The sequence below is a fragment of the Pseudomonas sp. URIL14HWK12:I5 genome, assembly GCF_900176445.1.
Classification (GTDB): domain Bacteria; phylum Pseudomonadota; class Gammaproteobacteria; order Pseudomonadales; family Pseudomonadaceae; genus Aquipseudomonas; species Aquipseudomonas monteilii.
This window is the reverse complement of the sequence record NZ_FWXQ01000008.1, coordinates 1-230,686: the sequence shown is the minus strand read 5'-3', so window position 1 is coordinate 230,686 and position 230,686 is coordinate 1. Positions and strand designations below refer to the sequence as shown.

The 230,686-nt window shown below is 61.8% G+C and carries 200 protein-coding genes, 3 tRNA genes and 2 pseudogenes (1 of these 205 cut by a window edge); 88 read left to right on the top strand and 117 right to left on the bottom strand.

Going from position 1 to position 230,686, the window contains the following annotated elements; genetic code table 11:
- The 4 genes from B9A31_RS19540 to B9A31_RS19530 form a co-directional block, all read left to right on the top strand.
- On the top strand, positions 1-1,970 hold the 3' portion of the coding sequence (locus B9A31_RS19540; RefSeq protein ID WP_084297278.1) for a TonB-dependent siderophore receptor. 466 nt of this gene lie to the left of the window's left edge; the window shows 1,970 of its 2,436 coding nt (coding positions 467-2,436); its start codon lies beyond the left edge, outside the window; it ends in the stop codon at positions 1,968-1,970.
- 55 nt (positions 1,971-2,025) lie between these two features.
- Complete coding sequence (locus tag B9A31_RS19535; protein WP_025754048.1) at positions 2,026-3,138, top strand: PepSY-associated TM helix domain-containing protein; 1,113 nt, start codon at positions 2,026-2,028, stop codon at positions 3,136-3,138.
- The gene (locus tag B9A31_RS27325; RefSeq protein ID WP_174244660.1) at positions 3,135-3,311 is read left to right on the top strand and encodes a hypothetical protein; all 177 of its coding nucleotides are present in this window, start codon (positions 3,135-3,137) and stop codon (positions 3,309-3,311) included. Before B9A31_RS19535 ends, B9A31_RS27325 begins: the two co-directional genes overlap by 4 nt.
- Before the next feature lie 71 nt (positions 3,312-3,382).
- Entirely contained in the window at positions 3,383-6,412 is a 3,030-nt protein-coding gene (locus tag B9A31_RS19530) for a dermonecrotic toxin domain-containing protein (RefSeq protein ID WP_084297277.1), read from the top strand.
- Here B9A31_RS19530 and B9A31_RS19525 read toward each other — a convergent pair.
- From B9A31_RS19525 to glnE, 8 genes are all read right to left on the bottom strand, one after another.
- The gene (locus B9A31_RS19525; protein ID WP_019096917.1) at positions 6,373-7,815 is read right to left on the bottom strand and encodes a lipopolysaccharide kinase InaA family protein; all 1,443 of its coding nucleotides are present in this window, start codon (positions 7,813-7,815) and stop codon (positions 6,373-6,375) included. The genes B9A31_RS19530 and B9A31_RS19525 overlap by 40 nt on opposite strands.
- Positions 7,815-8,567, bottom strand: a complete 753-nt coding sequence (locus B9A31_RS19520) for a lipopolysaccharide kinase InaA family protein (protein ID WP_025754051.1) — start codon at positions 8,565-8,567, stop codon at positions 7,815-7,817. Before B9A31_RS19520 ends, B9A31_RS19525 begins: the two co-directional genes overlap by 1 nt.
- Positions 8,564-9,298, bottom strand: coding sequence for a lipopolysaccharide kinase InaA family protein (locus B9A31_RS19515; RefSeq protein WP_016714545.1), 735 nt, complete (start codon positions 9,296-9,298; stop codon positions 8,564-8,566). Before B9A31_RS19515 ends, B9A31_RS19520 begins: the two co-directional genes overlap by 4 nt.
- On the bottom strand, positions 9,298-10,104 hold the full coding sequence (gene rfaP, locus B9A31_RS19510) for a lipopolysaccharide core heptose(I) kinase RfaP (RefSeq protein ID WP_016714544.1): 807 nt from the start codon (positions 10,102-10,104) through the stop codon (positions 9,298-9,300). Before rfaP ends, B9A31_RS19515 begins: the two co-directional genes overlap by 1 nt.
- Positions 10,101-11,225 carry a glycosyltransferase family 4 protein gene (locus tag B9A31_RS19505; protein WP_025754052.1) on the bottom strand — a complete coding sequence of 375 codons (1,125 nt, stop codon included), beginning with the start codon at positions 11,223-11,225 and terminating at the stop codon, positions 10,101-10,103. Before B9A31_RS19505 ends, rfaP begins: the two co-directional genes overlap by 4 nt.
- The gene (gene waaC, locus B9A31_RS19500) at positions 11,225-12,283 is read right to left on the bottom strand and encodes a lipopolysaccharide heptosyltransferase I (protein WP_016714542.1); all 1,059 of its coding nucleotides are present in this window, start codon (positions 12,281-12,283) and stop codon (positions 11,225-11,227) included. The genes B9A31_RS19505 and waaC overlap by 1 nt, the downstream gene beginning before the upstream one ends.
- On the bottom strand, positions 12,284-13,333 hold the full coding sequence (waaF, locus tag B9A31_RS19495) for a lipopolysaccharide heptosyltransferase II (RefSeq protein WP_016714541.1): 1,050 nt from the start codon (positions 13,331-13,333) through the stop codon (positions 12,284-12,286).
- A 141-nt stretch (positions 13,334-13,474) separates the two neighbouring features.
- Positions 13,475-16,408, bottom strand: coding sequence for a bifunctional [glutamate--ammonia ligase]-adenylyl-L-tyrosine phosphorylase/[glutamate--ammonia-ligase] adenylyltransferase (glnE, locus tag B9A31_RS19490; protein ID WP_025754053.1), 2,934 nt, complete (start codon positions 16,406-16,408; stop codon positions 13,475-13,477).
- Between the two features lie 384 nt (positions 16,409-16,792).
- Between glnE and aceE the strand changes: the two genes are divergently transcribed.
- The 5 genes from aceE (at position 16,793) to B9A31_RS19465 (ending at position 25,501) form a co-directional block, all read left to right on the top strand.
- Positions 16,793-19,438, top strand: coding sequence for a pyruvate dehydrogenase (acetyl-transferring), homodimeric type (gene aceE / locus B9A31_RS19485; protein WP_019096920.1), 2,646 nt, complete (start codon positions 16,793-16,795; stop codon positions 19,436-19,438).
- Between the two features lie 13 nt (positions 19,439-19,451).
- Entirely contained in the window at positions 19,452-21,092 is a 1,641-nt protein-coding gene (gene aceF, locus B9A31_RS19480) for a dihydrolipoyllysine-residue acetyltransferase (RefSeq protein ID WP_027610127.1), read from the top strand.
- 316 nt (positions 21,093-21,408) lie between these two features.
- Positions 21,409-24,099, top strand: coding sequence for a putative bifunctional diguanylate cyclase/phosphodiesterase (locus B9A31_RS19475; protein ID WP_025754055.1), 2,691 nt, complete (start codon positions 21,409-21,411; stop codon positions 24,097-24,099).
- A gap of 106 nt (positions 24,100-24,205) precedes the next feature.
- Complete coding sequence (msrA, locus tag B9A31_RS19470) at positions 24,206-24,874, top strand: peptide-methionine (S)-S-oxide reductase MsrA (RefSeq protein WP_016714536.1); 669 nt, start codon at positions 24,206-24,208, stop codon at positions 24,872-24,874.
- A gap of 3 nt (positions 24,875-24,877) precedes the next feature.
- Complete coding sequence (locus B9A31_RS19465; RefSeq protein ID WP_027610129.1) at positions 24,878-25,501, top strand: glutathione S-transferase; 624 nt, start codon at positions 24,878-24,880, stop codon at positions 25,499-25,501.
- A 167-nt stretch (positions 25,502-25,668) separates the two neighbouring features.
- Here the strand turns inward: B9A31_RS19465 and creD are convergent, their stop codons facing one another.
- The 4 genes from creD to B9A31_RS19445 all read right to left on the bottom strand — a co-directional run bounded on the left by creD (position 25,669) and on the right by B9A31_RS19445 (position 29,964).
- Complete coding sequence (gene creD, locus B9A31_RS19460) at positions 25,669-26,997, bottom strand: cell envelope integrity protein CreD (protein WP_025754057.1); 1,329 nt, start codon at positions 26,995-26,997, stop codon at positions 25,669-25,671.
- Positions 26,998-27,195: 198 nt separating this feature from the next.
- Positions 27,196-28,629, bottom strand: a complete 1,434-nt coding sequence (gene creC, locus B9A31_RS19455) for a two-component system sensor histidine kinase CreC (RefSeq protein ID WP_019096439.1) — start codon at positions 28,627-28,629, stop codon at positions 27,196-27,198.
- On the bottom strand, positions 28,629-29,309 hold the full coding sequence (gene creB, locus B9A31_RS19450; protein WP_084297276.1) for a two-component system response regulator CreB: 681 nt from the start codon (positions 29,307-29,309) through the stop codon (positions 28,629-28,631). Before creB ends, creC begins: the two co-directional genes overlap by 1 nt.
- Before the next feature lie 154 nt (positions 29,310-29,463).
- Positions 29,464-29,964, bottom strand: a complete 501-nt coding sequence (locus tag B9A31_RS19445) for a retropepsin-like aspartic peptidase RloA2 (protein ID WP_019096441.1) — start codon at positions 29,962-29,964, stop codon at positions 29,464-29,466.
- Positions 29,965-30,146: 182 nt separating this feature from the next.
- Between B9A31_RS19445 and B9A31_RS19440 the strand changes: the two genes are divergently transcribed.
- Positions 30,147-31,034, top strand: coding sequence for an acyltransferase (locus tag B9A31_RS19440; RefSeq protein ID WP_019096442.1), 888 nt, complete (start codon positions 30,147-30,149; stop codon positions 31,032-31,034).
- Positions 31,035-31,098: 64 nt separating this feature from the next.
- Here B9A31_RS19440 and B9A31_RS19435 read toward each other — a convergent pair whose 3' ends face one another.
- Positions 31,099-31,674 (bottom strand): DUF2780 domain-containing protein, encoded by a 576-nt coding sequence (locus B9A31_RS19435; protein ID WP_027610131.1) that lies wholly within the window; start codon positions 31,672-31,674, stop codon positions 31,099-31,101.
- Between the two features lie 198 nt (positions 31,675-31,872).
- Between B9A31_RS19435 and B9A31_RS27800 the strand changes: the two genes are divergently transcribed.
- A complete protein-coding gene (locus B9A31_RS27800) occupies positions 31,873-32,772 on the top strand; it encodes an RHS repeat-associated core domain-containing protein (RefSeq protein ID WP_084297275.1) in 900 nt (299 codons plus the stop codon).
- 62 nt (positions 32,773-32,834) lie between these two features.
- Here B9A31_RS27800 and fdhA read toward each other — a convergent pair whose 3' ends face one another.
- The 7 genes from fdhA to B9A31_RS19395 form a co-directional block, all read right to left on the bottom strand.
- The gene (fdhA, locus tag B9A31_RS19425; protein ID WP_084297274.1) at positions 32,835-34,034 is read right to left on the bottom strand and encodes a formaldehyde dehydrogenase, glutathione-independent; all 1,200 of its coding nucleotides are present in this window, start codon (positions 34,032-34,034) and stop codon (positions 32,835-32,837) included.
- Positions 34,035-34,279: 245 nt separating this feature from the next.
- Positions 34,280-35,137, bottom strand: a complete 858-nt coding sequence (purU, locus tag B9A31_RS19420; protein WP_019096474.1) for a formyltetrahydrofolate deformylase — start codon at positions 35,135-35,137, stop codon at positions 34,280-34,282.
- 12 nt (positions 35,138-35,149) lie between these two features.
- Positions 35,150-35,782 (bottom strand): sarcosine oxidase subunit gamma, encoded by a 633-nt coding sequence (locus B9A31_RS19415; protein ID WP_016484539.1) that lies wholly within the window; start codon positions 35,780-35,782, stop codon positions 35,150-35,152.
- Between the two features lie 77 nt (positions 35,783-35,859).
- Entirely contained in the window at positions 35,860-38,874 is a 3,015-nt protein-coding gene (locus tag B9A31_RS19410; protein WP_084297273.1) for a sarcosine oxidase subunit alpha, read from the bottom strand.
- On the bottom strand, positions 38,871-39,206 hold the full coding sequence (locus tag B9A31_RS19405) for a sarcosine oxidase subunit delta (RefSeq protein ID WP_012270119.1): 336 nt from the start codon (positions 39,204-39,206) through the stop codon (positions 38,871-38,873). Before B9A31_RS19405 ends, B9A31_RS19410 begins: the two co-directional genes overlap by 4 nt.
- Before the next feature lie 14 nt (positions 39,207-39,220).
- A complete protein-coding gene (locus B9A31_RS19400) occupies positions 39,221-40,471 on the bottom strand; it encodes a sarcosine oxidase subunit beta family protein (RefSeq protein ID WP_003255680.1) in 1,251 nt (416 codons plus the stop codon).
- A gap of 15 nt (positions 40,472-40,486) precedes the next feature.
- Positions 40,487-41,740 (bottom strand): serine hydroxymethyltransferase, encoded by a 1,254-nt coding sequence (locus B9A31_RS19395; RefSeq protein WP_003255681.1) that lies wholly within the window; start codon positions 41,738-41,740, stop codon positions 40,487-40,489.
- Positions 41,741-42,070: 330 nt separating this feature from the next.
- Between B9A31_RS19395 and B9A31_RS19390 the strand changes: the two genes are divergently transcribed.
- The gene (locus B9A31_RS19390; RefSeq protein ID WP_016714524.1) at positions 42,071-43,111 is read left to right on the top strand and encodes a threonine aldolase family protein; all 1,041 of its coding nucleotides are present in this window, start codon (positions 42,071-42,073) and stop codon (positions 43,109-43,111) included.
- Between the two features lie 107 nt (positions 43,112-43,218).
- On the opposite strand, the gene B9A31_RS27795 is transcribed toward B9A31_RS19390, so the two are convergent.
- The 4 genes and pseudogenes from B9A31_RS27795 to B9A31_RS19375 form a co-directional block, all read right to left on the bottom strand.
- Positions 43,219-43,947 carry a methyl-accepting chemotaxis protein gene (locus B9A31_RS27795; RefSeq protein WP_371257978.1) on the bottom strand — a complete coding sequence of 243 codons (729 nt, stop codon included), beginning with the start codon at positions 43,945-43,947 and terminating at the stop codon, positions 43,219-43,221.
- Between the two features lie 135 nt (positions 43,948-44,082).
- Positions 44,083-45,111, bottom strand: a pseudogene (gene mcpH, locus B9A31_RS27790) (methyl-accepting chemotaxis protein McpH); the annotation flags it as partial.
- Between the two features lie 184 nt (positions 45,112-45,295).
- Entirely contained in the window at positions 45,296-45,598 is a 303-nt protein-coding gene (locus B9A31_RS19380; protein ID WP_016714522.1) for a cell division protein ZapA, read from the bottom strand.
- The gene (locus B9A31_RS19375; protein ID WP_016714521.1) at positions 45,595-45,822 is read right to left on the bottom strand and encodes a hypothetical protein; all 228 of its coding nucleotides are present in this window, start codon (positions 45,820-45,822) and stop codon (positions 45,595-45,597) included. Before B9A31_RS19375 ends, B9A31_RS19380 begins: the two co-directional genes overlap by 4 nt.
- A gap of 277 nt (positions 45,823-46,099) precedes the next feature.
- Between B9A31_RS19375 and B9A31_RS19370 the strand changes: the two genes are divergently transcribed.
- The gene (locus B9A31_RS19370) at positions 46,100-47,725 is read left to right on the top strand and encodes a methyl-accepting chemotaxis protein (RefSeq protein WP_084297272.1); all 1,626 of its coding nucleotides are present in this window, start codon (positions 46,100-46,102) and stop codon (positions 47,723-47,725) included.
- Here the strand turns inward: B9A31_RS19370 and B9A31_RS27785 are convergent.
- Positions 47,634-48,350, bottom strand: a complete 717-nt coding sequence (locus B9A31_RS27785; protein ID WP_371851095.1) for an RHS repeat-associated core domain-containing protein — start codon at positions 48,348-48,350, stop codon at positions 47,634-47,636. The genes B9A31_RS19370 and B9A31_RS27785 overlap by 92 nt on opposite strands.
- A 121-nt stretch (positions 48,351-48,471) precedes the next feature.
- The gene (gbcB, locus tag B9A31_RS19360) at positions 48,472-49,572 is read right to left on the bottom strand and encodes a glycine-betaine demethylase subunit GbcB (RefSeq protein WP_019096469.1); all 1,101 of its coding nucleotides are present in this window, start codon (positions 49,570-49,572) and stop codon (positions 48,472-48,474) included.
- A 295-nt stretch (positions 49,573-49,867) separates the two neighbouring features.
- Here gbcB and gbcA point away from each other — a divergent pair, with 295 nt between their 5' ends.
- A complete protein-coding gene (gbcA, locus tag B9A31_RS19350) occupies positions 49,868-51,160 on the top strand; it encodes a glycine-betaine demethylase subunit GbcA (RefSeq protein WP_019096468.1) in 1,293 nt (430 codons plus the stop codon).
- A gap of 20 nt (positions 51,161-51,180) precedes the next feature.
- On the opposite strand, the gene B9A31_RS19345 is transcribed toward gbcA, so the two are convergent.
- Positions 51,181-52,053, bottom strand: coding sequence for an RHS repeat-associated core domain-containing protein (locus tag B9A31_RS19345; RefSeq protein ID WP_080587335.1), 873 nt, complete (start codon positions 52,051-52,053; stop codon positions 51,181-51,183).
- Positions 52,054-52,664: 611 nt separating this feature from the next.
- Between B9A31_RS19345 and B9A31_RS19340 the strand changes: the two genes are divergently transcribed.
- Positions 52,665-52,874, top strand: coding sequence for a cold shock domain-containing protein (locus tag B9A31_RS19340; RefSeq protein ID WP_019096467.1), 210 nt, complete (start codon positions 52,665-52,667; stop codon positions 52,872-52,874).
- A gap of 111 nt (positions 52,875-52,985) precedes the next feature.
- Here the strand turns inward: B9A31_RS19340 and B9A31_RS19335 are convergent, their stop codons facing one another.
- The 6 genes from B9A31_RS19335 to B9A31_RS19310 form a co-directional block, all read right to left on the bottom strand.
- On the bottom strand, positions 52,986-53,756 hold the full coding sequence (locus tag B9A31_RS19335) for an electron transfer flavoprotein subunit beta (protein ID WP_019096849.1): 771 nt from the start codon (positions 53,754-53,756) through the stop codon (positions 52,986-52,988).
- A gap of 10 nt (positions 53,757-53,766) precedes the next feature.
- On the bottom strand, positions 53,767-54,999 hold the full coding sequence (locus B9A31_RS19330) for an electron transfer flavoprotein subunit alpha (protein ID WP_019096850.1): 1,233 nt from the start codon (positions 54,997-54,999) through the stop codon (positions 53,767-53,769).
- Entirely contained in the window at positions 54,999-56,951 is a 1,953-nt protein-coding gene (dgcB, locus tag B9A31_RS19325; protein ID WP_019096851.1) for a dimethylglycine demethylation protein DgcB, read from the bottom strand. The genes B9A31_RS19330 and dgcB overlap by 1 nt, the downstream gene beginning before the upstream one ends.
- A 180-nt stretch (positions 56,952-57,131) precedes the next feature.
- Positions 57,132-59,192: a dimethylglycine demethylation protein DgcA gene (dgcA, locus tag B9A31_RS19320; RefSeq protein WP_019096852.1), complete on the bottom strand. Its 2,061-nt coding sequence runs from the start codon at positions 59,190-59,192 to the stop codon at positions 57,132-57,134.
- Positions 59,193-59,207: 15 nt separating this feature from the next.
- Positions 59,208-59,738: a DUF5943 domain-containing protein gene (locus tag B9A31_RS19315; protein WP_003255698.1), complete on the bottom strand. Its 531-nt coding sequence runs from the start codon at positions 59,736-59,738 to the stop codon at positions 59,208-59,210.
- Between the two features lie 75 nt (positions 59,739-59,813).
- A complete protein-coding gene (locus B9A31_RS19310) occupies positions 59,814-60,791 on the bottom strand; it encodes a dipeptidase (protein WP_003257506.1) in 978 nt (325 codons plus the stop codon).
- A 285-nt stretch (positions 60,792-61,076) separates the two neighbouring features.
- Here B9A31_RS19310 and B9A31_RS19305 point away from each other — a divergent pair, with 285 nt between their 5' ends.
- Complete coding sequence (locus tag B9A31_RS19305) at positions 61,077-61,478, top strand: lysozyme inhibitor LprI family protein (protein WP_019096853.1); 402 nt, start codon at positions 61,077-61,079, stop codon at positions 61,476-61,478.
- A 55-nt stretch (positions 61,479-61,533) separates the two neighbouring features.
- On the opposite strand, the gene B9A31_RS19300 is transcribed toward B9A31_RS19305, so the two are convergent.
- A complete protein-coding gene (locus tag B9A31_RS19300) occupies positions 61,534-62,478 on the bottom strand; it encodes a GlxA family transcriptional regulator (RefSeq protein ID WP_027615934.1) in 945 nt (314 codons plus the stop codon).
- Positions 62,479-62,625: 147 nt separating this feature from the next.
- Here B9A31_RS19300 and choX point away from each other — a divergent pair, with 147 nt between their 5' ends.
- The 4 genes from choX (at position 62,626) to B9A31_RS19280 (ending at position 66,041) form a co-directional block, all read left to right on the top strand.
- Positions 62,626-63,570, top strand: coding sequence for a choline ABC transporter substrate-binding protein (gene choX, locus B9A31_RS19295; protein WP_019096855.1), 945 nt, complete (start codon positions 62,626-62,628; stop codon positions 63,568-63,570).
- A gap of 121 nt (positions 63,571-63,691) precedes the next feature.
- The gene (locus B9A31_RS19290) at positions 63,692-64,576 is read left to right on the top strand and encodes a 3-dehydrocarnitine:acetyl-CoA trimethylamine transferase CdhC (protein WP_019096856.1); all 885 of its coding nucleotides are present in this window, start codon (positions 63,692-63,694) and stop codon (positions 64,574-64,576) included.
- 18 nt (positions 64,577-64,594) lie between these two features.
- A complete protein-coding gene (locus B9A31_RS19285) occupies positions 64,595-65,560 on the top strand; it encodes an L-carnitine dehydrogenase (RefSeq protein ID WP_084297271.1) in 966 nt (321 codons plus the stop codon).
- Between the two features lie 10 nt (positions 65,561-65,570).
- Positions 65,571-66,041 (top strand): thioesterase family protein, encoded by a 471-nt coding sequence (locus B9A31_RS19280; protein WP_019096858.1) that lies wholly within the window; start codon positions 65,571-65,573, stop codon positions 66,039-66,041.
- A gap of 71 nt (positions 66,042-66,112) precedes the next feature.
- Here B9A31_RS19280 and B9A31_RS19275 read toward each other — a convergent pair whose 3' ends face one another.
- Positions 66,113-67,681, bottom strand: a complete 1,569-nt coding sequence (locus B9A31_RS19275) for a zinc-dependent metalloprotease family protein (RefSeq protein ID WP_143512071.1) — start codon at positions 67,679-67,681, stop codon at positions 66,113-66,115.
- Positions 67,682-68,037: 356 nt separating this feature from the next.
- On the opposite strand from B9A31_RS19275, the gene B9A31_RS19270 reads away from it, so the two are divergent.
- Entirely contained in the window at positions 68,038-68,295 is a 258-nt protein-coding gene (locus B9A31_RS19270; protein WP_012270100.1) for a hypothetical protein, read from the top strand.
- Positions 68,296-68,415: 120 nt separating this feature from the next.
- Here B9A31_RS19270 and B9A31_RS19265 read toward each other — a convergent pair whose 3' ends face one another.
- Together B9A31_RS19265 and B9A31_RS19260 are read right to left on the bottom strand one after the other, a co-directional pair.
- Positions 68,416-69,522: a choline metabolism transcriptional regulator GbdR gene (locus B9A31_RS19265; protein ID WP_019096860.1), complete on the bottom strand. Its 1,107-nt coding sequence runs from the start codon at positions 69,520-69,522 to the stop codon at positions 68,416-68,418.
- 493 nt (positions 69,523-70,015) lie between these two features.
- Positions 70,016-71,392: an L-serine ammonia-lyase gene (locus B9A31_RS19260; RefSeq protein ID WP_016714505.1), complete on the bottom strand. Its 1,377-nt coding sequence runs from the start codon at positions 71,390-71,392 to the stop codon at positions 70,016-70,018.
- 453 nt (positions 71,393-71,845) lie between these two features.
- Here B9A31_RS19260 and B9A31_RS19255 point away from each other — a divergent pair, with 453 nt between their 5' ends.
- The 3 genes from B9A31_RS19255 to choV all read left to right on the top strand — a co-directional run bounded on the left by B9A31_RS19255 (position 71,846) and on the right by choV (position 74,898).
- Positions 71,846-72,793 (top strand): choline ABC transporter substrate-binding protein, encoded by a 948-nt coding sequence (locus tag B9A31_RS19255; RefSeq protein ID WP_016714504.1) that lies wholly within the window; start codon positions 71,846-71,848, stop codon positions 72,791-72,793.
- An 81-nt stretch (positions 72,794-72,874) separates the two neighbouring features.
- Positions 72,875-73,723 (top strand): choline ABC transporter permease subunit, encoded by an 849-nt coding sequence (gene choW, locus B9A31_RS19250; RefSeq protein WP_174244689.1) that lies wholly within the window; start codon positions 72,875-72,877, stop codon positions 73,721-73,723.
- Positions 73,720-74,898 (top strand): choline ABC transporter ATP-binding protein, encoded by a 1,179-nt coding sequence (gene choV / locus B9A31_RS19245; protein WP_019096862.1) that lies wholly within the window; start codon positions 73,720-73,722, stop codon positions 74,896-74,898. The genes choW and choV overlap by 4 nt, the downstream gene beginning before the upstream one ends.
- Positions 74,899-74,934: 36 nt before the next feature.
- Here choV and hisF read toward each other — a convergent pair whose 3' ends face one another.
- The 6 genes from hisF to B9A31_RS19215 all read right to left on the bottom strand — a co-directional run bounded on the left by hisF (position 74,935) and on the right by B9A31_RS19215 (position 79,806).
- A complete protein-coding gene (gene hisF, locus B9A31_RS19240; protein ID WP_003255729.1) occupies positions 74,935-75,705 on the bottom strand; it encodes an imidazole glycerol phosphate synthase subunit HisF in 771 nt (256 codons plus the stop codon).
- Between the two features lie 10 nt (positions 75,706-75,715).
- Positions 75,716-76,453 carry a 1-(5-phosphoribosyl)-5-[(5-phosphoribosylamino)methylideneamino]imidazole-4-carboxamide isomerase gene (hisA, locus tag B9A31_RS19235; protein ID WP_016714501.1) on the bottom strand — a complete coding sequence of 246 codons (738 nt, stop codon included), beginning with the start codon at positions 76,451-76,453 and terminating at the stop codon, positions 75,716-75,718.
- A 27-nt stretch (positions 76,454-76,480) separates the two neighbouring features.
- On the bottom strand, positions 76,481-76,741 hold the full coding sequence (locus tag B9A31_RS19230; RefSeq protein WP_016714500.1) for a DUF2164 domain-containing protein: 261 nt from the start codon (positions 76,739-76,741) through the stop codon (positions 76,481-76,483).
- Positions 76,742-77,380, bottom strand: a complete 639-nt coding sequence (gene hisH / locus B9A31_RS19225; protein WP_016714499.1) for an imidazole glycerol phosphate synthase subunit HisH — start codon at positions 77,378-77,380, stop codon at positions 76,742-76,744.
- Entirely contained in the window at positions 77,381-77,974 is a 594-nt protein-coding gene (hisB, locus tag B9A31_RS19220) for an imidazoleglycerol-phosphate dehydratase HisB (protein ID WP_009682881.1), read from the bottom strand. It abuts the gene before it with no gap.
- A gap of 170 nt (positions 77,975-78,144) precedes the next feature.
- Complete coding sequence (locus B9A31_RS19215) at positions 78,145-79,806, bottom strand: OFA family MFS transporter (protein WP_027610140.1); 1,662 nt, start codon at positions 79,804-79,806, stop codon at positions 78,145-78,147.
- Positions 79,807-80,057: 251 nt separating this feature from the next.
- On the opposite strand from B9A31_RS19215, the gene B9A31_RS19210 reads away from it, so the two are divergent.
- From B9A31_RS19210 to B9A31_RS19185, 6 genes are all read left to right on the top strand, one after another.
- Entirely contained in the window at positions 80,058-82,316 is a 2,259-nt protein-coding gene (locus B9A31_RS19210) for an AsmA family protein (protein ID WP_019096865.1), read from the top strand.
- Positions 82,313-83,380 (top strand): A/G-specific adenine glycosylase, encoded by a 1,068-nt coding sequence (mutY, locus tag B9A31_RS19205; RefSeq protein ID WP_019096866.1) that lies wholly within the window; start codon positions 82,313-82,315, stop codon positions 83,378-83,380. The genes B9A31_RS19210 and mutY overlap by 4 nt, the downstream gene beginning before the upstream one ends.
- Positions 83,377-83,649 (top strand): oxidative damage protection protein, encoded by a 273-nt coding sequence (locus B9A31_RS19200; protein WP_003255742.1) that lies wholly within the window; start codon positions 83,377-83,379, stop codon positions 83,647-83,649. The genes mutY and B9A31_RS19200 overlap by 4 nt, the downstream gene beginning before the upstream one ends.
- A gap of 90 nt (positions 83,650-83,739) precedes the next feature.
- Positions 83,740-83,815 (top strand) — tRNA-Phe (locus B9A31_RS19195).
- 170 nt (positions 83,816-83,985) lie between these two features.
- Positions 83,986-84,966 carry a polyphosphate kinase 2 gene (gene ppk2 / locus B9A31_RS19190; protein ID WP_084297269.1) on the top strand — a complete coding sequence of 327 codons (981 nt, stop codon included), beginning with the start codon at positions 83,986-83,988 and terminating at the stop codon, positions 84,964-84,966.
- Between the two features lie 58 nt (positions 84,967-85,024).
- On the top strand, positions 85,025-85,468 hold the full coding sequence (locus tag B9A31_RS19185) for a hypothetical protein (RefSeq protein WP_019096868.1): 444 nt from the start codon (positions 85,025-85,027) through the stop codon (positions 85,466-85,468).
- Between the two features lie 97 nt (positions 85,469-85,565).
- Here B9A31_RS19185 and gabP read toward each other — a convergent pair whose 3' ends face one another.
- A complete protein-coding gene (gabP, locus tag B9A31_RS19180) occupies positions 85,566-86,951 on the bottom strand; it encodes a GABA permease (protein ID WP_019096869.1) in 1,386 nt (461 codons plus the stop codon).
- A gap of 630 nt (positions 86,952-87,581) precedes the next feature.
- On the opposite strand from gabP, the gene B9A31_RS19170 reads away from it, so the two are divergent.
- The 5 genes from B9A31_RS19170 (at position 87,582) to B9A31_RS19150 (ending at position 91,825) form a co-directional block, all read left to right on the top strand.
- Entirely contained in the window at positions 87,582-88,355 is a 774-nt protein-coding gene (locus B9A31_RS19170; RefSeq protein ID WP_003255746.1) for an ABC transporter ATP-binding protein, read from the top strand.
- An 11-nt stretch (positions 88,356-88,366) separates the two neighbouring features.
- A complete protein-coding gene (locus B9A31_RS19165) occupies positions 88,367-89,119 on the top strand; it encodes an ABC transporter substrate-binding protein (protein WP_011953233.1) in 753 nt (250 codons plus the stop codon).
- A 54-nt stretch (positions 89,120-89,173) separates the two neighbouring features.
- A complete protein-coding gene (locus B9A31_RS19160; protein ID WP_016714491.1) occupies positions 89,174-89,866 on the top strand; it encodes an ABC transporter permease in 693 nt (230 codons plus the stop codon).
- Positions 89,866-90,555: an ABC transporter permease gene (locus B9A31_RS19155; protein ID WP_016497592.1), complete on the top strand. Its 690-nt coding sequence runs from the start codon at positions 89,866-89,868 to the stop codon at positions 90,553-90,555. The genes B9A31_RS19160 and B9A31_RS19155 overlap by 1 nt, the downstream gene beginning before the upstream one ends.
- 64 nt (positions 90,556-90,619) lie before the next feature.
- Entirely contained in the window at positions 90,620-91,825 is a 1,206-nt protein-coding gene (locus B9A31_RS19150; RefSeq protein ID WP_084297293.1) for a methyltransferase, read from the top strand.
- 292 nt (positions 91,826-92,117) lie between these two features.
- Here B9A31_RS19150 and B9A31_RS19145 read toward each other — a convergent pair whose 3' ends face one another.
- Positions 92,118-92,408 carry a DUF3077 domain-containing protein gene (locus B9A31_RS19145; protein WP_016714489.1) on the bottom strand — a complete coding sequence of 97 codons (291 nt, stop codon included), beginning with the start codon at positions 92,406-92,408 and terminating at the stop codon, positions 92,118-92,120.
- A gap of 524 nt (positions 92,409-92,932) precedes the next feature.
- Here B9A31_RS19145 and B9A31_RS19140 point away from each other — a divergent pair.
- The 3 genes from B9A31_RS19140 (at position 92,933) to B9A31_RS19130 (ending at position 93,945) form a co-directional block, all read left to right on the top strand.
- Positions 92,933-93,181, top strand: a complete 249-nt coding sequence (locus B9A31_RS19140) for a hypothetical protein (protein ID WP_027610143.1) — start codon at positions 92,933-92,935, stop codon at positions 93,179-93,181.
- A 98-nt stretch (positions 93,182-93,279) separates the two neighbouring features.
- Positions 93,280-93,355 (top strand) — tRNA-Thr (locus tag B9A31_RS19135).
- 266 nt (positions 93,356-93,621) lie between these two features.
- Positions 93,622-93,945, top strand: coding sequence for a helix-turn-helix domain-containing protein (locus B9A31_RS19130; protein WP_019096873.1), 324 nt, complete (start codon positions 93,622-93,624; stop codon positions 93,943-93,945).
- Here the strand turns inward: B9A31_RS19130 and B9A31_RS19125 are convergent.
- Complete coding sequence (locus B9A31_RS19125) at positions 93,942-94,292, bottom strand: type II toxin-antitoxin system RelE/ParE family toxin (protein WP_019096874.1); 351 nt, start codon at positions 94,290-94,292, stop codon at positions 93,942-93,944. The two genes, B9A31_RS19130 and B9A31_RS19125, sit on opposite strands and share 4 nt — an antisense overlap.
- 125 nt (positions 94,293-94,417) lie before the next feature.
- On the opposite strand from B9A31_RS19125, the pseudogene B9A31_RS19120 reads away from it, so the two are divergent.
- Together B9A31_RS19120 and B9A31_RS19110 are read left to right on the top strand one after the other, a co-directional pair.
- Positions 94,418-94,765, top strand: a pseudogene (locus B9A31_RS19120) (tyrosine-type recombinase/integrase); the annotation flags it as partial.
- Between the two features lie 929 nt (positions 94,766-95,694).
- Complete coding sequence (locus tag B9A31_RS19110) at positions 95,695-96,675, top strand: integrase domain-containing protein (protein ID WP_084297292.1); 981 nt, start codon at positions 95,695-95,697, stop codon at positions 96,673-96,675.
- 316 nt (positions 96,676-96,991) lie between these two features.
- Here B9A31_RS19110 and B9A31_RS19100 read toward each other — a convergent pair whose 3' ends face one another.
- The 5 genes from B9A31_RS19100 to B9A31_RS19080 all read right to left on the bottom strand — a co-directional run bounded on the left by B9A31_RS19100 (position 96,992) and on the right by B9A31_RS19080 (position 106,086).
- Entirely contained in the window at positions 96,992-99,319 is a 2,328-nt protein-coding gene (locus tag B9A31_RS19100) for an AAA family ATPase (RefSeq protein ID WP_084297267.1), read from the bottom strand.
- Complete coding sequence (locus B9A31_RS19095; RefSeq protein WP_084297266.1) at positions 99,297-100,040, bottom strand: ABC-three component system middle component 1; 744 nt, start codon at positions 100,038-100,040, stop codon at positions 99,297-99,299. The genes B9A31_RS19100 and B9A31_RS19095 overlap by 23 nt, the downstream gene beginning before the upstream one ends.
- On the bottom strand, positions 100,033-101,277 hold the full coding sequence (locus B9A31_RS27080; RefSeq protein WP_143512069.1) for an ABC-three component system protein: 1,245 nt from the start codon (positions 101,275-101,277) through the stop codon (positions 100,033-100,035). Before B9A31_RS27080 ends, B9A31_RS19095 begins: the two co-directional genes overlap by 8 nt.
- A gap of 519 nt (positions 101,278-101,796) precedes the next feature.
- Complete coding sequence (locus B9A31_RS19085) at positions 101,797-103,407, bottom strand: GGDEF domain-containing protein (RefSeq protein ID WP_084297264.1); 1,611 nt, start codon at positions 103,405-103,407, stop codon at positions 101,797-101,799.
- A gap of 381 nt (positions 103,408-103,788) precedes the next feature.
- Positions 103,789-106,086: a TonB-dependent siderophore receptor gene (locus tag B9A31_RS19080; RefSeq protein ID WP_027615948.1), complete on the bottom strand. Its 2,298-nt coding sequence runs from the start codon at positions 106,084-106,086 to the stop codon at positions 103,789-103,791.
- A 140-nt stretch (positions 106,087-106,226) separates the two neighbouring features.
- Between B9A31_RS19080 and B9A31_RS19075 the strand changes: the two genes are divergently transcribed.
- From B9A31_RS19075 to B9A31_RS19065, 3 genes are all read left to right on the top strand, one after another.
- Positions 106,227-106,949 carry a response regulator gene (locus tag B9A31_RS19075; protein ID WP_084297263.1) on the top strand — a complete coding sequence of 241 codons (723 nt, stop codon included), beginning with the start codon at positions 106,227-106,229 and terminating at the stop codon, positions 106,947-106,949.
- A gap of 1 nt (position 106,950) precedes the next feature.
- Positions 106,951-108,318 carry an ATP-binding protein gene (locus tag B9A31_RS19070; RefSeq protein WP_027610168.1) on the top strand — a complete coding sequence of 456 codons (1,368 nt, stop codon included), beginning with the start codon at positions 106,951-106,953 and terminating at the stop codon, positions 108,316-108,318.
- A gap of 137 nt (positions 108,319-108,455) precedes the next feature.
- Positions 108,456-110,123, top strand: a complete 1,668-nt coding sequence (locus B9A31_RS19065; RefSeq protein WP_084297262.1) for an FMN-binding glutamate synthase family protein — start codon at positions 108,456-108,458, stop codon at positions 110,121-110,123.
- A gap of 29 nt (positions 110,124-110,152) precedes the next feature.
- Here B9A31_RS19065 and B9A31_RS19060 read toward each other — a convergent pair whose 3' ends face one another.
- Positions 110,153-111,472, bottom strand: coding sequence for an OprD family porin (locus B9A31_RS19060; protein WP_016714482.1), 1,320 nt, complete (start codon positions 111,470-111,472; stop codon positions 110,153-110,155).
- A 476-nt stretch (positions 111,473-111,948) separates the two neighbouring features.
- Between B9A31_RS19060 and B9A31_RS19055 the strand changes: the two genes are divergently transcribed.
- Positions 111,949-114,024 carry a TonB-dependent receptor gene (locus B9A31_RS19055; protein WP_084297261.1) on the top strand — a complete coding sequence of 692 codons (2,076 nt, stop codon included), beginning with the start codon at positions 111,949-111,951 and terminating at the stop codon, positions 114,022-114,024.
- A gap of 68 nt (positions 114,025-114,092) precedes the next feature.
- On the opposite strand, the gene B9A31_RS19050 is transcribed toward B9A31_RS19055, so the two are convergent.
- Both B9A31_RS19050 and aguA read right to left on the bottom strand, forming a co-directional pair.
- On the bottom strand, positions 114,093-114,290 hold the full coding sequence (locus tag B9A31_RS19050; protein WP_019096882.1) for a hypothetical protein: 198 nt from the start codon (positions 114,288-114,290) through the stop codon (positions 114,093-114,095).
- Positions 114,291-114,495: 205 nt separating this feature from the next.
- Positions 114,496-115,602 carry an agmatine deiminase gene (gene aguA, locus B9A31_RS19045; RefSeq protein ID WP_019096883.1) on the bottom strand — a complete coding sequence of 369 codons (1,107 nt, stop codon included), beginning with the start codon at positions 115,600-115,602 and terminating at the stop codon, positions 114,496-114,498.
- Positions 115,603-115,880: 278 nt separating this feature from the next.
- Here aguA and rfbC point away from each other — a divergent pair, with 278 nt between their 5' ends.
- From rfbC to B9A31_RS19025, 4 genes are read left to right on the top strand one after another with little or no spacing between them, the layout of a single operon-like run.
- Positions 115,881-116,426: a dTDP-4-dehydrorhamnose 3,5-epimerase gene (rfbC, locus tag B9A31_RS19040; protein WP_019096884.1), complete on the top strand. Its 546-nt coding sequence runs from the start codon at positions 115,881-115,883 to the stop codon at positions 116,424-116,426.
- A 42-nt stretch (positions 116,427-116,468) separates the two neighbouring features.
- Complete coding sequence (locus B9A31_RS19035; protein ID WP_084297260.1) at positions 116,469-118,283, top strand: sensor histidine kinase; 1,815 nt, start codon at positions 116,469-116,471, stop codon at positions 118,281-118,283.
- Complete coding sequence (locus B9A31_RS19030) at positions 118,280-119,686, top strand: sigma-54-dependent transcriptional regulator (RefSeq protein WP_016714476.1); 1,407 nt, start codon at positions 118,280-118,282, stop codon at positions 119,684-119,686. Before B9A31_RS19035 ends, B9A31_RS19030 begins: the two co-directional genes overlap by 4 nt.
- Positions 119,686-120,141 carry a thioesterase domain-containing protein gene (locus B9A31_RS19025; protein ID WP_019096886.1) on the top strand — a complete coding sequence of 152 codons (456 nt, stop codon included), beginning with the start codon at positions 119,686-119,688 and terminating at the stop codon, positions 120,139-120,141. The genes B9A31_RS19030 and B9A31_RS19025 overlap by 1 nt, the downstream gene beginning before the upstream one ends.
- Positions 120,142-120,253: 112 nt before the next feature.
- Here B9A31_RS19025 and cysQ read toward each other — a convergent pair whose 3' ends face one another.
- Together cysQ and nudE are read right to left on the bottom strand one after the other, a co-directional pair.
- Positions 120,254-121,072 carry a 3'(2'),5'-bisphosphate nucleotidase CysQ gene (gene cysQ / locus B9A31_RS19020; protein WP_019096887.1) on the bottom strand — a complete coding sequence of 273 codons (819 nt, stop codon included), beginning with the start codon at positions 121,070-121,072 and terminating at the stop codon, positions 120,254-120,256.
- The gene (gene nudE, locus B9A31_RS19015; RefSeq protein ID WP_016714473.1) at positions 121,069-121,635 is read right to left on the bottom strand and encodes an ADP compounds hydrolase NudE; all 567 of its coding nucleotides are present in this window, start codon (positions 121,633-121,635) and stop codon (positions 121,069-121,071) included. The genes cysQ and nudE overlap by 4 nt, the downstream gene beginning before the upstream one ends.
- Before the next feature lie 64 nt (positions 121,636-121,699).
- Between nudE and yrfG the strand changes: the two genes are divergently transcribed.
- A complete protein-coding gene (yrfG, locus tag B9A31_RS19010) occupies positions 121,700-122,362 on the top strand; it encodes a GMP/IMP nucleotidase (protein ID WP_084297259.1) in 663 nt (220 codons plus the stop codon).
- A gap of 50 nt (positions 122,363-122,412) precedes the next feature.
- Here the strand turns inward: yrfG and lysM are convergent, their stop codons facing one another.
- Positions 122,413-122,853: a peptidoglycan-binding protein LysM gene (lysM, locus tag B9A31_RS19005; protein WP_019096889.1), complete on the bottom strand. Its 441-nt coding sequence runs from the start codon at positions 122,851-122,853 to the stop codon at positions 122,413-122,415.
- 177 nt (positions 122,854-123,030) lie between these two features.
- Between lysM and fdhD the strand changes: the two genes are divergently transcribed.
- From fdhD to B9A31_RS18990, 3 genes are all read left to right on the top strand, one after another.
- The gene (gene fdhD, locus B9A31_RS19000; RefSeq protein WP_084297258.1) at positions 123,031-123,861 is read left to right on the top strand and encodes a formate dehydrogenase accessory sulfurtransferase FdhD; all 831 of its coding nucleotides are present in this window, start codon (positions 123,031-123,033) and stop codon (positions 123,859-123,861) included.
- Positions 123,862-123,866: 5 nt separating this feature from the next.
- A complete protein-coding gene (locus tag B9A31_RS18995) occupies positions 123,867-126,212 on the top strand; it encodes an FdhF/YdeP family oxidoreductase (RefSeq protein ID WP_084297257.1) in 2,346 nt (781 codons plus the stop codon).
- A gap of 196 nt (positions 126,213-126,408) precedes the next feature.
- Positions 126,409-126,891 (top strand): glycine zipper domain-containing protein, encoded by a 483-nt coding sequence (locus B9A31_RS18990; protein WP_019096891.1) that lies wholly within the window; start codon positions 126,409-126,411, stop codon positions 126,889-126,891.
- A 57-nt stretch (positions 126,892-126,948) separates the two neighbouring features.
- Here the strand turns inward: B9A31_RS18990 and B9A31_RS18985 are convergent, their stop codons facing one another.
- The 3 genes from B9A31_RS18985 to hslO form a co-directional block, all read right to left on the bottom strand.
- The gene (locus tag B9A31_RS18985; protein WP_019096892.1) at positions 126,949-127,389 is read right to left on the bottom strand and encodes an acyl-CoA thioesterase; all 441 of its coding nucleotides are present in this window, start codon (positions 127,387-127,389) and stop codon (positions 126,949-126,951) included.
- 147 nt (positions 127,390-127,536) lie between these two features.
- Entirely contained in the window at positions 127,537-129,078 is a 1,542-nt protein-coding gene (locus B9A31_RS18980; RefSeq protein ID WP_019096893.1) for a phosphoenolpyruvate carboxykinase, read from the bottom strand.
- A gap of 179 nt (positions 129,079-129,257) precedes the next feature.
- Positions 129,258-130,157: an Hsp33 family molecular chaperone HslO gene (gene hslO, locus B9A31_RS18975; RefSeq protein WP_019096894.1), complete on the bottom strand. Its 900-nt coding sequence runs from the start codon at positions 130,155-130,157 to the stop codon at positions 129,258-129,260.
- A 120-nt stretch (positions 130,158-130,277) separates the two neighbouring features.
- Here hslO and B9A31_RS18970 point away from each other — a divergent pair, with 120 nt between their 5' ends.
- On the top strand, positions 130,278-131,072 hold the full coding sequence (locus tag B9A31_RS18970; RefSeq protein WP_084297256.1) for a phosphatase PAP2 family protein: 795 nt from the start codon (positions 130,278-130,280) through the stop codon (positions 131,070-131,072).
- A 27-nt stretch (positions 131,073-131,099) separates the two neighbouring features.
- On the opposite strand, the gene B9A31_RS18965 is transcribed toward B9A31_RS18970, so the two are convergent.
- Positions 131,100-131,501, bottom strand: a complete 402-nt coding sequence (locus B9A31_RS18965; protein ID WP_016714465.1) for an RNA-binding S4 domain-containing protein — start codon at positions 131,499-131,501, stop codon at positions 131,100-131,102.
- Positions 131,502-131,610: 109 nt separating this feature from the next.
- Between B9A31_RS18965 and B9A31_RS18960 the strand changes: the two genes are divergently transcribed.
- Both B9A31_RS18960 and rimK read left to right on the top strand, forming a co-directional pair.
- Positions 131,611-132,093, top strand: a complete 483-nt coding sequence (locus tag B9A31_RS18960; RefSeq protein WP_025754077.1) for a retropepsin-like aspartic endopeptidase RimB — start codon at positions 131,611-131,613, stop codon at positions 132,091-132,093.
- Positions 132,090-132,995: a 30S ribosomal protein S6--L-glutamate ligase gene (gene rimK, locus B9A31_RS18955; protein WP_012316721.1), complete on the top strand. Its 906-nt coding sequence runs from the start codon at positions 132,090-132,092 to the stop codon at positions 132,993-132,995. The genes B9A31_RS18960 and rimK overlap by 4 nt, the downstream gene beginning before the upstream one ends.
- Before the next feature lie 30 nt (positions 132,996-133,025).
- On the opposite strand, the gene B9A31_RS18950 is transcribed toward rimK, so the two are convergent.
- Together B9A31_RS18950 and ompR are read right to left on the bottom strand one after the other, a co-directional pair.
- Complete coding sequence (locus B9A31_RS18950; protein WP_016714463.1) at positions 133,026-134,339, bottom strand: ATP-binding protein; 1,314 nt, start codon at positions 134,337-134,339, stop codon at positions 133,026-133,028.
- 13 nt (positions 134,340-134,352) lie between these two features.
- Positions 134,353-135,093 (bottom strand): osmolarity response regulator transcription factor OmpR, encoded by a 741-nt coding sequence (ompR, locus tag B9A31_RS18945; RefSeq protein ID WP_016484407.1) that lies wholly within the window; start codon positions 135,091-135,093, stop codon positions 134,353-134,355.
- Between the two features lie 217 nt (positions 135,094-135,310).
- On the opposite strand from ompR, the gene B9A31_RS18940 reads away from it, so the two are divergent.
- The 4 genes from B9A31_RS18940 to B9A31_RS18925 all read left to right on the top strand — a co-directional run bounded on the left by B9A31_RS18940 (position 135,311) and on the right by B9A31_RS18925 (position 140,381).
- Positions 135,311-137,635, top strand: a complete 2,325-nt coding sequence (locus B9A31_RS18940) for a Tex family protein (protein WP_084297255.1) — start codon at positions 135,311-135,313, stop codon at positions 137,633-137,635.
- Positions 137,635-138,018, top strand: coding sequence for a PaaI family thioesterase (locus B9A31_RS18935; RefSeq protein ID WP_019096897.1), 384 nt, complete (start codon positions 137,635-137,637; stop codon positions 138,016-138,018). Before B9A31_RS18940 ends, B9A31_RS18935 begins: the two co-directional genes overlap by 1 nt.
- Before the next feature lie 153 nt (positions 138,019-138,171).
- Entirely contained in the window at positions 138,172-139,749 is a 1,578-nt protein-coding gene (gene gshA / locus B9A31_RS18930) for a glutamate--cysteine ligase (protein ID WP_026020326.1), read from the top strand.
- A complete protein-coding gene (locus B9A31_RS18925; protein ID WP_025754078.1) occupies positions 139,749-140,381 on the top strand; it encodes a TetR/AcrR family transcriptional regulator in 633 nt (210 codons plus the stop codon). The genes gshA and B9A31_RS18925 overlap by 1 nt, the downstream gene beginning before the upstream one ends.
- 79 nt (positions 140,382-140,460) lie before the next feature.
- Here B9A31_RS18925 and B9A31_RS18920 read toward each other — a convergent pair whose 3' ends face one another.
- The 8 genes from B9A31_RS18920 to B9A31_RS18885 all read right to left on the bottom strand — a co-directional run bounded on the left by B9A31_RS18920 (position 140,461) and on the right by B9A31_RS18885 (position 147,518).
- Positions 140,461-140,676 (bottom strand): TOBE domain-containing protein, encoded by a 216-nt coding sequence (locus tag B9A31_RS18920; protein WP_003255829.1) that lies wholly within the window; start codon positions 140,674-140,676, stop codon positions 140,461-140,463.
- A gap of 40 nt (positions 140,677-140,716) precedes the next feature.
- The gene (ssuB, locus tag B9A31_RS18915) at positions 140,717-141,529 is read right to left on the bottom strand and encodes an aliphatic sulfonates ABC transporter ATP-binding protein (protein WP_019096900.1); all 813 of its coding nucleotides are present in this window, start codon (positions 141,527-141,529) and stop codon (positions 140,717-140,719) included.
- A complete protein-coding gene (ssuC, locus tag B9A31_RS18910) occupies positions 141,526-142,323 on the bottom strand; it encodes an aliphatic sulfonate ABC transporter permease SsuC (protein WP_016714458.1) in 798 nt (265 codons plus the stop codon). The genes ssuB and ssuC overlap by 4 nt, the downstream gene beginning before the upstream one ends.
- 10 nt (positions 142,324-142,333) lie before the next feature.
- Positions 142,334-143,482 carry an FMNH2-dependent alkanesulfonate monooxygenase gene (gene ssuD / locus B9A31_RS18905; protein ID WP_019096901.1) on the bottom strand — a complete coding sequence of 383 codons (1,149 nt, stop codon included), beginning with the start codon at positions 143,480-143,482 and terminating at the stop codon, positions 142,334-142,336.
- Positions 143,483-143,541: 59 nt separating this feature from the next.
- Entirely contained in the window at positions 143,542-144,507 is a 966-nt protein-coding gene (locus B9A31_RS18900) for a sulfonate ABC transporter substrate-binding protein (RefSeq protein WP_019096902.1), read from the bottom strand.
- Positions 144,508-144,591: 84 nt separating this feature from the next.
- The gene (ssuE, locus tag B9A31_RS18895) at positions 144,592-145,185 is read right to left on the bottom strand and encodes an NADPH-dependent FMN reductase (RefSeq protein WP_019096903.1); all 594 of its coding nucleotides are present in this window, start codon (positions 145,183-145,185) and stop codon (positions 144,592-144,594) included.
- Positions 145,186-145,382: 197 nt separating this feature from the next.
- The gene (locus tag B9A31_RS18890; protein ID WP_019096904.1) at positions 145,383-146,021 is read right to left on the bottom strand and encodes a peroxiredoxin; all 639 of its coding nucleotides are present in this window, start codon (positions 146,019-146,021) and stop codon (positions 145,383-145,385) included.
- 165 nt (positions 146,022-146,186) lie between these two features.
- The gene (locus B9A31_RS18885) at positions 146,187-147,518 is read right to left on the bottom strand and encodes an OprD family porin (protein WP_016714453.1); all 1,332 of its coding nucleotides are present in this window, start codon (positions 147,516-147,518) and stop codon (positions 146,187-146,189) included.
- Between the two features lie 498 nt (positions 147,519-148,016).
- On the opposite strand from B9A31_RS18885, the gene tauA reads away from it, so the two are divergent.
- Genes tauA through tauD form a run of 4 tightly spaced genes read left to right on the top strand, consistent with a single transcriptional unit; the run spans position 148,017 to position 151,508 of the window.
- Positions 148,017-148,988, top strand: coding sequence for a taurine ABC transporter substrate-binding protein (gene tauA / locus B9A31_RS18880; protein ID WP_016714452.1), 972 nt, complete (start codon positions 148,017-148,019; stop codon positions 148,986-148,988).
- A 13-nt stretch (positions 148,989-149,001) separates the two neighbouring features.
- Entirely contained in the window at positions 149,002-149,790 is a 789-nt protein-coding gene (tauB, locus tag B9A31_RS18875; protein WP_019096905.1) for a taurine ABC transporter ATP-binding subunit, read from the top strand.
- Entirely contained in the window at positions 149,787-150,626 is an 840-nt protein-coding gene (gene tauC, locus B9A31_RS18870) for a taurine ABC transporter permease TauC (RefSeq protein ID WP_016714450.1), read from the top strand. The genes tauB and tauC overlap by 4 nt, the downstream gene beginning before the upstream one ends.
- Before the next feature lie 48 nt (positions 150,627-150,674).
- Positions 150,675-151,508, top strand: coding sequence for a taurine dioxygenase (gene tauD / locus B9A31_RS18865; RefSeq protein WP_025754082.1), 834 nt, complete (start codon positions 150,675-150,677; stop codon positions 151,506-151,508).
- Positions 151,509-151,579: 71 nt separating this feature from the next.
- On the opposite strand, the gene betT is transcribed toward tauD, so the two are convergent.
- Positions 151,580-153,541, bottom strand: a complete 1,962-nt coding sequence (betT, locus tag B9A31_RS18860) for a choline transporter BetT (RefSeq protein ID WP_174244687.1) — start codon at positions 153,539-153,541, stop codon at positions 151,580-151,582.
- A gap of 271 nt (positions 153,542-153,812) precedes the next feature.
- Positions 153,813-154,745 (bottom strand): serine O-acetyltransferase EpsC, encoded by a 933-nt coding sequence (gene epsC, locus B9A31_RS18855; protein WP_016714447.1) that lies wholly within the window; start codon positions 154,743-154,745, stop codon positions 153,813-153,815.
- Between the two features lie 308 nt (positions 154,746-155,053).
- Here epsC and tcyJ point away from each other — a divergent pair, with 308 nt between their 5' ends.
- From tcyJ to B9A31_RS18810, 9 genes are all read left to right on the top strand, one after another.
- Positions 155,054-155,848: a cystine ABC transporter substrate-binding protein gene (tcyJ, locus tag B9A31_RS18850; protein ID WP_019096907.1), complete on the top strand. Its 795-nt coding sequence runs from the start codon at positions 155,054-155,056 to the stop codon at positions 155,846-155,848.
- On the top strand, positions 155,845-156,513 hold the full coding sequence (gene tcyL, locus B9A31_RS18845) for a cystine ABC transporter permease (protein ID WP_016714445.1): 669 nt from the start codon (positions 155,845-155,847) through the stop codon (positions 156,511-156,513). Before tcyJ ends, tcyL begins: the two co-directional genes overlap by 4 nt.
- Positions 156,514-156,515: 2 nt before the next feature.
- Positions 156,516-157,274, top strand: a complete 759-nt coding sequence (gene tcyN, locus B9A31_RS18840; protein WP_019096908.1) for an L-cystine ABC transporter ATP-binding protein TcyN — start codon at positions 156,516-156,518, stop codon at positions 157,272-157,274.
- 264 nt (positions 157,275-157,538) lie between these two features.
- The gene (locus tag B9A31_RS18835) at positions 157,539-158,780 is read left to right on the top strand and encodes an SfnB family sulfur acquisition oxidoreductase (protein WP_019096909.1); all 1,242 of its coding nucleotides are present in this window, start codon (positions 157,539-157,541) and stop codon (positions 158,778-158,780) included.
- A gap of 79 nt (positions 158,781-158,859) precedes the next feature.
- Positions 158,860-160,041, top strand: a complete 1,182-nt coding sequence (locus tag B9A31_RS18830) for an SfnB family sulfur acquisition oxidoreductase (protein WP_025754086.1) — start codon at positions 158,860-158,862, stop codon at positions 160,039-160,041.
- Complete coding sequence (locus tag B9A31_RS18825) at positions 160,041-161,432, top strand: LLM class flavin-dependent oxidoreductase (protein ID WP_084297254.1); 1,392 nt, start codon at positions 160,041-160,043, stop codon at positions 161,430-161,432. The genes B9A31_RS18830 and B9A31_RS18825 overlap by 1 nt, the downstream gene beginning before the upstream one ends.
- Positions 161,425-162,225, top strand: a complete 801-nt coding sequence (locus B9A31_RS18820; protein WP_019096485.1) for a MetQ/NlpA family ABC transporter substrate-binding protein — start codon at positions 161,425-161,427, stop codon at positions 162,223-162,225. Before B9A31_RS18825 ends, B9A31_RS18820 begins: the two co-directional genes overlap by 8 nt.
- A 1-nt stretch (position 162,226) precedes the next feature.
- Complete coding sequence (locus B9A31_RS18815; protein WP_084297253.1) at positions 162,227-163,336, top strand: methionine ABC transporter ATP-binding protein; 1,110 nt, start codon at positions 162,227-162,229, stop codon at positions 163,334-163,336.
- Complete coding sequence (locus tag B9A31_RS18810; protein WP_008096606.1) at positions 163,326-163,970, top strand: methionine ABC transporter permease; 645 nt, start codon at positions 163,326-163,328, stop codon at positions 163,968-163,970. The genes B9A31_RS18815 and B9A31_RS18810 overlap by 11 nt, the downstream gene beginning before the upstream one ends.
- A gap of 31 nt (positions 163,971-164,001) precedes the next feature.
- On the opposite strand, the gene dibA is transcribed toward B9A31_RS18810, so the two are convergent.
- Positions 164,002-165,897, bottom strand: coding sequence for a phosphodiesterase DibA (gene dibA / locus B9A31_RS18805; RefSeq protein WP_084297252.1), 1,896 nt, complete (start codon positions 165,895-165,897; stop codon positions 164,002-164,004).
- A 146-nt stretch (positions 165,898-166,043) separates the two neighbouring features.
- On the opposite strand from dibA, the gene desA reads away from it, so the two are divergent.
- Together desA and B9A31_RS18795 are read left to right on the top strand one after the other, a co-directional pair.
- Positions 166,044-167,228 carry a delta-9 fatty acid desaturase DesA gene (gene desA / locus B9A31_RS18800; protein WP_019096488.1) on the top strand — a complete coding sequence of 395 codons (1,185 nt, stop codon included), beginning with the start codon at positions 166,044-166,046 and terminating at the stop codon, positions 167,226-167,228.
- A gap of 98 nt (positions 167,229-167,326) precedes the next feature.
- Positions 167,327-168,355, top strand: a complete 1,029-nt coding sequence (locus tag B9A31_RS18795) for a GGDEF domain-containing protein (RefSeq protein WP_016714437.1) — start codon at positions 167,327-167,329, stop codon at positions 168,353-168,355.
- A gap of 30 nt (positions 168,356-168,385) precedes the next feature.
- Here B9A31_RS18795 and B9A31_RS18790 read toward each other — a convergent pair whose 3' ends face one another.
- From B9A31_RS18790 to B9A31_RS18770, 5 genes are all read right to left on the bottom strand, one after another.
- Complete coding sequence (locus B9A31_RS18790) at positions 168,386-169,645, bottom strand: response regulator (RefSeq protein ID WP_019096489.1); 1,260 nt, start codon at positions 169,643-169,645, stop codon at positions 168,386-168,388.
- A 138-nt stretch (positions 169,646-169,783) separates the two neighbouring features.
- On the bottom strand, positions 169,784-171,061 hold the full coding sequence (gene gabT, locus B9A31_RS18785) for a 4-aminobutyrate--2-oxoglutarate transaminase (protein ID WP_019096490.1): 1,278 nt from the start codon (positions 171,059-171,061) through the stop codon (positions 169,784-169,786).
- Between the two features lie 182 nt (positions 171,062-171,243).
- A complete protein-coding gene (gene gabD, locus B9A31_RS18780) occupies positions 171,244-172,686 on the bottom strand; it encodes an NADP-dependent succinate-semialdehyde dehydrogenase (RefSeq protein WP_015268576.1) in 1,443 nt (480 codons plus the stop codon).
- 236 nt (positions 172,687-172,922) lie between these two features.
- Entirely contained in the window at positions 172,923-174,599 is a 1,677-nt protein-coding gene (locus B9A31_RS18775) for an aryl-sulfate sulfotransferase (RefSeq protein WP_019096491.1), read from the bottom strand.
- Positions 174,600-174,616: 17 nt separating this feature from the next.
- Complete coding sequence (locus B9A31_RS18770) at positions 174,617-176,953, bottom strand: TonB-dependent receptor (protein WP_027615959.1); 2,337 nt, start codon at positions 176,951-176,953, stop codon at positions 174,617-174,619.
- 192 nt (positions 176,954-177,145) lie between these two features.
- Here B9A31_RS18770 and B9A31_RS18765 point away from each other — a divergent pair, with 192 nt between their 5' ends.
- Positions 177,146-178,060: a LysR family transcriptional regulator gene (locus B9A31_RS18765; protein WP_019096493.1), complete on the top strand. Its 915-nt coding sequence runs from the start codon at positions 177,146-177,148 to the stop codon at positions 178,058-178,060.
- 114 nt (positions 178,061-178,174) lie between these two features.
- On the opposite strand, the gene B9A31_RS18760 is transcribed toward B9A31_RS18765, so the two are convergent.
- Both B9A31_RS18760 and B9A31_RS18755 read right to left on the bottom strand, forming a co-directional pair.
- Positions 178,175-179,080, bottom strand: coding sequence for a TauD/TfdA dioxygenase family protein (locus B9A31_RS18760; RefSeq protein ID WP_019096494.1), 906 nt, complete (start codon positions 179,078-179,080; stop codon positions 178,175-178,177).
- 40 nt (positions 179,081-179,120) lie between these two features.
- The gene (locus tag B9A31_RS18755) at positions 179,121-180,158 is read right to left on the bottom strand and encodes an ABC transporter substrate-binding protein (RefSeq protein ID WP_027615960.1); all 1,038 of its coding nucleotides are present in this window, start codon (positions 180,156-180,158) and stop codon (positions 179,121-179,123) included.
- A gap of 297 nt (positions 180,159-180,455) precedes the next feature.
- On the opposite strand from B9A31_RS18755, the gene B9A31_RS18750 reads away from it, so the two are divergent.
- Positions 180,456-182,045 carry an ABC transporter permease gene (locus tag B9A31_RS18750; RefSeq protein ID WP_025754986.1) on the top strand — a complete coding sequence of 530 codons (1,590 nt, stop codon included), beginning with the start codon at positions 180,456-180,458 and terminating at the stop codon, positions 182,043-182,045.
- Entirely contained in the window at positions 182,042-182,905 is an 864-nt protein-coding gene (locus B9A31_RS18745) for an ABC transporter ATP-binding protein (RefSeq protein ID WP_050587803.1), read from the top strand. Before B9A31_RS18750 ends, B9A31_RS18745 begins: the two co-directional genes overlap by 4 nt.
- 157 nt (positions 182,906-183,062) lie before the next feature.
- Here B9A31_RS18745 and B9A31_RS18740 read toward each other — a convergent pair whose 3' ends face one another.
- From B9A31_RS18740 to B9A31_RS18705, 8 genes are all read right to left on the bottom strand, one after another.
- Positions 183,063-183,344, bottom strand: a complete 282-nt coding sequence (locus B9A31_RS18740; RefSeq protein ID WP_025754988.1) for a DUF971 domain-containing protein — start codon at positions 183,342-183,344, stop codon at positions 183,063-183,065.
- Positions 183,344-184,309 carry a HEAT repeat domain-containing protein gene (locus B9A31_RS18735; protein WP_025754989.1) on the bottom strand — a complete coding sequence of 322 codons (966 nt, stop codon included), beginning with the start codon at positions 184,307-184,309 and terminating at the stop codon, positions 183,344-183,346. The genes B9A31_RS18740 and B9A31_RS18735 overlap by 1 nt, the downstream gene beginning before the upstream one ends.
- Positions 184,306-185,157, bottom strand: a complete 852-nt coding sequence (locus B9A31_RS18730; protein WP_019099873.1) for an ABC transporter ATP-binding protein — start codon at positions 185,155-185,157, stop codon at positions 184,306-184,308. The genes B9A31_RS18735 and B9A31_RS18730 overlap by 4 nt, the downstream gene beginning before the upstream one ends.
- Complete coding sequence (locus B9A31_RS18725; protein ID WP_019099872.1) at positions 185,157-185,939, bottom strand: ABC transporter permease; 783 nt, start codon at positions 185,937-185,939, stop codon at positions 185,157-185,159. The genes B9A31_RS18730 and B9A31_RS18725 overlap by 1 nt, the downstream gene beginning before the upstream one ends.
- Positions 185,940-185,954: 15 nt before the next feature.
- Positions 185,955-187,361: an ABC transporter substrate-binding protein gene (locus B9A31_RS18720; RefSeq protein WP_019099871.1), complete on the bottom strand. Its 1,407-nt coding sequence runs from the start codon at positions 187,359-187,361 to the stop codon at positions 185,955-185,957.
- A 119-nt stretch (positions 187,362-187,480) separates the two neighbouring features.
- Entirely contained in the window at positions 187,481-187,726 is a 246-nt protein-coding gene (locus B9A31_RS18715; RefSeq protein WP_008096634.1) for a 4Fe-4S dicluster domain-containing protein, read from the bottom strand.
- A gap of 159 nt (positions 187,727-187,885) precedes the next feature.
- Positions 187,886-189,610 carry a fumarate reductase/succinate dehydrogenase flavoprotein subunit gene (locus B9A31_RS18710; RefSeq protein WP_019099870.1) on the bottom strand — a complete coding sequence of 575 codons (1,725 nt, stop codon included), beginning with the start codon at positions 189,608-189,610 and terminating at the stop codon, positions 187,886-187,888.
- Complete coding sequence (locus tag B9A31_RS18705; protein ID WP_019099869.1) at positions 189,607-190,356, bottom strand: GntR family transcriptional regulator; 750 nt, start codon at positions 190,354-190,356, stop codon at positions 189,607-189,609. The genes B9A31_RS18710 and B9A31_RS18705 overlap by 4 nt, the downstream gene beginning before the upstream one ends.
- Before the next feature lie 214 nt (positions 190,357-190,570).
- Between B9A31_RS18705 and B9A31_RS18700 the strand changes: the two genes are divergently transcribed.
- From B9A31_RS18700 to B9A31_RS18690, 3 genes are all read left to right on the top strand, one after another.
- Positions 190,571-190,647, top strand: a tRNA-Arg gene (locus B9A31_RS18700).
- A 160-nt stretch (positions 190,648-190,807) separates the two neighbouring features.
- The gene (locus tag B9A31_RS18695) at positions 190,808-192,538 is read left to right on the top strand and encodes a dipeptidase (RefSeq protein ID WP_025754992.1); all 1,731 of its coding nucleotides are present in this window, start codon (positions 190,808-190,810) and stop codon (positions 192,536-192,538) included.
- A 232-nt stretch (positions 192,539-192,770) separates the two neighbouring features.
- Positions 192,771-193,208 carry a CBS domain-containing protein gene (locus B9A31_RS18690; RefSeq protein ID WP_019099867.1) on the top strand — a complete coding sequence of 146 codons (438 nt, stop codon included), beginning with the start codon at positions 192,771-192,773 and terminating at the stop codon, positions 193,206-193,208.
- A gap of 6 nt (positions 193,209-193,214) precedes the next feature.
- Here the strand turns inward: B9A31_RS18690 and B9A31_RS18685 are convergent, their stop codons facing one another.
- The 3 genes from B9A31_RS18685 to B9A31_RS18675 form a co-directional block, all read right to left on the bottom strand.
- Positions 193,215-193,853 carry an NADH:ubiquinone oxidoreductase subunit N gene (locus B9A31_RS18685; RefSeq protein ID WP_084297251.1) on the bottom strand — a complete coding sequence of 213 codons (639 nt, stop codon included), beginning with the start codon at positions 193,851-193,853 and terminating at the stop codon, positions 193,215-193,217.
- 69 nt (positions 193,854-193,922) lie between these two features.
- Positions 193,923-194,165: a DUF2789 domain-containing protein gene (locus B9A31_RS18680; protein WP_025754993.1), complete on the bottom strand. Its 243-nt coding sequence runs from the start codon at positions 194,163-194,165 to the stop codon at positions 193,923-193,925.
- 60 nt (positions 194,166-194,225) lie between these two features.
- Positions 194,226-194,684: an aminoacyl-tRNA deacylase gene (locus B9A31_RS18675; protein ID WP_019099864.1), complete on the bottom strand. Its 459-nt coding sequence runs from the start codon at positions 194,682-194,684 to the stop codon at positions 194,226-194,228.
- Between the two features lie 98 nt (positions 194,685-194,782).
- Between B9A31_RS18675 and B9A31_RS18670 the strand changes: the two genes are divergently transcribed.
- A complete protein-coding gene (locus B9A31_RS18670; protein WP_019099863.1) occupies positions 194,783-196,129 on the top strand; it encodes an NfeD family protein in 1,347 nt (448 codons plus the stop codon).
- A 2-nt stretch (positions 196,130-196,131) separates the two neighbouring features.
- Positions 196,132-196,884 (top strand): slipin family protein, encoded by a 753-nt coding sequence (locus B9A31_RS18665; RefSeq protein WP_016714417.1) that lies wholly within the window; start codon positions 196,132-196,134, stop codon positions 196,882-196,884.
- A 30-nt stretch (positions 196,885-196,914) separates the two neighbouring features.
- Here B9A31_RS18665 and B9A31_RS18660 read toward each other — a convergent pair whose 3' ends face one another.
- From B9A31_RS18660 to B9A31_RS18650, 3 genes are all read right to left on the bottom strand, one after another.
- Positions 196,915-197,547: a LysE family transporter gene (locus B9A31_RS18660; protein ID WP_016714416.1), complete on the bottom strand. Its 633-nt coding sequence runs from the start codon at positions 197,545-197,547 to the stop codon at positions 196,915-196,917.
- Between the two features lie 139 nt (positions 197,548-197,686).
- Positions 197,687-198,274, bottom strand: a complete 588-nt coding sequence (locus B9A31_RS18655) for a mechanosensitive ion channel family protein (RefSeq protein WP_019099861.1) — start codon at positions 198,272-198,274, stop codon at positions 197,687-197,689.
- The gene (locus B9A31_RS18650) at positions 198,274-200,184 is read right to left on the bottom strand and encodes an ATP-binding cassette domain-containing protein (protein WP_025754994.1); all 1,911 of its coding nucleotides are present in this window, start codon (positions 200,182-200,184) and stop codon (positions 198,274-198,276) included. The genes B9A31_RS18655 and B9A31_RS18650 overlap by 1 nt, the downstream gene beginning before the upstream one ends.
- Before the next feature lie 50 nt (positions 200,185-200,234).
- On the opposite strand from B9A31_RS18650, the gene B9A31_RS18645 reads away from it, so the two are divergent.
- Positions 200,235-200,717 carry a TIGR02444 family protein gene (locus B9A31_RS18645; protein ID WP_025754995.1) on the top strand — a complete coding sequence of 161 codons (483 nt, stop codon included), beginning with the start codon at positions 200,235-200,237 and terminating at the stop codon, positions 200,715-200,717.
- On the opposite strand, the gene B9A31_RS18640 is transcribed toward B9A31_RS18645, so the two are convergent.
- Entirely contained in the window at positions 200,693-201,730 is a 1,038-nt protein-coding gene (locus B9A31_RS18640; protein ID WP_084297250.1) for an AlgP family protein, read from the bottom strand. The two genes, B9A31_RS18645 and B9A31_RS18640, sit on opposite strands and share 25 nt — an antisense overlap.
- Positions 201,731-201,909: 179 nt before the next feature.
- On the opposite strand from B9A31_RS18640, the gene B9A31_RS18635 reads away from it, so the two are divergent.
- Positions 201,910-202,548, top strand: coding sequence for an FKBP-type peptidyl-prolyl cis-trans isomerase (locus tag B9A31_RS18635; protein WP_084297249.1), 639 nt, complete (start codon positions 201,910-201,912; stop codon positions 202,546-202,548).
- A gap of 9 nt (positions 202,549-202,557) precedes the next feature.
- On the opposite strand, the gene B9A31_RS18630 is transcribed toward B9A31_RS18635, so the two are convergent.
- The 7 genes from B9A31_RS18630 to B9A31_RS18600 form a co-directional block, all read right to left on the bottom strand.
- Positions 202,558-203,028 carry an Rsd/AlgQ family anti-sigma factor gene (locus B9A31_RS18630; RefSeq protein ID WP_019099671.1) on the bottom strand — a complete coding sequence of 157 codons (471 nt, stop codon included), beginning with the start codon at positions 203,026-203,028 and terminating at the stop codon, positions 202,558-202,560.
- Between the two features lie 231 nt (positions 203,029-203,259).
- Positions 203,260-203,766 carry a disulfide bond formation protein B gene (locus tag B9A31_RS18625; protein ID WP_025754957.1) on the bottom strand — a complete coding sequence of 169 codons (507 nt, stop codon included), beginning with the start codon at positions 203,764-203,766 and terminating at the stop codon, positions 203,260-203,262.
- Between the two features lie 222 nt (positions 203,767-203,988).
- The gene (locus B9A31_RS18620) at positions 203,989-205,227 is read right to left on the bottom strand and encodes a heme biosynthesis protein HemY (protein ID WP_019098139.1); all 1,239 of its coding nucleotides are present in this window, start codon (positions 205,225-205,227) and stop codon (positions 203,989-203,991) included.
- Entirely contained in the window at positions 205,224-206,324 is a 1,101-nt protein-coding gene (locus tag B9A31_RS18615; RefSeq protein WP_027610187.1) for a uroporphyrinogen-III C-methyltransferase, read from the bottom strand. The genes B9A31_RS18620 and B9A31_RS18615 overlap by 4 nt, the downstream gene beginning before the upstream one ends.
- 45 nt (positions 206,325-206,369) lie before the next feature.
- On the bottom strand, positions 206,370-207,137 hold the full coding sequence (locus B9A31_RS18610; RefSeq protein WP_025754959.1) for a uroporphyrinogen-III synthase: 768 nt from the start codon (positions 207,135-207,137) through the stop codon (positions 206,370-206,372).
- Positions 207,134-208,075, bottom strand: a complete 942-nt coding sequence (gene hemC, locus B9A31_RS18605) for a hydroxymethylbilane synthase (RefSeq protein ID WP_084297248.1) — start codon at positions 208,073-208,075, stop codon at positions 207,134-207,136. Before hemC ends, B9A31_RS18610 begins: the two co-directional genes overlap by 4 nt.
- Before the next feature lie 197 nt (positions 208,076-208,272).
- Positions 208,273-209,016: a LytR/AlgR family response regulator transcription factor gene (locus tag B9A31_RS18600; protein WP_015268539.1), complete on the bottom strand. Its 744-nt coding sequence runs from the start codon at positions 209,014-209,016 to the stop codon at positions 208,273-208,275.
- 296 nt (positions 209,017-209,312) lie between these two features.
- Between B9A31_RS18600 and argH the strand changes: the two genes are divergently transcribed.
- Positions 209,313-210,707 (top strand): argininosuccinate lyase, encoded by a 1,395-nt coding sequence (gene argH, locus B9A31_RS18595; RefSeq protein ID WP_016714404.1) that lies wholly within the window; start codon positions 209,313-209,315, stop codon positions 210,705-210,707.
- Positions 210,708-210,741: 34 nt separating this feature from the next.
- Here the strand turns inward: argH and B9A31_RS18590 are convergent, their stop codons facing one another.
- On the bottom strand, positions 210,742-211,404 hold the full coding sequence (locus tag B9A31_RS18590) for a glutathione S-transferase (RefSeq protein WP_019097422.1): 663 nt from the start codon (positions 211,402-211,404) through the stop codon (positions 210,742-210,744).
- 147 nt (positions 211,405-211,551) lie between these two features.
- On the opposite strand from B9A31_RS18590, the gene B9A31_RS18585 reads away from it, so the two are divergent.
- Together B9A31_RS18585 and B9A31_RS18580 are read left to right on the top strand one after the other, a co-directional pair.
- Complete coding sequence (locus tag B9A31_RS18585; protein ID WP_019097421.1) at positions 211,552-211,854, top strand: hypothetical protein; 303 nt, start codon at positions 211,552-211,554, stop codon at positions 211,852-211,854.
- A gap of 69 nt (positions 211,855-211,923) precedes the next feature.
- A complete protein-coding gene (locus B9A31_RS18580) occupies positions 211,924-212,169 on the top strand; it encodes a TIGR02647 family protein (RefSeq protein ID WP_016714401.1) in 246 nt (81 codons plus the stop codon).
- 27 nt (positions 212,170-212,196) lie between these two features.
- Here the strand turns inward: B9A31_RS18580 and B9A31_RS18575 are convergent, their stop codons facing one another.
- The 7 genes from B9A31_RS18575 to B9A31_RS18545 all read right to left on the bottom strand — a co-directional run bounded on the left by B9A31_RS18575 (position 212,197) and on the right by B9A31_RS18545 (position 220,202).
- On the bottom strand, positions 212,197-214,128 hold the full coding sequence (locus B9A31_RS18575) for a cytochrome c/FTR1 family iron permease (protein WP_019097420.1): 1,932 nt from the start codon (positions 214,126-214,128) through the stop codon (positions 212,197-212,199).
- 120 nt (positions 214,129-214,248) lie between these two features.
- On the bottom strand, positions 214,249-215,667 hold the full coding sequence (locus tag B9A31_RS18570) for an efflux transporter outer membrane subunit (RefSeq protein WP_025754963.1): 1,419 nt from the start codon (positions 215,665-215,667) through the stop codon (positions 214,249-214,251).
- Positions 215,664-216,539, bottom strand: a complete 876-nt coding sequence (locus tag B9A31_RS18565) for an efflux RND transporter periplasmic adaptor subunit (RefSeq protein ID WP_019097418.1) — start codon at positions 216,537-216,539, stop codon at positions 215,664-215,666. The genes B9A31_RS18570 and B9A31_RS18565 overlap by 4 nt, the downstream gene beginning before the upstream one ends.
- Entirely contained in the window at positions 216,536-216,748 is a 213-nt protein-coding gene (locus tag B9A31_RS18560) for a DUF1656 domain-containing protein (protein WP_003255905.1), read from the bottom strand. Before B9A31_RS18560 ends, B9A31_RS18565 begins: the two co-directional genes overlap by 4 nt.
- On the bottom strand, positions 216,745-218,832 hold the full coding sequence (locus B9A31_RS18555; protein ID WP_084297247.1) for an FUSC family protein: 2,088 nt from the start codon (positions 218,830-218,832) through the stop codon (positions 216,745-216,747). Before B9A31_RS18555 ends, B9A31_RS18560 begins: the two co-directional genes overlap by 4 nt.
- A complete protein-coding gene (locus tag B9A31_RS18550; RefSeq protein ID WP_019097416.1) occupies positions 218,829-219,281 on the bottom strand; it encodes a MarR family winged helix-turn-helix transcriptional regulator in 453 nt (150 codons plus the stop codon). Before B9A31_RS18550 ends, B9A31_RS18555 begins: the two co-directional genes overlap by 4 nt.
- Positions 219,282-219,407: 126 nt before the next feature.
- Entirely contained in the window at positions 219,408-220,202 is a 795-nt protein-coding gene (locus B9A31_RS18545; RefSeq protein WP_025754965.1) for a tetratricopeptide repeat protein, read from the bottom strand.
- Between the two features lie 207 nt (positions 220,203-220,409).
- On the opposite strand from B9A31_RS18545, the gene B9A31_RS18540 reads away from it, so the two are divergent.
- Entirely contained in the window at positions 220,410-220,970 is a 561-nt protein-coding gene (locus B9A31_RS18540) for a WCX domain-containing protein (RefSeq protein WP_019097414.1), read from the top strand.
- A 56-nt stretch (positions 220,971-221,026) separates the two neighbouring features.
- On the opposite strand, the gene B9A31_RS18535 is transcribed toward B9A31_RS18540, so the two are convergent.
- The 6 genes from B9A31_RS18535 to B9A31_RS18510 all read right to left on the bottom strand — a co-directional run.
- Positions 221,027-221,890, bottom strand: a complete 864-nt coding sequence (locus B9A31_RS18535) for an ABC transporter permease (RefSeq protein WP_019097413.1) — start codon at positions 221,888-221,890, stop codon at positions 221,027-221,029.
- Positions 221,891-221,904: 14 nt separating this feature from the next.
- Positions 221,905-222,768: an ABC transporter ATP-binding protein gene (locus B9A31_RS18530; RefSeq protein ID WP_016714392.1), complete on the bottom strand. Its 864-nt coding sequence runs from the start codon at positions 222,766-222,768 to the stop codon at positions 221,905-221,907.
- Between the two features lie 6 nt (positions 222,769-222,774).
- Positions 222,775-223,794, bottom strand: a complete 1,020-nt coding sequence (locus tag B9A31_RS18525) for an ABC transporter substrate-binding protein (protein WP_084297246.1) — start codon at positions 223,792-223,794, stop codon at positions 222,775-222,777.
- Positions 223,795-223,811: 17 nt separating this feature from the next.
- Positions 223,812-224,711 (bottom strand): TauD/TfdA dioxygenase family protein, encoded by a 900-nt coding sequence (locus tag B9A31_RS18520; protein ID WP_019097410.1) that lies wholly within the window; start codon positions 224,709-224,711, stop codon positions 223,812-223,814.
- Positions 224,712-224,907: 196 nt separating this feature from the next.
- The gene (locus B9A31_RS18515) at positions 224,908-225,249 is read right to left on the bottom strand and encodes a hypothetical protein (RefSeq protein ID WP_016714389.1); all 342 of its coding nucleotides are present in this window, start codon (positions 225,247-225,249) and stop codon (positions 224,908-224,910) included.
- 145 nt (positions 225,250-225,394) lie between these two features.
- A partial coding sequence (locus B9A31_RS18510) for an immunoglobulin-like domain-containing protein (RefSeq protein ID WP_143512067.1) occupies positions 225,395-230,686 on the bottom strand: 5,292 nt, incomplete at its 5' end.

Genomic DNA, 230,686 nt, shown 5'->3' with positions numbered 1-230,686 from the left:
AACTACCCCGCTCGATAACCGTGATCACCCGGCAGCAGATGGAAGATCGGCCAGTACTCAGCTTGAATGATGCCCTGCGCTATACGGCAGGCGTGCAGAGCAGCGGCTACGGCTCCGACTCGCGCAGCGACTGGTTGCTGGTACGTGGTTTTGTGCCCACCCAGTTCCTCGATGGCCTGCCATTACCCAAGGGGAACTATGCCACCCCCAAAATCGAACCCTGGAACCTGGAGCGCATCGCCGTGCTGCGCGGCCCGGCTTCATCAGTGTACGGCCAGACCCCGCCAGGCGGGTTGCTGGACATGACCAGCCGTCGGCCGCAACTGGAAAGCAGCCATGAAATCGAAGCCCAGGTTGGCAGCAACAATCACAAGCAGATCAATTTTGACAGCACCGGCAAGCTCGACGATGCAGGCCAGTTCCTGTACCGGGTGAGCGGTACCGTGCGTGACAGCGGCTCGCCGATCGACCATATACCGGACAAGCGCTATAACATCGCGCCCAGCCTGACCTGGAACATCAACGACGACACCAAGCTGACCTTCATCTCCCAGTACACCCGCGATGATACGGGTATTACTGGCCAGTTCTTGCCTCTGCAAGGCACCAAGCTGGACAGCCCGGCGGGCAAGATTTCTCACCACAAGAACCTGGGTGATCCGGATTGGGAGTCCTACGACCGCACCTACTACCACCTCGGCTATGCGTTCGAAACCCGCCTGAATGACACCTGGCAGTTCCGCCAGAACCTGCGCTATGCGCGCAACGAACTGGACTTCAAGGGCATTACCGCCGGTGGCTCAATCGGGCCAGCCGGACCGGACGAGGCCGTCAGCGCCGATGGCACCGTGCAACGTACTGCCGGTATCGTCGAAGAAGATATCTCCCAGTTCGCAGTGGATAACAACTTCCAGGCCGACTTCCAGACTGGCCAACTCTCCCATACCCTGCTGCTGGGCCTCGACCATCAGCGCTCGGACAGCAACGCTCGCTGGCGTTGGGGCTCGGCCGGCGTGCCATCAAGCAATATCCATAACCCGATATACGGCCAGGATTTCTCGAACGTTCAGTACTTCGACATGTACGACTACGATCAGAAAACCCAGCAGACCGGCCTGTACGCCCAAGACCAGATGGCCTTGAACAACTGGCGCCTGACCCTGGGTGGTCGTGAGGACTGGGTGCATACCGGCACCACCTTCCACAATCAGAGCGACGCCACCAATACCCAGCGCGACAAGAAGTTCAGTGGTAACGCAGCGCTCAGTTATGTGTTCGATAACGGGCTGACGCCATACATCTCCTATGCCGAGTCGTTCCAGGCCGCTACCGGGTCAACCGTCAATAGCACCGATGCATTCAAGCCGACCGAAGGCAAGCAGTACGAGCTGGGTATCAAATACCAACCGCCAGGCAGCAAAAGCCTGTTCACCGCAGCTGTATTCGACCTGACGCAGCAGAACATGTCGGTGACCGAGGGTGGCGTCACCCGCCAGGTTGGCGAAGTGCGCGTGAAAGGCCTTGAGCTTGAGGCTACTTCGGATGTGAGCGAAAACCTCAAGCTGGTGGGCTCCTACACCTACAACGACAGCGAAATCACCAAAGGCACCCGTGAAGAGAAAGGCAAGCGCATGGCGCAGGTTCCGCGTAACCAGGCCACTGCCTGGGCCGACTACACCTGGCACAGCGGGGCGCTGGACGGCTTTGGCGTAGGCGTTGGCGTGCGCTATGTGGGCGACACCTACGGCAACACCACGAACACCGACTGGGGCCATGTGGGCTCGTACACTGTGTACGACGCCTCCGTACATTACGACCTGGGCCGCCTGAACAGCACACTCAAAGGTGTCACCGTGGCCGTAGATGCGAAAAACCTGTTCAACAAGGACTACCTGTCGACGTGCGACGGGTACTACTGCTACTACGGCGACGAACGCAACGTGGTCGCCAGCGTCAACTACAAGTTCTGAGTGAATGGGGGCCGCTTTGCGGCCCCCGTTCCAACAGACAACAAACGGTACCGTGATGAAAAGCCCGACCATCCGCCGCTGGTCCGTGATCCACACCTGGAGCAGCCTGGTCTGCACCCTGTTCCTGCTGTTGCTGGCGCTCACCGGTCTGCCGCTGATTTTCCACCACGAACTCGAACATCTGCTTGGCGACGCCCCGCAATTGCGTGAAATGCCCGCAGGTACCCCACACCTCGACCTGCAACAGCTTGTACTGAAAGCGGAGCAGCACCGCCCCGGCGAGGTCATGCAGTACTTCGGCTACGACAAAGACGAACCCAATGGCGTGGTCGCCATCACCGCCGCCACTGCTGGCACCGACCCCAACTTGTCGCACACCTTCATGCTCGACGCCCGCACCGGCGAAGCCGTGGCCATGCCGGCCGCCAATGGCGGTTTCATGATGGTGATGCTGCGCCTGCATGTGGACATGTTCGCCGGCCTGCCCGGCAAGCTGCTGCTGGCCTTCATGGGCGTACTGTTCATCCTCGCAATCGTCTCCGGCACCGTGCTCTATGCGCCGTTCATGCGCCGCCTGGACTTCGGCACGGTACGCCACGAAAAATCCCGTCGCCTGCGCTGGCTCGACCTGCATAACCTGATCGGCGTGGTAACCCTGGCCTGGGCACTCACGGTAGGCGTGACCGGCGTAATCAGCGCCATGTCCGACCTGGTCATCGCCGCCTGGCGCAACGACAGCCTGGCCGCCATGGTGGCGCCTTACCGCGACGCCCCGCCGCTCACCGAGCGCGCGCCCGCCACACGCCTGCTGGAGATTGCCGAACAGGCTGCCCCCGGCATGCGCCCGGACTTCATCGCCTTCCCCGGCACACGCTTTTCCAGTGAACACCACTATGCCGTGTTCATGAACGGTGCCACGCACCTAAGCTCGCACCTGTTCACACCCGTGTTGATCGATGCCCGTACCCTGGAAGTTACAGCGGTCGGCGAACGCCCCTGGTACATGGACGCCATGGGCCTGTCGCAACCCTTGCATTTTGGCGATTACGGCGGGCGCCCGATGCAACTCCTCTGGGCGGTGCTCGATGTGCTGACCATCATCGTGCTCGGCAGCGGCCTGTACCTGTGGTGGGGCAAGCAACGCAAACCCAAGGAGGCACGCGCATGAGCCACTCGTCGCAACCCGCCTTGCGCATTTTTGCCTGGCCGGCGCTGATCGCCTTGCTGGGAGCCCTGGGGCTGTTCGCCGCCTTGCTGGGTGATGGCTGGTGGGATGGGCTATCCTGGCTCGGGCTCGGCCTACCGGCATGGTTCTCGATACGCGGCCTGTGGCGCCGCTGAGGTAGCCGGCTAACACCGCCATCCTGGCGCCCTGGCGCAGCATGGTCCGCCTTCGCAACAGGAGCCGGACCATGACCACCCAGCCGCATTTTCACACGCTGGATAACCAGCTTGATGCACTGCTACCCCCCATTCATGGCGTCGAGCACAGCCTTGATCTGACGCTTGCCCAACTGTTCCCGGGCCTCTCCATCAGTGCGCGCACGCTGTTTTTCGGTACGCATCACCTATTGCAACTGGTGGGATTCCATCTGTTCGACGGTGGCACTTTTCGTCTGCCTGCGGGTAGCCGCATCAGGCATGTCGACTACCCGGCACTTAGCCTACCTCCCGATTTCAGCAGCCGTATCGGCAGCTTCTGCCAAACCATTCGTCAGCAACTGCACGCGCGCCAGGCAGCGTACTGGCTGGAGCGCAACAGCAAAGGGCTGACGCGTGCTGTCAGCCTGGCAGTGTTGTTCCGCGACCAGCTGGATGCGGAAATTCGCTTGCGCACTACAGATCAGACCCTGTCTGCAGCGCATGCCCAACTGCTCAGGACATGCCTGGAACTGCCACAACCTTGGCAGCGGCGGCACTTGCCCGTCACCGCACGCCCTCAGGTCTACCGCCTGTTGCTAACCAGCACTAACCCCAACTGGCGCAGCCATGTGCCGGGTTTTCTGGTGATTACCGAGCAGGGGGCTGAAGGACGTACGCTTGAGCACCCTGAACCGGTTGGCCGAGCACTATTGTGCAGTATCGCTCACGGCATCGAAGCCTTCGACAACCTGAACGATCTCCACAAGGAGGTATGCGAGCGCCTGGAAGATCCGCAGCAGAGCGAGCACCTGCTCAAGCTCATGATTACCCCTGCTGACCAGCAAAGCGCGCGTTGCGCGGCGCGTTTACGTTATGACTGGTATACCGAGGACGTGGCCGGCTACCTGGCCTCTACCTTGCGTGACGCCCAATCAAGGCACTTGAGCCATGCCTGGCAACTTGCATGGAAGCAAGGCAAGCAGCGTGATATCGAGCAGCTGGACAACGCGCTTGCCCCAGCACTCGACATACGCAGAGCCGTCGGTAGCCGTGGCCCACTGGCCAACCGCTACGGCCTGCTGCTGGAGAAGCACATGCCCAATTGGCTGCGCACCGCATCGCAGCAAGGTGTCGCTCACATCATGCAGGCCATGCAAGAACAGGTGATGGCCATCGAAGCGGCCAGTGCGCCTGGCATTCTGACTTTGGAACAGTTCAGCCAGCAGCATTCGCTGCTGCAGTGGGTAAACGTGCGCCTGCGCGAGTACCTGCAACGTGACCCGGGCCTGGACTGCGATCCGCGTGATATCACCATCAGCGTCACCCTTGCCCGCCAGGTAGGGCCGATCGTGAACCCTCTCCCGCTGGGCAGCACAGTGGGCTACATTCCGGTGGTCAGCCGACAACAGGTGGGCGGTACCGTCGAACTGGTGAATCACACCTACCGCCTCGACGAACTGGCGCTGCTGAACATCAGCTGGTTCGATGTGGACTACTGGCTGACTGCCCGGGTCTATCTTCACGGTGATCAACCCTTGCCCGCGCTCACGCCATTGCGGGTAAAACAGATCGTACGGCGCCTGAATGCCGGCAGCGGTTACAAGGCTTACCTGCACACGCAATTGCTCGACTCGCCAGAGGGCCGATGGCGCCAGGCGGCATACACACAGGTCTACCGCGCCCGCCTGAATGCCGAAGCGGTAAAAGCGCGCTATGTAGGCCATTTTCTCGCCGACACTTTCGCGCAGGGGTATGGCTGGGCCAGTACGCTCATCCGCAACCCCGACAGCCATGCACGCCCACATTACAACGAGCAACAGGTGATCGTTCAGCAACTGCTCGTACACGGCGATACATTGATGGGGGTTTTGCTGCTCGTCTCGCCAGAGAACTCGAATCGAATCGTCGTTCATTGCCCTGACGTCCCGGACAGGCGCTATTGGCGTGAGTACCGCGACATCAAAGCGTTGATCCGGGCTATTCGCGGTGACCTGAGGTTGCAGGACTACCTGGTCCAGCGCCTGCCGCAGGCCAGCAGCAAAAAGCTCAAGGCGCGGTTGCTCAAGGGGCGGGTAGGTGGTGCATCCATTACACGGCAAACCATCACTGGCGATCTGTATCAGGCACTCTACCGGGCCGAGGTCAGAAATCTGATCGCGCACACCGACTCCGTCACCCGCAGCAATCAGGAGCTGCTAGGGGAGTTCTCGGTCAATGTGCTGCGGCTGGTGCTGGACATTGTCACCTTCGTACTGCCGCAACGGACTTTGGTCGCCTTGGCATTTGGCCGTATGGCGATTTCCATATGGGATGGCTTTGAAGCGTTCGACCACGACGACCATGCGGGCGCCTTGCACCATGCCGTGGCTGCTCTCGGCCATGCCACCGCCGGGCTGAACGATATGGCAGGTTCCAGCTTGATGCGCCGTGCTTTGCGGGGGCTGCCCAAACCGCCGCCGATACCGCTACCTAAACACTACGAAACCGCGCCGGACCTTGCCAGGTTGCGCTACCGGATCGACTCGGTACATGGTGAGGCCGTCTATGAACAACTGTCGGCCAGCCCCGGGCTGACCCAGTACTTCGTGCGGGATAACCTGGGCCGCTACTTCAATGTCAGTTTTGACGGCACCCGTTGGCGAGCCACCGATCCCGACCAGCCTTATGCGTACCTGAAACTGCCGATCAAGCGCAGTCAGGATGGCAACTGGGTAGTGGACTCTCCCGTACGCTGGCATGACGGTTTGCCAGACATCACGCAACTGCTTGAACAGTGCCGGCTAGCAACACCGCTCAAGGGCACCGTAGCGATTGAAGACGAACACCTGTTCAACCACGACAGCACACAGTACCTGCAACTGCATAACCATCAGTTGCCAGTACGCCGCCACCTGCTGCCTGGCCACTATCACCTGGTGTTGCCCGCTGGCTTGTCTGGTGTCGTGCCTGCCTGGGCGGTGCTGCGCCACCAGGAGGGTGAATGGCGCATCCGGGTTCGCCAGACCGGCCGCGGCAGCGACTGGCTGGCGTTACCCTCGGGCTATTCGGCCAGCTTGGGCAGCAGCCGGTCCAGCCGCTGATGCAAAGCGCTGCCACTCGGCCAGTTGCGTAACAGCCGCGCCCGGTCCCGGGCGTAGGCCGGGGCGAAGCTGAGCTGGGTGGCGTGCTGGCACATGGCATCCAGGTCGATCAATGACCACTGGCCGTTGTCCCAGAACAGGTTATGGCCCTTGAAGTCGCCATGGCTGATGCGTTCGCGAATCAGCTGCTGCATCACGTGCACCAGGGCATCCACCTGTTCCTCGGGGGCCTCGCCGCTCTCCACATAGGGCGCGAAGCAGGCCGTCAGGTCCGGGCCATCGACATACTCGGTGACCAGGTAGGCGCGGCTGCGCAGGCCCATCACCCGCTGTTCCAGCACCGCCAGCGGCTTGGGTGTGGCGATGTCGAGAAATTCCAGGCGGTGGCCTTCGATCCACGAATGCCAGGCACGGCTCGGGCGCCAGAAGCGCTTGAACCAGTGCGCCGTGTTCTTGATGTTGTAGCGCTTGAGCACCAGCTGGCGGCCATTGACCTCGATCCGCGCCACGCTGGCAGCACCTCCGGTCTTGTACAGGTGGCCCTGGTCGATCAACGCATCAGCCTGCGCCAGCACAGGTTGCATGGCATCGACCTCGCTGCGGCGAATCGCCTGCAAGCCCGACAGGGTGCGCTCGACGCTGAACAGGCTGCACTCGCGGCCGGCCTTTTCCAGGTAATCCTTCTGGCGCCAGTTGCGCACCTTGTCCACCTGCTTCTGCAAGGCCTCCATCGGCAGTGCATGTTCGGCATTGGCCAGCAGGTAATGCACCAGCAGTTCTTCGATGAACGGCTCCAGGCGCTTGGGTAGCTGGGCGAAGAACACGCCGAGGTTTTCCAGCACGCGTGGGCGCGACAGCTGCTGGCCAGGCGTTTCGGCCTTGATGCCAGCGCCATCGATCAGGTACAGCTTACCGCCGTGGCGCAGCAAGTTGTCCAGGTGCAGGTCTTCCTGCCACAGGCCCTTAGCGTGCATCTGCGCGACAGCCGTTAGCGCTTCGCCCAGCACCAGGTGTTGCTCGTCAGATAGCACCGGCAGGTTTTCCACCGCAGCCCAGGCATCGGCGAGGCTTTCGGCGCCGTCGAGGAATTCGAACAGCAGCCAGCCACCCTCGCCTTCCTTGAGGCCGTCAGCCAGCAGCTTCGGCGTGGTCAGCCCCTGTTCGGCCAGCAGCTTCACGCCTTGTAGCTCACGCTGGAAATGCCGGGCGGCGCTACCGCCTACCAGCAACTTGGCCAGCACCGGGGTACCGCGCCAGACGCCAGCGCCCACATATCGCTGGCCCGGCAGCACGCGCAACAGGCTGAGCAGTTGCAGGTCGGCGCTGCCGGCTGCGTCGGCCAGGGTGATACTCAGGGGTAACGACGGGCTTCGCCCGGCGTCCTTCAGTTCAGACAAACGCATCAGCGGGCCTCTTTTTCACGACGGCGTTGCGTCAGGCGTTGCAGCCAGGTGTCGACCAGTGTGCTGTCAGCCGGCTGCGCCAGGTAGGTCGCCAGCAGCGTGCGCACATCGGCCTCGCTCCAGGCCCGGGCGCGGCGCAGCAGCGGCTCCAGGTCCTTGAGGCGGTCGCGCATGCCGAACAGCAAAGGCCGGGTCTTTTCCAGGTCGATCAGTTGCGCGTCCCAGCCATCGCGGCGTTGGCGCAGGAAGATGTGCTTGGGGTAGAAGCAGCCATGCACCTGGCCGGCGCTGTGCAGGGTGCGCGCCAGCTGGCCACACGCCTGCAGGATGCCGGTGCGTTCGCCATCGCCTAGCTGCGGCCATTGGGCCAGCAGGCTGTCGAGGTCGGCCCATTCGTCCAGGGCACGGGTCATCAGGATGGCCCGGTGTTTGCCGCCTTGCTTGCGCTCACCATAGAACACCGCCTGCAAGGCCGGAATGTGCAGCTTCTGGTAGCGGCTGATGTTGCGAAATTCTCGCGCGAAGGTCGGCTCGCCGAACGGTCGGTGCAGGGTGCGGGTCAGGTAGTCGCTCTGGCGCTTGAGGTAGTAGCCCTTGCCTTCGAGTTCCAGGCGGAACACGCTGCTCCAGCCGCCACGGCCCGTGTTGGGTTCGTCCACGGCATCCAGTTGCAGCGCCCACAGCGCCTCGAAGTCGTCCAGGCCATGGCGTTTGAGCAGCGCGAGGTCCGCGCTGGCCAGGTAATCGGTCATTCCCTTCCCTCGAAAAAGCCCAGCACCTGGCGAATGCGCTTCTTGTCACGCACATTCAGCCGGTCACGGCCACGGTATTGCAGGTAGAAGCGCAGGCGCTGGGTGGCCGACAGGTGGTATTTGGCTACTTTGTCCAGGCAGGCCAGGTCCTTGATCATCCGGTGCCGCCACATGAAGCCGCGCCAGAAGTCGCCGGTAGGGCAGTCGATGAAGAATAGCGTGCCTTGGTCATCGACCAGCAGGTTGCGCCACTTCAGGTCGTTATGGGCAAAGCGGTGCTCGTGCATCACCCGGGTATGGCGCGCCAGCTGGCGGCTGAGGTGATCGACCCAGGCCCGGTCGGCCAAGCGTGCATCGTTGCGTTCAGCCAGCGCCGACAGGTCTTCGGTGCGCGGCAGCTCGCGGGTGATCATCGCCCCACGGCCAAAAGCCAGGCCATTGCGCTCAAGCCCCCACGCCACCACTTCGGCAGTGGGAATACCCCACTTGGCGAACTGCTTGAGGTTCTGCCATTCGGCCTTGATGCGTGGTCGGCCCAAGTAGCGGCGCATGTGCTTGCCGGCCCCAGTGTAGCGTTTGACGTAGTAGTTGACCCCGTCACGCTCGATGCGCACCACCTCGCTGAGCGGGTCGCGGGTCAGGCGCTCGCCCTGGAGGGCAAATACCGCATCGAGGCTGCCGAAGTCCGCCGCCAGGTGTTCATAGCCTGGCGCCAGTGTCCAACCCGCCATCAGAGTGCATCCCCATAGCGTTGCTTGCGGTCATAGAGTTTCTGCGCCTTGCGGTCCAGCCAGGCGAGCAAACGGGCTTCGTCCTTCAGGATTTGCCGCAGTGGGCGCTGGAAGTAACCCCGCAAAAAGCGCAGTTTGTCGCGCTGGGTCAGGCCGATGTCCAGCGCCGAGAAGTACAGCGCGGCCAGGTCCTTGTCACGCCAGCGGCGGCTGATTTTCGCTCGGGTCTGGGCACGGTGCAGGTCGATAACCGACAGTTTGAAGTCATCCGCCGTCACCGGGCGGTCGGTGTGCAGCAGGAAGTGGCAGATGTAGCAGTCGCGGTGGTTGACCCCGGCGCGGTGCATGCCACCGGTCATCTTCGCCACTTCGGCGATCAGCGCGCGCTTCAGGCGTGGCGCGGGCGGCTGCTTGACCCAGTCGATGCTGAAATCTTCCAGGCTGATAGTCGGCGCCAGTTCCTCGGTGATGATGAACGAGTGCTGCGTAGCCGGGTTGCTGCCGCGCTCGCCATAGGCGACGGCGGTCATGGTCGGCACGCCCACCTCGTGCAGGCGCTGGATGGCCTGCCATTCCTGGCCGGCACCGAGCACCGGCAGCTTGGCGGTGAACAGGTTCTTGAAGATCTCGCCCCAGCCGATGCCGCGGTGGATCTTGACGAAAAACCCTTCGCCCTCCACCTCGGTACGCAGCGTGCGGCGCCCTTCCAGTTCGCGATAGACCTCGCCTTGCAGCGCCTCGACGGCGTCGAAGGCATCTCGCCCGGCCCACAGGCGTTTGAAGGGCTCGGCCACTATCAGCTTCATGCGGTTTTCTGCCCCAGGATCACGTCGGCAGCATGCTGCGGCATGCTGTACAGATCAGCGGTTTCAGCGAACGCCAGGCCGTTGCGCGACCAACTGGCGCGGGCCTGCGAGTCTTCGAGCATGCGTTGCAGGTAGCCATTGAGCTGGTCCTGTTCGAACGGCTCGTCCAGCACCAGGCCGCAGTCGGCCTCGGCAATGTAGTGGGCGTAACCGCACACCTTGGACACCAGCACCGGCAGGCCGGCCACCAGCGCTTCGAGCAGCACCGTACCGGTGTTCTCATTGTAGGCCGGGTGAATCAGCAAATCGGCACCCAGCAGGAAGCGCGGGATGTCGCTGCGGCCCTTGAGGAACTGCACCTGGTCGCCCAGGCCCAGGGTGGCGCTTTGCAGCTGGAACACCTTGGGGTCGTCCTGGCCGATCACCATCAGTCTGGTGCGTTTGCGCAGGGCCAAAGGCAGCGCGGCCAGCGCTTTGAGGCTGCGGTCCACACCCTTGGTCTTGAAGCCCGAGCCAATCTGCACCAGCAGCAGGTCGTCATCGCCCAGGTTGAATTCCTTGCGGAACTCGGCGCGAATTTCAGCGGCATTGGCCGGCGCACGGCGGTCTTGGGAAATGCCCGGCGGCAGCAGATGGAAGCGTTCCACCGGGGTGCCGTAGTGCTTGATGAACAGCGGCTGCTGCACTTCGGAAATCATCAGCACATCGGTGTGCGCGTCCTTGGCGAATACCGCACGCTCGTACTCGGCAAAGTGCCGGTAACGGCCCCAGCGGCGGTACAGGCCGCCACGCAGGGTCTGCGCCTTGTCTTCGAAGCAACCGTCGGCGGCGTAGTACACGTCCAACCCCGGCATCTTGTTGAAGCCGATCAGGCGGTCGACCGGGCGCTTGGCCAGGTCGGCGGCCATCCAGGCGCTGAGCTTCTCGTTACGGCGGTGGTTGAAAATCGCCTTCACCGGCGCCACCAGCACTTCAAAGCCCGGCGGAATGTCACCTTCCCAGATCAGCGTGTATACACGGATCTGGTGGCCCCGCTTCTGGCATTCCAGGGCAATGCGCATGAAGTCGCGCTGCAGCCCGCCGAAGGGGAAATATTTGTAAAGCACGAAAGCCAGTTGCATCAACGGACATCCTCAGCCAGCAGCAACGCGCTCAAGCGGCCCGCCACATGCTCGGGATTCAGGCGAGTGAAGCACAGCGGCCACTCGCGTTTCAGATCGAATCGGCGCAGGTCATCGGCGCTCGGTTTGTAGGTGCACTTCTTCTGCAGGCAGGGAGCGCAAGGCCAGTCACTGGCCTGGTGAATCTGGGTCCGTCCGTAGGCACCAGTCAGGCCCGGGTTGGTCGGGCCGAACAGCGAAATGGTGGGTACATCGAGTGCTGCGGCCAGGTGGCCAAGGCCAGTATCGACCGCCACGCAGGCTTTAGCCGCTGCCAGCACGCGGGCAACGCCGGCAAGGTTCAATTTGGGGAGTACCTGGCAGTTGTTCAAGCCCTGGGCGATGCGCTCGGCGCGCGCCTTCTCGGCCGGGTTACCCCAAGGCAGACGTACTTCCAGCTTGCGCCGGCCCATGCGCTCGGCCAGTTCGCGCCAATAAGCTTCAGGCCAATGCTTGGTTGCCCAGGTGGTGCCATGCAGGAACACTACATAGGGCGCAGCCGGCGGCAGCTGCAGGCGGTCCAGGTCCAGGCCGTAGTTGCCGATGCCTTCCGGCAAGTCGTAGGCCAAGGCCATGGCGAACAACTGGCGTACCCGCTCCACCGCATGCTGGCCGGTGGCAACCGACAGACGCCGGTCATAGAAGCGGCTGGCCCAGCCTTCGCGGGCCGAGTAGCGGTCCAGGCCGGCGACGGGGGCCTTCACGTAGCGGGTCAGCCAGGCCGACTTCACCAGGCCCTGGGCGTCGATCACCAGGTCGTATTGGCGTTCGCGCACACGCTGCTTGAACGCCTTCCACTCGCCACTCTTGAGGGTTTGCCAGAGGTTCTTGCGCCAGCGGCGGATGGCCACCGGGATAACCTGGTCGACCGCCGGGTGCCAGCTGGGGATTTCGGCAAAGCCTTCTTCCACCACCCAGTCGAAACGGATGCCCGGGATGGCATGGGCGGCATCGGTAAGCGCCGGCAAGGTGTGGATCACATCACCCAGCGACGAGGTCTTGATGATCAGTACCCGCACTTAGTCGACCTCGGCCACGGTATCGATCAGGTCCGGCCCGCTCAGGCTGTGCAGGGCGGCAATGACTTTGCCCGGCTCCAGCAGACGCAGGCAGTTGTAGTGACCGAAGCGGCAGGTACGGTCGAAACACGGGCTGCACTCGATGCCGGTGCGCACCACTTCCACCTGGTCGGCCAGCGGCGGGGTGAATCCGGGCGACGTCGAGCCGTATACGGCCACCAGTGGGCGGTTCAGCGCGGCGGCCACGTGCATCAGGCCGGAGTCGTTGGACACCACGGCATGGGCGCAAGACATCAGGTCGATGGCCTCGGCCAGCGAGGTTTCGCCGGCCAGGTTGGAAGACTCTTCACGGAAACCCGGGATCAACCGGTCACGGATCTGCTCACCGACCGGGTGGTCTTTCTTCGAGCCGAACAGCCACACCTGCCAGCCCTGACGGATCATCGCGTCGGCCACGGCAGCGTAATGCTCGGACGGCCAGCGCTTGGCCTCACCAAACTCGGCACCAGGGCACAGCGCCAGTACCGGGCGGTCCAGCTCCAGGCCGAACTTGGCCAGTGCGGCGTCGCGGCTTTGCGCTTCGATCTGCAGGCTGGGGCGCGGGTACGGCTGCGGCAGCTCGGCACCAGGCGCGTAGGCCAAAGCCATGAAGCGCTCGATCATCAGCGGGTAGCGGGCCTTGTCCAGCTTGCGCACATCGTTCAGCAGGCCAAAGCGCATTTCGCCCCGCCAGCCGGTGCGTTTGGGGATACCGGCGAAGAACGGAACCAGTGCCGACTTCAGCGAGTTGGGCAGCAGGATGGCCTGGTCGTACTGGCCGGCCAGGGACTTGCCGATGCGCCGGCGCGTGGCCAGCTCCAGCGCGCCGTGACCGAGCGGGAAGCTCAAGGCCTGGCGCACCTCGGGCATGCGCTCCAGGATCGGCCGGCTCCACTCGGGGGCCAACACGTCGATCACGCAGTCGGGGTGCTGCTGTTTCAGGCACTGGAACAGGGTCTGCGCCATCACCATGTCGCCGACCCAGCTGGGGCCAATGATCAGTATTCTCATGCTTAGTCCAGAAACGCTCGGGGAGGCTACAGACTGCGGTACAGCCTGGCCTCCCCTCTTTATATTCAGGCTATGTGGCGGACAGTGTACCACTCAGGCAAGTCCATGGCTGATCACAGCCCCTGTGGGGACGGTGGGCCGTCAGGTCAAACCCAGTTCCCCCCAGATCCGCCGCACTTGACGGCGTTCATCGGCAAACTGCGCCGCGTCGATCACCCCGGCCTGCTTCTGCAGGGCCTGGCGGTGCGAGGCTGAGCGGAACGCCTTGTACACTTCACGCAACAGCACCGCGTCACTGGCCGGCATCAAACTCGCCTGCTCCAGTTCTTCCAGAATGCGGATGTTATCGGTCCATCGGAGTATGGCCGGGTGGTCATGGGACCAGGCCAAAGCCGCGTATTGCACCATAAATTCGATATCGACGATACCGCCGGCATCCTGCTTGATATCGAAGGGCACACCGGCCTCGAACGCGTTAGCCGCAGTACCCGCAGCCGTGGCCTTGGTCCCCAGGTTGTCACGCATCTTGGCGCGCATTTCACTCACTTCGGTGCGCAGTTTTTCCAAGTCGCGGGCCTGGCCCAGCACCTTGGCACGCACGCCTTCGAACGCCGCGCCAACCTGCTTGCAGCCCACCAGCACGCGGGCCCGCACCAAGGCCTGATGCTCCCAGGTCCAGGCTTCGTTCTGCTGGTAGCGCTCGAAGGCGCCCAGCGAACTCACCAGCAGGCCGGAGGCGCCGGACGGACGCAGGCGCATGTCCACGTCATACAGCTGGCCCGAGTTGGTCTGGGTGGTCAGCAGGTGGATGATGCGCTGGCCCAGCCGGGTGAAGAACTGCGCACTGTCGATGGGCTTGGCACCGTCGGTTTCCTCTTGCGGGTCGCCGTCGTGGATGAACACCAGGTCCAGATCAGAGCCGTGCCCCAGCTCCAGGCCGCCGACCTTGCCATAACCAATGATGATGAATCCCGGATCGCAGAGACTGCCGTCGCTGCGCTTGGGCTGGCCATGGCGGGCCACGGTCTGGCGCCAGGCCAGGGCCAGTACCTGGTCGAGGATGGCTTCGGCCAGCCAGGTCAGGTAGTCGCTGACTTTCATCAACGGCAGGTTGCCACTGATTTCCGACGCGGCCACACGCAGGCTGTGGGCCAGCTTGAAGTGGCGCAGTGCCTCCATCTGCTGCTCCAGGTCATCCTCGGGGATGCGCGTCAGGCGTTCGCGCAACTCGCTGGCCAGCTCGGGAGCCAGGGGCGGGCTGAACAGGCGGCCTTCGTTAAGCAGTTCGTCGAGCAGCAACGGGTACAGCGCAATCTGCTCGGCAATCCACGGGCTGGCGGCGCACAAGGTCAGCAGACGGCGCAGGGCACCCGGGTTTTCGGTCAGCAGCACCAGGTAAGCCGAACGCCGCGCCACGGCTTCGACCAGTGGCAGCACACGCTCCAGCACCAAGTCGGGATTATCGTGCTCGACCGCCTGGGCCAGCAGGCGCGGAATAAAGGCATCCAGCCGCTCACGGCCAATGCGCTGCATCGACCGCAACTGCGGGCTTGAGCGCAGCCCCGCCAAACGCCGCAAGGCTTCGACAGGCTCTTTGAAGCCAGCCTCTTCCAGCTGCCGGCCAGCGGCTTCTTCATCCTGCGCCTGTTCCCACAGCGGCGACCATTCGCCACCCACCACCAGTTCGCCTTCACCGTCTTCATCATCCGGGTCGGCGATCACTTGGCGGAAGTGCCAGTCGATACGGCCACGCCAATAGGTCAACTGGTCGTGGAAGCTCTGCCAGTCGGCAAAACCGAGCATGTAGGCCACCCGCGCCTGGTCGGTCTCGCCCTCTGGCAACATTTGCGTCTGGCGGTCGGCGATGGCCTGGATGGCATGCTCGGTATAACGCAAGAACTCATAACCTTCGCGCAGCTCGGCGACCACCGCCGGCGGCAGGTAACCCTGGCCTTCGAGGGTGGCCAGCACCTTGAGCAACGGCCGTTGCTGCAAGCTCAGGTCGCGCCCGCCGTGGATCAGCTGGAAAGCCTGGGCGATGAACTCAACCTCGCGGATACCACCGGCACCCAGCTTGATGTTGTCGGCCATGCCCTTGCGCCGCACTTCCTGCTGAATCAACTGCTTCATGGTGCGCAGCGCTTCGATCGCGGAAAAGTCCAGGTAACGGCGGTACACGAACGGGCGCAGCATCTCCTGCAGTTGTGCGCCGGCAGCCTGGTCACCCGCCACCACCCGCGCCTTGATCATCGCGTAGCGCTCCCAGTCGCGACCCTGGTCCTGGTAGTACTGCTCCAGGGCATTGAAGCTGAGCACCAGTGCGCCGGCCGAACCATAGGGGCGCAGGCGCATGTCGACGCGGAACACGAAACCATCGACGGTAACCGGGTCCAACGCCTTGATCAGCCGTTGGCCCAGGCGGGTGAAGAACTCCTGGTTTTCCAGCGAACGCTTCACCCCTTCGGTTTCGCCGCCTTCGGGGAAGCCGAAGATCAGGTCGATGTCCGACGACAGGTTCAGCTCCACCGCCCCCAGCTTGCCCATGCCCAGCACCACCATGTGCTGCGGCTGGCCGCTGCGGTTGCCGATGGGCGTGCCGAACTGCTGGCAATGGCGCGGGTACAGCCATTGGTAGGCTTCGTCGATGGCGGCATCGGCCAGGTCCGACAGGTCGCGGCAGGTTTCACTCAGTTCCGCCTGACGGGTGATGTCGCGCCAAATGATGCGCAACTGCTGGCGGTTGCGCTCGCGGCGCAGGTTGCGCGCCAGCTCATCGTCGCTTTGCGCCGCCTGGGCGACCGCCGCGATGTGCCCGCGCAGCTCACCCGGCGCATAACGACGCTCCAGTTCGCCACTGGTCAGCAGGCCGAACAGCATGGCCGGCTCGCGCTGGGCCAGGCCCAGGACAAAATCGCTGGCTGCGGCCACCTGGTCGAATTGCTGCCGGTGCAGCGGGCTCCAGGCATTCAGGTCGAGCTCAGGGTGAGCCGCTAGCGCATCGCTGAGGAATTGCTGGTTGCGAGCGACCAGTGGCTGAAGGATGGCGGGCAGATCGGACGGCAAAGGCAGGCGCATGGTCTATCCTTGATCGGCGTGAAATAGAGGGGAAAAAGCGGCCAAGGGGAAGCCGGACCACGGTTGGACTGTCGTACAAAAGTTGGAAATAGCTGAAAAAAACGAAAACTTGGCAACAAACATCAAGAACCACCCGTTCGCGACACAATGCCAACCAACATGAACGTTTTTCCTCACAAGCCAAGGTGCGACCAAACGTCGCACAAATGTAGTTTTACTACTACTCGCGTCGTGTAAAAGCATGAAATGCGAAAGCAAATGTAGTAAAACTACAACGCGCCGGAAGACACCCCCGGTAATCCAAGAATTCACGACGTCTGCCCATAAGGCCAGTCGCAACTTCAGGCAATCGATTCTGGTTGCCTTTCCGCCCTGGAGCAAGCCATGCAAGACCTCGATCCAATCGAAACCCAGGAATGGCTGGATGCCCTGGAGTCGGTCCTCGACAAAGAAGGCGAAGACCGCGCTCATTACCTGATGACCCGTATGGGCGAGCTGGCCACCCGTAGTGGCTCCCAGCTGCCGTATGCGATCACCACGCCATACCGCAACACCATCCCTGTCACCCACGAAGCACGCATGCCTGGCGACCTGTTCATGGAACGCCGCATTCGCTCGATGGTGCGTTGGAACGCCTTGGCCATGGTCATGCGCACCAACCTGAAAGACTCGGACCTGGGCGGACACATCTCCAGCTTCGCCTCCAGTGCCACCCTGTACGACATCGGCTTCAACTACTTCTTCCAGGCCCCGACCGAAGAACACGGCGGCGACCTGATCTTCTTCCAGGGCCACGCCTCCCCAGGCATCTACGCCCGCGCCTTCATGGAAGGCCGCATCACCGAAGACCAGATGAACAACTTCCGTCAGGAAGTGGACGGCAACGGCCTGTCTTCGTACCCGCACCCATGGCTGATGCCTGACTTCTGGCAGTTCCCGACCGTATCGATGGGTCTGGGCCCGATCCAGGCCATCTACCAGGCACGCTTCATGAAGTACCTGGAAGCGCGCGGCTACATCCCGGCCGGCAAGCAGAAAGTCTGGTGCTTCATGGGCGACGGCGAGTGCGACGAGCCGGAATCCCTGGGCGCAATCGCCCTGGCCGGCCGCGAGAAGCTGGACAACCTGATTTTCGTCATCAACTGCAACCTGCAGCGCCTCGACGGCCCGGTTCGCGGCAACGGCAAGATCATCCAGGAACTCGAAGGCGTGTTCCGTGGCGGTGGCTGGAACGTCAACAAGGTTGTCTGGGGCCGTTTCTGGGACCCATTGTTCGCCAAGGACACCAACGGTGCCCTGCAGCGCCGCATGGACGAAGTCATCGACGGCGAGTACCAGAACTACAAAGCCAAAGACGGCGCGTACGTTCGTGAGAACTTCTTCAACACCCCAGAGCTCAAGGCCATGGTCGAAGACCTGTCCGACGACGAGATCTGGAAGCTCAACCGTGGCGGCCACGACCCGTACAAGGTCTACGCGGCGTACCACCAGGCGGTCAACCACAAAGACCAGCCGACCGTCATCCTGGCCAAGACCATCAAGGGTTACGGTACCGGTGCCGGCGAAGCCAAGAACACCGCGCACAACACAAAGAAGGTCGACGTCGACAGCCTGCGTCACTTCCGTGACCGCTTCGACATCCCGGTCAAGGATGCCGACCTGGAGAACCTGCCGTTCTTCAAGCCGGAAGAAGGTTCTGCCGAAGCCAAGTACCTGGCCGAGCGCCGTGCTGCCCTGGGCGGTTTCGTGCCACAGCGCCGCGCCAAGAGCTTCAGCGTACCGACCCCGCCACTGGAAACGCTGAAAGCGATCCTGGACGGCTCGGGCGACCGCGAAATCTCCACCACCATGGCCTTCGTGCGCATTCTGGCGCAGCTGGTCAAGGACAAGGAAATCGGTCAGCGCATCGTCCCGATCATCCCGGACGAAGCCCGTACCTTCGGTATGGAAGGCATGTTCCGCCAGCTGGGCATCTACTCGTCGGTCGGCCAGCTCTACGAGCCAGTCGATAAAGACCAGGTGATGTTCTACCGCGAGGACAAGAAGGGCCAGATCCTCGAAGAAGGCATCAACGAAGCCGGCGCCATGTCGTCGTTCATCGCTGCCGGTACCTCGTACAGCTGCCACAACCAGCCGATGCTGCCGTTCTACATCTTCTACTCCATGTTCGGCTTCCAGCGCATTGGCGACCTGGCCTGGGCCGCTGGCGACAGCCGCACCCGTGGCTTCCTGATCGGCGGTACCGCCGGCCGTACCACCCTGAACGGTGAAGGCCTGCAGCACGAAGACGGTCACAGCCACATGATGGCGGGCACCATCCCGAACTGCCGCACCTACGATCCAACCTACGGCTACGAGCTGGCGGTGATCATCCAGGACGGCATGAAGAAGATGACCGAAGAGCAACAGGACATCTTCTACTACATCACCGTGATGAACGAATCCTACCAGCAGCCAGCCATGCCGGCCGGTGTCGAGGAAGGCATCATCAAGGGCATGTACCTGCTGGAAGAAGACACCCGCGAAGCCGCGCACCACGTACAGCTGATGGGCTCCGGCACCATCCTGCGCGAAGTCCGCGAAGCGGCGAAAATCCTGCGTGAAGAGTTCAACGTCGGTGCCGACGTATGGAGCGTCACCAGCTTCAACGAACTGCGCCGCGACGGCCTGGCCGTAGAACGCGCCAACCGCCTGAAGCCTGGCCAGAAGCCACAGCAGACCTATGTCGAGCAGTGCCTGAACGGCCGCAAAGGCCCGGTCATCGCCTCTACCGACTACATGAAACTGTTCGCCGAGCAGATTCGCCAGTGGGTTCCGAGCAAAGAGTTCAAGGTCCTGGGTACCGACGGTTACGGTCGCAGCGACAGCCGCAAGAAGCTGCGTCACTTCTTCGAAGTCGACCGCCACTTCGTGGTGCTGGCTGCCCTGGAAGCCCTGGCTGACCGTGGCGAGATCGAACCCAAGGTTGTTGCAGACGCTATCGTCAAGTTCGGTATCGACCCGGACAAGCGCAACCCACTGGACTGCTGAGGAGTATTTTTAAGTGAGCGAACTCATTCGCGTACCTGACATCGGCAGCGGTGAAGGTGAAATCATCGAGCTGTTCGTCAAGGTCGGTGACCGTATCGAGGCTGACCAGAGCCTGCTGACCCTGGAGTCCGACAAGGCCTCCATGGAAATCCCGGCCCCCAAGGCCGGTGTCATCAAAGAACTGAAAGTAAAGCTGGGCGACCGCCTGAAAGAAGGCGACGAGCTGCTGGTTCTGGAAGCTGAGGGCGCCGCTGCTGCGGCCCCTGAGGCTCCGGCCGCTGCTGCTCCGGCCCCGGCTGCTGCCCCGGCGCCTGCTGCCGAAGCCGCCCCTGCGCCAGCCGCAGCCCCGGCTGCCGCCAGCGTGCAGGACATCCACGTGCCGGACATCGGCTCGTCGGGCAAGGCCAAGATCATCGAAGTGCTGGTCAAGGTCGGCGACACTGTCGAAGCCGACCAGTCGCTGATTACCCTGGAGTCCGACAAGGCCTCCATGGAAATCCCGTCGCCAGCTGCTGGCGTGGTCGAAGAAGTGCTGTGCAAGCTGGAAGACGAAGTCGGCACTGGCGACCTGATCTTCAAGCTGAAGGTCGCTGGCGCAGCCCCGGCTGCCGCTCCGGCCCCTGCTGCTGCCCCGGCGCCAGCCAAGGCTGAGGCTGCTCCGGCAGCCGCACCCGCCGCTGCCGCCCCGGCTGCTGCCCCAGCACCGGCTGCTACCGCACCGGCCGCTGGCAGTAACGCCAAGGTTCACGCAGGCCCCGCCGTTCGTCAGCTGGCCCGTGAATTCGGTGTCGACCTGGGCGCTGTTGCCGCCACCGGTCCGCACGGCCGCATTCTGAAAGAAGACGTGCAGGTTTACGTCAAAGCGATGATGCAGAAGGCCAAGGAAGCTCCGGCCGCTGCCGGTGCAACCGGCGGCGCCGGCATCCCGCCGATCCCTGCCGTGGACTTCAGCAAGTTCGGTGAAGTGGAAGAAGTGGCCCTGACCCGCCTGATGCAGGTCGGTGCTGCCAACCTGCACCGCAGCTGGCTGAACGTGCCGCACGTGACCCAGTTCGACTCTGCCGACATCACCGAGCTGGAAGCCTTCCGCGTTGCGCAGAAGGCCGTGGCCGAGAAGGCCGGCGTGAAGCTGACCGTGCTGCCACTGCTGCTCAAGGCCTGTGCTTTCCTGCTCAAGGAACTGCCAGACTTCAACAGCTCGCTGGCGCCAAGCGGCAAGGCCATCATCCGCAAGAAGTACGTGCACATCGGCTTCGCCGTGGACACTCCAGACGGCCTGCTGGTCCCTGTGATCAAGAACGTCGACCAGAAGAGCCTGCTGCAACTGGCTGCCGAAGCGGCTGCGCTGGCCGAAAAAGCCCGCACCAAGAAGCTGTCGGCCGACGAGATGCAAGGCGCCTGCTTCACCATCTCCAGCCTCGGCCACATTGGCGGCACCGGCTTCACGCCGATCGTCAACGCGCCGGAAGTGGCTATCCTGGGCGTCTCCAAGGCGACCATGCAGCCAGTGTGGGATGGCAAGGCCTTCCAGCCGAAGCTGATGCTGCCACTGTCGCTGTCCTACGATCACCGTGTGATCAACGGCGCAGCCGCCGCGCGCTTCACCAAGCGCCTGGGCGACGTGCTGGGCGATATCCGCACCATGCTGCTGTAAGGCAGCCCGCTGCCCCTCCTTGCGAGGGGCAGTACCCTTTTCGAGCTGCCACGCTCGTACCTCAACCCCGTCGATTGGCGGGGCTTTTTTTTGTCCGCCGATAGGGTTGTGGCGCCGGGGAGATCGAGCGCCGCGCGGGCGGCGCTCGGTTTCCCAGGCGCCAAAATTCTCAAGGCGAACTAACATTTCCGGCCCAACAGCCGATAACCCGTACACAGCATCACGCATGGCCGCTTGCCAGCCCTCGGGACATGATGCAACCTTGCCGAATCTGCCGCCGCCGCAAGGCCGCGTTCCCTCTTCAAGCGAGTCTTCGATGAAAAGCCAACCCGATGCCGCCAGCCGTGTGGCGGCCGAGGTCGTCACGCCGTTACCCGTGCCCTCGCGGCTCGGCATGCTGCGTTTCGAACGGCTCAACGAAGCCACCTGGGCCATGCTCTACCTGGACCCGGCCTGCGAGCGCCAGTTCGGCCTGCACGCCGGCGACCTGTGTGCCTTGGTAGATGCACCCTACGCCAGCCTGATGGAACCGGAAGCACGCTACCGGCTGCACGATGAGGTCCAACTGCAACTGGCCCAGCGCGGCTACTACCGCGTGCGCTACACCCTGCACACGCCCAGCGCCTCGCTGCGCCTGCTGGAGGTGGGTGAAGCCTACAAGCAGCATAACCGCCAGCTGTTGCGCGGCTACCTGAGCGTGCTCGATGACCTGCAGGACGATACCGGCGAAGCCGACGCCAACGACCTGGAATCACGCAACAACCGCCTGCAGCTGGCCCTGCAACTGAACCAGCGCGCCCAGCAAGAGCAGCTGGAACACCTGGAGCGCGTGCGCGGCCAGCAGGACCTGATCCTGCGCTTGGCCCGCCAGCGCTACAGTGCCGGTAACTCGCTGCTGGAAGCTGCCCAGCTGATTACCCGCAGCGCCTGCGAAATCTACAAGGTCGACAGCGCCAGCATCTGGCACCTGGACGACCAGCGTCTGGAACCGATCACCGCCTGGTACCGCGTCGCACAAGAGCATCGCCAGCCCGAAGCCATCGATGCCAGCCACTTCCCCGACTACCTTGACGCGCTGCACGCCAGCCGCGCCATCGACGCCCACAACGCCGGCCACGACCCACGCACCCGCGCCCTGGCGCAAAGCTTGCGCCCGGAAAACAAGGCCATGCTCGACGCCAGTATCCGTGTCGATGGCCAGGTAGTCGGCGTGCTGTGCCTGGAGCAGACCGGCCAGCCACGGGCCTGGCAGTCGGACGAGATTGCCTTTGCAGGTGAGCTGGCCGACCAGTTCGCCCAAGTCATCACCAACCACAACCGGCGCACTGCGGCCAGCGCATTGCACCTGTTCCAGCGTGCCGTCGAGCAAAGCGCCAGCGCCTTTTTGCTGGTGAACCGCGATGGCCGGGTGGAGTACGTCAACCCGAGTTTCACTGCAATCACCCAATACAGCACCGATGAAGTGCAAGGCCGTCACCTGGGTGAGCTGCCGGCATTGGAGAACCTCAGCGAATTGCTGTTCGACTCGCCGTCGAGCCTGGCCATGGGCAACAGCTGGCAGGGCGAGTTCAAGAGCCGGCGCAAGAACCTGGAGCCCTACTGGGGCCAGTTGTCGATTTCCAAGGTGTACGGCGATAACCGTGAGCTGACCCACTACATCGGCATCTACGAAGACGTCACCCAGACCAAGCTGGCCCAGCAGCGCATCGAGCGACTGGCCTACACCGACAACCTGACCAACCTGGGCAACCGCCCGGCGTTCATCCGCAGCCTGGACGAGTGCTTTGCCCGCGATGGCGAAAGCGCGATGTGCCTGCTGCTGGTGGACATCGACAACTTCAAGCGCATCAACGACAGCCTTGGCCACCAGACCGGTGACAAGCTGCTGATCAGCCTGGCCCGCCGCCTGCGCAACAGCTTGCACACCGGCGGTATCCTGGCGCGCTTTGCCAGTAACGAGTTCGCGGTATTGCTTGACGACACCAGCCTGGAAGATGGCCAAGGCGTTGCCCAGCAATTGCTGCGCACCCTCGACAAGCCGATGTTCGTCGACAACCAGTTGATCAACGTCACGGCCTCGGTGGGCCTGGCCTACGCGCCGCTGCACGGCGCTGACCCGGCCAGCCTGATGAAAAACGCCGGCCTGGCGTTGCACAAGGCCAAGGCCAACGGCAAGCATCAGGTGCAGGTGTTTACCGAAGTGCTCAATGCCGAAGCCAGCTACAAACTGTTCGTCGAGAACAACCTGCGCCGTGCCCTTACCCAGAACGAGCTGGAAGTGTTCTACCAGCCCAAGATCTGCCTGCGCAGCGGCCGCCTGTTGGGGCTGGAAGCGCTGTTGCGCTGGAACCACCCCGAGCGCGGCATGATCCGCCCGGACCAGTTCATCAGCGTGGCAGAAGAAACCGGCCTGATCATTCCCATTGGCAAATGGGTGATCCGCCAGTCATGCAGCATGAGCCAGCAACTGCGCGAGGCCGGCTTGGGTAACCTGCACGTAGCGATCAACCTGTCGCCCAAGCAGTTTTCCGACCCCGACCTGGTAGCCTCTATCAGCACCATCCTCAAGGAAGAAGCCCTGCCCCCGCACCTGCTGGAGCTGGAGCTGACCGAAGGCCTACTGCTGGAAGCCACCGAAGACACCCACCGCCAGCTGGACGAGCTGAAGGCCCTGGGGCTGACCCTGGCCATGGACGATTTCGGCACCGGTTACTCCTCGCTCAGCTACCTGAAGAAGTTTCCGATCGACATTCTCAAGATCGACCGCAGCTTCATCAATGAGATCCCCGACAACCAGGACGACATGGAAATTACCTCGGCGGTGGTGGCCATGGCGCACAACCTCAAGCTGAAGGTAGTGGCTGAAGGGATCGAGACGCCGGAGCAGCTGGCGTTTCTGCGCCGCCACCGTTGCGACGTGGGCCAGGGTTACCTGTTCGACCGGCCGATTCCGGGACGGGAGCTGGCTGAGCGGCTGAAGCGCTACCCGCGTGGCCCGGTGGCCTGACAGCGGCGTAAACCTCGGGCACTATAGAAGCCATTCGGGCCTCTTCGCGGGCATGCCCGCGAATGCTTCAACACCTATCCAACTGAAAAAACACAGAGGAACGGCCATGGTCCTGCGTTCGGAAATCCTGGTGAACAAAAACGTCATGCCAACTGCGGAACAGGCGCTGCCTGGCCGCGAAACGCCAATGACCCTGCCCGAGTTCCACTACGTGTTCGAAGGCACCCCGCTGCTCGGCCCGTTCTTCGAAGGCGCCATCGACTTCGCCATCTTCGGCCTGGGTTGCTTCTGGGGCGCCGAGCGCCGCTTCTGGCAGCGCGAGGGCGTGGTCAGCACTGTGGTCGGCTACGCCGGCGGTTTCACCCCAAACCCTACCTACGAAGAAGTCTGCTCGGGCCTTACCGGCCACACCGAGGTGGTGCTGGTGGTGTTCGACAAGGACAAAGTCAGCTACCGCGAACTGCTGGCGATGTTCTGGGAGCTGCACAACCCCACCCAGGGTATGCGCCAGGGCAATGACGTCGGCACCCAGTACCGCTCGGCCATCTACTGCACCAGCCCGGAACAGCTGGAACAGGCCAAGGCCAGCCGTGACGCCTTCCAGGTCGAACTGAACAAGGCAGGCTTTGGTGAAATCACCACCGAGATCGACCAGGCGCCGACCGTGTACTTCGCCGAGGCCTATCACCAGCAGTACCTGGCCAAGAATCCGGACGGCTACTGCGGCATCGGCGGCACCGGTGTATGCCTGCCGCCCAGCTTGCAGGGCAACTGAACCATGGCCACGATGACCCTGTTCCATTCGCCGCTGTCGCCCTTCGTGCGCAAGGTCATGGTGGTGCTGCACGAGACCGGCCAGCTTGACCGCGTCACCCTGCAGCCGGTGAACATCAGCCCGGTGAGCGGCGACCCACAGCTCAACCAGGACAACCCGATCGGCAAGATCCCGGCCCTGCGCCTGGAAGACGGCACGGTGCTGCATGACAGCCGGGTGATCTGCGAGTACCTCGACCTGCAACACGTCGGCCTGCCGCTGTTGCCGCGAGAGGGCTCGGCGCGCTGGCGGCGCATGACGCTGGTGTCGCAGGCCGATGCGATCATGGATGCGGCGGTGTCGTCGCGTTATGAAAGCTTCCTGCGGCCCGAGGACAAGCGCTGGGACGGTTGGTTGCAGGCGCAGGGCGACAAGATCCGCCGTAGCCTGGCCAACCTGGAGCAGGAGCATTTGCCCGAGCTGATGTCCGGGTTCGATCTGGCGGCAATTGGCGTGGCCTGTGCGCTGGGGTATCTGGATTTGCGTCAGCCGGAGTTTGGCTGGCGTGAGCGCCAGCCTGGGTTGGCGGCGTGGTATGCCGAGGTGGCCAAGCGACCGTCGATGGTGGCTACCTCTCCAGTGGCCTGACAGGGCCTCTTCGCGGGCACGCCCGCTCCCACAGGGTATGGCGCCAATTTCAAGATGTGCGCCGTACCTGTGGGAGCGGGCACGCCCGCGAATGCCTCACCTAGGTACAACAGGAAACAGCTGACCGATCCGCTGGGCCAGCCACCGCCCAATCTCTCTGTCCTCCCTCATGCCGCCCTCCCCACCCGCGCCCAGTCCAGCCGCCGGGTCAGCACCATGAACACCCCCAGCAAGCCAAAGCACAGCAGCGAGCCCATCAGCAGCGCATAATCCTCGGCGCTCAGCAGCCCGTAGAGCAGCGCATACAAGGCTGCCAACCCTGCCGCGAACCCAACCCCTCGCCCCAGGCTGCGCAACACATGGCTCAGGTAGAAGCCGATCAGCAGCACGCACGCCGAAGCCGACAACCCATACGCCAGGCCAAACCCGATGTGTTCTGACAACGACAGCAACAATAGGTAGAAGAACGCCAGCGCCACGCCCACCAGGATGTACTGCACCGGGTGTACGCTCAGGTTTTTCAGCACTTCGAACAGGAAGAAGCCGGCAAAGGTCAGCGCAATGAACAACAGCGCGTATTTAATCGCCCGTTCGCTTTTCAGGTACTGGTCCACCGGGTCGACAAAGCTCACGCCGAAGCTGCGTTCACTGAAGTCGGCGCACTGCCCGGCAATGGCGCATTGGCGCAGGGCGTCTTCAAGGTTGGTGGCAAAGAACGAAGTCTGCCAATGGGCGCTGAAGCCCTGGGCATCGATGTCGCGGCGGTTGGGCAGGTAGCTGCCGACGAAGCTTGGGTGCGGCCAGTTGGCGCGCATGTCCACGCTGCTGGTGCGGCCCACCGGCACGATGTGCAACTGGCCAGTGCCTTGCAGCGCCAGATCGAAGCCGTAGCTGAATTCCCGCGCCTGCAGGCCGTCCAGCGCTGGGAGGCTGGCATGCACGCCGCCGCGCATCCAGTCGAGCCGGGTACCGGCCTCGAACGGCACCTTTTGCTCATCCATGCTCAGTTCCAGGCCGTTCTCGATGCCGCGGATATCGCTGATGCCCACCACCAGGAACGGCTTGTCGAAGCGGTAGTCGTCGAAGTCCTTGTCGATGCCCCAGCGCTCCGGGAGCTTGAAACGGCCGCTGATGCGGCCTTTGGCGTGGAACAGGCGGGCCTGGTAGATACCTCGGGCACGCAGTTCGGTGTCCACATCCAGGTTGGCGTCGAAGGTTTCCGGCAGGAAGTACAGGTGGCCGGCAACAGTGCTGGTTTCCTGAGTACGCTCGCCATCCTTTTCGATCCAGCGGCGCTGGTACTTGCGATACGGCACCACCAGCAGCGGGCCGCTGAGCTGCTGGTCGAAACTGGCACTTTGCGCGATGTCGCGCAGTACGTCGTCGCGCAGGGCCTGGCGCTCATCGATCAGGCCGTTGATCAGCAGCAACGGGATGAGCAACAGCACTATGAGCACGGCGATCATGCCGAGTTTGTAACCGAGGGTCTTGGTCATGGGGCCTCCTGTGGCAGTGGGCGCAGTGTCTGCGTCTTGCGTGGAGGCTTCAGGGAGGTTGTGTGGAGATCGTGTGTACTTTCAAGGGCCTCATCGCCGGCAAGCCAGCTCCCACAGGCCTCCACAGCTTTCAAGCCTGGCGCTGTACCTGTGGGAGCTGGCTTGCCGGCGATGGGCTGCAAAGCAGCCCCGGCTATCTCAGCTGATACGCCGCACCGGCAGCCACAACCTCACCCGCACGCCACCATCGACGTTATCCACCGCCAACGCCCCACCATGCAGCTGCATCACTTCAGCCACAAAGTTCAGCCCCAGCCCGGTGCTCTTGCGCCCACTTCCTGGCCGCGGCAGCGAGTAGAACCGCTCGCTGACCCGCCCGATGGCATACGCCGGTATCGCCTGCCCCTGGTTGAACAGGCTCAACGCCACCCGCTCGCCATCGCGTTCCAGGTCGAACAACAGCGCGCCTCCCTCCGGGGTGAAGTCCAACGCGTTGTCGAGCAGGTTGGCCAGCGCCTGGCGCATCAGGAACGGATCACACAGCAAGCGCAAGCCGGCAGGCACCCGCTGACGCACATGCAGACTGGCCCCGTCGATGCGCGCCGCATGGGCCAACAACAACTCGTCCACCAGCGCCGCCAGTGCCACCTGCTGCTCGTCTTCCAGCGCCTGCATCTGCTCGACCCGGGCCAGGTTGAGCAGACGCTCGACCATCTGCTGCAAGCGTTCGCTCTCACGCTCGATATTGCCGGCAAACCGCGCGCGCTGGTCGGTCGGCATATCGTCCTGCAACAGCTCGGACGCCCCGCGAATGGCCGCCAGCGGGCTTTTCAGCTCGTGGGTCAGGGTATGCACGTAACGCTCGACATAGGCCTTGCCCTCCAGCTGCGTGCGCATGCGTTCCACAGCCTGAGCCAAATGCGCCAGCTCGCCGCCCTTGTAATGGGGTAACGCAGCACGCTCGCCTTCGCTCACAGCCTGCGCATAACGAGCCAGCCGACGCAACGAGCGCGACAACCACCACGACAACGCTGCACCGATCAGCAGGCCAAGCCCGATCAGCCCGAGGCCCAGGGTAAGCAAACGCTGTTCGGAGCGGTCGATGTACGGTTGCAGCGAGCTGTTGGGCTTGGCCACGGTGACCACGCCGATGATCTTGCTCTCATCCATGATCGGTGCAGCCACGTGCATCACCGAGGTGCTTTCATCGTTGGGATCGCTGCGGGTGGAGCGGGCACCGTACTCGCCACGCAGGGTCTTCAGCACGTCATTCCACTGCGAATAGTCCTTGCCCAGGGCCTCGCCGGTGGAATCCAGTAGCACGATACCCTTGGCATCGGTGACATAGATGCGGTGGCTGACCTGGGTTTTGGCCAGGCCCCAGATTTGCGCGCCGGGGCTACGCGTGCCATAGGCCTTGAGCACTTCGGGCAGATGGCTTTGGTTCAGGGTACCGGCCTTGACATCATCACGCAGGATCTCGGCCAGCAGGTTGGCGGTGTCTACCAGTGTTTCTTCAGACGACTGGCGCACCACCGGGCGAATCTGTTCGCGCACGGTATTAAGCAAAAAGTAGCCCGCCAACCCGACGAACAGGAAGTACACCAGGAAAATCCGGATGCCCAGGCGCATCAGGCATGGTCCGGGCTGTAGCTGTAGCCGAGGCCGCGGTGGGTCTGGATCGGCTCGGCGTCGCCCGCTACCTGGCGCAGCTTCGCGCGCAGGCTCTTGATATGGCTGTCGATGGTTCGCTCGTAGCCCACATCGGAGGCCACGCCCAAGGCGTCGAGCAACTGTTCGCGGCTGAACACCCGCTGCGGTTGTTCCAGCAGGGATTGCAGCAGACGGAACTCATGGCGGGTCAGGGTGAGTGGCTGGCCACGGTACGTGATCTGCATGCGCAGGGTGTCGAGCTGGAACAGCACGGTATCGGTGGCAGACTCTGCCCGGGGCGCCATGCGCTTGAGGATCGCGCGCACCCGTGCGGCCACTTCGCGCGGGCTGAAGGGTTTGACCACGTAGTCGTCGGCACCGATTTCCAGGCCTACCACCCGGTCGATTTCACCGTCGCGGGCACTGAGGAACATCACCGGCACCTCGGTGAAACGGCGCAACTGGCGGCAGGTTTCGAAGCCACTGATGTCGGGCAGGCCGATGTCGAGGATGATCAGGTCGGCCGGGCGCTGGCGTTGCTGGTCGAGGGCGGCGCTGCCCAGGGTCACCCATTCAGTACTGTGGCCATCGGCCTGAAGGGCGTAGACCAGGGTGTCGGCGATGGCGGCTTCGTCTTCGACGATGAGGATATGGGGCATGGCGTCCGGCCTTGTTGAGGGCAGACTGCACTTTTAGCTTACTGGCCTCTTCGCGGGCAAGCCCGCTCCCACAGGTACTGTGCTGCCCTTCAGAGCAGCGCTAGTCCTGTGGGAGCGGGCGTGCCCGCGAAAGGGCTAGAACAGGCGGATCGAATCAGCAGTCAGGCTTGCCAGCAGTAAACTTCTTGGCGGGGTTCACGGCAGCCTTGAACTCGCGGAGCGCCTTGGAACCCACCAGCAGCGGGTAATTGAAGCTGCTGCGGTCCACCAGGTTCACCTCCACGGTGCGCTTCACGTCACCCAGGCACAGTTCCAGGTCCACCACCGGGCGCTTGGAGATTTCCGGCGCATCGCCTTCTTCCTCTTCATCGGCGCGGCCCTTGATCTTGCTGATGCGCGATACCTTGTGCTCGTACACCTTGCCATCCGAGTCCTTGGTGGCCAGGCGGAAGCGTACCCATTCCTCGCCATCACGGGTGAACAGTTCGATGTCCTTGGCCGATAACGACGCGGTGAAGGCACCGGTGTCCATCTTGGCTTTCAGGGTTTCGCCCAGCTCGGGCAGGGTGATGTTCTCGTAACGGCCATAGATCGTAGGCTCGGCGGCCATTACCGGCAGTGCCAACAACGACAACAGGGCAAGCAGAGGTTTCACAGGCAGGCTTCCTTGAGAGGGTTCAGTGCTTAGACTGCACGGGCAGGATAGGTTCGCTGTCACAAGGTTAACCAACATGTTGTGAAACATTTGTCCCTGCCGTCGGGCATTGGACATTTGGCGTAGGCTACGGCGCTGCTTATCATTGCCAACCGTTTATCTCCCACAACAAGAGTCTCTTTATGCGTCGCCTGCTGACCGGCATTCTCACTACCACCCTGTTGCTGCTCAATACCGTGGTGTTGATCTGCCCGCTGCTGGTCTTCGCCCTGCTCAAACTGGTGTTGCCGGGCCGTGGCCGCGACTATGCCTCGTGGGCGGTGATGTGGGTAGCCGAAACCTGGTCGGAAATCGACAAGGCCATCTTCGCCTTGTGCATTCCTACCCAATGGGACATTCGCGGCGTCGAGAACCTGCGCAAAGACACCTCGTACCTGGCCGTGAGCAACCACCAGACCTGGGTCGACATCCCCGCGCTGATCGAAAGCCTCAACCGCCGTACACCGTTCTTCAAGTTCTTCCTGAAGAAAGAGCTGATCTGGGTACCGCTGCTGGGCCTGGCATGGTGGGGGCTGGATTACCCGTTCATGAAGCGCTACAGCAAGGCCTTTCTGGAGAAGCACCCCGAGCTCAAGGGCAAGGACCTGGAAATCACCAAGGCCGCCTGCGAGCTGTTCAAACGCCAGCCGGTGACCGTGGTGAACTACCTGGAAGGCACCCGGTTTACCGAGGCCAAGCGCCTGGAACAGCAGTCGCCGTATCGCTACCTGCTCAAACCCAAGGCGGGTGGCGTGGCGTTTGTGTTGGCGGCGTTGGGTGAGCAGCTGGATGCCTTGCTGGATGTGACCATCGTGTACCCCGGCAACAAGGCACCGGGGTTCTGGGATTTGCTCAATGGCAGCATTAGCCGGGTGATTATCGATATTCAGGTGCGTGAGCTCGACCCGGCGTTGTGGGCGGGGGATTACGAGAATGATCCTGAGTTTCGCCAGACTGTGCAGGCCTGGGTGAATCAGCTTTGGGAGGAGAAGGACCAGCGGATTGAGCAACTGCGCCAGGAAATGATCTGAGATTCTTATCGTCTGGGCTGCTCAGCTTCCACAAGAAGACAGTTGCTCCCGCAGGGCCCGGTCTTTAGACAGAAGGCTGAACCAACGGTGCCGGCGTCGTCCACAGGCTACCCAGGTTCTGCAACAACGACCCGGCAATCCCCTGCTGCCCCAGGTACTGCAGAATCAACGGCGCGAACTGCCCGATCATCCCGGTATCCATCCCCAGCGCCTTGAACGCAGTGTCCAGGTCGCTGCGGTTTTCCACATTGCTGCCCAGCGCATTGTTCAAGGCCGACTGGCTCCCGCTGTTCTTGCCCAGCAACTCACCCAGGCCACTCAAGCCACCCAGTGCATTGGCCCCCGCAAGCAGGTCCAGCCCCGGCACCGCCTTGGTCAATTGCCCATAGTCATCGCTGCTCAGGTTATTGCGCGCCAGCCCCAACATCGCCCCTGCCCCGCCAATGGCCTGTTCGGGGGTGATATTCAATTGGCTGCCCAAGGTGTTGAGCAAATTGGCCTGCGCCTCGGGCGCCTGCACCTGACCTTGCTGTTGCTGGTTCTGCATGGCAGACACGGCGTTGGCCGCGTCGCTGAGGTTGAAGGCAAACACCGGGCTTGCGGCCAGGGTCATCAGGGTTGCCAGGGTGAATGCTTTCATCGGAAGGGACCTCATGGGCCGGGATGGCCGGGGAAACGAGGCATTGGACTTAGGGTTTCACGGTTGGTTCCGGGCTGGTTGTCGAGGCTATCAAAGTGGCCCAGGTCAGCGGTGCCAACCTGTCATTTCTATCAGTAGCGCCATGCGCTGGATATCGAAATACTGCTAACAATAATTCACATCAAGCAGGCCAAGGTGATGAAGAAAACCCCTGATTCTGAGCGCGCCCTTCATTTTTCTGCGTACACACCTTACGGGTACGTAGTTAATTCACCTCCAAAGCAAAGGCTGTTGGCATTTAACGGTCAGTTCCGAGATGCTCTGACAGGCCTCTATGCTCTTGGCAACGGTCATCGTTGCTTCAACCCCGTCCTGCAACGATTTCAATCGGCTGATGTAATGAGCCCGTTTGACAAAGGCGGTATCAATGCATATGCCTACTGTGGTGGCGACCCAATCAATCGTCTGGACCCATCAGGTCAAAGTTGGATGAGTTTATTTAAAGGCATCGGCAACTTATTCGGGCGAACCAGAAGTCGAGATCGAATCCCTGTACCTCACAGAGCACCCACCATCCAAGAACGGTACCCGTCTCAACCAGAATATTCCGGCATCAACTCGCGAAGCTCTGACGGTAGTTCCTCCTCTAACTATGCCAGCCTTAACTCGCACAGCTCTAGCGGTAGTTTTTCCTCTAACTATGCCGACCTTAACTCGTATGAATCAGTATCCGCACAAGGTGCGCCTACTCTACCGCGAAGAGCACCACCCTCTAGCCATGGTTCCAGTAGCCGCTTCTCGGTCAACAATCCTGATCGGATACCAACCGGCCGTAACGCTGATGATATCGGAATTTGGGCTGACCATACACTAACAGTGCCTGGCGAAGAGCCGTTTCAAGGCCTCTCTGAAATAACCAGGGAGATATCGATTGCCGCAAGTCTTTCAGCTCAAAAAAATGGAAGAATCAAGAGCAATATAATGAGGAGAATAATGAGAGATCATCACCCAGGCAGGCTATACATGTATGCTCAGGACGGCCAAATACTAAGTCTACAACAGAATATTCAACGGCGTATTCGCCGACGAAATGAGTGAATCAGCGAGTATAGGGTGTAAAAAGCCCCTCAAATTGAGGGGCTCTTATTAAGCGAAATTTGTTACGCCGCACCCCACATCTTGTGCGGGTCGATCACAAACTTCTTCGGCACACCCGCATCAAACTCGCCATACCCTTCCGGCGCCTGATCCAGGTTGATCACCTGCACACCCACCACTTCAGCAATGTTGATACGATCCCACATGATCGCCTGCATCAGCTGGCGGTTGTACTTCATGGTCGGGGTCTGGCCGGTGTGGAAGCTGTGCGACTTCGCCCAGCCCAAGCCAAAGCGAATGCTCAGCGCGCCGATCTTGGCAGCGGCATCCACCGCGCCCGGGTCTTCGGTCACGTACAGGCCCGGAATACCAATGCTGCCGGCAACGCGGGTAACCTGCATCAGCGAGTTCAGCACGGTGGCCGGGGCTTCGTGCTTGGCGCCCTCGTGGCCATGGCCGCGGGCTTCGAAACCGACGGCGTCGACGGCGCAGTCCACTTCCGGCTCACCGAGGATGTCGACGATCTGCTCGTGCAGCGGGGTGTCCTTGGACAGGTCGACCACTTCAAAGCCCTGGGACTTGGCGTGCGCCAGGCGGGCCGGGTTGAGGTCGCCGACGATGACGCAGGCGGCGCCCAGCAGGCGGGCCGAGGCAGCGGCAGCCAGACCGACCGGGCCAGCGCCCGCGACGTAAACGGTGCTGCCTGGGCCTACGCCGGCAGTGACGGCGCCGTGGTAACCGGTTGGCAGGATGTCGGACAGGCAGGTCAGGTCACGGATCTTTTCCATGGCCTTTTCGCGCTCGGGCAGTTTCAGCAGGTTGAAGTCGGCGTATGGCACCAGCACGTATTCCGCCTGGCCACCGGTCCAGTCGCCCATGTCGACGTAGCCGTAGGCACCGCCGGCGCGGGCCGGGTTGACGGTGAGGCACACGCCGGTGTGCATCTCTTTGCAGGAGCGGCAGCGGCCGCAGGCGACGTTGAACGGTACCGACACCAGGTCGCCGATCTGCATGCGCTCGACGTCGCTGCCCTTCTCGACGATTTCACCGGTGATTTCGTGGCCCAGGACCAGGCCGACCTGGGCAGTGGTGCGGCCGCGGACCATGTGCTGGTCGGAGCCGCAGATGTTGGTGGAGACCACCTTGAGGATGACGCCGTGTTCGATCTTCTTGCCGCGCGGGTCCTGCATTTTCGGGTAGTCGATCTTCTGCACTTCGACCTTGCCGGCGCCGAGATATACCACTCCACGATTGCCAGACATGCTCTTACCTCGCTTGATTTGTATTTATGCAGCGGTGGTTGAACGCGCCGCCATCCATGGGCGGCATGTGTTTCTGGAATGAGGGGAATTGTGGGCCTGATGGGCCGGGATGCACTGACTGGGAGCGACAGAGAGATGCCTTTTAGCGGCAGGGGTGTCGCTGGAGGGTATGGAGGATGAAACAGGGGTGTTGACCTGTTCTGGCCTCTTCGCGGGCAAGCCCGCGAAGAGGCCAGTGAAGGCTGTTACAAAACGACCGTCCGGTTGGCGTTGAGGAACACCCGACGCTCGATGTGATAACCCACAGCCCGCGCCAGGGTCAGGCACTCGATGTCGCGCCCTTTGGCAATCAGGTCTTCCGGGTAATGGCTGTGGTCCACCACTTCCACGCCCTGAGCAATGATCGGCCCTTCGTCCAGGTCGTTGTTGATGTAATGCGCAGTCGCGCCGACCATCTTCACGCCCTTGTTGTACGCCTGGTGATAAGGCTTGGCGCCTTTGAACCCTGGCAACAACGAGTGGTGAATGTTGATGGCCCAGCCATCCAGGCGCCTGCACAACTCAGGCGATAGCACCTGCATGTAGCGAGCGAGGATAACCAGCTCGGCGCCAGTCTCCTCGATCACCTGCAGCACCTTGCGCTCCTGCCCAGGCTTATCCTTAGGATCGAGCGCGAAGTGGTAGTAAGGAATCTTGTGCCACTGGGCCAGCGGTTCGAGGTCGGGATGGTTGGACACCACCGCAACCACGTCCATACCCAACTGGCCGATGCGCTGGCGGTACAGCAGATCGTTCAGGCAGTGGTCGGCCTTGGACACCATGATCACCACCTTGGGGCGGTGATTCGGTGCGGTCAGCTCAAACGTCATGCCGAACGCTTCGCTGCGCTCGGCAAGGCCGGCCCGGAAGCCCGCCTCGTCGAAATCATCCGGCTGGCGGAACTCCACACGAATGAAGAAGCGCCCCGACTGCCGGTCATCGAAAGAGTGGTGCTCCGTCACGTAGCAGCGCTGCTCGAAGAGGTAACGCGTCACCACGTCGACGGTGCCGAGCATGCTCGGGCAGTCGGCGGTGAGAATCCAGGTATCCGGTGCCCGACTCATGTTCTGCGCTCCTTAGGCTTCGATGCTCAGGCCGTACTCGGCCGAAGCGTCCTGCAGCCACAGCCACCAGTAGTCAGCGAAACTGCGGCGAATCACCAGTTCCCAGGTGTCTTCCGCAGTGCGGCGGATCACCAGTTGCGACTTGGCGAACACGGTACCCACTGCCTTGCCCACCGGGAAGTTGTTCGGGTGAACATCATAGCTGGTGGACTTCATCAGCACTTCACGCACATTCGGGCCGCGCAGTTCCAGCAGGCTTTGCCCGCCGCTCACGTTGACCACCTGGATGTGCTGGCCTTCAAGGGCTGCACGCAGCTTTTGCTCGACAGCCAGTTCCTGGCCACCGGGTACGATCAGCAACCATTCATCCGGGCCGACCCATTGCAGCGACATGTCGTTGTTGGCGACCACGGTCAGGGCCACCGGCAGCTCCAGGCCCAGGGCCTTGTGCACGCCTGCGGCGAATTCCGGGTTGTGGCCATCGCCGCGAAGGGTGAGGTGGCCAAGGAACTTGCGTTCACGCAGGGTCACGCCTGCGTTCTTGCGGCCTTTGCCAACCAGGCTGGCCAGGTCGGCGTGGTGCAGTGGCGACTGGGCCTTGGCCTCGGCGCCGGGGTTTTGCTGGAAGACGTTGATAGCGCTCATTTCTTACCTGCCTTGAATTCTTGTTCGTCAGGGCAGCGCAGCACCGGGTTTTGGGCTGCGCCGCTATCCGGGGGCCTTTAGACGTTCTGCCGCTCACCCTTCGGATCGAAGAACACCGAAGACACGATCTCCGCCTCGATCACGCTGCCATCCGCCTGCGGCGAGTACACGCGCTCGCCCATGCGCTTGAGGCCGCCTTTGACCACGCCCATGGCGAACGAGTAGCCCAGGGAGTTGGACGCGTAGCTGGAGGTCACGTGGCCAACCATGTCCATCGGGATCGGCTGTTTCGGGTCGAATACCAGCTGGGCGCCTTCCGGCAGCCATTTGGTCGGGTCGACCGGCTTCAGGCCTACCAGTTGCTTGCGGTTCTCGCGCACGCAGTCTTCACGGTTCATGCCACGCAGGCCGATCCACGAGAACGGCTTGTTGCGGCCCACGCACCAACTCATGTTCAGGTCGTCCGGGGTCATCGAGCCGTCGGTGTCCTGACCCACGATGATGAAGCCCTTCTCGGCACGCAGTACGTGCATGGTCTCGGTGCCGTACGGGGTCAGGTTGTACTTCTTGCCGGCCTCGATGATCTGTTCCAGCACGCCCATGGCGTAGTTGGCCTGCACGTTCACTTCGTACGACAGCTCACCGGTGAACGAGATACGGAACACACGGGCTGGCACGCCGCCCACGTTGCCTTCCTTCCAGGTCATGAACGGGAAGGCTTCCTTGTCCATGTCGATGTCGGTCAGCTCGCTCAGCAGCTTGCGGCTGTTGGGGCCGGACAGGGTCATGGTGGCCCAGTGGTCGGTGACCGAAGTGAAGTACACCTTCAGCTCTGGCCATTCGGTCTGGTGGTACAGCTCCATCCACTGCAGCACGCGGGCGGCGCCGCCGGTGGTGGTGGTCATGATGAAGTGGTTATCGCCAACGCAGGCGGTTACGCCGTCGTCGAAGACCATGCCGTCTTCCTTGCACATCAGGCCGTAGCGGGCCTTGCCCACGTCGAGCTTGGTCCAGGCGTTGGTGTAGATGCGGTTGAGGAACTCGCGCGCATCCGGGCCCTGGATATCGATCTTGCCCAGGGTGGAGGCGTCCAGCAGGCCCACGCTGTCGCGCACGGCCTTGCATTCACGGGCCACGGCGGCATGGATGTCTTCACCGGCTTTCGGGAAGTACCACGGGCGCTTCCACTGGCCGACGTCTTCGAACTCGGCGCCGTTCTTCACGTGCCAGGCATGCAGGGCGGTGAAGCGCACCGGCTCGAACAGGTGACCACAGTGACGGCCCGCTACGGCGCCGAAGGTAACCGGCGTGTAGTTGGGGCGGAACATGGTGGTGCCCATTTCCGGGATGGTGATGCCGATCGAACGGGCGGCGATGGCCAGGCCGTTGATGTTGCCCAGTTTGCCCTGGTCGGTACCGAAGCCCAACGCGGTGTAGCGTTTGACGTGCTCGACCGACTCGAAGCCTTCACGGGTGGCCAGTTCGATACCGGCAGCGGTCACGTCGTTCTGCTGGTCGACGAACTGCTTCGGCCCCTTGGTGCCCTTGTCGTGCGGCACCAGGAACAGCGCCACGGTGGCCTCTTCCTTGCGTGCAACGGTTTTCGGCAGGGTGCCGACGGTTGCCTTGAAGCCTGCTTCGGTGGCTGCGCGCACGCCGCCTTCGAAGCCATCGGCAATCACGTCGCCAAGGGCGTAGACACCATTGATACCACCCACGCATTCGCGTTTTTGCGGCGCATCGCCCGGCACGAAGCCGAGGATGTCGTCACGCCATACCGGGCGACCGCCCAGGTGCGAGGCCAGGTGTACGATCGGGCTGTAGCCGCCCGAGGACGCGATCAGGTCGCACTCGAGGGTTTCGCCTGGGCTGGTGACTTTGTGCGCCTGCACATCGATGGCGGCCACACGGGCGCCGGTGACGTGCTTGCTGCCTTTGGCCTCGACCACGGCGCTGGAGGTAAGGATACGAATGCCCTTGGCACGCGCTTCTTCAACCAGCGAGCCACGTGGGTTGTGGCGGGCGTCGGCGATGGCGACCACTTGCAGGCCAGCGTCGTGCCAGTCCAGCGCGGCGCGGTAGGCGTGATCGTTGTTGGTCGACAGCACCAGCTTGCGGCCTGGGGCCACGCCGTAGCGGCGAACGTAGGTAGAAACGGCACCGGCCAGCATGTTACCCGGCACGTCGTTGTTGCCGTACACCAGCGGGCGCTCGTGGGCGCCGGCAGCCAGTACCACGCGTTTGGCGCGTACACGGTGCACACGGTGGCGAACCTGGCCGATCGGGGCGCGGTCGCCGAGGTGGTCGGTGAGGCGCTCGTGGATGGTCAGGAAGTTATGGTCGTGGTAGCCGTTGACCGTGGCGCGTGGCAGCAGGGTCACTTCCGGCAGGCCTTCCAGCTCTTTGACCACGGCGTTGACCCAGTCGGTGGCAGGCTTGCCGTCGAGGGTTTCGCGGGTGTCGAGCAGGCTGCCGCCCAACTCTTCCTGCTCGTCAGCCAGGATCACGCGGGCACCGCTGCGCGCAGCGGCCAGGGCAGCGGCCAGGCCAGCAGGGCCGGCACCGACGATCAGCACGTCGCAGTGCTGGTTCATGTAGTCGTAGCTGTCCGGGTCGTTCTGCAGCGGCGCACGGCCCAGGCCTGCGGCTTTGCGGATGTACTTCTCGTACGTCATCCAGAACGATTTCGGGTACATGAAGGTTTTGTAGTAGAAGCCCGGCGGCATCATGCTGCCGCCCACCTTGCCAAGGATGCCCATGACGTCGTTGTTGACGTTCGGCCAGCCGTTGGTGCTGGTGGCGACAAGGCCTGCGTACAGCGCCTGCTGGGTGGCACGCACGTTCGGGATCTGGGTGGCTTCGCTGGAGCCGATCTGCAGGATGGCGTTCGGCTCTTCGGTACCTGCAGCGATGATGCCGCGTGGACGCGAGTACTTGAAGCTGCGGCCAACGATGTCGACGCCGTTGGCCAGCAACGCGGCGGCCAGGCTGTCACCGGCATAACCCTGGTAGGTCTTGCCGTTGAAACTGAAATTCAGGACCTTGCTGCGGTCGATACGGCCGCCGCTGGCGAGGCGATAGGTCTGGCTCATACTTTTTCCCCTTGGCCTTTGACGGTCGACGGTGCGTTTGCAGCTTTACCGTTGGCGGTCACTTGCGGCTTCTCGCCAATCTTGTAGGTTTCCAGAATCTCGTAGGTCACGGTGTCGCGGGTGACATTGAAGTACTGGCGGCAGCCGGCAACGTGGTCCCACAGTTCATGGTGAATCCCGCGTGGGTTGTCACGGTAGAACATGTAGGTACCCCACTCCTCGTCGGAGCAGGCGTTAGGGTCCAGCGGGCGGGCGATGTGCGCCTGGCCAGAGGCGTGGAACTCTTCTTCGGAGCGCAGCTCGCCGCAGTGGGGACAGAAAATATGCAACATGACGGTGTCTCCGGTTAGTGGGCGACGGCGGCGGCGCCGTGTTCGTCGATCAGTGCGCCGTTGTAGAAACGGTCCATGGAGAACGGCGCGGCCAGTGGGTGCATTTCGCCCTTGGCCAGGCTCGCGGCGAAGACGTTGCCCGAACCCGGGGTCGCCTTGAAGCCGCCAGTACCCCAACCGCAGTTGAAGAACATGTTCTTGACCGGGGTCTTGGTGATGATCGGGCAGGCGTCTGGCGAGGTATCGACGATGCCACCCCACTGGCGGTTCATGCGAACGCGCGACAGGTTGGGGAACATTTCGACGATGGCCTGCAGGGTGTGCTCGATCACCGGGTACGAACCGCGCTGGCCGTAGCCGACCCAGCCATCGATACCGGCACCGATCACCAGGTCGCCCTTGTCGGACTGGCTGATGTAGCCGTGTACGGCGTTGGACATGATCACGCTGTCGATGATCGGCTTGATCGGCTCGGACACCAGCGCTTGCAGCGGGTGCGATTCCAGCGGCAGGCGGAAGCCGGCCAGCTTGGCCATGTGCCCGGAGTTACCGGCGGTGACCACACCAACGCGCTTGGCGCCAATGAAGCCTTTGTTGGTTTCCACACCGATGACCGCGCCGTTTTCCTTGCGGAAGCCGATCACTTCGGTTTGCTGGATCAGGTCAACGCCCAGGGCGTCGGCAGCACGGGCGAAGCCCCAGGCCACGGCGTCGTGACGGGCCACGCCACCACGGCGCTGCACGGTGGCACCCAGGATCGGGTAGCGGGTGTTCTTGGAGCAGTCCAGGTACGGGATTTCTGCGGCAACCTGGGCGGTGTTCAGCAGCTCGCCATCCACGCCGTTCAGGCGGTTGGCGCTGACGCGGCGCTCGGAGTCACGCATGTCCTGCAAGGTGTGGCACAGGTTGTACACGCCGCGCTGGGAGAACATGACGTTGTAGTTCAGGTCCTGAGACAGGCCTTCCCACAGCTTCATGGCGTGCTCGTACAGGTGCGCCGACTCGTCCCACAGGTAGTTGGAACGCACGATGGTGGTGTTACGGGCGGTGTTGCCGCCGCCCAGGTAGCCCTTCTCGATAACGGCGACGTTGGTGATGCCGTGCTCTTTGGCCAGGTAATAAGCCGTGGCCAGGCCATGGCCGCCACCGCCGACGATAACCACGTCGTACACCTTTTTAGGGGTGGGCGTGCGCCACATGCGCTGCCAGTTTTCGTGGTGGCTGAGGGAGTGTTTGAAAAGGCCGAAGCCCGAGTAGCGTTGCATGGTCGTTTACTCCACTCAGCGGTAAACAGGGAAGTCGGCGCACAGGGCAGCGACGTTCTTCGCCACATCGGCTTCGACGTCGGCGTCACCGAGGTTGTCGAGGATGTCGCAGATCCAGCCGGCCAGGGCCACGCACTGGGCAACCTTGAAGCCACGGGTGGTGACGGCCGGGGTACCGATGCGCAGGCCCGAGGTGACGAACGGCGACTGCGGGTCGTTCGGCACGGCGTTCTTGTTGACGGTAATGTGCGCGCGGCCGAGGGCGGCGTCAGCATCTTTACCCGTCAGGCCCTGGCGAATCAGGCTGACCAGGAACAGGTGGTTGTCGGTGCCACCGGATACCACGTCGTAGCCACGGTCGATGAACACCTGGGCCATGGCCTGGGCGTTTTCGATCACTTGTTGCTGGTAGGCCTTGAAGCCTGGCTCCAGTGCTTCCTTGAAGCACACGGCCTTGGCGGCGATCACGTGCATCAGCGGGCCGCCCTGGGCGCCTGGGAATACAGCGGCGTTCAGCTTTTTCTCGATCTCTTCGTTCGACTTGGCCAGGATCAGGCCGCCACGTGGGCCGCGCAGGGTCTTGTGGGTGGTAGTAGTCACCACGTCTGCGAACGGAATCGGGTTCGGGTACAGGCCAGCAGCAACCAGACCGGCAACGTGGGCCATGTCGACGAACAGCAGCGCACCGACCTTGTCGGCGATGGCGCGGAAGCGTGGGAAGTCGAGGGTTTTGGAGTAGGCCGAGAAGCCGGCAACGATCATTTTCGGCTTGTGCTCGACGGCCAGGCGCTCGACTTCGTCGTAGTCGATCAGGCCGGTGTTGGTGTCGATGCCGTACTGAACAGCGTTGTACAGCTTGCCCGAGGACGACACTTTAGCGCCGTGGGTCAGGTGGCCGCCGTGGGCCAGGCTCATGCCGAGGATGGTGTCACCGGCCTGCAGCAGGGCCAGGTAGACAGCGCCGTTGGCCGACGAACCGGAGTGCGGCTGGACGTTGGCGTAGTCGGCGCCGAACAGCTGCTTGGCGCGCTCGATGGCCAGGGCTTCTACCTTGTCCACGTGCTCGCAGCCACCGTAGTAGCGCTTGCCCGGGTAGCCTTCGGCGTACTTGTTGGTGAGGCCGCTGCCTTGGGCCTGCATGACGCGCTTGCTGGTGTAGTTCTCCGAGGCGATCAGCTCGATGTGATCTTCCTGGCGCTGTTCTTCGGCATTCATCGCCGCCAGCAGTGCGTCGTCGTAACCCTGGATCTGGTCTTGCTTGCTGAACATCGTGTATCTCCCGGCAGCGATCGTTTTTTGTCGTGGGGCACTGTGGCCCTTTGTGGCGATGTTATGACTGGTCGGGGCGGGTCAGATGCCTGCGCACGCCTTGCAATGGCGCGTTTACGACATTGGCTTTTGTGTTAGTCGTGCCGGCCTCTTCGCGGGACAAGCCCGCTCCCACAATGGCCCTGTGTACACGGGCCATTGTGGGAGCGGGCTTGTCCCGCGAAGAGGCCGGTCCAGACAACCCTGAAATCAGCTTATGTCGGGGTTGTATAGGCAACCGCTGAATCGATGGTTTAGAGTGCTGTTCTGCGTCGTTCACAGGACCGTGTCATGACAGATAAGAGCCAACAATTCGCCAGCGACAACTATTCCGGCATCTGCCCAGAAGCCTGGGCAGCAATGGAAAAGGCCAACCACGGCCACGACCGCGCTTACGGCGACGACCAGTGGACCGAGCGCGCCTCGGAATACTTCCGCAACCTGTTCGAAACCGACTGCGAGGTGTTCTTCGCCTTCAACGGCACCGCCGCCAACTCCCTGGCCCTGGCCTCGCTGTGCCAGAGCTACCACAGCGTCATCTGCTCCGAGACCGCGCACGTCGAAACCGACGAATGCGGTGCCCCGGAGTTCTTCTCCAACGGTTCCAAGCTGCTGACGGCGGCCAGCGTCAACGGCAAGCTGACGCCGGAATCCATCCGTGAAGTGGCGCTCAAGCGCCAAGACATCCACTACCCAAAACCACGTGTGGTCACCATCACACAGGCCACCGAAGTAGGCACCGTTTATCGCCCAGATGAGCTCAAAGCGATCAGCGCGACCTGTAAGGAATTGGGGCTGAACCTGCACATGGATGGCGCGCGCTTTACCAATGCCTGCGCGTTTCTCGGCTGCAGCCCGGCCGAGCTGACCTGGAAGGCCGGTGTAGATGTGCTGTGCTTTGGCGGCACCAAGAACGGCATGGCCGTGGGTGAGGCGATCCTGTTCTTCAACCGCCAGCTGGCCGAAGACTTCGACTACCGCTGCAAGCAGGCCGGGCAACTGGCGTCGAAGATGCGCTTCCTGTCGGCACCGTGGGTGGGCCTATTGGAAGATGGCGCCTGGTTGCGCCATGGCAACCACGCCAACCACTGCGCGCAGTTGCTGGCCTCGCTGGTAAGTGACCTGCCGGGTGTGGAGCTGATGTTCCCGGTGGAGGCCAACGGGGTGTTTCTGCAGATGCCGGAGCACGCGATTGAAGCGCTGCGCGGCAAGGGGTGGCGGTTCTATACCTTTATTGGCAGCGGCGGTGCACGGTTCATGTGCTCGTGGGATACCGAGGAAGAGCGGGTGCGGGAGCTGGCGGCGGATATCCGTAGCATCATCACTGACTGACAGGCCGCATCGCGGGGCAAGCCCGCACCCACAAGTACAGCGCCGTCGCTGAGATTGGCACTGTACTCGTGGGTGCGGGCTTGCCCCGCGAAAAAGCCAACACCGATCTAGAGCCTGAACCCACCCATCTGTCGCGCCAGGTCATCGGCCAAGCCACGCAGCGCCTGGCACTCCTCGCGACACCCTTGCACCTCCGCCGCCGTCTCCCGCGCCAGGTCGGAAATCCCCTGCACTGTCCGGTTGATCTCTTCAGTCACCGCCGACTGCTCTTCCGTCGCCGTAGCCACTTGATGGTTCATGTCGCTAATGTGCTCCACCTGGTCGGTAATTGCACCCAGCGACGCCCCGGTGCGCTGGCTCGATGCCACACCACTGCCAGTCGCCTGCTGCCCCGCCTGCATCGAGCTCACCGCCGAACCCGCGCCCTGCTTCAGGCGCTGGATCATCTGCTGCACTTCGTCGGTGGACAGCTGTGTACGTCTGGCCAATGTACGCACCTCATCGGCCACCACGGCAAACCCGCGCCCCATCTCCCCTGCCCGTGCGGCCTCGATGGCAGCGTTCAACGCCAGCAAATTGGTTTGTTCAGAGATGCTACGGATTACTGCGAGCACTTCATCGATCGAGGCGACTTCATCAGCCAACTGGCTGACGGCATCAGCGGCCTTGCCGATGTCGCCCGACATCCCCTCGATACCACGAATCGAGCGTTGCACCACCTCACGCGCCTGCAAGGCCTCGTCCCGTGCCGACTGCGAGGCCTGCGCCGCCTCACCGGCATTGCGGGCTATGTCCTGCACGGTCAGACCCATCTCGTGTACAGCGGTGGCGACCATCTCGGTCATTTCCTGCTGCCGTCCGGAACGCTCGGCGGTGTTGTCCACCACCTGAGTCACCTGCTCAACCGCCCGATGCAGCCGTTCGGAAGTCTGCAACACCTCGCCGATCAGGCTGCGCTGGCTGTCGAGGAAGCGGTTGAAGCCACGGGCCAGGTCACCCAGTTCGTCCTGGCGTGCATCATCCAGGCGGTGGCTGAGATCACCCGCACCGCTGCCGATCTGCACCAATGCCGCAGTGACGCGACGGATTGGTCGCACCAGACCACGCGCCAGCAGCACCACCAGCAGTAGCGACACCAACGCTACGGCACCACCGATGAGACTGGTCAGCCAGACAGCCTGGTGCATTTGCGCGTAGATTTCCGACTCTGGCACTTCGGCCACCAGGGTCCAGTTGAGGTCGCGCAGGGGCAAGCCAAGCGCCAGGTAGCGTTCGCCGTCGCGGCTGAAACGGCTGCTGCGCAGGCCTTCGCTTCCCGTCATGACGCCCTTGGCTGCGTCCGTGCCAAGCTGCTCGGCAAGCTGGCGCTTGCCACTGAAGGCAGCGTCCGGATGCACCTGGATCAAGCCATCGTTACGCACCAGAAATACTTTGCCGTGTTCGCCGAAGCTGAAGTCGTGAATCAGCTTCGAGAGTTCGGTCATGCGCAGGCCCATGCCGGCCACGCCCACCAATTGGCCTTGCTTTTCTACGCGGTAGTCGATGAACAGCGCCAGCTCGCCGGTCGCACCGTCGATGTCGATGTTGATGAACCGCTCGGCGCCGCTGTCGATGTAACCGTAGAACCATTTGTCCTTGGGGTTGCTGCGGTCAAGGGTGCGGTCCAGGCCATTCTCGTTGTAGTAATGGCCGGTTTCGGTCGAGGCAAACAGCGTGGTGAAGGCTTTGTTGCGCTGCTTGGCAGCGGCCAGGTATTCGATGAATTGCGGGGCCTGGGCGGGGTCTTCGCCAGCAGCCAGCCAGTCGCGCAGCAGGGTGTTGCCGGCAATGTCTGCTGCAGCTACCAGCGGCTGGCCGAGCATGCGCTCGATGTCGTTGCGGATGGCTTCGATGCTGGCCGGCAGCGCAGTGTCGACCAGGTAGCGATCGGTGAGGCGGTTGAGCGCCACGGTGAAAATGATGACCACCACCAGGATGCTGGCCAGCAGGGCGGCGCCCATGCTGGTGATCAATTGCCACTGGATGCTTTTACGCCAGATACGCATGCCCCTACTCCCCGCACATTATTGTTTTGCGAGAAGTGTATACACTTGCGTATCCAGTTAATCCAGTGATCTAGAACAACAACACGAATCCTGTGGGAGCGGGCGCGCCCGCTCCCACAGGGATCTCGGTATCAGGCCGTTATTGCTCGGCAATGGTCCGCACGATGGCGTCCACCGTGGCGTCGATCTGCGCCTGGGTACGTGCCAGGGTTTGCTGGTGTTCTTTCTGCAGTTCAACCTGCTTTGAGCACAGGTTAAGGGCAGCCAGCACCAGCAACTTGTCGCCGATCAGGGTCGGGTACTGACGCTTGGTCTCGTTCAGGGCGGTGTTGAGCATCCGCACCGCCTGGGCCAGGGTTTCTTCCTGGCCTTCGGGCGCCTTGATCGAATAGTCGATGCCAAGAATCGACACGACATTGACCGGCTGCTCGTGCAATCTCATGCGCCGACGCCAGCGCTGGCGCGATCAACCAGGGCCTGCAGGCGGGCAGCGGTGCTGCCGTTTTTCTCTTCCTGCTCCATCAGCGACAGTTGCAGGGTTTCGTTCTCTTCCTTGGCCTGCGCCAATTGCGTGCCGAGGGTAGCGTTCTGCTCGGTGAGTTGAGCGTTTTTCTGCATCAGGTCGCTGACCAGTTGCTCGATTTGATTCAGGGAAGCTTCCAGCATGGGTCTATCTCAGGTTGTTGCGAGGGGCGCACACGATAAAGAAAAGTGCCGCCCATCGCCATTAAATATCAGATTCATAAGGTGTCGAACCCGCAGATTGACAGGGTAACGGCCCCCTTGTTCCGACCTGCGTCAACCGCCGGTCAGGAAAAGGTTAGCCACCTCACAATTTTCACCGGTCGCACTCAAGACTGGCCAGTCACGACCGATAGCCCGGCAAGTCATGTTTTGTCGCACTTTACGCACCTTATTTCCCCTTGCCTGGACCCTCCTCTCCATGTCTCTACGCAACATGAATATCGCCCCGCGCGCGCTGCTGGGCTTCGCGCTGATCGGCCTGCTGATGCTTGGCCTTGGTGTCTTCTCGCTGATACAGATGGGCAACATCCGCCAAGCCGGCGTGGCTATCGAGCAGGTCAGCGTGCCCAGCATCAAGATCCTCGACGAACTCACCGCGCTGAACCTGCGTATGCGCACCCTCTCCTACCGCCTGCTGCTCAACCGCGAGCCGGACACCCAGCGCGAAACCCTCAACCTGCTGGACCAACGCAACAGCCAGATCGACCGCGCACGCCAGGCCTACCTGCCCATGATCGGCGCCGCCGACGAACAGGCCGCGTTCGACCAGTATGGCCAGTTGCTCAACCAGTACCGCCAGCTGGAGTCGCGCATGCGCACCCTGAGCCAGGCCGACCGCCTGGACGAGCTGCGCGCCCTGCTGAACCGTGATCTGCTGGCCAACTCAGAGCAGATCAACAAGGTCATGGACACCCTCGTGCGCATCAACACCGACCAGACCCGCGCCACCAACGAAAAAGCCGCCAGCCAGTACGCTGCGGCTTTCGCCCTGGTGATCGGCCTGCTGGTTGCCGCCACCGTGCTGACTTTCGCCTGCGCCTTCCTGCTGACCCGCAGCATCGTCAAACCGATCGAAGAGGCGCTCAAGTGCGCCGAGCAAGTCGCCGACGGTGACCTGACCCACGTCATCCGCGCCGAAGGCACCGACGAAGCCGCCCGTTTGCTGCGCGCCATGGCCCGCATGCAGGACAAGCTGCGCGATACCCTGCAGCTGATCGCTGGCTCTGCGACCCAGCTGGCTTCGGCGGCCGAAGAGTTGAACGCCGTCACAGACGAAAGCGCCCGTGGCCTGCAACAGCAGAACAACGAGATAGAACAGGCCGCCACTGCCGTAACCGAAATGACCAGCGCTGTGGAAGAAGTGGCGCGCAACGCCGTGAGTACCTCGGAAGCGTCCAGTGAAGCCAGCCGCTCGACCGGCGACGGTCGTGACTTGGTAATGGAGACCGTGGGCGCCATCGAGCGCATGAGCGGTGATGTGCAGGCCACTGCCAAATTGATCACTCACCTGGCCGAACAGTCGCGCGACATCGGCAAGGTACTCGACGTGATCCGCGGCCTGGCCGACCAGACCAACCTGCTGGCGCTCAATGCTGCCATCGAGGCGGCGCGTGCCGGCGAAGCGGGCCGTGGTTTTGCCGTGGTGGCCGATGAAGTGCGTGCGCTGGCACACCGTACCCAGCAGTCGACCAGCGAGATCGAGCGGATGATCGGCAGCATTCAGGGCGGCACGGAAGAGGCTGTGGAGTCGATGCGCACCAGCACCGAGCGTGCCGAGTCGACACTGAATATCGCCCGGGGCGCGGGCATGGCGCTGGATACCATTGCTGGGGCAGTGGCACAGATCAACGAGCGTAACCTGGTGATTGCCAGCGCGGCGGAAGAGCAGGCGCAGGTGGCGCGGGAAGTGGACCGCAACCTGGTGAACATCAATGACCTGTCGGTGCAGAGTGCTACCGGGGCGCATCAGACCAGTGCGGCGAGTGCTGAACTGTCGCGCCTTGCCGTGGACCTGAATGGGTTGGTGGCACGCTTCCGTACCTGATCTGTTCAGCGCTTTTGATGGGGCTTGAAGACCTGCTGGCGAAAGGGCCAGCGAAAGGCGAGAACTCGGCCCCTGCCAGATCCATCACGAAGGGGCCATAGCCATCCTTAAGCTGCTTGTTCAGGGATTTGGCAGTCGAAAATCCTTTCACCCCAACCTTCACAAGGCCTGCGGCAACGACCAACTCATTACTACCAGGTACGCCGTAAGAAACCAGCTTACTTCCAACGAGGGCCGTCCACTTCGCTGTTTCAGACACTACTTTTAGCCTGCTAGGGCCAGACCAGGCAGCTTTGATCCGCGAAGCTAACCATATAGCGTTTTTAAACAACGCAAGGACACTCATCGCCCCACTTGGGTCATGCCTGTTAACCGGATCGTCCAGGCAATAGGCATAAGCACTGATGCCACCCTTGGAGAATGGGCTCAGATGGTCTGCAGATAAGAATCGCCTTAAAGCTGGGCGGTATACTCTTCTGCCGTTGCCGAGCAAGTAATTGCCAGTGAACCGATCTTGGAACTCTCCATTGAATACGAGCAATGATTCAGCCCTGCCAGGCTGTAGGCCGTAGGGATCGTACGGCACTGAGCTCAATATACTCACGGCAGTCGAAGCGCGCTGCATCATTCAGATCCTCAAAGTGGTCTGAAGTGAAGTTACTCCACATTCAGATACTCTGGAACTGACATATCTGCTAGCTCTCCAATAGCACCGAGGGCCGCTTCGCAGCCCCAGCATCTCTTAATCAGTAATCGATCCGCACATCCCCCTTCGGCACACTGCAGCACGACAGGATATAGCCCTCGGCTTCGTCCTCTTCGGTAATGCCGCCGTTGTGCTCCATCTCCACCTCACCGCCCAGCTTGAGCACCTTGCAGGTGCCGCAAATGCCCATGCCGCAGGCTTTCGGGATCATCAAGCCAACCTTGGCCGCCGCCGCATGCACGGTTTCGCCCGGAGCAATGCGGATGCTCTTCTCGCTACCGATGAACTCCACCAGGTTGAGGTCGGAAACATCCAGCTCCGGTGCATCGGCCGCCTGCTCGGCGTGCTCCACTGCATCGGCCTTGGCCTCGGCCGGGGTCGCGCCGAACGACTCCTCGTGGTAGTTCTTCATGTCGAAGCCGACCGCTTCGAGCATGCGCTTGACCGCCGTCATGTAGGGCGTCGGGCCGCAGCAGAACACCACGCGGTCCATGTAGTCCGGGGCAATCAGCTCCATCAGGCGCTGGTTGAGATAGCCGCGATACCCGGCCCATGGCTCGCCCAGGCCATGCTTCTCGCAAATGATGTGCAGGCTGAAGTTGGGGATGCGTGAAGCCATCTGTTCAAGCTCGCGGTGGTAGATGATGTCCTTCGGCGAGCGGGCGCTGTGTACGAACACCATGTCGACGTTGGCGTTGGTGTCGTAGAACCAGCGCGCCATCGACATGACCGGGGTAATGCCCACGCCACCCGACAGGTACAACACCTTGGCTGCCGGGAAGTCGATGGCGTTGAACAACCCCACCGGCCCGTGCACCGGCAGCTCGGCACCTTCGTGCATGGTGTCGTGCAGGAAGTTGGACACCAGGCCGCCCGGTACACGCTTGACGGTGATCGAGAAGCTGTACGGCACCGATGGCGAACTGGAAATGGTGTAGGAGCGCATCACCGGCTTGCCTTCGATCTCCAGCTCCAGGGTGACGAACTGCCCGGGTTTGAAGAAGAACATGATCGGCTGATCGGCCATGAAGCAGAAAGTGCGCACGTCCCAGGTCTCCTGGATGACCTTGACGCAGCGCACGATGTGGCGGCCGTTGGCCCAGGTCTGGGTGGTGACCGGATTGAGGAAGGTATCGGACATGTTCATCTCCAGCAGCCGACTATTGGGCTTTTTATGGCTTGGATAATGCGCAAGCTTGCGGCTACGTACATTCCTGCCAGCGACATCGGCGTGCTTATCGCGACCAGCCCCGCGCCACAAGGGTTGGGGCGTCGTAATTCAAATCGGCCATGTCGCCCATGGATACGGTTCGCTGCGGCTTCGGACGCACACTCCACGGCAAATAAACACGCTGTTTCTTGATAAGCAGCCTTGCGGCACCACAACAACGATTAGCCACCTTTTGCCGGCCGCACACGGCCCCGAGGAATACACGATGGACGTCACCGCAACCCTGAGCCTGGGCGATCCACTGGAACCTGCACGCAAGGCTACCGCCGAGATGCTGCAGACCCGCGAGCGCACCTACTCGCTGCCCCAGCCTTTCTACACCGACGAGCGTCTGTTCCAGATCGACATGCAGGAGATCTTCCAGAAAGAATGGCTGATCGCCGGCATGACTTGCGAAATTCCGGCGAAAGGCAACTACATCACCCTGCAGATCGGCAACAACCCGATCCTGGTGGTGCGTGGCGCCGAAGGTAAGGTGCACGCCTTCCACAACGTCTGCCGCCACCGCGGCTCGCGCCTGTGCGTCAGCGACAAAGGCAAGGTGGCCAAGCTGGTGTGCCACTACCACCAGTGGACCTACGAACTGGACGGCCGCCTGCTGTTCGCCGGCACCGAAATGGGCGCCGACTTCGACATGAAGCAGTACGGCCTGAAGCCGGTGAACGTGAAGGTGGCCGGCGGCTACATCTTCATCAGCCTGTCGGAAAACCCGCCCGCCATCGACGAGTTCCTGGCCACCCTGGAACACTACATGGAACCGTACGACATGGAGAACACCAAGGTGGCGGTGCAAACCACCTTGATGGAAAAAGCCAACTGGAAGCTGGTGCTGGAAAACAACCGCGAGTGCTACCACTGCAGCGGTTCGCACCCGGAGCTGCTGCAAACCCTGCTGGAGTGGGACGACACCAACGACCCGCGCGCCAGCCAGGAATTCAAGGACCACGTGGCCGCCTCGGCCGCCGCCTGGGAAGCCGAGAAAATTCCGTACCTGCACAAGAGCCACGGCCTGCGTAACCGCATCGTGCGCATGCCGCTGCTCAAGGGCACCGTATCGATGACCATGGACGGCAAGCAGGCCTGCCAGAAGCTGATGGGCCGCATCAAGAACCCAGACCTGGGCTCGATGCGCATCCTGCACCTGCCGCACTCGTGGAACCACTGCATGGGCGACCACATGATCGTGTTCACCGTGTGGCCGATCAGCGCTCAAGAGACCATGGTCACTACCAAGTGGCTGGTGCACAAGGACGCTGTGGAAGGTGTGGACTACGACCCAGAGCGCATGCGCAAGGTGTGGGACGCCACCAACGACCAGGACCGCCGCCTGGCGGAAGAAAACCAGCGTGGCATCAACTCCACGGCGTACCAGCCTGGGCCTTACTCGAAGACTTACGAGTTTGGCGTGGTGAACTTTATTGACTGGTACAGCGGGCGAATGCTGAACAACCTGGGGGCGGAGCCGGCGGCGTATCTGAAGGAAGTACAGGCGCAGTAAACGCAAGACCTGCATACCGGCTACACGGCCGTCTCTCTGACGGCCGTTTGACGCTCATTGATAACATCCATCTGCGACAAACTTCGGTGCCTAGGGGCTGTCGAGGGCGGAGGGGTCACCCCTGTACTAAAAGGCCATTCCGGCTCACGCAGCGAGCTTCTGCCTGAAGCTGGAAATTGAATGTTGCCTTGAGCGGATTTAATTGGATAACGCGAGCCGAGCTGCTCTACGGCAAGTTGTCCTACTTCTACAGCTGAAGAGATGGTTGCCGCTGCTCCAAACGAAAAATCTGCCATCACCAACGCATCGTTATTTGCCCCCGCAAGGCGTGCCACCCCCGTACCAATACTGGCTAACGCGGTGCTGCCCCCTACCCCCATCAGCATCTTTTGCCTCCAATCCAACCGTGGTAGCTCGCTCTCTATCGTTCCCGTCGCGAGGTCACCATTGCGACTTGCTGCAAACTCTGGATCATAAGAAAAATACCTTCTGGTGATGCGCATGTCCTTGAGGTACTTATAGGCTGTGATGCCCAAATTCAATACCCCGCTCAGAATGCTTCTTACAGGCGCGGCGTATTGTATGAATCGCCCGCTGGGATCTGTGAAGTTGACAGGATCATTGTGACAGTACGCATACGCATTAATGCCCCCACGATAAAATGGGCTGAGACTATCAGGGCTCGTGAATCGCATCAGCGCTGGTCGGTAGGAGCGATGGCCATTTCCCAACGGGTAATTACCAGCCAATGAATCACGATATTGGCCGCAAAAAGCAAGCCCTGGTATTGGAGGCGTTTTGACGTTTCCATAGGGTGAATAAGCGCGCGGCTCGGTGGGTTGCCCCCTCATGACTGATTGTTGCAGATCGGTGCTTAGCAATAACGTCGACATGGTTTACCCACAGGTGCCGAATCTTGTGGATACCTTAGCGATAGCTTTGGAGTGTTAGTACTGGTAAAAATACTAGGCGTGTATTGATCATTATTTGATCAAACCCAGACAGGCCTTATGGAGCGTGGCCTGCAGCGGATTCCGTACACCTTACCCACAGAGACACCAACAGAGTTTGTGAGCAAAGCGCAGCCATGCCGCGTTTACTCTGTGGATAAGCGATTCAAGGCCTTGATAATCATGGATCAGAAAGCATCCTGACCAATTTGATCGTTTTTTAATCAATTCCTCACAAGCCATAACCTGCGCGGCTTTCAGGTAGTGCCGAACAGATTATCCACAGACCCGCTAACAGCGATTGTGGGCAAAACCAGACAGCGCTACGTCAATCTGTAGCTGATGAGCCGAGCCAGCGCTGATCACTTTCTGATCAAAACTCTGTAAGCCCCGCTGTGTAAGCCCCACAGCCATGCGCCAACACTTTATCCACACCTTGGCGAACAGATTCCGTGGGCAAAACAAACGTGTACCTGATATTTCTGCCAGTTTCGCCAAATCCAGCGATGTGATTGGGTAATGGCCACTACTTTGGCATTACTCAGGAGTGACTTATGCACAGCCGCCAGGAAGGCACTGTGAAGTGGTTCGATGAAAAGCGGGGGATCGGAGTTATCAGCGCCGAAGGGCGGCGTAGGGATTACCTGGTTTTGCGCTGCGCCGCAGTGAATGTGGTGTTGTCGAAGGGGGAACGGGTGTTATTCGAGCCAGTGAGCGAGGCGCTAGGCTGTTGGGCGTTCAATGTGGCCAAGGCACATCATTAGCCTGTCAGGCCCAATCGCCGGCAAGCCAGTTCCCACAGGTATTGCACAGGGCCCGAAGGCAGTAGTAATCCTGTGAGAGCCGGCTTGCCGGCGCTGGGGCCAGCTCAGGCTTCAGCGCAACACGCCTTCTTCTACCAACAGCTTGAGAATGGCCTCAGCGCCCTCCTGTGGCGAAACATCCTTCAACACCTTGCCACCGCCACCACTGGCCTTGGCCGTTGCCGCCTTCATCCGGTCAGCACCGCTTTTGGCCTTGATGACCTTCAAGCGCTTGGGCCGTGGCCGGGCCGGTTGCAGCTCGGCTTCGGCCAGCAGGTCGTCCTCGACGATGGCCACGTTACGCGCCGCCAATACACCCCGGCGCGCCGGCCCGAAGGCGCTCTGGCGCGGCTTGGGCGCAGCGTTATCCACAGTCGCCAGCAACGGCAAACGCACTTTCAACCGACGCCGCTGACCACGCGGTAGAGCTTGCAGTACCTGGGCGGTGCCGTTCTCGATCGACTCCACCTCAGCCAACCCCACGATCAACGGCCAGCCAAGTTTTTCGGCCAGCAGGAAGGGCAACATGCCCGACCCTTCACCCGTTTCGGCCTGGCTACCGGTCAGCACCAGCTGCGCCCCGGCATCGCGCAGGTAATCGCCCAGCACGCCCAGCACATCGGCACCGGCCGGCTGCTCCAGAACATCCAGATGGTCCAGGCCCATGCCCAGGTAGGCGCGCAGCGCTTCTTCCTGTGGGTCGCCGGCATGCACCACCTGCAAGTTATCCCCAGCCAGCTGCAAACCCAGTTCCACGGCGCGGGCATCCTGCTCGGCGCGGCGGGCGCGTCCGGAGCTTGGGTGGGCACCGATGGAAACCAGGCTGATCACTTTCGTACTCATGCTCGTGCCCTTATGCCGCGTCGCGCTGGCCGCCGCTGCGGAAGTTGTCCACAGCCTCGATCAGTGCCTTGAGAATCGCCGAGCTGTCGCCAATCACCGACAGGTCGGCCCGTTTGATCATGTCGCAGCCCGGGTCCATGTTGATCGCCACCACCTTGTCGCAGGCGCCAATGCCCTGCAGGTGCTGGATCGCGCCCGAGATACCCACAGCCACGTAGACCCGTGCGGTCACCCAGGTACCGGTAGCACCCACCTGGCGGTTGCGCGGCATGAAGCCATCGTCCACCGCCACCCGCGAGGCGCCTTCGGTGGCGCCCAAGGCTGCGGTAGCCTTGTGGTACAAATCCCAGTCCTTGACCCCGTTGCCGCCCGAGACGATGAACTCGGCCTCAGCCATGGCAATGGTGGCCGGGTCCACGGCCACCGAGCCGAGGTCTTCGATACGCGACAGGCTGCGCGCCACGCTTGTGGACAACTCCACCGGCAACGCTTCGTGGCGGGTTTCGCTGACCGGTTCGGCACACTCTGCCGCCGCCAGGATCAGGCGCGGTACGGCGCGCTGCAGGTCTTGCTGGCCGGCACCGGCACGGCCGATGCACTGGCCATCCTTGACCTGCCACACCCGCGTCGCCGGGCGCTCGCCCAGGGCTGCGCCCAGGCGCCGGCCCAGTTCGCCGCCACCGGTGCGGCTGTCGGGCAGCAGCCAGTGGCGTGGGGTGAACTGGTTATCCACAGCCCGCAGGCCCTGCACCAGTTGCTCCGGTGCATAACCCTCGAATGCTTCACCTTCGATGACCAGCAGGCGGTCGACGCCGGCTGTGGAAAAGTTGCTTTCCTTGTGTTCGTTGAACACCACCGCCAACACCGCACCATCGCTGCCAGCCAGGCTGTGGGCCAGGCCAAGCAGGTCGCGGTCGTGGCTGCTCAGGCGGCCACCGACCATGTCCGGCACCACGGCAATGTAGAACGCCGGCGCTGGCACTTGATGCAGCGGCAACTTGACCTCGGTCGCCGCCGTGCGCCGCCCGCCCACACCGGTGCCCTGCTGAGCACCGCTGCGGTCGATGCGCTTGATGCCGGCCGGGCCGATGAAGCCTGCGGCAATCGCATGGGGGTTCTTGCGGATGAGGCCGTTGGGCCCCATCCAGCTGGTCTGTTGCGTCTGCATGGCCGCATGCAGGGGGTGCAGGCGGTTACGGGCGATCCACTCGGCGCGTGGGTCGCGGCGGATAATGTCGCTCATCAGTGCACCTCCGCAGGTTCACGTTTAGCCGCTTGCGGCTTTGGGGCGGCGGGCGATTCCTCTTCGATCAGCACGTCGGCCACCAGCTCGGCCAGGTCCTTGATCTGTGGGCGCGGTTCGACAACACCTTCGAGCATGGCGGTACATTGCGGGCAACCCACGGCCACCAGCTCGGCCTCGGTTTCGCGAATGTCGTCCATGCGCATGTCGGGGATACGCTGCTTGCCCGGGATGTCGGTGATCGGCGCACCGCCACCACCGCCGCAGCAACGGGAACGGAAGCCAGAACGTTGCATCTCGCGCACTTCGATACCCAACGCCTTGAGCACTTCACGCGGGGCTTCGTACTCGCCGTTGTAACGGCCCAGGTAGCACGGGTCGTGGTAAGTGACACTGCCGCCCTTGTGCTGGCCAAGGTTGAGCTTGTTGGCCGCGATCAGTTCGGCGATGTAGGTGCTGTGGTGCTGCACCTGGTATTCGCCGCCCAAGGCGCCGTATTCGTTCTTCAGCACATGGAAGCTGTGCGGGTCGCAGGTGACGATGCGCTGGAACTTGTACTTGGCCAGGGTCTGGATGTTGCGTTTGGCCAGTTGCTGGAAGGTCGCCTCATCGCCCAGACGGCGGGCGACGTCGCCGCTGTCGCGTTCTTCCAGGCCGAGCACGGCAAAGTCCACGCCCGAAGCCTTGAGCACTTTGACAAACGAACGCAGGGTGCGTTGGTTGCGCATGTCGAAGGCACCATCGCCGACCCAGAACAGCACTTCGGTGGTTTTCACCTCGGACAACAGCTTCAGGTTGAGGTCAGCAGCCCAGTTCATGCGCCCGCCAGGGGCGAAGCCGCCAGGGTTGTCGGTGGCGATCAGGTTGTCCAGCACCTCGGCGCCCTTGTTCGGGGTAGCGCCCTTTTCCAGGGTGAGGTGGCGGCGCATGTCGACGATGGCATCGACGTGCTCGATCATCATCGGGCATTCCTCGACGCAGGCACGGCAAGTGGTGCACGACCACAGCGTTTCGGCATCGACCAGGCCATTGACGATCGGCTGGTGCGGGTGGCCGCCGTGTTCGCCAATCGGCTTGCCTGGGTACGGGCTGCCGGCGAACTGGGCGTCGGTGCCACCGGCCAGACCGATGACCATGTCCTGGATGAGCTTTTTCGGGTTCAGCGGCTGGCCAGCGGCAAAGGCCGGGCACATGGCTTCACATTTACCGCACTGCACGCAGGCATCGAAGCCCAGCAGCTGGTTCCAGGTGAAGTCCGCCGGTTTTTCCACGCCCAGCGGCGCATTCGGGTCTTCCAGGTCCAGCGGTTTGAGGCCAGTGGAGCGGCCGCCGCCGAAGCGTTCGGCGCGGCGGTGCCAGGCCAGGTGCAGGGCACCGGCGAAGGCGTGTTTCATCGGGCCGCCCCAGGTCATGCCGAAGAACAGCTCCGACACGCCCCACAGCACGCCCAGGCCTAGGATGCCGACCATCACCCAGCCACCGGTGTTGGCGGGCAGGATGCCAGCGACCGGCAAGGTGGCGATGAAGAAGCTTACGGCGAACGCCATCAGGCTCTTCGGCAGGCGCATCCACGGCCCTTTGGACAGGCGCGAAGGCGGGTTGAGGCGGCGCTTGAAGACAAAGATGGCGCCGCTGAACATGATCACGGTGGCCACCAGCAACGCGTAGCCGAGGATTTTGCTTTGCAGGCCAAAGCCATGCACCAGGATCGCCAGCACGGCCGACAACACGAAGCCGCCCGCAGTGGCCACGTGGGTCTTGGACATGTACTTATCGCGCTCGACCACGTGGTGCAAGTCCACCAGGTAGCGGCGCGGCATGGCCAGCAGGCCGCCGATCAGGTTGACCTTGGACGGCCGGCCTCGCCGCCACATGCGCACCCGGCGCAGGGCGCCGAGCACTGCCAGGCCAAGGGCAGCGAACAGCAGGATGGGTAGAAGGGTGTTCAACATGGGAGGCTCCCACAACAGCTGGATTCTTGCGCCGCCCTGAAGGCCAACGCGGACCCCTGTAGGAGCGAGCGAAGCTCGCGATAGCGCCCGATCAGACAACCCGGTGCCAAGGCTGACGCCATCGCGAGCTACGCTCGCTCCTACAGGGGGGCCAATCCCGCCTCTAGAGAGGCGGAGCGATCAGAAGTCCTTGCACAGGCGCAAGGCGTCGTAGATCGCCGCATGCACGTTGCGCTGGGCCACGCAGTCGCCGATGCGATACAGCAGGTAGCCTTCGCCCGGCTGGCTGAGAATCGGCTGTGGCTTGATGGCGAACAGCGCCTCCACGTCGATCTGGCCTTTGTTGCGCGAACCTTCCTTCAGGGCGTAATACAGCTGCTCGTCAGGGCGCACGCCGTTCTCCACCACCACCTGGTCGACCACGCGCTCTTCCTTGGCGCCGGTGTATTCGTTCTCCAGCACCGCCACCAGCTTGTCGCCTTCGCGGTAGACCTTTTCCAGCATCATGTCGCCGGTCATGATCACTTCTTTGGGGTACATGCTGCGGTAGTAGGTCGGGAACGTAGTACCGCCCATGGCAACGCCCGGCTTGATGTCGTCGGTGACGATTTCCACCTGGCTGCCCTTGTCCGCAATGAAGTCGGCCACCGACATGCCGGTGAACTCGCAGATGGTGTCGTACACCAGCACGTTCTTGCCCGGCGCAACCTTGCCGTCGAGCACGTCCCAGCTGCTGACCACCAGCCCTTCTGCGGCGCCCCAGTGCTCGTTCTGCTCCAGGAACGAATGGCCGCCCACTGCCAGCACGATCACGTCCGGGCGCAGGTCCTGGATGGTGGCAACGTCAGCGGCGGTGCCCAGGCGCAGGTCGACTTTCAAACGCGCCAGCTCCAACTGGTACCAGCGGGTGATACCGGCAATCTGATCACGCTGCGGTGCCTTGGCGGCGATGGTGATCTGCCCGCCAATCTGGTCTTTCTTCTCGAACAGGGTCACGTCGTGGCCACGTTCGGCCGCTACGCGGGCAGCTTCCATACCGGCAGGGCCAGCGCCAACCACCACCACCTTGCGCTTCACGCCGGTGGTTTTCTCGATGATGTGCGGCACGCCCATGTATTCACGGGAGGTCGCGGCGTTCTGGATGCACAGTACATCCAGGCCCTGGTACTGGCGGTCGATGCAGTAGTTGGCACCGACGCACTGCTTGATCTGGTCAATCTGGCCCATCTTGATCTTGGCGATCAGGTGCGGGTCGGCCATGTGCGCACGGGTCATGCCGACCATGTCCACATAACCGCCTTCAAGGATGCGCGTTGCCTGGTTCGGGTCCTTGATATTCTGCGCGTGCAGCACCGGGACCTTGACCACTTCCTTGATGCCGGCCGCCAGGTGCAGGAACGGCTCCGGCGGGTAGCTCATGTTGGGGATAACGTTGGCCAAGGTGTTGTGGGTGTCGCAACCCGAGCCGACCACGCCGATGAAGTCGAGCATGCCGGTGGCGTCGTAGTACGCGGCGATCTGCTTCATGTCTTCGTGGCTGAGGCCATCGGGGTGGAACTCGTCACCGCAGATACGCATGCCCACGCAGAAGTCGTCACCGACCTCGGCACGCACGGCTTTGAGCACTTCCAGGCCGAACTTCATGCGGCCTTCGAAGGTGCCGCCCCATTCGTCGGTACGCTTGTTGACCCGTGGGCTCCAGAACTGGTCGATCATGTGCTGGTGCACCGCCGACAGTTCCACGCCGTCCAGGCCGCCCTCTTTGGCGCGACGTGCCGCTTGCGCGTAGTTGCCGATCACCCGCCAGATCTCTTCCACCTCGATGGTTTTGCAGGTGGCGCGGTGCACGGGTTCACGGATACCCGACGGCGACATCAGGGTCGGCCAGTTGAAGCCGTCCCAACGCGAGCGACGGCCCATGTGGGTAATCTGGATCATGATCTTGGCGCCATGCTTGTGCATGGCGTCGGCCAGGTTCTGGAAGTGCGGGATGATGCGGTCGGTCGACAGGTTGACCGACGCCCACCATTCCTGCGGGCTGTCGATGGCCACGACGGACGAACCACCGCAGATCGCCAGGCCGATGCCGCCCTTGGCCTTTTCTTCGTAGTACTTCACGTAGCGGTCGGTCGTCATGCCGCCGTCAGTGGCGTAGACCTCGGCGTGCGCGGTGCTGAGCACGCGGTTGCGGATGGTCAGTTTGCCGATCTGGATCGGCTGGAACATTGCTTCGAATGCCATGACGCTATCTCCGGCTTACAACGGCTTTGTAACGAACAGGCCATCTTCGTGGCCTTCTTCCGACCCGCCGTAGACCTGTTCGGCCACGGTGCGGATCTTGCTGCCGCGGGCAGCGAGAATCTGGTCCATGGCGCCGGCGAACCAGCCGGTGAACATGTAGTCGACCTTGCGACCGCACTTGCCATAGACGTACACGAACGCAGAGTGCTTGAGCTTGACACTGCAGGTGCCTTTATCCAGGTCGATGTCCTGGATTTCGAACAGGCCCCAGCCACGCTGGCTCAGGCGCTTCATGTAGTGCTCGAACACCGCCACGCCTTCCAGGCCATGGCATTCAGCTTCTTTTTCACACCAGTGCCAGGCGGACTTGTAGCCGGCCTTGTAGAGGATTTCGGCATAGGCATCGGCGCCCAGCACTTCTTCGATACCCATGTGGTTGTTGACGAAGAAATGGCGCGGCACGTACAGCATCGGCAAGGCGTCGCTGGTCCAGACACCGGTCTCGCTGTCGACTTCGATTGGCAATTGCGGGGCGATCTTGGCCATGGAAACTCAACTCCATAAAATTTTTTGTGGGTGCCCCGGCGTTGCTGGCAGGGGCTATCAGGCTTGGAGAGCGGCTTACTCGCCCCAGACGTCCTTGAGGACGTTGACCCAGTTCTCGCCCATGATCTTGCGTACCACGCGCTCGGAGTGGCCGCGTTTGAGCAGGGTTTCGGTGAGGTTGGGGAACTCGCCGACAGTGCGGATGCCGAGCGGGTTGATGATCTTGCCGAAGTTGGTCAGGCGACGGGCGTAGCCCTTGTCGTGGGTCAGGTACTCGAAGAAGTCCTGGCCGTGGCCTTGGGTGAAGTCGGTACCGATACCGATGGCGTCTTCACCCACGATGTTCATGGTGTACTCGATGGCTTCGGCATAGTCGTCGATGGTGGAGTCGATGCCCTTGGCCAGGAACGGCGCGAACATGGTCACGCCAACGAAGCCGCCGTGGTCGGCGATGAACTTCAGCTCTTCGTCCGACTTGTTGCGCGGGTGCTCCTTCAGGCCCGAGGGCAGGCAGTGGGAGTAGCACACGGGCTTTTTCGATTCGAGGATGACTTCTTCAGAGGTTTTGGAACCCACGTGGGACAGGTCGCACATGATGCCGACGCGGTTCATTTCCGCCACGATCTCGCGGCCGAAGCCCGACAGGCCGCCGTCACGCTCGTAGCAACCGGTGCCCACCAGGTTCTGGGTGTTGTAGCACATCTGCACGATGCCCACGCCCAGCTGCTTGAACACATCCACGTAGGCGATCTGGTCTTCGAAGGCATGGGCGTTCTGGAAGCCGAAGAGGATGCCGGTCTTGCCCAGTTCCTTGGCCTTGCGGATGTCGGCGGTGGTGCGCACCGGCATCACCAGGTCGCTGTTGTCGCGGATCAGCTTCTGGCTGGCAGCGATGTTGTCGACGGTTGCCTTGAAGCCTTCCCAGACCGACACCGTGCAGTTGGCCGCAGTCAGCCCGCCTTTGCGCATGTCTTCGAACAGCTCGCGGTTCCACTTGGCAATGATCAGGCCGTCGATGACGATGCTGTCGGCGTGAAGTTCGGCTGGGCTCATCAGGCTGTCCCCTTTTATTGAGTTGGGCTGCGCCAAACCTTCTGCCGGCGCTTTGGGGCCAGCATATGCCTGTGCCCAATGACGCCCCGATGCAAAAACGACAGGGGGTTTGCCGAAAGCGTCAATGCGCGACAACACGCCCTCTGGCATGCGGCGTGGCGATGAGAGACAGTCTCGATAACGACGTTTCTGGCCGTTTTATGAACATTTCGTCAGAGAGCTACCGCCTTGCCTTCGGCTGAGCGAGAATCCCTGCGATTCGTCAGCCTGTTGAGGAGAAAACGGATGAAATCATTGGCATGGCTGGTACTGCTGGCTGTCGTATCGGGCGCCCAGGCCGGCGAGGAAGAAAGCACCCCGTGCGACAACGTCGAGACCGACCAGCAGACCTACGCGTGCGCTGCGTTCAACAAGCAGACTGCCGAGCGTGAGCTGAAGTCCGCTTACGATGACTTGATCCAGCGTATTCGCGACCAATATGCCGATGAGGGCGACCAGGCTACCGCGCTGGTCGGGCGTATGGATGCGGCCGAGAAGCTGTGGACACAGCTGCGCGATGCGGATTGCAAGGTTGAGACCTATGCCGAGAAGCCCGGGAGCAAGGCGTTTCAGGCGGCTTGGGACACCTGCGTGGCGCAGCGCAGTGATGACCGGTCGGAGTATTTGCAGAGCATTGGTCAGCAGTAAGCCTGCACCGGCCTCTTCGCGGGTTTACCCGAGAAGAGGCCGGTGCAGGCAAAATTCACACCGCCCTGGCCAACCTGTCCTCCCGCGGGCAACGCTGGTACCGCGCCCGATAGCAGCGCGTAAAGTACGAAGCAGACTCGAACCCGCACGCCACCCCCACCTCCAGCACACTCATGTCGGTCTGGCGCAACAACTGCCGCGCCTTGTCCAGCCGCAGTCGCAGATAGAACCCGCTTGGCGTGTCGTCCAGGTGCACGCGAAACAACCGCTCCAGCTGCCGCCGGGTCACCTGCACCGCCTCAGCCAGCACCTGGGTATTGAGCGGCTGTTCGGTGTTGCGCTCCATTTCACCAATCACTTTCACCAGCTTCTTGTTGCTGATGCCATAGCGGCTGGCGATCTGCATGCGCTGGTGGTCCTGTCGCTGACGGATACGCCCGAGCACGAACTGCTCCGACACCTGCACTGCCAGCTCACTGCCGTGGGCCTGGGCAATCAGATCGAGCATCAGGTCGATCGAGGCCGTACCGCCAGCACACGTAATGCGCCGACGGTCGATCTCGAACAACTCCTGGGTCGCCTGCAAGCTTGGATAGTTTTCCTTGAAAGCCTCCAACGCCTCCCAGTGCACGGTGGCGCGGTGACCGTCGAGCAGCCCGGCTTCAGCCAGCACCACGGCGCCGGTATCAATACCGCCCAGGGTTACCCCGTCATGGTCCAGGCGGCGTAGCGCCTGCTGTAGTGTCGGCCCATAGCAAGCCAGGGGGTCGAAGCCTGCCACGATCAGCATGATGCCGGCAGGCTCGCCCGCTGCCAACGCTGCATCGGCATTCACCGACATGCCATTGCTCGCCTGAACCGCGCCGCCATCCAGGCTCAACACCTGCCAGCGATACAACGGCCCCTTGAAGCGGTTGGCCACCCGCAGGGGTTCCAGAGCACTGATGAATCCCATGGCCGAAAAGCCGGGTAACAGCAGGAAATGAAAGTTTTGCAGCATTGCATGCTCCACGGCAAAGGTGGTCGCCTCCGTGCAAATGTTGGTCGCCAGGGTGCGATTTTTCACCCCTTCAGCAGCGTAGCGTGTTCACACGGCCCAGAGAGGTCGAAACCCCATAACAATATGCACTGCCGATGGAGAGCCACCATGCACAGCTTGATCCGCCGCAGCCTGTTGACCCTTGCCCTGAGCAGCATCGCCACCTCCCCCCTTTACGCCGCCGAACCTGCGGCCTGCAAGAACGTCCGCCTGGGCGTGGTCAACTGGACCGACGTCATTGCCACCAGCGCCATGGCCCAGGTGCTGCTCGACGGCCTGGGTTACCAGACCAAACAGACCAGCGCCTCGCAGCAGATCATCTTCGCCGGCATCCGCGACAAACGCCTGGACATGTTCCTGGGTTACTGGAACCCAATCATGACCCAGACCATCACCCCGTTCATCGACGCCAACCAGGTCAAGGTACTGGACAAGCCAAGCCTGGAAGACGCCCGCGCCACCCTGGCCGTGCCGAAATACCTCTACGACAAGGGTTTGAAGACCTTCGCCGACATCCATAAGTTCGAGAAAGAGCTGGGCGGCAAGATCTATGGCATCGAACCGGGCTCCGGCGCCAACACCCAGATCAAGGCAATGATCACCAAGAACCAGTTCGACCTGGGCAAGTTCCAGCTGGTCGAGTCCAGCGAGGCCGGCATGCTCGCCGCTGTCGACCGCGCCGTGCGGCGCAAGGAGGCGGTGGTGTTCTTCGGCTGGGCGCCGCACCCGATGAACGTGAACATCGACATGGCCTACCTGGGTGATAGCCAGGGTGCGCTCGGCCCGGACGAAGGCCGCGCGACGGTATGGACGGTGACCGCGCCGGACTACGCCGAACGCTGCCCCAACGCCCACCGCTTGCTGGCCAACCTGAACTTCAGCGCCGAGGACGAGAGCCGCATGATGCAGCCGCTGCTCGACCACAAGGACGCGCTGGAGTCGGCCCGCCAGTGGCTGAAAGACCACCCCGAGGACAAGGCTCGCTGGCTGGAAGGTGTGACCACCTTCGATGGCAAGCCGGCTGCAGACAACCTCAAGCTTACCGCCAACTGATCCGGCCCTATCGCGAGCACGCTCGCTCCTACAGGTTTCGCACACGCCAGGGGCCAACAGGCCCCCTGTAGGAGCGAGCTTGCTCGCGATCAGGCCCTGAAGCCCACACAAGGAACACACCATGAACCACGACGTCATCATCACCTGCGCCCTCACCGGCGCCGGCGACACCGCCTCGAAAAGCCACCTGGTCCCGGTCACCCCCAAACAGATCGCCGAAGCCGCCGTAGAGGCTGCCAAAGCCGGTGCCACCGTCGTCCACTGCCACGTCCGCGACCCGCAAACCGGCCGTTTCAGCCGCGACGTGGCGCTGTACCGCGAAGTCATGGAACGCATCCGCGAAGCCGACGTAGACATCATCGTCAACCTTACCGCCGGCATGGGTGGCGACCTGGAAATCGGCCCCGGTGAAACGCCGCTGGAGTTCGGCCAAGGCACCGACCTGATCGGCCCACTGGAACGCCTGGCCCACGTCGAAGCCCTGCTGCCGGAAATCTGCACCCTCGACTGCGGCACGCTCAACTTCGGCGACGGCAACTCGATCTACGTTTCCACCCCGGCGCAACTGCGCGCTGGCGCAAAACGCATCACCGAACTGGGCGTGAAAGCCGAACTGGAAATCTTCGACACCGGCCACCTGTGGTTCGCCAAGCAGATGATGAAAGAAGGCCTGCTTGAAGACCCCCTGTTCCAGCTGTGCCTCGGCATCCCGTGGGGCGCGCCGGCCGACACTACCACCATGAAAGCCATGGTCGACAACCTGCCCGCCAACGTTACCTGGGCCGGTTTCGGCATCGGCCGCATGCAGATGCCAATGGCGGCGCAAGCCGTGCTGCTGGGCGGCAACGTGCGCGTGGGCCTTGAAGACAACCTGTACCTGGACCGTGGCGTGCTGGCCAGCAATGGCCAACTGGTCGAGCGTGCGGTGGAGATCATCTCGCGCCTCGGCGCCCGCGTACTGACCCCGGCCGAGGGCCGGGAAAAAATGAACCTCAAGCGCCGCTGATCCTTTCAGGAGACCAACATGACCTTCATTACCGAGATCAAGACATTCGCCGCCCTGGGTAGCGGCGTGATCGGCAGCGGCTGGGTCGCCCGCGCCCTCGCCCACGGCCTGGACGTGGTCGCCTGGGACCCGGCGCCTGGCGCCGAGCAGGCACTGCGCAAGCGTATTGCAAATGCCTGGCCAGCGCTTGAGAAGCAGGGCCTGGCGGCAGGGGCGTCGCAAGACCGCCTGAAGTTCGTCGCCACTATCGAAGAATGCGTACGCGACGCCGATTTCATCCAGGAAAGCGCGCCAGAGCGGCTGGACCTCAAGCTCGACCTGCACGCGAAGATCAGCGCTGCTGCAAAACCTGAGGCCATCATTGGCTCCAGTACTTCAGGCCTGCTGCCCAGCGAGTTCTACGAGTCTGCCACCCACCCCGAACGCTGCGTGGTAGGCCACCCGTTCAACCCGGTGTACCTGTTGCCGCTGGTCGAGATCGTCGGTGGCAACCGGACTTCGCCTGAAGCGGTCGAAGCCGCAAAATCCATCTACACAGCACTCGGCATGCGCCCGCTACATGTGCGCAAGGAAGTCCCCGGCTTCATCGCCGACCGCCTGCTCGAAGCGCTGTGGCGCGAGGCCCTGCACCTGGTCAACGACGGTGTGGCGACCACCGGCGAGATCGACGATGCCATCCGCTTTGGCGCCGGCCTGCGCTGGTCGTTCATGGGCACCTTCCTCACCTACACCCTGGCCGGTGGCGACGCCGGCATGCGCCACTTCATGTCGCAATTCGGCCCAGCCCTGAAACTGCCCTGGACCTACCTGCCGGCACCGGAGCTGACCGACAAACTGATCGACGATGTGGTGAACGGCACCTCGGCGCAACTGGGCGAACGCAGCATCGCCGCGCTGGAGCGCTATCGTGATGACACCCTGCTGGCCGTACTGGAAGCGGTGAAGACCAGCAAAGCCAACCACGGCATGGCCTTTGGCGATTGAGGAGACTGCAATGCCCGCACTGATCACCTACCGCACCCCAGTCCAGGAGGACTGGGTGGACTACAACGGGCATCTGCGCGATGCCTATTACCTGCTGATTTTCAGTTATGCCACGGATGCGCTAATGGAGCGCATCGGCCTGGATGCCGACAGCCGTGGGCAGAGCGGGCATTCACTGTTCACCCTCGAAGCGCACATCAACTACCTGCACGAGGTGAAGCTCGGCACTGAGGTGTGGGTGCAGACGCAGATCATCGGCTTTGATGGCAAGCGCGTGCACCTGTATCACAGCCTGCATAGGGCGGGGTTCGATGACGCGTTGGCGGCGAGCGAGCAGATGCTCCTGCATGTGGACCTGACGGGGCCGAAGTCTGCTCCGCTCGGGGAACCTACTGTGCAAGCACTGCAAGCACTGCTTGCACAGAGTCAGGATTGGAAGAAACCCGAGCATACAGGACGGGTCATTGGGCTACCCGGCTGATCAGCCCGGGCCAAGTGGTGAATCACTATCAGGCCGTACCACTTGGCTCGTCGACAAGATCATGCCTCTATTCAATCGTAAGTGATCCTCGTCACCGCCCCCATTAGACGACGGCTGAACTCCAGAGTATTAGGGCGACCGGTGCCCTGATGGATATTCTTGATAGTAAATTCACTTCCGTTGTGAAATCCGGAATAACAACTGTTAGTCGTGTACAGCGTATTCGCGAAACACAGCTTGCGCTGAGTGTTTGCGCCGTATAAACCTGAGACGACTGCGGATTCCGGGTTGAAAGGCTGGGGATCTTTACATTGTAGATACCAAGACAATTGCACATTGGCTCCAAGAGACAAGTCAATGGTACAACTGCGATTCTGACCGCGAAGTGTCAAAATCAGTTTTGGTTGTGGGTCAGGATAGAACGCCGCTACTGTTTCTCTGCGTTCGTTGAAGCGACGAGCGACATCACTGAAATCGACGTCCCCTAGAGGGCGCCCCTGGTAGCTAAGTCGAGGATTGGAGAAGTAGTGCACAGCACCAAAGGGAGTTGTCATTTGGGTATGAAATTTACCAACTTCATCTTTGTAACCGTACGCGTAATCAGGGACATTTGCTGGTTCGCTATGATGGTGCATAGCCCCTAAATTGTGTCCTAACTCATGCCCCAAAGCGTTGGGGCAACTGATAATTGAAAAAGCATCTGACTTTTTCGCGGTGAGTCTAGCCTGCCCGCAAACCCCCGGATTAGTAGAGTAGATTGAGACCATATCCGCCCGTAGGGCATCCCGCTGCTGCATGACCTGCTGATTACTCATCAGGTCCACAGCTTGCTGCCAGTAATCACTCGGCTGATTATAATCGGCATCATAAATACCTGCCAATTCAAACCTAATGGCGACACCACTGCTGGCCATGAGACTATTCGCGTCATTCAATGCAATTGCCAGTTCGAGTCTATTAAGAGGTCGCTGGGCCCTTACCTGGTTCGTTGTCACGAAGAGCAAACGAATAACACTACTCGCTGCGTGCGACGTCGTCGCTGTCGGAAGATCAGACGCAACTACTTTAGCGGACTGAACAGGCGCCCCATCGGGGGGCAATTTAGACTCGTCGATTTTAATTAAAACATACTGCCCAGGGCTGAGGGTCTGCACCCGGTAGGTCTGCCCTTCGACCACCACACTGCCCACAATATTTTCTCCGCTACGCGCGAGCGAAAGATAGAAAAATGGGTCACTGTCGATTTCCGAAGCGGACGATGCATGGGTCTGTTTCCAGGCCGATGGTTTGTAACCCACCCAGCCTTCGATTCCCGGAGTGATGGTGTTGTATTCGCGAAGATGAAACTGCGCCGTTTTTCCATCAGGCAATGTCACCGCCAAGACCTGCATCTGCTTACTGACCACTGCGGGATCCATTTTAATAAACGTGACTTCTGCGTTGGCCGGATCAGCCAGCAGCGTCGCGAGATAACCCTGCGCCGTCTGCTGAAGCGTCGCGCGGTCTTGGGTTGGTTGGAGGCTAAAGAGTTGGGCGGCAGTGCTGACCGTTGTGCTGACAGGCCCTGTCGAGGAAGAGCAGGCTGACAACAGCGTCAAGCCCACAATCGCGAATACATTCATCCAGTTAATTTTTTTCACACTGATCGCTCCTATGGAAATCCACAGGGCGTAGAAGAACAGAGCGCGCGTATCACGTCAGCTATCAAAAATGCTAGTTATTCGGTGTAGAGCATAAAAAAACCCCGCAAAGCCGTGAGCCAGCGGGGCCAAGAGCGAGCAACATCCACTGTGCATGAGTGAGGGTGACCAAACCCTCTGGTACCGTGAATGGCTGCAGTGTGCGGACTTGCTAGTTAGGGGATTTAGCCGTAAACGACCTGTTCTTAGCCAAAGCAGTCATGGCGACAATCTGGTGTTGCGGGCGTGTCGCTGTAGACACAGAATCAGTCGTAAATCACAGCAGCACTCTCTTAGCGATAAAAGGGACAACAGCCATGATGCATGCGGATTTGATTGATCAGGACGACCTCGCCGGCCACCTGCGCGCACGCGGGTTCGAGATTCCCGCCGGGGCCAGTGCCGAACAGGCTTGCGAAGCCGTGGTGCGAGGGCTGACCGAGCCTAATGCGCGGGCGCTGAAGGGGATGGTGGAGCAGATGTATACAGGTAGCGCGACCATCCTGCCGGCGGTACGCCAGGCGATCGACAAACAGCTGTTACCCGCGCTGGCGCAATTCAACAAACGCGCTTAACTGATTTTTCCTGTACTGGCCTCTTCGCGGTCAAGCCCGCTCCCACAGGTACTGCACCGGATTCAAAAGCGGTGCGATACCTGTGGGAGCGGGCTTGCCTGCGAAGGGGCCCGCGCTGTTTCAGAGCCTTACACTGGCAAACGTCGACTCGTTGCGCGCCTGGCTCAGAGCGGCCATAGGCCCACTGTGCGGCGACAGGGTCATGGCCTGCGGGATCGGCATCATCGCCACCTGCTGCGCAGTGTTGGAGCCCACACGCTCGTCACGCGGCGGAATGCCGAAGTACTCGCGGTAGCACTTGGAGAAGTGTGGCGTGGACACAAACCCGCATACCGACGCCACCTCGATGATCGACATCGGCGTTTGCTTGAGCAACTGCCGTGCACGAATCAGGCGCAGTTTCAGGTAGTAGCGCGATGGCGAGCAATGCAGGTACTTCTGGAACAAACGCTCAAGCTGCCGACGCGAAACCGACACGTATACCGCCAGTTCGTCCAGGTCGATCGGCTCTTCGAGGTTGGCCTCCATGAGCGCGACGATTTCCTGCAGCTTCGGCTGATTGGTGCCGAGCATGTGCTTGAGCGGCACGCGCTGATGATCCTGTTCGTTGCGGATGCGCTCGTAGACGAACATCTCGGAAATCGCCGCCGACAGTTCACGGCCATGGTCGCGGCTGATCAGGTGCAACATCATGTCCAGCGGCGCGGTACCGCCAGAGCTGGTGAAGCGGTTGCGGTCGAGGGTGAACAGGCGGGTGCTCATGTTCACCCGTGGGAAGGCTTCCTGCATTGCCGCCAGGCACTCCCAGTGCACGCTGCAATCGAAGCCGTCGAGCAGACCGGCACAGGCCAGTGCCCAGCTGCCGGTGCACACCGCACCAAGACGGCGCGACTGGCGAGCCTGAGCTTGCAGCCAGGTAACGTGCTCACGGGTGACCGAACGCTGAATACCAACCCCCCCGCAGACAATCACGGTGTCGATGGGCGGTGCATTGTTGATTGCAGCATCCGGAGTGATCTGCAAGCCATCGCTGGCCCACACCTGGCCGCCGTCGACGGTCAGGGTATGCCAGCGGTAAAGCTCTCGGCCGGACAGCTGGTTGGCCATACGCAGCGGCTCAACGGCTGATGCCAGGGAAATCAGGGTGAAATTGTCCAATAGAAGAAACCCGATGGACTGGGGTGTTGTGCGGTTCTGGGTTGGGTTCCCGGAGGTGTACGACGTCATCGCGATTTCTCCTCACACAAATGCAGGGTGTGCCTCAGGCGGGCACTGATTTCTTGTTATGGCCCCGGTTCATGTGCTGGGGCTTGGTTGCCAATCTCAACGCAAACGCCGTGCCTGAAATTGAACGGCTGTCCAAAAAAACCTGAAAACGACGCCTTTGTTCGGCAAATCAGGTGCTTTGGTCGAGTTGGCTGGGTGTTCGCAAATGGGCGTGCTAGGCGCCGTGCGTGTAACGGCTGAGCAGTTTGGTGACACGCGCAGTGTAAGTTGCCCAGAAACGACACTCTTGAGTGTCACCGACAATCCAGGCACTGATAACGACACCCGACGATCGGTATGCGCCGCTTGCACCATTAGGGAGCATAGGTGATCAAGTTGCACCTGTATCAGCCTCAAGGGCCTCTTCGCGGGCACGCCCGCTCCCTCAGGAACTGTGCAATTCCTTTAGGAGCTGGCGTGCCCGCGAAGAGCCCCCTGAGGGCGGATCAAGCAATCAGCATTCGATGGCGCTGACCGCCAGCCCACCGCGCGAGGTCTCTTTGTACTTGTCGTGCATGTCGGCCCCGGTATCACGCATGGTGCGGATCACCTGGTCGAGGGAGATGAAGTGTTCGCCGTCACCGCGCAGGGCCATCTGCACCGCGTTGATGGCTTTTACCGCCGCAATCGCGTTGCGCTCGATGCACGGCACCTGCACCAACCCGCCGACCGGGTCGCAGGTCAGGCCAAGGTTGTGCTCCAGGGCGATTTCAGCGGCGTTTTCCACCTGTGGCGGGGTGGCTCCAAGCACTTCGGCCAAGCCAGCAGCGGCCATGGCGCAAGCGGAGCCAACCTCGCCCTGGCAACCCACTTCGGCACCGGAAATCGACGCGTTCTTCTTGCACAAGATGCCCACAGCGGCCGCCGCGAGGAAGTACTCCACCACGTTGGACTCGTTTACCGCGTCGCTGAAGCGCATGTAGTAATGCAACACTGCCGGGATAATGCCGGCCGCGCCATTGGTAGGTGCGGTGACCATGCGCCCGCCGGCGGCGTTTTCTTCATTGACCGCCAGAGCGAACAGGTTGACCCACTCCATGGCGCTCATGGTCGAGCCGATCACATTGGGCTTGCCGACTTCCTGCAGGCTGCGGTGCAGCTTGGCGGCGCGGCGGCGCACGTTCAGCCCGCCGGGCAGCGTGCCTTCGTATTTGAGGCCGTTGTTGACGCATTCCTGCATGGCTTCCCAGAGCTTGTGCAGGCCGGCACGGATCTCTTCCTCACTGCGCCAGACCTTCTCGTTGGCCATCATCAATTGCGACACGCTGAGGTCGTTTTGCTTGCACAGGCGCAGCAGCTCGGCGGCGCTGTTGAAATCGTACGGCAGCACCGTCTGGTCGGCGTCCAGCACGCCACTGGCGGCCTGGGCGGCATCGACCACGAAGCCGCCACCCACCGAGTAATAGGTATCGCGGTGCAGCTCGCCCTGCTCGCCTTCGGCAATCAAGGTCATGGCGTTGGGGTGGTACGGCAGGTTCTCGTCCAGCAGCAGCATGTCGCGAGCCCAGACAAACTCGATGGGCAGGCGGCTATCAAGCTGCAGGGTGTTGGTTTCACGCAGGTCGGCGATACGCGGCACGATCTGGGTGGGGTCGATGGCGTCAGGCCATTCGCCCATCAGGCCCATGATGGTGGCGTTGTCGGTGCCATGCCCGATACCGGTGGCCGACAGCGAGCCGTACAGGCGCACTTCGATCCGCTTGACACGCTCCAGCTCGCCGCGCTCGCGCAGGCCCTGGACGAACAAGGCGCCAGCACGCATGGGGCCGACGGTGTGGGAGCTGGAAGGCCCGACACCGATCTTGAACAGGTCGAACACGCTGATGGCCATTGTCGAATCACCTCTTGATGGGCTTGTCTCTGCGCGCCATGCGCAGGGCGGGGCAGCTGCTAGGCTCAAACAGCGGGCCGCCTTGAATGCCAGCATCATCGGGCTTTTACCGCCACCCTCGCCGTCTGCAACCGACGTACTTTTGTCCAGCAGCGCCGCGCGTTTTTTACAGGGAGAGCAGCGCTCACCTCGCCGTTTTCCGGCGGCCTGGTGACGTAAAAATGCGGCTGAGGGGGTGGAAAAATCCATAAGCGACATCGCCCATACTGGATACGACCCGTTCCGTACTGGTTACGACCCCACCAGTAGGCGATTGCCCGGCGCTGGAGGATTATCGAAAGCGACTCGTAAAGCACGGCCACGCATCCTGCCCTCTGCAGGCCTGGTCGACCGGACCCTGAGAAAGCCCGGCGACCCACGCGAACCCGAAGACAAAATCACAGGAGTCCATCCATGAAAGGTTCACCCTCGCTGTTGCTGGTTGCGTTGCTGTCCGCACCGTTGCTGGCCCAGGCCGCCGAGCCCGAACAGTGCCGGACGGTACGTTTCTCCGATGTCGGCTGGACCGACATCACGGTCACGACCGCCACCACCAGCGTTGTGCTTGAAGCACTGGGTTACAAGACCCACACCACCATGATCTCGGTACCGGTGACCTACAAGTCGCTGGCCACCGGCAAGGACCTGGACGTGTTTCTCGGCAACTGGATGCCGACCATGGAGAACGACATCAAGCAGTACCGCGACGCTGGCACAGTAGAAACCGTGCGCGCCAACCTGGAAAACGCCAAGTACACCCTGGCGGTACCCCAGGCGCTGTACGACAAGGGGCTGAAGGATTTCAGCGACATTGCCAAGTTCAAGAAGGAACTGGACGGCAAGATCTACGGCATCGAGCCCGGCAACGATGGCAACCGCACCATCCAGAGCATGATCGACAAGAACGCCTTCGGCCTGAAGGACGCCGGTTTCAAGATCGTGCAGTCGAGCGAGGCCGGCATGCTGTCGCAGGTCGACCGCGCACAGAAGCGCGGCGAGGCGCTGGTGTTCCTGGGCTGGGAACCACACCCGATGAACACCCGCTTCAAGATGCAGTACCTGACCGGCGGGGACGAGTTCTTCGGCCCCGACTTCGGCAAGGCGACCGTGTTGACCAACACCCGCAAGGGCTATGCGCAGGAGTGCAGCAACGTCGGCCAGCTGTTGAAGAACCTGTCGTTCGAGCTCAAGGATGAAAGCACCATGATGGGCTATGTCCTGGACGACAAGATGAAACCCGATGCCGCCGCCAGGAAATGGCTCAAGGACAACCCGGGCAAGCTGGATGCCTGGCTGGCCGGCGTAACCACCGTGGATGGCAAACCGGGCCTTGAGGCAGCCAAGGCCAAGCTCGCGCAATAACGTACTTCGCAATAGCGCTACCTCGGGGCAGGACCGTGCCTGCCCCGGGTTGATTTCAATCTATGCAGGTGGAAGCTCGCTATCATGCTTATCGATCAGAAAATACCCCTGGGGCAGTACATCGCCTCATTTGTCGAGTGGTTGACCCAGAACGGCGCCAACTATTTCGATGCTATCGCCCAAGGCCTGGAATTCATGATCCATGGCGTCACCAGTGCCCTGACCTGGTTCAACCCATTCGTACTCATCGCCCTGTTCGCCGCCCTGGCGCACCTGATCCAGCGCAAATGGGCGCTGACCGTGTTCGTTGCCCTGTCGTTCCTGCTGATCCTCAACCTGGGTTACTGGCAGGAAACCATGGAAACCTTGGCGCAAGTCACGTTCGCCACGGTGGTGTGCGTGGTGATCGGCGTGCCGCTGGGCATCCTTGCCGCGCACAAACCGATGTTCTATACCGCCATGCGCCCGGTGCTGGACCTGATGCAGACGGTGCCGACCTTCGTTTACCTGATCCCTACCCTGACCCTGTTCGGCCTGGGCGTGGTGCCGGGGCTGATCTCTACCGTGGTGTTCGCCATCGCCGCGCCTATTCGCCTGACCTACCTGGGCATCTGCGACGTGCCGCAAGAGCTGATGGACGCGGGTAAAGCGTTCGGCTGCTCGCGCCGCCAGTTGCTCACCCGTATCGAACTGCCGCACGCCATGCCAAGCATCGCTGCCGGCGTCACCCAGTGCATCATGCTGTCGCTGTCGATGGTGGTGATTGCCGCCCTGGTCGGCGCGGACGGCTTGGGCAAACCTGTGGTCAACGCACTGAACACCGCCGATATCTCCCTGGGCTTCGAAGCGGGCCTGGCGATCGTGCTGCTGGCGATCATGCTCGACCGTATCTGCAAGCAACCGGAACTGCCGGTAAGGGGTGAGGCATGAGCATCATTCGTTTCGAAGACGTCGACGTCATCTTCTCCAACAAGCCACGCGAAGCGCTGTCGCTGCTGGACCAGGGCAAGACCCGCGAGCAGATCCTCAAGCAGACCGGCCTGGTGGTGGGCGTCGAAAAGGCCAACCTGGACATCAACAAGGGTGAGATCTGCGTGCTGATGGGCCTGTCCGGTTCGGGCAAGTCGAGCCTGCTGCGCTGCATCAACGGCCTGAACACCGTCAGCCGCGGCAAGCTGTTTGTCGAGCACGAAGGCAAGCACATCGACATTGCCCACTGCACCCCGGCCGAACTGAAGATGATGCGCACCAAGCGCATTGCCATGGTGTTCCAGAAATTCGCCCTGATGCCCTGGCTGACGGTGCGCGAGAACATCAGCTTTGGCCTGGAAATGCAGGGCCGCCCGGAAAAGGAACGGCGCAAGCTGGTCGACGAGAAGCTGGAGCTGGTGGGCCTGACCCAATGGCGCAACAAGAAGCCGGACGAGTTGTCTGGCGGCATGCAGCAGCGTGTGGGCCTGGCCCGGGCGCTGGCGATGGATGCCGACATCCTGCTGATGGACGAACCGTTCTCGGCCCTCGACCCGCTGATCCGCCAAGGCCTGCAGGACGAACTGCTTACCCTGCAGAGCAAGCTGAACAAGACCATCGTATTCGTCAGCCACGACCTGGACGAAGCGCTGAAGCTGGGCACCCGCATCGCCATCATGAAAGACGGGCGGATCATCCAGTACAGCAAGCCGGAAGAAATCGTGCTCAACCCGGCCGACGAGTACGTGCGCACCTTCGTTGCCCACACCAACCCGCTGAACGTGCTGTGTGGCCGCAGCCTGATGCGCAGCCTGGACGACTGCAAGCGGGTGAACGGCTCGGTGTGCCTGGACCCGGGTATCGATTCGTGGCTGGACCTGGGCGAAGGTGGCGCGCTGAAGCGTGCACGCCAGGGCCAGAACGGGCTGGACATGCAGAACTGGGCACCGGGGCAGGATGTGGAGCTACTGCAGCGCAGGCCTACCGTGGTGCACGCCGACATCGGCATGCGCGAGGCGCTGCAGATTCGTTATCAGACGGGCAACAAGCTGGTGTTGCAGGATAACGACCGGGTGGTCGGGATTCTTGGGGATACCGAGCTTTACCACGCTTTACTCGGCAAGAATCACGGGTGATGCAATTGGGGCCGCGTTGCGGCCCCAATCACTGGATCAGCGAACGACGATGCCGCGCGAAGCCATATAAGCCTTGGCCTCAGGCACCGTGTACTCGCCAAAGTGGAAGATACTGGCCGCCAGCACCGCACTGGCATGCCCTTCCAGAATGCCGTCCGCCAGGTGCTGCAGGTTACCCACACCACCCGAAGCAATCACCGGAATACCCAGCGCATCGCTGATGGCCCGGGTAACGCCCAGGTCAAAGCCGTTCTTCATGCCGTCCTGGTCCATGCTGGTCAGCAGGATCTCGCCAGCCCCCAGGCCTTCCATCTTCTTCGCCCACTCGACTGCATCCAGCCCGGTCGGCTTGCGCCCGCCGTGGGTGAAGATTTCCCAGCGCGGTGCTTCACCCGGCCCGGACACCTTCTTCGCGTCGATCGCGACAACGATGCACTGCGAACCGAAACGGTCCGCCGCCTCGCCCACGAACTCCGGGTTGAACACCGCCGCCGTGTTGATCGATACCTTGTCGGCACCGGCATTGAGCAGGTTGCGGATGTCCTGTACGGTGCGCACGCCACCGCCCACGGTCAGCGGTATGAACACTTGGCTGGCCATGCGCTCGACGGTATGCAAGGTGGTGTCGCGGCCATCGACGCTGGCGGTGATGTCGAGGAAGGTGATTTCGTCGGCACCCTGCTCGTCGTAGCGACGGGCGATTTCCACCGGGTCGCCGGCATCACGGATGTTCTCGAACTTGACGCCCTTGACCACCCGGCCGTTGTCCACGTCCAGGCAAGGGATGATGCGCTTGGCCAGTGCCATGGTTCAGTCCTCAGCCTTGGTAGTTGTCGCAGAAGGCCTGAGCCTCGGCGACATCGAGGGTGCCTTCGTAGATGGCACGGCCGGTGATGGCGCCGATAATGCCGGGGGCCTTGGCGTCCAGCAGGGCCTTGATGTCCCCCAGGTTGTGGATGCCGCCCGAGGCGATTACCGGAATGCGGGTGGCTTCGGCCAGTGCCTTGGTGAACGGCACGTTGCAGCCCTGCATCATCCCGTCCTTGGCGATGTCGGTGTAGACGATCGACGACACGCCATCCGCCTCGAAACGCTTGGCCAGGTCGATAACCTGTACCGCGCTGACTTCGGCCCAGCCATCGGTGGCAACGAAGCCGTCTTTGGCATCCAGGCCAACAATGACCTTGCCCGGGAAGGCCTTGCACGCTTCGGCCACGAACTCAGGCTCTTTGACCGCCTTGGTGCCGATGATGACGTAGCTGACGCCAGCCTTGACGTAGTGCTCGATGGTTTCCAGCGAGCGGATGCCGCCGCCGATCTGGATCGGCAGGGTCGGGTAGCGCTTGGCGATGGCCGTGACCACTTCACCGTTGACCGGCTGGCCTTCGAAGGCGCCGTTGAGGTCGACCAGGTGCAGGCGGCGGCAGCCACCCTCGACCCACTTGGCGGCCATGCTCACCGGGTCGTCGGAAAATACCGTGGAGTCTTCCATGCGGCCCTGGCGCAGGCGCACGCAGGCACCGTCCTTCAGATCGATAGCGGGGATAATCAGCATCTTGGGAACCTGTCTGTTCTTGGGGTTTCAGGGCTTTTCGAGCGCCCACAGATCACTTTCGATGCTCTCGAACCGCTCCTTGAGGTGCAGCTGAACATCGGCAATCGCCCTGTTGTAGTAATGGGGTGCAATTTCTTTGCTGAACAGCTCGAGGACCTCGGCCACCTCGAACGACCCCAGCTGCAGCTCGAAACGGTCTTCGAGGAAGCGCTTGAGGGTGTCGAGCGCATCGCGCTCCTGCTCGGGGGCCAGGGTAATGACCGGGGCCTTGGTCTTCGACCTGCTCATTTACCAGCGCCCGTCCCAGGCGACGAAGTTCTGCAGCAACTGCAGGCCATGGGTATGGCTCTTCTCCGGGTGGAACTGCACGGCAAAGCGCGAGCCATCGGCCAGCGCAGCGGCGAAATCGACACCGTAATGGCCACGACCGACCACCTGGCCCGGCTTGCCGGCATTGATGTAGTAGCTGTGCACGAAGTAGAAGCGCGCGCGGTCGGGGATGTCGTGCCACAGCGGGTGATCGATGGTCTGGCCCACTTCGTTCCAGCCCATGTGCGGCACCTTCAGGTGTTCGCCGTCTTCTTTCAGGTCTTTGCCGAAGAAGCGCACCTGGCCAGGGAACAGGCCGATGCAGTCGACACCGTCGTTCTCTTCGCTGTGCTCAAGCAATGCCTGCATACCGACGCAGATACCGAGGAACGGACGGTCCTGGCTCACTTCACGCACCAGGCTGTCGAAGCCCAGGCGGCGGATTTCGGCCATGCAGTCGCGGATCGCGCCTACACCCGGGAACACCACGCGGTCAGCTTCACGGATGACCGCAGCGTCGCTGGTGACCAGCACCTTGCCGGCGCCGACGTGCTCAAGCGCCTTGGCCACCGAGTGCAGGTTGCCCATGCCATAGTCGATTACGGCTACCGTCTGCATTTACAGGCACCCTTTGGTCGACGGCATTTGCCCGGCCATGCGCTCGTCGAGGGTCACGGCCATGCGCAACGCGCGGCCGAAAGCCTTGAACACGGTTTCGATCTGGTGGTGGGTGTTGTGGCCACGCAGGTTGTCGATGTGCAGGGTGACCAGGGCGTGGTTGACGAAGCCCTGGAAGAACTCCTGGAACAGGTCGACATCGAAGCCGCCGACGCTGGCGCGGGTGTAAGGTACGTGCATCTGCAGGCCTGGGCGGCCGGAGAAGTCGATGACCACGCGCGACAGTGCTTCGTCCAGCGGCACGTAGGCGTGGCCGTAGCGGAAGATGCCTTTCTTGTCACCGATGGCCTGTGCGAATGCCATGCCCAGGGTGATACCGACGTCTTCGACGGTATGGTGATCGTCGATATGCGTGTCACCCTTGCACTCGATATCCAGATCGATCAGCCCATGGCGGGCGATCTGGTCCAGCATGTGTTCAAGGAAAGGCACGCCGATATCGAATCGGGCCTTGCCACTGCCATCGAGGTTGATCGAGCACTTGACCTGGGTTTCCAGGGTATTGCGCTCGACGGAAGCCTTACGTTCGACCATCACCAGCTCCGCAAAATCATTGGGCGAAAAGGGCTCCATTATAGGCCCAGAACGCGCCAGCTTGAAACGCGGATGACATATGGCAAAACGTGGAATTACGAGGGCTGGATGCTGCTACAAGTCTATACAAGCCAGTAATCGGGGCTGCGTTGCAACCCCGATGTCCGGGATCAGTGAAACAGCGCCGCAGTTTTCTGCAAGGTTACCCACACCCCCCAGGCCAACGGCACAACCACCACCGCCCAGGCCAGCAGCACCAGCGGCAGGCTGCCCGGTGCGGCTTTCCACTCCAGCGAACGCGCACCGTCGGCCCCTTTGTCATGGCTCAACGCTCGCTCGGCAGCCAGTTCGGCATCGCTCATGAAGTGCTTGTCGGCGACCGGCCGCACCAGCATGTTGCAGATAAAGCCCAGCACCAGCAGGCCGGCGAGGATGTACAGGGTCATGTCGTAGGCCGCCGCACGCTCAACCCCTGCCGCCAGTTGGTATTCGCGCAGGTAGGTGATCAATACAGGCCCCAATACCCCCGCCGCCGCCCAGGCGGTCAGCAGGCGACCATGAATGGCGCCGACCATCTGCGTACCGAACAGGTCGGCCAGGTAGGCCGGCACCGTGGCAAAACCACCGCCATACATTGAAAGGATGATGCAGAACGCCGCCACGAACAGCGCAACGTTACCCAGGTGCCCCATGTTCGGCACCAGGCTGTACAGACCCACACCCAGGGCGAAGAAGGCGAAGTAGGTGTTCTTTCGGCCGATGTAGTCGGAGAACGACGCCCAGAAGAACCGCCCGCCGATGTTGAACAGGCTCAACAGACCGGTAAAGCCGGCAGCAATCGCGGCGATCTGCGCCAACTGAGCGGCATTCAGCTCACTGAACGTCAGCTCGTTGCCCAGCAACTTGCCCGCGAACACTTCCTGCAGCAGTGGCGATGCCATGCCGAGAATGCCGATGCCGGCCGACACATTCAGGCACAGCACCAGCCAGATCAAGGCGAATTGCGGGGTTTTCCAGGCCACGCTGACGTGCACATGGCGGTCGGTGACCATGGCATTGCCGGCTTTTTTGGCCGGAGCGACCCAGCCTTCGGGCTTCCAGCCAGTCGGCGGCACGCGGTACGCCAGGGCGCCAGCGGTCATGAACACAAAGTAGATCGCCGCCATGGCGACGAAGCTCTGCCATACGCCCACTTCGTGCTCATTGCCAAAGTGCCCCATCAGCGCAGTGGCCAGTGGCGCACCCACCATGGCTCCGCCGCCAAAGCCCATGATCGCCATGCCGGTGGCCATGCCGCGTTTGTCAGGGAACCATTTGATCAGCGTCGACACGGGGGAGATATAGCCCAGCCCCAGGCCGATACCGCCGATTACACCGGAGCCCAGCCACATCAGCCACAGCTGGTGGGTTTTCACGCCAATGGCCGAGATCAGCATGCCGCCGCACCAGCACAGCGCCGAGACCAGGCCGGCCTTGCGCGGGCCGGCGTGCTCCAGCCAGCCGCCCAGCACGGCCGCCGAGCACCCCAGGAAAACAAAGAACAGGGTGTAGACCCAGCTCAGCATCGAGATCGGCCAGTCGCATTCGGCGCTGAACATACGGGCCATGAAGCCCATGTCCGCTGCACAGGCGACAGGAGCGGTGATGCCGAGGGCTTGCGAAAGGGGCAACCAGAACACCGAGAAACCATAGGCCATGCCGATGCACAGGTGAATGGCCAAGGCGGCTGGCGGGACCAGCCAGCGGTTGAAGCCCGGGCGGGCGATGATGCGTTCCTTCGACAGGAAGCCAGGCGCACTGGCCACAGAGCCGGTTGCGACGGTACTGGTCATGGATCTGATCCTTTTTATAGGGAGGGTGCTCGCAAAGCGGCGCAAGGGTAGCAGAGCCAAGTAGCGTGAAAGCAGTCTGATATCGTTAATTTTTGCCCGGCTGAAACGGTCATGTTTTGCTTGTGGAAAGCCGTACCATCTGCTGTAACCGTAAGAAATGCCCTGTATCTCTGGTCGAATACGCAGGGACAACCACTGCGGCGTTATACTCTGCCGCCTGAATTTCACTAACGGACTACAAGGACTCGCCCATGAAAGCGTTCGGCAAAATCCTGGGACTGGGGCTTCTCGGGTTGCTGCTGATCATCGTGGCGCTGGGCTTCGCCCTGACCCACCTCTTTGATCCCAACGACTACAAAGACGAGATTCGCCAGCTGGCACGCGACAAGGCTAACGTCGAACTGACACTCGACGGGGATATCGGCTGGAGCCTGTTCCCGTGGCTAGGCCTGGAGCTGCATGAGGCCAGCATTGCCACCCTGGCCAAACCCAAGGAACCGTTCGCCGACCTGCAAATGCTCGGCCTGTCCGTGCGTGTGCTGCCGCTGCTGCGCCGCGAAGTGCAGATGAGCGACGTACGCGTCGAGGGCCTGAACCTGACCCTGGCCCGTGACGAACACGGCCACGGCAACTGGGAAGACATCGGCAAACCGCTGCCTGCGCAAAACGGCACCCCAGCCGATGCACAGGCCAATGCCACCGTTCAGGCACCCGCTGATCAGAAGCCGGCACCTGCCGAAGGCAACGAGCGTGCCGTCAAGCTGGACATCGACAGCCTGACCGTGAACAACGCCCGCGTGCAGTACACCGATGCCAAGACCGGCCAAAGCTATAGCGCCGAAAGCATCCAGCTAAGCACGGGCCCGGTCCACGAAGGCGCCAACATTCCGCTCAAGGCCAGCGCCTTCATCAGCGCCAGCGAGCCGAACATCAAAGCCCGCACCGAACTGGCCGGCGAGCTGCGCTTCGACCGCAAGCTCAAGCGCTACAACTTCGAAGACATGCGCCTTTCGGGCGAAACCTCGGGTGAACCCACCGGCGGCAAGACCGTGACATTCGCCGCCCAAGGCCAGCTGCTGGTCGACCTGGCTGCCAATGTCGCCTCCTGGAACGGCCTGAAAGTCTCGGCCAACCAGCTACGCGCCCTGGGCGAGCTGAACCTGCGTGATCTGGACAAGGCGCCACAACTGAGCGGCGGCCTTTCCATCGCCCAGTTCAACCTGCGCACCTTCCTCGACAGCATTGGCCGCCCGCTGCCGGCTACCAACGACCCGGCGGCCTTCGCCAAGCTGGAGCTGGTCACCCGCCTGCAGGGCACGCCCAACAGCCTGGCGCTGGAAGACCTGGCCGTGAAGCTGGACGACAGCACCTTCAGCGGCCGCGTGGCCGTGGAAGACTTCGCCAAGCAGGCCCTGCGCCTGCAGCTCAAGGGCGATGCCTTTGACGCCGACCGCTACTTCCCCGCCAAGAGCGAAGAAGCCAAGGGCGCCACCGCTGCACGCCAGGCCGAGGTAAAGCAGCAAGAGGCCAGCGCCGTAGCCGGTGCGGGTACCACGCCACTGCCAAATGCCCCGACCCAAGTGGCCTGGAGCGACGACAAGTTGCTGCCCGTCGACCGCCTGCGGGCCCTGGACCTGCAGGCCGACCTGGCCTTCGGTTCGCTGACCCTGGACAAACTGCCGATCGAAGACGCCCAGCTCAAAGCCATCGGCCAGGGCGGCCTGCTGACCCTGCAAACCCTGCGCGGCGAGCTGTACAACGGCACCTTCGAAGCCAAGGGCACGGTCGACGTACGCCCTGCCGTCCCGCAACTGGGTGTGAACACCAACATCCAGCGGGTGCCGGTGGAACACTTCATCAAGACCGAAGGCAAGGAGCAGGCCCCCCCTGTGAAGGGCCTGCTGACCCTGACCAGTGATCTGACCGCCACCGGCAACAGCCAGAAGGCACTGGTCGACACCCTTAACGGCAGCGCAAACTTCACCATCAACGATGGCGTGCTGGTCAACGCCAACCTGGAGCAGCAGCTGTGCCAGGCCATCGCCACGCTCAACCGCAAGACCCTGAGCGGCGAGCCACGGGGCAAGGACACCCCGTTCCAGGAGCTGCGCGGCAGCCTGGTGGTGCGCAATGGCGTCGCCAGCAACCCCGACCTCAAGGCACGCATCCCGGGCCTGACCGTGAACGGTAACGGCGACCTCGACCTGCGGGTGCTGGGCATGGACTACAACGTGGGTGTGATCGTCGAAGGCGACCAGCGCGCCATGCCGGACCCAGCCTGCCAGGTCAACGAACGCTACGTTGGCGTTGAAGTGCCGCTGCGCTGCCGTGGCCCGCTGGAACTTGGCGCCAAGGCCTGTCGCCTGGATCAGAACGGCTTGGGCAAGGTCGCGGCCAAGCTGGCCGGCAACCGCCTGAAAGACAAGATTGACGAAAAGCTTGATGAAAAACTCGGAGACAAAGTGAGCCCGGAAGTGAAAGACGCGCTCAAGGGGCTGTTCAAGCGATGAGCCCCGAGCAGTTCTCCAGCGCTGTGCTGGATTGGTATGACGAGCACGGCCGGCACGATCTGCCCTGGCAACAGGGCATCACCCCGTACCGGGTGTGGGTGTCGGAAATCATGTTGCAGCAGACCCAGGTCAGCACCGTGCTCAACTACTTCGACCGCTTCATGCAGGCCCTGCCGACCGTGCAGGCCCTGGCCGAAGCGCCGGAGGACGAAGTGCTGCACCTGTGGACGGGGCTGGGCTATTACACCCGTGCACGCAACCTGCAAAAGGCCGCCAGGATCGTCGTCGAGCAACACGGCGGGGAATTCCCACGCAGTGTCGAGCAGCTCACCGAACTGCCCGGCATCGGTCGTTCCACCGCAGGCGCCATCGCCAGCATCAGCATGGGCATCCGCGCGCCGATCCTCGACGGCAACGTCAAGCGCGTACTGGCCCGCTACACCGCCCAGGCGGGCTACCCCGGCGAACCCAAGGTGGCCAACCAGCTGTGGGCCACGGCCGAGCGCTTTACCCCACACCAGCGCGCCAACCACTACACCCAGGCAATGATGGACATGGGCGCCACGCTGTGCACGCGCAGCAAGCCCAGCTGCCTGATCTGCCCGCTGCAGCGCGGCTGCGAAGCGCACCTGCACGGTGAAGAAACCCGCTACCCCGAGCCCAAGCCGCGCAAGGCACTGCCGCAGCGGCGCACGCTCATGCCACTGCTGGCCAACCACGAAGGCGCCATCCTGCTGTACCGCCGCCCCTCCAGCGGGCTGTGGGGGGGGTTGTGGAGCCTGCCGGAACTGGACGACATCACCCAGCTCGATGACCTGGCCTACCAGCATGGCCTGCGCCTGGCTGACAGCCGCGCCATGGACGGCCTGACCCACACATTCAGCCACTTTCAGCTGGCCATCGAGCCCTGGCTGGTGCGCGTCGACTCGGTCGGCCAGCACATGGCCGAGGCCGACTGGCTCTGGTATAACCTCGCCACCCCGCCGCGCCTTGGCCTTGCCGCCCCGGTGAAAAAGCTGCTTAAACGCGCGGCCGACGAACTGATTGCAGGAGACGCCCGATGACCCGCACCGTGATGTGCCGCAAGTACCAAGAAGAACTGCCAGGCCTGGAACGCCCGCCCTACCCAGGCGCCAAGGGCCAGGACATCTTCGAACACATCTCGCAGAAGGCCTGGGCCGACTGGCAGAAGCACCAGACCATGCTGATCAACGAAAAGCGCCTGAACATGATGAACGCCGAGGACCGCAAATTCCTCCAGGCCGAGATGGACAAGTTTTTCGCCGGCGAAGAATACGCGCAGGCGGAAGGCTACGTTCCACCGGCTGAATGACCCCAAAAATCGTAAGCGACGGAATTAATTTAAAATTTTTTCAAAAAGTCGTTGACGAGCGGTCCGGAAATCTATTTAATTCACCTCGTCGCCCAGATAGCTCAGTCGGTAGAGCAGAGGATTGAAAATCCTCGTGTCGGCGGTTCGACTCCGTCTCTGGGCACCACCTTCAAGCTTCTGGTGGTTGCAAAGTTACCCGAAGCGACAACAAGAAACCCGCCTAGTGCGGGTTTTTTGTTGTCTACAATTTCTGCTCATTGACCAGCATCAAATAGCCAGCATTCGCCCACCTTCAGAATCAGAGACGGACATCCGAATCGATCAGCAAGGACCTCCATGAGCGAAGAATCTCCCCTCCTGCTCCCCGCCCCTAGCGAACCCGCCACCAATCCAGTCCGCACCCGGCGCCCACGCCAGCGCAAGCCGGAACCGACGATCACCACCATCAGCCAGCAACCCGCCGCACTGGAAGTGGCCACCGCCCCCAAGGGCAGCAACGAAGACAGCACCTCGGCGCGCCTGCCGGCGAGCTACCCCTACCGCACCCGCCTGCGACGCCAGGACTACGAAAAATCCAAGCATGCGCTGCAGATCGAGTTGCTGAAGGTGCAAAGCTGGGTGAAGGAAACCGGCCAGCGCGTGGTGATCCTGTTCGAAGGGCGCGATGCCGCAGGCAAGGGCGGCACGATCAAGCGCTTCATGGAACACCTCAACCCACGCGGCGCACGCATCGTTGCCCTGGAGAAGCCCTCCGAACAGGAACAGGGCCAGTGGTATTTCCAGCGTTACATCCAGCACCTGCCCACCGCAGGTGAAATGGTGTTCTTCGATCGCTCCTGGTACAACCGCGCCGGGGTCGAGAAGGTGATGGAGTTCTGCACGCCGCTGCAGTACCTGGAGTTCATGCGCCAAGCCCCGGACCTGGAGCGTATGCTGTGCAACAGCGGCATCTTGCTGTTCAAGTACTGGTTCTCGGTAAACCGTGAAGAGCAACTACGCCGCTTCATTTCGCGCCGTGACGACCCGCTCAAGCACTGGAAGCTGTCGCCCATCGACATCAAGTCGCTGGACAAGTGGGAAGACTACACCGCGGCCAAGGAAGCGATGTTCTTCCACACCGACACCGCCGATGCGCCGTGGACGGTGATCAAGTCCGATGACAAGAAGCGCGCGCGGATCAACTGCATCCGCCACTTCCTGCATTCGCTGGACTACCCGGGCAAGGACCACAGCGTGGCCCACGCCCCGGATGCGCTGCTGGTCGGCAAGGCATCGCGCGGGTTCGAAGAGGATGAGCCGGCTCCACTGGCGAGTTGAAACGCCGAGGCAGCTGCGCTTCAATACGCGCAATTTCCGCCCCCCAAGGATTCACCCCATGGCCACCCCTACCAAGCAACAGAAACGCGCCAAGCGCGCCGCCAGCAAGGCCAAGCAGAACCGCATGGTACGCAGCGGCCAGGCGGTCAAGGCCAGTGCCGGTGACAGCGCCAGCGTCGAGCAGGTGTACAAGAAGGCCATGGAATCGGGCAGCTACGACGCCATGTTCAACAAGATGAAGGAAGCCCAGGAGGGCGGCCTGGTACCGATGATTTCGGTGTTCCTGGTAGACCCGCTGCTGGCCCTGGTGCTCAAAGGACACAAGGAAGAACACGCCACCGACTACATCGTGCTGGTGTTCAACGCCTACCGCAAATGGCTGGACGGCGCTGATGAAGAGGCCACCATGGCCTGGCTGGAGAGCGATGAGTTCCAGGAGGCTTATATCGCCGCTTCCGAGCTGGTGGCCAAGCAGCAGCAACAGCAGAAACAGTTTGGCTGACAGAGCCATGTAACCTGCCCGCGAAAGGGCCGGCACAGGCAACAAAAAAGGCCGCGCCCTTCACAGGGCGCGGCCTTTTCGTTACAGCCAGCGCAAATCAGTTATCCAGCGCCACCCGCCCGGCAGCTTCACGCTTGCGGTGCACCAGCAAGCCAGCCGCTACCACACCAATGCTCAGCAGCGCAGTCGCGATGATCTCCGCACGGTGGTCTTCACGCAGCGCCATCACCACCAGAATGGCAACGATGAAGGCAATGGTCGCCCAGGTCAGGCCCGGGAACAGCCACATCTTGAAGGTAATTTTCTCGCCGCGGGCTTCACGCTGGGCACGCATGCGCAGTTGCGACACGGCAATCACCAGGTACACCAGCAGCGCAATGGCACCCGAGCTGGCCAGCAGGAACTCGAACACCTGGGCCGGTGCCACGAAGTTGGCGAACACACAGAGGAACGCCGCTGCAGTGGACAGCAATACCGCCACATGCGGGGTCGCCGACTTGGTGGTGCGCTGGGCGATGGCCGGGGCGTCGCCACGCTTGCTCAGCGAGAACAGCATGCGCGAAGACGTGTACAGCGCCGAGTTCAGGCAGCTGGTAACGGCAATCAGCACGACGATGTCGACGATCAGCTTGGCATTCGGCACGCCAATGCGGCTCAGCACGGTCTGATAGGAGCCCGTTTCAGCCAAGGCCGGGTCGTTCCACGGCACCAGGGCCACCACCAGGAAAATAGACACCAGGTAGAACAGGCAGATACGCCAGATCACCGAGTTGGTGGCGCGGCTGATCTGCTTGCCCGGGTCCTTCGACTCGGCAGCGGCGATGGTGACAATTTCAGTACCCATGAACGAGAACATGGTGGTCAGCATGGCTGCCAGCACCGCGCCCAAGCCGTTGGGCATGAAGCCTTGGGTATCGAACAGGTGGCTGGCACCGCTCACCTGGCTGCTTGGCACGAAGCCGAACATGGCTGCACAACCTACGGCGATGAAGCCGATGATCGCCAGCACCTTGAGCAGGGCGAACCAGAACTCGAACTCGCCGTAGTTCTTCACGCTGCACAGGTTGGTCAGGGTCAGCGCCAGGGTAATGATGAGGGAAAACGCCCACAGGTCGACCGCAGGGAACCAGGCGTGCAGGATGGCAGCGGCGGCGTTGGCCTCCAGCGGAATCACCAGCACCCAGAACCACCAGTACAGCCAGCCAATGGTGAAACCGGCCCAACGCCCGATGGCGCGGTCGGCGTATGTAGAGAACGAACCGGTGTCTGGCGAAGCGACCGCCATTTCACCCAGCATGCGCATCACCAGCACAACCAGCGTACCGGCAGCGGCATAAGCCAGCAGCACGGCCGGGCCGGCCGCTGCGATGGCGTGGCCGGAGCCTACGAACAGGCCGGCACCGATGACGCCAGCGATGGACAGCATGGTGACATGCCGTTGTTTGAGCCCCTGAGCGAGGTCATTGGAATTGTTACCGCTCATTGAAACTACCTTTGTAAGGAGTGGACCACTCCGACTGCGGGTACGGAGCGCGCCAAGGGTTGACCTAGGCGTCGCTGCAATCGGCGGTTTCCTACTGGCAATAAGCACGCCATGTGCTGAATGCATTCGTCAGAAAATTCTGGAGGCCTTTTAGGACAAGGTTTGGAGGGCTTTCGGCCAGGGGCTGACCGAAAGACCGCCAAATCATCGGATTACTGAAATACCCACTTACAAACGCACCAAAGGTGCTCCACGGTAACACCTGTGCACCGCCGCAATGCAAAAAAGTGCAACCCACGGGTACAACCTGACGAACGCATGACGCCTTCGCGGGTAAACCCGCGCATGCTAGCTGAAGGTAGGGTTTACCCCTTGAATGGACCAAAACCGCTTCCATGAGCGGGCCAAAGCTGGCACCATCGCGCCTTTTTTCATCAAGGCTCTGGTGCTGGGCGACACCTTCGCGGACATCTGCGCGACGTTACGCTGTAGCGATGCGACAAACTGCCCCACCAGTGCCCACAGTCCCCGGCGACCCTGTTGGCCGTCATAATGCCGCTATGCTAGCTTGGCGCACGCCAGGAAGGCCGCCAACAGCTGGGAACGCACCCGAACACATGAGGACCGCACATGGCTCAGGCCACGCCCGCGCTGGAAATCCGCAATCTGCACAAACGCTACGGCGAGCAGGAAATTCTCAAGGGCATTTCGCTGACCGCACGCGACGGTGACGTGATCTCCATCCTGGGGTCGTCCGGCTCCGGCAAGTCCACCTTGCTGCGCTGCATCAACCTGCTCGAGAACCCACACCAGGGCGAAATCCTGGTTGCCGGCGAAGCCCTCAAGCTCAAGGCCGCCAAGAACGGCGACCTGATCGCAGCCGACAATCGCCAGATCAACCGCCTGCGTAGCGAAATCGGCTTTGTCTTCCAGAACTTCAACCTGTGGCCGCACATGTCGATCCTCGACAACATCATCGAGGCGCCACGCCGCGTGCTCGGCCAGAGCAAGGCCGAGGCCATCGAGGCCGCCGAAGCGCTGCTGAACAAGGTTGGCATCTACGACAAACGCCACAGCTACCCCGCCCAGCTTTCCGGTGGCCAGCAACAGCGCGCCGCCATTGCCCGTACCCTGGCCATGAAGCCCAAGGTCATCCTGTTCGACGAGCCAACCTCGGCACTCGATCCGGAAATGGTCCAGGAAGTGCTTAACGTTATCCGCGCACTGGCCGAAGAAGGCCGTACCATGCTGCTGGTAACGCACGAGATGAGCTTTGCCCGCCATGTGTCCAGTGAAGTCGTCTTCCTGCACCAGGGCCTGGTAGAAGAGCAGGGATCGCCGCAACAGGTCTTCGAAAACCCGACCTCGGCGCGTTGCAAGCAATTCATGTCCAGCCACCGCTAACGGAGCAATACATGCACACTTACAAGAAGTTCCTCCTGGCAGCTGCTGCCACGCTGGTGATGTCGGCAAACGCCATGGCCGCAGAAAAACTGCGCATGGGCATCGAAGCCGCCTACCCACCGTTCAACAACAAGGATGCCAGCGGTAACGTGGTCGGCTTCGACAAAGACATCGGCGACGCCCTGTGCGCCAAGATGAAAGTCGAGTGCTCGGTCGTCACCTCCGACTGGGACGGCATCATCCCGGCCCTGAACGCCAAGAAGTTCGACTTCCTGGTGTCGTCGCTGTCGATCACCGACGAGCGCAAGCAGGCCGTGGACTTCACCGAGCCGTACTACTCCAACAAGCTGCAGTTCATTGCGCCAAAAAACGTCGACTTCAAGACTGACAAAGAGTCGCTGAAGGGCAAGGTCATCGGCACCCAGCGCGCCACCCTGGCCGGTACCTACCTGGAAGACAACTTCAAAGGCGTCGACATCAAGCTGTACGACACCCAGGAAAACGCCTACCTGGACCTGGTGTCCGGCCGCATCGACGGCATCCTGGCCGACAAGTACGTGCAATACGAGTGGCTGAAGAGCAAAGACGGCTCGAACTTCGAGTTCAAGGGTGAGCCGGTGATGGACAGCGACAAGATCGGCATTGCCGTGCGCAAAGGTGACACCAAGCTGCGCGACGACCTGAACAAAGCCCTGGCCGAAATCAAGGCCGACGGCACGTACAAGAAGATCAACGACAAGTACTTCCCGTTCAGCATCGAATGACCCGCCCTGACCGGCGCGCCCCCGTGGCGCGCCAGTCCCTAATATGACCTGCCCATGAATATCGACCTGCACGGATTCGGTCCGGCCATGATGGCCGGCACCCTGATGACCGTAAAACTGGCGCTTTGCGCCTTGCTGCTGGGGCTGGTGCTGGGCCTGCTCGGCGCCCTGGCCAAAACCTCCTCGGTCAAGCCACTGCAATGGCTTGGCGGTTTCTACTCGACCCTGGTTCGTGGCGTGCCCGAACTGCTGTGGGTTCTGCTTATCTATTTCGGCACCGTCGGGTTGATGAACGCCCTCGGCGAGGCCTTGAACCTGCCGGGCCTTGAGCTGAGTGCCTTCGCGGCGGGCGTGATCGCCCTCGGCCTGTGTTTCGGCGCCTACGCCACCGAAGTGTTCCGTGGCGCCATCCTGGCAATCCCCAAGGGCCACCGTGAAGCCGGCCTGGCGCTGGGCCTGTCCAAGGGCCGCATCCTCTCGCGGATCATTTTGCCGCAGATGTGGCGGATCGCCCTGCCCGGCCTTGGCAACCTGTTCATGATCCTGATGAAGGACACCGCGCTGGTGTCGGTGATCGGCCTGGAAGAAATCATGCGCCACGCGCAAATCGGCGTGACCGTAACCAAAGAGCCGTTCACCTTCTACATGGTGGCGGCCTGCATCTATCTGAGCCTGACCGTCATCGCCATGACCGGCATGCACTTCATGGAAAAACGTGCCGCTCGCGGCTTTGCGAGGGCCGAATAATGAATTGGGAAGTCATCTTCAAATGGCTGCCACGCCTGGCCGAGGGCGCGGTCCTGACCCTGGAGCTGGTGGCCATTGCGGTGGTTGCCGGGTTGATCCTGGCCATCCCGCTGGGCATCGCCCGCTCCTCGCGCCACTGGTACGTGCGCGCTGTGCCGTTCAGCTACATCTTCTTCTTCCGCGGCACGCCGCTGCTGGTGCAGTTGTTCCTGGTCTACTACGGCCTGGCGCAGTTCGATGCCGTGCGTTCGAGTTCGCTGTGGCCGTACCTGCGCGATCCGTTCTGGTGCACGGTGTTGACCATGACCCTGCACACTGCCGCCTACATCGCCGAGATCCTGCGCGGCGCGCTGCAATCGATCCCCAAAGGTGAGATCGAAGCGGCACGGGCGCTGGGCATGTCGCGTGGCAAGGCACTGTTCTACATCATGCTGCCGCGTGCTGCGCGCATCGGCCTGCCGGCGTACAGCAACGAAGTGATCCTGATGCTCAAGGCCAGTGCCCTGGCCAGTACCGTAACCCTGCTGGAACTGACCGGCATGGCCCGTACCATCATCGCCCGCACCTACCTGCCGGTGGAGATCTTCTTTGCCGCAGGCGTGTTCTACTTGGTGATCTCGTTCTTGCTGGTGCAAGGTTTCAAGCTGCTGGAGCGCTGGTTGCGCGTGGATGCCTGCCAAGGGCGCTGACATCTCCTGGCCTCTTCGCGGGCGTGCCCGCGAAGAGGCCCTAAAAACCAACACACATTCCCCCATGCCCAGCCACCTCCACAGCCACCACCTAAGCACCCGCTTCCAGGCCCTCGACCAGTTCCTGATCGAGCACCAACAGCTGTGGAAACCCCGCCCCTTCACCACCTTACAGCTGGACTGGGAAACCACCCACCCCGAGCTGGCCACCCGCCTGCGCCACTGCTCACTGGCCGACGCCGAAACCGATAGCGCGGCTGATGCCTTGCCCGCCCCTTTCCCACAACTGGCCCAGCAAGCCCAACAGCTAGCCACCCTCGGCCACCTCCCGGCAACCGACCTGCCCCCCGCCGCCCACCGCCTGGACGTTGCAGTCCCCGGCCGCAAATGGCAGCAGATCGAAGCCTTCGCCAGCCACCTGGCCTTCCACCACCAACCCCGCCACTGGCTGGACTGGTGCTCCGGCAAAGGCCACCTCGGCCGCCGCCTGTTGCAACCCGGCCAGCAGCTGACCTGCCTGGAGTACGATGCCGAACTGGTCGCCGCCGGCCAGGCCCTGAGCGCGCACCACCACTTACCGGCGCAGCATGTGCATCAGGATGTAATGGCCAGCGACAGCGCACGCCACCTGGCGGGTGAAAAAAGCGTGGTGGCCCTGCACGCCTGCGGCGACCTGCATGTACGCCTGATGCAACTGGCCAGCCAGCAAGGTTGCCGGCAATTGGCGATAGCCCCTTGCTGCTACAACCGCATTGCAGTGCAGCACTACCAGCCGTTATCCACAGCCGCGCAAGCGTCCGGCCTGCAGCTGTCGCTGGACGATCTGGGCCTGCCCCTGAGTGAAACCGTTACCGCCGGGGCTCGCGTGCGGCGCCAACGTGACATCTCGATGGCCCGGCGCCTGGGCTTCGACCTGCTACAACGCCAGCAACGCCAGCGCGACGAATACCTGCCTACACCGTCGCTGCCGGTAGCCTGGCTGGAAAAGCCCTTCGAGCAGTACTGCCGCGACCTGGCCGAACTCAAGCAACTGCCCTTGAACGGCAACCCGGACTGGGCCGCTCTGGAAGCCGCCGGCTGGCAACGCCTGGCCGAAGTACGCAACCTGGAGCGCGTGCGCAACCTGTTCCGTCGGCCATTGGAGGTGTGGCTGGTGCTCGATCGCGCCCTGTTCCTCGAAGAACAAGGCTACAACGTGCGCCTGGGCCTGTTCTGCGACTATCCGCTGACCCCACGCAACCTGCTCATCCTCGCAGAGCGCGACCGTTAGCCACAGCACAACCTGTGGATAACTCTGTGAACAAGCTTGTGATTACCTGTTGGATCCCAACGCTATTTCAAGCGCTTGGCTTATTCCTGCTTGCGCGTCCAGCCCAGTAAAAACAGGCGTTTGCGCAAAGACCAGCGGCGCAGCAATCCGGCATGCCTTTCGCGCAAGGCGCTAATGCCACTTGTGCATAAACATTTCTTGTGGTTGCGACTAGAGCTGCATGCACGGTCTTTTGTAGGAGCGGCCTTGCGCCGCGAAAGGGCCGCAAGTCGGCCCCATCAATCTCACATTTTCAATGCGATTTATTCTTGGCAATCTCGATATCGTTCATCAGCGCCTTGGCCATATCGCACAAGTAATCAGCCGCCCCCAGCAATTTATGGTCATCCTCCATATCCCCCTCGCGCACCAGGTGCTTGATGTAGCCCATCAGGATCGAAACATGCTCATAGGCCGCATCGACCGGGATGCCGGGCTGTACGCGTAGCAGGTTGAGGGAGGGGTTACCGGCTGCGAGGAAGGTTTCCACGCCTGCGGTGGTGATTGGCTTTGGGCTGCTGGGATCAGTATCGATCGTTTTCAATTTTCAAACTCCCTAGTTCAGAGGAGTTGCCGTGTTCATTCTTTCTCACGGAACAAAGGCGGCAACCGTGCACGAGGTGAGAAACCGAGTGAACATAGGAAGCCCGGCCAGACCAAGGTCTGCCCGCGCACGGTCGCCATTACGCAGCCGATACGTTCAAAGTCGGGTTCTCACACCCGGTCGCCAGAGCGACCCGAAAACGGTATCCGTGAGCCACTTCCCCGACAACAGCGATACTTCGGCGGCGCGCGTAGGATACTTCCTAAGCAGCCAAACCCTGAAGCGCCTGGCCCCATGGTTCAGAATTACCTTACACAGATTGCAGCCGCTTACGCGGCCCTTGCGGGAACGGGCTCACCCGCGAAAAGGCCCTGACAGGCAACACAAGGCTAATACCCCGCCCTCGCAACCGTGTATGATCCCTCCCCCAAATCCTTAAAAAGTGACGTCGCGCGCTGCCCGCCAGCCCCGCGACCTTCTGGCGTTGCGCCAGAACCGACAGTGGACCAACGGACCTGACCATCGTGACCCAAGCCAAACCCCTCGCCTTGCTAACCCTCGCCCTGGCCCTGACCGGCTGCGCCAGCGGCAACGCGCCCCACGCCAACAGCAACCTGGGCTGGAACCACCCCGGCATGCAACTGGGCGGCGACAACGGCCTGCCCCTGCGCACCGAAAGCCCCTGCCGCAAGCGCGGCTGCGACAACGACAAGCTGTTCTTCAACCCGGGCAAAAGCGAGCCGAGCGTTACCACGATCCACCGCGGCTGGTAGGAAAATTCTCCTTTTGGGCCGGTGACTTAGGTCTTTTGCGAACATTCGCAACGAAGTGGTTTACAGGCGCCAAACGATCGTTATAATGACGCCCCATTGCCGGTATAGCTCAGATGGTAGAGCAACTGACTTGTAATCAGTAGGTCCCGGGTTCGATTCCTGGTGCCGGCACCATACGCAGTACTCAAAAGGCTCACCGAAAGGTGGGCCTTTTTTGTTTTCCGTGTCCCAAATACCTTGAAGCCAGCGCGATCGGTGTGGGAGCGGGCTTGCCTGCGATGGGCTGCGCAGCGGCCCCGGCAATCTCAAGAAAGCAAATTTTCTGGGCAACAGTGCAGCTCAAAAAACAGACACGCCTTCAAACAGAAACGCTTTGACTCTCCAATCGCGCCCCGCTACGATTTATCTTAAATTTTAGATAATTCAACTGAGGCAAGCCAATGGCGCTTCAATTCCACGAGAGCCCTTTCCACGTCACCCACGATGCGGAAACAGCCAGCAAGATGGCCTTGAAGATGGACCTGTCCATCTTTATCACAGACTGCATCAAGAAAATGGGCCTCAAGCAGCACGAGGCCGCAGCCAGGCTCAACGTGGCACAGTCACGGGTGTCCGAGCTGGCCAATGGCAAGATCGAGAAATTCACGCTGGACGCCATGATGGATATGCTAGACAAGCTCGGCTTCCGCACCAGCCTTGTCTTGCCCTCGAACGATGCGGGCGCCCTTCCCCAGATTGTCATCTCGCAAGCGCAAGGCAGCTAAACCCTGTACCCCATTTTTCTCAGCTCCAGCTTCAGCTCCTTCAACCGGTCTTCAGCGACCTGCATCGCATGCCGGTCAGAGCGGTTGGTCGTTTTCACGAACGAATGCAGCACAACGACCATATCTGCGTACTTGGCTACGTACACGCATCTGAATGCCGGGCTGCCATTGATGATGAGCTCAATCGCCCCCGCGCCCACCGAGTCAGTCAGTGACTTGATCGGCCGCTCAGGGTCCTGCCCGTACTGAATGCGCCGCAGGTCCTTGCCAAAGTCGTCCTGCACATCCTGTGGCAGGTCCTTGTACTCACGCTCAGCTGCAGCACTCACAAACGCAAACTTTCTCACAGCGGTATCCAGAAAAGATCACCAGAGATGTGGAGGCATGGATGCCAAAGGCTAGGGAATGTAGCGCAGTTGCATACGCCTGACGGGTGCAAAAATGTTTCTGGATTTCGCCCGTTGGACCGTGAAAACCGATGTCCGAGAACACGGGGAATGCCGCGCTCAGGACGATGGGCTACGACACCAAGGTGAATATCTGCGGCCACGGGTTCCGAACCATGGCGTGCAGTGTGCTGGTCGAGTCCGGGCTGTGGTCGGAGACGGCTATCGAGCGGCAGATGAGCCACAAGGAACGCAACAACGTGCGCGCCGCCTATACCCACAAGGCCGAGTTCCTCGAAGAGCGCCGGATGATCATGACCTGGTGGAGCCGGTTTCTAGAGGCAAACCGCGAGGACCATGTGACGCCGCATGAGTTTGCCAAGCAGACGGACGAGAACGTCACGCGCCTTCGCAGTGCCAAAAGGACCGAGTAGCCCGCCGCACCACCACCTCAAACTCGCTGTGAAGTTACCCACAGCACCGCATGAAGCTCCTCCGCGCGGGTCCTTTCAAACGGGGCTGCAAAGCCGCCCCGTTTGAAAGGACCATACCTAAGAAAAAAACTGCTGGCACAGCTTACGTCTGTGGAAAACCACTGATGTCCACTGGGTGATAGTTTTATCCACAGGCGCTAAATCCCTGAAATCGCTTGGCTTGACGAACATTGTCCACAGGCGTAGACCGGGAGTGGCAAACGCTGTCGATGACAGCACCCCAGGTGACCCGAACCTTAAAGGTCACGCCGCTCCCGCGGTGGTTCTTCCCAAGGGCGATTCGCATCCGGCAGCTCGCCCGGTCACTACCCATGTGATGGATGCTCTTACACATATAGCGCTCGTGCGCCAGATACACCGTACCTCGCTGCCCTGCAGCAACCTATCCGCTTGGCCGAATCCTGCGCCAACCTGTGCCCGTCTCTTTCTCAGGAAAGAGACGGGCACTTCTACCACTGCTGCAGCCCTGATCGCACATGGCTTTGCGGCATTCCCCCTCGTGACAATCGGCGTGACAAACGCCGATGTCACCAGCAACAGCGCTGTAGATGATGGTGCCGCAGACCAAGGAATGGACTGCACCTGACTGACAGTCAGGTATGCCCCGGTCATCGCATTGCTGCTTGCACATGGCTCAGGATCTTCAGGCGCTGATCTCGTCAGCCAGTGCTGCCTCCACCCGCCCACCGGCAACGGTGTACAGGAGGCCAGATCATGAGATGCCCTTGCTCCCGGACGTAAGGAGCCGCCAGTCCCGCGAAGAGGACATTCCCCACAGGTCGCAGGGGCCTTGATCCCTGATAACACTCAACATTCTTGGCGGGATGACGTGGGGCCAGGATTGGAAATCGGAAGATGAGGTGACCGACATGGCATTGGTAGGTAGGCGGGATGGCCGCAATTTTGGGTATGGCAGGCAACTGAGCTACGCAGGGCCACAAGCGCTGAAAGACATGTTCGGCGGAGGCCACTACGGCACGGTCAAGGCGCACTGTGATCGGTGGCAGGCATTCGTGAAGTGGTGCCGCTCCGAACATGGGCCCGGTATCAATGACGCGCGACAAATCGATCGAAAGGTGTTGGCCGCCTATGCGGCTTATCTGCGCGGTGCGGTTGAGCGCGGTGACCTCGCCATCAGCACCGTACAAAACCGCCTATCCAGTGTTGACAGGACCATGGCTGCGCTTCGCGGTGATCAGCTTGTGAAACTGCCAAGTCCGAGCAAGGCGTTGGCTATGCAGCGCACCGGGGCTCGTCACTCGGTTCCGCAGGGCCAAGACCGCGAACAGATTAAGCAGATCGTCGACACACTTTGTAGTCGTGATCAGCTGCGAGCCGCAGCGATCGTTCTATTGGCACGAGCCACCGGCATGCGCTTGCGTGAGGCCATCTTGGCTAATCTGCCACGACTAACCCGTGAGGCTCGCGAACTAGGTAGGATTAACATTCAGGATGGCACTAAAGGCGGCCGCGCCGGCGCCTCGGCGTCACGCTGGGTTACTGTGGATGATCATATTCGTGGTGCGCTTGGATTTACACAGCAGGTCTCTCCTGCCGGTAGCCGCAACCTGGTTGCACCAAGCGAAAGTTACCTACATGTTTTGCAGAAAATCGTCCGCCCTGCGCGGAACATCCTGCATACACACAGCCTCAAGGGCTTCCATGAGTTACGAGCGGCCTACGCATGTGAACGCTATGAGCAAATCACCCAGCACCCCGCGCCTATCAACGGCGGCCGATGTTGCCGGATAGATAGGCATCTTGATCGTCAGGCCCGTAGACAAATTAGCTATGAGCTGGGACACGGTCGTACAGATGTGGCTTCCGCTTACATCGGTGATCGAGCATGAGCAAGGCATTCGACATGGAGCTATTCCTTGTAGGCGTACTGACGGGGTCACACTCCACGCGCCTGCGTCATCTCCGCCAGGCAATAGCCATTCAAGCAGCGATTGCCAAACGCTGGCACATAGACAATCCGTGGGCTTGGCAGCGAAAGCATCTTAGGTGGTTTCTGACTACGCATATAAAAACACGCTCAACCTCGACCAAATATTACTACTGGCTAACCATGAACCTGATATTAGCTCGGTTAGGCAAAGCGCAACAAACAACTAAGAAACGCGCCTCAAAAAACCTAATTGTGAGGCGCCCCCTAAAACACATTTATGCTGTTATGTTTTTTGGCAACATAGAAACAGATGCTTGAGACAAGCCTGCGCGCTTGAATTTATAGCGCATATACGTTGACACTTCCATCTCATGGTTTGACAACAAAATCTGACGATCTGAAAGCTCTACCCGTAACAAATCACTCAATGAAGCAATGTTAATTTCATCCATTGATTGTACTGGATCATCAATCAGTATGAATGGATTAAGAGCATATACCCTATTCAATGTTAGGAAAAAGGCCAAACCTAATGATGCGATTTGCCCACTACTCATAGACAGGATTGCATCATGATCAGACTTCAGCGCAGTATTGAACTTGAGTATATCTCCTTTACCGCTCACTATAAACAAACCTAATCCACGCTGATAATTCTGTATGAGTCGCCCACTATAAATATGGAACAACAGCTCTATGTCACCAATAGTCTTTTTCGCATACTGCTTCGCAGTTTCGTCCAATTGCTTCCTAAGCTTAACAATTTTTGCTTTTATTTTTTTGCCAGCTTCAATCCTAGATCTGAGCTTATCAAGCTCCGCTACTTTAGACTTGTACTCTTCGCTTTTGAATTTAGAATGAGCGGCTCTGAGATAGGATTCTTTATTTTCAAAATCCGAAATACTAAGTGAGGTTATATCTGATGCATTCAAGAATGCCATCTCTAAGCTAGATGACCAGCCTAAAGGAAGCACATCACTTTCTGGTTTTTTAGCTGTAGCAATAATCCCTTTTGCTTCATTAAACCGTAACAGCAGAGCTGCATCATCAGCCGTAAAGCTTAGATTTTTTGATACGCCATATTGTACCAACTGCAAAACCACTTCACTTATAATTGAGAACTTAGATTCTGCTGCTGTGAGAGCCTTAAAAAGAACACTATCGAAATCTTTTGCGACTAGGTCGCGCTGCTGCGTGAATGCTGTTATCTGTAAATTCAGCAAGTCCTGTATTGACCTAACTGTCTCTTCTAGCTTCTGAGCAGAAGCATCTATTTCAGATCGAATTCTTTCCGCATTATTTAAAGCGGCTTCCTCTAACGCAGCGTAAGTCGCCCATGAGAACCCACAAAATGGACAACCGGAAATTTCCAAATCTTCACATTCTTGGTGTTGTCGTAGCAACTCTGCATGAGCACTTAGTAAATTTACAAGCTTTGCGTTCTTAGCTGCACTATCAGTTTTAATTAGATCTCGCGCTTCAATGAGACTCTTTATACCAACCAAATCAGCAGTATTCTTAAGACCTTTTAGCTCTACTTCCTTTATATCTGAAGCTGGCTTTCTGAATATCAAAATATCATGATCCAGCCCAACAAGCGTCGAGTTTTTTACTTTCAGACCTTCATATCCAGCCACTTCAGAACCCAACTGAAGAGCCAGCTTTATATCGACCTCTCTTTTTAAAAACTCATCAATATTGCTATTAGCCCTTCTCTTAAGAACCTCATCAAAGTTCTGATGTATTTTAAATATATCCCGCAATTCACGTATCAGAGTTTCAATATCAGTATCATTTACAGCCGACAGAGGCTGTTCAACATCCCAACCAGGCGACGGCAGCGCGGTACTCAACCGCTTGAAGTCAACGGTATTCTCGGCATCTTGAAACTGACCACTAAGCTGTTTAATTTTTTCATTCAACTCAGCTTGGAGGTCAGTATGCTCTTTCCCAGTGTAAGATTCCGTAATAATACTTTCTAACGTGGAGCAATATGATATCTGGCTCGTTAATTTATCGGTATTAATCAGATGCTCAATACCTTTTTTTCTTTCAGTGGCGTCCGTCGAGTACAGGTACCTATTCTGCCCTTGCTCAAGATAGTTCAATAAAGAGAAATTTTTTAAGAAGTTCTCTCCGAGAATACTCTCTAGCGCTTTAGAATCAAGACTCACTCCAAATTCATTGGAGCCAATACTGTTTATTTCGTAAAGCTTAAAAATAGAAAAATTGTCAGGTGCATTATTATCCGGATTCGATAAGTCCGCTATGGTAGCAACACGAGCTAGGAAAATTGACTCCCCTGAATCTTGATTTATTAGCTCCGCTCTAATAGCGATGTCGCCTTCTTTATTTCTATTCCAGTATATGTTTTCTTCAAATTGTTTTTTGCGCGAACGCTTTGCAACTGTTGCATCATTTGTATTGATAATTCTTTGTATTACGCCAGTAAACAAAAGCTCCAACGCATCAAATATGCTAGTTTTTCCAAAACCATTCGGGCCATCCAAAGTAATCATGGAGGCAGCTCGAAAATCAATAGATGTATTTTCAAATGGCTTGAAATTTTCAATCTTGAGGCTAGATATTTTCCATTTCTTCATGAATCAGAGTCTCGATTAGTTTGTCTGCTTCAATCCCAGATGCAGAAGCATTAAAGATTCTGAGATGAAGATCGGTCAATTTTTTCTCGGCAAGTGCTTCCTCTACATAAATATCAAGCGGCTTCAGTGAGCTTTCCTTCACTGGAACCTTTACAAATGGGAGCTTTATAAAAATTCTCGCCGCGACACTATATAATGTAGGCGATAGTGGTTGATCTCGATATTCTGCAAACATCCTATCATCGACAACCATCGCTGAAACGCTTTCGAAGCTGTGCCCTTCTAACAACCTAAGCTCTTCTTCGCTGTAATAAAGAAAATATTTTTTAAAATAGTATGGATTTTCTTCAATACCAAATATCTTGCTCTCAACTCCATTAAAGTCAGCTCGACGCCTTAACTCATGCAAAATAATCAGGTCGGTATTTTTATCAAAAGCAGGATCAGATTTGAATGTTTCAGGAGCATGCAGTAGCACTAATTTATTCAGCACCTGCGGTGATGGTATTTTTCCACACTCAACCACAGCGAGGAATCGCTTCCTATCTCCACTATCCTGACTAAAATAAGTCAAAGACTTATAGTCAACATCTTCAAGACCTGCTAAAGTTTCTCCTGCCGAATGTTCTATGGTGACGTCATCTACTTTAGAATAGTCGCCGACATCAAACAAAGTAAACTCATGTTTTAAGGCAGCCTGTAGAACAATCTCTTTAATCATTCAACTTTACCCTCGCCTCTTCCCTTGAAATTATTGTTGCATCAAAGGCTTTAGTTATTTTGTTACGATCCTTACCCATCAATGAAAACTCATCTTCTACAGCATCCCGCGAAGCTCCGGTAGCTGCACAAAATCGCTCAGCGGGTGAAAAAATATTTGCTCTAGCTGCAATTAGCCATTGATATTCAACTAATATATCTATCAGCTCTGGATCGCTTTTCAGCTGTTCCATGAGATCTTCAGCAAACCTATGCTCCCGTCGAGCATTGTCTGCCGAAATTGCTGTCGGCAAATAAAAATCTCCGGCAGAGCACCTATAATAAGGCGGCTTTTGCTCACTCAGTGGTGCTTTATCTATATCGTAGATCACATCCACATAGTCATAAACACTGTTCTCACTCACGACCATTGAGGAAGATCCAAAACATAACGACTTCCACAGCCATGTAAATGGAGTATCACCCAATTCTTTAATCTGATCGTAAACATTTGCGACTTTTTGAATAACAGTTCTATCTACTGTTTTTTCCATTGTATTGGTATACCCATACAATGATTTACAAACGGCCATTCTGGCTTGGAACATCTTGTATACAATGTCGTCTTCATGGGTAGCGGCGAGGCTTAATAACTCTACAATTTTCTTACTTTTTAAAGTTTGAGTAAACGCAGCTTCTGCAGCGCTCATTAACCCATCCTGATTGCACGCATGTATATATATTACTTGAGCGGCAATATGACTCTGCAAAGCTTCGAACTTCAAATTCACTAAAAAATCACTACAAGGCAACCCTTCGGAAATCAAGTAGCTCTTAATTCTTGACTTCGTTTTCTCTTCAACATCTTGGAGATAGCAGTAAGGCAGCCCATCGTAAGTATAAAATTTAACAACATTCCCATTACTGCCAACAAAATCAGAAGCATCATCAAGGCGCGCAGATGTATGAAAATATCTTTTGGTATTCTTATCACACAACTTATGTGTGGATGCAGCTTTTTCGAGAGCCTCCCCATAAGCTGCTCTTTTATCATCTGCTAACGCTTTTACCTGATGCGTAGAAACTGCAATTCCATTTTCAATTATCGCAAAATCATCAATGCTGTCGATTTGCAACTCAAACGACATTTTATTTAGCACACATTCTATGGAATGATATAGCGCTAAATGCCCTTGGTAAATAAACCCACTCCATGTAGGCGCAGCTGTATGAGGGTGGGAGGCAGCCGATTTTGACATGCAATATGTCCTAGGCAAATTTAGAGACAGAGTCAGAAGTAAACTTCTAACTCAATAGAATATGATCTTAATTTCCGTATCCGATATTTAGACTTTTTGTTGCGCGCGCCCAGCGGCGTTATGAAAACTTCCTTGATTGTCATTTTTATGCATTCCCTTGAGCGATGTCACTATGACATCGCAGAATCTAACATACCTGTAGGTTCAAAAAAAGGGTCAGCCAGACTTCCGAACAGGGCTGCAACACTCGTTGCAAGGATAGCGATGGGGCATGCCTCACAGGGCCAGTTTCAGAGTAAGTGCCAGCCGGGCAGGGAAACAAACCTTATTCATCAAATATTAGAAGCAGGACGCCGTTCTAATTTCTAAGCGCCAAAGGGGTAGAATTAGAGATAGCGTGCTGAATAACCACAGAAAAAAACCATACTAAACATATAGTTGGCTTTCGATTCGACTCCTGGTGCCGCACCTTCCAGGTTCCATGTTAGCTTTCAAAAGCTATGGAACCCCGCTCTACTCTCAAGCCCCCCGCAACCCCCGCCGCACCTCTTTATCGGCATACATCAACTGATCCGCCGCTTTGAGCGCTGCTTGCAGCGATGTCGCAGAAGGGTCGACACTCGTAATACCAATGCTCGCGCCGGAATAATTGAAACGGCATTCATCAAATTCGTAGCTACCAATCAGCAGCGGCGCCAGCCGTCGGCGCATGGCTGAGACAGTTTGCGCCATCTCGCCTGGATGCACGGAAGCCGTCAACCCGATCACAACGAATTCGTCACCACCCCAGCGCCCAAGCTCATCCGTCGCCCGCAACCCGCCCTGAAGTCGTCGGCTGCCTTCGATCAGGAACTGGTCCCCCACCTCATGCCCGTAGGTGTCGTTGATCGCCTTGAATTCGTCGAGGTCGATAAATGCCACCAACACCCCCTGCCCCGTTCGTTTCGCCAGCGCGAAATGCCGATGCAAGGCCGCCAGAATTGCACGCCGGTTCTTCAAGCCGGTCAGCGCGTCATAGTTTGCCGCATAGCGTTCTTCCTGGCGGCGCATCAACATCTGCGCGGTCACACGGCTGGAGAGCAAGATCAGAATTAACCCCAGCGCTGCCACAGATGCCGCGGTCCAGTAGTACTGCTGGCGCATCGGCTGAAGGTGGTCAAGCGTTGCCAACGTCAGCAACTGATAGTGCGCGTCGTTCAGGGGCTGGCGCCTCACCAGGTAAGGCTGCCCGTCAATGAGCCATTGATCGGCCTGAGCCGCTCCGGTCATTGGGCGGATATCCATAGGCTCGCCCGGCTCTTCGTCGCCATCCACAGCCTTGGACATATCAGGCGGCAGCAGCGCCGCCACGTTGCGCAGCATGAACCGCTCGCTGGACGCGGTAGTCACACGCCCCTGGCGGTTTACAATCAAGGCTGTGTGACGCCCCGTGAGATAAAGGGCAATGTCCGGGGCATCGAACTTGACCGTGACAGAGCCAAGTGGCTTGCCATCGGCACCGTCAATGCGGCTGGCTACGAAATAGGAGGGTGTCTTGTTCAGGCGGGCGATGCCGAACATGGCACCACTGCCAGTGCGCAGTGCATCGATGAGGTAAGCCCTGCCCGTATAGATCTGGCCAACAATGCTGAACGACTCCGCCCAGTTACTGGCCGTCACCGTATCGTCTGAAAGGTTGTTCATGTAGATGCGGGCATAGTGGAGATCGCTGGACAATCGGTCCATGAAATCACCTACGCTTCGAACCAAAGGGTCACGGGTGAAATTCAAAGCGCGCTCTTCACGCGTGAGTGCCGCGAAACCGGGTGGATCATGGCGATACCGGGCAGCGAGCTGGATGACCTCGCTCTGACGGGCCACCATATTGGCCACACTGGCCATCTCGGTGAACAGACGGTCTACGACACGCCCCGTTATCTGGGCTTCGTATTCGGCGCCTGCCGCCAGGGTTTTAAGCTCTTCTGCCGTAAGGTGCTGCGCTATCCACACGCCCAGGCTTGCCACAAATGCCAACCAGACGAGCACAACGCCCAGCGTCACCCGGCGCATGATGGAAGGGATGTCCCTGCGTTGCCGCCGCTGCGCCGACGCGTAGCTCACGCCGTGCCTGCCGGTTGAATGGTGCTCCAAGGCAACTCCTTTTGCGATACAGCAAGGTGCATCATCGACCCTGCGATACCCCCACCAAGGCGGGGCTCGCAAGATTGTAAAACATTCACCTCAGTGTATTGGCAGAACGTCTACTTACCAGCAGGGTGGCTAAAAGAGGTTGCCCGGATACAGGGCTTTGCCGGTGTTCGCGGGACAAGCCCGCCCACAGTGATCGCACCAGCTTTCAGACTTTGTGCAAGACAGTTGCTCCCACAGGGATTGCGCATGCCTTGAGGTAAGCACTGACCCTGTGGAAGCGGGTTTACCCGCGAAGAAGCCGGCACAAGCAGCACAAGAAAGCTGCTCCCATGCATTCGGCTTGCCGGCGATGGACTGCGAAGCAGCCCCAGGCAGTATTGATCAGAACGCCGTACTAACGGTCAACGACAGGTTACGCGGGTCACCATAAATCGCCCCGGCATAGAACCCGTACTGGGTGTAGTAGTGCTTGTCGAACAGGTTGTTGGCGTTAACGCTGACGCTGGTGTCGTCGGTCAGCTGGTACTTGGCCATGGCATTCCAGATGGCATAACCGGACCAGTTCACGTCGGTAGCACCGTTGCTCACACCATTGGTGGGCTGGCCAGCCGGGCTGGAGATGGCGCGGATGTTGGTTTGCGCGGTCACACCGGCACCCAGGGTCAGGCGGTCGAGCGGGCCGCTGAGGCGGTAGGTGGTCGAGGCCTTGAACAGGTGCGATGGATCACTGCGACCGTCGCTGTCGACGCGGCGCAAGTGCAGGTAGGTGTAGCCGGCATAGACGTTCCAGTTGGGGGTCAGGGCGCCCGCGACTTCCAGGTCGATACCGTCGGTTTCCTGGCCGGAACCGGCCTTGTAGGCGTTGCCACCGGTCGGGGTGGTCAGGTCGCCGTCCAGCACCGCCTTGTTTTCCTGCTTGGTGCGGAAGTACGCCGCAGAGGCGTTCAGGCGGCCGTCGAACCACTCGCCCTTGATACCGGTTTCGTAGCTTTGACCACGAATCGGCTCCACCTTGCTGCCGCTGCTGGTTTCAGACGTTTGCGGGGTGAAGATGTCGGTATAGCTGGCGTACAGCGAGTAGTTGTCGTTGAGGTCGTACACCGCACCCAGGTAGGGGGTGACGATGCCGTTTTCTTCCTGGCTGCTACGTGCACCGGCCACGCTGCGGGTGACAGAGGAATAGTTGCTGGTGCGCACGCCGACGATCACCGACAGCGGGTCGGTGATGCTCAGGCGAGTGGCAGCGTACATGCCCTGCAAGCGCGTGGTGGTCTTGCTGTGGCGGCCGGTGCGTGAGGCGATGATGTCGTAGTCGTCATCCACGCCATTGCGCCAGTCGGTCAGCGGGAAGCCATTGTTGGCGCGGAACTGGCAGCCCAATGCAGGCGCGCTGGCCGTGCCGCCGCCAACCATGGTGCAGGTGTACTCCGGCGACCAGCCCACGGTGCGGCTGTCGTTGTAGCCGACCATGGCCTGATGGGTGCGGCCGAACAGCTGGAACGGGCCGGACAGGTCGATCTGGGCCGACTGCTGGGTGGTGTCGCTGGAGCTGTGCAGGCCGTTGAGCACGGCGCCGCTGCCGTCCTGGTCCCAGTAGCCGCCATAGGTGCCGCGTCCGGCCGAGTTGACCTTGGCCAGGCCACGGTGGTTCAGGGCTTCGGTAGTGGCCTGGGCGGCTTTCAGGTCCAGTGTCCAGTCGTTGTCGAAGCGGTGTTCCAGCGAACCGAACGCGGTGCGGGTGGTGTACTCGCCAAAGCTCCAGCTGGGTACCACGTTGGTGCTGCGTGGCAGGTCGGTCTTGCTGCCGTCGCGGTACCAGATCGGGATGTTTGCGCCCCAGCCGCCGCCTACCACCTTGTTGTACTCGTACTGGTAGCCGGCACCGAGGGTGGTGGCGTCGTCCAGGTCGAATTCGAAGTTGGCCAGTGCGGCGCGGGAACGCTCGGACTGGTTGTCGCGGAACGAGTTGGCGTCCTGCTGGGTCATCACGAAGCGCGAACGCAGGCGGCCGTCTTCGGACAGCGGCAGGTTGAGGTCGGCGCCCAGGCGGCGTTTGTCCCAACTGCCGTAGGTGGCGTAGGCGCTGCCGCCGAAGGTTTTGGTGGGGGCCTTGCGTATCAGGTTGACGGTGGCCGAGGGGTCGCCGGTGCCGCCCAGCAGGCCGTTGGCGCCGCGCACGATGTCGATGCGCTCGTACAGGTCCATGTTCAGCGCGTTGCCGCTGCCGCTGAAGTCGGAGCCGCCCTGGGTCTGCAGGCCATCGACCTTCCAGTTGCTGATCGAGTAACCACGGGCACGGTAGTCGGTACGCCCACCCACTTCGGACTTGTTGGCCGTTACACCCGGCGTGGTTTCCAGCGCTTGCTCGATGGTGTGGATGTCGCGGTCATCCATCTGCTGGCGGGTGATGGTGGTGACCGACTGTGGCGTTTGTCGCGGCGTCAGCGCCAGGCCGGTGGAGCTGCGGGTGCTCTCGACTGTGTAGCCCAGTTGGCCCGCATCGTCGGCGGGTAGCAACGCGCTGTCTTCGATCTGCGTGGCGTCCAGCTCTAGGGGTTCACTGTCGGCCGCCATGGCACCACCGCTAATGGCGACGGCGACGAAGAAGGCCAGCGGCTTGATGCGGCTACCGCTTCGGCTGATGGGGGTGAAAGCTTGCGGGATGCTCATGGGATTCATTTGGGAAGGCTTCGTATTTGCAGATGATTTTTTGTTAGGATTCTAGGGATCGGCCCTCCGGGCTCCAGACCCGACATGTACGGGGATGTAATTGAAGGTAACGAGCGCCACAGGCCCTCACCAAACAGGTGTTTTTCCGCATGAGCACGACCCTGCTGGTTGTCGACGATGACGACGAGATCCGCGAACTTCTTTGTGATTACCTGACCGATGCCGGCTACCACGTGCTGGCGGCTGTCGACGGCGAGCAAATGCGCGACCAGCTGGCCCGGCACAAAGTGGAGCTGGTGGTGCTCGACCTGATGCTGCCGGGCGAAGAGGGCCTTAGCTTGTGCCGCCAGTTGCAAGCCACCCCGGGGCTGGCGGTGATCATGCTGTCGGCCAAGGGCAGCACCCTGGACCGCATCATCGGCCTGGAAGTAGGCGCCGACGACTACCTGGCCAAGCCTTTCGAGCCGCGTGAGCTGATCGCCCGGATCAAGGCCGTGCTGCGGCGCCCGCAACGGCTGGAGCCCTCTGTCGAAGCGCCTGCCGTGGTCGATGCCCAACTGTTCGCGGGCTTCCGGCTGGAACATGTGAAGCGCCTGCTCACCCGCCCCGACGGCGAAACCCTGACCCTGCCACGCTCCGACTACCGCGTGCTGCGCGAACTGCTGGAAGCCAACAACCGGGTGGTTTCGCGCGACCAGCTGACCCGCAGTGCGTTCGGCCGCGACCACCTGCCCGATGACCGCTCGGTGGACATGTGCGTCAGCCGCCTGCGCCAACACCTGCGCCGTGCACCGACAGGTGCCGCGCAAATACTCACCATCCGCAATGAAGGCTACCTGCTGAGTATCGCCAGTAACGTGGCGGATGCCTGACATGCGCTGGCTTCGCCGCCTGTGGCCACGTACCTTGTTTGGCCAACTGCTGCTAATCATGGTCAGCGGTACGTTGGTGATCCAGCTGATGTCGAGCAGTATCTGGTTCGATGTGCGTTTCGCCCAGGTACTCGAAGCCCCCATTCGGTTGATCGCCGCACGCAGTGCACCGCTCATTGCCCAGGCCGACTGCCCCGCTGGCACGTTGCAGGTCCCCCCCCACTACCACCTGCGTTGCAGCGAAACCTTGCCCACACCAGCGCATGACGAGCGCCGCGGGCGCAGGCGTGTGGAGCTGTTGCTGCATCAGGCCCTCAAATACGAACTGGGGCATGCTCAGGACGTGCGCCTGATAAAGGTGCAGCTTACCGATGAGCTGGGCCAGCCAATCGTCTGGCGCAGCCTGTTCGGGCTGCGCACGGCCCAGGCGCATATCCAGTTCGCGGTGCCGTTGGCAGACGGCCATTGGCTGACCATCGACGGCCAGGAACTGCAAGGCTGGAGCGGCGAGTCGGCCTGGGTGCTGATCAGCGATTACCTGTTGCGGGTGTATGCACTGCGCATCGTCGCGGTGTTGCTGGTGTGCCTGATAGCCGTACGCCTGTGCTTGCGCCCCTTGCGGCGCTTGGCCGATGCCGCACGTGGCCTGGGTAGCAACCTTGAGCAAGCGCCTTTGGCACTGGATGGCCCGGAGGAAGTGCGCCAGGCTGCCCAGGCCTTCAATGCCATGCAGCAACGCCTGATTGCCATGGTCAACGACAAGGCCTATTTCCTGGCCGCCGTGTCTCACGACCTGCGTACCCCGCTGACCCGCATGCGCCTGCGCCTGGAGCGCCTGCCCGACGATGAGCACCGACAGCGTCTGCGGCAGAACATAACGCAGATGGACGACATGATCGGCCAGGTACTCGACTACCTGCGCGCAGGGGAGCAGTTGAACCTGCAGCTAGTGGACCTGGACCGGCTGGTGGCACGCCAGTGCGCCGAACTGGCTACCCCTGAAGAACCGCTACCGGTGCATGGCCAAGCGGGTCATTCACAACTCGATGCCCTGCTGCTGCAGCGCTGCCTGCAGAACTTGTTGGTGAATGCACTGCGATACGCCAAGGACGTTTCGGTCACACTGGAACGGGCTACCACGGGGGTGTTCATCCATATCGATGACCGTGGGCCAGGGATTGCGCCAGCGCTGCTAGCGACCATCACCGACCCGTTCGTGCGCGGTGAAGGGTCGCGGAACCAGGCATCCGGTGGGTATGGGTTGGGGTTGAGCATTGCCCAACGGATTGCCAACAGCCATGGGGGGGAGCTGATGCTGGCAAATCGTGAAGGCGGTGGGTTGCGGGTCAGCATACTGCTGCCCATCTAAAGGCAGACGCGGTCTTACAGGGGACCGCGAACGCTCTGGAATACGCAATCAGGTAACAGTCTTTTACCGATTACCCAGGTTTTCCCCTGCCCGCCTTTGCCTATCCTATGCCCGGTCATCCTGACTGCGATGGACCCATGAAACGCTCTCTGCCCAGCCGCTACGCCTGCCTCGCCATCTGCCTGTTGTTCACCTTCGCCAGCCTGCCACTGCTGCCCCAGCATGCCTGGCTCTGGCCACTAACGCTGATCACCGCACTGCTCAGCCTGGTCGGGCTGAACGACCTGCGCCAGAGCCACCACGCCGTGCGCCGCAACTACCCGATTCTGGGCAACATCCGCTACCTGATCGAAACCATCCGCCCGGAAATCCGCCAGTACCTGATCGAGGGTGACGACGACAAACTGCCGTTCTCCCGCTCGCAGCGCTCGCTGGTGTACGCCCGCGCCAAGAACGAAAGCGCCGAGAAAGCCTTCGGCACGCTCAACGACGCCTACAAGCCCGGCTTCGAGTTCATCAGCCATTCCATGCTGCCAGTGGCTACGCCAGACCCGGCATCGTTCCGCATCGCCATTGGCGGGCCGCAATGCCGCCTGCCTTACTCGGCCTCGATCTTCAACATCTCGGCCATGAGCTTCGGCGCACTCAGCGCCAACGCCATCGCCGCCCTTAACCGGGGTGCGCGCATGGGCCGTTTTGCCCATGACACCGGCGAAGGCAGCATCAGCCCGTACCACCGCGAACATGGCGGTGATCTGATCTGGGAGATCGGCAGCGGCTACTTCGGTTGCCGCACCGAGGACGGCCGCTTCGACCCTCGACGCTTCGCCGAACAAGCCCGCTCGCCGCAAGTGAAGATGATCGAGATCAAGCTCAGCCAAGGTGCTAAACCAGGCCACGGCGGCATCTTGCCAGGGCACAAGGTCAGCCCCGAAATTGCCGAGACCCGTGGTGTGCGCGTAGGCGAGGACTGCATCTCGCCGGCAGCGCACAGCGCCTTCCGCACACCAGTGGAATTGCTGCAGTTCGTTGCCAGCCTGCGTGAGCTGTCGGGTGGCAAACCCGTCGGCTTCAAGTTTTGCCTGGGCCACCCGTGGGAATTCATGGGCATCGCCAAGGCCATGCTGGCCACCGGCATCACCCCGGACTTCATCGTCGTGGATGGCAAGGAAGGCGGTACCGGCGCGGCACCTCGCGAGTTCAGCGACAATATGGGCGTGCCCATGCGTGAAGGCCTGATGTTCGTGCACAACACCCTGGTCGGCCTGAACCTGCGCTCCAGCATTCGCATTGGTGCGGCGGGCAAGATCGTCAGTGCCTTCGACATCGCCAGCGTACTGGCCATCGGCGCGGACTGGGTCAATTCAGCACGTGGCTTCATGTTCGCCATTGGTTGCATCCAGTCGCAGAGCTGCCACACCAACAAATGCCCGACCGGCGTGGCCACGCAAGACCCGCTGCGCCAGCGCGCCCTGGTGGTGCCAGACAAGGCCGAACGGGTAGCCAGCTTCCACCGCAACACACTGCATGCACTGGCCGAAATGCTGGCGGCGGCAGGTCTGGAACACCCCTCGGAGCTCAAGCCCAAGCACCTGGCACGGCGCATCAGCTCCAGCGAAATCGGGCTTTTCTCGGACCTGCACACCTTCCTCAAGCCGGGCGAATTGCTCAGTGGCTCGATTGAAAGCGAGTTCTATGCGCGGATGTGGCAGATGGCACGCAGTGACAGTTTTGCACCAGAAAGTGCAGACGTGATGTCCGCAGTGGCAAAACCCGTGCGGCGGAAAGAAACAGCCCCGGCATAAGCCAGGGCTGTTGATACATCAGAACAGGATCAGAAGATGCTGATCGGGTATTCAACGAATACGCGGACTTCGTTGCCGTCGTCGTTGTAACCGTTCTGCTGCACGGCGTTGTTGGTACGCACGAACGAGCTACGCAGCTTGATGGACAGGTCCTTGGCCGGGCCGTCCTGCACCACGTAACGGATCTGGTTGAAGATCTCGCGCTCTTTACCTTCGCCGAAGCCCTGCGGGTTGGCGACGTTGCGGGTGTTGATGTTGTCACCCACGACGTAGGCCAGCTTGTAGGTCAGACCCGGGATGCCGTAGGCACCGAAGTCCAGGCCATAGCCCAGCTGCCAGGAGCGCTCGTCTTCGGCGTTGAAGTCAGACCAGTACGAGTTGGCCAGGTAGATGGTCGAACCACCGTCACCCACGCCACCGGCGTTCTGGTAGAAGCCGTAGTTGTAGCCAGTGCTGCCGGTGCTGCGCTGGTGGGCGAGGGTGAACGAGTGTGCACCGTACGCGTAAGTGGCAGCCAGGCTCCAGATGGTGTTGGAGTCGCCGTTCAGGCCGGCAGCCTGGACGTACTGCTTGTCGATGTCCGACTTGTAGCCGTTGAAGTCCAGGGTCAGGGACTGGTCGCTGGCAATCGGGAAGACGTAGTTCAAGCCCAGGTAGTGCTTCTTCATCACGTCTTCGTTGTCGGCGGTGTACAGCGAAGCGGTGAAGTTGTCGGTGAACTTGTAGCTACCACCGAAGACGTTGATCGACTTCAGGCCACCACCGTCACGGCGCTCGGCACTTTTGCGCGCTTCCTGGGTGAAGCGACCGGCGTTCAGTTCCAGGCCCTGGATCTCTTTGGAGGTGATCAGGGTACCGGTGAAGCTTTCTGGCAGCAGACGCGCGTCGTCGTATTGCAGCACTGGCAGGGCCGGCATCTGGTCACCGTACTTCAGCACGGTGTTGGAGATGCGGAATTTCACTGCTGCACCGGCGCGGGCCAGGTTGTGCGGCGAGCTGGCGTTGCCTTCGGCGTTGGTGGTTTCGTGCGGCTTGAAGAAGTCGACGCCGCCGCCACCGTTGTGGCCTTTGCCGCCATCAAGGCGAACAGCGTACAGGCCGAATGCATCGACGCCGACGCCAACGGTGCCCTGGGTGAAACCGGAGTTGAAGGTGCCGATGAACGCCTGGCCCCATTCGATCTGGTCGTCGGTGCCGTGCTTCTTGTCGCGGTTGATGTAGGCGTTGCGCAGAAGGACGTTGGCGTGGCTGTCCTCGATGAAGCCCTTGCTGTCGGCCTGGTCATTGGCCTGTGCCTGGGTCGCGGCGATCATCGCCAGGGCGACCAGGCTGATCCTGGTTTTCAACATGTTGTTTTCCTTATTTCTTAATCAAAAACGCTCTGCACTATGACGCCAGGAACCAACGCCCCTTCGTAGGTTCGACGCTATGCGGATCCAGCCTGGCGGGCCTGCCGGTAAGTACACGGCGGCCCTTGGCAGCAGCTTGGCCAAGATCATGGCCAGCAGGCGTTGGCCGAATCCTAGCCGTGTGCGATTACAAATGTCAAAAACTCGTGAAATACAGGTTGATATAACCAAAATGACCGGTAGGTCTGGTGCATTTTCACGCCTCTTTGCGCTATCAGTGGGCAATTTATCTTGTGCCGGAAAAGGCCTTTTGATCGAACGGACAAATTCCCTGCGAAGGGTGATTTCGCAGCAGAGGAACCCGTTACAAAAAGACACATATGTAAAGACAAGCCTTTACAAATACCCAAGCAAGAGCAAATAGCAAGCATTACCATTCGCACCTCTTTTTTCACCTGCCCGGTCCGGATGTGCCCATGCTTGTACCCTGCCGCCTTTCCCCCCTCACGCTTGGCCTGTCGCTGCTGTTCAGCGCCAGCCTGGCCAGTGCCGCCACCACCACGCTGCCGGAGTCGTCGGTTACCGCCGACAGCGAGCGCGAGAAGGACAACCCGCGTGTCAAAGAGGTAAGCACCGCCACCCGAACCTCAACGCCAGTGCGTTACGTGCCTCAGGCAATCGACACGGTGAAAACCGCCAACGTGCTGGACTACGGCAGTAACACCCTGGGCAAGGCGCTGGAAGGCATCCCCAACGTCAGCAGTGGCGCCGACACCCGTTTCGACAGCGTGCGCATTCGTGGCTTCGAGGCCAGCAACGACTTCTACCTGGACGGCATTCGCGACGACAGCCAGTACATCCGCGACTTGCACAACATCGAGCGGGTCGAGGTACTGAAAGGGCCAGCGGCAGTGCTGTATGGCCGTGGCAGCCAGGGCGGTATCGTCAACCGGGTCAGCAAGGCGCCAGAACCTGGCCGCCGCTCGACCATCGAAGCACAGGCCGGCAGCGAAGACCTGCGCAGCCTGTATGCCGACCTCAGCACCGACCCCAGCGACACCGTCAGCCTGCGCCTGAACATGGGCAACCAGGACAACAACAGCTTCCGCGACGGGATCGACGGCAGCCGCCAGCTGTTCGCCCCGTCGATCAGCTGGCAGATCAACCCCGACCTGAACTGGCTGGTGCAGTACGAATACAGCCGGTACAACCGCACGCCCGACCGTGGCATCCCCGGGGTCAACGGTCGCCCGGCCGACGTCAGCCGCGGTACCACGTACGGCGACCAGCGCGACTACATCGATGACCGCGCCCAGTCCCTGCGCTCACGCCTGAACTACCAGCTGAACGAAACCTGGCAGCTGCGCCACACCCTGGGTCTGTTCAAGCTCGACAGTGAGTTCGACAACACCTATGTCACGGGCTACAACCCCGGCACCCATATCCTGACCCGCCAGCGCTGGCAGCAGGACCTGAATACCCGCAACCTGTTCAACAACCTGGAGGCTGAGGGCGACTTCGATACCTTGGGGCTGGAGCACAAGTTGCTGCTGGGCCTGGAGATCGGTAACCAGAAGCGTGACCCGGTGCTGTATACCGCCGGTAGTCAGCCACTTCCGGGCTTGGGCAAACCCGGCAGCAACCAGCAGCACAATGGCAAGCTGGTGCTGTCGAGTGACAATCACACCGTGGTCGATAGCCGTGGCCTTTACCTGCAAGACCAGATCCGTCTGAACGATCAATGGCAAATCCTGGCTGGCGTGCGCTTCGACCGGTTCGACGTGAAAACCACCAACAAGGATGGCATAAGCGAACCGCAGGACAGCAACGGCACCAGCCCGCGCCTGGGCGTGGTCTACACGCCATGGCGTGACCATTCGTTCTACGCCTCGTGGAGCAAGACCTTCTCGCCGGTGGGCGGCGGCCTGATCGGCATCACCCCGAATGCACCGGGCAACGGCAACGACGCCAAGCCGGAAGAGACTCGCCAGAAAGAAATCGGGGTGAAAAGCGACTGGCTCGACCAACGCCTGACCACCACCCTGGCCGTCTACGAGCTGGAACTGTACAACCGCCGCACCCGCGATCCGGAAAACCCTAACAACATCCTGCTCAGCGGCTTGCAGCGTTCACGCGGCATCGAGTTGACCGCCACCGGCAACATCGCCGGCAACTGGTATGTACGCGGCGGCATCGGCCTGCAGGACGCCATCATCGTCAAGGACAACAACGGCCAGGAAGGAAACCGCATCAACGATGTGGCCAAGCGCAATGGCAGCCTGTTCATCACCTGGAAACCGGAACTGGGCTGGTATGCCGAAACCGGGCTGACGTTGGTGGGTGAACGTTACGCGGACAACCAGAACACCACGGTGCTGCCGGGGTATGGCCGCTGGGATGCGCTGGCGGGGTACCGCACCCATGACTGGGATGTGCGGGCGGCGTTGAGCAACATTGCCGACAAGACCTACTACAGCTCGGCGACCAGTGCTGCGCAGATCATGGTGGGGGATCCACGCAGCCTGGTGGTGACGGGTAGTTACAGCTTCTGATCTTAAACCTGTGCCGGCCTCTTCGCGGGCGCGCCCGCGAAGAGGCCGGCACAGGTTTAAGCGATCGATCAGTGCCACACCCCCATCAACGCCTGCATTTCTGCATCGCTGATCAGCCCCTGGGGGTAGCGCCCTGCAAGCAGCCGTTGTGGGTCGGTCGTCCTGACCTTGTTGCTTCCATGGTGCTTCAACCACTTCGCAACCCGCTTGAGCGATTGGTGATTCACTGCCGATGGGCGCAATGCCGACTCACTTGCTGCGTTCATTTCTACACGTACTCCCTGGCCCGTGAACGGCAAATTTACGTAAGTATTGTTACAGCTCCGAGAGCGCGGCCTGGCCGGGCTATCCGTTTGGCTATCCATTTGGCTATCCATTTGAAAACAATACAAAACCTATGCCAGCACGGACCTCCGAACGTCGCCCGAAAAAAAGGCCCGTACATGACGGGCCTCTTCATTCGCGCCGCGCTCAGCGCTTGACCGGCGCCGGCTGCTGCTGGGTCAGGCAGTGAATGTTGCCACCGCCCAACAACAGCTCACGACCCGGGATCATCACCACCTCGTGGTCGGGGAAGATCTTCGCCAGGATCGCCCTGGCTTCGGCATCCGCCGGGTCATCGAAGCTTGGCGCGATGATGCCCCCGTTGACGATCAGGAAGTTCACATACGAACCGGCCAGGCGCACCGACGGGTCACGCTCCTGGCTGCCAGCCACGTGATCGACACCGGCACATTCTTCAGCCGTGGCGAACAGCGGGCCTGGAATCGGCATTTTATGCACGATGAACTCACGGCCCTTGGCGTCACGGGTGTTCTTCAACACCTCCATGGCCGCGTGGCAGCGCGCATAGTTGGGGTCGTTGGAATCATCGGTCCAGGCCAGTAACACTTCACCTGGGCGCACGTAACAGCAGAAGTTGTCGACGTGGCCGTCGGTTTCATCGTTGTACAGGCCATCCGGCAGCCACACCACAGTGTCGACCGCCAGCTGGTCGCGCAGCACCGCTTCGATCTGCTCGCGGTTCAGGTGCGGGTTGCGGTTACGGTTGAGCAGGCATTCCTCGGTGGTGATCACGGTGCCTTCGCCGTCCACGTGAATCGAGCCGCCCTCAAGCACGAAGCCTTCGGTGTGGTAGCGCTGGCAGCGCTCCATCTCCAGCACTTTGGCGGCCAGTTCCTCGTCACGGTTCCAGGGTGCATACAGGCCGCCATCGAAGCCGCCCCAGGCATTGAAGCCCCAGTCCACACCACGCACCTCACCCTGGTCGTTGATGACGAAGGTCGGGCCGGTATCACGCACCCAGGCGTCATCGTTGCTGATTTCAACCACACGAATGTTCGGCTGGTCGAGCTGGCGGCGGGCATTTTCGTACTGGCCGGCAGAGGCTGCCACGGTCACAGGCTCGAAGCGGGCAATGGCCTTGGCCAAGGTGACGTGGGCTGCCTGGGCAGGCTTACCGCCCAGGCGCCAGTTGTCCGGGCGCTCCGGCCAGACCATCCACACCTGGGTTTGCGGGGCCCATTCGGCGGGCATGTGGAAACCATCGGCACGGGGCGTGGTGTTGAGGGTTTTCATGGGTGACCTCTGTGATGGCCCTGAGCCGGACTGTGCTGGGGCGTTTGTGAATTTATAACCGATATATATCGACATTTAAAGCCCGGCAGTCGGGACATTTCCGCTGAAATGACAAATTTGTATCGATAACAATCGAACCTAATTTGCCCATGTCTGGTGCCGATAACAGCCTGACGTCTACCATAGCCACACCTTATGCACCCTGTTACAGCTCCCGGCGGAAAAATCCGGCGGGGCCGACTAGGGTCAATACTTGGGCAACGGGCCAGCGAGCCGCTATGAACATCATTCCTACTGCAATCCCTGAAGTACTGATCATCGAGCCGAAGGTTTTCGGTGACAGCCGTGGTTTTTTCTTCGAAGCATTCAACGCGCGTGAGTTCGCACGGCAAACCGGCGTGAATGCCGAATTCGTCCAGGACAACCACTCACGCTCCATCAAGGGCGTACTGCGCGGGCTGCATTACCAGGTAAAAAACACCCAAGGCAAACTGGTGCGCGTAGTGCAGGGGGAAATCCGTGATATCGCCGTGGACGTGCGCAAAAGCTCGCCAACGTTCGGCCAATGGGTCGCCGTGCACCTGTCGGCCGACAATCACCGTCAACTGTGGATTCCACCCGGCTTCGCCCATGGCTTTGCAGTAATGAGCGAGTCGGCCGAGTTTCTCTACAAGACCACCGACTACTACAACCCGGACGCCGACCGCTGCATCCGCTGGGACGACCCACAATTGGCAATCAACTGGGGGCTGCAGCAACCGCCGGTGTTATCAGACAAGGACAAGGTCGGCCTGCCACTGGCAGAGGCGGAACTGCTGCCTTAACTAGCGCATAATTGCGCCAGACTTTTCTGGCGCATTTACGTGATGATTGCAAAACCCACGCCCCCACGCCGTCCCCGCTGGCGCAGCCTGGCCCTGTTGGCCCTGTGTCTGACCCCGCTCCTGTGGCCCCTGCACCACCTGGCCGAGCGTTACTACCAGGATGAGCTGGCCTCGCAGAACCGCCAGACCCTCGACCTGTACGTCGCCAACCTGCTCGGCACCCTGCACCGTTATGAGACCCTGCCACAAATCCTTGGCGACCTGCCGGCGCTGCGGGGTGTACTGGCCGACCCGTTCCGCCTGGAAGCAGTAACCAACGCCAACCGACTACTCAAGGACATCGTGCAGCAGACCGGCGCCGAGGTGATGTACCTGATGGACATCAGCGGCAACACCCTGGCCGCCTCCAACTGGGACAAGCACGACAGCTTCGTCGGCCGCAATTTCGCCTTCCGCCCCTACTTCAACGAAGCCATGGCCGGCCACTTGGGCCGTTTTTTCGGCCAGGGCACCACCTCGGCCAAACGCGGCTACTTCTTTGCCGCCGCCGTGCGGGACCGTGAGCGTGTCGTTGGCGTGCTGGTGGTGAAGGTTGACCTCGACCACACCGAGACCCTCTGGGGCCGCACCCCCGAGCAGCTGTTGCTGACCGACCACAATGGCGTGGTCATCCTCACCTCGCGGCCTGACTGGCGCTTCCGCGCTACCCGTGTGCTGACCGAAGCCGAACGCCAGGCCATCATCGCCATCCAGCCCTACCCGACCCAGGCACCGCAACCGCTGGTGCTCAACCCGCAAGCCTGGATCACCCAGACCCGCGATATCAAGGAAACCGGCTGGCAAGTGAGCATTCTCGCCCCTCGCCTACTGGTCGACCGTTCGGTACAGACGGTAATGGCCATCGGCGCAGGCACCCTGCTGGTGGTGATGCTGTTGGCCGGGCTGGTGATGCAGCGGCGCCGCCACTACATCGACCGTATCGACTTCGAGGCCCGTGGCCGCCAGCAGCTGGAAAAGCGTGTGGCCGAACGTACTGCCGACCTCGAAGGCCTCAACTCCCGCCTCAAAAGCGCCGTGCTGGAGCGCGAGAACGCCCAGCAGGAAGCGGTGCGTGCCCAGGACGAACTGGTGCAGGCCGGCAAGCTGTCGGTTCTCGGCACCATGTCGGCCAGCATCAGCCATGAGCTGAACCAGCCATTGGCGGCCATTCGCAGCTACGCGGAAAACGCCGAGATCCTGCTCGACCACCAACGCACCGAAGACGCCCGCGACAACCTCAAGCTGATTGGCGAACTGACTGGGCGTATGGCCTCGATCATCGCCCACCTGCGTGCCTTCGCCCGCCGCGACCGGCACGCCCCGGAGAGCGTAGCCCTGCAGCCTGCTCTGGACGATGCCCTGGCGCTGCTGGCCAAGCGCCGCCGGGCCATGGCCGTGGAACTGATCCGCGACCTGCCCGAGGCCACCTTGTGGGTACAAGCCGGCGAAACCCGCCTGCGTCAGGTATTGGGCAACCTGCTGGCCAACGCCCTCGACGCCCTGACCGAAAAAGCCAACCCGCGCCGCTTGTGGCTAAGTGCCGAGCAACGCGATGACTGCGTCTACCTGTACATCCGCGACAACGGCCCTGGCTTCAGCCGCCAGGCCCTGGAGCACGCCAAGGAGCCATTCTTCACCACCAAGACCCGCACCCAGGGCCTGGGCCTGGGCCTGGCCATCTGTGAAAGCCTGATGCGTGCCCTGGGCGGTGAACTGCTGCTGGCCAACCACCCGGAAGGGGGCGCGCTGCTGACCTTGCAGCTGCGCGTGGCCGCGCCTGGCGCTACTTTGCCCAATTCGGAGGACACCTCGGCATGACCACCGAGACACTGATCGACAACCGAGCCCAGGTCATCCTGGTCGACGATGACCCGCACCTGCGCCAGGCACTGAGCCAGACCCTGGACCTGGCCGGCCTCAAGGTGGTCGCCCTGGCCGATGCCCAAGGCCTGGCCGACCGTATCGAGGCCGATTGGCCCGGCGTGGTGGTCAGCGACATTCGCATGCCCGGCATCGATGGCTTGCAACTGCTGGAGCAATTGCATGGCCGCGACAGTGAGCTACCGGTGCTGCTGATTACCGGCCACGGCGATGTACCGCTGGCGGTGCAGGCGATGCGCGCCGGGGCTTATGACTTTCTGGAAAAACCCTTTGCCACAGACGCCCTGCTCGACAGCGTACGCCGCGCCCTGGCGCTGCGCCGCCTGGTGCTGGACAACCGCAGCCTGCGCCTGGCGCTGAGCGACCGCCAGCAACTGGCCACCCGGCTGGTAGGCCATTCGCCGTCCATGCTGCGCCTGCGCGAACAAATCGGCGCCTTGGCCGGTACCCGCGCCGATGTGCTGATTTTGGGTGAAACCGGCGCAGGCAAGGAAGTAGTGGCCCGCGCCCTGCACGATCTGTCCAGCCGCCGCGAGGGGCCGTTCGTGGCAATCAATGCCGGCGCGCTGGCCGAGTCGGTGGTCGAGAGCGAACTGTTCGGCCATGAGCCGGGCGCATTCACCGGCGCGCAGAAACGCCGCATCGGCAAGTTCGAGTTTGCCAACGGCGGCACGCTGTTCCTCGACGAAATCGAGAGCATGAGCCTGGATGTGCAGGTAAAGCTGCTGCGCATGCTGCAAGAGCGGGTAGTCGAACGCCTGGGCGGCAACCAGTTGATCCCGCTGGACATCCGCATCATCGCCGCGACCAAGGAAGACCTGCGCCAGTCTGCCGACCAAGGCCGCTTCCGCGCTGACCTGTACTACCGCCTGAACGTGGCACCGCTGCGTATTCCACCGCTGCGCGAACGCGGCGACGACATTCTGGTGCTGTTCCAGCACTTCGCCGACGCTGCCAGCCAGCGTCATGGCCTGCCACCGCACACCCTGCAACCAGCCCAGCGCGCCGTGCTGCTGCGCCACGACTGGCCAGGCAATGTACGCGAGCTGCAGAACGCGGCCGAACGCTTCGCCCTTGGCCTGGAACTGGCCCTGGACGGTCAGGCGCCACCGGCAGCAGTACCCGCAGCACCAGCGCTGATTGGCAACCTGAGCGAACAGGTCGAGCAGTTCGAACGCTCGCTGATCGCTGCCGAACTGGCCCAGCCACACAGCTCCATGCGCAGCCTGGCCGAGGCGCTGGGCATCCCCCGCAAGACCCTGCACGACAAGCTGCGCAAGCACGGTTTGAGCTTTGACGGCGGCAGCGGCGGGCATGACGACCATGAGGACAACCGTTGATGAACACCGATAGCCAATACCTGCAGTCCGTCCTGCACGGCGACATCCCCCTGACCCGCGAAATGGGGCTGGAAGTACTCGACTGGCAGCAGCACACCCTGCGCCTGCAATTGCCACTGGCGGCCAACGTCAACCACAAGAGCACCATGTTCGGCGGCAGCTTGTACTGCGCCGCGGTGCTGGCGGGTTGGGGCTGGCTGCACCTGCGCCTACGTGAGCTGGGGATCGATGACGGGCATATCGTCATCCAGGAGGGGCAGATCAGTTACCCGCTGCCGGTTACCGGCGCAGCGGTGGCGCGCTGCACGGCGCCGGATGAGAAAACCTGGGAGCGGTTCGTGAACATGTACCAGCGTCGCGGGCGGGCGCGGTTGACGCTGGAGACCACGGTGAGCAATGTCGGCAGTGACGAGCCTGCCGTGAAATTCAGCGGCCAGTACGTGTTGCACCGCTAACGCGGATCCCTTTGGGAGCGGGTTTACCCGCGAACACCGGCGAAGCCGGTGCCGTGCACTGCGCTGGATTCTTCGCGGGTGAACCCGCTCCTACAGGGTAGGGTGATACGCGTCAGATCAGCTTCAGGAAGGCCTGGCGCCACGTAGCATTGGCCGGCAATGCCAGGAAATACGGATTCAGCAGCGAATCCCGCGCCGGGTAGCGGAACGGCAAGCCATCCAACCCGATCACTTCGCCGCCAGCCCCTTCCACCACCCCCTGCGCCGCAGCAGTATCCCACTGCGACGTCGGCGCCAGGCGCGGATAACAATCGGCGCTGCCCTCAGCCAACAGGCAGAATTTCAACGAGCTGCCAATATTGGCCAACTCGAGTTCACCCACAGCGGCACCCAGCCCGGCCAACAGCGCCTCCTGCTCCGGACTGGAATGCCGACGGCTGGCCACCACGGTAAAGCGCTCGCCCTGTGCCGGTGCGTTGCGCACCTGGATAGGCTGGGCAACCTCACCGGCCTCCGCACGCCAAGCCCCCAAACCGCGCCCACCAAAGTAGCAGCGCCCATTGGTCGGCATCGACACTACGCCAAACACCACCTCGCTGTTTTCAACCAAGGCGATGTTGACCGTGAACTCCTCACTGCCCGCGATGAATTCCTTGGTGCCGTCCAGCGGGTCGACCAGCCACCAGCGGCTCCAGCCCTGGCGCTCGGCCAGCGGAATGTTGCAGTCTTCTTCGGACAACACCGGAATGTGCGGGGCCAGCGCCAACAGGCCATCGGCAATTACCCGGTGCGCTGCCAGATCGGCGGCGGTTACCGGCGAGTCATCAGCCTTGTTGGTAACCGCAACATCGGCGCGCCAGAACGGCAGGATCGCCTCGCCCGCCATCAGCGCCAGCTTGACCACTTCATGCATCAGTTGCAGGTCGTTCATAGCTCCAGCAGCCCCCGCTGAATCAGCAGGTCACGCGCCAGGTACAGCGCCGCCAAGGCGCGTCCTTCGGTGAACTGCGGGTGCATGGCGAATGCCGACAGCTCGCGCAGGTTGACCTTGTCGACCCGCATCGGCTCTGGCTCGTCGCCTTCCAGGCGTTCTTCGTACAGGTCGCTGGCCAACACCACCTGGATCTTCTGGCTCATGTAGCCCGGCGACAGCGACAGCTCGGTCAGATGCTCCAGCTGACGTGCGCCAAAACCGGCTTCTTCCTTGAGTTCCCGGTCGGCGGCCGCCAGCACGTCTTCGCCCGGTTCGATCAGGCCTTTGGGCAACGACAGCTCGTATTCATCGGTGCCGCCACAGTACTCCTCCACCAGCACGGCGTGTTCGGCGTCGAGCATGGCCACAATCATCACCGCCCCGTAGCCGTTGCCCCGGCCTACCAAACGCTCGTAGGTACGCTCATTGCCATTGCTGAAGCGCAATTGCACGGCTTCGACGCGGAACAGGCGGCTGCTGGCGACGATTTCGCGGCTGAGGACGGTGGGTTTCTGGCGCATGGGGCGGCTCCTTGGCGTGAACGGGTTACTATACCGTGGCTTGCCGACTGAACGAGAGTTTCCCATGCCTGTTCTTCCCTGGTCTGCCATCGATACCGTCCTGCTGGACATGGACGGCACCCTGCTCGACCTGCACTACGACAACCGCTTCTGGCTGGAGCACCTGCCCCAACGCTATGCCGAGCTGCACGGAGTAAGCCGGGCCATGGCGGAAATGGAGCTGCAGCCGCTGTTCGAACGCAATGCCGGCACGCTGAACTGGTATTGCCTGGACTTCTGGAGCCGCGAGTTGCGCCTGCCGATTCGCGAGCTGAAGCAGGAAATCGCCGACCTGATTGCCCTGCGGCCGGATGCCGACACTTTCCTGGCGGCGATTCGCCAAGCCGGCAAGCGGGTGGTGATGATTACCAATGCGCATCGTGATTCTTTGTCGCTGAAACTGGAGCGGGTAGAGCTGGCGCCGTATTTCGAGCGGCTGATCAGCTCGCACGATTATGGCTACCCGAAAGAGAGCCCGCAGTTCTGGGATGCGTTGCAGGCGGATATCGGTTTTGATCCGGAGCGCAGCCTGTTTATCGATGACACGTTGGCGATTTTGCGCAGTGCGCGGCGGTTTGGTGTGGGGCATTTGTTGGCGGTGCGCCAGCCGGATAGCCAGGCTGGGCCACGGGATACCGAGGAATTTGCAGCGGTCGAGGATTACCGGGAATTGTTGGTCGGCCTGTGAGGGCCTCTTGGGGGGCAAGCCCGCGAACAGGCCCTCACAGGCAGTAGAGATCACTCAGGAATACGCAGCACCTGCCCCGGATAGATTTTGTCCGGGTGTTTGAGCATCGGCTTATTGGCCTCGAAAATCTTGTTGTACTGGTTGGCATTGCCGTAAACCACCACCGAGATGGCCGACAGCGTGTCGCCCTTCTTCACCGTAACGAACCTGGCCGCCGCCACCACCGGCCCGGTCACGGTAATCTGGTCCTCCACACTGGCTACTCCATTGATATTGCCCGCCGCCAGAATGATCTTCTCCTTCTCCTCCTGGCTGGCCACCTCACCCTTGAGGATAATCTTGTCACCCTCTACAGTGGCACTGATGTTCGGGTTGCCCAGGCCAACCTTGGCCACGTGCTCTTTGAGCTGATCCTCGGCATTGGCATTACCGGGGGTCAGCAGGTCGATCAACTTCTCGCCGGCTTCCTTCACGAAACTGAACAGGCTCATTGCGTTCTCCTTGTTGACGAAACCTCGGACACACGAGTCTAGGCCAGCTTTTCCACTCCCGCCCCTGTGCGACCAATCGACGCGGTCTATCACGGCATAGACCCTAGCGATTAGACGCCGCCGGCCCGCAAGCCTAGGCTTGTGCTATCAGAAAGCCGCCGGTATTCAACACCCCCGATGAACAGCAAACCTCCGGTCTGCGCGGCCTCATCGCCCTTGTCCATGCCCGCCGCCAGCAACACCTACGATTACGTTCAGCTCAGTGACGCCAAACGTGACAGCACGCCGCTGGCCGAAGAAGTAGCCTTGGCCATCGTCTACAACGGCCTCAACCAGGCAGTGATGCTGGTCAGCCCCACCGACCTGGAAGACTTTGCCGTCGGTTTCAGCGTTGGCAGCGGCATTGTCGAAGGCACGGCAGAAATCTACGACCTGAAGCTCTCTGGCAGCGGTTCGGCGATGTATGCCGACCTGGAAATCTCCAGCCGGGCCTTCTGGAACCTGAAAAACCAGCGCCGCCAACTGGCAGGCACCAGTGGTTGCGGCCTGTGTGGGGTCGAAGCGCTGGAGCAGGCCCTGCCGGACCTGGCCGTACTGCCCGGTGCGCCCTTGCCCCCGGCCCAGTGGCTGGCCGGCCTGCGTGAGCGTATCGATGCCTTCCAGCCGTTGGGCCAGCATTGCGGCGCCGTACATGCAGCGCTGTTCATGGACCGCCATGGCGAATTGCTGCTCGGCCGCGAAGACATCGGCCGGCACAACGCCCTCGACAAGCTGATCGGCGCACTGCTGCGCCAAGGCATCGACAGCCAGGGCGGCCTGGCCATCGTCACCAGCCGCTGCAGCATGGAGCTGATCCAGAAGGTGCTGCGTGCCGGCATCCAGACCCTGGTCAGCCTGTCGGCGCCCACCGGCCTTGCCCTGCAATGGGCGCGCAAGCACAACCTCAACCTCATCCATTTGCCCAAGCACAGCGCACCGCGGGTCTACAGCCCAGCGGCGGAGTCGTAACAGCCGTGACCTCGTACCAGCCCCTTCCGGACAACGCCCCAGCCTCCAACCCTCGCTACAAGCCCTACCACGGCCCCGCCGGTGGCTGGGGTGCACTGCGCAGCGTGGCCAAGGCCTGGGTCGGCAGCGACAACGCGCTAAAGAACATTCGCGCCCTGCTCAAAACCAACCAGAATGGCGGCTTCGACTGCCCCGGCTGCGCCTGGGGCGACTCGCCGGAAAGCGGCATGGTCAAGTTCTGCGAAAACGGCGCCAAGGCGGTGAACTGGGAGGCGACCAAGCGCCGCGTGGATGCGGCCTTCTTTGCCCGCTATAGCGTCACGTCGCTGCTACAACAGAGCGACTACTGGCTGGAATACCAAGGCCGTTTGACCGAGCCAATGGTCTACGACGCCCCCAGCGATCGCTACCAACCCATCAGCTGGGATGCTGCCTTCGCCCTGATCGCCCGCGAGCTGAACAAACTGGCCACCCCTGACCAGGCCGAGTTCTATACCTCGGGGCGCGCCAGCAACGAAGCGGCCTACCTGTACCAGCTTTTCGTGCGTGCTTACGGCACCAACAACTTCCCCGACTGCTCGAACATGTGCCACGAAGCCAGTGGCGTTGCCCTGGGGCAGAGCGTCGGGGTCGGCAAGGGCACCGTCACCTTCGACGACTTCGAGCATGCCGATGCGATTTTCGTCTGGGGCCAGAACCCGGGCACCAACCACCCACGCATGCTCGACCCGCTGCGCGATGCGGTGAAGCGTGGCGCCCAGGTGGTGTGCATCAACCCGCTCAAGGAACGTGGCCTGGAGCGTTTCCAGCACCCGCAAAACCCGCTGGAGATGCTCACCAACAGCGACCGGCCGACCAACACCGCCTTCTTCCGCCCGGCGCTGGGCGGCGACATGGCGATGCTGCGTGGCATGGCCAAGTTCGTCCTGCAGTGGGAACGCGAGGCCCAGGCCAAAGGCGAGCCGGCCGTGTTCGACCATGCCTTTATCGCCGAACATGGCCACGGCGTCGACGAGTACCTGGCAGTGGTGGATGCCACACCATGGGAACACATCCAGGCACAGTCTGGCCTGACACTGGCGGATATCGAGCTGGCTGCGCGCATGTACTGCCGCGGCAAACGGGTGATCATGTGCTGGGCGATGGGCATCACCCAGCACCGCCACTCGGTGCCGACCATCCAGGAAATCGTCAACCTGCAGATGCTGCGCGGCAACATTGGCGCACCAGGCGCAGGCCTGTGCCCGGTACGCGGGCACAGCAACGTGCAGGGTGACCGCACCATGGGCATCAACGAACGCCCACCGGTCGCGCTGCTGGATGCCATCGAGAAACGCTTCGGCTTCCCCGTACCGCGGCACAACGGCCACAACACCGTCGAAGCGATCCACGCCATGCTGGATGGCCGATCCAAGGTATTCATCGGTCTTGGCGGCAACTTCGCCCAAGCCACGCCAGACACCGAACGTACCGCCCAGGCGCTGCGAAATTGCGAACTGACCGTGCACATCAGCACCAAGCTCAACCGCAGCCACCTGGTGCATGGCAAGCAGGCGCTGATCCTGCCGTGCCTTGGCCGCACCGACATCGACCTGCAAGCCGACGGGCCGCAGGCTGTCACGGTGGAAGACTCGTTCAGCATGGTCCATGCCTCAAACGGGCAACTGAAGCCTCTGTCCTCACAGATGCGCTCGGAACCGGCAGTGGTAGCCGGCATTGCCGCTGCCACCTTGGGCAAGCAACCGGTGGACTGGCACTGGTTGGTGGCCGACTACGACCGTATTCGCGACCTGATCGGCGATACCATCGCGGGCTTCAGTCATTTCAACCAGCGCCTGCAACACCCCGGCGGCTTCTACCTGGGTAACAGCGCCGCCAGCCGCGAGTGGAAGACCAGCACCGGCCGCGCCAACTTCAAGGCCAACCTGCTGCCGGATACGTTGCTCGACGAGCGCGTGCGCGCCAGCGGCCAACTGCCGGATCTGATCATGCAATCGATGCGTTCGCACGATCAGTACAACACCACCATCTACGGCCTGGACGACCGCTATCGTGGTGTGCGCGGCCAGCGCGAGGTACTGTTTGCCAACGAAGCCGACATCATCCGCCTGGGCTTCCAGCCGGGGCAGAAAGTGGACATCGTCTCGTTGTGGGGGGATGAGCATGTGCGCCGGGTGCAGGGCTTCACCCTGCTGGCCTTCGATATCCCGGCCGGACAGGCGGCGGCGTACTACCCCGAGGTGAACCCGCTGGTGCCGCTGGAGAGTATTGGCGATGGCAGCCATACGCCAACCTCGAAGTTCATCGCCATCAAACTGGAGCGGGCGCTGGACGGCGGGCGTATCCTGTAAAAACGAAAAAAGCCCTGTTCCGTAACGGTTCAGGGCTTTGTCATAAAGGTCTCAGACAGCCGAAAATCGATAAAGTTTCACAGCAAATACAGTAACTTAGAGAATTGTGTACAACTCGTGTTACTCGTCGGATTTCCATTGCCAGCCACGCTCGATAGCCTCACATTCGCCTCGTCATCCTTATGAGGCTCTCTTGATGAAGAAGTACTCCTCGATTCTGTTGTTGTCTTTTAGCTTGCTCAGCGGCGTGGCCATGGCAGGCGGCACCACCGAGGCCGGCATTGGCGGCGCATTGGGTGGGGTACTGGGCTCAGTGGTGGGCAACTCCATCGGTGGTAGCACCGGTGGCGCCATTGGTGCCGGTCTTGGCGGCGCAGCCGGCGGTGCCTTGGGCGCCGACAAGCGCCAGCGCGGTGAGGCCGCTATCGGCGGCGCACTGGGCGCTGCAGGCGGTAACGTGGTGGGGCGCTCGGTGGGCGGCACCACCGGTAGCTACATTGGCGCAGCAGCCGGCGGTGGTGCCGGTGGCGCACTGGGTAACTACATGGGCAAGGAGGCCGACAGGGACGACTACCACGATGGCCGCCGTTACCGTCGTGGCTACGACGACGACCGTCGCCACTGGGACCGTGGGCACCACTACGGCCACCGCAAGCACAAGCGCCACTGGCGCGACTAATGCCTGAGGGCCTCGCCCCGGCAACAAAAAGCCCCGCCCCCTGCCGGCGGGGCTTTTTTATACCTGTGGTTCCAGCACCAGGCCGGACAGGATCACCTGCAGCGCCTCTGGCAGCGTCACAGGCCGGCCACTGGCACGTTCGATGAACACCTGCACCACCGTGCCTGCCGCGCACGCCTCCGGCTCGCCTGGGCGGAACAGCGCCAGGCGGTACTCCACCGTACTGCCCGCCAGGCGCGTCACGCCCAAGCCCACCTCCAGCACATCCGGGAAGCCCGGCAGCGCGTAGAAGTCCGCCGCCGAACTGACCACGAAGGCCGCCAGTTCACCGTCACGCAGGTCCAGCTCGGCCTGCTCTACAAGAAACGCTTGAATGGCCGTTTCGAAGAAGCCATGCACGGTGGCGCCGGCGATATGGCCGTTCAGGTCGTTGTCCTGAGGGCGGGTAAGGATGGGGTGGAAGTGGGAGAAGGCAGTGCGCTGAGGGGATTCGGTCATCTGTCTGGCTCTAGTCTTCGCAATTGGTGCTGACAGTGAAACAGAAAATCCAGCTTTGCGCTGCCTGAGCTCCCACAATGACCGCACCGGTCTGCAGAAACATAAAAGCCGCCCCTAAGGGCGGCTCTCTCGTTGCGCGGGTTCAGCTTACAGCTGTGGACCAGCAGCCTTGATGGCGTCGGAAACTTCAAACTTCTTGAAGTTTTCGATGAACAGCTTGGCCAGGCCTTTGGCGGCCTCGTCGTAGGCCGCTTTGTCAGCCCAGTTGGTGCGCGGGTTGAGCAGCTCGGTTTCAACGCCCGGAACGGCCTTAGGCACGTCCAGGTTGATGATGTCCAGGTGCTCGGTTTCAGCACCGATCAGCGCGCCGCTCTGGATCGCAGCGATCACGGCACGGGTAGTCGGGATGCTGAAGCGCTTGCCAACGCCGTAGCCACCGCCGGTCCAGCCGGTGTTGACCAGGTAGACCTTGGAGTTGAAGCCGTTGATACGCTTGATCAGCAGCTCGGCGTACTCGCCAGCCGGGCGCGGGAAGAACGGGGCGCCGAAGCAGGTGGAGAAGGTCGACTTGATGCCGCCGCCCGAACCCATTTCGGTCGAACCGACCAACGCGGTGTAGCCGGACAGGAAGTGGTAGGCCGCCTGCTCGTTGTTCAGGATCGAAACCGGTGGCAGAACACCGGTCAGGTCGCAGGTCAGGAAGATGACTGCGTTAGGCTCGCCGCCCAGGTTCGCTTCGGAACGCTTGGCAACGTGCTCCAGCGGGTAGGCCGCACGGCTGTTCTGGGTCAGGCTGACATCGGTGTAGTCGGCGTGCTTGTTGGCGTCGAGCACGACGTTTTCCAGCACCGCACCGTGCTTGATGGCTTTCCAGATGACCGGCTCGTTCTTCTCGGACAGGTCGATGCACTTGGCGTAGCAGCCGCCTTCCATGTTGAAGACAACGCCTTCGCCCCAACCGTGCTCGTCGTCACCGATCAGGTAACGGCTTTCGTCGGCCGACAGGGTGGTCTTGCCAGTACCGGACAGGCCGAAGAACAGGGTCACATCGCCTTCTTCGCCGATGTTGGCCGCGCAGTGCATCGGCAGCACGTCGGCAGCTGGCAGCAGGAAGTTCTGCACCGAGAACATGGCTTTCTTCATTTCGCCGGCGTAGCGCATGCCAGCGATCAGCACCTTCTTCTGGGCGAAGTTGATGATCACGCAACCATCGGAATTGGTGCCGTCACGCTCAGGCTCGCACACGAAGTTGGCGACGTTCAGGACCTGCCACTGGTCGCGACCAGCCGGGTTGAACTGCTCCGGGTTGATGAACAGGCAACGGCCGAACAGGTTCTGCCAGGCAGTCTGGGTGGTCATCTTAACCGGCAGGTAGTGTTCGGCGGCCGCCCCTACGTGAACGTAGGAAACGAAGTGATCCTGGGCGTTGTTGAACGCCTCGACGCGGTCCCACAGGGCATCGAACTTGTCGGCCGGGAACTTGCGGTTGATCGGGCCCCAGGAAATGGCGTCCTGGGTGGAAGGTTCTTCGACGATGAAACGGTCAGCCGGCGAACGGCCAGTACGGTGACCAGTCTCCACGACCAGTGCACCAGTATCGGCTAGTACGCCTTCACCGCGTTGCAGCGCTTCTTTTACCAGCTCATCGACGCTCAGGTCGGTGTACACGGTGTTGTTGGCTTGCGTCATGAGATACCCCATCCGGCCCGAGGCCGAGTGCTCCAAACGTTTTGTAGTTGTCTTGAAAAAACTACTACAGCGAAAAAAGTGGCCGGATTATGCCAGAAACGCCCAAAAAAAGTAGGCCCCTCCTGTCGTAACCGCGCTTTTGCGCAATTCGACAGGAGATTTCCCTGCAATTAAACGTTTCAGTGACGAGTTTCTGAGGCGACGTCCGTGCCACCACCGGCAAACAGTTGCGCCACATCGCTGGCATCGAAGAAATAGCGCTCGTTGCAGAACTGGCAATCGATCTCCACCGTCCCGCCGCATTCTTCCACCAACGCCTTGGCGTCGTGCTCACCCAGGCTGACCAGCGCATTACCGGAGCGCTCGCGCGAGCAGCTGCAATTGAAGCGCAGTGGCTGGATATCGAACAGGCGCACGGCGTCTTCGTGGTACAGGCGGTGCAGCAGGGTTTCATTGTCCAGCGCCCACTCATCAGCCTTGAGCGTGGTGGCCAATGCCACGACGTGCTGCCAGCTTTCTTCACGCTCTTCGTCGTCCGGCTGACGATCACGCGGCAGTTGCTGCAGCAGCAGGCCACGGGCCTTGCCGGCTTCGGCATTGAGCCAGAAGCGGGTATTGAGCTGTTGCGACTGAACGAAGTAGTTGGTGAAGCACTCCGACAGGTTGGCGCCATCGAGGTCCACGGTGCCCTGGTAGCGCTGGCCCTTGACCGGATCGATGGTCAGGGTCAGGTGGCCGTCGGGCATCAACTGCGACAGGGTGGCATCTGCCGGAATCTGGTCTGCCTCGTAACGGGCCATGCCGCGGATGTCGCGGTCACCGGAACATTCCACCATCAGCAGGGGAATCGGCCCTGCGGAACGCGCCTGCAGAATCAGCAGGCCATCGAACTTCAATGCTCCCACCAGCAAGGCGGTGGCGGCCATCAGTTCGCCAAGCAGTGCCTTGACCGGCTGAGGGTACTCATGACGCGCCAGCACCGCAGCGTAGCTGTCGTCGAGAGACACCCACTCGCCGCGCACATCGCGCTCGTCGAAGATGAAACGTTGGGTGAAATCGGTATCAGGCAAATCGCTCATAGGTTTTGGCTATCTAAAAATGGTGACAAAATGGTTACAAGGGTTATCGAAAAACCTGCGAGAACCCGTGACAGAGCGATCACAAGTCGCTCCGATTTCTGTTTGCAATAGAGGTATTTTATGGACAATCGACCACTGTTCCAAGCAAGGTGGTCCTTGGGGCCATTGGCAGCCTGCACGCTGCTACCCATCGCTCTACTGTGTTTCTGGTTATGGCCCATTGGCCAGATCTTGTGCCTGACTTTCGACGAGTGGCTGTTCCACAGCCTCAATGCGCCGCTGGCCGACAGCACCACCTGGCGCTACATCTGGACCGTCGGCAGCCTGCGCCCGTTCGACATCGTTGTCGGTCTGATCCTTCTGGCGGTGCTTATCCGTGGCGACTGGGTGTTCAAGGCCGCTCAAGTTCGCCAGGCCTTTTTCGGCTTTCTGGTCACGCTACTCCTCTTAGTGGTGATTCGTGCGCTGTTTTCCAAGTGGGTGGATGCAGCAGGATGGCAACACAAGAGCCCGTCGATGATATTTGACGACGTCGTCCACCTCAGTGACTACTACCCGAACCTGGAGGCAGCCTGGGAGCTGAAAGACCGTTCCAGCAAGAGTTTCCCGGGGGATCACGCCTCGGTGTTGCTGATCTGGGCGCTGTTCATGAGCGTGTTCAGCCGCCGGCTGGTGCAGTACCTGGTGATCTGGGGGCTGGCAGTGCTGTTCATGTTGCCGCGCCTGGTGGCCGGTGCTCACTGGGGGCAGGACGACTACATCGGCGGGTTGCTGATGGCGGTGCTGGCGTTGGGGTGGAGCTATTACACGCCGCTGGCGGCCAAGGGTAGCGCAGCGTTGATGCGCTGGACGGCGCCATTGTTCAACATCGCGGCCAAGCTACCGTTGGTCAGGCGATTGGCGGTTATCCGCTAAATCGTTGGGGCCGCTTTGCGGCCCCATTCAATCAAAGCTCCCATGCAGCTGGTGAATCTGCCGACGCTGCTTCTTGGTCGGCCGGCCATCGGTGGTCACGCCCATGGCCCCAGCCTTGCGCATTTCAGCTGCCTGCTCGCGCCGGCGCACACTTTCTTCGGTTTCCTCGTATAACGTCTGCGCCTCCGGCGCCCCACGCCGCACCACCGACAACGCCTTCACCACCACGGTGCGTTCGTCAAACCCGGTGCGCAGCACAAATTCGTCCCCCACACGCGGCTCCTTGCCCGGCTTGCAACGCTCGCCCCGGCAATGCACCTTGCCACTCTCGATCGCCGCCTTGGCCAGCGCCCGCGTCTTGTAGAAGCGCGCCGCCCACAGCCACTTGTCCAGACGAACCTTGTCGTCGTCTTCGGCTTTTTGTGCCATCCCGTTACCTCGAACACTGTGTTTCATCGAACTGTACTACCGTAACCAGCGGATGCAAAAAATCCCCGCCGTGCTTACAGTTCACCACCTCATTCGCAGGGTGCGCTTCGTGAAGACATTTGACCATTTGACTGTGATCGGCCTGCGCGAGTGGGTCGCCCTGCCTGACCTCGGCGTGGCCGGGTTGCGCGCCAAGATCGACACCGGCGCCAGTACCTCCAGCCTGCACGCCACCGAGGTGGAACCCTTCGAGCGCGACGGCCAGCCCTGGGTACGCTTCACTGCGCACCTGGGCTCGGTGGTACAACTGCGTCACCGCCGTTGCGAAGCGCCGCTGGTGACCATGAAAACCATCAAGAGCTCCAACGGCCAGGCCCAGACCCGTTATGTCATCCGCACGTCACTGGCCTTGGGCGATGGTGTCTGGGAAGTGGAGTTCACCCTGGCCTGCCGCAAGAACATGCGCTACCGCCTGTTGCTGGGTTCCAAGGCCCTGATTCACGGCCAGTTGGTGGTCAACCCTGGCCTGAAATACGTACAAGACAAACCGGCCTTTCCGGCCACTCTTTCTCCTGCCACAGGTGCTGCATGAAGATCGCTGTGCTGTCGCGCAATCCGCGTCTGTATTCCACCCGCCGCCTGGTCGAAGCCGGTACCCAGCGCGGTCACGAAATGGTGGTGATCGATACCCTGCGGGCCTACATGAACATTGCCAGCCACAAGCCGCAGATCCACTACCGCGGCAAGCCGCTGGAAGGTTTCGACGCGGTCATCCCGCGTATCGGTGCCTCGGTCACCTTCTACGGCTGCGCAGTCCTGCGCCAGTTCGAGATGATGGGGGTGTATCCGCTCAACGAGTCGGTGGCCATTGCCCGCTCGCGCGACAAACTGCGCTCGTTGCAATTGCTGTCACGACGCGGCATTGGCCTGCCGATCACCGGTTTCGCCCATTCGCCGGACGATATCCCCGACCTGATCCAGATGGTCAATGGTGCCCCGCTGGTGATCAAGGTGCTGGAAGGTACCCAAGGCATTGGTGTGGTGCTGTGTGAAACCACCCAGGCGGCCGAGTCGGTGATCGAGGCGTTCATGGGCCTGAAGCAGAACATCATGGTTCAGGAATACATCAAGGAGGCCGGTGGCGCCGACATTCGCTGCTTCGTGGTGGGCGACAAGGTGATTGCCTCGATGAAGCGCCAGGCCAAGCCGGGCGAGTTCCGCTCCAACCTGCACCGGGGGGGCGTCGCCAGCCTTATCAAGATTACCCCTGAAGAGCGGATTACCGCGATTCGTGCAGCCAAGGTGATGGGGTTGAGTGTGGCGGGTGTGGATATCCTGCGTTCCAACCATGGCCCGCTGGTGATGGAGGTGAACTCGTCACCGGGGCTGGAAGGCATTGAGGTGACCACCGGCAAGAACGTGGCCGGGATGATCATCGAGCACCTGGAGAAGAACGGCGGGCCTAATCAGACCCGGACCAAGGGTAAGGGCTGAAATTGTGGGGCTGCTTTGCAGCCCCAGCAATCACACAGCATTACGCGGTAACAACAACCCTAGCGGCAACCGCACCCGCGCCTCGATCCCACCACCGGACCGGTTGCGCAGCTCTACATTCCCGCCATGCTGCGCCGCGATCCGCTTGACGATCGCCAGCCCCAGCCCGGTGCCCTTGCCACCCCGCGCCCGGTCACCACGAATGAACGGGTTGAAGATGGTCTCCAGCTCCGATTCGTCGATCCCTGTGCCACGGTCCAGCACGCTCAGCACCACATACGGCGCACTCTCGTCACCCGACACATAGGCCGCCACCTCGACCCCTTTGCCAGCGTGGTGAAGCGCATTGCCGATCAGGTTGCCCAACATGCGCTTGAGCGAAACCCGGCGCAGCGGAAATGGCGGAATAGGCTCCAGGCAAAGGCGCACACGTTCTTCCGGCTGGTTGTACGGCGCCACCACTTCGCGCACAAGGTCCGCCAGGTCGACCTCTTCTACCGGCTCGTCACGGCCATCGCGGATAAAGGCCAGGAACTGATCGAGGATGGCGTCCATGTCTTCGATATCGCGGACCATGTCCTCGCTCAAGTCGCTGTCGCTGTTCAGCAGTGACAGCGACAGGCGCAAACGGGTCAGCGGTGTGCGCAGGTCATGGGAAACCCCGGCCAGCATCAGCTCACGCTCGCGGCCGGCCTGCTCGACGTCCTCGGCCATCTGGTTGAAGGCCTTGTACACCTCGGTCATTTCGCTGGGCGTATCGCTGATCGGCAGGCGCACGCTGCGCCCCTGGCCCAGCTGACGAGCGGCGAACACCAGGCGCTTGAGCGGCTGGTTCAACTGGCGCACGAAAATCCACGCCGAAGCGGTGGACAGCAGGCCAATGGCCAGGAACCAGCCCAGTACGTTCCAGATTTTCTGCCCGCGCAGCGGGTGCGGGTACAGCGGCACTTTCAGCCAGCCGGGGCCCAGGCTTGGCGCATTGACCCACAACGCCGGTGGCGCGTGAATGCGCAGCCGAACCTCGGTGTCCTCGCCCAGCTCCGCCTGCATCTGCCGCTGGTAGATCTCGCTGTAGGGCCAGTGCTGTTCACCCTCGGGCACACCCGAGCCGGTCACGCGGATAAGGCCAGCCGCCTCGGCAATCTTGTCGCGGTTTTCTTCGTCGGCAGCCCAATAGGCACGCAAGGTCAGCGCCACACCGTGGCTGTACTGACGGTCGACCAGCACGTCCTCGTTCATCAGCAGGTAGACCAGGGTTAAGGCCTTGCTGAACAGGACCACGATCAACACCAGCCACAGGGTGCGGGCGAAGAAGCTTTGCGGAAACCAGAGCGGGGTTTTCATCGACGGCCAGGCATCATTTACCGGCGTTTCCGTCTGGCACGAACACGTAGCCCACGCCCCAGACGGTCTGGATGTAACGCGGCTTGGACGGGTCCGGCTCGATCATGCGGCGCAGGCGCGAGATCTGCACGTCGATGGAGCGCTCCAGTGCATCCCACTCGCGGCCACGGGCCAGGTTCATCAGCTTGTCACGGGTCAGCGGTTCGCGGGCGTGCATCACCAAGGCCTTGAGCACGGCGAACTCACCGGTGGTGAGCATGTGCACTTCATCGCCACGCTTGAGTTCGCGGGTAGCCAGCGACAGCTCGTAATCACCGAAAGTGACCGATTCGTCTTCGCTACCCGGTGCCCCCGGTACAGCGGGAGCCTGCCGGCGCAGCACGGCCTTGACACGGGCCATCAGCTCGTCCGGGTTGAACGGCTTGCCCAGGTAGTCGTCGGCGCCCAGCTCCAGACCTTTGATACGGCTCAACTCATCGCCTTTTGCGGTGAGCATGATGATCGGGATCTGGTTGTTCTGCTGGCGCAGGCGCTTGCATGCGGACAGGCCATCTTCGCCCGGCAGCATCAGGTCGAGCACCACCAGGTTGAACACCTCGCGCTGCAGCAGGCGGTCCATCTGTTCGGTATTGGGCACTGCACGGGCACGGTAGCCCTTGCTGGTGAAGAAACGTTCCAGCAGGCTGCTTAGCCCCGGGTCGTCGTCGACGATGAGAATCTTGTCACCTTCAGCGGTGTTTGCGGTGCCGGTCATGAATAACTCCTCTGATATCGCCGCGCATTATGGCGTAGCCATTGCTGCACGTTGCGTGAGCATTGTTAGCAGATTTTTCCCCGGACGCCAGTTCCGGCTGGCCGGGCGCCATCACCGCAAGCCGTTTGCGATGGGTATAATGCGCGGCTTTCATCCAGCGCCGCCGGGCGAAAAGCCCACAGGCGACCCCCGTATTCACAAATGTCAGGTGGTTTACATGGACAGCATCAACAGCCGTATCGCCGAGGAACTGGGCGTACGCCCCCAGCAGGTCGAGGCGGCCGTGGGCCTGTTGGACGAAGGCTCGACCGTGCCTTTCATCGCCCGTTATCGCAAGGAAGTGACCGGTAGCCTGGACGACACCCAACTGCGCCATCTGGAAGAGCGCCTGCGCTACCTGCGCGAACTCGACGAGCGCCGCGCCAGCATCCTGTCCAGCATCGAGGAACAAGGCAAGCTGACCCCGGAGCTGGCCCGCGAAATCAAGCTGGCCGACACCAAGACCCGCCTCGAAGACCTGTACCTGCCGTACAAGCAAAAGCGCCGCACCAAGGGCCAGATCGCCCTGGAAGCCGGCCTGGGCGAACTGGCCGACGGCCTGTTCAACGACCCGACCCTGGCACCGGAAAGCGAAGCCGCACGCTTCGTCAACGCCGAAAAAGGCGTGGCCGACGTCAAGGCTGCGCTGGAAGGCGCCAAGTACATCCTGATGGAGCGTTTCGCCGAAGACGCCTCGCTGCTCGAAAAACTGCGCAGCTTCCTCAAGCAGGAGTCGGTGCTCAGCGCCCGCGTGGTAGCTGGCAAGGAAGAAGAAGGCGCCAAGTTCCGCGACTACTTCGCCCACGACGAACCGCTGCGCACCGCCCCGTCACACCGCGCCCTGGCAATCTTCCGCGGGCGCAACGAAGGCGTGCTGAGCGCCTCGCTGAAAGTGGGCGAAGAGCTGCCTGGCACCCTGCACCCGTGCGAAGTGATGATCGGCAACCACGTCGGCATCGAAAACCGCAGCCGCCCGGCCGACAAGTGGCTGGGAGAAGTGGTGCGCTGGACCTGGAAGGTCAAGCTGTACACCCACCTGGAAACCGACCTGTTCGGCGAGTTGCGCGACAACGCCGAAGGCGAGGCGATCAACGTGTTCGCCCACAATCTGCACGACCTGCTGCTGGCCGCCCCGGCCGGCCCGCGCGCCACCCTGGGCTTCGACCCGGGCCTGCGCACCGGCTGCAAGATCGCCGTGGTCGATGCCACCGGCAAGCTGCTGGACCACACCACGGTCTACCCGCACGCGCCGAAAAATGACTGGGACCGCACCCTGTCCATCATGGCCGCGCTGTGCGCCAAGCACTCGGTGGAGCTGGTCGCCATCGGCAACGGCACCGCCAGCCGCGAAAGCGACAAGCTGGTGGCCGAGCTGGTCAAAAAATACCCAGCGTTGAAAATCACCAAAATCATGGTCTCCGAAGCCGGTGCTTCGGTGTACTCGGCGTCGGAACTGGCCGCCCGCGAGTTCCCGGACCTGGACGTGTCGATCCGAGGCGCCGTGTCGATCGCCCGCCGCCTGCAGGACCCACTGGCAGAGCTGGTGAAGATCGACCCGAAATCCATCGGTGTCGGCCAGTACCAGCACGACGTGTCCCAGTTGAAACTGGCGCGTAGCCTGGATGCCGTGGTCGAGGACTGCGTGAACGCCGTGGGCGTGGACGTGAACACCGCCTCGGTGGCGCTGCTGACCCGTATTTCCGGCCTTAACGCCACGCTGGCGCAGAATATCGTCGCCCACCGCGATGCCAACGGCCCGTTCGCTACCCGTGCAGCCCTGAAAAAGGTCAGCCGCCTCGGTGAGAAAACCTTCGAACAAGCCGCCGGCTTCCTGCGTGTGATGAACGGCGACAACCCGCTGGACGCCTCTGCAGTACACCCCGAGGCCTACCCGCTGGTGCAACGCATTGCCGCCGACACCGACCGCGACATCCGTTCGCTGATCGGCGACAGCAGCTTCCTCAAGCGCCTGGACCCGAAAAAGTTCACCGACGAAACCTTCGGCCTGCCGACCGTCACCGACATCCTGCAGGAGCTGGACAAGCCGGGCCGCGACCCACGCCCCGAGTTCAAGACCGCCACCTTCCAGGACGGCGTTGAAGACCTCAAGGACCTGGAGCCGGGCATGATCCTCGAAGGCGTGGTCACCAACGTCACCAACTTTGGCGCCTTCGTCGACATCGGCGTACACCAGGACGGCCTGGTCCACATCTCGGCGCTGTCGGAAAAGTTCGTCAAGGACCCGCGTGAAGCGGTCAAGGCTGGCGACGTGGTCAAGGTCAAGGTCATGGAAGTGGACATCCCGCGCAAGCGCGTCGGCCTGTCCATGCGCATGAGCGACACACCGGGCGAAAAAGTCGAAGGCAACCGCGGCGGCAACCGTGGCAATGGCGGCAACCGTCAGCAGCAGGCCCCGCGCCAGCGTGAAACCGCCACTGCCGCACCGGCCAACAACGCCATGGCCGCCCTGTTCGCCAACGCCAAGCAGCTGAAAAAGAAGTGATGGACGTACCACGCGAATACGTCGAGAGCGCCTTCAGCCAACTGCTGGGCTGCCGCCTGCAACGCCTGGAAACCGGTGTTGCCGAGGTAGCCCTGGCGCTTGAGCCGCACTTGCGCAACCGGGGCCAGAAGCTGCACGGCGGGGCGATCTTCAGCCTGGTGGACATCGCCATGGGCCTGGCCTGCTCGGCCAACCATGGCTTTGACCGGCAAAGCGTCACCATCGAGTGCAAGATCAACTACATGCGCGCCGTCAGTGACGGCGAAGTGCTGTGTACCGCCCGCGTGCTGCACGCCGGGCGGCGTACCCTGGTGGTCGACGCTGACGTAGTCCAGGGCGACAAACTGGTGGCAAAAGCGCAAGGAACCTTCGCGGTTCTCTAGCTCACCAAGCTGTATCTGCGGTATTTTCAGCAGTGCGCTGGCCCTGCTGGAACCGCGTAAACCAGGCGACAACGCCAGTTCCTTTCTTCCTACCCTTGTAGACCGTTATCTCTACCCCCATATTGGGGCGACTGACGCGTGAAGGAATACATCTTGAGCGACCTCCTCAACCGCCGCCTGAGCCTGCTCGGCGCCAATCTCTCCCTGCTCAAGCAGTGCCTGCACGGTATTGAGCGCGAATGCCTGCGCGTGACCGACGAAGGTCGCCTGGCCCAGACCCCGCACCCGGAAGCCCTGGGGTCGGCGCTGACCAACGAGCAGATCACTACCGATTATTCCGAGTCGCTGCTGGAGTTCATCACCCCAGCCCTGCCCGACCCGGCCAAGGTGCTCGAAAGCCTCGAACAGACCCACCGCTTCGTCTACAGCAAGCTGGGCGACGAATACCTGTGGAGCCCGTCGATGCCGTGCACGCTGCCGGCCGAAGAGGACATCCCGATCGCCGAGTACGGCAGCTCGAACATCGGCAAGCTCAAGCACGTGTACCGCAAAGGCCTGGCCCTGCGCTACGGTCGCACCATGCAGTGCATCGCCGGTATTCATTACAATTTCTCACTGCCCGAAGCCCTGTGGCCGCTGCTCCGCGAAGCCGAAGGCAGCACTGAAGACAACCGCGACTACCAGTCGTCGGCTTACATCGCCCTGATCCGCAATTTCCGCCGCTACAGCTGGCTGCTGATGTACCTGTTCGGCGCTTCGCCAGCCCTGGACAAAGGCTTCCTGCGTGGCCGCCCGCACCAGCTCGAAGAGCTGGACGCCGAAACCCTGTTCCTGCCCTACGCCACCAGCCTGCGCATGAGTGACCTGGGCTATCAGAGCAACGCCCAGGCCGGCCTCACGCCGTGCTACAACAACCTGGCCAGCTACACCGACAGCCTGCGCAAGGCAGTCGGCACGCCCTACCCGCCATACGTTGAAGTGGGCACGCACGTGGACGGCGAGTGGGTGCAGCTGAACACCAACATCCTGCAGATCGAAAACGAGTACTACTCGAACATTCGCCCCAAACGGGTCACCTACACCGGCGAACGGCCGATCCAGGCCCTGACCTCGCGTGGCGTGCAGTACGTGGAAGTGCGTTGCCTGGACATCAACCCGTTCCTGCCGGTAGGCATCGACCTGCCTGAGGCACGCTTCCTCGATGCGTTCCTGCTGTTCTGCGCACTGGAAGACAGCCCGCAGCTGGACAACGGTGAATGCGGCCAGTGCACCAGCAACTTCCTGACCGTGGTCAAGGAAGGCCGCCGCCCGGGCCTGGAGCTGCACCGCAATGGCCAGCCGATCAGCCTGAAAGACTGGGCCAGCGAACTGATTCAGCGTATTCGACCGTTGGCCGACCTGCTCGACCAGGCGCAAGGTGGTGAGGATCACGCCAAGGCCCTGGATGCGCAGCAGGCCAAGGTCGACGACGCTTCGCTGACCCCGTCGGCCCAGGTGCTGGCACGCATGACCGAACACGACGAAAGCTTCGTCCAGTTCTCTCTGCGCCAAAGCCGGATCCACGCCGACACGTTCCGCGAGCAGCCTCTGAGCAACGAGCAACAGCAGGCGTTCGAAACACTGGCCCGTGAATCGCTTGCCAAGCAGTCCGAGCTGGAACAGGAAGAAGTCGGTGACTTCGACTTGTTCGTCGGTGCCTACCAGGCCAGTATCCTGGCGATCAGCAACTGATGACCCGTACCGCCACCCCGCGCAAGCCGCGCGCCAGCAGCCAGGCTAGAATCGAAGCGATCCTGACGGCTGCACGCGAGTTGCTGGCAGAGCAAGGGGTGGCGGCACTGTCCATCTACAGCGTGGCCGAACGGGCACAGATTCCGCCGTCGTCGGTGTATCACTTCTTCGCCAGCGTGCCAGCGTTGCTGGAAGCACTGACTGCCGACATACACCGGGCCTTTCGCGAAGCACTGAGTGCACCGATCGACAGCAGCGCGTTCAGCACCTGGCACGAACTGTCACGGCTCATCGAAGAACGCATGCTGTGTATCTATAACCAAGATGCTGCGGCGCGGCAGCTAATCCTGGCCCAGCATGGGCTGAGCGAAGTGGTGCAGGCCGATCGGCAGCACGACATGGAACTGGGCGACTTGATGCACAAGTTGTTCGACCAGCATTTTCACCTGCCGGTGATGCCACTGGATGTGGATGTGTTTGCCCTGGCCATGGAACTGAGCGACCGGGTGTATGCGCGATCGGTGCAGTTGCACGAGACGATTACGCCGCGTATGGCCGAAGAGGGCAAGCGGGTGTGCGAGGCGTATCTGGGGTTGTATCTGCCGCCGTTTCTGGCCAAGCGTTCCAGCTGAAAATGATCGGGGCCGCGTTGCGGCCCTTCGCGGGCGTGCCCGCAAAGGGCTGCAAAGCAGCCCCATTGGCCTATTTTCATCACAGCTTGGCGATAGACACTTCAGTCGATTTCACGAAAGCAATCACTTCGCTGCCAACCTGCAATTCCAGCTCCCTCACAGAACGGGTGGTGATGACCGAAGTCACGATCCCCGAGGCGGTCTGCACGTCGATTTCCGACAATACCGGGCCTTCGAGGATTTCTTTCACAGTGCCTTTGAACTGGTTACGGACGTTGATGGCTTTGATAGTCATGATTTGATTCCTTCTCGTTGGCTTCAGTCTGGTAAGTGAGTCAGTGCGCCCAACGCAACTGCGTGGGCAGAGGGGCTACAGGGTCCGGCTCGGGCGCAGTGCCCGGGGCCGACAGAACGCGGTTGAGCACTTCGCTTTCCAGCGCAGCCAGGCGGTGCGAACCACGCGCCCGAGGCCGTGCCAGGTCGACAGTGAGATCGAGCCCGACCTCGCCGTCCTCGATCAGGATCACCCGGTCAGCCACGGCAACCGCTTCGCTGACATCATGGGTAACCAACAGCACGGTGAAGCCATGCTGACGCCAGAGGCGCTCGATCAGTTGCTGCATCTCGATCCGGGTCAACGCATCCAGTGCACCGAGCGGCTCGTCCAGCAGCAGCAGACGCGGCTGGTGGATCAGCGCCCGGGCCAAGGCCACGCGCTGCTTCTGGCCACCCGAAAGCGCGGCCGGCCATTCATTGGCGCGGTCAGCCAGGCCTACCGCCTCCAGCGCTTCCAGCGCACGCGGGCGCCAGTCGCCAGACAGGCCCAGGCCAACGTTGTCGATCACCTTCTTCCAGGGCAGCAGCCGTGCGTCCTGGAACATCAGGCGGGTTTCCTCACGGGCCTCTTCCAGCGGCGCAGCACCGGCCAGGAGTTGGCCGGCGGTGGGTTGATCGAGCCCGGCCAGCAGGCGCAGCAAGGTGCTCTTGCCGCAGCCGCTGCGGCCAACGATGGCAACGAACTGACCGGCCGGAATATGCAGGTCGATACCTTTCAGCACTTCGCGCTGGCCAAAGGTCTTGCGCAGGCCGTTGGAGGCCAGCGGGATGCCACGCAGCAGGCGAGGCGGCTGTTCCTTGAGCACGGTCATGCGCCCTCCTTCCTGGCTACTTGATAGGCCGGGTGCCAGCGCAACCACACACGCTCCAGGCCGCGAGCGGCGAGGTCGGCAAGCTTGCCAAGCACGGCGTACAAGACGATGGCCAGTACCACCACGTCGGTCTGCAGGAACTCTCGGGCATTCATTGCCAGGTAACCGATGCCGGCGTTGGCCGAGATGGTTTCCGCCACGATCAAGGTCAGCCACATGAAGCCCAGCGCGAAGCGCACACCCACCAGAATCGATGGCAGCGCCCCCGGCAGGATCACCTGGCGGAACAGGCTGAAGCCGGACAAGCCATAGCTGCGCGCCATTTCCACCAATGCCGGGTCGACATTACGAATGCCGTGGTAGGTGTTCAGGTAAATCGGGAACAACGTGCCCAGCGCGACCAGGAAAATCTTTGCCGACTCGTCGATACCGAACCACAGGATCACCAGCGGGATCAGCGCCAGGTGTGGCACGTTGCGGATCATCTGCACCGAGCTGTCGAGCAGGCGTTCGCCCCAGTTCGACAGGCCGGTGATGAATCCCAGCACCAGGCCGATGCTGCCGCCGATGGCAAAGCCCAGACCGGCACGCCAGCCACTGATGGCCAGGTGGGTCCAGATATCACCGCTGCGCACCAGCTCGACACCGGCGCTGACCACAGCGCTGGGTGCCGGCAGAATGCGCGTCGACAGCCAGCCAGCGCTGACCGCCAGCTGCCAGGCTGCCAACAGCAGTACCGGCAGCGCCCACGGCGCCAGGCGCTGGGCCAGGTTGGAAGAAGTTGCACGACTCATGGCCCGGCCCTCAGCTCTGCGACACGGACTTGGGCAGGATGTCGTTGGCCACCATCTCGCCGAACGGGCTTACGTAGCCGCCGGTTTTCGGTTGCTCCGGGCGTTGCACATCGAGGTGCGGGAACAGCAGTTCGGCAACCCGGTACGACTCTTCCAGGTGTGGATAACCCGAGAAGATGAAGGTATCGATACCCAGCTCGGCGTATTCCTTGACCCGTGCCGCCACAGTCGGGCCATCGCCCACCAGTGCGGTACCGGCGCCGCCGCGGACCAGGCCAACACCTGCCCACAGGTTGGGGCTGACTTCCAGGTTGTCACGGTTGCCGCCGTGCAGGGCAGCCATGCGCTGCTGGCCCACCGAATCGAAGCGCGACAGCGAGGCCTGGGCACGGGCGATGGTGTCGTCGTCCAGGTGCGAGATCAGCTTGTCGGCGGCGGCCCAGGCTTCTTCGTTGGTTTCACGCACGATCACGTGCAGGCGGATGCCGAAGCGCACTTCACGGCCTTGGGCAGCAGCCTTTTCACGCACCTGGGCGATTTTCTCGGCAACGGCTGCCGGTGGCTCGCCCCAGGTCAGGTACAACTCGACTTGTTCGGCGGCGAGGTCCTGAGCGGCTTCGGACGAACCGCCGAAGTACAGTGGCGGACGTGGCTGCTGAATAGGTGGGTAGAGCAGCTTGGCGCCCTTCACCTGGATGTGCTTGCCGTCGTAATCGACGTTTTCGCCCTCCAGCACCTTGCGCCAGATACGGGTGAACTCGACCGAGGCTTCGTAGCGTTCCTGGTGGTTCAGGTGCAGGCCATCACCGGCCAGTTCGTCCGGGTCGCCACCGGTGACCAGGTTGAACAGGGCACGGCCATTGGACAGGCGGTCCAGCGTTGCCGCCTGGCGTGCTGCCACGGTTGGCGAAATGATGCCGGGGCGCAGGGCTACCAGGAATTTCAGGCGCTGGGTCACTGGGATCAGCGACGCGGCCACCAGCCAGGAGTCCTCGCAGGAACGGCCGGTAGGGATCAGCACCCCACCAAAACCAAGGCGGTCGGCGGCCTGGGCGATCTGCTGCAGGTAGCCGTGGTCGACCGCACGTGCGCCGTCGGAAGTGCCCAGGTACTTGCCGTCACCGTGGGTTGGGAGGAACCAGAAAATGTTAAGGCTCATTGGAGTTGTCTCCTCAAGGGTGGCTCAGCCAGGGCGGCGCCCCGGCGCAGGCGAATCAATCAAGGCGCGCTAGCGACCTTGGCCGGGGGTGTCCAGATCACGTCCTTGATGCTCAGCGGCTTGGGTATCAGCTTGAGCGCCTGGAAGGTGTCGGCGATCTTCTGTTGCGCAGCCACTACCTCGGGGGTGAGCGGCGCAGCGCCGTAGCCTTGGCGTTTGACCGAGGTCAGGGTGATGTTGGCGGGCAGGCCGAGCAGCGGTGCGACCTGGTCGGTCACTTCTTGCGGGTTGGCCTGGGACCACTCGCCCACGGCGCGCACTTCCTCGATCACGGTGTTGATCACCGCCGGGTGCTGGGTGGCGTAGTTGCGGGTGGCCAGGTAGAACTGGTGGTTGTCGACCAGGCCCTTGCCGTCACGCAGGGTGCGTGCCTGCAACTGCTGTTCGGCAGCGGCCTGGTAAGGGTCCCAGATCACCCAGGCATCCACGCTGCCACGTTCGAAGGCGGCACGGGCATCGGCTGGCGGCAGGTACACGGGCTGGATGTCGCTGTACTTCAGGCCAGCATCTTCCAGAGCACGAACCAGCAGGTAGTGCACGTTGGAGCCTTTGTTGAGGGCGACTTTCTTACCCTTGAGGTCTTTGACCGACTGGACTGGCGAACCCTTCGGTACCAGGATCGCTTCGCTGTGCGGTGCTGGCGGCTCGTAGGCCACGTAGAGCAGATCGGCACCAGCTGCCTGGGCAAATACGGGCGGGGTCTCGCCGGTGACGCCAAAATCAATAGAACCGACGTTCAGCCCTTCAAGCAACTGCGGGCCACCGGGGAATTCGGTCCACTGCACCTGCACGCCCTGCTCGGCCAGGCGCTTTTCCAGCGTGCCCTTGGCCTTGAGCAGCACCAGGGTGCCGTATTTCTGGTAACCGATACGCAGGCTTTCGGCCTGGGCTTGGGTAATGGCGCCGAAGGACACAGCCGCCGCAAACAGGGCGACCAGACCGCGACGCAAGAAGACTGTGCGCATGGCGCTCTCCTGTACGTTTGGGTTCGGGTTGCACCTGCTTGCCTCGTTGTCGGGCGAGTAAGGTGTTGAAGCGGGTTGGGCCGGTCAGATGCTCCAGCGAGCGCTGATCAGGCGTTCATTCAGTACGCCGGGGGCCACGGGGCTTGGCCGGCGGGCCAAGGCAACATGGAAGGTTTCCAGCGAGTCCAGCAGGCGTTCTTCCAGCGCCGGTGCCAGCTGCGCGGGTTTGGAGCCTTCTGCGTAAGCCACCTGGCTGTCATCGGCGAAGATCCCTTGCAGGGTCTCTTGAGCCTTGAGTGCCGACAGCACGGGTTTCAATGCGTAATCCACTGCCAGCATGTGGGCGATGCTGCCGCCCGTGGCGATCGGCAAAACGATCTTGTGCGCCAGAGCGCGTTCGGGCAGCAGGTCGAGCAGTGTTTTCAGGGCGCCGGCAAACGAGGCCTTGTAAACCGGGGTGGAAACGATCAGGCCATCGGCCTGGGCTACCAACTGTTGGAAGTGCTGCACCTGCGGGCTGTCGAAACGGGCATGCAACAGGTCTTCGGCGGGGAAGTCACGTACCTGGAACGTCACGACCTCTACGCCACGGTTCTGCAGCCACTGGCGCGAACGCTCAAGCAGCACGCCAGAGCGTGAGCGGGTACTGGGGCTACCACCGATTGATACGACCAGCATTGCAGCGCTTCCTTGTGTTCTGTTGGAAGTGACATTAACAGCTGCCACATATATCTAGAAATCATATTTTTTCATTTGTTTATTCCATTTTTGTTTTTCCTCAATTTCCTCCACTTGTTTCAGCAGGCATAAAAAAGGGCCGTCGAAACGGCCCGAAAATCCCTGCTTGGCTAAGAGCAATACAACGAGGAATGCATTTAACGATTCGGCTGCGGGGTCAGACGCAGGTAGGGTTTGACCGCCCGGTAACCTTTGGGGAAGCGCTGCTTGATCTCTTCCTCATCTTTGAGCGAAGGCACGATCACCACCTCGTCGCCGTCCTGCCAGTTACCGGGGGTGGCGACCTTGTGGTTGTCGGTCAGCTGCAGCGAGTCGATCACCCGCAGAATTTCATTGAAGTTGCGCCCGGTACTGGCCGGATAGGTGATGGTCAGGCGCACCTTCTTGTTCGGGTCGATCACGAACAGCGAACGCACGGTGAGGGTGTCGCTGGCGTTCGGGTGGATCAGGTCGTACAGGTCGGACACCTTGCGGTCCGCGTCGGCGATGATCGGGAAGTTGACCACGGTGTTCTGGGTTTCGTTGATGTCATCGATCCAGCGGTGGTGCGAGTCGACCGGATCCACCGACAAGGCGATGGCCTTGACCCCACGCTTGGCGAAATCATCCTTGAGCTTGGCGGTCAGGCCCAGCTCGGTAGTGCACACCGGGGTGAAGTCGGCGGGGTGGGAGAACAATACCCCCCAGCTGTTGCCCAGCCACTCGTGGAAGCGGATTTTGCCTTCGCTGGAATCCTGTTCGAAATCGGGGGCGATATCGCCGAGTTTGAGGCTCATGGGCTGCGGCTCCTTGGCTGGGTTCTGTACCGTATGGGTTCAATGTGCCTGCATTCGGTTAAAAACAAAAAGAATAAATAACAATTTATTTATAACCGGAATGCATACCAATTTGTAGGCACAAAAAAGCCTCGCACTAGGCGAGGCTCTTGGATCAGCTACGGCTTACAGGAAGTTGTAAGTGTAGTTGAAGATCAGACGGGTCTGATCCTGGTCAGCCAGCGAGCTGGTGCCGGTGCCACGGTATACGCCGTGACGCAGGCTGGCGCCCAGGCCTTTGAAGGTGCCTTCCTGGATGACGTAGTCAACGCGGGCGTCACGTTCCCATTCGCTGAAGGTGCCGTTGCCGTTGGCGTTCTTGCCGTCTTCACCTTTCAGGTAGGAAACCGAAGCTTTCAGGCCTGGCACGCCCAGACGTGCGAAATCATAGGCGTACTGACCGAAGGTGGTGTTTTCACCGGCCTTGGCGAACTGGTTGATCATGCTGTCGGTAAACAGGTAGAAGCTGGAGCCACCGGCGCCTTCGTTGCGACCGTTGCCATCAACAACGCTGCCTTGGTTCAGCCAGACGAAGCCACCGTCGTCATTGACGCGCTGGTGGCCGAGCAGGAACGAGTGGCCACCCAGGGTATAGGTGAAGATCGCGGACCAGGTCTTGTTGTCGACCTCGCCGAGGTTCTTGGCATAGCCACCGTTGTTGTTGAAGTTGTAACCGCCGCCGTCGCCGTTCTTGCCGTCGCTGCTGCTGTCGAAATAACGCAGGTCGGTTTTGAACGACTGGTCGTCAGCGATCTTGAATACGTGCGTCGCGCCCAGGAAGTGCTGCTTGTAGAAGTCTTCCAGGTTCGAGTAGTAGTACTGCAGGGTCAGGTCTGGCGTGAGCTTGTAGTCCAGACCACCGTAGCGGAACTTGTTACTGTCCTGGCTGGCACCGGCAATCGACAGGCCGGTACGGTTGCTCGAAGCACGGCCCATGGCGTGGGTCAGCTGGCCGGCGTTGATGGTCAGGTTGTCGATTTCCTTCGACTGGATAGTGCCACCCTCGAAGGTTTGCGGCAGCAGACGGCCATCGTTGGAGACCAGGATCGGCAGGTTTGGCGCCAGGGCGCTACCGTAGTGAACCTCAGTCTTCGAGAAGCGTGCCTTGGCGTTGGCGCCAACACGAGCCCACTGGCTTACAGCCGAACCGTCGGTGTCGCTCGGGAAGAAGCTGCTGTTGTCTGGGTGCTTGCCACGGCCACCATCCAGGTGGATACCCCACAGGGCCTGGGCATCGACACCAAAGCCAACGGTGCCTTCAGTGAAGCCGGAGATGTAGTCGAGCTTGAAGCCCTGACCCGACTCACGGTTGTCGGCACCGCCATCACGGTTGTCGTTGTTGAAGTACATGGTGCGCGAGCTGAGCGACAGTTTGCTGTCTTCAACGAAACCGGCAGCGCCTGCTTGTTGGGCGAGAACCCCCAGTGCCACGGCCAGAGCCAGGCTGGACTTGTACATAATTTGCTCCTCTACGTTCTAATTCTTGTGTATCTCTGGCGGCGAGGTCTGCTGCCCCGCTCACCGTGGATTGGCGATTTAGTCCCAAAGCGTGACTCATAAGTCAATCGTTTCTAAACGTTTCGAGACTTTGGTCTAAGGCGTCACCTGCGCTACAGGATAATGACAATCCTATAAATCCAAAATGACCGTTTTATGAATTTGTAAGATTTTTAAGGAATATGTTAGGAACCTTTACTGCCATTCGTTGTAGCGACAACGTCTTTCATAACCTTTGGTTATTTGCAAACGTTTGCTCATAACCTAATTCCGTATCGTTCTATAGGGACGAAAAAGCCTAGCAGGTACCTCCACATTCGCCATTGAGGGTAATCACCCATCCTGGGCTTAAAGCATTTGGCTCCTAAGCTAATGCAAAAAAGTTATTTATTTTTAAATTCTTAGATCATTTAGTCTTCTCGTCATCCATCACATCGATCGCCTGACGAGAGGTCCACCATGATCCCGCACGCTCCGCTGCGCCTGTTCGCCGCCCTGACCCTCGCCAGCACCAGCTGGTTTGCCCAGGCTGCCGACCTGACCGTGGCCTACCAGACCACCGTCGACCCTGCCAAAGTGGCGCAGGTCGATGGCGACTACGAAAAAGCCAGCAAGGCCAGCATCGACTGGCGCAAATTCGATAATGGCGCCGACGTGATCACCGCCGTGGCCAGCGGTGATGTGCAGATCGGCTATCTGGGTTCCAGCCCGCTGGCCGCTGCTGCCACCCGCAAGCTGCCCGTAGAAACATTCCTCATCGCCACCCAGATTGGTGCCGGTGAAGCGTTGGTTGCCCGCGACAGTATCAAGACGCCGCAAGACCTGATCGGCAAGAAAGTCGCCGTACCGTTCGTGTCCACCGGCCACTACAGCCTGCTGGCCGCACTCAAAAGCTGGAATATCGACCCGTCCAAGGTACAGATCCTCAACCTGGCACCACCGGCCATCATTGCTGCCTGGAAACGTGGTGACATCGACGCCACCTACGTGTGGGACCCGGCCCTGGGCGTAGCCAAGGAAAACGGCAAGGTGCTGATCACTTCTGGCGAACTGGCCCAGAAAGGCGCCCCCACCTTCGATGCCTGGATCGTGCGCAAAGACTTCGCCGACAAGCACCCTGAGGTGGTCAAAGCCTTTGCCAAAGTCACGCTGGACGCCTACGCCGACTACCGCAAAGACCCGAAAGCCTGGCTGGCCGACAAAGGCAACGTCGACAAACTGGTGAAGCTCTCGGGCGCCAAGGCCAGCGATATCCCGGTGCTGCTGGAGGGCAACGTCTACCCGCTGGCCGCCGACCAGGCCAACGCCCTGGGCGCGCCGACCACCCAGGCACTGACCGACACGGCCAACTTCCTCAAGCAGCAAGGCAAGGTTGACGCCGTGCTGCCGGACTACTCGCCGTACGTCAGCGCCAAGTTCCTTCCAAACTGATCCGGAGCCCGTCATGGCCTTGCTTGAACTGGAGCGCATCAGCGCACAGTACCCTGGCGCCAGCACCCCGGTGCTGGCCGACATCAACCTGAGCCTGGGCCCGCGCCAGCTGCTGGTGGCCCTGGGGCCGTCCGGCAGCGGCAAGACCTCCCTGCTCAACCTGATCGCCGGCTTCGTCGCCCCCAGTGGCGGGCGAATCACCCTCGATGGCGTACCGGTACAAGGCCCGGGTGCAGAGCGCGGCGTAGTGTTCCAGGACGACGCCCTGCTGCCATGGCAGAACGTGCTGGGCAATGTCGCCTTCGGCCTCGAACTGGCTGGCGTGCCCCGCGCCCAGCGTGAAGCCAAGGCCCGTGAAATGCTCGCACTCGTCGACCTGGATGGCTTTGGCGAGCGGCGCATCTGGCAATTGTCCGGTGGCCAGAAGCAGCGCGTAGGCCTGGCCCGCGCACTGGCGGCCGACCCACGGGTGTTGTTGATGGATGAACCGTTCGGCGCCCTCGACGCCTTCACCCGCGAACAAATGCAGGAACTGCTGCTGCAGGTCTGGCAACGCACCGCCAAACCGGTTTTCCTGATTACCCACGACATTGAAGAAGCGGTGTTCCTCGCCAGCGAGCTGGTGCTACTGGCACCCAACCCGGGCCGCGTAGTGGAGCGCCTGCAACTGGACTTCGGCCAGCGCTATGCCGCTGGCGAATCGGCCCGGGCAATCAAATCCGACCCACGCTTCATCGAAACCCGCGAGCATGTGCTGGCGCGGGTGTTCTCCCAACGCCAAAGCCTGCAGGAGCGCGCATGAGCAGCCTGGACCTGCCGGTTGCCGGCAAGCACGACACCCAAACCCGGCCTGTTGCAACAGCACGCCGCCAACGCTCTACCCGCTGGATCAGTACCCTGACCCTGACCAGCCTGCTGCTGGTCTGGTGGCTGGTGACCGCCGCTGGCTGGATCGAGCCGCTGTTCCTGCCTTCGCCCGGCGACATCCTGGCCAAGGCCTGGACCCTGCTGACCCAAGGCTACATGGACGCCAGCCTGTGGCAGCACCTGGGCGCAAGCCTGGGCCGCATTGGCCTGGCGCTGGTTGCAGCGACCCTGACCGCGATCCCGGTGGGCATCGCCATCGGCTACAACCGCGTGGCCCGTGGCATCCTCGACCCGCTGATCGAGTTCTACCGGCCGATACCGCCGCTTGCATACCTGCCGCTGATCGTCATCTGGTGCGGCATCGGCGAGCTGTCGAAGGTGCTGCTGATTTACCTGGCGATCTTCGCCCCCATCGCCATCGCCACCGCCACCGGCGTGCGCACGGTCGACCCGGCCAAGCTGCGTGCGGCGCAGTCGCTGGGCGCCACCAAGGCCCAGCTGATCCGCCATGTGATCCTGCCCAGTGCGCTGCCCGACATCCTTACCGGCATCCGCATCGGCCTGGGGGTCGGCTGGTCGACCTTGGTGGCCGCCGAACTGATTGCTGCCACCAGCGGCCTGGGCTTCATGGTGCAGTCGGCGGCGCAGTTTTTGGTCACCGATGTGGTGGTGTTGGGCATCCTGCTGATCGCCCTGATCGCCTTCGCCCTGGAAATGGGCCTGCGTGCCCTGCAACGCAAACTGGTGCCCTGGCACGGGCAGAGCCACTGATTGCCGATTGACCACGCCGGCAACCCGGCGCCTAGAACGAGAAAAGACATGAGCCTGACCGTTACCCCTCTCAGCCCGGCGCTGGGTGCGCAGATCAGCGGCGTAGACATCAGCCGCGATATCACCGCAGAAGAGCGCGACGCCATCGAACAGGCGCTGCTGCAGCATCAGGTGCTGTTCTTCCGCGACCAGCCGATCAACCCGGAACAGCAAGCGCGCTTTGCAGCCCGCTTCGGTGACCTGCACATTCACCCGATCTACCCCAACGTGCCCGAAACCCCGCAGGTGCTGGTGCTCGACACGGCAGTGACCGATGTGCGCGACAACGCCGTGTGGCACACCGACGTGACGTTCTTGCCGACCCCGGCACTGGGCGCGGTGCTCAGCGCCAAGCAATTGCCCGCTTACGGTGGCGATACGCTGTGGGCCAGCGGGATTGCCGCTTTCGAAGCCTTGTCGGCGCCGCTGCGTGCAATGCTCGATGGGCTGACCGCCACCCACGACTTCACCAAGTCGTTTCCGCTGGAGCGCTTTGGCACCACGCCGGAAGACCTGGCGCGCTGGGAAGCAACCCGGCGCAACAACCCGCCGCTGTCACACCCGGTGGTGCGCACTCACCCGGTTAGCGGGCGCAAGGCGCTGTTCGTCAATGAAGGGTTCACCACGCGTATCAATGAGCTGAGCGAGCTGGAAAGCGAGGCGCTGTTGAAGCTGCTGTTCGCCCATGCGACGCGGCCGGAGTTCAGCATTCGCTGGCGTTGGCAGGAGAATGACGTGGCGTTCTGGGACAACCGCGTGACCCAGCATTTTGCGGTGGATGACTACCGGCCGAACCGGCGGGTGATGCACCGGGCGACCATCCTGGGGGATGCGCCGTTCTGAACTTTGATGTGACCTGTACCGGCCTCTTCGCGGGCTTGTCCCGCGAAGAGGCCGGTGAAACCAACGACAACCTAGCGGACCAGATGCAGGTACTGCATGTGCCGTTCGTACTGGTCCAGAATGTCGTTGATGATCTGCTCCTTGCTGTAGCCCACCAGGTCATAGTTCTGGCTGCCTTCGCTCAGGTGAACCTCCGCCCGGTAATAACGGCGGTTCTTCAACTCCTGCGTACCCAGCCCACCCAAGGCGAACGACGGTGTGAAATACCCACGCATCTGCACCTGGTAAATGAACGGCTGCTCCTCGCCATGGCCAATCTTCAGGCTGACGTTGTCGTGGCTCGGGTCATCCTGGGTAATCAGCACCAGGCCCTTCTGCTCGAACACTTCACGGACCTCGGCAATCGCCGGGCGCACTACGTCGTCCATGAAGCGGTACACCTCATCACGCGACGGGAAATGCACGGCCTGGCTCAGGCGCTGGCGCCAGCCACCACGACCGCGACGTGACTGGGCGAACGGGGCCAGCGAGTGCATCTGCGCGATCTGCCGTTGCGACTCCAGGTAGAACGCCTTGTGCAGCCCCCACATCATGCACAACAGAATCAGCGAGAACGGCAGCGAGGTCAGCACCACCGCCGACTTCAGCGAGTCGATGCTGCCCGCGAACAACAGCGCACTGGTGATCAGCGCGGTCATCGCGCCCCAGAAGATGCGCAGCCAGTTCGGCCCGTCCTCATCGGCTTCCCCCCCCTTGGCCGACAAGGTCGACAGCACCACGGTGCCCGAGTCGGCCGACGTGACGAAGAACACGAAGCTGATGAACACCGTGGTGGCGATCACCACCTTGCTCCAGGGGTAGGTCTCCAGCAGCAGGTACAGGCTCATCGACGGGTCATCCAGTGCCGACTGGCCCAGTGCGGTCATGCCATGGTTGATCACCTGGTCCAGCGCGCTGTTGCCGAAGATCGACATCCACGCCAGGGTGAACCCCAACGGAATCAGCAGCACGCCAAAGACGAACTCGCGGATGGTACGGCCACGGGAGATACGGGCGATGAACAGGCCCACGAACGGTGCCCAGGCAATCCACCAGGCCCAGTAAAACACTGTCCAGCCGCCCAGCCAGTCACGGTTTTCACCGTAGGCATACACATCGAAGCTCTTGCGCGGCAAGGCGCCCAGGTAGTCACCCAGGTTCTGGATCAATGTGTTGAACAGGTGCTGGGTCGGCCCGGCGAACAGCACGAACAGCAGCAGTGCGCAGGCCAGGAACAGGTTGATGTCGCTCATCACCCGCACGCCCTTCTCCACCCCGGCAACGGCCACGGCTACCGCCGCGCCCATCATCAGGGTGATGAGGATAACCTGCACCCACTGGCTGTGGCTGATGCCGAACAGGTAGTCCAGGCCAGCGTTCAGGTGCAGCACGCCAAAGCCCATGTCGGCCCCCAGGCCGAACACTGTGGCGATGATGCCGAAGCCATCCACTGCGTAGCCGATCGGCCCGTTGATGCGCTTTCCGATCAGCGGGTACAGCGCCGAACGCAACGCCAGCGGCAGGTTGTGCCGGTAAGCGAAATAAGCCAGGGCCATGCCGACGAAGGCGAACACCCCCCAGCCATGCAGGCCCCAGTGCAGGAACAGAATCTGCATCGCCTGGCGCCCGGCCTCTGCCGTGCCCGCTTCGCCCTGGGGCGGCTGCAGCATGTGGGTGAGAGGTTCGGAAACACAGAAGAAGAACAACGTGATGCTGATACCGGCGGCAAACAGCATGCCGGCCCACGACAGGTAACTGAACTCGGGTTCGTCGTGGTCGGCACCGAGCTTGATCTTGCCGTAGCCGGACAAGGCGGTGACCACCACGAAGACCAGGTACAGCGTCATGGCCAGCATGTAGTACCAGCCGACCGTATTGGCCGCCCAGTTCTGCGCTGCCAGCAACCAGTCACCTGCCGCTTGCGGGTTGGAAATGACTACCAGGCCAAAAACGAGGATGAAACTTGCCGCAAAGTAGAACACCGGAGGGTTCATGCGGATTTTGCCATTGGCAATGGACGGGGTCGGTGCACTCATCGGGCGTGCACCTCGTCAAATGACGTAAGGTTCGGAATGAACGGGTTCAGCAAAGGAATCCTCCTGTTGAACACCGGCAGCGGACCAGCGTTTTTTCATTGAACAAGCGTTCAAGTTAAACATGGATCGGATTTCATTGCGAATTGGGGTGCTGATTGGTGCCTTCCTGTTCCGGCCTCTTCGCGGGCTTGCCCGCGAAGAGGCCGGAACAGCCAATACAAATGCCAGATCAATTCTTGTCCTGGCAATCCAGCTGCAGGTTGGCCTGGGTAATGTTGCTTTCAGCCGGCACACTGCGGGTCAGCCACACATTGCCGCCAATGGTCGAACCTTTGCCGATGGTAATGCGCCCCAGCACCGTGGCCCCGGCATAGATCACCACATCGTCCTCGACAATCGGGTGCCGTGGCAGGCCTTTGTGCAGGGTTCCCGACTCATCGCTCGGGAAGCGCTTGGCGCCCAGGGTCACGGCCTGGTAGATGCGCACGCGCTCGCCGATGATCGCGGTTTCGCCAATCACCACACCGGTCCCGTGGTCGATGAAGAAGCTCGGGCCAATCTGCGCACCAGGGTGAATGTCGATACCGGTGGCCGAATGCGCCAGCTCCGAGCTGATCCGCGCCAACAGCGGCAAGCCGGCCTGGTACAGGTGGTGCGCCAGGCGGTGGTGGATGATCGCCAGGATACCCGGGTAGCACAGCAGCACTTCATCCACGCTACGCGCTGCCGGGTCGCCGTGGTAGGCGGCCAGCACGTCGGTGTCGAGCAGTACGCGCAGCTCCGGTAGCGCAGCTGCGAAACCCTGGATCAGGCTCAGCGCATGGGCGTCGACGCCAGCCAGCTCAGCCTTGCTTTGCCGTGCCGCATAGCGCAGTTCAAGGCGAGCCTGGGCAAGCAAGGCGGTCAGCGCGGCATCCAGGGTATGGCCGACATAGAAGTCTTCGCTTTCTTCGCGCAAATCGACTGGGCCCAGGCGCATGGGGAACAGCGCGCCGCACAGTTGCTCCAGAATCTGCCGCATCGCCTCGCGCGACGGCAACTCGCGCCCGCCCTGCTCGCCAATGCTGCGGCCATTACGGGTGCGCCATTGCTCACGGGCGCCGCGCAGGCCACTGACGATGCTCTGCAACTGCCAGTGCGCGGATGAAGGTTGTTCGCTCACGGTTTTCTCCTGCCGTATAGGCCATCTAATGGTGTCGCCAGGCCCGCGAAGAGGCCGGGCCTGCCTACATGCGATCCACTCTACGGCAAATCAGCCCCTTGGAAAAAACAACGCTTTATTCCATCCTGCGCTAAGTCAGGCATAAGCCGCGATGACGGCACCGGCATCCTCGCCTACCCTCAAAGCAGCCAGCTCCTGGCACAAATCAAAATGGAAATAACAAAATAATTTTTTAGTATTTCCTGGCCTAAGCAGCCAACCCTATAGTCGCCACCTCACTACTTACACAACAAGCGCGGGGCTCTGACATGTCGAAATTCGCCAAACCGCTACTCAACGCTACCCTGGCTGTTCTGCTGGGTGCCGGCCTGCTCAGCCAGGCCTTCGCGGGCGAGCAGCTGAAGACCATCCAGGAAAAAGGCGTGATCAACGTCGGCCTAGAAGGCACCTACCCACCGTTCAGCTTCCAGGACGAAAACGGCAAGCTGACCGGCTTCGAAGTGGAACTGTCCGAGTTGCTGGCCAAGGAGCTGGGGGTCAAGGCCAAGGTCCAGCCGACCAAATGGGACGGCATCCTCGCTGCGCTGGAGTCCAAGCGCCTGGACGTAGTCATCAACCAGGTGACCATTTCCGAAGAGCGCAAGAAGAAGTACGACTTCTCCGAGCCCTACACCATCTCCGGCATCCAGGCGCTGATCCTGAAGAAGAAGGCCGAGCAGTTGAACATCCACAAGGCCGCCGACCTGGCCGGCAAGAAAGTGGGCGTGGGCCTGGGCACCAACTACGAACAGTGGGTGAAACAAGACGTGCCGCAAGCCGATGTGCGCACCTATGAAGACGACCCGAGCAAGTTCGCCGACCTGCGTAACGGTCGCATCGACGCCATCCTGATCGACCGCCTGGCCGCACTGGAATACGCGCAAAAAGCCAAGGATACGGAGCTGGCCGGCGATGCGTTCTCCCGCCTGGAAAGTGGCGTAGCCCTGCGCAAGGGCGAGCCAGAGCTGCTCGATGCCATCAACAAGGCCATCGACAAGCTCAAGGCTGACGGCACGCTGGCCAAGCTGTCCGAGAAATACTTCGGTGCTGATGTCACCAAATGATCGCTGAAAGCCTGCAACTCGTTGTCGACTCCACGCCCTTCCTGCTGAAGGGCGCGGGTTATACGGTGCTGCTCAGCGTTGGCGGCATGTTCTTCGGCCTGGTGCTGGGCTTTGCCCTGGCGCTGATGCGTCTGTCGAAGATCTTGCCGCTGAACTGGCTGGCGCGGATCTACGTGTCGTTCTTTCGCGGCACGCCGCTGCTGGTGCAGCTGTTCGTGATCTATTTCGGCATGCCGCAGATCGGCATCGAACTCGACCCCATCCCCGCCTCGCTGATCGGCCTGTCGTTGAACATGGCGGCCTACATCTGCGAAATCCTGCGCGCAGCAATCTCCTCGATCGACCGCGGCCAGTGGGAAGCGGCCGCCAGCATCGGCATGACCCGCGTTCAGGCCATGCGCCGGGCGATCCTGCCGCAAGCCTTGCGCACTGCCCTGCCCCCCTTGGGCAACAGCTTCATTTCGCTGGTCAAGGACACCGCCCTGGCGGCCACCATCCAGGTGCCCGAACTGTTCCGCCAGGCGCAGCTGATTACCGCACGCACCTTCGAAGTGTTCACCATGTACGTGGCGGTCGCGGTCATCTACTGGGTGCTGTGCAGCATCCTTGCGCACTTCCAGAACCGCATGGAAGCGCGGGTCAACCAGCATGACCAGGAGCACTGAGCATGATTGAAGTCAAAGGCCTGACCAAGCGGTTCAAGGGCCAGACCGTGCTCAACGGTATCGACCTGACCGTACAGCCCGGCGAAGTGGTGGCCATCATTGGCCCCAGTGGCTCGGGCAAGACCACCTTCCTGCGCTGCCTCAACCTGCTGGAGACGCCCGACGCCGGGCAGATCAAGATCGGCGCTATCAGCATCGATGCCAACCGCCCCTTGGGCGGGCAGCAAAGTGCGATTCGCCGATTGCGCCAGCAAGCCGGGTTCGTGTTCCAGAACTTCAACCTGTTCCCGCACCGCACCGCGCTGGAGAACGTGATCGAGGGGCCGGTGATCGTCAAGAAGACGCCCCGCGAGCAAGCCATCGAGCTGGGTCGGCGCCTGCTGGCCAAGGTTGGCCTGGCAGGCAAGGAAGACGCCTACCCCCGGCGCCTGTCCGGGGGCCAGCAGCAACGAGTGGCGATCGCCCGTGCCCTGGCCATGGAGCCGGAGGTGATCCTGTTCGACGAACCCACCTCGGCACTGGACCCGGAGCTGGTGGGTGAAGTGCTGGCGACCATCCGCGGCCTGGCCGAGGAGAAGCGCACCATGATCATCGTTACGCACGAAATGAGCTTTGCCCGGGATGTGGCGAACCGGGTGATCTTCTTCGACAAGGGCGTGATCGTGGAGCAGGGGGAAGCCAAGGCACTGTTTGCGGCGCCAAAGGAAGAGCGTACCCGGCAGTTCTTGCGCAAGTTCCTGGGTACTGCCGCCTCCGAGTAAACCTGTTACGGCCTCTTCGCGGGTTTACCCGCGAAAGGGCCGGCACATCCGCTGTAAATCCCTCCTTCTATACATATTCCAAAGAGTTAGTTCATAAACTTTTTATAAAGCATTAGGGTATATAAACCGGACCACCGGACCAGCACATATCTGTCGCGATCAGCTGTAGCGGCACAACTTTTTTGTGAGGTCAGGAATGGTCAGGATCACAATCACCCCAGTGCGTAACGCCAGGGCATTGAGTGCAGCCAAGGAGCGGTACTGATGTCCAGCCAGCCAAACACCCAATTCCACAGCGATCTCGACAGCTCGCCCTTGCTGCTGCCGGCCAAAGTTCTGCGCAACGACGCCGAAGCCTTGCAAGCGGCCCGCGAACTGGCTGAGGTCGCCCGCGAGCAGGCCGCACGCCGCGACCAGCAACGCAAACTGCCTTGGGCCGAGATCGAACTGTTCACCCGCAGCGGCCTGGGCAGCATCAGCGTACCCAAGGCCCACGGCGGCCCCGACGTGTCGTTCGAAACCGTTGCCGAAGTGTTCCGCGTGATCAGCGCCGCCGACCCGGCTCTGGGGCAGATCCCGCAGAACCAGTTCGGCATGCTGCAACTGATTCGCCTGACAGCCACCGAGGCGCAACAGGCGCTGATCTTCCGCAGCGTGCTCGACGGTTGGCGCATCGGCAATGCCGGCCCCGAACGCGGCACCAAAGACACCCTCACCCTCAAGGCCCGGATCACTCGCGCTGGCGACAGCTATCGCATCAGCGGCGAGAAGTTCTATTCCACCGGCGCCCTGTTCGCCCACTGGGTGGCCGTCAAGGCACTGGACGACGAGGGCCGCCAGCGCCTGGCGTTCGTGCGCCGCGGCAGCCCGGGGTTGCGCATCGTCGATGACTGGTCCGGGTTTGGCCAACGTACCACCGCCAGCGGCACCGTGCTGCTCGACCAGGTGCCGGTCGACGTGGAGCTGGTGATCGACAACTGGCGCCAGCGTGAGATCCCTAACATCCAGGGTGCGGCGTCACAGCTGATCCAGGCGGCAATTGATGCCGGCATCGCTGAAGCAGCGATTGATGATGCGATCACCTTCGTGCGCGAAAAGTCTCGCCCGTGGATCGAAGCCAACGTGGACCGCGCCAGCGACGACCCGTATGTAATCGCCGACATCGGCCGCCTGAAGCTTGAGCTACACGCCGCCGAAGCCCTGCTGAGCAAGGCTGCGCGGGTACTGGACGAGGTCAATGCCGCGCCAATCGACGCAGCCAGTGCGGCGCGAGCCTCGATTGCCGTGGCAGAGGCCAAGGTGCTGACCACCGAGATTGCCCTACAGGCTAGCGAAAAGCTGTTCGAGCTGGCCGGCAGCCGCGCCACCCTTGCCGAATTCAACCTCGACCGCCACTGGCGCAATGCCCGGGTGCATACCCTGCATGACCCGGTGCGCTGGAAGTACCACGCGGTGGGCGCGTACCACCTCAACGGCACCCTGCCTGCGCGGCATTCCTGGATCTGATTTGCTGCCTTTGGGGCCGCTGCGCAGCCCTTCGCGGGCGAGCCCGCGAAGGGCCGCGCAGCGGCCCCCGGAGAACACCATGACTACAAATATCATCACCAGCGACACCGAAGCCCTGGCAGTCGCCGAAGACATCGCCCAGCAACTGCGCCGCGACAGCGCCCTGCGCGACCGCGAACGCCGCCTGCCACACGCCGAACTGGAGCTGTTCACCCGCTCCGGCCTGTGGGCGATCAGCGTACCCAAGGCCTTCGGCGGCGCTGGCGTGTCCAACGTCACCCTGGCCAAGGTCATCGCCCGTATCGCCCAGGCCGACGGCTCGCTCGGGCAAATCCCGCAAAACCACTTCTACGGCCTGGAAGTACTACGGGTAAACGGTACACCCGAGCAGCAGCAACGCCTGTACGCCGAAGTACTGGCCGGCAGGCGTTTCGGCAACGCCCTGGCCGAGCTGGGCACCAAGACCGCCAACGAGCGCACCACTCGCCTGAGCCGAGATGGTGACGGTTTCCGCATAAACGGCCGCAAGTTCTATTCGACTGGCGCCATTTATGCCCAGCGCATCCCGACTTCGGTCGTTGATGACCAAGGCGTACAGCAACTGGCCTTCGTCCCGGCCGACAGCCAGGGCCTGCAAGTGATCGACGACTGGAGCGGTTTCGGCCAACGCACTACCGGCAGTGGCTCGGTGGTGTTCGACAACGTGTACGTCAGCGCTGCCGACGTCGTGCCGTTCCAGAGCGCCTTCGAGCGCCCTACTCCGGTCGGCCCGCTGGCGCAGATCCTTCATGCCGCCATCGACACCGGCATCGCCCGCGCCGCTTATGAAGATGCCCTGCACTTCGTGCGTACCCGCAGCCGCCCGTGGGTCGATTCCGGGCTGGACAAGGCCACCGATGACCCGCTGACACTCAAAAGCTTCGGCCACCTGGCCATCCGCCTGCACGCCGCCGAGGCCCTGCTGGAACGCGCCGGTGAATACCTCGACCGCGCCCGCGACGACAGCACCGCCGACAATGTGGCCGCCGCCTCCATCGCCGTGGCCGAAGCACGGGCCATCAGCACCGAGATTTCCCTTGCCGCCGGTACCGCCCTGTTCGAACTGGGCGGCAGCCAGGCCACCCTGGCCGAACACAACCTCGACCGACACTGGCGCAACGCTCGCGTGCACACCCTGCACGACCCGGTGCGCTGGAAGTACCACGCCATCGGCAACTACTACCTCAACGATGCCAACCCGCCACGCCGGGGGACTATCTGATGGCCAAGCAGCTCCTGTTCAATGCCTTCAACATGAACTGCATCGGGCACATCAACCACGGCCTGTGGACCCACCCACGGGACACCTCGACCCAGTACAAGACCCTGGACTACTGGACCAACCTGGCACGCCTGCTGGAACGCGGCCTGTTCGATGGGCTGTTCATTGCCGACATCGTGGGTACCTACGACATCTACGGCCAGTCGCTGGACGTCACCCTCAAGGAGTCGATCCAGCTGCCGGTCAACGACCCGCTGCTGCTAGTCTCGGCCATGGCAGCAGTTACCCGCCACCTGGGTTTCGGCCTTACCGCCAACCTCACCTACGAGGCGCCGTACCTGTTCGCCCGCCGCCTGTCCACCCTCGACCACCTGAGCAATGGCCGGGTGGGCTGGAACATCGTCACCGGCTACCTCGACAGCGCCGCCCGGGCCATGGGCCTGGCGCAACAACCGGAGCATGACCGCCGCTACGACCAGGCCGACGAATACCTGCAGGTGCTGTACAAGCTGCTGGAAGGCAGCTGGGCCGACGATGCGGTGGTCGCCGACCGCCAGCAGCGCGTGTACGCCCAGCCCGACAAGGTGCGCAAAGTCAGCCACCACGGCGAGTTCTACAACGTCGAGGGCTATCACCTGAGCGAACCCTCGCCACAGCGCACGCCGGTGCTGTTCCAGGCCGGCAGCTCGCAGCGCGGCCTGGCCTTTGCCGGCAGCCACGCCGAATGCGTGTTCATCAGTGGCCAGGACAAAGCGGCCACACGCGCCCAGGTCGACAAGGTACGCGCCGCTGCGCAAGCGGCCGGCCGCGACCCGCAGGCAATCAAGGTGTTCATGGGGATCACGGTAATCGTCGCAGCCACCGAGCAAGAGGCCCAGGCCAAGCATGCCGAGTACTTGCGCCATGCAAGCCCTGAAGCCGGCGTCGCGCACTTCGCTGCATCCACCGGCATAGACTTTGCGGCCTATGAACTGGATGAGCCAATCGGCTTCAGCCAGGGCAACGCCATTCAGTCCGCCACGCGCCAGTTACAAGACAACGCCTGGACCCGCCGCCGTCTGCTTGAGCAGCACGCCCTCGGTGGCCGCTACGTAACCTTGGTCGGCGCACCCGAACAGGTGGCCGATCAGTTGATCGCATGGATTGATGAAACCGGCCTGGACGGTTTCAACCTGACCCGTACCGTCACCCCGGAAAGCTTCGAAGACTTCATCGACCTGGTCATCCCGCAACTGCAGCGGCGTGGCCGCTACAAGACGGCCTACGCCGAAGGCACCCTGCGCGAGAAGCTGTTCCAGTCCGACCACCCGCACTTGCCCGCCGATCACCCTGGTTCGGCCTATCGTTTTGTCCCTTCCCCTGCCCCGACTGGAGTCCCGCACCATGCTTGAGAAACTGTTCCGGCCCGTCGCGGCCATTGCCCTCACCCTTGGCCTGTCCGCCCACGCCCTGGCAGCCGACCCACTGAAGATCGGCACCACCTCGGCCTTTGCGATACCGCTGGAAGCCGCCGTGGAAGAAGCGCACAAACAAGGCCTGGAAGTGAAGCTGATCGAGTTCAGCGACTGGATCGCACCCAACGTCAGCCTCAACAGCGGCGACATCGACGTGAACTACTTCCAGCACATCCCGTTCCTGGAAAACGCCAAGGCAGCTGCTGGCTTCAACCTGGTGCCTTATGCACCGGGCATCATCAACAACGTTGGCCTGTACTCGAAAAAGTACAAAAGCTTTGCCGAGCTGCCTGAAGGCGCCAGCGTGGCCATTGCCAACGACCCGATCAACAGCGGCCGTGGCCTGCAACTGCTGGCCAAGGCCGGGCTGATTACCCTCAAGCCGGGCGTTGGCTACAAGGCCACCGAGGACGACATCGTCGCCAACCCGAAAAAACTGAAAATCCTTCAGGTCGAGGCAGTTCAGCTGGTCCGCGCTTACGATGACGCCGACCTGGTGCAGGGGTACCCGGCCTACATCCGCCTGGCCAACAGCTTCGACGCAGGCTCTGCGCTGCTTTTCGACGGCCTGGAGAACAAGGAATACGTGATCCAGTTCGTCATTCGCCCACAGAGCAAGGACGACCCGCGCCTGGCCAAGTTCGTCGACATCTACCAGCACTCGCCAGCCGTGCGTGCAGCGCTCGACAAAGCCCACGGCAAGCTCTACCAGGCCGGCTGGGAAGGCTGACATGAGCCAGGCCAGCGCGCTCAGGGCGCCTACCCCCCAACCATTGCCGCCAACGGTCAAGGAACAGGCCCTGCGCCCGGAGGTCAATGAAGCCCATGTGCGCTTCATCGGCCTGGGCAAGACCTACCCTGGCCAGGCACAACCGGCCTTGCAAGGCATCGACCTGAACATCCGTCATGGCGAGATCTTCGGCATCATCGGCCGCAGCGGGGCCGGCAAGTCATCGCTGCTGCGCACCATCAACCGGCTGGAGCAACCCAGCCAGGGCCGGGTGCTGATCGATCAGGTGGACATCGCCCCCTTCGACGAAGACCACCTGGTGGCGCTGCGTCGGCGCATCGGCATGATCTTCCAGCACTTCAACCTGATGTCGGCCAAAACCGTGTGGCAGAACGTCGAGCTGCCGTTGAAAGTGGCCGGTGTGGCCAAGGCCGAGCGCCAGCGCAAGGTGCGTGAACTGCTGGAGCTGGTTGGCCTGCAGGAAAAACACCACGTCTACCCGGCGCAGCTGTCCGGCGGGCAAAAGCAGCGCGTCGGTATTGCCCGGGCGCTGGTACACGACCCCGAGATTCTGCTGTGCGACGAGGCCACCTCCGCGCTGGACCCGGAAACCACGGCCTCGATCCTTGAGCTGCTGCGCGACATCAACCAGCGCCTGGGGCTGACCATCGTGCTGATCACCCACGAAATGGCCGTGATCCGCGATATCTGCCACCGGGTGGTGGTGCTCGAGCGTGGCGAAGTGGTCGAACAGGGCGAGGTCTGGCGGGTGTTCGGTTCGCCTCGCCACGAGGTCACCCGCACCTTGCTTGCACCACTGCAGGCCAGGCTGCCTGCCGCGCTGCAAGCCAGCCTGCAAGCCAGCCGGGCGAGCCGCGACAGTGCCGTGGTGTTGAAACTGACGGTGCTGGGCGAACCTGAACTGTCTGCCCTGTTCAACGAACTGGGTGGGCGTGTGCGCTTGCTGCAGGGCGGCGTGGAGACCATTGGCGAACATGTCTTGGGCCAGCTGATCCTGTCGGTGCGGCACTCGCCGCATGACACTCATCAATTACTGGAGCGCGCCCGCCGCTGGGCCGAGGACGTGGAGGTACTGGGCCATGTGGTTTGATCGCCTGCTGGAAGGTTTGCTCGATACCCTGTTGATGGTCGGCGTATCGTCGCTGATCGCCCTGCTGGTAGGGGTACCGATGGCGGTGCTGCTGGTCACCAGCGACAAAGGTGGCATCTTCGAAGCACCGCTGCTAAATCGCGTGTTGGGCGCCTTCGTCAACCTGTTCCGCTCGATCCCGTTCCTGATCCTGATGGTCGCGCTGATTCCCTTTACCCGCCTGGTGGTAGGCACCACTTACGGCGTATGGGCGGCGGTGGTGCCGCTGACCATTGCCGCCACCCCGTTCTTCGCGCGGATTGCCGAGGTCAGCCTGCGCGAAGTGGATCATGGCCTGGTGGAAGCTGCGCAGGCCATGGGCTGCCGACGCTGGCACATCGTCTGGCATGTGCTCTTGCCTGAGGCGCTGCCCGGCATTGTCGGCGGCTTCACCATTACCCTGGTAACCCTGATCAACTCTTCGGCCATGGCCGGCGCGATTGGTGCGGGGGGGTTGGGGGATATTGCCTACCGGTATGGCTACCAGCGTTTCGACAGCCAGATCATGCTGACCGTGATCGCCATGCTGGTGGCGTTGGTGGCGTTGATCCAGCTGGGCGGGGACCGCTTGGCGAAGGGTTTGAACAAGCGTTGAATGCCGGGGCCGCCTTGCGGCCCCGGCAATCTCAATCCCAGCGAAGATCCCCAGCCGGCACCGGCCGCCCGAACCAGTAGCCCTGCCCCAGCTGACACTGCTCTTGCAGCAAGAAGCTGGCCTGCTCTGCCAGTTCGATGCCCTCGGCATGCACCTGCATACCCATGCTGTGGGCCAGGGCGATGATCACCCGCACGATCGCGATGTCGTCTTCATCGTGCGGCAAACCGGCCACGAAGCCCTGGTCGATTTTCAGCTTCTGCACCGGCAAACGCTTGAGCCGCAGCAGCGACGAATACCCGGTGCCAAAGTCATCGATGGCCAAGGTCACCCCCAGCTCACGCAACCGGTGCAACTGCTCCAGTGCCACTTCCGGGTCTTCCATCACCGCGCTTTCGGTTACTTCGAGCTCCAGCATGGCCGGGGCCAGGCCCGTCTCGTGCAGCACTTCGGCCACTTGCCGGTACAACTCGTGCTGGCCAAACAGGCGGCTGGAGATGTTTACCGCCACGAACGCCAGCTGCCGGCCTTCAGCCTGCCACTGCACCATTTGTCGGCAGGCTTGGCGCAGCACCCAGGTGTCGATCTCGGCAATCAGCCCCGTGCGCTCGGCAATCGGGATGAACTCGCCCGGCGGCACCAGGCCGCGCTGGGGGTGCTGCCAGCGCACCAGCGCTTCGACCCCGACTTGTCGGCCTGAAGCCAGGTCATGTACCGGCTGGAAGTACACCCGCAGCTCATCCTGCTCCAGGGCCCGGCGCAGATCACCGGCGGTCTCTACCCGGTGCTGGGCATGGGCGGTCAGCTCTTCGGTATACAGCGCATAGCACGCCCGCCCGTTGCTCTTGGCTTTGAACAGCGCCGAATCGGCATTGCGCAGCAGTTGTTCGGCACTCAACGCATCGCTGGGGAACAGGCTGATGCCCGCACTGACACTGATGAACAGGCGATGGCCATCGAACTGGAACGGCTCGCGCATACGCTCGATGATGCACTGCGCCAGCTTGCCCGCCTGGCCGACCTGCTGGCAGTTCTCCGCCAGCACGCCAAATTCGTCGCCACCCAGGCGCGCCAAGGTCACGCCTGCACCCAGTACCTCCCCCAGGCGCTCGCCCACCAGCTTCAGCAACTGGTCACCGATGGTGTGGCCCAGGCCATCGTTGATGCTCTGAAAGTGGTCCAGGTCCAGCAGCAACAGGGCACAACCGCGCTTGTTGGCCTGGGCCGCCGCCAAGGCCTGCTCGACGCGGTCGGTGAACAGCAGGCGGTTGGGCAGGCCGGTCAACGGGTCGTGGTGGGCCAGGTAGGCCAGTTCCTGCTCAGAATGCTTGATTGCGCTGATGTCACTGAATACCGCCACGTAATGGCTCAGTTCACCATCGTCGCCGCGAATGGCGCGAATGGTCTGCCATTGCGGGTAGATTTCGCCGCTTTTGCGCCGGTTCCAGATTTCCCCGCTCCATTCGCCCTTATCGGCCAGCGTGGCGAAGATCTGCTCGTAGAACGGCAACCCATGGCGGCCTGATTTGAACTTGTTCGGGCGCTGCCCGATGACCTCATCCTGTTGGTAGCCTGTGATGCGCATGAACGCGCGGTTGACGTGCACGATCAGGCCGTGGCGGTCCGTGACCAGCACCCCTTCGAGTGTGCTGTCGAACACCGCAGCCGCCATGCGCAGCCGTTCCCGGTCTTCACAACGCAAGCGGGCACCACGGCCGATGAATTTCAGCAGACGCACCCGCGACACGTAAATCAGCAAGGCACTGAACAGCACCCACAGCACCACGTTGATCTGCCGCCCCACGGTCAATGCAAGGGGATCGTCAGTCATGCCGTGCAGCACCACCTCGGCCAGCACCAGCCAGAGGATCGAGAGCACCACATACAGCGCAGCCATGCGCAAGGCGTCGCGAACGGAAACAGACATGTCGGGTGGGATAGCCCATCAGAAATAATGGGGCAGTATAAAGGCTGAAACATGTCGTGACCTCCTATCTGAACGGGTGACTGGTTTTATTTCCCTCCCGAGGGATAATCAGCCCCTCCTCCTGCATTCCGAGGGTTTTTACACCTATGTGGTACAACGGCCTGCTCGACTTGTCGGCCTGGCAACTGGTCGGCATCACTCTGTTGATGACCCATGTGACCATTGTCAGCGTCACGGTCTACCTGCATCGCTACTCCGCGCACCGGGCCCTGGAGCTCAACGGCGCGCTCAAGCACTTCTTCCGCTTCTGGCTGTGGCTGACCACGGCGCAGAACACACGCGAGTGGACCGCTGTCCATCGCAAACACCACGCCAAATGCGAAACCCCCGACGACCCGCACAGCCCTGTTCACAAAGGCCTGAGCACGGTATTGCGCAAGGGTGCCGAGCTGTACCGGGAAGAGGCGCGCAACCCCGAAACCCTGCGCATTTATGGCAAGAACTGCCCGGAGGACTGGATCGAGCGCAACCTCTATTCGCGCTACAAGCTGGGCGGCATTGCACTGATGGCCGTCATCGACCTGCTGCTGTTCGGCACCATCGGTATCACCATCTGGGCCGTGCAGATGATGTGGATTCCGTTCTGGGCGGCCGGCGTGGTCAACGGCCTGGGCCACGCACTGGGCTATCGCAACTTCGAATGCCGCGACGCTGCCACCAACCTGGTGCCATGGGGCATCGTCATTGGGGGTGAAGAACTGCACAACAACCACCACACCTACCCCAACTCGGCCAAGCTGTCGGTCAAGCGCTGGGAGTTCGACATGGGCTGGGCCTGGATACGCCTGTTCTGCCTGTTGCGCCTGGCCAAGGTGCAGCGTGTGGCGCCGATCGCTCACCGGGTGGCGGGCAAGGCCAGCCTGGACATGGACACCGCCATGGCCATCCTCAACAACCGCTTCCAGATCATGGCGCAGTACCGCAAGCTTGTGATCGGCCCGCTGGTCAAGCAGGAGCTGGCCCGGGTAGACGCGTCGGTAAGTCACCACTTCCGCCGCGCCAAGCGCCTGCTGTCGCGTGAAACCAGCCTGCTGGAAGACCGCCACCACATGCGCATCGAGTCCATGCTTGCGCACAGCCAGGCGCTAAAGACCATTTACGAAAAACGCCTGGCCCTGCAGCAGATCTGGGCGCGCACCAGCGCCAACGGGCACGACATGCTAGCGGCCATGAAGGACTGGGTACACGAAGCCGAAACCAGCGGCATTCATGCCCTGCGCGACTTCGCAGCGCAGCTGAAAACCTATTCCCTACGCCCCTCCGGCGCCTGACCGCCGTTAGTCGGCATGCCCCCTTTCGGGGCATGCCGTTCGGAACTTCGCCCCCTCGCCACCACTCAAAATCGCACATCGCCCGCGTGGCGGGCAGGATGCTGGCCGCACGCTTTCAAGTCGAGACCCGATTCGTGCACATGGCCAAGAACATCCCCACGATCCTGCCCGGCACTCCGCCTCCTGAAGCCGCCCAGACCCTGCTGGCCTTGCTCCACGCCCAAGGCGAAGTCGCCCGCCTGAGCGAACGCGAGCAACTGTTCAGTTCACTGCTCGACAGTGTCAATGCGGTGCTCTGGGCCTTCGACTGGGAAACCCGCCAGGTGCTGTACGTAAGCCCCGCCTACGAGCGAATCTTCGGCCGCCCGGTCAGCCTGGTGCTGGCCGACTACAACGAATGGCGCGACAGCATCTACCCCGACGACCTGGAGTACGCCGAGCGCAGCCTGGCCCAGGTGCTGCTCAAAGGTTCGGTGGAAGACCGCGAATACCGCATTCTCAATGCCGACGGTCAACTGCGCTGGCTAAGTGACAAGTGCTACATCAACCAGCAGCACGACGGCGACCGGGTGATCATTGTCGGCATCGCCGAAGACATCACTGAAAAGAAGCAGCTTGAAGGCGAGTTGCAACGCCTGGCCACCACCGACGTGCTGACTCAAAGCAGTAACCGTCGGCACTTCTTCGAGTGCGCCCAGCGAGCCTTTGACAGCGCCCGCGAAGACGGCACACCGTTGGCCTTTTTGCTGCTCGATATCGATGATTTCAAGCGCATCAACGACAGCTACGGTCACCAGGAAGGCGATCAGGTGCTACAACGCATCGCCGACAGCGGCAAGGCCGTGCTACGCCGTGGCGACCTGTTCGGGCGTATTGGTGGTGAGGAATTCGCGGCGGTGTTCCCGGGTTGCAATGCCCAGGCGGCAGAACAGATTGCCGAACGCTTGCAGCGGGCGATTCAGCGTTTGAGCTTTAGCCATGAAGAGCAGGTGTACGGGGTGACAGTGAGCCAGGGGCTAACTGCGCTAACGGATGAAGATGTGACGCTGGATAGCCTGTATGCCCGGGCCGATGCGGCAATGTACCAGGCCAAACGGCAGGGCAAGAACCAGATCGTCTGCGGCTAGCCTTTGGGGGCGCTTTGCGGCCCCTAGTCCTCAGCTGGAAACTTCCGCCTCAGCCAAAGGCGGCTCTTCCTGTGGCTTCACATCCGGATTCTCCACTTTGCGCAGGCGGCTCAACTCCGGCAAACCCAGCTTGAGCAACCGCGCGGTCTTGCCACTGGCTACCTTCTCCATCCCCTGCTCGGCCGGCAGCCGCGACAACTGCCCAGCCAGGTTCATGGCCAGAATCTCCCGCGAATAGACACCACCGCCAAGCTGGTAAATGGCCGCGATCAACTCCCGCAGCGCCAAGGGCAAGCGCCAGCGGGTACGCAGCGCCGAGCCGAACGCCGCACCAAATTCGTCAAGCGACAGCTGCACCTTGTCCTCGTCCAGCTCGCCGCCGGCCAGGCGCCACTCCTGTAGGCAGCGCAACACCGCCAAGTCACCCAGGCAATGCAGCAAACCCGCGCAATAGCAACGCCCTTCGTCCAGTTCGAGCATGCGCGCCAAGGTACGGCCATATTCGGCAGTGTGCAGCGACAGGTCCCAGTAACGGGCGGCATGTTCCGCCAGCAACGGGTCGCTGAGGCGTGCGCTGCGCTTGAGGGTCATGCCCAGGATCAGGTTCATGCTCTGGGTACTGCCAAGCTTGTTCAAGGCCTGCAGCAACGTTTGTACCGGGGCGTCACGGTGCAGCGCGGCGCTGTTGGCGGCGGCAATCAACACGGCGGTAACCTGAGGGTCGTTACGCACTTCCTCTTCGAGCACCTTCAGGTTCAGGCCCTGGGGGTTGAGCGCTCGCTTGATCGCCACCTGCACATCGGCCAACAGCGGCCCACCATCGGCGGTAGCACGGCGCTGCTCAAGGTAAGCGGGAAGGCTGGCGCCAGCCGGCAAGGCCGGCACCGGGCAGGCGATTTCTTCGCCAACGGCCACCAGCAGCTCTTCCAGGCGCTTGCGCAGGTTGTCCAGGTTCAGTGGTTTGCTCAGGTAGGCGGTGGGGTGCAGAGGCAACACCTCGCGCACACTGGCGCTGTCGCTGCGGTTGCTCATGAGGATGAACGGCAAGCCCGGCCCTTTGGCGCGGACCTTGCGCAGCAGGTCCAGGCCGTCGACACCGGCCAGCTCGCGGGCGGCGATGATCAGGTCAGGCTTGTTGGCCAACAGGTTGAGTGCCTGCGAGCCGTCGGCGCATACCTGCAGCCGGGCATCACAACGCACGCTGAGCAGCATCTCGCTGAGCATGTCACGTACCCAGGGATCACCCTCGACAATCAGTACGTGTGGTGCGGTGGGGTTTGCAGCGCTCATCGCCAACAGCTCCTGATTAGCCTGACACACAGTCCGTCGCAGCTTCCAAAGCAAATCCTCCGCTAACGATAGCGCCCCAGGGCTTTTCTGGGCACAAAAAAAACCCGCCGAGGCGGGTTTTTTCTGAAGCGCGTCACATCAAGCGAGTTCAGCGAAGCACTCTTCGATGATGGCCAGGCCTTTGTCCAGCAGGGCGTCTTCAGCAGTCAGCGGTACCAGGATACGCAGGACGTTGCCGTAGGTGCCGCAGGACAGCAGGATCAGACCCTTGTCGCGTGCCTTGGCAACAACCTGGCCAACAGCAGCAGCGTCCGGGGTGTGAGTGCCTTTCTCGAAGACTTCGACAGCAATCATCGAGCCCAGACCACGGACGTCGCCGATGATCGGGAACTTCTTCTGGATTTCGCGCAGGCCAGTGGTCAGGCGCTCACCCACAGCCTTGCTGCGGTCCAGCAGTTTCTCTTCTTCGAACACTTCGATCACGGCCAGGGCCGCGGCGCAAGCGATCGGCGAACCGGCGTAGGTGCCGCCCAGGCCGCCTGGCGCGATGGCGTCCATGTACTCGGCCTTGCCGCACACACCGGCCAGCGGGAAGCCGCCAGCGATGGACTTGGCGAAGGTGGTCAGGTCAGGCGCAACGCCCATCTGTTCCATGGCGAAGAAGGTACCAGTACGGCCAGCGCCGGTCTGTACTTCGTCGGCGATCAGCAGGATACCGTGCTTGTCGCACAGTTCGCGCAGGCGCTTCATCAGCTCTTTCGGCGCTGGCAGGAAGCCGCCTTCGCCTTGTACTGGCTCGAGGATGATCGCGGCGATGTCGCGTGGCTCGGCATCGTTCTTGAAGATGCGCTCGACCGAGGCGATGGCGTCGTCAACGCTGATACCGTGCAGTTCGCTCGGGAACAGGGCGCGGAAGATGCCGCCTGGCATCAGGCCCATGCCAGCGGAGTACGGCACAACCTTGCCGGTCAGGCCCAGGGTCATCATGGTACGGCCGTGGTAGCCGCCGGTGAAGGCGATGACACCAGCGCGACCAGTGGCAGCACGGGCGATTTTTACGGCGTTTTCAACGGCTTCGGAGCCGGTGGTGACCAGCAGGGTCTTCTTGTCGAAGTCGCCTGGTACCAGCTTGTTGATCTTTTCGCACAGCTCTACGTAGGGTTCGTAGGCCAGCACCTGGAAGCAGGTGTGGCTGACTTTGGTCAGCTGATCTTGCACGGCTGCAACCACTTTCGGGTGCAGGTGGCCGGTGTTCAGTACTGCGATGCCGCCGGCGAAGTCGATCAGTTCGCGGCCTTCAACGTCGATCACGGTCGAGTTCTTCGCGGTGTCGACGAAGATCGGGTGAATTTGACCGACGCCACGTGGGACGGCAGCTACACGACGTTGCATCAAGGATTCGTTGGTCTTGCTCATAATGCCCTCATTGCGCCGACAGGAATGGCGCTTTTATTCGGGGGTGGCTGGGAGTGCTCGCGAACAGTATTCGTTGATCGACTGCCGCAAACGCCCTGGCCACCAGGTACTGCGATGTAAAAAAGGCCAGCGAGACGTCGCTCTCGCGCCCCGCTGGCAGAGGTAAAGCCTTTACCGTGCTATCAGACGCTGATGCACAGGTATTTGATTTCGAGGTAGTCCTCGATACCGTACTTGGAACCTTCGCGGCCCAGGCCCGAAGCCTTGATGCCGCCGAATGGCGCGACTTCGTTGGAGATCAGGCCGGTGTTGATACCCACCATGCCGTATTCCAGGGCTTCGGCAACACGGAACACACGGCTCATGTCGCGGGCGTAGAAGTACGAAGCCAGGCCGAACTCGGTGTCGTTGGACATGGCGATGACTTCGGCTTCGTCTTTGAAGCGGAACAGCGGCGCCAGTGGGCCGAAGGTCTCTTCCTTGGCGACGGCAGCGGTCTTCGGTACGTCAACCAGGATGGTCGGCTCGAAGAAGTTGCCTTCGATGATCTTGCCACCGGACAGCACCTTGGCGCCTTTGCCAACGGCGTCTTCGATGTGCTCCTGAACCTTGGCGACAGCTTTACCGTCGATCAGCGGGCCAGTGGTGGTGCCTTCTTCCAGGCCGTTACCGATCTTCAGCTTGGCGACAGCGGCGGCCAGCTTCTGGGCGAACGCGTCGTAGACGCCGTCCTGCACGTAGATACGGTTGGCGCAGACGCAGGTCTGGCCGTTGTTACGGTACTTGGAAATGATCGCGCCCTCGACCGCCTTGTCCAGGTCGGCGTCGTCGAACACGATGAACGGGGCGTTGCCACCCAGCTCCAGGGAAACCTTCTTGATGTCCTTGGCGCATTCTTCCATCAGCTGGCGACCGATTTCGGTCGAGCCGGTGAAGGACAGCTTGCGTACCAGGGAGTTACCGGTCAGCTCGCCACCCACTTCGCCAGCGCTACCGGTGACGACGCTCAGCACGCCAGCCGGGATACCGGCACGGTGCGCCAGCTCGACCAGAGCCAGTGCCGAGTATGGGGTTTGCGAGGCAGGCTTGAGCACCATGGTGCAGCCAGCGGCCAGGGCCGGGCCGGCTTTACGGGTGATCATGGCGGCCGGGAAGTTCCACGGGGTGATGGCCGCGGTAACGCCGATTGGCTGCTTGATGACGATCAGACGCTTGTCTGGCTGGTGGCCAGGGATGGTGTCACCGTAGACGCGCTTGGCTTCTTCGGCAAACCACTCGATGAACGAGGCGGCGTAGGCGATTTCGCCCTTGGCTTCGGCCAGTGGCTTGCCTTGTTCGGTGGTCATCAGGCGAGCCAGGTCGTCCTGGTTCTCGATCATCAGTTCGAACCAGCGACGCAGCTTGGCCGAACGCTCTTTGGCGGTCAGGGCACGCCAGGCCGGCAGGGCCTTGTCGGCGGCTTCGATGGCGCGGCGGGTTTCCGCGGTGCCCATCTTCGGCACGGTACCGATGACTTCACCGGTGGCCGGGTTGGTCACCTTGATGGTCTGGCCGTTGTCCGCATCCAGCCACTCACCATTGATGTAGGCTTGCTGGCGGAACAACTGAGCGTCTTTGAGCTGCATGTCGGCTTCCCGAATTGTTGATTGTTGAAAAGCGCCCAAGGCAGGGCATCGAGCGTTTGAAATCTCAAACGAATGCTAAGCGGCTGCTGGGGTGTTGGACAATAGGCTGTTCGAAAAAAAGAACGAATGGTTGAACACCCTATCCGAAATTGCCCGCAAAATGGCCGGTACAGGGTAGACCAACGCGCTGAAGAAAATGTGAAGGGAGGACCGACGGCCCTCCCGGCAGGGATGAATCAGAATGCCTTGGCCAGGTCGATCACCAGTGCCCGGTAGCCGACACTGCCCGGCTGACGGCTGTGCACCTTCAACTCCACCAGCACCTCCTGGGTCCCACGCCGCACTTCGTTGAGCACGGTCGTGGTCAACTTGTCCGGCGTCAGGAAGTTTACTGATGCCGAGTAGATGAACTGGGTATCGGTCTCCGGCCGGTAAGCCACCACCGAAGTGACCGGGCTGTACCACTCGTCACCGCGCTCCTTGCCGTACTCCCACACCTGCTCGACCGTGCCCTTGGTCTCGTCGATGCGGTATTCCACTGCCCGACTGTAGTTGCCGCTCAGCTTGGTCGGTGCAAAGTCACGGCCCCAGCCATTGTCGAACACGGTCAGCGTACCCTTGCCGGTCAGCCAGGCCGTATGCTGGGTCCACGACCAGTCGAAACCTTCGCTTTCGACCGGTTTCAGTACCTTTTCACGCAGATGCTGCGGCCAGCCTTGGGGCGAGGCAAGGATCCATTTCACCTGCTTGTCGCGGCCGATCTTCGCCACGCCCTGGTGCCGTGCTGAAACGATGATGCTGTCGTCATCGGCGTCGTAGTCGATGGCATTGACGTGCGCCCAGTTGCGCCCGGTGCCCACACCGGGGGTGTCACCAAAGGGCAAATCACCTTCGGCCAGTTCATTTGCCAGCCGCTCGTCTTGCTTCTGCACCCCTTCCGGCAACTGAATGGCGGCCTTGCCCAAGGTTTCCAGCAAGTCGCCTCGATACGGATCGAGGATCTGGTTGAGGTCCCAGAAGTCCAGCACATCCCCGGCCTCGTTAACCTCGATGATGTGGTCACGGATCGAACGTACGCGCTTACCGTCCGGGCGGCGATAGTCGCTGGTACCCACCCGCAGCAGGTAAGTACCGTTGGTGGTCTCGCGGATTTCATGGGAGAAATCGGCGAACTTGTCGGGCAGCGTGCGCTGCCAGATACGCCGCCCCAGCAGGTCGTACTTGGAATAGGTCTGGCCCTGGCCCCAGATCAGCTTGCCATCGCGGGTCTGCTGGAAACCCATGGTGCCGCCCAGGCCATCGCGGCGGTTGGAATCGTGGATCTGCTCGATGTCCAGATACCAGCGCACATCGCCGTTGCTGTCGGCGATCCAGTTGTTGCCCACCTGGTCCCACTCCGCCGCACCGCCCAGGGCGTTCCACTTGAAGGCACGGCCACCCGGTATGTCACCCTGCAAGTGGTTGAAGAGGTAAAGGCGCTTTTCAAAACCCGACGCCACCTTGATCGGCTCCACTTCCGGCAACGCGGCGGTCTGCTTCGCCACCACCGGCAGGCGCACGGCCGGGGCGTAGATCTGGTACTGCTGGCGAATGCGCTCGCCGTCCAGCTTGTAGGTCACTTCCACCTGGTTGACGTGGTCCGGGTACAGGCCAAACACCGGGATGCCGCCGTAGGTCCACAATGAGCGATCAGACACGTCATAGACGATGTCCACCCCGCGCTCGCCGCGCCCCAGCACGCGCACATGCGCGTCACTCAGGCTGCGCCCACCGTCGCGGATAATCGCGGTCAGCGGTGCCAGCCGGTAGGGGTTGACCACCACGTCACCGAGCAGCGTTTCGTCGCGTTCCGGCACTTTCGCGGTCAGGCAGGCGCCCTCAGGCAATGCAGGGGTTTCAGTCTTGGCATTCATGGCAAAGCTCCTTGTGCTCAGAAGTCGTAACGGGCAGTTGCGCCGAAGGTGCGCGGGGTGCCGAGTACACCGGCATAGCCACCGTTGGCGGAGTTCCACAGGCTGGTGAAATAGGTTTTGTCGCCGGCGTTTTTCACCCACAGCGACAGGTCGACCACGCCGTCGCCCTGGTCCAGGCGCACACCGGCTGAAAGGTTGACCAGCGCGTAGCTGGGGATCTGGCCGAAATCGGAATCGTCGATGGTGCCCACCGCCTTCGAGCGGAAGGCGTAGCTGGCAGTGACGTAGGGTTCTACGTGCTCGGTGGCCTGCCATTTGTATTGGGTGTTGAGGTTGGCGATGTACTTGGAGGCACCGACCACCTGGTGGCCGGACAGGTCGCAGGTGGCGGTGGCATTGGCCAGGCTCACCTCAGGTGGGCACGGGGCGTCCTTGTACTCGGTGTAGCGCACATCGTTCCACGAGCCGTTGAAGTTGACGGTAAGCCCGCGGATCGGCAGCGCCGTGGCCTCGAACTCCAGCCCGCGCGACCGCACGCGGCCGGCGTTGGCCAGGTATTGCACGCGGTTGATCTGGTCGTAGACGTTGGCCTGGTAGCCATGTACTTCGGCCCAGAACAGGTTGCTGTTAAGTTGCAGCCGACCGTCGAACAGGGTGCTTTTCAAACCCAGTTCGGCGTTGTTGACCCGCTCGGTGCCCACCAGCAGCGAATCGGTACCCAACCGTGGCGCAGCACCGACGGTAAGGTTGACGCCGCCCGACTTCTCGCCGTGGGTCAGGGTGGCGTAGCCCAGCAACTGCTCGTTGAAGCGGTAGCTCAGGCCCAGCAGGCCGGAGGGGCTGAAGCTGTACTGGTTGAGGTCACCCGAGTCGTAGGCCCCTATCCGGGCCTGCCGCGCCGCTGCAGCAGCACCCGTTACAGCCGCACCGCCGCTTGGTGCATCGCGGGTTACCCAAGCGCTCTTCTCCTCATAGGTACCGCGAATGCCGACAGTGAAATCCAGACGATCGGTGACATGCCAGGTGCCTTGGGCGAACAGCGCGTAGCTGTCGGTGTCGATGTGGCCGTTGCCGATGGTATCGACATTGTTCAAGGCACCGGCGGGGGTCAGGTTCCAGACATCCGCCTGCGGCCCGTAATAAGTGAAGGACTTGTTGTCCAGGTCCTGCTTGAAGTAGTACGCCCCCAGCACATAGTCGAAGGCGCCACCGGTGGGCGAAGCCAGGCGGATTTCCTGCGAGTACTGCTTGTCGCGCACCGATACCCCGGCGCTGTAGAACACCGGCACGTTCAGGCCATCGTCGTTGCGCGGGGTGAAGTCCCACCAGCGGTAGGCGGTGATCGAAGTCAGGGTGAAATCGTTGGGCAACGTCCAGTTGGCCTCCACCGAGGTGCCGCCCTGGAACACCGTTACTTGCTGGTCGGCGTCGAAATTGACCTTGCGGTCCTTGCCCGACACCAGTGTCGCGCCCGCCTGGGCGGCCAGGCTTTCGTAGCGGTTGACGCCATTGATGGTGGGGCCGGTGCTGAACAGGCTGAGGATGCCGTTGTTGGAGTCTTCTTCGTTGTACTCGCCGATCCAGCGCAGGTTGAAGGTGTCGCTGGGCTTGAACAGCAACTGCGTACGAAAGCCCTGGCGCTTGCCTCCGTTGAGGTCGTCGCCGTTGTGGATGTTCTTCACATAGCCATCATCTTCGGTGCGGTAGGCACTGATACGCCCGGCCAAGGTCTCGCTGATCGGCCCCGAGAAGCTGCCTTGCGTTTGCAGGTAGCCGTCTTCGCCAATCGACTGCTGGATGCTGCCCTCGCGGTGGAAGGTGGGCTTGCGCGTGGTGATGTTCAGCACCCCGGCGGTGGTGTTCTTGCCGAACAGCGTGCCCTGCGGGCCGCGCAGCACCTCCAGTTGCTCCACGTCCAGCAGGTCGAACACCGCCATGCCGGGGCGACCGAGGTAGACGTTATCCAGATAGATGCCGACGCTGCCCTCCAAACCATCGCTGGCCGGGTTGTTGCCCAGGCCGCGAATCGAGATGCTCGACTGGCGAGCATGCACATAGGCGACGTTGGTGCTGGGCACCAGCTGTTGCAGATCCTGCACGCGGTAGATGCGCTGGGTTTCCAGGGTCTCGCTGTCGAGCACGCTGATCGGCGTGGGCACGCTCTGCGCGGTTTCTTCGCGACGGCGGGCATTGACCGTGACAGTGCCAAGCTTGGCTTCCTGCTCCACCGCCGGGCTGGCGCTGACCGGTTCTTCGGCGAAGCTGCCAGAAGACGCCGCCAGCAGCACGCCAGCGGCCAAGGGTTGCAAGGTAAAACGCGACGCGCGCGCAGGCCAACGGGAAAGTCCGGACATGCAAATGCTCCTTGAGGCATGGGCCCTGGCGAGCATTTCCGTTGGCGGAACCGAATCGCGGTCAGTCGGGCTTATATTCTTTTAAGTGATATAAATATTTGTAATTCATATTTAGTGGAATAAGTAACACCCTTTATAAGGGGACTCACCCTTGTCAGCAATTGCATTTGACCGAAGGTTTTAATGTAGAAAATGCATATCGATCTGCGTCAGTTGCGCCACTACATCGCCCTTGTCGAGCACCGCAGTTTCGTGGCCGCTGCGGCTGCCGTGAACCTGTCACAATCGGCGTTCAGCCGCAGCATCCAGACCTTGGAGCACAACATTGGCTGCCGCCTGGTGGACCGCGCCAGCAAGGAGCTGGCGCCCACCCGCCAAGGCTTGTTGGTGCTGGAGCATTCGCGGCGGCTGGTGCATGGGGCGCACAACCTGGTCAACGAAATCCACCAGTTCAACGGCGCCACTACGGGCGTGGTGCGCTTCGGCTCCGGTCCGGCGCCGGCCGGGGGGTTGGTGCCACGGGCGGTTGCGCGCTTCGTGGCCGAGTACCCGGCGGCGCGCACCTGCTTCCAGGTGGACAACTGGCAGGCGCTGAACCGCAAGCTGGTTGCCGAAGAGATCGAGTTCTTTGTTGCCGACACCCGCCAGTTCGAGTCGGACCCGGATTACCAGGTGCACAAGCTGGCCCCGCAACGCTGGCATTTCTGCTGCCGCGCCGGGCACCCGCTGACCGAACAGGAGAGCGTGCAGGCACGTGACCTGTTCGACTACCCGCTGGCCACGACCTTCAGGCCGCCGAATATCCGCAAAATCCTCAGCGACCTGAGCGGACGGCAGGACTTCCTGCCATCGGTAGAGTGCGAGCATGGCTATGCGCTGCTGAATGTAGTGATGCATTCGGACACCATCGGCATTGCCTGCAATGCCAATTTGCGGCCGTATGAGATGGAACGGGGACTGGTGGCGTTGAAGCTGGCGGACCTGACGCCGGAGCAGGAGGAGACGTTCTATACCCGCTATGGTGTGGTGAGCCGGGTGGGTTATGGCTTGTCGCCGTTGGCGCAAGGGTTGGTCAGGCAGTTGATAGCCTGTGATACCGAGGTGTAGCTGGCGGCGGCTTCGCCCCCGTTTCGCGGCACGAGGCCGCTCCTACAAGGGTATGCGATCGCCTGCAGGAGCGGCCTTGTGTCGCGAAAGAGCCGCAAAGCGGCCCCGGCGATATCAGCCTTTACGCGTAGTGCGGCTGAGTTGCCCATCCACCCCGACCGGCACCTCACCCGCCAACGTCACCCGGCGCACTACCCGTGGCTGAGTGCCATAGTCATCCACCGCATAGTGCTGCGTCGCCCGGTTATCCCAGATCGCCACATCCCCCGCCTGCCAGCGCCAGCGCACGGTGTTTTCCAGGCGCGTCACATGCCCTTGCAGCACCGCGAACAGGTGCTGCGAATCCGCCAGCGAATACCCCTTGATGCGCTTCACGAAATGCCCCAGTTGCAGCGCCCGCTCGCCACTGATCGGGTGCACACGCACTACCGGGTGCTCGGTCTCGTAAACGGTGGATGTGAACACCTTGCGGTAGCGCTCCAGCTTGGCCGGGTCGACATCGGGCTTGATGCTGGCGTAGTCGTATTCGTTGCTGTGCACCGCCCACAGCTTGTCGGCCAGCTCGCGCAGCGGCTCGGGCAGTTCCTGATAAGCCGCGGCGGTGTTGGCCCAGACGGTATCGCCACCCGAAGCCGGCGCTACCACGCTGCGCAGGATCGAGGCCTTGGGGTAGGCGTCGACGAAGGTCACGTCGGTGTGCCAGGAGTTGGCCCGCTGGCCTTCGGCGCCATCGAGTTGCAGCAGGTAGCTGGTGCCATCCACCACCGGTACGGTGGGGTGGGCGACCGGCTCGCCGAGCAGTTTGGCAAAGCCTTCCTGGCTCTGGTCATCCAGGTGCGTCTGGCCGCGGAAGAAGATCACCTTGTGCTGTACCAGTGCAGCCTGGATAGCCTCGATGGTGGCGGCATCGAGGTCGGCGGACAGTTGCACACCGCGGATTTCGGCGCCGATACGGCCGGCAACCGGGTGAATGTCGAGTTCGAGGGTTTGTGGCGCGGTGGCCAGGGCGGCATTGCTCATGGTCGTGGTCCTTGCGGTCATTGTCGGGTTTTTTGAAGGTTCAGCGGGCGGCCTGCACGGCCTGTTCCTGTTTCAGCGCAGCATCGAGGAAACGCGGTTCGATCCAGTCGGCTACCTGGAAGCCACGGCGGATCAGGCGTTCCTTGGCCGCCAGGTCTACGCCCTGCTGCAGCTGGCCGACGAAGTCAGCGTCCAGGCGTGGGTCGAAGTAGTGGGCAAGGTCTTCCTTGGCCAGGTCATCGCTGAGGATGCTGCGCGGCCAGTTGGCATTGCTGGCCACCAGATCGATGTAGGCGTCACGGTTATGTTCGTCTCGCAACCAGGTACTGGCCTGCTCCTGGGCGTTGACCAGGCGCTGGACCAGTTCGGGGTACTTGCGGATGAAGTCACCAGTGCCCAACAGCACTGCCTGGGTGCTACCGGCGCCTTCGAGGTCCCGCGAGTTGACCGGCAGCTCGACCAGCCCGCGTTCACGCAGCGACAGCAGGTTGGACAGGCCCCAGGTGGCGTCGATCTGCTTGGCTGCCAGCGCAGCATTGGCGGCGTTGAAGTCCAGGTTGATCACCTTCAGCTCACGCTCGGTCAGCCCTTGGCTGGCCAGGGCGCTGGCGAACGACAGCTGGTTGGCTGTACCGCGGAACACCGCTACGCGCTTGCCCTTGAGGTCGTGCAGGGTCTTGATGCCAGAGCCAGGCACCACGCCCAGGTAGCTCTTGACCCCCCGCACGCCCGCCGTCAGCACGCGGGTATCCAGGCCATTGGCCTTGCCGACGATCGCAGCCAGGTCACCCAGGTAGGCAAAGTCGGCCTGGCCGTTGGCCAGCGCCTCGTTCACCACAGGGCCGGCCCCCTTGAAGAAGTGCCAGTCGATGCGGATGCCATCCTTGGCGAATTCCTTCTCCAGCAACTGCTGGTCACGCAATACATCGACTACACCGCCTGCGCTGGGCTTGCTGCCGGCGCTGAGGTCGGGTACGGCGATGCGGATGGTTTCAGGCTTGGCTGGTTCGGTCGCATGGGCGCTGAGGGTGATGGCCAGCCCAAGGGCTGTAATCAGGTGGCGCAACGGGGTTTTCATGGCAAGGCTCCTTGGCAGGCTGCCACCGGCGATGGCCGGCGCTTTGGCCAGAAGCTAGGCAGGTCTGGTTAGAACCTACAAAGATCAAAACTTCATTTTTTAGTAACTGGAAGGCATAAATCAGGCGGCATGCGGGCCTGCGACAGGCTTGCGAAAAGTGCATGGAAAATATGAGGAAAACGCAACGGCGGGGGGCTTCCGTATGCAGGAAGCGCATGCTGTTATCTCTTGAAAGTCATATTTGGAAATTTTTTATTCCATTAATGAATAACATAACAACGTTTTGAGAGATGGCCTATGAATGGAGTTCTGAGCAAGGGTCGGGGGTGGGTTCGAGGGCCGCTGCGCGGCCCATTCGCTGCGCAAGGCCGCTCCTACAAAGGCCTTGCGTACTTAGTGCCTGCGGCGATTGCCGTGTTGTGGGTGGTGGCCAGCCGGCAGCACTGGATGAGCGAGCAGATTCTGCCGGCGCCAGCGCTGGTGTGGCAGAGCGCGGTGGAGTTTGGCTCCGGCGAGCTTTGGGGGCACCTGTGGATAAGCTTGCAACGGTTGTTCTGGGGGCTGGCGGTAGGTATCGGCAGCGGCTTGCTGCTGGGCGTATGGCTGGGCGCTTCGCAGCGGGCACAGACACTGGTGCTGCCAACCTTCGTAGCACTGGCACAGATTCCTACGTTGGCCTGGATTCCGTTGTTCATGCTGTTCTTCGGCATCGGCGAGTTGTTGAAGCTCGTGGTGCTGGTAAAGGCCGTGGTGGTTCCCGTCACCTTGCACACGCTGGTAGGTGTACGCGATGCCCAGCCCAAACTGCGTGAAGCCGCGTTGGCCCTGCGCCTGCCCCGGCACTTGCTGTTTCTGCGCCTGCTGTTGCCGGCTGCCCTGCCCGCGTTTCTCACCGGCGTGCGCTTGGCCCTGGCCACTGGTTGGACCTCGCTGCTGGCGGTCGAGTTGCTCGCCTCCAGCGAAGGGATCGGCTACCTGATGGTGTGGGGTCGGCAGCTGTTCATGCTCGACCTTGTGCTGCTGTGCATCCTGGTGATCGGCCTGGTCGGTGCCGTGCTGGAGCGCGGCTTCTCTATCCTGGAAAAGCACGTGCTGTTCTGGCCACAACCGGCCACCGGCGAACAGCAGCGCGGGCCAGTGCCACGGGGCTGGCAAAGCCTGCTGTTGCCACTGGCACTGCTGGCAGTGTGGCAAGCCAGCAGCAGCTTTGGCTGGGTTGACCCGAACATTCTCACCTCACCACTTGAGGTACTGCGCACGCTGCTGGTCGGTTTGGCCGATGGGTCGCTGCCGCAGGCCTTGCTGCTGAGCCTGGAACGCACCCTCACCGGCCTGCTGCTGGGGGGTGGCGCCGGCCTGCTGACCGGGTTGCTGCTAGGGCTTTCAAACCACGCAGAACGCCTTTTCGGGCCAAGCCTTTCGGCCTTGCGCCAGGTGGCGCTGTTCGCCTGGGTGCCGCTGCTCACCGCCTGGTTCGGCCTGGGTGAAGGGGCCAAGCACGTTTTCGTAGGCCTGGCCGCGTTCTTCCCGTTGCTGATCGCTACTCAGCGGGGTATCGCCAGCCTCTCGCCACAGCTGGGCGAAGCCGCCCGCACGCTGCGCCTGAACCTGTGGCAACGCTTGCGTCTGCTGGTACTGCCCGGTGCGGCCCCGGCGATTTTCGCCGGGCTGCGCCTGTCGCTGATCTACGCCTGGCTGGGCACCATCGGCGCCGAATACTTCATGCCTTCGGACGGCGGCATCGCCAGCCTGATGATCGGCGCCCAGCAACTGTTCCGCATGGACCAGGTAATGGCCGCCATGGTCCTGATCGGCCTGGTCGGCGCCCTGCTCGGCAACCTTGGACAACGCCTCGAATCGCGCGCCACGCGCTGGAGAACCGCATGAACGCCTTCAACACCTCACACCTGCACGCGGCCAACCAGCCCGACACCACCCCGCCCTTGGTCAGCTTCGAAGGGGTCGGCAAGGTGTTCACCGTGGACGGCCAACCGTTCGAGGCCATCCGCAACTTCAACCTGTCGATCAACGAAGGCGAGTTCATCGCCATTGTCGGCGCATCCGGTTGTGGCAAGTCCACCTTGCTGCGCTTGCTGGTGGGCCTGGACACCGACTACAGCGGCAGCATCCGCGTCGACGGGCACACCGTCAGCGGCATCGGTGGCGAGCGCGGCATCGTGTTCCAAGAGCACCGCCTGTTCCCTTGGCTGACGGTGGAACAGAACATCGCCTTGGGCCTGGTGAACGAGCAACTGACCCAGGGGGAGCGTGCCCGCCGTGTGCATGAGTTCGTGTTGCTGGTGGGGCTGGCCGGCTTCGAGACCGCGTACCCGCACCAGCTTTCCGGCGGCATGGCCCAACGCGTGGCGATTGCCCGTGGGTTGGTGGCCAGCCCACGGATTCTGCTGCTGGACGAGCCGTTCGGTGCACTCGATGCGCTGACCCGCCAGCAACTGCAGGACGAGCTGCTGGCCATTCGCGAGCGTGCAGGTATCACCACCTTGCTGGTGACCCACGATGCCGAAGAGGCGACGTACCTGGCGGATCGGGTGGTGGTGCTGGAGCCACGGCCGGGCAGGATCAAGTCGGTGGTCGAGATCGACCTGCCGCACCCACGGTTGCGCAGCGGTGTAGCGCTGCATGGGTTGCGCGAAAAAGTGCTGCACCAGATCACCGGGGATGGCGGCTACCTGCCAGCGCCGGCGCGACGGGTGGAAGGGCTGCGGCCGGAGCTGATTGCTCTGTGAATGACCGGCGACAATTTCAGGGCAGACACTGGCCCTGTAGGAGCAGCCTTGTGCTGCGAAGAGGCCATTGCAGCTGAAGATGATCTTTAGCCTTACCGGCCTCTTCGCAGCAAAAGGCTGCTCCTACAGGGGGATGCAGTAGCCTGAGGGATCAGCTTCACTGGCTGCCAAGGTCGCGCAGGTAAGCCCAAGGGTAGATCCCGCGCTCATGCCCATCGCTGAACACCAACTGCACGCCATATCCTTGCGACTCGATCTGTACCACGCGCACATCGTCGCGCACCAGGCTGATCGCGCCCGACAGCCGCGCCGCACGGCATTGTGAACAGGGGCAAGCACCGCGCAAACGGGTATGGCTGAGGCTGTGCTCGCCGTCTTCCCATTGCAGTACCAGCTGCCCTGGCCCGCGCAGGTTGCGAATGGCTTGCGGGGCGTTCATCAGGCTGCACCGCGCAGTTGCGCCAGGGCAATCCGCACCGCCTTGCGCACCTCAGGGTCGCTGTCGGCCTCGGCGGCCTGCAGCACCGGCAAGGCACGCGCCTGGCCCAGCTCGCCAAGGGCCAGCGCCGCTTCCTTGCGCAGGTTGGCAATGCCATGGCCAAGCAACGCGCCAAGCGCATCCAGTGCAGCGGCATAGCGCAACCGACCCAGTGAACGCGCTGCCCGCAGGCGTACCTGCCAGAAGTCATCGGCAAGGGCCTCCACCAGCGCCGGGCCTGCCTGGTCCTGACCGACTTTGCCTAACGTGGTGGCGGCTTCCTCGCGCACTTGCCAGGCCTGGTCAGTCAATGCTGCCACCAACGCTGGCAACACCGAGCTGTCCCGGGCAAGGCCCAACGCGCCGATGGCCGCGCGGCGCACCTCGGTGTCCGGCTCGGCCTCGGCGAGCGCTGCCAGCGCCAGCAACGCCGGCTGGTGCTTGAGCCAGCCAAGAATGCCCACGGCCTCACGTCGCACGGCGGCGTCGTCATCGGCCAGCGCCAGCAACGCAGGTTCGGCAGCATCCTCCAGGCGCAGCTCGCGCAAGGCTCGCAGGGCACTGGCGCGGACAAAGGCATCGGCGTGCTTGGCCCATGGCAGGATCAACTGGCCGGCTTCAAGGCTCTTGAGTTCGCTAAGGCTCTGCGCAGCTGCCAGCCGTACCGGTTCGGCGGCATCGGCCAGCGCAGCGCACAGGGCTTGCACAACTTCGGGTTCTTCCCAGGCCTCCAGCAGGCGTGCGGCCTCGGCACGCACCTCATCGGCGGTGTCCACCAGCAGTGCATCGGTGAGCCATGGCAAGCCATCCGGGTCTTCCAGGTCGGCCAGGTCGATCAGGGCGATGCGTCGCACGCCAGCGTCTGTGGCTTCAAGGCGAGGCAACAGGGCGAGGATATCGGGGTTGTCGGTCGTTCGGTCAGTCATAGCGCGATCCGTAGCGGTGGGTGGTCAGTGTCCGGCAGGCCCAGCGGGGTCAGGCGCGGCAGTTCGCGGCCTTCCTCGTGGCGCAGCAACGCCAGGCAGTGACGCTTGAGGTGAGTGAATTCAGGGCTGGTCAGCAGGCTGGCGCGGCGGGGGCGCGCAAAGTCCAGGCGCAGGTCTTCGATGAAGCGGCCGGGGCGCGGGCTCATCACCAGGATGCGGTCGGCGAGGAACAGCGCTTCGTCGATATCGTGGGTAACGAACACCACGGTGGTGCGGATGCTGGCCCAGATCTCCAGCAACAGTTCCTGCATGCGTGCACGGGTTTGCGCATCCAGTGCGCCGAAGGGTTCGTCCATCAGCAAGAGCCGTGGGCGGTTGATCAGCACCCGGGCAATTTCGGCCCGTTGCTGCATACCGCCGGACAGCTGGTTGGGCCAGCGCCCGGCAAAGTCGGCCAATCCCACCAGTTGCAGCATTTCGCGAGCTTGCCGGTGACGTTCGGCGCGGCCCAGGCCCTGCATTTTCAGGCCGAAGGCCACGTTGTCGAGCACGCTGCGCCAGGGCAGCAAGGTGTGGTGCTGGAACACCATGCCACGCTGCGGTGACGGCCCGGCAACGGGCTGGCCGTCCACGTTCAGCTGGCCGCTGCTGGGCACCAGGTGCCCGGCCAGGGCGCCGAGCAACGTCGACTTGCCACAACCGGAAGGGCCGAGGATGCAGACAAACTCGCCAGGCGCCACGGCAAAGTCCAGGCGCTGCACTGCCTCGAACGCTTCGCTGCCGTGCCCCAGGCAGATCGACAGGCCACGACCCTCGATACGCCCCGGCGCCTGTTGATAACTGTTCATCAACTGGCCCTCCGCGTGCGGTACCACGGCGTGGCCAGCGCCCCCAGGCGCTTGACCAGGGCGCTGCTGCCCATGCCCAGCACGCCGATCAGCAGCATGCCGACGATGATGTCCGGGTAGTTTTGCAAGGTGTAGGACTCCCAGGTGTAGTAGCCGATGCCGAACTGCCCGGAAATCATCTCGGCGGTGACCAGGCAGAACCATGACGTCCCCATGCCGATGGCCAGGCCGGTGACGATGCTCGGCAACGCCCCAGGCAACACCACTTCGCGCAGGATCGCCCAGCGCCCGGCACCGAGGCTGCGTGCCGATGCCACCAGGCGCGGGTCGACCGCCTCGACGCCGTGCACGGTGTTGAGCAGGATGGGGAAAAACGCGCCGGTGAAGGTGATGAACACCATCGACAGTTCCGACGACGGGAACATCAGGATCGCCAGCGGGATCCACGCCACCGCCGGAATCGGCCGCAGCACTTCCAGCGGCGGCAGCAGGGTGTCTTCAGCCCATTTCGAGCGGCCGATCAGCAACCCCAGGGCCACGCCAACCAGCGCCGCCGTGGCATAACCGGCAAACACCCGCGACAGGCTGCTGCCCAGGTGCGCCAGCAGGGTGCTGGAGGTCAGCAACTGCCAGGCAGCGTCCAGCACCGCCTTGGGTGTGGGGACATAGGTGAAGGTCAGCAGGCCGAGGTCCAGTTTCACGCTTGCCGCCACCTGCCAGAACAGCAGGCAGGCCAGCAGCGACGCCAGGCGCACCGGCCAGCGCTTGAGGTTGCGGGTCATGTCGGTGCCTCCCGGTCAGCGCTGGGCGACCAGCTTCTGGTTGGCGCTGACGAAGTCCAGCGCCTCGCCACCATGGGCCTTGGCATACTGCTCGGCCTGGTCCTTGAGCAGGAACGCCGCCAGTTCGCCGTTGGCGTTGCGCACGAACCAGGCCTGGTTGGCCAGCAGCTTGATGCCGCTGTCGGCGGCCTGGGCGTAGATGGCGCGGATGTCCTTGCCCTCCTGCTCCAGCTGGGCCAGGGCACCCAGGGCCGCTTCCGGCGAAGCGTAGTGGCGGACCTTGTCTTCACCGCGCACCCAGATTTGCGCCAGGCGGCTGAAGTCGGTGATCGGTTTGCCGGTCAGCGCGTCATTGGCCTTGAGTGGCAGCGGGTCGTAGTCTTTCAGCGCCTTGTTGTAGTCCAGGCCAGCCTCTTTGAAGGCGGCACGGATGTACTGGTCGTCGATGAACTTGTCGGTGTCCAGGCCCCGGTCGGTCTTTTTCAGCAGCTTGAGTGTGTCGATGGACGTAGCCACTGCCTGGCGGTATTCAGGCTTCCAGGTCAAGTCGCGGGTCTGCAGGCCGAGCGGGCCGTGGAACAGGTAATTGACCTCGGCTTCGATACCCGTGACCTTCTCGATCAACTCGCTGTACTTCTCAGGCTGCGCAGCGATCAGGCGGTCGGCTTCAAGGCTGGCGCGCAGGTAGGCGGTGACCACCTCGGGGTACTTTTTCGCGTAGTCGGCATCGACCAGGGCACCATGGAAGGTCGGTGCATTGGCCTGGGCGCCGTCATAGATCTTGCGGGCGAAGCCTCGGTTGGGGAACAGCTCGGCGAACGGCACGAAGTCGGCGTGGGCTTCGATGCGGTTGCTGCGCAGGGCGGAGCCGGCGATTTCCGGCGCCTGGGCGATGATGCGCACATCCTTCTGCGGGTCCCAGCCCTGGGCGGCGACGGCGCGCAACAGCATGCCGTGGGCAGTGGAGGCGAACGGCACGGAAATGGTCTTGCCCTTGAGTTCAGCCAGCGACTGCACGCTGGACGCGGCAGGCACGACGATGCCGTTGCCGCTGCCATGCACGCTGCCCGACAGCACACTGATGAACAGGCTGCGCTTGCCGGCATCCAGGTGGGCAACGCCGTTGAACGACCCCGGGAAGTCGGCCATGGCGCCGAAGTCGAGTTTGCCGGCGACCATTTCGTTGGTCAGCGGCGCACCGCTGGTGAAGTTCTTCCACTCGACCTGGTAGGTGGCGTCCTTGTACTTGCCCTCATGCGGCAAGTACTTGTCCAGCAGGCCCAGCTCACGGATCAGCAGGCCACCGGTGGCGCAGTTGATGGTGGTGTCCTGGGTGCCGATGGCGATGCGGATGGTTTCGGCACTGGCATTCAGGCCAGTGAGCGCCAGCGCGAGGCCGGCCACGGTTGCAACAAGGCGCATGGGTGTTTCCCCTCGAATCGTTATAAGAGTTGGCGTCGTCTCCGCCGCCCGGTTTGGGTGGTGGGAAACGAGGGGCACAGCAGGAGGGCGTCCGGTGGTTCGCCGGATGGCGGGATGAATCAGCGCAGCAGGTACGGGATGTCGACCTTCACTGCGCCGGTGGGGCAGTCCTTCTCGCAGGGCATGCAGTACCAGCATTCGTCGAAAGCCATGTAGGCTTTTTGCGTGGCCGGGTTGATCGCCAGCAGGTCCATGGGGCAGACCTCGACGCACACGGTGCAGCCTTTTTCGGCGATGCATTTGTCTTCGTCGATGGTGACCGGGGCGCTGCTGCGGAAGAAGATTTCTTGCGGCTGGTAGGCCATTTCACGGAGTCCTTGGGGCCTTTATTGGCTCCCTTTCATCTAGAGGCTTGCACATTTCCCTGTGGGAGCGGGTTTACCCGCGAAGAATCCAACACGGTGGATGGCACCGGCTTCGCCGGTGTTCGCGGGTAAACCCGCTCCCACAAGGTGAGGTGTCGCTTAGGCGGCATCGGCTTTGACCCGCAACCGGTCGTAAGCGGTCTGCTCATCTGCATCCAGGGCGATCAGGTAGGGTTCGACGGCCTTCTTGAAGCTGGTCATTTCACCGTTCTCGCCTTTTTTCAGGTGGCAATGGCAATACCACTCGCCATCGTTGCGCTCAGGGAAGTCCACCCGGTGGTGGTACAGCCCCCAGCGGCTTTCCTCGCGGAACAGCGAGGCCCGCGCCGCCATCTCAGCGCAGTCGCGAATCACCGACACTTCCATCGCACGCATCAGTTCATGAGGGTTGCTGGCCTTCATCTGCTCCAGATCACGCTCGATCTCGGCAAAGCGCGCCAGGCCGATTTCCATCTTCTTGGTCACCTTTGGCGGCTGCAGGTAGTCGTTGACCATGCGCCTGAGCTTGTACTCGACCTGGGCTGGCGGCAGGCCATGCTCACGCTGCAGCGGGGCAAACACCCGCGCGCGCTCGCGTTCGACCTGTTCGGCATCGACCTCGGCGAGTTCGCGCCCGGCCACGTAATGCGCGGCGTTCACGCCGGCAAACCATCCATAGGTAAAAGCACCGAGCATGTAGTTGTGCGGCACCGCAGCCATGTCGCCCGCGGCATACAGCCCTTTGACGCTGGTCTCGGCCTTTTCATTGACCCACACGCCCGACGCCGAATGCCCGGAGCAGAAACCGATCTCGGAGATATGCATCTCGACCATGTGCTGGCGGTAGTCGGTGCCGCGCCCGGCGTGGAACTGGCCACGGCTGGGGCGCTCGTTGCTGTGCAGGATCTCTTCGATGTTCTGGATGGTTTCCTCGGCCAGGTGGTCGAGCTTGAGGAACACCGGGCCATTGCCGCCTTCGAGCTCCTGATGGAACTCCCACATCATCTGGCCGCTCCAGTAATCGCACTCGATGAAGCGCTCGCCCTTACTGTTGGCGGTATACCCACCCAGCGGGCCGGTGACGTAGGCACAGGCCGGGCCGTTGTAGTCCTTGATCAGCGGGTTGATCTGGAAGCACTCGAGGTTGGCCAGTTCGGCGCCTGCATGGTAGGCCATGGCGTAGCCGTCACCGGCGTTGGTCGGGTTCTCGTAGGTGCCCATCAGGTATCCCGACGACGGCAGGCCCAGGCGCCCGGCGGCGCCGCAGGCAAGGATCACCGCCTTGGCCCGCACCACGCGAAACTCGCCGCTGCGGCAGTCGAAGCCCAGCACGCCCGCGGCGGCGCCTTCGCCATCAAGCAGCACACGGGTGCAGACCATACGGTTGCTGATTTCTACCCGGGCACGCTTGAGCTGGCGGTACAGCACCTTCTTGATGTCGTGGCCCTCGGGCATGGGCAGCACGTAGGCGCCCATGTGGTGAACCTTCTTCACCGCGTAGTCGCCGGTTTCGTCCTTCTCGAACTTCACGCCCCAGCGATCAAGCTGCTCGATGGTTTCAAAGCTGTGGGTTGCGTAGGCATGCACGGTGGCCTGGTTGACGATACCGTCATTGGCCACGGTGATTTCCTTGGTGTACTGCTCGGGGGTGGCGTGGCCGGGGATGATGGCGTTGTTCAAGCCGTCCATGCCCATGCTGATGGCGCCGCTGCGCTTGACGTTGGCCTTGTCCAGCAGCAGCACGCGCAGGCTCTTGTCCTGCTCCTTGGCCTTGATCGCCGCCATCGGCCCGGCCGTGCCGCCACCGATGATGATGATGTCGTAGTCCTGGGTCTGGATGCTCATGCCTTGCCCCCTTTCTGGCGATCAATGCGCAGGCGGTACTGGAAGGCATCGCCGCGGTAGTACAGGTGTTCGAAGTCCAGTGGCGTGCCGTCGGCAGCATGGGTCAGGCGCTCGATGCGCATGATCGGCGAACCTTCTTCAACCTCCAGGGCCTGGGTCAGGTCGCTGTCGGCCAGCACTGCATCGATGGCCAGGTCGGCGTGGCCAAGGGCGATGCCGCAGTCGTTTTCCAGCAGCAGGAAGATGTCGCGGGTGACCAGGTCGGCCTTCTCCAGTTTTTCGCCGACGGCCTTGGGCAGCCAGGTCAGTTCCAGCGACACCGGCTCGCGGTTGATCAGGCGCACCCGGCGGATCTCGGTGACCAGGCTGCCCTCCTCGACCTGCAGCCGGGCAGCCACCAATGCGTTGGCCGGCACATGGCGGAAGCTGCGCAGGCGGTTGATCACTTCGTAGCCCATTTGCGTCATCGACTCGCCCAGGCCCTGCAAGGTACTGACGTTCTGGAACGCCTTGGGCTTGGCGACAAAAGTGCCTTTGCCGTGGATCTTGAAGATCAGCCCTTCCTTTTGCAGGTCGCCCAGTGCCTGGCGCACGGTGATGCGGCTGACGTCGAAGGCCTTGCCCAGTTCGCTTTCCGAGGGCATGCGGCTGTGCGGTGGATAAGTACCGTCGAGGATGCGCTCGCGCAGCAGTTCCTTGAGCTGGGTGTAGAGCGGTACCGGGGACAGGGGGAGCAGTTGGGCCATGGGGTCTCTTCGCTGATCGATGACTTGTTATAACAAGTTGTGACCAGAGGATAGAGGGCATGAGAACCCTGTGGGAAATATTGATATCGCATATGGATAGATGAATTTGCGCAGACCGGTGGCCCACAAAAGCCGCCTGCGCAAAAAGAGGAAAAAGGCCACAGATCAAGGCGATGGACGTCAACGACACAGATGGGTATCATGCGTGCGCGTTGCACTCGTAGCTCAGCTGGATAGAGTACTGCCCTCCGAAGGCAGGGGTCGTGGGTTCGAATCCCGCCGAGTGCGCCATATCAAAAAGCCCTGGGCATGAGCCCGGGGCTTTTTCGTTTGTGCGACATGTCGCGTTTCTGGCACTCCCGTGCCACGGGTCATTGGTGTTAGCGTGGGCGTCTTCCCGTTTCCTGACGGGTAACCCACAACAATGATTGGCGAAGGAATGCGCACAACCATGCACCTGAAAAAACTCACCGCCACCACCCTGCTGCTGGCCAGCATCGGCCTGTTCACCCAGCCGGCCCAGGCCAACCTCACCCATCAGCAGTCCGCTGCCATCGTCAAAGCTTTTGACGGCAGCAACCCAAGCGACTTCAAGCAGTTCCTCGGCAAGCTCAAAGGCAGCGACCTGGCCAAGGCCGACAACCTCGAGGCAACCCTCGACGCCTACCTGGCCAGCAAGCCACTGGCCGCCGAGCAGCAAGACGAGATCAACCGCCTGCTCGGCCTGTATACCCGCATCAAGTATGGCAAGGCCGCCACCGAAACCCTGCGCGAGCTGGTGGCCATCCCCACCTTCAATGTCGAGGGTACGCCGCAGTACCAAAACCCCGAGTTCCTCAAGATTGCCGACAAGATCAAGGCCCTGGCCGACAGCTTTGGCCTGGCCTTCCGCAACATCGACAACCGGGTGTACGAGATTTCGCTCGGCAGCGGCAAGGAAGTAATCGGCATCCACGCCCATGCCGACGTAGTGCCGGTCAACCCGGACAACTGGAAGCTGGCCGACGGCACACGCCTGGACCCGTTCAAGGTCACCCTGGTTGGCGACCGCATGTACGGCCGTGGTACCGAAGACGACAAGAACGGCATCGTGGTGGCGATGTACGCGCTCAAAGTGGCCAAGGACGAGAACCTGCCGCTGGCCCGGCAGTTCAAGCTGCTGATCGACACCACCGAAGAAACCAGCGGCGATGCCATCCCCTACTACTTCGAACGCAACCCCACCCCTGACTACAACCTGGCCCTCGACGGCGGCTACCCGGTGGTGATCGCCGAGAAAGGCTACGGCACGGTCATGGCCAGCTTCAGCAAGCGGGCGGCCACTGGCAAGGGCGCAGAAATCGTCAACCTGACTGGCGGCCTGGCCACCAACCAGATCCCGACCACTTCGGTAGCGACCCTGGTTTCAGAGAACCCGACGCAGCTGGCCAAACAGTTGCAGCAAGCCGGTGCCAAGTACGTGAAGCAGCATGGCGGCGACTTCAGCATCGACGCCAAAGCAGAGGGCAAGAACGTGCTGCTCACGGTGACCGGTGTTTCCGCCCACTCTTCGGAGCCGGAGTCCGGGGTGAACCCGGTGGCCCGTATGCTCGACTTCATCAACGGCGTGGGCAAGCAGGTATCGCTCAAGCACAACCACTTCACCGACGCCGCCCGCTATGCTGCCGACAACTGGGGCCTGGACTACCTGGGCAACAAACTCGGCGTGGCGTTCAAGGACGCATTCATGGGCCCGCTGACGGCCTCGCTGACGTTTGTCGGGGTGGATGACAATGGCCTGAAACTGGCGGTGAACCTGCGTATTCCGAAGGGCAAGCCAATCGCCACGATCAAGGACGAACTGGCTGACAAACTGGGCAAGTGGACCCGCCAAAGCCACACCTCGGTAGCCTTCGACTACAGCCTGGACGAGCCGATGTACCGCAACCCCGAAGGCGAATGGGTCAAGGCCCTGCTCGCGGTGGCCACCGAGAACCTGGGCATGAAGCATGAGTTCGGCACCTCGGCCGGCGCAACCTCGGTGCACGACCTGCCCAACGGCGTGCAGTTCGGCCTGGCCATGCCGGACGTGAAGTACACCGGGCACAACGACAACGAGTTCAAGACGGTGGAGCAGTTCATGCTGGATCTGCAGATCGTGAGCGAGATGGTCGCGCGGCTTGGGCAGATGCCGAAGCTCTGATTGGCTGTACTGGCCTCTTCGCGGGTAAACCCGCTCCCACAGGGATCGCACAGACCTCGAAGGCGGTGTAGTTCCTGTGGGAGCGGCTTCAGCCGCGAAGAGGCCGAAACAGGCGATCACCCATGACGTTTTTCAATCGACTCCATGCCGTTTCCTGCATTGCCGTGCAGAGCGCCGTACCGGATGCTTTAGTTACTCCGAGACAGCGCTTTTTTCACCCGCAGAGGCCCGTATGAAGACCGTCGAACAAATCCTCAAGACCAAGTCCCAGCACCAGACCGTGTACACCATCGGCCCGGATGACTCGGTGCTCGACGCCCTGAAAATGCTGGCGGAGAAAAACGTCGGTGCGCTGCCCGTGGTCGAGGGCAACCAGGTGGTGGGTATCGTCAGTGAGCGGGACTATGCGCGCAAACTGGTACTGAAGGGCCGCTCGTCCGCCGCCACCCCTGTGCGCGAAATCATGAGCGCTCCAGTGGTTACCGTGGCGCCGAAACAGAACCTTGAGTACTGCATGAACCTGATGACCGACCGCCACCTGCGCCACCTGCCGGTGGTCAGCAATGGCGAACTGCTGGGCCTGCTGTCGATCGGTGACCTGGTCAAGGAAACCATCGCCGAACAGGCCAGCCTGATCCAGCAACTGGAGCAATACATCCGCGGCGAATGAAGCGCCTCAATGGTAGGCGCGCTCCAGCTCGTCCAGCTGATGGTCGAAGCTGCGCAGGCGCGCCGACCAGGTGTACACCAGCACTTCCAGGTCACGGTTGAGCACGGCTGTATTGCCATGGCCACTGCAGGTGGGCTCGCCCAGGTCCAGCTGGTAGCGTTCACGGGCCATGGCCTGGGCCACGCTGGACAGGTCGCGGGCGTTGGCCAGCCAGTGGTGATGGTGGTCATGGATTTCACGGTCCAGTGCTCGGCACTGATGCTTCAGGGCATCCAGGCTCTGCTCCAGCGGCGTGCCCTTGAGCTCGCCCATGACCTCTTCGAACGTACGCCCCGAATGCCAGTAACTGCCCCAGAAGTAGCGGTCGAATACCGTTTCGACGCGGCGTAGCGCCACCTTCGTGTTCCAGATGGTCAGCAACGTTCGCCCCTGAGTCACTTCACGCTTGTTCAGGTGCAACTGCTGCCAGGCAATCCAGGTCAGCGCCACCAGCGCAACCGCCACAGTGACTGCGGCAGCGGCGTACAGGAAATGCACTGCCTGGTTCATCTGCTGCGTCTGCCTGATGCCGTAAAAGTAACTGGCCGTCAGGGTGCCCAGGATCGTCACGGAGCACCAGAAGCCTGGTGCGTAGGGATCTTTCATCGCGCTATCCCCTTATTGTTTTCCTGAGCATAGCAACGGCCAATCACTCGTCAGGTGCCGCTCGGCGCTTTATTTTTTCTGCGGATGCAGCGCCTCATTCAGTTGATCGATCATGGGAATCCAGTCGGCATCGGCGGTGTAACTTTCCTTGAGAAAGGCGCGCTGGGCATCGTTCCAAAAGGGTGCGTCAACCAGCTTCACGTCTTCGTCCAAAGGCGAATGGGTGGTGATGAAGCGATCGATTTCGACCGGATCATCAGGAAGCCCCAACTGTTTGAAAATTTCAGAGAAAGGATGAATCGGATTGTCCATGGTTCCTCCTTGTCGCCAGACCGGTCCTCGACGAGGTCGGCCCGGCAAGGGTTGAGAGCATCAGCTGAGTTCACGCACTTCGGCGCTCGGCACCAGCTTCAGGTATTGCTCCATGCTCATGTGAATCAGGTGATCGTGATCACCCGCCTCAAGGTAGACATCACCCTGACGTGTAAGGCTCGAATCAAGCAGCATTTTTATCTGGTAGGCATCACCAAGGGCCGGCACGGCGCCGCGCTCGCAGTCACTGAACAGGCTAGGCAAGCCGCTTTCCCGGGTGAGTTGCCAGGCCCCGGACATGCGTACCTTGGTCATGTCCAGGTGCCGGTTGGCCGGTAGCACGGCCATGATGTAGTTGCCATGACGGTCATCGAGCATCACCGACTTGGCGACCCGCTCGGCGGGCACGCCGGCCGTCCGGGCCGACTCCAGGCTGGTGGCCGAATGGGGATGGGGAATGATGTCGTAATCGCAGTTGGCCTTGTCCAGGCGGACCTGCAGGGTTTTAGCCATACGCATGATGCACCTCCGGTTTCGCCCCCCAATCTCCAATTTTAGGCCTGACAGCGGCAGGCAGGGCTAAACTTGTGCGATAGAGGCAAACGAGGTGACGACAGGTGATCGCCCGCTGCTGGCGCTGGCTGATGCTGCTGTTGCTGCTTGGCATTACGCCCGGCGGTCAGGCAGCGCCCGGCGCAGTGTGGGTGCTGGGTATCGACGATGCCATCGGCCCTGCCAGCGCCGATTACCTGGTACGCAGCCTCGACCAGGCCCGGGCGCAGGGCGCGCAGCTGGTGGTCATCCGCATGGACACTCCAGGCGGGCTGGACAGCGCCATGCGCCAGATGATCAAGGCGATTCTCGCCAGCCCCGTGCCGGTGGCCACCTACGTTGCGCCCAGCGGTGCCCGTGCCGCCAGCGCAGGCACCTATATCCTCTACGCCAGCCATGTTGCCGCAATGGCGCCCGGGACCAACCTGGGCGCCGCCACCCCCGTACAGATCGGCGGCCCCCCAGGTGCCCCCAAGGACGACAAGACCAAGGGCAGCGATGATGAAACCCTGGCACGCAAGCAGGTCAACGACGCCGCTGCCTACATCCGCAGCCTGGCGCAACTGCGTGGGCGCAATGCCGAGTGGGCGGAGAAGGCCGTGCGCGAGGCCGTCAGCCTGCCCGCCAGCGAAGCCTTGCGGCTGAATGTGATCGACCTGATAGCCGATGACCTGCCCGACCTTTTGCGCAAGCTGGATGGCAAAACGCTGCAGGTCGCCGGCCAACCGCACCAGCTGCAGACTGTCGGCGCCAGCCTGGTCGAGCACCTACCGGACTGGCGCACACGGGTGCTGGCCGTGATTACCAATCCCGGCGTTGCACTGATCCTGATCATGATCGGCGTGTACGGCCTGTTGTTCGAGTTCATGAACCCCGGCTCTACGGTGGGCGGTGTGGTTGGCGGCATATGCCTGCTGCTGGCGTTGTATGCCCTGCAACTGCTACCGGTGAGTTTCGCCGGGATGGCGCTGATCCTGCTGGGCGTCGCCTTCATGATCGCCGAAGCCTTCCTGCCCAGCTTCGGCATGGTCGGGTTTGGCGGCATCGTCGCCTTCGTGGTCGGCGCTTTGATCCTGATCGACACCGATGCCCCAGGCTTCGGTATTCCGCTGACCTTGATCGGTACCTTGGCCGTGCTTTCGGCGCTGCTGATCGGTGGTGTGCTGGGCATGGCCCTGAAGGCACGACGGCGGGCACTGGTGAGCGGCGACGCCGGTCTGGTCGGCAGCCTGGCCACCGTCACCCAGGTGATACCAGGCAACCCGTTCTGTGGCGTGGTGCTGGCCCAGGGCGAGCAATGGCAAGTGCAATGCGCAACACCGCTGCAAGCTGGCCAGAACGTGCGGGTGACCGCGCGCCATGGCGTGATGCTGGAAGTGAGCGCCGCCACGCCTGCGGCGCAAGGAGAATGAGCATGTTCATGCAAGTGGGTTTCGGCGCGGTGCTGATCGTGCTGACGATGCTGTTGCTGTCGGCGTTTCGCATCCTGCGCGAATACGAGCGCGGCGTGGTATTCCAGCTGGGCCGCTTTTGGCAGGTCAAGGGGCCGGGGCTGATCCTGTTGATCCCGGTGATCCAGCAAATGGTGCGGGTCGACCTGCGTACCGTGGTGCTGGATGTACCGCCACAGGATGTGATCACCCGCGACAACGTCTCGGTCAAGGTCAATGCGGTGCTCTACTTCCGTGTACTTGACCCGCAGAAAGCAATCATCCAGGTCGAGGATTTTCTGGTGGCGACCAGCCAGCTGGCCCAGACAACCCTGCGTGCGGTGCTGGGCAAGCACGAACTGGACGAACTGCTGGCAGAACGCGAGCAGCTGAACCTGGACATCCGCCAAGTGCTGGACGCGCAGACCGATGCCTGGGGCATCAAGGTGGCCAACGTCGAGATCAAGCATGTGGACCTCAACGAATCGATGGTGCGTGCCATCGCCCGGCAGGCTGAGGCTGAACGGGAACGACGGGCCAAGGTGATTCATGCCGAAGGCGAGTTGCAGGCGTCGGAGAAGCTGATGCAGGCGGCGCAGATGTTGAGCAAGGAACCGGGGGCGATGCAGTTACGCTACATGCAGACGCTGGGGATGATTGCAGGGGACAAGAGCTCGACCATTGTCTTCCCGTTGCCGGTGGATCTGCTCAAGGGGTTGGTGGACAGGCAGAAATAGCTGGGGCCTCGACGAGGCCCCAGTCATCTATCAGAGAGGTGCGCGACGCAGGGTAGCCAGGAACGTGGCCGCGCCGATGAACAACCCGGCAAAGGTCCGGTTCAGGCGCTTCTGCTGCTTGGGCGTACGCAGCAGACGCAACACCCGCGAAGCCAACCCGGTGTAGCCCGCCATCACCAGCATGTCCACGCTGATCATGGTCACGGTGATCGCCACATATTGCGGCAGCAACGGCGCATGTGGGTTAAGGAACTGCGGCAGCACCGCCAGCATGAACACCAGTGCCTTGGGGTTGCTGACGTTGACCAGGAAACCGCGGAACATCAGGCTCAGCGGTTTGCCGATCGGGCGCACGCCGGACTCATCGGCCATGTCCATCGGCAAGGCACGCCATTGCTTGTAGGCCAGATAGACGAGGTAGGCGACGCCAAACCATTTGATGATCTGGAAGGCCGTGGCCGAGGCGGCAAGGATGGCACCGACGCCGGCAGCGATGATGGCGATCTGTACGATCAGGCCCAGTTGCAGGCCCAGGGCATTCCAGTAACCACGCCAGAAGCCGTATTGCAGGCCGCTGGACATCGAGGCAATCGCCCCGGCACCGGGTGAAAGGCTGATCACCCAACAGGCGGCAAAGAAGCCCAGCCATACTTCCATCGACATCACACACCTCGCTCGAACATATGTTGCAAAACGTTAAGCTAAGGTGTTGGTGAAAAAATAACCAGAAAATTTTGAGAATTTAACTGCCTGTGCCGGCCTCTTCGCGGGCGAACCCGCGAAGAGGCCGGCACAGGCAGAATCAATCTGCCTCGACTGCCGCATCCTTATGCATCGCCTGCACCTCGGCCCCGCGCCAGCGCCGCACCGACTTCTGGAAGAACTGGCTATTGGGCACCTGCACCAGCGCCCCGCCCGCCTCGGGCATTTCCAGCAACGTGGTGAACAGCAGGTTGATGGCGATCACCCGGCCTTTGACGCCCGGCTTGTCCAAGGTGTCGACCAGCTCGACCACATCGCCGATGCGAAATGGCCCGACCGTAAAGATCAGCACCGCGCACAGCAGGTTGGACAACACGCTCCACATGGCGAAGAACGCCACCGCCGCCACCGCGACAAAGCCTGACAATGCAGTCCACAGGACCGTCGCGGAAACACCCAGCCGCTCCAGCACAAACAGCAACGCACTGCCCATGATCAGCCAACGCAAGCCACCCCGCACCGGCACCAGCAACTCCGGTGGCAGCGGGTAACGCTGGCCCAGGCGGCTCAACCCACGGGCGACGATGCGCTGCAGGACGAAGGCCGCCACCAGGATCAACAGGATCTGCAAGCCCAGCCAGAAGGTGTCCATCCATTGCCCTGGCAGCAGCGAACGCAGTTCCTCCATCAGGACAGCGCCTCGAGCTCGGCCTGCATGCTTTCGAGGGTTTCCAGCGCCTCCATCCAGGCCTCTTCCAGCTCGCCTTCGCGTTGCTTGAGCTTGGTCTGACGCGCCAGCAGGTCTCGCAGCTCATCCTTGCGCGCGGCTTCGTAGAGGCCACCATCACCCAACGCGGTCTCGATCTCGGCCAGTTGCACGTGCACCTGGTTCAGCTCGGTTTCCAGCTTGTCGGCCGCCTTCTTGTGCGGGGCAAGCTGCTGACGCAAAGCGGCGGCAGCCTGGCGTTGGGCTTTTTTGTCGGTCTTGTCCGGGTTGACCGGGGTGCTACTGGTCGGCGCACTGCGCTGGCGGTACTCGACCAGCCAGCGGCTGTAGTCGTCCAGGTCACCGTCGAAGGCGTCCACCTTGCCATCGGCCACCAGCAGGAAGTCGTCGGTGGTGCTCTTGAGCAAATGTCGGTCGTGGGATACCACCACCACGGCACCGGCAAACTCCTGCAAGGCCATGGTCAGCGCCAGGCGCATTTCCAGGTCGAGGTGGTTGGTCGGTTCGTCGAGCAGCAGCAGGTTCGGCCGTTCCCAGGCGATCAGCGCCAGCGCCAGGCGGGCCTTTTCGCCACCGGAGAAGTTCACGACCGGCTCGTCGCAACGAGCGCCATGGAAGTCGAAACCACCCAGGAAGTCGCGCAGGGTCTGCTCACGCTCGGTGGGCGCGATGCGCTGCAGGTGCAGCAGCGGGCTGGCCTTGTCGTCCAGCGAGTCGAGCTGGTGCTGGGCGAAGTAGCCAACGGCCAGGTTCTCGCCCCGTACCAGGCGGCCAGACAACGGCTCCAGTTCACCCGCAAGGTTCTTGATCAGCGTCGACTTGCCCGCGCCGTTAGGCCCAAGCAAACCGATACGCGCGCCTGGGGTGAGCTGCAACTTGACCTTGTCGAGGATGGCCTTGTCGCCATACCCCAGCCGGCCTTCGGACAGGCTCAGCAACGGGCTGGAGATTTTCTGCGATTCGCGGAAAACGAAGTCGAACGGCGAATCCACATGCGCCGCCGACAGCTCTTCCATGCGCTCCAGGGCCTTGATCCGGCTTTGCGCCTGGCGAGCCTTGGTGGCCTGGGCCTTGAAGCGGGCGATGTATTTTTCCATGTGCGCGCGCTGCGCCTGCTGCTTCTCGTAGGCTTGCTGCTGCTGCGCCAGGCGCTCGGCACGGGTGCGCTCAAAGGCGGTGTAGCCACCTTTGTACAGGTTCAGCTTGCGCTGCTCGACGTGCAGCACATGGTCGACCACAGCGTCGAGGAAGTCGCGGTCGTGGGAGATCAGTAACAGCGTGCCGGGGTAGCCCTTGAGCCAGTCTTCCAGCCACAGGATGGCGTCCAGGTCGAGGTGGTTGGTGGGCTCGTCGAGCAGCAGCAGGTCGGACGGGCACATCAGCGCCTGAGCCAGGTTCAGGCGCATCCGCCAGCCACCCGAGAAGTCACCGACGCGGCGATCCATCTGCTCGTTGGTGAAGCCCAGGCCGGCCAGCAGCTTGCGCGCGCGGGCATCGGCGGTATAGCCGTCGGCGCTTTCCAGCTCACTGTGCAGGCGCGCCAGGGCAGTACCGTCGTGGGCGTGCTCGGCGGCGGCCAGTTCGGCCTGGACCTTGCGCAGGCGCATGTCGCCGTCGAGCACATAGTCCACGGCCAGGCGATCGAGGGTATCGACCTCCTGCCGCATGTGGGCGATGCGCCAGTCACCGGGCAGTTGGCAGTCACCGGCATCGGGTGACAGCTCACCGCGCAGCAAGGCGAACAGGCTGGATTTTCCGGCACCGTTGGCGCCGATCAGGCCGGCCTTGTGACCGGCGTGCAGGGTCATCTCGGCGCCTTCTAGCAAGCGCTGCGGACCACGCTGTAAAGTGAGGTTGGATAGTCTGATCATGATGGTCGCGGAGTCTACCAGCTTCCTCGGCCCATAGCGCGAGTGGAACCATGCACACCGACCTGTGGAATCACGCCCTGGCCCTGTATGCCAGGCCCGGCGCGGAAGCGGCCTGCCTTGAGCTACAGGCAATGGGTGGCGATGTCTGCCTGCTGTTGTGCGCAACCTGGCTGCAGGCGCGAGGCGTGGCGGTGCTGGATGAGCGCGTGCAGGCGTTAACCGAAATAGCCGGGGCCTGGCAGCGTGACGTGGTCGCCCCGTTACGCGGCCTTCGCCAACAATGGCGAGCAGCGGCATCGGGTGATGCGCAACTGGCGGCGTTGCGTGAACAAGTGAAGGGGCTGGAGTTGCAGGCCGAAAAGACCTTGCTTGAGCGTTTACAGGAGCGCTCGCGACAGTGGCCCACGGACTCGCATGGGCTCACGGACGACTGGCTGGCCCGGCTGGCGCCGGAGCCTGCCCGCCGCCACGACGCGCTGGATCAGTTGCGCGCCGCAGCGGCTACGGTTCAGGACGCCGAAGACGGCGCCTGAGCCGGGGTGCTGGCCGGTGTCGACGATGCTACCGAAGCAGCCGGGGTGGCCGAGTTGGTTGCAGCAGCCGGGGTGCTGGCGGCAGGCGTAGCCGGTTTGGCTTCGGCTGGTTTGCTGGCAACAGGTTTGGCGGCAGCTGGCTTGGTGGCCCTGCGTGCCGGGGCTTTGGCGGCAGCTGGTTTCGCAGCTGGCTTGGCTGCGGATTTGGCAGCAGCCGTCGCTTTGGCAGCTGGCTTCGCCGCAGGTTTGGCTGCAGCGCTCGCTTTGGCAGCTGGCTTCGCCGCAGGCTTGGCAGCAGCGGTCGCTTTGGCGGCTGGCTTCGCCGCAGGTTTGGCTGCAGCGGTCGCTTTGGCAGCTGGCTTCGCCGCAGGCTTGGCAGCAGCAGTCGCTTTGGCGGCTGGCTTCGCCGCAGGTTTGGCTGCAGCAGTCGCTTTGGCAGCTGGCTTCGCCGCAGGTTTGGCTGCAGCAGTCGCTTTGGCAGCTGGCTTCGCCGCAGGCTTGGCAGCAGCAGTCGCTTTGGCAGCTGGCTTCGCCGCAGGCTTGGCAGCAGCAGTCGCTTTGGCAGCTGGCTTCGCCGCAGGTTTGGCTGCAGCCGGCTTGCTGGTTTTGGCAGCACGCGAATCCAGCGCTTTGGCTGCGGCCTCGCGAACCTTGCCTACACCCTGGGCCAGCTTGAGGCTGTCTTGAGCGTCACGCTTGAGTTGCTGAATATAAGAGCGGGTCTGGGTTTGGCGTTCCTTGAGGGAATCGAGCAGTTCTTCAAGTTCGCCAATGGCTTTTTGCGCTTTGGTCTGCGCCTTGGCTTTACCTGCCTTTGCGGCATCCTGCAATTTCAGGCGGCCGTTGTGCAGTTTTTCCTGCGCTTTGCCACGCTGCTTTTCCAACTTGGCCAGCAGTTTTTCCGCATCAGCCAGCGCTTGCGAGCAGGCATCTTCCAAGTGTTCGAGCAGGCTGCCCGAAAGTTGCTGGAGCAGGTGTAACGGCGTACTTACTGGCTTCTTTTTGGCCGACATGGTTTACCTCCTGGCTGACGAGATTGCGGCTCATACTATGCTTCTGCTGCTACCGCCGCTAGGGCATGTTGACCGTAATATTTACGCCGCGTTGCATGCCTGGGCAAAGTTGTTATCTTGCAGCTGCGTGAAAGTGTAGTTGCTGAATTAATCATTGCTGATATTTGGGAGTCCGGGCATTGCCTCGATATCTTGTTTTAGGTTTATGCCTGCTGGCACCCATCGCCCTTGCCGACAGCGACGATCACGATCTGGCCTACAGCCTGGGCGCCAGCCTGGGTGAGCGCCTGCGCCAGGAGATGCCAGGCTTGCAACTGGAGGCACTGGTCGAAGGCCTCAAGCAGTCCTATCAGGGGCAACCGCTAAAGCTCGACAAGGTACGCATGCAGGCAGTGCTTCAGCAGCATGAAGCGCAGGAAAGTGATGCCGCCACACAAAAATTGCAGGCAGCCGAAACACGCTTCATGGCCAATGAGCGTGGACGTTATGGGGTACACGAACTGCCGGAAGGCGTGCTCTACAGCGAACTGCAGCCAGGCACGGGCGCGCAACCCAAAGCAGGTGGCAAAGTACAAGTGCGCTATGTGGGAAAGTTGCCGGATGGCTCGGTGTTCGACCAGAACCAGACGCCCCAATGGTTCAGCCTGGATTCTGTAATCGAAGGCTGGCAGGTGGCCCTGCCGCAGATGCACGCGGGCGCCAAATGGCGCCTGGTGATTCCTTCAGCGCAAGCCTATGGCGCCGAAGGAGCGGGCGACCTGATCGCACCCTATACACCTCTGGTATTCGAGATCGAGCTGCTGGCGGTTGGCGACTGAGGCCTAGCTTCAGGCCTCGACAGCGCCCTCTTCCTTGTGCGCAGTGTGCAGCACTTCGATCAGGCAGTCTTCGAGTTCAAAGCGCTCGTGCAGCAGGCCGCCCAGCTTGGCCAGCTTCTCGGCGAAGCGCTCGGTGTCCTTGCACTCGCCCTTGCTGCAATGATCATTGAAAGCCAGTGCAATCTGGGTGATGTCATTGATCCGCGGGTTGATCTCTTCAGCCAGCTTCAACGCTTTCTCGTCATCGAATGCCTTGGCCTCACTGACCAGTTGTTCGCAGACTTCGAAATGCCACGCCGAAACGTAGTCGACCAGGAGTGCGCAGAAGTCACTGTGCGTATCCTTGTCAGCGAAGGCCGGCTTGGCATCGCGCAGGGCGCGGAAAGCCTGCACCAGTTGCTGGCGCTCCTCCAGCCAACGGTCGATCAGCTTGTGAACCCCACCCCAGCGTTCCTGAGCATTCTGACAACTATCGAGCATGGCGATCTCTTCCCTTCTGGGTAGATGCCGCTGCACCTCGCACCGCGAACGCGCAGCACAGAGGTGACATCAGCAGGACGGCATCGAGCAGTTGTGTTTTCGGTATACGTGCTGCGAGATTATTCCCGCGCGTGCTGCCCATCAAGGTACGCAGCACACAAAGTTCATACAAGTGTTTAATACCCCGTTATAGCGCCATTGGTCGCACTCATGACGCAACCTTGCGCCAGCTCAGTTCATTGCCAGGGTGCGGAAACGATACGCCAGCAGGCAACTCAAGGGCAGCGCCGCCAGCAGCAGGAAGGCCAGCAGGCTCCACTCGGGCAGTGTCAGGTCGAGAAAGCTCCAGGTCAGCGAGTTGCAATCCGGGCCACCCAGCAACAGTTGCCGCGCCGCCTCGCCCCAGGATTGCTCGAACACCCGCCCAATCGGCACCGGGCATACATGCATGACCGTACCAGCGCCCTGCAACCAGACATGCCGCGCCGCCAGCAACGCACCGGCCAGCGAGCAGCCCAGCGTCGCCCGCGCGTACTGGCGGATGCCCTGCAAGCCTGGCGCCTGCAGCACCGCCCCCAGGCACAACAACGCGTACGCCGCGAGCAGCAAACGCTGGCTGAAGCACAAGGGGCACGGCACCAGCCCTGGCATGTTTTCCAGTTGGAAAGACGCAGCCAGCACCGCCAGTGCGGCCAGGCAGGCAGGAAGGAAAAAGGAGCGCAAACGGGCCGGCAGCATGGGCGGTGAAGGTCCCGGGGAAGAAGGAGTGGCTTGAAACGGTAGAGGAAAGACGCGCTTTGTTTCAAGGCGCGACAGCAAAGACAAGTCGCTGAATCGTGTAGGAAATTTCCAAAGTGGCGGTAGGAGGTGACTGAAGAAATAGATTGCCGCGCCAACGTGCAGGCATAGATAAATTACCAACCCCCAAAGCCCGCACCTTGGCGCGGGCCTTGGGGTGGGTCAGGCGCGTACGCCTTCTGGCAACGGCAGGGCCAGCAGGCGCTCGTCCAGCAGGCCGAGGCCCTCCTGGAACAGCTGGTTGCTGCGCTCGGTCTCGCCCAGGCCAGCAAGCAGGCGGGCCAGTTCGGCACAAGCCTCGGGGTTGCGCTCCATGCGCAGGCTGCTTTCCAGATAGTCACGTGCCTTGCCCCACAGGCGGTTCTGCAGGCTCAGGCGGCCCAGGGTCAGCAGCAGGCTGGCGTCTTGCGGATGAGCCTTGAGCCAGCCTTCGGCGGTTTGCAGCTGGCGCGCCGGGTCATCACCGCGCACCAACCCGTACAAGCGGGCCAGGTGGCTCTCGTAGTCACGCTTGAGCGCAGTGCGCAGCACCTGTTCGGCCTCGCTCTGCGCGCCCACCTGGCGCAATTGCTCGGCGTATGCCAGCACCAGCTGTGGCTCCTGGCGCTGGGCTGCGGTCAATTGCTGCCAGGCTCGCTCCAGGGCCTGACGCGCACTTTGAGCGTCTTCGCCACGGGTGGTGGCCAGGCTCAGGTTCTGGCCCCAGGCGCGTTGTTCAAGGGCAGCCAGCTCGGCGGGCGGCAGTACCTTGCCCTTGCGCAAGTCGGGCAAAAGGCGGATGAGGGCCGACCAGTCACCACGTTCCAGGTGCAGGCGTTGCAGCAGGCGCAGCACCTGAGTGTTGTGCGGGTGACGCTCCTGCATGGCCAGCAGCGTTTCCAGGGCCCCGTCACTTTCGCCACGGTCCATCTGCAACTGGGCATGCGTCAGGGCAATGGCCAGTTCTGCTTGCGGCTGGCGCTCCAGCGCCCGCTCCAGCAGGTTGTCGCTGTCTTCGGTGCGGCCTTGCTCGTTGGCGGCACGCGCGGCACCAAGGTAATACAGCAGCGGTTGGCGCTCGGCCTCGGCGGCACGGTGCAAGTGGCGCTGGGCGCTGGCCCAGCGGCCTTCGGCGAGGTCCAGCTGGCCCTGTTCGATGGCCACACGAATGCGCCGGCTACGGTTGCGCCGCGACCACGGGTTGACCACGCCGCTGGAGGCCAGCACCAGGCCAACCAGGTAACGCAACAGCCACAGCAGTGCGATCACGGCCAGCAGGCCGGCCAAGGCTGCCCACAGCCCCGACTGATAGCGGAAGCCACCATAGGAAATCAGCACGTAGCCGCTGTGCTTGGCAACTGCGATCCCCAACGCCGCAGCGACCACAATCGCCAGCACAGCCAGCAGGTAGACACGCTTCATGGCTTGCCCCCTTCAGCCTCGGCCGGCAGGTGGCGGCGCTGAATATAGGCCTGCACGGCCGCCAGGCTCTCGCTGAGGTCGGGGGTAACCACCGACACCGGTTGGTCGGCCAGGGCATTCAGGCTGTCGAGCATGGCCTTGCTTTGCGGGTTGTCGGCGTTGAAGTTGGCCAACAGTACGCTACGGGCGTCGTCCAGCGCCTGGGTGTAAACCTTGGCATCACCATTGAGTGCGGCCCACTGGGCCTGCTCGATGGTCAGGCTCAGGGCCAGGCGCAGCTGGTTCAGTTGCTGCCCGGCGAGCAACGGCCGCACGTTGTCATCGGCATTGAAGTCGATCTGGAAGTACTTGGATATTTCTGCCCACCACTGCGACAGGCGACTCGCACCATCACCGTCGGCAGTCAGGGCGCCGAGTGCATCGGCGTCGCTGGCAAACTCGGGGGACTGGGCACTGAGCTGCTGCACCAGCTCGCGCTGAGCGGCCAGCTTCAGGAACAGGCCGGTACGGTCTGGCTGCTGGGTGCTGTTGAGCGTGGCCAGGCTGCGTGCCAGTTGTTCGCGAGCAGCGAAGGCACCTGGGTCGCTCTGTTCGCGCAGAATTTCGTCAGCGCCCTCGACCAGGGCCTTGGCGCTGGTGATGTCCTGTAGCGCCGACAAGCGCAGGGTGGCCAGGCGCAGCAAGTGCTCGGCCTCGGCCAGGCGCCATTCCTTGCGGCTCTCGCCAAGTACGGTTTCCAGGCGCTGGCTGAGGCGTTGCTGGTCACCTTGCAATTGCGCCACCAGGCGGCGGCGGTCTTCCAGCTCGCTGGCAGCCGGCAGGCTGGCCAGTTGCGCGCTGATTTGCTGTTCGCGTTGTTGCAAGGCTTCGGCGCGCTGGTTCAGCGCTTCGATGTGCTGGCCCTGGTTGAACTCACTGCCTTGCAGTTGGCGTACCTGCCAGACACCCCAGCCACCTATCGCCACCCCGGCTGCACCCAGCAGCAAGGCCAGCGCTGCCAGGCCACTGCCGGAGCGCTTGGCGGGTGGGGCGGTGACGGGTTCCGCCGGCGCCTGTGCCGACGGCTGATCGTTATTGGACAAGACAGTCTCGCTCACGTATCCATCCTTTGCATGGGGGCGCATCGCCTTCAGCTTAGCGCCTTAAGAGGCAGGTGCAGCGCTGCGCTGCACGGCTGCCAGCAAGGCCGTGGCACTGGCGCCACGGCAATCCACAACCTGTTGGGCCCCGGCGGCCCTGGCCTGCTCGGCGACCCGCGGGCTGGGCACGAACAGCGGCAACTGTGCCAACTGCGGCCAATCGGCGCCGGCCAGCTGCTGCAAATGTTCAAAACCCTGCCCACTGCTGACCACCAGGCCATTGAGGCGTTCCGCTTCGATGCGACGCTTCAGGGTGCCCGCCGGGTAAGCCGGCAGGCAGCGACGATACAGTTCCAGATATTCGACACTAGCACCTTGCTCTGCAAGACGCTCTGCCAGCAGTTCGCGACCTCCGACGCCGCGAACGATCAATACACGCGGCGCAGGCACGGCAACGGCCTGGCGCAGGGCCGGGAGCGCCAGCAAGGCTTCGCTGTCATCACCACGCGGCGGGCAGCTCGCCCCCAGGCCTTTCTCCTGCAACACTGCGGCAGTGGCCTCGCCCACGGTGAACCAGCCTTGCCGTGGCGGCTGCAAACCGGCCTCGGCCAGTTGCTCGAGCAACAGCCGTGCGGCAGGTTTGCTGACCACGATGATCGCCTGGAAGCCATGCAGGCCTTCCAGCAACAGGCGTTGCCGGGCCTGCACGGTGACGGGCGCTATCTCCAGCAGCGGCATGCAGCTGCTGCCTACCCCCGCTGCCGCCAGGCTCTGCGCCAGTGCTGCGCAGTCCTCGGCAGGGCGGGTCAGCAACAGGCGCCATTGGCTCACGGGTGACCAGCCTCGCCGTAGACTTCCTTGAGGATGGCTTCGGCGCCCTGGCCCAGCAGGTCTTCGGCCACCTGTACGCCAAGCGTTTCAGCGGCAGAGCGGGGGGCGCGGGCATCGGCCACCAACAAGGTGCCGCCGCTAGGCTGACCGACCAGGCCACGCAGCCACAGCTGGTCGCCTTCGAGTACCGCGTAGCAGGCGATCGGCACTTGGCAGCCGCCATTCAGGCGTTTGTTCAGAGCACGCTCGGCCACTACCCGGTCGGCAGTGTCGGCATGGTGCAGTGGCGCCAGCAGCGCGTGGATCTCGACGTCGGCGCTGCGGCACTCGATGCCCACCGCGCCCTGCCCGCCAGCCGGCAGGCTGTCATCGACGCTGATGGTGGAGGTGATGCGGTCTTCGAAGCCCAGGCGGATCAGGCCGGCTGCAGCGAGAATGATGGCGTCGTACTCGCCAGCATCCAGCTTGGCCAGGCGGGTGTTGACGTTGCCTCGCAGGAAGCGGATTTGCAGGTCTGGGCGGCGCGCCAGCAACTGGGCCTGGCGGCGCAGGCTGGAGGTGCCGACGATGCTGCCGGCAGGCAGCGCTTCAAGGCTGTCGAAGGTATTGGAAACGAAGGCATCGCGCGGGTCTTCGCGCTCGCAGATGCAGTACAGGCCAAGGCCTTCGGGGAAGTCCATGGGCACGTCCTTCATCGAATGCACGGCGATGTCGGCTTGGTTGTCCAGCAGGGCGGTTTCCAGTTCCTTGACGAACAGGCCCTTGCCGCCGATTTTGGCCAGCGGCGCATCGAGCAGCTTGTCACCACGGCTGACCATGGGCACCAGGGTCACCAGCAGACCGGGGTGAGCCTGCTCGAGGCGGGCTTTGACGTATTCGGCCTGCCACAGGGCCAAGGCACTTTTACGGGTGGCAATGCGGATTTCGCGAGTGGACATGAAACGCCCCGATCCAGAGAAATACCGTCGATGATAACAGCATCGCTGGTATCGCTAGCAGATGTGGATCAGCTGAGGGCCCCTTCGCGGGTAAACCCGCTCCCACAGGCTAATCACCGCCTTCGGAGCGGCACCGTACCTGTAGGAGCGGCTTTAGCCGCGAACAAGGGCGCAGCCCTTGCCATGCGGGCGCCGAATCAGAGGGTTTGCATCATCTTGCGCACGCCCGCCACATGCCGCCGGCTGACGGTCAGGGCATCACCGTCCAGGCCTTTCAGGTACAACTGAAAATGCCCCAGCGGGGTGCGCTGCAAGCGCTCGATACGCTCACGGGCCACCAGCGCATTGCGGTGGATCCGCACGAAGCGTTCGCCAAACTCGTCTTCCAGGGCCTTGAGCGGCTCGTCGAGCAGCACCTCCCCCGCCTCATGCCGCAAGGTCACGTATTTGTGGTCGGCAATGAAATAGATCACCTGGGGCAAAGGAATCAGCTCGATACCTTTGCGCGTGCGGGCACTGATGTGGCTGCGCGGGCCGCCACCTTCATTGGCCGGCCGGGTAAGCGCCGCCAACTGGGCGCGGTTGGGTTTTTCGGCCTTGCGCAAGGCATCGCGCAGCGCCTGGGCCTGGAACGGCTTGGTCACATGGCTGAGGGTACTGTCCTTGAATGCCTCGGCACCGTATTCATCATCCCCGGTGCAAAACACCACCGCCGGCGGCGCCTCGCGTTCGCACAAGCGTGCGGCAACCTGCAGGCCATCCAGGCCTGGCATGCCGATGTCCAGCAGGACCACATCGGGCTTGAGGCTTTCGATCAGCGCCAAGGCCTCCTCGCCGTTGGTGGCGCTAGGCTCCAGCACGGTGTAACCCTCCAGTTCGCCGAGCAGCCGGCTGAGGCGTTCACGGCCTTGGGGTTCGTCATCAACGATCAGGACATTCATAATTGCGCTGGATTCCTGAATGAGTCTCGCACAGGTATAGCGTAGACAGGTGTGGTTCGAGCGACACTGCGGTCACGCTCTAGACCGGTGCGATGGCCAAAGATTCACTCGGACGGCAGATTCACTGCCTGTCCTCTGTCCAACTGTAGACGGTCCGTGGAACACTGCCGTTCATTCCTTAAAATCGTTCTCTGCCGTTATCCGGGCATTTCTCTCGACCAGCGCCCTGCGGCGGCCAGCCCAACCCTGCTATCATCGGCGCCACTTTTTCGTTCACGCCTGCAATGAGTGAATCCATGAGCACCGACAAGACCAATCAGTCCTGGGGCGGCCGCTTCAGTGAGCCCGTCGACGCCTTCGTCGCCCGTTTCACCGCCTCGGTCGATTTCGACAAGCGCCTGTACCGCCACGACATCATGGGTTCGATCGCCCATGCCACCATGCTGGCGCAGGTCGGCGTGCTCAGCGATGCCGAGCGCGACACCATCATCGATGGCCTGAAAACCATCCAGGGCGAGATCGAGGCTGGCAACTTCGACTGGCGCGTCGACCTCGAAGACGTGCACATGAACATCGAAGCACGCCTGACCGACCGTATCGGCATCACCGGCAAGAAGCTGCACACCGGCCGTAGCCGCAACGACCAGGTGGCCACCGATATCCGCCTGTGGCTGCGCGATGAAATCGACCTGATCCTGGCCGAAATCACCCGCCTGCAGCAGGGCCTGCTGGAGCAGGCCGAGCGTGAAGCCGAAACCATCATGCCTGGCTTCACCCACCTGCAGACGGCCCAGCCGGTCACCTTCGGCCACCACCTGCTGGCCTGGTTCGAAATGCTCAGCCGCGACTACGAGCGCCTGGTCGACTGCCGCAAGCGCACCAACCGCATGCCGCTGGGCAGCGCCGCGCTGGCGGGAACCACCTACCCGATCGACCGCGAACTCACCTGCAAGCTGCTGGGCTTCGAGGCCGTGGCCGGCAACTCGCTGGACGGCGTGTCGGACCGCGACTTCGCCATCGAATTCTGCGCCGCTGCCAGCGTGGCGATGATGCACCTGTCGCGCTTCTCCGAAGAGCTGGTGTTGTGGACCAGCGCGCAGTTCCAGTTCATCGACCTGCCGGACCGCTTCTGCACCGGCAGCTCGATCATGCCGCAGAAAAAGAACCCGGACGTGCCAGAACTGGTACGTGGCAAGAGCGGCCGCGTGTTCGGCGCCCTGACCGGCCTGCTGACCCTGATGAAAGGCCAGCCGCTGGCCTATAACAAGGACAACCAGGAAGACAAGGAGCCGCTGTTCGACGCTGCCGATACCCTGCGCGACTCGCTGCGTGCCTTTGCCGACATGATCCCGGCGATCAAGCCCAAGCACGCCATCATGCGTGAAGCGGCCCTGCGCGGCTTCTCCACCGCCACCGACCTGGCCGACTACCTGGTACGCCGTGGCCTGCCGTTCCGTGACTGCCACGAAATCGTTGGCCACGCGGTGAAGTATGGCGTGGACACTGGCAAAGACCTGGCCGAAATGAGCCTGGACGAACTGCGCCAGTTCAGCGACCAGATCGAGCAGGACGTGTTTGCCGTGCTGACCCTGGAAGGGTCGGTGAATGCCCGTGACCACATTGGTGGTACGGCGCCGGCGCAGGTGCGCGCGGCGGTTATTCGCGGCAAGGCATTGCTGGCCTCGCGTTGATCAGGAACCGGGGCCGCCTCGCGGCCCCGGACCCTTAGCGTTTACCGCTTCGAATCATCTCCATGAAGGCTGGCATCGCCGCCTCCTTGTCTGCCACGATCCGCGCCATGTGCGGGTTCTCGCCCATCAGCTGCAACAACGCCTTGGCCTGCGGGAAGTCCGCCAGGAAGTCGATGTTCAGCACCTTCTTGCCCACGGCATAAGCCAGGTCGACCGAGAAGCAGAACATCAGGTCTGCCAGCGTCAGTTGCTCACCTGCCACAAACGGCGCAAAGCGACCGTTACGCTTGAGGGTGGCAAACCCGGCCAGCAGATCGGCCCGGGCTTTCTCTTTGACCAGCGGCTCAACCGACATGCCAAAGAACGACTCGGCATAGCAGGTACGCGCCGGCAGCTCGATGTACAGCTCGATTTCCTTGAGCAGCTCACGAACCTTGGCTTGCCCGAACGGGTCGGCCGGCAGCAGCGCCTTTCCGCCCTGGGTCTGTTCGATATAGTCGAGGATCACACTGGTTTCACTCAGGAAGCCGTGTTCGGTTTCAAGCACTGGCACCTTGCCCCGAGGGCTCACTGCCAAGGCCTGTGGCGCCTGGCCGCCATAGAAAGTGACTTCCTCGAAGGGCAGGCCTTTTTCCAGCAGGGCCAGCTTGACCATGTTGTAGTAGTTGCTGACCGAGAATCCGTAAAGCTTGAGCATGAGGTAACAGCCTCCAGGCCGTAAGGGGTTGGCCCGGCTTTTATAGACCGTACGCCCGTCCCTGACCAGCGTCATGCACCCCGTCAATGCCCGGGCATTACCGCTACAGGCATGGCACACTGTGTGCCCCACAACAGGAGTACCGCCATGAGCGAGCCCACCGACATCGACAATGACGACGACGAAGCCTTCGCCGAGGCGACGCTGACCCAAGCTATCGAGAACCAGATTGAGAGCGGCGAACCGGCTGCGGCCAAGGCCACCTTCAACAAGCTGACCCTGGTCGGCTACGAGCGTGAGGACATCCTCAACCTGATGGCCCATGTATTGGCCTTCGAGATCGACAACATGCTGACGGAAGACCGCGAGTTCAACGGCGAGTGGTACGAGAACGCCCTGCGGGCGCTGCCGGAGCTGCCGCCTGAGATGGATCAAGGCGAGGACGAATAACCCGACTACACTCGAAGGTCAGGCACCGCTGACGGTGCCGCCATCCTTGTCTGGAAGTCAGGAGCTGCCATGCCATTTACCCCCGATCTGATCGACGAACTGGAAGTACTCGCGCTGTTCAAACACGACAGCAGCCAGGAAGGCATCAAGATAACCAGCACCGCCGCCCCTGCCCTGATCGCGGCTGCGCAACGTCTGCATGAAAAAGGGCTGACCGATCAACCTGATGGCGGCTACCTGACCAGCCTGGGTCATGACGCCGTCGAAAGTGTCCAGCTGCTGCAGAACATTCTCAAGGCGCCACAACCTGCCTGATCAAATAGGTTTCTCAGGATGGCGGCCTCAGCTGGCCGCCGCCCTGCGCTTTTCCGCCAACCGCGAGCGCCCATACAGGAACATGATGGCCAGCAAGGCCACCGCCTGCGCTGACAGCGAGTAGGCATCCGCATGAATCCCCAGCCAGTCGAACTCGAAGAACGCCACCGGTCGCGTACCCAGTACACCGGCCTCTTGCAGCGCTTTCACGCCATGCCCGGCGAACACCACCGACAGCGCGCACAGCAACGCGGCGTTGATGCTGAAGAACAGTGAAAGCGGCAGCTTCGCAGAGCCACGCAAGATCACCCACGCCAACCCCACCAACAGCACCAGCGCGGTGGCGCCACCTGCCAGCACCGCCTGATGCCCGGCAGGGCCTGCCTGCAGCCACAGGGTTTCGTAGAACAGAATCACTTCAAACAGTTCGCGGTACACCGAGAAGAACGCCAGCAAGGCGAAGCCGAAACGCCCTCCGCCACTGACCAGGCTGCTCTTGATGTAGTTCTGCCAGGCTGTGGCGTGGCGTCGGTCATGCATCCACACGCCGAGCCACAGCACCATCACTGCAGCGAACAGCGCCGTGCAACCTTCCAGCAGCTCGCGCTGGGCCCCACCCACATCGATCACGTAAGCCGCCAGCGCCCAGGTGGCAAAGCCTGCAACCAGCGCCAGGCCCCAGCCGATGTTGACGCTGCGCACCGCCGACTGCTGGCCGGTGTTGCGCAGGAAGGCCAGGATCGCCGCCAGAACCAGAATGGCTTCAAGGCCTTCGCGCAGCAGGATCAGCAAGCCGGAGATAAAGCTCAGTGACCAGCTCAGGCCATCGCTACCCAACAGTTTCGCGGCCTGGTCGAGCCTGGTCTTGGCTTCGGCCAGCCGTTGCTCGGCCTGGGCCACGGGCAGCCCGTCCTGCAACGATTGGCGGTAGGCCATCAGGGATTTTTCGGTGTCCTTGCGCACTTGGGTGTCAATGTTGTCCAGTGAGCTTTCCACCAGTTCGAAGCCTTCCAGGTAGGCCGCTACCGACAGGTCATAGGCCTGGTCGTGATCGCCTGCACGGTAGGCGGCGAGGCTCTTGTCCAAGGTACTGGCGGTGTATTCCAGCAATTGCGCCGGGCCACGTTTGACCTGCGGCGGCTGGGCACGCTGGGCGCGAAATGCCTCCACGACCGCATTGCCTTCGTTGGCGGCGACTTCGGCTGGAGTCTGGCGTGCCAGGTCGGCGATGTTCCAGGTCTTGTCGCCTTTGGCGGCCTGTGGGTTGGCTGAGAAACTGGCGATGTAAGCGGCCACATCCCAGCGCTGACGGTCGTCCAGCTGATCGGCGAAGGACGGCATTTCGGTGCCGTCGATGCCAAGGGCCAAGGTGTTGTAGAGGTCGAACAGGCTCAACTGGTCGAGGCGCGCAGCGTCACGCAGGTTAGCGGGCGCCGGCTCCAACCCGACACCCGCAGGACCATCGCCTGCGCCTGTGTCGCCGTGGCAGATCGAGCAGTTCTGCGCATACAACGCAGCGCCACGGGCAGGGTCCGGGGTAATCACCGGGGCTTGGCTGACTTCATAAGCCACCGCCAGACGTGCGCCCAGTTGCCTGGCTTGCCTGGCTACAGCCGCGCCATCCTGGCGTTCATCAATGGCTTGGCGCAGCGCCTGTACACCCTGCTCAAGCCCAGTTTGCTCAGCGTGTGCCGGCAAGGCTTTTACCAGGTCGGCCAATACCGCGCTGAACTCCTGTTGTTCACGGTATTCGCCATCGTCGATCACCTTGCCATCGCGCACAGTCGGCGGGTAGTCGGCGCCAATGTAATCGAGCAGGTGCAAGGCCTTGGTGGCCTCGGCGGGGGCTTCGGCCATCGCCATGGTGCTGCACAGCGCCAGCACCGGCCAAAGAAACCAGGCAAGCAGACGGGAACGGGTTTTCATGGCCAGTCTCGGAGGGAATGCGAAAGAGAACATTGTTCACTCCGACTTGGTTTCCCTCAAGGGTGCTGGGCGGAATTCATGAAAAAACTTGCTACAAATCTGATGGGACGGAGATGCACGGGACTTGTGAGCTAGCTTGCCGGCGATTGGGCCTCAAGGCCTGGCGGTATCCTTCCAGCCACCACCGAGAGCAAGGAACACCCCAATCTGCCCCATCGCCACCTGGCTATTGGCCGCAGCCAGCTGCGCACGCATGTCGGTATAGGTCCGCGTCGCCTGCAAATCCGCCAGGAACGACTCACGCCCCGCCTGGTAATACCGGTGCGTCTGGTCCGCCGCTTCCTTGGCCGATTTTTCTGCCTCGGCCAGCGCATCGCGCCGGTCCAGCAACGCGCTGTATTGCGCCAGCCGGGTCTGGGTTTCGCGAATGGCGTTCAGCACTACGCCATCAAAGTTTGCCAAGGCCGCCTGAGTAGAGGCTTCGGCCATGCGAATGCGCGCACGGGTGCCGTTGGTAGGGATGCTCCAGCTGATCTGCGGGCCAAAGCCCCAGCGGTTGGTCGCGGGCTCGCCCAGGTTCTCCAGGATGCCGATAGTACCGACCTGGGCACCGATGCTGATGTCCGGATACAGCGCACCGGTGGCAACGCCAATGTACGCGGTAGCTGCGGCCAATTGACGTTCAGCCTGACGCACATCGGGACGACGCTTGAGCAACGCAGCGCCATCGCCCACTGGCACCAGTTGGTTCAGGTGCGGCAGCTCGGCACAATCGGCGGTGCCGGCAGGCAACTGGTCAACAGGCTTGGCCAGCAGAGCCGCCAGGGTATACATGCCGGTCTCGCGCTCTGCCTTGAAACGCGGCAGTTCGGCACGCAACGACTTGAACTGGGTTTGCGACCGGGTGACCTGGGTTTCATCGCCACGCCCGGCATCACGCAAGCGCTGGTTCAGCTTCACGCTCTGCTCCTGCAAATCGAGCGACTCGCGGGCGATGTGGTATTCCTCGTTGGCCGAGCACACTTGGGTATAAGCCTTGACCACATCCGCCACCAGGGTGATGCGGGCAGTGTCGGCAGCGGCCTGCACTGCGTCGGCGTTGGCCTTGGCAGCCTCGGTACCCCGCTTGAAAGTGCCCCACAGGTCGAACTGATACGAAGCGCTGATGATCGCCTCGCCGATGTTGGCTACCGGCACCTTCTCGGGCAGCAGGAAGGCTTCACCCGACTCCTGCAGGCGCTGGGCACCCAGTTTGACGCCGCCGTTGAAGCCACCTTGCGATTCGGCCACTTCGACCTGCGCGCGGGCCTTGGCGATGTTGGCGGCGGCTACGCGCAATTCGGTGTTGGCACTCAAAGCCTGGCGCACCAGTTCGTTCAGCCGTTGATCCTGATACAGCTGCCACCAGTCCTCAGGTACCGGTGCCGAGACCACGCTGTCGGCATCCTGACGCAACGGGCCGTTAAGGTCGCTGCGTTGTACCGCCGCGTCCTGCGGCACCTCATAGTCCGGTCCCACCATCATGCAGGCCCCAAGCGACAGGCACAGGCCGGCCAGGATCATCTGTTTCATGGGTGCTGGCCCTCGATGATCGACACCGTGGCGGTGCGCCCGGCAATCATGCGGAAGTCTGCCGGCACTTCGTCGAAGGCGATGCGCACCGGAATACGCTGGGCCAGGCGCACCCAGCTGAACGCCGGGTTGACGTTGGGCAGCAGGTTGGCGCCGCTGCTACGGTCGCGGTCTTCAATGCCGGCAGCGAAGCTTTGCACATGGCCGCGCAGGCGGGTGTTGTCGCCCATCACACGAATGTCCACGGCATCACCGATCTGGATACCGCCCAGCTTGGTTTCTTCGAAGTAGCCATCGACGTGGTACGAAGCGCTGTCGACCACGGACAATACAGGACGGCCGGCGGTGACGAATTCGTGATTACGCGGGGCGCGGTCGTTCAGGTAGCCGTCTACCGGGCTGCGCACCACCGAGCGGTCGAGGTTGAGCTGGGCGGTATCGACCGCCACCTGTGCCTCGCTGACAGCCGAGCGGGCGCGGGCCTCGCGGGACTGGCTTTCTTCCAGTTGCTCGGCGGCCACCAGGTTGCCCAGCTTGCGGTTGCGCTGTGCTTCGCGCGAGGCCTGGGCCAGGGTTTCCTGCCGCTCACCGAGGGTGGCCTTGGCCTGGCGCAGGGCCAGTGTGAAGCGGTCCTGGTCGATGGTGAACAGCACGTCGCCGCGTTTGACGGTCTGGTTGTCGCGCACCTCGACCTTCTGGATCAACCCGGACACATCCGGGGCAATCTGGATCACGTCGGCGCGAATGTGGCCGTCGCGGGTCCAGGGGGCAAACATGTAGTACACCACCATCTGCCACACGAGCACGGCGGCGAAGGTCACTACCAGCAAGGTCAGGACCACACGGCCCAGGGTCAGCAAAGGTTTTTTCATGGCAGCATCAGGTTTCGGCAAAAGTGATCCACCGCGCCAAGCAGCACGGCATACAGAGCAACGTTGAACAACGCCCGGTGCCAGACCAGGCGGTAGAAGTGCAGGCGCACCAGCACCGCGTGCACCCCCAGGAACAACAGGTAGGTGCCAAACATCATCACCAGCAGCGTGGGCAGGAACACCCCGCTGATATCCAGTTCACCAATCACAGAGGGGCTCCGTCGAGGCCGGGGGGCAGTTGCGGTTGTTCGGCGGGTTCGAGCATCACTTCCACACCCGGCAACAGCGCCGGTCGCAGGCCGCTCAGGGCATGCAGCAGGTGGGTGCGGGCATCGCCGCGCTCGTACAGCTCATCCAGGTTCAACGCCAGGCGTGCGCGCTCCATGTTGCGCAGCAGCGCGGCCGGGGCATGCAGGCGTTCACCGGCACGCAGGCAGGCGGCGTAGTGTGCGCCAACTTCCTCGACCACCGTATTCAGGCGTTCGCGGGCTTGCTGGCCGGCACGCGGCATGTAGGCGAGCAAGTCGAGCAGGTTTAGCCCTACGCGCAGGTCGCGCAAGGCCACGCCGCTGTCCTGTCCGGTTTGCGACAGGCGCGGCAGGTGCTGCATCAGGCGGTCGAGCATCTGCACACCCACCTGGCGGTGCTCGGCCAGGGTGGCGGGTTCGGTCATTTCGACGATGTCGCGCCAGGCGAAGCGGGTCATGCGTTTGGCCGCCAGTTCCACACCGAACGGGCGCATTACCAAGGTCCAGATGAAAGCGAACAGCAGGCCCACGGGGCCGGCCAGGTTGGAGTTGAGGAAGGTGAAGAAGTCGGCGTCGTAGGCGCCCTGGATGCTGATAAACGTCGAGGTGTTGACGATGGTCAACAAGGTACCCAGGTAGAAGCGCGGCTGCACGGTCAGGGTGCCGACGCAGATGAACGGCACGGCGAAGGCCAGCACCAGCATCGGGAAGTCGTGCAGGTTGGGCAGCACCAGGAACAGGTACAGGCTGGAGAAGATGACCGACATCAGCGTCCAGAAGAAGAACCGGTAGATCTGCGGTGCCGGGTCGTCCATGGCGGCAAAGAAGCTGCACGACACAGCGGCGAGGATCACCGCGCTGGCGCCGTCGTTCCAGCCCAGACCGATCCACAGGCCGCAGGCGACAACGATCGCCAATACGGTGGAGGCTACTGAATACAGCATCAGGCCACGGTCGAAGAACGCCGTCAGGCGGCCTAGGCGCCAGTGGCGGTACACCGCGCGCCAAGGCTTGGTATCGTCGGTACGCAGGGCATGTTGCAGGGTACAGCAGTCCTGCCACAGGTCAGCCCATTCGTTCAGACGGTACAGGGCGTTGGACAGCAGCAGCTCGGCACGTTGGTCGAGCGCGGCAGCGCCGGGCTGCAGGCGATCGATCTGTTCATGCAGTGCGGTCCAGCGTGCGACCGAAGCACTTTCGGCAGTGCCTTTGAGCCATTCGCGGGCAGCTTCAAGCACTGGCTGAAGCTGAACGAACTGCGCCGGGGCACGGCCTTCAAGGGCAACCAGTGCGTCATCAAGGGCGTCGATCACTGGCAGCAGATGAATCATGCGCCCGCGCAACTCACGGGCGTTTTTCAGCGTATGCGGGCCGGCACCTTCATGGCCGAGCTGGCCGATCATCAGCTCCAGCGAGTTGAAGGTGGCGACCATCGCCCCGCGCATGCCACCAACCTTGTCGGCACTGACTTCGCGGGCCAGGTAGGTGTCGCTGTAGCGGATCGCTTCGGTGAACCAGCTACCGGTGGCGCCCACCACCACAGGGGCCAGCCGGCGCGGCCAGAAAATGGCACCGACCACTGCCGCGCAGACGATACCCAGGCAGATTTCCTGCGCCCGGGACGATGCCACGTCGAACACTGCCAACGGGTTATCCACAACCGCCAGCGCAATCATCGGCAGGGTATAACCGGCCAGCATCAGCACGTAGTTGTTGGCCGTACGCAGGTTCAGCGAAAGGAACAACAAGGTGCCCGTCCACAAGGCAATGGCGATGCTGAGCAACAACGGCGACTGCACCAGTGGCGGCACCAGGAAAATCGCGCCACCGGCCCCCAACAGTGTGCCCACGGCGCGGTACAGGGCCTTGGAACTGGTCGGGCCGACGAACGGGCTAGAGACGATGTACACCGTGGCCATCGCCCAGTAGGGACGTGGCAACTGCATGAGCAGCGCAATGTACAGGGCGATCATCGAGGCAGCGAAGGTACGCACGCCGTAGAACCAGTCACGCGCCGGGGGGACCGAGCTGAAGAAACCGTTCATGCCGCCCCGCCCGTGCTGCCCAGGCCGGCCGCTTCGAAGGCACGCAGCACGCGCAAGGCAGCTTCCAGGTCGGCCTGGTCGATGCCGTTCAGCACATCGCGGCGCAGGCGAACCAGCTCGGTTTCGATGGCTTCGGCCAGGGCGCGGCCTTCTGCGGTCAGGCTCAGGGCTTTGGCGCGGCGGTCCAGTGGGTCCTCGCTGCGGCATACCAGGCCGGCCTTGCACAGTTGGTCGAGCAGGCGCACCAGCGACGGGCTTTCGAGGCCGGCAGCCTGGGCAACAGCCACCTGATGCACGCCATCGCCCAGGCGCACGATCATCAGCAGAGGCGCGGCGCAGGCCTCGGAAATACCGTAACCGGTCAGGGCGGTGTGGCAGATGCGCCGCCAGTGGCGAGCGGCAACCACCATGCCGCTGCTGACTTGCAGGCGCAGGAGATCAAGGGACATGGAAGGAACCAAGGATATTCATAGTTTGCTAACTATCAATATACGCCTTGCCCTACCCCTGTCGTCAACAGGGGGTGACGGGGGGCATGAATGAATTGTTGTTCATGCCGGGGATTTTGCGCGGCCTTATGGCTGGATCTGGTCCTCCAGCTTCATGGTCAGTGCCAGTGTGCTGCCCATCTGCACCGCCCGGTCCCGCCACTCCTGGTAGCGCACCGCGTCCCGGCTGCTGAAATGCACCGCCAACTCCTCGGCTGCCTGTACCACCCCCGCCGCGGCCGCCAGCTCCAGCCAGTACAACGCGGCCTTGAGGTCGGCATCCACATACAGCCCGTGCATCAACCGGTAACCCACCTCGAAACGGCAGCGTGCCTCACCTCGCTCGGCCCCACGCATGAACCACTGGTAAGCCTGCACCAGGTCGACCTGCCAATCCTGGTCGCCATCGCACACTTCTTCCTCATACAGGTCACCCAATGCTGCAGCCGCGTGCAACATGCCCCGTTCGAAGGCCTGCCGGTAGCACTCCGCCGCCTGCACGTAGGAGGGGTCGATGCCTTTGCCAAAATAATGCTGCTGCCCGAGATTGAACCAGGCGGCGGCATTGCCCTGCAGAGCAGCCATGCGCAGCAGGTGACCGGCCAGCACGGTATCGGCGCGCCAGTACTTTCCGTTGAGCCAGACCCAGCCGAGGTCGTTCAAGGCCGCCACACTGCCTTGCAACGCCTGACGGCGCAGGTCGACGTATACCGCCTGCAGATCACTGGCCTCATCCAGGCGGTTGACCAGCAATGAGCGCTGGCTGGGCAAGCCCACGCCGGCGAACAGGGGTAGCCGCCTCCCGACGGGGGTCGGTGGAGCGATGACCCGCTCGGGCAGAAGGCGGGCAAGCAGCGAATGGATATTGCTGGCAGCAGACATGTTCATCCTCATTGAACGACGCACAACCCCAACCTTCGGCTGTGATGAGGCGTGATTCTGCGTGACGTCACGTCAAAACCTGTCGCGAACGATTCCGTACCAGGCAACCAAATGCGACTTCCTTGATCTGAGCAGGCTGTGGCCAATTGCCATGCCCCTCGCGTGCCGCCATCCTATTGCGGCAAGCCTAGACAAGGACGTTATCTTTTGCCGTTCGCCACCACCCGCGCCACCCTCAGCCGACAGTGGGCACTGCTGCGCCAGTTGCCCAGCCGCTCCCCAGGCATAACCAGCGCCGAGTTGGTGTGGCGCCTGCGTGACGTGGGCTTCACGGTCAGCAAACGCACGGTCGAGCGTGACCTCAACGAGCTTTCGCTGATATTTCCGCTGGAGCGCAATGACAAGAGCATCCCGTTCGGCTGGCACTGGTCGGCAAGTGCGGTGGGCGAATTGCGCGGTAATTTCGACTTGCTGACGCACCTGCGGGGGGACGCGTTGCAACCGGCGCAGGGTGAAGGGGTGGAGCTGGTGGCGCGGATCAGCGACGCACTGGCGCGGCAGTTGCGGGTTGCACCGTTGAGCAACGATATGCAGCTGACGGCGCTGGAGCATGGCCACCGGCTACGGGCCACGGTGAGTGACGGTTGGCCATTGCGCTGGTGGCTGTTGAGCCATGGGGATGGGGTGGTGGTGGAGCAGCCTGCAGAATTGCGGGGAGAGATTGGCAAGATTCTGAGCAATGCAGCTGCTCAGTACCAGAATCTATAGCCTGTACTGGCCCTTGCGCGGGGTCACCGGCAAAAGGGCCAGTACAGGCTCACGGCCTAGCGCTGCATCCCCCAGCGCCGCACGGTCAGCCGCTCCAGGGTGTTGAACACCAGCCCCTCCACCAGCAAACCGATCAAGATCACCACCGCCAACCCGGCAAACACCTTGTCGGTATACAGCTCGTTGCGGTTCTGGAAGATGTACCAGCCTAACCCGCCCTTGCCGCTGCTGGCACCAAAGACCAGTTCGGCAGCGATCAGGGTACGCCAGGCAAACGCCCAGCCGATCTTCAGCCCCGACAGGATCGACGGCAAGGCCGCCGGCACCAGGATGTGCAACACCAGCCGTAGCCCTTTCAGGCCATAGTTGCGGCCAGCCATGCGCAGCGTTTCCGACACGCCAAGGAAGCCGGCGTAGGTATTGAGCGCCAACGCCCACAGCACCGAATGCACCAGCACGAAAATCAGGCTGTTGTCGCCCAGCCCGAACCACAGCAAGGCCAGTGGCAACAGCGCAATGGCCGGTAACGGGTTGAACATCGACGTCAGTGTACCTAGCAGGTCCCGGCCCAGCTGGGTCGAAACCGCCAGACTGGTCAGGCCAAAGGCCAGGACGATACCCAGCACATAGCCCTTGAGCAGTATCACCAGCGAAACCCCGACTTTGGCGGGCAGTTCACCGCTGGCCAGGCCGTCCCACAGGGCGGCGGCGGTTTGCAAGAAGCTTGGCAGCAGCAAGTCGTTACCCTGATAACGGGCTACGGCCTCCCACAGCATGGCGATTACCAGCAGGATAACCGCCTTGCGCAGCCAGCCTTGCTGCCACAAGCGCTGGGCCAACGGCAGTTGTCGTTCCAAAGGCACACTGAGCAACGGCTCCAGCTGCACCTCGTATTCCTGGCGTACAGGTGTAGTGGTCATGGCTGAAGCTCCTGTCAGTAGGCGATGCGGATATCGTTGAAGCCAAGGTCGTCAGCCTGTTCCGGGGTATCCGCTTCGTCGAACAGCAAACGGTGAATACGCCGGGCACTGGCCTGGAAGTCGCTACCACCCAGGCTGCCCAGGTTGTACTGGTGGCTGTGCACTTCGGCACGCACTCGCCCCGGGTGCGGCGACAACAGCAGGATACGGTTGCCAACCACCAGTGCTTCTTCGATGGAGTGGGTGACGAACAACAGGGTGAACCGCACCTCCTCCCACAGGAGCAACAGCTCTTCCTGCATCTTGCGCCGGGTCAGCGCATCCAGGGCGGCGAACGGCTCATCCATCAGCAGGATCTTGGGCTGGGTGGCCAAGGCCCGGGCAATTGCCACACGTGCCTTCATACCACCGGACAACGTGTGTGGATAAGCATCGGCAAAGGCGGCCAGACCGACCTTTTCCAGATAGTGCAGCGCCCGTTCCTCCGCCTCCGCCCGCTTGAGCTGGCCAGACACCAGCAGCGGAAACATGACGTTCTGCTTCACCGTTTTCCACGGTGGCAACTGGTCGAACTCCTGAAACACCACGATGCGATCGGGGCCTGGGCCACGCACTGTCTGGCCCTGCAGCAGAATCTGCCCTTCTTGCGGCTGGATAAAACCGGCCACGGCTTTGAGCAGGGTGGACTTGCCACAGCCGGAGGGGCCGAGCAGTACAAAACGATCAGCGCGGTCGACTTCGAAGCTGACCTGATGGGTGGCCCGCACCACGCGTTGCGCGGTGCGGTATTCGAGGCTGAGGTTATCCACCTTGAGCAAAGGCGGCGTTGCGACACGGCTCAGGTTGCTGGCCGTGTGGCCTGGCAATGGGGCGGTCATGATCGGTCAGCTCCCCTGCAGCGGGCGTTCATCCTGGAAGAAGTAGTCCTTCCACGACTCCGGCTTGTGCTTGATGGCGCCTACCCGATAGAGGAAATCGGCCAGTTTGTAGGTGTTCTTGGGCGTAACGGTGAATTCGTACTGTGGGTTGTCGATGAGCTTGATCAGCGCGTCGCGGTCGATCTTGGCCTTGGTTACGCGGATATAGGTGTCGGCGGCAGCCGCCTTGTCTTTCTGGGCGAAGTCTGCGGCTTCGGCCAGAGCATCGACGAAGGCCTTGTAGGTTTTGGGGTTGTCCTTGCGGAACTTCTCGGTAGCAAACAGCAAGGTCGGCGAATTGGGGCCGAGCAGGTCGTAGCTGTTGAGCACTACGTGCACGTCCTTGTTGGCCAGCACCTGGTCCTGGAACGGCGGGTTGGAGAAGTGCCCGTTCAGCTCGGTGCCGCCCGCCAGCAGCGCGGCGGTGGCGTCCGGGTGTGGCACGGCCAGGGTGTATTTATCGAGGCGGATGTATTCCTTGTCGCCCCACTGCTGAGCAGCGGCGTATTGCAAGAAGCGCGACTGCACCGAAACACCCACCGCCGGAACGGCGATACGGTCTTTGTCGGAGATATCGGCGATGGTCTTCACGTTGGGGTTGCTGCTGACCAGGTAGTACGGGAAGTTGCCCAGCGAAGCCACGGCCTTCACATTCTGCCGGCCCTTGGTGCGGTCCCAGACGGTCAACAGCGGCCCGACGCCAGCGCCGGCGATGTCCACCGAACCGGATAACAGTGCGTCGTTGATGGCCGAGCCACCCGACAGCTGCGCCCAGTCGACTTCGATGTCGATGCCCTGCTCCTTGCCGTGTTTCTCAATCAGGTGCTGGTCACGCACCACGTTCAGCAGCAGGTAGACGATGCCGAATTGTTCGGCAATGCGGATCTTGCCTTCGGCCTGGGCCACGGCGGGGGCGGCCAGGCTGCCGATGACCAGGCTTGCGCCCAGGCCGATGCTTGCCGCCAGGCGGCTGATGGATTTGCGCATGATGATTTCCTCAGTCGTCAGAACGGGGCATCGCCCTGGATGGTGGTGCGGTACAGCTTGCGCCGCAGGTGCGCGGGGCAGCCGGTGGCCAGGTGGATCAGTGAGCGGTTATCCCAGAACACCAGGTCATGGGGCTGCCACTGGTGGCGGTAAATGTTCTGCTCCAGCACGCTAAGGGCATACAGCTGCTGCAGCACGTCACGGCTTTCGTCGTCTGGCAGGCCGACAATGCGGGTGGTGAAGCCTTCACTGACGAACAGGGCTTTGCGGCCGTTTTCCGGGTGAGTGCGGACTACCGGGTGAATGACTTCCTTTACCTGCGCCAGTTGCTCGGCAGTCAGGGTCGGGCGCCAGTTGCCTTCGAATTTGGTCTCGGCGTAACGAGCGGTGTAGGAGTGAGCGGCACTGCGGCCCTCGACCACTTTGCGCAGGGCGTCAGGTACAGCATCCCAGGCTTTGTGCATGTCGGCGAACAGGGTGTCACCGCCTTCACTGGGCAGTTCCTGGGCATGCAGCATGGAACCGAGGCTTGGCAGCTCCTTGTACGACAGGTCGGAGTGCCAGAATTTGCCGGCATCACCCAGGCCGATGTTCTGGCCATTTTCGATGATGTTGGAAACGATCAGGATCTCGGGGTGGCCAGTCAGCAGGAACTGCTTGAGCACATGAATCTGCAACTCACCGAAGCGGCGGCTGAAGGCGATTTGCTGTTCCGGGCTGATGCGCTGGTCGCGGAACACCAGCACATGGTGGTCGAGGTGGGCGCGATGGACACGGGTGAAATCTTCGGCGTTGACCGGTTTGGCCAGGTCCAGGCCTATGATCTCGGCGCCGACGGCACCCGAGAAGGGGCGAACTTCGAAAACTTGCGGCTGGGCGCTGTCGATGGTCGACAAGGCGTTCAAGGCGGCTGACATTTTTCACTCCCACGCAGTGCGCGACTTCAATGGCGCGCAACGATCAGAAACGCACGGGGTTTTCCCGTGTGGGTTCAAGTCGTGCGGCGCATCGATTGGTCGACGGGTACGCAGTGGAAGCGACTATAAGGTCATAAGAGCAATATTTTAAATACCTTTAACGCATAACCATAGCACTGAGGACGGGGCGGCCTGATCAGATCAACCCGCCCTGCTCTTCTTCGTCGATGAGGTTGTTCAGGCTGCTGAGCGCCTTGCGTGCCGTGGAGCGGTTGAGCAGCTTGGCCTGCGCGCCTGGGGGCAAGTCAGTGATTTTGAACAGGCCCTTGGCGGTCAGCACATCGATAAGGTCTTCAAGCACGCGGATCATGTCCAGGTCGCTTTGCTTGAGCTGGTTCAGGCTGTTTTCCACAACGTCATCGGCGAACCATTCCTGAACATCGGCATGGTCGGCGGGGAGCATTTCGGTGAACTGGTCAAAAGCGGCTGCTTCTACCCGCAGCAACTGGCCAGCGGCGTCGCGTTGCACGTAGAACATGGCGGTGTCCCTCGTCACGTTGGTTCCTTGTTGGTAGACAGCAGCATAGGCAAAGATCGCCAGGCACGCAGGCCCGGCGCAAGAGTATGCGCTGTTGGCAGATGGCGGGAAAGAGCCGGGGCCGCTAAGCGGCCCCGGTGGTCTATCAGCTGTCTTTGTTGTGGATGATGATGGTTGGGTCGGCACCGCTGATCAACGAGTTGATCGTGGTGTTGGACCAGTTCACCCCTTCCAGCTTGATGGTCACGTCTGCGTTGGCGATACCACCTTCGGCGTTCAGCTTGCCTTCGCTGCTGACTTGCAGCGTCGTCGTGCCTTCCACCGTGGTGAGCTTCAGGTAGTTGTCGATGGTGCTGCCCTTCTCGCCCTGGAGCAGGTCCTTCAGGTCGATACGGTCGCCCTCGGCCACCTTGAAGTCCTTGATGACGTCGTTACCGATGTCGCCCGCCTTCCACACGAAGGTGTCGGCACCGCTGCCACCGATCAGGATATCGTTGCCCTGACCACCGATCAGGGTGTCATTGCCAGTGCCGCCCAGCAGGATGTCATTACCTTTGCCACCATCGAGCGTGTCGTTACCACCCTGACCGAAGAGGATATCGTTGCCATTGCCGCCCGACAGGATGTCGTTGCCGTCTTTGGCACCGGAGATATCGAACTCGGTGTAGTGCTCGGTGATGTACTGGTGGACATTGCTGGTGGTAACGGAGCTGACCTCGACACCGCTCTTCTGCGCGACGTAAGTCTGCATGGCCTGGTAACCCTCGCTGACAACACCGTTGAGGGTGATCAAGTCGCCGAAGATGATGTCATTGCCGTTGCCGCCATCGATAGTGTCGGCACCTGGCACCGTTGCTTCAGTGTGACCGAGAATCGCCTTCGCCAGGTCGGACGGGTCGATGTTGGTCTGCGGCTTGCCGGCGCTGTCGTATGGCTTCAAGTCGTTCAGCGTGACATCGCTGTTCAGGCCGATAGCCTGGACTTTGCTCAAGCCGCTGGTGCCACCCAGCACAGCGAAACTCGCGGTGGAGCCTGCCGCCGAGTCCACATAGTTCCAGTACTCTGCGTAGCCAGTACCGCCCAGGTTGGAGAACTCGTAGGTGCCATCGCCCTGTGCATGCAGGGTGCCGACCGTCTTGGTGGAGTCAAGCACCAGCGTACCCCAGCGGTTCTCGGAGTATGTCAGCACCTTGACTACGCCACTGCTGCTGATCTCGACCTTGTGCGTCGCGTCGGCCCAGGCACTGAAGGTATCGCCCATCTTGTAGTTGTTGACGTTGACCACATCGTCCAGGTTCTTGCCATTCTTCCACAGGCTAGGGTTGGTGTTCTCCCCGCTCTGGTAATACGTCGGCTTACCATCGGTAATGAAGTAGGTCAGGTTCTCCGCACCTTTATTGCTGGTGGCCATGGTGCTGTTGAAGAAGTTGGACGTGGTTTTGAACGCGTCTTCATAGTTGGTACCGCCACCGTTGTAGCCACCCACCATCGAGTTCAGTACCGCCTGCAGCTTGCTCAGGGCATCCGGGTCGGCAAGGTTCACCGCCACGTTCTTGTTCACCTGAGTGTCGAAGTCGACCAGGAAGATGTTCACGGTACCCGAGGTGTCGGAACCCAGGCTGGCCTTGAGCGAATTGAACACCGAAGCCAGCTGCGTCTTCGCGTCGGCAATCGACTTGTCGCTCATACTGCCCGAGCTGTCGACCATGAAGGCGATGTTGTAGTTCTTGCCCTGAACCACGTTCAGGCCCGCCACGTCAGCGACGATGATGTCGTTGCCTTCGCTGCCGGTCATCGTGTCGTTACCCGAGGTACCCACGCTGGCCTTGTAGGTTGCGCCATACACCGTGACCGGGATATTGCCGGTAGTGATGGCCGAGCCGCCCAGGCTTTCGGTGGCAGTCGAAGTGACAGTGATGTCGAACGAGCCTTTGTAGTAGGCCGGCGGAGTCAGTGTCAGGCTGCTGAGCTTCCAGCCCGTCACATCAACCGGGCTACTGCCTACCGTTACGGTATGACCCGCACCATCGCTCAGCACAGTCCCTTTCGGAATGCCGCTCAGGGTTACGTTCAGGGTTTCCGAGCCGTCGGTATCGGTCAGGGCGGTGGAGATACCGACCAGTTTCACCGAACCACCTTCCGGCCCCTCGTTGAGTTTGTAGCCGTCGTAGTAGCTCTGACCATTCACGGTGTGCAGATCGGATACGCCAAGGCCAGCATTGGCCATCTCGGTCACGTTCTGGTACATCTTGATGTTCGAGCTGCTCAGGTCGGTGACAGTACCCGAGCCTACCTGGATGTTCAGGTCATAGCTGCCTGGACCGGACTGGTTGGCATGGTAGACCTCGATCGGGTAGTAACCGCTGGTGGTCGGGGTAAAGGTGCCCGAAATCTTGCCACCAGCACCCCAGGTAGCCGTGACCACAGTGTTGCCACCGATCGTGAGCACGAAGCTGTCGTCAGCTGTACCGCTGAAGGTATAGGTCTTGCCTGCCTCCAGGTAGATCAGGCCCGAGGTCTTCGAACCGGTGCCAGCGGTGACGCTGCCATCGGACTGCACGTTGGTAATGGTGCTGCTGGAGTTGGCACTGCCAGAGTTGGCAAAGACCGTCTTCAGGTCGTCACCGGTAATGCCATTACCACCAGTACCCAGGTTTTTCAGGGTGTTCCAGACTTCCTTGGTCAGGCCTTTGGAGTCGATGTCAGCGCTGCCGAAGCTCAGGGTCGGTTTGTCGGCAACCGGGCTGATGTCGACCTTCATGGTCACTTCGCTGCCCAGATTGGTGCCGTCGTTCGGCTTGAACTTGAACTGCGCGTAGTCGGCCTGCTTGTTGCCTACGCCGTTGCCACCATAGTTGTCCGCGCCCGACTGGTTGAGAGCCGGCACAAACTTCAGGTTATTGGCAGTGATGTCGGCCTGGCTGATCACCTGGTTGACCGTCACGTTCACCCATGCCGTACCGTTGAAGAACTGCAGGGTGCCGGCGGCCGGGAGCGAGGTAATGGTTACGGACAAGCCAGTGTTGCCATCGGCATCGGTGGTTTTGAAATCACTCCATGCAAACACGTAGTCAGTGTCTTCCACACCAAACACCGCGCCACCGGGCGAAACCGGCAGGTGGTCGTTGTCGAGGATGGCAGTGGTCACGCTCGACTTGGTGCTGTCAACCTGCAGGTTCTCGAAGGTACCACCGGTGGCGGTCTCGATCTTCACGGTGAAGTTCTCGGTACCTTCGACCAGCTTGTCGTCGATGGTAGCGATGTTGAACGTCGTGCCTGTGCTGTTGGCCGGGATCTTCACGGTGGTGACACCAGAGAAGTCCTCACCGTTCTTGGCGGTGCCGCTGTAGCTGAGCGTGATGGTGACTTCGGACTTGGACGCATTGCTCAGGGTCAGCGTGTACTGGCCAGTTTCACCTTCAGTCAGCGAAGTGGTACCGGTGATGCCGACCGTAGTGACGTCGCCCTGGTTGCCCGTACCCGGTGTGCCCGAACCTGGTTCGTCGGTCACGGTGGTGGTGACCGGCGTCTTGTCCAGAGTCAGCTGCTCGAACTTGCCGACATCAGCGCCTGCAACGGTTGCGATCGACTGCACCACAGGCGGATTACTGCCGGTGTAGACGTTGTCCGGTGCGGTAACAGTGGTGGTGCCCACGGTGCCGTTGGCCGGCACGGTGATGGTGGTCTTGCCATCGTTCAGCGTGAAGGTCAGGGCCGAGTGGTTGTTGATCGGCAGGCCGTCCTTGTTGGTCAGGGTCACGGTGTAAGTGATCACGCCGCCTTCAGTGACCGACGGGGTAGCAGTCAGCTTCGCGATGACTTCGTCGGTGGTGTCGGTGACGGTGACTTTCGCCGCATCGCCCAGCTGCAGGTTCTCGAACGGACGGTTGCCGATGTCGGCAGCCGACTTGATGCCCAGGCTGATTTCACCGCCGTCTTTGTAGACGTCGTCGCCCTGCGCAGCGTGCTCGTATGGCGCGCTGGTCTGGCCGGCCTTGATGGTGACCTGGGCGTTGTTGCTCAGGGTCACGACCAGGTCGTTGGCCAGCGCCGTGTTGATGTGCACGGTGAACGTCGGTTTGACGTTCTCGGCCACCGAGGTCTGGTCGGCGGTGATGGTCACCAGCACCAGGTCGCCCTGGTTACCAGTGCCCGGAGTGCCCGAGCCCGGTTCGTCGGTGACGGTGGTGGTCACCGGCGCCTTGTCCAGGGTCAGTTGCTCGAACTTGCCGACGTCGGCGCCGCTGACCGAGGCGATCGATTTCACGATCGAGTCGTTGGTACCGGTGTAGACGTTGTCCGGTGCGGTAACAGTGGTGGTGCCCACGGTGCCGTTGGCCGGCACGGTGATGACGGTCTTGCCGTCGCTCAGCGTGAAGGTCAGGGCCGAGTGGTTGTTGATCGGCAGACCATCTTTGTTGGTCAGCGTGATGGTGTAGGTGATCTCGCCGCCTTCGGTCACCGAAGGGGTGGCGGTCAGCTTGGCCACCACCTCATCGGTGGTGTCGGTGACCTGAACGGAGGCGTTGCCGCCCAGCTGCAGGTTTTCGAAGGTACGACCATCGACGTCCACAGCGGACTTGATGCCCACACTGATCTGGCCAGCGTCGTTGTAGACGTCATCGCCCTGTGCCGCGTGCTCGTACGGCGCGCTGGTCTCGCCGGCCTTGATGGTGACCTGCGCGTTGTTGCTCAGGGTCACGACCAGGTCGTGGTCCAGCGGCTGGTTGATGTGAACGGTGAAGGTTGGTTTGACGTTCTCGGCCACCGAGGTCTGGTCGGCGGTGATGGTAACCAGTACCAGATCGCCTTCGTTGCCAGTGCCCGGGGTGCCCGAGCCTGGTTCGTCGGTGACGGTGGTGGTCACCGGCGCCTTGTCCAGGGTCAGTTGCTCGAACTTGCCGACGTCGGTGCCGCTGACCGAGGCGATCGATTTCACGATCGAGTCGTTGGTACCGGTGTAGACGTTGTCCGGTGCGGTAACAGTGGTAGTGCCCACGGTGCCATTGGCCGGCACGGTGATGACGGTCTTGCCGTCGCTCAGCGTGAAGGTCAGGGCCGAGTGGTTATTGATCGGCAGGCCGTCTTTGTTGGTCAGCGTGATGGTGTAGGTGATCTCGCCGCCTTCGGTCACCGAAGGGGTAGCAGTCAGCTTCGCGATCACTTCGTCGGTGGTGTCGGTCACTTGAACGGTAGCCGCACCGCCCAGTTGCAGGTTCTCGAAGGTAGCGCCCGTGGCGTCTACAGCCGAGTTGATGCCCAGACTGATCTGGCCAGCGTCGTTGTAAACGTCATCGCCTTGTGCAGCGTGCTCGTACGGCGCGCTGGTCTCGCCGGCCTTGATGGTGACCTGCGCGTTGTTGCTCAGGGTCACGACCAGGTCGTGGTCCAGCGGCTGGTTGATGTGCACGGTGAACGTCGGTTTGACGTTCTCGGC

Bases quoted from the DNA above. Each gene is read 5' to 3' on its own strand.
- tauD (WP_025754082.1), top strand. From the start codon at position 150,675: ATGAGCCTGACCGTTACCCCTCTCAGCCCGGCGCTGGGTGCGCAGATC.
- B9A31_RS18655 (WP_019099861.1), bottom strand. From the start codon at position 198,274: ATGGAGGAACTGCGTTCGCTGCTGCCAGGGCAATGGATGGACACCTTC.
- B9A31_RS19340 (WP_019096467.1), top strand. From the start codon at position 52,665: ATGCACAGCCGCCAGGAAGGCACTGTGAAGTGGTTCGATGAAAAGCGG.
- argH (WP_016714404.1), top strand. From the start codon at position 209,313: ATGAGCACCGACAAGACCAATCAGTCCTGGGGCGGCCGCTTCAGTGAG.
- B9A31_RS18645 (WP_025754995.1), top strand. From the start codon at position 200,235: ATGCACACCGACCTGTGGAATCACGCCCTGGCCCTGTATGCCAGGCCC.
- tcyJ (WP_019096907.1), top strand. From the start codon at position 155,054: ATGTCGAAATTCGCCAAACCGCTACTCAACGCTACCCTGGCTGTTCTG.
- B9A31_RS18515 (WP_016714389.1), bottom strand. From the start codon at position 225,249: ATGTTCTACGTGCAACGCGACGCCGCTGGCCAGTTGCTGCGGGTAGAA.
- B9A31_RS19535 (WP_025754048.1), top strand. From the start codon at position 2,026: ATGAAAAGCCCGACCATCCGCCGCTGGTCCGTGATCCACACCTGGAGC.
- B9A31_RS19440 (WP_019096442.1), top strand. From the start codon at position 30,147: ATGCGTCGCCTGCTGACCGGCATTCTCACTACCACCCTGTTGCTGCTC.
- B9A31_RS27785 (WP_371851095.1), bottom strand. From the start codon at position 48,350: ATGCAGCGCGCTTCGACTGCCGTGAGTATATTGAGCTCAGTGCCGTAC.
- hisB (WP_009682881.1), bottom strand. From the start codon at position 77,974: ATGGTCGAACGTAAGGCTTCCGTCGAGCGCAATACCCTGGAAACCCAG.
- ompR (WP_016484407.1), bottom strand. From the start codon at position 135,093: ATGACCGGCACCGCAAACACCGCTGAAGGTGACAAGATTCTCATCGTC.
- B9A31_RS18630 (WP_019099671.1), bottom strand. From the start codon at position 203,028: ATGCTCGATAGTTGTCAGAATGCTCAGGAACGCTGGGGTGGGGTTCAC.
- B9A31_RS27325 (WP_174244660.1), top strand. From the start codon at position 3,135: ATGAGCCACTCGTCGCAACCCGCCTTGCGCATTTTTGCCTGGCCGGCG.
- rimK (WP_012316721.1), top strand. From the start codon at position 132,090: ATGAAGATCGCTGTGCTGTCGCGCAATCCGCGTCTGTATTCCACCCGC.
- B9A31_RS27080 (WP_143512069.1), bottom strand. From the start codon at position 101,277: ATGTCAAAATCGGCTGCCTCCCACCCTCATACAGCTGCGCCTACATGG.
- B9A31_RS19290 (WP_019096856.1), top strand. From the start codon at position 63,692: ATGAACCACGACGTCATCATCACCTGCGCCCTCACCGGCGCCGGCGAC.
- B9A31_RS19285 (WP_084297271.1), top strand. From the start codon at position 64,595: ATGACCTTCATTACCGAGATCAAGACATTCGCCGCCCTGGGTAGCGGC.
- B9A31_RS18745 (WP_050587803.1), top strand. From the start codon at position 182,042: ATGAACGCCTTCAACACCTCACACCTGCACGCGGCCAACCAGCCCGAC.
- rfbC (WP_019096884.1), top strand. From the start codon at position 115,881: ATGAACATCATTCCTACTGCAATCCCTGAAGTACTGATCATCGAGCCG.
- choX (WP_019096855.1), top strand. From the start codon at position 62,626: ATGCACAGCTTGATCCGCCGCAGCCTGTTGACCCTTGCCCTGAGCAGC.
- B9A31_RS18525 (WP_084297246.1), bottom strand. From the start codon at position 223,794: ATGCGCAAATCCATCAGCCGCCTGGCGGCAAGCATCGGCCTGGGCGCA.
- B9A31_RS19465 (WP_027610129.1), top strand. From the start codon at position 24,878: ATGGCCACGATGACCCTGTTCCATTCGCCGCTGTCGCCCTTCGTGCGC.
- ssuB (WP_019096900.1), bottom strand. From the start codon at position 141,529: ATGACCGTGCTCAAGGAACAGCCGCCTCGCCTGCTGCGTGGCATCCCG.
- msrA (WP_016714536.1), top strand. From the start codon at position 24,206: ATGGTCCTGCGTTCGGAAATCCTGGTGAACAAAAACGTCATGCCAACT.
- B9A31_RS19405 (WP_012270119.1), bottom strand. From the start codon at position 39,206: ATGTTGCATATTTTCTGTCCCCACTGCGGCGAGCTGCGCTCCGAAGAA.
- B9A31_RS18625 (WP_025754957.1), bottom strand. From the start codon at position 203,766: ATGCTGCCGGCCCGTTTGCGCTCCTTTTTCCTTCCTGCCTGCCTGGCC.
- B9A31_RS19155 (WP_016497592.1), top strand. From the start codon at position 89,866: ATGAATTGGGAAGTCATCTTCAAATGGCTGCCACGCCTGGCCGAGGGC.
- B9A31_RS19415 (WP_016484539.1), bottom strand. From the start codon at position 35,782: ATGAGCGCTATCAACGTCTTCCAGCAAAACCCCGGCGCCGAGGCCAAG.
- B9A31_RS18740 (WP_025754988.1), bottom strand. From the start codon at position 183,344: ATGAACGCCCCGCAAGCCATTCGCAACCTGCGCGGGCCAGGGCAGCTG.
- creD (WP_025754057.1), bottom strand. From the start codon at position 26,997: ATGACCAAGACCCTCGGTTACAAACTCGGCATGATCGCCGTGCTCATA.
- B9A31_RS19170 (WP_003255746.1), top strand. From the start codon at position 87,582: ATGGCTCAGGCCACGCCCGCGCTGGAAATCCGCAATCTGCACAAACGC.
- B9A31_RS18940 (WP_084297255.1), top strand. From the start codon at position 135,311: ATGGACAGCATCAACAGCCGTATCGCCGAGGAACTGGGCGTACGCCCC.
- gbcA (WP_019096468.1), top strand. From the start codon at position 49,868: ATGGACGTCACCGCAACCCTGAGCCTGGGCGATCCACTGGAACCTGCA.
- B9A31_RS19310 (WP_003257506.1), bottom strand. From the start codon at position 60,791: ATGAGCCCAGCCGAACTTCACGCCGACAGCATCGTCATCGACGGCCTG.
- B9A31_RS19390 (WP_016714524.1), top strand. From the start codon at position 42,071: ATGACAGATAAGAGCCAACAATTCGCCAGCGACAACTATTCCGGCATC.
- B9A31_RS18935 (WP_019096897.1), top strand. From the start codon at position 137,635: ATGGACGTACCACGCGAATACGTCGAGAGCGCCTTCAGCCAACTGCTG.
- B9A31_RS18680 (WP_025754993.1), bottom strand. From the start codon at position 194,165: ATGGACAATCCGATTCATCCTTTCTCTGAAATTTTCAAACAGTTGGGG.
- purU (WP_019096474.1), bottom strand. From the start codon at position 35,137: ATGAGTCGGGCACCGGATACCTGGATTCTCACCGCCGACTGCCCGAGC.
- glnE (WP_025754053.1), bottom strand. From the start codon at position 16,408: ATGCGCCTGCCTTTGCCGTCCGATCTGCCCGCCATCCTTCAGCCACTG.
- B9A31_RS18820 (WP_019096485.1), top strand. From the start codon at position 161,425: ATGCTTGAGAAACTGTTCCGGCCCGTCGCGGCCATTGCCCTCACCCTT.
- B9A31_RS19095 (WP_084297266.1), bottom strand. From the start codon at position 100,040: ATGATTAAAGAGATTGTTCTACAGGCTGCCTTAAAACATGAGTTTACT.
- B9A31_RS19150 (WP_084297293.1), top strand. From the start codon at position 90,620: ATGCCCAGCCACCTCCACAGCCACCACCTAAGCACCCGCTTCCAGGCC.
- mutY (WP_019096866.1), top strand. From the start codon at position 82,313: ATGAGCCCCGAGCAGTTCTCCAGCGCTGTGCTGGATTGGTATGACGAG.
- B9A31_RS18885 (WP_016714453.1), bottom strand. From the start codon at position 147,518: ATGTACAAGTCCAGCCTGGCTCTGGCCGTGGCACTGGGGGTTCTCGCC.
- B9A31_RS19200 (WP_003255742.1), top strand. From the start codon at position 83,377: ATGACCCGCACCGTGATGTGCCGCAAGTACCAAGAAGAACTGCCAGGC.
- ppk2 (WP_084297269.1), top strand. From the start codon at position 83,986: ATGAGCGAAGAATCTCCCCTCCTGCTCCCCGCCCCTAGCGAACCCGCC.
- B9A31_RS19255 (WP_016714504.1), top strand. From the start codon at position 71,846: ATGAAAGGTTCACCCTCGCTGTTGCTGGTTGCGTTGCTGTCCGCACCG.
- B9A31_RS18790 (WP_019096489.1), bottom strand. From the start codon at position 169,645: ATGAGCGCTGCAAACCCCACCGCACCACACGTACTGATTGTCGAGGGT.
- B9A31_RS19100 (WP_084297267.1), bottom strand. From the start codon at position 99,319: ATGAAGAAATGGAAAATATCTAGCCTCAAGATTGAAAATTTCAAGCCA.
- B9A31_RS18650 (WP_025754994.1), bottom strand. From the start codon at position 200,184: ATGATCAGACTATCCAACCTCACTTTACAGCGTGGTCCGCAGCGCTTG.
- B9A31_RS18735 (WP_025754989.1), bottom strand. From the start codon at position 184,309: ATGACTGACCGAACGACCGACAACCCCGATATCCTCGCCCTGTTGCCT.
- B9A31_RS18770 (WP_027615959.1), bottom strand. From the start codon at position 176,953: ATGTCCGGACTTTCCCGTTGGCCTGCGCGCGCGTCGCGTTTTACCTTG.
- tauC (WP_016714450.1), top strand. From the start codon at position 149,787: ATGAGCAGCCTGGACCTGCCGGTTGCCGGCAAGCACGACACCCAAACC.
- aceE (WP_019096920.1), top strand. From the start codon at position 16,793: ATGCAAGACCTCGATCCAATCGAAACCCAGGAATGGCTGGATGCCCTG.
- B9A31_RS19410 (WP_084297273.1), bottom strand. From the start codon at position 38,874: ATGAGCCAGACCTATCGCCTCGCCAGCGGCGGCCGTATCGACCGCAGC.
- B9A31_RS18575 (WP_019097420.1), bottom strand. From the start codon at position 214,128: ATGTTCTCTTTCGCATTCCCTCCGAGACTGGCCATGAAAACCCGTTCC.
- B9A31_RS18990 (WP_019096891.1), top strand. From the start codon at position 126,409: ATGAAGAAGTACTCCTCGATTCTGTTGTTGTCTTTTAGCTTGCTCAGC.
- B9A31_RS18570 (WP_025754963.1), bottom strand. From the start codon at position 215,667: ATGAAACAGATGATCCTGGCCGGCCTGTGCCTGTCGCTTGGGGCCTGC.
- B9A31_RS19070 (WP_027610168.1), top strand. From the start codon at position 106,951: ATGCGCTGGCTTCGCCGCCTGTGGCCACGTACCTTGTTTGGCCAACTG.
- dgcB (WP_019096851.1), bottom strand. From the start codon at position 56,951: ATGTTGAACACCCTTCTACCCATCCTGCTGTTCGCTGCCCTTGGCCTG.
- B9A31_RS18580 (WP_016714401.1), top strand. From the start codon at position 211,924: ATGCCATTTACCCCCGATCTGATCGACGAACTGGAAGTACTCGCGCTG.
- hemC (WP_084297248.1), bottom strand. From the start codon at position 208,075: ATGTCCACTCGCGAAATCCGCATTGCCACCCGTAAAAGTGCCTTGGCC.
- B9A31_RS19215 (WP_027610140.1), bottom strand. From the start codon at position 79,806: ATGACCAGTACCGTCGCAACCGGCTCTGTGGCCAGTGCGCCTGGCTTC.
- tcyN (WP_019096908.1), top strand. From the start codon at position 156,516: ATGATTGAAGTCAAAGGCCTGACCAAGCGGTTCAAGGGCCAGACCGTG.
- B9A31_RS18710 (WP_019099870.1), bottom strand. From the start codon at position 189,610: ATGAGCATCCAGACCCAGGACTACGACATCATCATCATCGGTGGCGGC.
- rfaP (WP_016714544.1), bottom strand. From the start codon at position 10,104: ATGAAGCTGATAGTGGCCGAGCCCTTCAAACGCCTGTGGGCCGGGCGA.
- B9A31_RS19185 (WP_019096868.1), top strand. From the start codon at position 85,025: ATGGCCACCCCTACCAAGCAACAGAAACGCGCCAAGCGCGCCGCCAGC.
- B9A31_RS18765 (WP_019096493.1), top strand. From the start codon at position 177,146: ATGCATATCGATCTGCGTCAGTTGCGCCACTACATCGCCCTTGTCGAG.
- B9A31_RS19270 (WP_012270100.1), top strand. From the start codon at position 68,038: ATGATGCATGCGGATTTGATTGATCAGGACGACCTCGCCGGCCACCTG.
- B9A31_RS18830 (WP_025754086.1), top strand. From the start codon at position 158,860: ATGACTACAAATATCATCACCAGCGACACCGAAGCCCTGGCAGTCGCC.
- B9A31_RS19375 (WP_016714521.1), bottom strand. From the start codon at position 45,822: ATGCTGGAAGCTTCCCTGAATCAAATCGAGCAACTGGTCAGCGACCTG.
- ssuD (WP_019096901.1), bottom strand. From the start codon at position 143,482: ATGAGCCTTAACATTTTCTGGTTCCTCCCAACCCACGGTGACGGCAAG.
- B9A31_RS18720 (WP_019099871.1), bottom strand. From the start codon at position 187,361: ATGCGCCTTGTTGCAACCGTGGCCGGCCTCGCGCTGGCGCTCACTGGC.
- B9A31_RS19335 (WP_019096849.1), bottom strand. From the start codon at position 53,756: ATGAGTACGAAAGTGATCAGCCTGGTTTCCATCGGTGCCCACCCAAGC.
- creC (WP_019096439.1), bottom strand. From the start codon at position 28,629: ATGCGCCTGGGCATCCGGATTTTCCTGGTGTACTTCCTGTTCGTCGGG.
- tauB (WP_019096905.1), top strand. From the start codon at position 149,002: ATGGCCTTGCTTGAACTGGAGCGCATCAGCGCACAGTACCCTGGCGCC.
- ssuE (WP_019096903.1), bottom strand. From the start codon at position 145,185: ATGCTGGTCGTATCAATCGGTGGTAGCCCCAGTACCCGCTCACGCTCT.
- hisF (WP_003255729.1), bottom strand. From the start codon at position 75,705: ATGGCACTGGCCAAGCGCATCATCCCTTGCCTGGACGTGGACAACGGC.
- B9A31_RS18985 (WP_019096892.1), bottom strand. From the start codon at position 127,389: ATGACCGAATCCCCTCAGCGCACTGCCTTCTCCCACTTCCACCCCATC.
- creB (WP_084297276.1), bottom strand. From the start codon at position 29,309: ATGCCCCATATCCTCATCGTCGAAGACGAAGCCGCCATCGCCGACACC.
- B9A31_RS18675 (WP_019099864.1), bottom strand. From the start codon at position 194,684: ATGCGTATGGCTAAAACCCTGCAGGTCCGCCTGGACAAGGCCAACTGC.
- B9A31_RS18775 (WP_019096491.1), bottom strand. From the start codon at position 174,599: ATGAATGCCAAGACTGAAACCCCTGCATTGCCTGAGGGCGCCTGCCTG.
- B9A31_RS19210 (WP_019096865.1), top strand. From the start codon at position 80,058: ATGAAAGCGTTCGGCAAAATCCTGGGACTGGGGCTTCTCGGGTTGCTG.
- B9A31_RS18705 (WP_019099869.1), bottom strand. From the start codon at position 190,356: ATGGCCCAACTGCTCCCCCTGTCCCCGGTACCGCTCTACACCCAGCTC.
- B9A31_RS19050 (WP_019096882.1), bottom strand. From the start codon at position 114,290: ATGAACGCAGCAAGTGAGTCGGCATTGCGCCCATCGGCAGTGAATCAC.
- nudE (WP_016714473.1), bottom strand. From the start codon at position 121,635: ATGCGCCAGAAACCCACCGTCCTCAGCCGCGAAATCGTCGCCAGCAGC.
- tauA (WP_016714452.1), top strand. From the start codon at position 148,017: ATGATCCCGCACGCTCCGCTGCGCCTGTTCGCCGCCCTGACCCTCGCC.
- B9A31_RS18590 (WP_019097422.1), bottom strand. From the start codon at position 211,404: ATGCTCAAGCTTTACGGATTCTCGGTCAGCAACTACTACAACATGGTC.
- tcyL (WP_016714445.1), top strand. From the start codon at position 155,845: ATGATCGCTGAAAGCCTGCAACTCGTTGTCGACTCCACGCCCTTCCTG.
- B9A31_RS19025 (WP_019096886.1), top strand. From the start codon at position 119,686: ATGAACACCGATAGCCAATACCTGCAGTCCGTCCTGCACGGCGACATC.
- B9A31_RS19330 (WP_019096850.1), bottom strand. From the start codon at position 54,999: ATGAGCGACATTATCCGCCGCGACCCACGCGCCGAGTGGATCGCCCGT.
- B9A31_RS19400 (WP_003255680.1), bottom strand. From the start codon at position 40,471: ATGCAACGCTACTCGGGCTTCGGCCTTTTCAAACACTCCCTCAGCCAC.
- B9A31_RS18555 (WP_084297247.1), bottom strand. From the start codon at position 218,832: ATGAACGGTTTCTTCAGCTCGGTCCCCCCGGCGCGTGACTGGTTCTAC.
- aguA (WP_019096883.1), bottom strand. From the start codon at position 115,602: ATGAAAACCCTCAACACCACGCCCCGTGCCGATGGTTTCCACATGCCC.
- B9A31_RS19060 (WP_016714482.1), bottom strand. From the start codon at position 111,472: ATGTTGAAAACCAGGATCAGCCTGGTCGCCCTGGCGATGATCGCCGCG.
- B9A31_RS19520 (WP_025754051.1), bottom strand. From the start codon at position 8,567: ATGACCGATTACCTGGCCAGCGCGGACCTCGCGCTGCTCAAACGCCAT.
- fdhD (WP_084297258.1), top strand. From the start codon at position 123,031: ATGAACAGCAAACCTCCGGTCTGCGCGGCCTCATCGCCCTTGTCCATG.
- B9A31_RS18600 (WP_015268539.1), bottom strand. From the start codon at position 209,016: ATGAATGTCCTGATCGTTGATGACGAACCCCAAGGCCGTGAACGCCTC.
- gabP (WP_019096869.1), bottom strand. From the start codon at position 86,951: ATGAGCGGTAACAATTCCAATGACCTCGCTCAGGGGCTCAAACAACGG.
- B9A31_RS18970 (WP_084297256.1), top strand. From the start codon at position 130,278: ATGGACAATCGACCACTGTTCCAAGCAAGGTGGTCCTTGGGGCCATTG.
- B9A31_RS19030 (WP_016714476.1), top strand. From the start codon at position 118,280: ATGACCACCGAGACACTGATCGACAACCGAGCCCAGGTCATCCTGGTC.
- B9A31_RS18950 (WP_016714463.1), bottom strand. From the start codon at position 134,339: ATGAAAACCCCGCTCTGGTTTCCGCAAAGCTTCTTCGCCCGCACCCTG.
- desA (WP_019096488.1), top strand. From the start codon at position 166,044: ATGTGGTACAACGGCCTGCTCGACTTGTCGGCCTGGCAACTGGTCGGC.
- B9A31_RS18690 (WP_019099867.1), top strand. From the start codon at position 192,771: ATGAAGACCGTCGAACAAATCCTCAAGACCAAGTCCCAGCACCAGACC.
- B9A31_RS18835 (WP_019096909.1), top strand. From the start codon at position 157,539: ATGTCCAGCCAGCCAAACACCCAATTCCACAGCGATCTCGACAGCTCG.
- hisA (WP_016714501.1), bottom strand. From the start codon at position 76,453: ATGCTGATTATCCCCGCTATCGATCTGAAGGACGGTGCCTGCGTGCGC.
- B9A31_RS19055 (WP_084297261.1), top strand. From the start codon at position 111,949: ATGCTTGTACCCTGCCGCCTTTCCCCCCTCACGCTTGGCCTGTCGCTG.
- B9A31_RS27795 (WP_371257978.1), bottom strand. From the start codon at position 43,947: ATGGTCGCCACCGCTGTACACGAGATGGGTCTGACCGTGCAGGACATA.
- B9A31_RS18535 (WP_019097413.1), bottom strand. From the start codon at position 221,890: ATGACCACTACACCTGTACGCCAGGAATACGAGGTGCAGCTGGAGCCG.
- B9A31_RS18750 (WP_025754986.1), top strand. From the start codon at position 180,456: ATGAATGGAGTTCTGAGCAAGGGTCGGGGGTGGGTTCGAGGGCCGCTG.
- B9A31_RS18695 (WP_025754992.1), top strand. From the start codon at position 190,808: ATGCACCTGAAAAAACTCACCGCCACCACCCTGCTGCTGGCCAGCATC.
- B9A31_RS19035 (WP_084297260.1), top strand. From the start codon at position 116,469: ATGATTGCAAAACCCACGCCCCCACGCCGTCCCCGCTGGCGCAGCCTG.
- B9A31_RS18620 (WP_019098139.1), bottom strand. From the start codon at position 205,227: ATGAAGCGTGTCTACCTGCTGGCTGTGCTGGCGATTGTGGTCGCTGCG.
- B9A31_RS19525 (WP_019096917.1), bottom strand. From the start codon at position 7,815: ATGCGTTTGTCTGAACTGAAGGACGCCGGGCGAAGCCCGTCGTTACCC.
- ssuC (WP_016714458.1), bottom strand. From the start codon at position 142,323: ATGAGTCGTGCAACTTCTTCCAACCTGGCCCAGCGCCTGGCGCCGTGG.
- B9A31_RS18730 (WP_019099873.1), bottom strand. From the start codon at position 185,157: ATGAACAGTTATCAACAGGCGCCGGGGCGTATCGAGGGTCGTGGCCTG.
- B9A31_RS18725 (WP_019099872.1), bottom strand. From the start codon at position 185,939: ATGACCCGCAACCTCAAGCGCTGGCCGGTGCGCCTGGCGTCGCTGCTG.
- B9A31_RS18980 (WP_019096893.1), bottom strand. From the start codon at position 129,078: ATGACGCAAGCCAACAACACCGTGTACACCGACCTGAGCGTCGATGAG.
- B9A31_RS18795 (WP_016714437.1), top strand. From the start codon at position 167,327: ATGCTGGCCGCACGCTTTCAAGTCGAGACCCGATTCGTGCACATGGCC.
- B9A31_RS18660 (WP_016714416.1), bottom strand. From the start codon at position 197,547: ATGTCGATGGAAGTATGGCTGGGCTTCTTTGCCGCCTGTTGGGTGATC.
- B9A31_RS18520 (WP_019097410.1), bottom strand. From the start codon at position 224,711: ATGTCAGCCGCCTTGAACGCCTTGTCGACCATCGACAGCGCCCAGCCG.
- B9A31_RS18685 (WP_084297251.1), bottom strand. From the start codon at position 193,853: ATGAAAGATCCCTACGCACCAGGCTTCTGGTGCTCCGTGACGATCCTG.
- B9A31_RS18715 (WP_008096634.1), bottom strand. From the start codon at position 187,726: ATGGCCTACCAGCCGCAAGAAATCTTCTTCCGCAGCAGCGCCCCGGTC.
- cysQ (WP_019096887.1), bottom strand. From the start codon at position 121,072: ATGAACGACCTGCAACTGATGCATGAAGTGGTCAAGCTGGCGCTGATG.
- yrfG (WP_084297259.1), top strand. From the start codon at position 121,700: ATGCCTGTTCTTCCCTGGTCTGCCATCGATACCGTCCTGCTGGACATG.
- B9A31_RS19265 (WP_019096860.1), bottom strand. From the start codon at position 69,522: ATGACGTCGTACACCTCCGGGAACCCAACCCAGAACCGCACAACACCC.
- B9A31_RS18965 (WP_016714465.1), bottom strand. From the start codon at position 131,501: ATGGCACAAAAAGCCGAAGACGACGACAAGGTTCGTCTGGACAAGTGG.
- B9A31_RS18565 (WP_019097418.1), bottom strand. From the start codon at position 216,539: ATGAAAAAACCTTTGCTGACCCTGGGCCGTGTGGTCCTGACCTTGCTG.
- B9A31_RS19260 (WP_016714505.1), bottom strand. From the start codon at position 71,392: ATGGCCATCAGCGTGTTCGACCTGTTCAAGATCGGTGTCGGGCCTTCC.
- B9A31_RS19130 (WP_019096873.1), top strand. From the start codon at position 93,622: ATGGCGCTTCAATTCCACGAGAGCCCTTTCCACGTCACCCACGATGCG.
- B9A31_RS19065 (WP_084297262.1), top strand. From the start codon at position 108,456: ATGAAACGCTCTCTGCCCAGCCGCTACGCCTGCCTCGCCATCTGCCTG.
- B9A31_RS18890 (WP_019096904.1), bottom strand. From the start codon at position 146,021: ATGAGCCTCAAACTCGGCGATATCGCCCCCGATTTCGAACAGGATTCC.
- B9A31_RS19075 (WP_084297263.1), top strand. From the start codon at position 106,227: ATGAGCACGACCCTGCTGGTTGTCGACGATGACGACGAGATCCGCGAA.
- B9A31_RS18760 (WP_019096494.1), bottom strand. From the start codon at position 179,080: ATGAGCAATGCCGCCCTGGCCACCGCGCCACAAACCCTCGAACTCGAC.
- B9A31_RS18545 (WP_025754965.1), bottom strand. From the start codon at position 220,202: ATGTCTGCTGCCAGCAATATCCATTCGCTGCTTGCCCGCCTTCTGCCC.
- B9A31_RS19380 (WP_016714522.1), bottom strand. From the start codon at position 45,598: ATGAGATTGCACGAGCAGCCGGTCAATGTCGTGTCGATTCTTGGCATC.
- B9A31_RS18920 (WP_003255829.1), bottom strand. From the start codon at position 140,676: ATGACTATCAAAGCCATCAACGTCCGTAACCAGTTCAAAGGCACTGTG.
- waaF (WP_016714541.1), bottom strand. From the start codon at position 13,333: ATGAGAATACTGATCATTGGCCCCAGCTGGGTCGGCGACATGGTGATG.
- B9A31_RS18640 (WP_084297250.1), bottom strand. From the start codon at position 201,730: ATGTCGGCCAAAAAGAAGCCAGTAAGTACGCCGTTACACCTGCTCCAG.
- B9A31_RS18925 (WP_025754078.1), top strand. From the start codon at position 139,749: ATGACCCGTACCGCCACCCCGCGCAAGCCGCGCGCCAGCAGCCAGGCT.
- hslO (WP_019096894.1), bottom strand. From the start codon at position 130,157: ATGAGCGATTTGCCTGATACCGATTTCACCCAACGTTTCATCTTCGAC.
- B9A31_RS18810 (WP_008096606.1), top strand. From the start codon at position 163,326: ATGTGGTTTGATCGCCTGCTGGAAGGTTTGCTCGATACCCTGTTGATG.
- gabD (WP_015268576.1), bottom strand. From the start codon at position 172,686: ATGCAGCTCAAAGACGCTCAGTTGTTCCGCCAGCAAGCCTACATCAAT.
- B9A31_RS19315 (WP_003255698.1), bottom strand. From the start codon at position 59,738: ATGGCCAAGATCGCCCCGCAATTGCCAATCGAAGTCGACAGCGAGACC.
- hisH (WP_016714499.1), bottom strand. From the start codon at position 77,380: ATGCAGACGGTAGCCGTAATCGACTATGGCATGGGCAACCTGCACTCG.
- B9A31_RS19280 (WP_019096858.1), top strand. From the start codon at position 65,571: ATGCCCGCACTGATCACCTACCGCACCCCAGTCCAGGAGGACTGGGTG.
- lysM (WP_019096889.1), bottom strand. From the start codon at position 122,853: ATGAGCCTGTTCAGTTTCGTGAAGGAAGCCGGCGAGAAGTTGATCGAC.
- B9A31_RS18665 (WP_016714417.1), top strand. From the start codon at position 196,132: ATGTTCATGCAAGTGGGTTTCGGCGCGGTGCTGATCGTGCTGACGATG.
- B9A31_RS19110 (WP_084297292.1), top strand. From the start codon at position 95,695: ATGGCATTGGTAGGTAGGCGGGATGGCCGCAATTTTGGGTATGGCAGG.
- B9A31_RS18825 (WP_084297254.1), top strand. From the start codon at position 160,041: ATGGCCAAGCAGCTCCTGTTCAATGCCTTCAACATGAACTGCATCGGG.
- B9A31_RS18530 (WP_016714392.1), bottom strand. From the start codon at position 222,768: ATGACCGCCCCATTGCCAGGCCACACGGCCAGCAACCTGAGCCGTGTC.
- B9A31_RS19300 (WP_027615934.1), bottom strand. From the start codon at position 62,478: ATGCTGCAAAACTTTCATTTCCTGCTGTTACCCGGCTTTTCGGCCATG.
- B9A31_RS18900 (WP_019096902.1), bottom strand. From the start codon at position 144,507: ATGCGCACAGTCTTCTTGCGTCGCGGTCTGGTCGCCCTGTTTGCGGCG.
- B9A31_RS19305 (WP_019096853.1), top strand. From the start codon at position 61,077: ATGAAATCATTGGCATGGCTGGTACTGCTGGCTGTCGTATCGGGCGCC.
- betT (WP_174244687.1), bottom strand. From the start codon at position 153,541: ATGAACCCTCCGGTGTTCTACTTTGCGGCAAGTTTCATCCTCGTTTTT.
- gabT (WP_019096490.1), bottom strand. From the start codon at position 171,061: ATGAGCAAGACCAACGAATCCTTGATGCAACGTCGTGTAGCTGCCGTC.
- B9A31_RS19435 (WP_027610131.1), bottom strand. From the start codon at position 31,674: ATGAAAGCATTCACCCTGGCAACCCTGATGACCCTGGCCGCAAGCCCG.
- choV (WP_019096862.1), top strand. From the start codon at position 73,720: ATGAGCATCATTCGTTTCGAAGACGTCGACGTCATCTTCTCCAACAAG.
- B9A31_RS18755 (WP_027615960.1), bottom strand. From the start codon at position 180,158: ATGAAAACCCCGTTGCGCCACCTGATTACAGCCCTTGGGCTGGCCATC.
- gbcB (WP_019096469.1), bottom strand. From the start codon at position 49,572: ATGTCCGATACCTTCCTCAATCCGGTCACCACCCAGACCTGGGCCAAC.
- dgcA (WP_019096852.1), bottom strand. From the start codon at position 59,192: ATGGCATTCGAAGCAATGTTCCAGCCGATCCAGATCGGCAAACTGACC.
- B9A31_RS18585 (WP_019097421.1), top strand. From the start codon at position 211,552: ATGAGCGAGCCCACCGACATCGACAATGACGACGACGAAGCCTTCGCC.
- B9A31_RS19515 (WP_016714545.1), bottom strand. From the start codon at position 9,298: ATGGCGGGTTGGACACTGGCGCCAGGCTATGAACACCTGGCGGCGGAC.
- fdhA (WP_084297274.1), bottom strand. From the start codon at position 34,034: ATGTCTGGCAATCGTGGAGTGGTATATCTCGGCGCCGGCAAGGTCGAA.
- B9A31_RS19505 (WP_025754052.1), bottom strand. From the start codon at position 11,225: ATGCAACTGGCTTTCGTGCTTTACAAATATTTCCCCTTCGGCGGGCTG.
- B9A31_RS19345 (WP_080587335.1), bottom strand. From the start codon at position 52,053: ATGTCGACGTTATTGCTAAGCACCGATCTGCAACAATCAGTCATGAGG.
- B9A31_RS19230 (WP_016714500.1), bottom strand. From the start codon at position 76,741: ATGAGCAGGTCGAAGACCAAGGCCCCGGTCATTACCCTGGCCCCCGAG.
- B9A31_RS19165 (WP_011953233.1), top strand. From the start codon at position 88,367: ATGCACACTTACAAGAAGTTCCTCCTGGCAGCTGCTGCCACGCTGGTG.
- B9A31_RS19395 (WP_003255681.1), bottom strand. From the start codon at position 41,740: ATGTTCAGCAAGCAAGACCAGATCCAGGGTTACGACGACGCACTGCTG.
- B9A31_RS27800 (WP_084297275.1), top strand. From the start codon at position 31,873: ATGAAGAAAACCCCTGATTCTGAGCGCGCCCTTCATTTTTCTGCGTAC.
- B9A31_RS18550 (WP_019097416.1), bottom strand. From the start codon at position 219,281: ATGTCCCTTGATCTCCTGCGCCTGCAAGTCAGCAGCGGCATGGTGGTT.
- B9A31_RS19160 (WP_016714491.1), top strand. From the start codon at position 89,174: ATGAATATCGACCTGCACGGATTCGGTCCGGCCATGATGGCCGGCACC.
- B9A31_RS18815 (WP_084297253.1), top strand. From the start codon at position 162,227: ATGAGCCAGGCCAGCGCGCTCAGGGCGCCTACCCCCCAACCATTGCCG.
- B9A31_RS19080 (WP_027615948.1), bottom strand. From the start codon at position 106,086: ATGAATCCCATGAGCATCCCGCAAGCTTTCACCCCCATCAGCCGAAGC.
- B9A31_RS19475 (WP_025754055.1), top strand. From the start codon at position 21,409: ATGAAAAGCCAACCCGATGCCGCCAGCCGTGTGGCGGCCGAGGTCGTC.
- dibA (WP_084297252.1), bottom strand. From the start codon at position 165,897: ATGTCTGTTTCCGTTCGCGACGCCTTGCGCATGGCTGCGCTGTATGTG.
- B9A31_RS19370 (WP_084297272.1), top strand. From the start codon at position 46,100: ATGTCTCTACGCAACATGAATATCGCCCCGCGCGCGCTGCTGGGCTTC.
- B9A31_RS19530 (WP_084297277.1), top strand. From the start codon at position 3,383: ATGACCACCCAGCCGCATTTTCACACGCTGGATAACCAGCTTGATGCA.